General features: G+C 62.9%; 224 protein-coding genes and 6 tRNA genes (2 of these 230 running past the window's edge). 139 read left to right on the forward strand and 91 right to left on the reverse strand.

The window, feature by feature from the left end:
• From A0W34_RS13475 to A0W34_RS13490, 4 genes are all read left to right on the forward strand, one after another.
• Window positions 1-736 carry the 3' end of an APC family permease gene (locus A0W34_RS13475; RefSeq protein WP_007732857.1) on the forward strand. Its footprint begins 1259 nt before the window's first position, so the window shows 736 of its 1995 coding nt (coding positions 1260-1995); its start codon lies off the left edge, out of view; its stop codon occupies window positions 734-736.
• A gap of 48 nt (window positions 737-784) precedes the next feature.
• Entirely contained in the window at window positions 785-2053 is a 1269-nt protein-coding gene (locus A0W34_RS13480; RefSeq protein WP_050656625.1) for a class I SAM-dependent RNA methyltransferase, read from the forward strand.
• Between the two features lie 154 nt (window positions 2054-2207).
• Window positions 2208-2696: a MarR family winged helix-turn-helix transcriptional regulator gene (locus tag A0W34_RS13485; RefSeq protein WP_003942624.1), complete on the forward strand. Its 489-nt coding sequence runs from the start codon at window positions 2208-2210 to the stop codon at window positions 2694-2696.
• Window positions 2697-2701: 5 nt separating this feature from the next.
• On the forward strand, window positions 2702-4348 hold the full coding sequence (locus tag A0W34_RS13490; RefSeq protein WP_007732863.1) for an MDR family MFS transporter: 1647 nt from the start codon (window positions 2702-2704) through the stop codon (window positions 4346-4348).
• A gap of 51 nt (window positions 4349-4399) precedes the next feature.
• Here A0W34_RS13490 and A0W34_RS13495 read toward each other — a convergent pair whose 3' ends face one another.
• Together A0W34_RS13495 and glsA are read right to left on the reverse strand one after the other, a co-directional pair.
• Window positions 4400-5065: an SIMPL domain-containing protein gene (locus tag A0W34_RS13495; RefSeq protein WP_050656624.1), complete on the reverse strand. Its 666-nt coding sequence runs from the start codon at window positions 5063-5065 to the stop codon at window positions 4400-4402.
• Between the two features lie 9 nt (window positions 5066-5074).
• Window positions 5075-6901 (reverse strand): glutaminase A, encoded by a 1827-nt coding sequence (gene glsA, locus A0W34_RS13500; RefSeq protein WP_054188510.1) that lies wholly within the window; start codon window positions 6899-6901, stop codon window positions 5075-5077.
• Between the two features lie 252 nt (window positions 6902-7153).
• On the opposite strand from glsA, the gene dxs reads away from it, so the two are divergent.
• Window positions 7154-9100: a 1-deoxy-D-xylulose-5-phosphate synthase gene (dxs, locus tag A0W34_RS13505; protein ID WP_007732868.1), complete on the forward strand. Its 1947-nt coding sequence runs from the start codon at window positions 7154-7156 to the stop codon at window positions 9098-9100.
• Window positions 9101-9188: 88 nt separating this feature from the next.
• Here the strand turns inward: dxs and A0W34_RS13510 are convergent, their stop codons facing one another.
• Together A0W34_RS13510 and A0W34_RS13515 are read right to left on the reverse strand one after the other, a co-directional pair.
• Window positions 9189-10631 (reverse strand): sugar porter family MFS transporter, encoded by a 1443-nt coding sequence (locus A0W34_RS13510; protein ID WP_050656622.1) that lies wholly within the window; start codon window positions 10629-10631, stop codon window positions 9189-9191.
• A 350-nt stretch (window positions 10632-10981) separates the two neighbouring features.
• On the reverse strand, window positions 10982-11998 hold the full coding sequence (locus A0W34_RS13515) for an iron-siderophore ABC transporter substrate-binding protein (RefSeq protein WP_054828247.1): 1017 nt from the start codon (window positions 11996-11998) through the stop codon (window positions 10982-10984).
• Window positions 11999-12122: 124 nt separating this feature from the next.
• Between A0W34_RS13515 and A0W34_RS13520 the strand changes: the two genes are divergently transcribed.
• Entirely contained in the window at window positions 12123-12674 is a 552-nt protein-coding gene (locus tag A0W34_RS13520) for a TetR/AcrR family transcriptional regulator (protein WP_081558803.1), read from the forward strand.
• Between the two features lie 102 nt (window positions 12675-12776).
• Window positions 12777-14348, forward strand: a complete 1572-nt coding sequence (locus tag A0W34_RS13525) for a GMC oxidoreductase (protein WP_081557794.1) — start codon at window positions 12777-12779, stop codon at window positions 14346-14348.
• Between the two features lie 66 nt (window positions 14349-14414).
• On the opposite strand, the gene A0W34_RS13530 is transcribed toward A0W34_RS13525, so the two are convergent.
• The 5 genes from A0W34_RS13530 to A0W34_RS13550 form a co-directional block, all read right to left on the reverse strand.
• Window positions 14415-16520 carry a 3-hydroxyacyl-CoA dehydrogenase NAD-binding domain-containing protein gene (locus A0W34_RS13530; RefSeq protein ID WP_007732875.1) on the reverse strand — a complete coding sequence of 702 codons (2106 nt, stop codon included), beginning with the start codon at window positions 16518-16520 and terminating at the stop codon, window positions 14415-14417.
• Window positions 16521-17741: a thiolase family protein gene (locus tag A0W34_RS13535; protein ID WP_003942598.1), complete on the reverse strand. Its 1221-nt coding sequence runs from the start codon at window positions 17739-17741 to the stop codon at window positions 16521-16523.
• Window positions 17742-17902: 161 nt separating this feature from the next.
• On the reverse strand, window positions 17903-19192 hold the full coding sequence (locus A0W34_RS13540) for an HRDC domain-containing protein (RefSeq protein WP_081557795.1): 1290 nt from the start codon (window positions 19190-19192) through the stop codon (window positions 17903-17905).
• A gap of 11 nt (window positions 19193-19203) precedes the next feature.
• Entirely contained in the window at window positions 19204-20610 is a 1407-nt protein-coding gene (locus A0W34_RS13545) for a WS/DGAT/MGAT family O-acyltransferase (protein ID WP_003942594.1), read from the reverse strand.
• Window positions 20611-20670: 60 nt separating this feature from the next.
• A complete protein-coding gene (locus tag A0W34_RS13550) occupies window positions 20671-21261 on the reverse strand; it encodes a DUF3000 domain-containing protein (protein ID WP_003942604.1) in 591 nt (196 codons plus the stop codon).
• Window positions 21262-21429: 168 nt separating this feature from the next.
• Between A0W34_RS13550 and hemE the strand changes: the two genes are divergently transcribed.
• From hemE to A0W34_RS13585, 7 genes are all read left to right on the forward strand, one after another.
• Complete coding sequence (hemE, locus tag A0W34_RS13555; protein WP_081557796.1) at window positions 21430-22527, forward strand: uroporphyrinogen decarboxylase; 1098 nt, start codon at window positions 21430-21432, stop codon at window positions 22525-22527.
• The gene (locus A0W34_RS13560; protein ID WP_081557797.1) at window positions 22524-23885 is read left to right on the forward strand and encodes a protoporphyrinogen oxidase; all 1362 of its coding nucleotides are present in this window, start codon (window positions 22524-22526) and stop codon (window positions 23883-23885) included. The genes hemE and A0W34_RS13560 overlap by 4 nt, the downstream gene beginning before the upstream one ends.
• Window positions 23886-23889: 4 nt before the next feature.
• Entirely contained in the window at window positions 23890-24585 is a 696-nt protein-coding gene (gene hemQ, locus A0W34_RS13565; RefSeq protein WP_003942644.1) for a hydrogen peroxide-dependent heme synthase, read from the forward strand.
• Between the two features lie 54 nt (window positions 24586-24639).
• Window positions 24640-26916 carry a molybdopterin guanine dinucleotide-containing S/N-oxide reductase gene (locus A0W34_RS13570; protein ID WP_081557798.1) on the forward strand — a complete coding sequence of 759 codons (2277 nt, stop codon included), beginning with the start codon at window positions 24640-24642 and terminating at the stop codon, window positions 26914-26916.
• An 82-nt stretch (window positions 26917-26998) separates the two neighbouring features.
• Entirely contained in the window at window positions 26999-27472 is a 474-nt protein-coding gene (locus A0W34_RS13575; protein ID WP_223304570.1) for a YbaB/EbfC family nucleoid-associated protein, read from the forward strand.
• Window positions 27465-27776 (forward strand): hypothetical protein, encoded by a 312-nt coding sequence (locus A0W34_RS13580; RefSeq protein WP_003942588.1) that lies wholly within the window; start codon window positions 27465-27467, stop codon window positions 27774-27776. Before A0W34_RS13575 ends, A0W34_RS13580 begins: the two co-directional genes overlap by 8 nt.
• Window positions 27776-28696 (forward strand): WXG100-like domain-containing protein, encoded by a 921-nt coding sequence (locus A0W34_RS13585; RefSeq protein ID WP_003942627.1) that lies wholly within the window; start codon window positions 27776-27778, stop codon window positions 28694-28696. The genes A0W34_RS13580 and A0W34_RS13585 overlap by 1 nt, the downstream gene beginning before the upstream one ends.
• A 54-nt stretch (window positions 28697-28750) precedes the next feature.
• Here A0W34_RS13585 and msrB read toward each other — a convergent pair whose 3' ends face one another.
• Genes msrB through A0W34_RS13605 form a run of 4 tightly spaced genes read right to left on the reverse strand, consistent with a single transcriptional unit; the run spans window position 28751 to window position 32858 of the window.
• The gene (gene msrB, locus A0W34_RS13590; protein WP_003942631.1) at window positions 28751-29182 is read right to left on the reverse strand and encodes a peptide-methionine (R)-S-oxide reductase MsrB; all 432 of its coding nucleotides are present in this window, start codon (window positions 29180-29182) and stop codon (window positions 28751-28753) included.
• 9 nt (window positions 29183-29191) lie between these two features.
• On the reverse strand, window positions 29192-30475 hold the full coding sequence (locus tag A0W34_RS13595) for a glycosyltransferase family 87 protein (RefSeq protein ID WP_042449935.1): 1284 nt from the start codon (window positions 30473-30475) through the stop codon (window positions 29192-29194).
• A 60-nt stretch (window positions 30476-30535) separates the two neighbouring features.
• Window positions 30536-32089, reverse strand: a complete 1554-nt coding sequence (locus tag A0W34_RS13600) for an alpha/beta hydrolase (RefSeq protein WP_054188504.1) — start codon at window positions 32087-32089, stop codon at window positions 30536-30538.
• 19 nt (window positions 32090-32108) lie between these two features.
• Entirely contained in the window at window positions 32109-32858 is a 750-nt protein-coding gene (locus A0W34_RS13605; RefSeq protein WP_042919913.1) for a pyrimidine reductase family protein, read from the reverse strand.
• A 43-nt stretch (window positions 32859-32901) separates the two neighbouring features.
• Between A0W34_RS13605 and zapE the strand changes: the two genes are divergently transcribed.
• Complete coding sequence (zapE, locus tag A0W34_RS13610; protein ID WP_003942629.1) at window positions 32902-33918, forward strand: cell division protein ZapE; 1017 nt, start codon at window positions 32902-32904, stop codon at window positions 33916-33918.
• Window positions 33919-33930: 12 nt separating this feature from the next.
• Here zapE and A0W34_RS13615 read toward each other — a convergent pair whose 3' ends face one another.
• Window positions 33931-34464: a GNAT family N-acetyltransferase gene (locus A0W34_RS13615; RefSeq protein WP_003942603.1), complete on the reverse strand. Its 534-nt coding sequence runs from the start codon at window positions 34462-34464 to the stop codon at window positions 33931-33933.
• 67 nt (window positions 34465-34531) lie between these two features.
• Window positions 34532-35728 (reverse strand): MFS transporter, encoded by a 1197-nt coding sequence (locus tag A0W34_RS13620; RefSeq protein WP_058038725.1) that lies wholly within the window; start codon window positions 35726-35728, stop codon window positions 34532-34534.
• A gap of 116 nt (window positions 35729-35844) precedes the next feature.
• Here A0W34_RS13620 and A0W34_RS13625 point away from each other — a divergent pair, with 116 nt between their 5' ends.
• Both A0W34_RS13625 and A0W34_RS13630 read left to right on the forward strand, forming a co-directional pair.
• Window positions 35845-37230 carry a GH1 family beta-glucosidase gene (locus A0W34_RS13625; RefSeq protein ID WP_054781938.1) on the forward strand — a complete coding sequence of 462 codons (1386 nt, stop codon included), beginning with the start codon at window positions 35845-35847 and terminating at the stop codon, window positions 37228-37230.
• 174 nt (window positions 37231-37404) lie between these two features.
• Window positions 37405-37881 carry an alpha-isopropylmalate synthase regulatory domain-containing protein gene (locus tag A0W34_RS13630; protein WP_003942597.1) on the forward strand — a complete coding sequence of 159 codons (477 nt, stop codon included), beginning with the start codon at window positions 37405-37407 and terminating at the stop codon, window positions 37879-37881.
• Between the two features lie 146 nt (window positions 37882-38027).
• Here the strand turns inward: A0W34_RS13630 and A0W34_RS13635 are convergent.
• From A0W34_RS13635 to A0W34_RS13655, 5 genes are all read right to left on the reverse strand, one after another.
• Window positions 38028-38102 (reverse strand) — tRNA-Val (locus tag A0W34_RS13635).
• Between the two features lie 16 nt (window positions 38103-38118).
• A tRNA-Gly gene (locus tag A0W34_RS13640) sits at window positions 38119-38194 on the reverse strand.
• A gap of 92 nt (window positions 38195-38286) precedes the next feature.
• Window positions 38287-38361 (reverse strand) — tRNA-Val (locus tag A0W34_RS13645).
• A 1-nt stretch (window position 38362) separates the two neighbouring features.
• Window positions 38363-38433, reverse strand: a tRNA-Cys gene (locus A0W34_RS13650).
• 25 nt (window positions 38434-38458) lie between these two features.
• A tRNA-Gly gene (locus A0W34_RS13655) sits at window positions 38459-38531 on the reverse strand.
• Window positions 38532-38824: 293 nt separating this feature from the next.
• Here A0W34_RS13655 and A0W34_RS13660 point away from each other — a divergent pair.
• The 9 genes from A0W34_RS13660 to A0W34_RS32780 all read left to right on the forward strand — a co-directional run bounded on the left by A0W34_RS13660 (window position 38825) and on the right by A0W34_RS32780 (window position 44354).
• Window positions 38825-38896 (forward strand) — tRNA-Val (locus tag A0W34_RS13660).
• A 273-nt stretch (window positions 38897-39169) separates the two neighbouring features.
• The gene (locus A0W34_RS13665) at window positions 39170-39412 is read left to right on the forward strand and encodes a helix-turn-helix domain-containing protein (RefSeq protein WP_081557799.1); all 243 of its coding nucleotides are present in this window, start codon (window positions 39170-39172) and stop codon (window positions 39410-39412) included.
• Window positions 39413-39800: 388 nt separating this feature from the next.
• A complete protein-coding gene (locus A0W34_RS32775) occupies window positions 39801-39953 on the forward strand; it encodes a hypothetical protein (RefSeq protein WP_156888922.1) in 153 nt (50 codons plus the stop codon).
• Window positions 39954-40530: 577 nt separating this feature from the next.
• A complete protein-coding gene (locus A0W34_RS13675; protein ID WP_156888923.1) occupies window positions 40531-40779 on the forward strand; it encodes a hypothetical protein in 249 nt (82 codons plus the stop codon).
• 132 nt (window positions 40780-40911) lie between these two features.
• A complete protein-coding gene (locus A0W34_RS13680; protein WP_198035696.1) occupies window positions 40912-41094 on the forward strand; it encodes a hypothetical protein in 183 nt (60 codons plus the stop codon).
• Between the two features lie 332 nt (window positions 41095-41426).
• Window positions 41427-41642, forward strand: coding sequence for a hypothetical protein (locus A0W34_RS13685; protein WP_081557803.1), 216 nt, complete (start codon window positions 41427-41429; stop codon window positions 41640-41642).
• A gap of 324 nt (window positions 41643-41966) precedes the next feature.
• Window positions 41967-43871: a hypothetical protein gene (locus A0W34_RS13690; RefSeq protein ID WP_156888924.1), complete on the forward strand. Its 1905-nt coding sequence runs from the start codon at window positions 41967-41969 to the stop codon at window positions 43869-43871.
• A gap of 45 nt (window positions 43872-43916) precedes the next feature.
• Complete coding sequence (locus A0W34_RS13695) at window positions 43917-44183, forward strand: hypothetical protein (RefSeq protein ID WP_081557805.1); 267 nt, start codon at window positions 43917-43919, stop codon at window positions 44181-44183.
• A gap of 24 nt (window positions 44184-44207) precedes the next feature.
• Entirely contained in the window at window positions 44208-44354 is a 147-nt protein-coding gene (locus A0W34_RS32780) for a hypothetical protein (protein ID WP_156888925.1), read from the forward strand.
• A gap of 8 nt (window positions 44355-44362) precedes the next feature.
• On the opposite strand, the gene A0W34_RS13700 is transcribed toward A0W34_RS32780, so the two are convergent.
• Window positions 44363-44866 carry a hypothetical protein gene (locus tag A0W34_RS13700; RefSeq protein WP_081557806.1) on the reverse strand — a complete coding sequence of 168 codons (504 nt, stop codon included), beginning with the start codon at window positions 44864-44866 and terminating at the stop codon, window positions 44363-44365.
• A gap of 455 nt (window positions 44867-45321) precedes the next feature.
• On the opposite strand from A0W34_RS13700, the gene A0W34_RS13705 reads away from it, so the two are divergent.
• Both A0W34_RS13705 and A0W34_RS13710 read left to right on the forward strand, forming a co-directional pair.
• Window positions 45322-45696 (forward strand): hypothetical protein, encoded by a 375-nt coding sequence (locus A0W34_RS13705; protein ID WP_156511772.1) that lies wholly within the window; start codon window positions 45322-45324, stop codon window positions 45694-45696.
• Window positions 45697-46024: 328 nt separating this feature from the next.
• On the forward strand, window positions 46025-46351 hold the full coding sequence (locus A0W34_RS13710; RefSeq protein ID WP_081557807.1) for a hypothetical protein: 327 nt from the start codon (window positions 46025-46027) through the stop codon (window positions 46349-46351).
• A 282-nt stretch (window positions 46352-46633) separates the two neighbouring features.
• Here the strand turns inward: A0W34_RS13710 and A0W34_RS13715 are convergent, their stop codons facing one another.
• Window positions 46634-47437, reverse strand: coding sequence for an alpha/beta fold hydrolase (locus A0W34_RS13715; RefSeq protein ID WP_081558804.1), 804 nt, complete (start codon window positions 47435-47437; stop codon window positions 46634-46636).
• 40 nt (window positions 47438-47477) lie between these two features.
• Between A0W34_RS13715 and A0W34_RS13720 the strand changes: the two genes are divergently transcribed.
• On the forward strand, window positions 47478-48077 hold the full coding sequence (locus tag A0W34_RS13720) for a hypothetical protein (protein ID WP_232330034.1): 600 nt from the start codon (window positions 47478-47480) through the stop codon (window positions 48075-48077).
• A gap of 141 nt (window positions 48078-48218) precedes the next feature.
• Here A0W34_RS13720 and A0W34_RS13725 read toward each other — a convergent pair whose 3' ends face one another.
• From A0W34_RS13725 to A0W34_RS13740, 3 genes are all read right to left on the reverse strand, one after another.
• Window positions 48219-48503 (reverse strand): hypothetical protein, encoded by a 285-nt coding sequence (locus tag A0W34_RS13725; RefSeq protein ID WP_156888926.1) that lies wholly within the window; start codon window positions 48501-48503, stop codon window positions 48219-48221.
• Window positions 48504-49253: 750 nt separating this feature from the next.
• The gene (locus A0W34_RS13735) at window positions 49254-49880 is read right to left on the reverse strand and encodes a hypothetical protein (RefSeq protein ID WP_081557810.1); all 627 of its coding nucleotides are present in this window, start codon (window positions 49878-49880) and stop codon (window positions 49254-49256) included.
• A gap of 87 nt (window positions 49881-49967) precedes the next feature.
• A complete protein-coding gene (locus tag A0W34_RS13740; protein ID WP_081557811.1) occupies window positions 49968-50249 on the reverse strand; it encodes a hypothetical protein in 282 nt (93 codons plus the stop codon).
• 178 nt (window positions 50250-50427) lie between these two features.
• Between A0W34_RS13740 and A0W34_RS33170 the strand changes: the two genes are divergently transcribed.
• A complete protein-coding gene (locus A0W34_RS33170) occupies window positions 50428-50745 on the forward strand; it encodes a hypothetical protein (RefSeq protein WP_198035697.1) in 318 nt (105 codons plus the stop codon).
• A gap of 937 nt (window positions 50746-51682) precedes the next feature.
• On the opposite strand, the gene A0W34_RS13755 is transcribed toward A0W34_RS33170, so the two are convergent.
• The gene (locus A0W34_RS13755; protein WP_081557814.1) at window positions 51683-51877 is read right to left on the reverse strand and encodes a hypothetical protein; all 195 of its coding nucleotides are present in this window, start codon (window positions 51875-51877) and stop codon (window positions 51683-51685) included.
• Window positions 51878-52107: 230 nt separating this feature from the next.
• Here A0W34_RS13755 and A0W34_RS13760 point away from each other — a divergent pair, with 230 nt between their 5' ends.
• The 5 genes from A0W34_RS13760 to A0W34_RS13780 all read left to right on the forward strand — a co-directional run bounded on the left by A0W34_RS13760 (window position 52108) and on the right by A0W34_RS13780 (window position 55310).
• Complete coding sequence (locus A0W34_RS13760; protein ID WP_081557815.1) at window positions 52108-52632, forward strand: hypothetical protein; 525 nt, start codon at window positions 52108-52110, stop codon at window positions 52630-52632.
• Window positions 52629-53249, forward strand: coding sequence for an RES family NAD+ phosphorylase (locus tag A0W34_RS13765; RefSeq protein ID WP_081557816.1), 621 nt, complete (start codon window positions 52629-52631; stop codon window positions 53247-53249). The genes A0W34_RS13760 and A0W34_RS13765 overlap by 4 nt, the downstream gene beginning before the upstream one ends.
• Before the next feature lie 199 nt (window positions 53250-53448).
• Window positions 53449-53841, forward strand: coding sequence for a hypothetical protein (locus A0W34_RS13770; protein ID WP_232330035.1), 393 nt, complete (start codon window positions 53449-53451; stop codon window positions 53839-53841).
• 242 nt (window positions 53842-54083) lie between these two features.
• A complete protein-coding gene (locus A0W34_RS13775; protein WP_081557818.1) occupies window positions 54084-54428 on the forward strand; it encodes a PASTA domain-containing protein in 345 nt (114 codons plus the stop codon).
• 255 nt (window positions 54429-54683) lie between these two features.
• On the forward strand, window positions 54684-55310 hold the full coding sequence (locus tag A0W34_RS13780) for a hypothetical protein (protein WP_081557819.1): 627 nt from the start codon (window positions 54684-54686) through the stop codon (window positions 55308-55310).
• A gap of 57 nt (window positions 55311-55367) precedes the next feature.
• On the opposite strand, the gene A0W34_RS13785 is transcribed toward A0W34_RS13780, so the two are convergent.
• The 7 genes from A0W34_RS13785 to A0W34_RS13805 all read right to left on the reverse strand — a co-directional run bounded on the left by A0W34_RS13785 (window position 55368) and on the right by A0W34_RS13805 (window position 61287).
• Entirely contained in the window at window positions 55368-55658 is a 291-nt protein-coding gene (locus tag A0W34_RS13785) for a hypothetical protein (protein WP_081557820.1), read from the reverse strand.
• A 28-nt stretch (window positions 55659-55686) separates the two neighbouring features.
• Window positions 55687-56310: a DUF6461 domain-containing protein gene (locus tag A0W34_RS13790; RefSeq protein WP_081557821.1), complete on the reverse strand. Its 624-nt coding sequence runs from the start codon at window positions 56308-56310 to the stop codon at window positions 55687-55689.
• Window positions 56311-57722: 1412 nt separating this feature from the next.
• Window positions 57723-58046 carry a hypothetical protein gene (locus A0W34_RS32790; protein WP_156511769.1) on the reverse strand — a complete coding sequence of 108 codons (324 nt, stop codon included), beginning with the start codon at window positions 58044-58046 and terminating at the stop codon, window positions 57723-57725.
• 1417 nt (window positions 58047-59463) lie between these two features.
• Window positions 59464-59688 (reverse strand): hypothetical protein, encoded by a 225-nt coding sequence (locus tag A0W34_RS13795; RefSeq protein ID WP_020907610.1) that lies wholly within the window; start codon window positions 59686-59688, stop codon window positions 59464-59466.
• Window positions 59689-60099: 411 nt separating this feature from the next.
• Window positions 60100-60726 (reverse strand): ParB family protein, encoded by a 627-nt coding sequence (locus A0W34_RS33175; protein ID WP_232330036.1) that lies wholly within the window; start codon window positions 60724-60726, stop codon window positions 60100-60102.
• Window positions 60727-60775: 49 nt separating this feature from the next.
• The gene (locus A0W34_RS33650) at window positions 60776-60910 is read right to left on the reverse strand and encodes a hypothetical protein (protein WP_257207949.1); all 135 of its coding nucleotides are present in this window, start codon (window positions 60908-60910) and stop codon (window positions 60776-60778) included.
• A 29-nt stretch (window positions 60911-60939) separates the two neighbouring features.
• Window positions 60940-61287 carry a recombinase family protein gene (locus tag A0W34_RS13805; protein ID WP_020907613.1) on the reverse strand — a complete coding sequence of 116 codons (348 nt, stop codon included), beginning with the start codon at window positions 61285-61287 and terminating at the stop codon, window positions 60940-60942.
• Window positions 61288-61454: 167 nt separating this feature from the next.
• Here A0W34_RS13805 and A0W34_RS13810 point away from each other — a divergent pair, with 167 nt between their 5' ends.
• Complete coding sequence (locus A0W34_RS13810; RefSeq protein ID WP_148209205.1) at window positions 61455-62009, forward strand: hypothetical protein; 555 nt, start codon at window positions 61455-61457, stop codon at window positions 62007-62009.
• 71 nt (window positions 62010-62080) lie between these two features.
• On the opposite strand, the gene A0W34_RS13815 is transcribed toward A0W34_RS13810, so the two are convergent.
• From A0W34_RS13815 to A0W34_RS13870, 13 genes are all read right to left on the reverse strand, one after another.
• A complete protein-coding gene (locus tag A0W34_RS13815; RefSeq protein WP_081557822.1) occupies window positions 62081-62515 on the reverse strand; it encodes a hypothetical protein in 435 nt (144 codons plus the stop codon).
• On the reverse strand, window positions 62512-63678 hold the full coding sequence (locus tag A0W34_RS13820) for a hypothetical protein (protein ID WP_020907616.1): 1167 nt from the start codon (window positions 63676-63678) through the stop codon (window positions 62512-62514). Before A0W34_RS13820 ends, A0W34_RS13815 begins: the two co-directional genes overlap by 4 nt.
• Entirely contained in the window at window positions 63675-64265 is a 591-nt protein-coding gene (locus A0W34_RS13825; RefSeq protein ID WP_020907617.1) for a recombinase family protein, read from the reverse strand. The genes A0W34_RS13820 and A0W34_RS13825 overlap by 4 nt, the downstream gene beginning before the upstream one ends.
• Window positions 64266-65214: 949 nt before the next feature.
• Window positions 65215-65472, reverse strand: a complete 258-nt coding sequence (locus A0W34_RS13830) for a hypothetical protein (RefSeq protein WP_041814983.1) — start codon at window positions 65470-65472, stop codon at window positions 65215-65217.
• A gap of 78 nt (window positions 65473-65550) precedes the next feature.
• On the reverse strand, window positions 65551-67695 hold the full coding sequence (brxL, locus tag A0W34_RS13835) for a BREX system Lon protease-like protein BrxL (RefSeq protein WP_020907619.1): 2145 nt from the start codon (window positions 67693-67695) through the stop codon (window positions 65551-65553).
• A 14-nt stretch (window positions 67696-67709) separates the two neighbouring features.
• Window positions 67710-70205: a BREX-1 system phosphatase PglZ type A gene (gene pglZ / locus A0W34_RS13840; protein ID WP_020907620.1), complete on the reverse strand. Its 2496-nt coding sequence runs from the start codon at window positions 70203-70205 to the stop codon at window positions 67710-67712.
• A complete protein-coding gene (locus A0W34_RS33180) occupies window positions 70198-71391 on the reverse strand; it encodes a hypothetical protein (protein WP_198035698.1) in 1194 nt (397 codons plus the stop codon). Before A0W34_RS33180 ends, pglZ begins: the two co-directional genes overlap by 8 nt.
• Before the next feature lie 121 nt (window positions 71392-71512).
• Entirely contained in the window at window positions 71513-73696 is a 2184-nt protein-coding gene (gene pglX / locus A0W34_RS33185) for a BREX-1 system adenine-specific DNA-methyltransferase PglX (RefSeq protein ID WP_198035699.1), read from the reverse strand.
• Window positions 73696-77202, reverse strand: coding sequence for a BREX system P-loop protein BrxC (gene brxC / locus A0W34_RS13850; protein ID WP_081557823.1), 3507 nt, complete (start codon window positions 77200-77202; stop codon window positions 73696-73698). The genes pglX and brxC overlap by 1 nt, the downstream gene beginning before the upstream one ends.
• Before the next feature lie 4 nt (window positions 77203-77206).
• Window positions 77207-77806, reverse strand: a complete 600-nt coding sequence (locus tag A0W34_RS13855) for a DUF1788 domain-containing protein (protein ID WP_020907623.1) — start codon at window positions 77804-77806, stop codon at window positions 77207-77209.
• A complete protein-coding gene (locus tag A0W34_RS13860) occupies window positions 77803-78432 on the reverse strand; it encodes a DUF1819 family protein (RefSeq protein WP_020907624.1) in 630 nt (209 codons plus the stop codon). The genes A0W34_RS13855 and A0W34_RS13860 overlap by 4 nt, the downstream gene beginning before the upstream one ends.
• 67 nt (window positions 78433-78499) lie before the next feature.
• Window positions 78500-78700 (reverse strand): helix-turn-helix domain-containing protein, encoded by a 201-nt coding sequence (locus tag A0W34_RS13865; RefSeq protein ID WP_041815943.1) that lies wholly within the window; start codon window positions 78698-78700, stop codon window positions 78500-78502.
• A 459-nt stretch (window positions 78701-79159) separates the two neighbouring features.
• A complete protein-coding gene (locus tag A0W34_RS13870; RefSeq protein WP_020907626.1) occupies window positions 79160-80323 on the reverse strand; it encodes a tyrosine-type recombinase/integrase in 1164 nt (387 codons plus the stop codon).
• Between the two features lie 386 nt (window positions 80324-80709).
• Between A0W34_RS13870 and A0W34_RS13875 the strand changes: the two genes are divergently transcribed.
• The 8 genes from A0W34_RS13875 to pdxS all read left to right on the forward strand — a co-directional run bounded on the left by A0W34_RS13875 (window position 80710) and on the right by pdxS (window position 88743).
• The gene (locus tag A0W34_RS13875; protein ID WP_085989954.1) at window positions 80710-81120 is read left to right on the forward strand and encodes a TIGR02611 family protein; all 411 of its coding nucleotides are present in this window, start codon (window positions 80710-80712) and stop codon (window positions 81118-81120) included.
• Between the two features lie 133 nt (window positions 81121-81253).
• On the forward strand, window positions 81254-83311 hold the full coding sequence (thrS, locus tag A0W34_RS13880; protein WP_007732914.1) for a threonine--tRNA ligase: 2058 nt from the start codon (window positions 81254-81256) through the stop codon (window positions 83309-83311).
• Window positions 83308-83862, forward strand: coding sequence for an HIT family protein (locus A0W34_RS13885; RefSeq protein ID WP_003943307.1), 555 nt, complete (start codon window positions 83308-83310; stop codon window positions 83860-83862). Before thrS ends, A0W34_RS13885 begins: the two co-directional genes overlap by 4 nt.
• 81 nt (window positions 83863-83943) lie before the next feature.
• Window positions 83944-84621, forward strand: coding sequence for a phosphatidylinositol phosphate synthase (pgsA, locus tag A0W34_RS13890; protein ID WP_081558806.1), 678 nt, complete (start codon window positions 83944-83946; stop codon window positions 84619-84621).
• Complete coding sequence (locus A0W34_RS13895) at window positions 84618-85520, forward strand: phosphatidylinositol mannoside acyltransferase (RefSeq protein WP_030536867.1); 903 nt, start codon at window positions 84618-84620, stop codon at window positions 85518-85520. Before pgsA ends, A0W34_RS13895 begins: the two co-directional genes overlap by 4 nt.
• Window positions 85517-86644, forward strand: coding sequence for a glycosyltransferase family 4 protein (locus tag A0W34_RS13900; protein WP_047269325.1), 1128 nt, complete (start codon window positions 85517-85519; stop codon window positions 86642-86644). Before A0W34_RS13895 ends, A0W34_RS13900 begins: the two co-directional genes overlap by 4 nt.
• Entirely contained in the window at window positions 86641-87663 is a 1023-nt protein-coding gene (locus A0W34_RS13905) for an NUDIX hydrolase (RefSeq protein ID WP_047269324.1), read from the forward strand. Before A0W34_RS13900 ends, A0W34_RS13905 begins: the two co-directional genes overlap by 4 nt.
• Before the next feature lie 171 nt (window positions 87664-87834).
• Window positions 87835-88743: a pyridoxal 5'-phosphate synthase lyase subunit PdxS gene (pdxS, locus tag A0W34_RS13910; protein WP_003943338.1), complete on the forward strand. Its 909-nt coding sequence runs from the start codon at window positions 87835-87837 to the stop codon at window positions 88741-88743.
• A gap of 101 nt (window positions 88744-88844) precedes the next feature.
• Here the strand turns inward: pdxS and A0W34_RS13915 are convergent, their stop codons facing one another.
• Window positions 88845-89321 carry a RidA family protein gene (locus tag A0W34_RS13915; RefSeq protein WP_058038728.1) on the reverse strand — a complete coding sequence of 159 codons (477 nt, stop codon included), beginning with the start codon at window positions 89319-89321 and terminating at the stop codon, window positions 88845-88847.
• A 162-nt stretch (window positions 89322-89483) separates the two neighbouring features.
• On the opposite strand from A0W34_RS13915, the gene A0W34_RS13920 reads away from it, so the two are divergent.
• The 3 genes from A0W34_RS13920 to A0W34_RS13930 all read left to right on the forward strand — a co-directional run bounded on the left by A0W34_RS13920 (window position 89484) and on the right by A0W34_RS13930 (window position 92479).
• Window positions 89484-89906 (forward strand): NUDIX domain-containing protein, encoded by a 423-nt coding sequence (locus A0W34_RS13920; protein ID WP_030536863.1) that lies wholly within the window; start codon window positions 89484-89486, stop codon window positions 89904-89906.
• A gap of 128 nt (window positions 89907-90034) precedes the next feature.
• Window positions 90035-91543, forward strand: a complete 1509-nt coding sequence (locus tag A0W34_RS13925; protein WP_058038729.1) for an HNH endonuclease signature motif containing protein — start codon at window positions 90035-90037, stop codon at window positions 91541-91543.
• Between the two features lie 114 nt (window positions 91544-91657).
• Window positions 91658-92479, forward strand: a complete 822-nt coding sequence (locus A0W34_RS13930; protein ID WP_003943337.1) for an acyl-CoA thioesterase — start codon at window positions 91658-91660, stop codon at window positions 92477-92479.
• Between the two features lie 35 nt (window positions 92480-92514).
• On the opposite strand, the gene A0W34_RS13935 is transcribed toward A0W34_RS13930, so the two are convergent.
• Complete coding sequence (locus A0W34_RS13935; RefSeq protein WP_064688895.1) at window positions 92515-93138, reverse strand: hypothetical protein; 624 nt, start codon at window positions 93136-93138, stop codon at window positions 92515-92517.
• A 79-nt stretch (window positions 93139-93217) separates the two neighbouring features.
• Here A0W34_RS13935 and tesB point away from each other — a divergent pair, with 79 nt between their 5' ends.
• Together tesB and pdxT are read left to right on the forward strand one after the other, a co-directional pair.
• Window positions 93218-94087, forward strand: coding sequence for an acyl-CoA thioesterase II (gene tesB / locus A0W34_RS13940; RefSeq protein ID WP_007732935.1), 870 nt, complete (start codon window positions 93218-93220; stop codon window positions 94085-94087).
• Window positions 94087-94692, forward strand: coding sequence for a pyridoxal 5'-phosphate synthase glutaminase subunit PdxT (pdxT, locus tag A0W34_RS13945; protein WP_007732937.1), 606 nt, complete (start codon window positions 94087-94089; stop codon window positions 94690-94692). The genes tesB and pdxT overlap by 1 nt, the downstream gene beginning before the upstream one ends.
• Before the next feature lie 25 nt (window positions 94693-94717).
• Here pdxT and A0W34_RS13950 read toward each other — a convergent pair whose 3' ends face one another.
• Window positions 94718-95395, reverse strand: coding sequence for a response regulator (locus A0W34_RS13950; protein WP_058227942.1), 678 nt, complete (start codon window positions 95393-95395; stop codon window positions 94718-94720).
• Window positions 95350-96564: a sensor histidine kinase gene (locus A0W34_RS13955; protein WP_230359835.1), complete on the reverse strand. Its 1215-nt coding sequence runs from the start codon at window positions 96562-96564 to the stop codon at window positions 95350-95352. Before A0W34_RS13955 ends, A0W34_RS13950 begins: the two co-directional genes overlap by 46 nt.
• 111 nt (window positions 96565-96675) lie before the next feature.
• Here A0W34_RS13955 and A0W34_RS13960 point away from each other — a divergent pair, with 111 nt between their 5' ends.
• The gene (locus A0W34_RS13960; RefSeq protein WP_003943331.1) at window positions 96676-96876 is read left to right on the forward strand and encodes a hypothetical protein; all 201 of its coding nucleotides are present in this window, start codon (window positions 96676-96678) and stop codon (window positions 96874-96876) included.
• Window position 96877: 1 nt separating this feature from the next.
• Complete coding sequence (locus A0W34_RS13965; protein ID WP_081557824.1) at window positions 96878-97579, forward strand: GAP family protein; 702 nt, start codon at window positions 96878-96880, stop codon at window positions 97577-97579.
• Between the two features lie 13 nt (window positions 97580-97592).
• On the opposite strand, the gene A0W34_RS13970 is transcribed toward A0W34_RS13965, so the two are convergent.
• Both A0W34_RS13970 and A0W34_RS13975 read right to left on the reverse strand, forming a co-directional pair.
• Window positions 97593-98513, reverse strand: a complete 921-nt coding sequence (locus A0W34_RS13970) for a hypothetical protein (RefSeq protein ID WP_054826060.1) — start codon at window positions 98511-98513, stop codon at window positions 97593-97595.
• Window positions 98510-98866, reverse strand: a complete 357-nt coding sequence (locus tag A0W34_RS13975; RefSeq protein ID WP_047269313.1) for a GntR family transcriptional regulator — start codon at window positions 98864-98866, stop codon at window positions 98510-98512. Before A0W34_RS13975 ends, A0W34_RS13970 begins: the two co-directional genes overlap by 4 nt.
• Window positions 98867-99011: 145 nt before the next feature.
• Here A0W34_RS13975 and A0W34_RS13980 point away from each other — a divergent pair, with 145 nt between their 5' ends.
• From A0W34_RS13980 to A0W34_RS14025, 10 genes are all read left to right on the forward strand, one after another.
• Window positions 99012-99764 (forward strand): YebC/PmpR family DNA-binding transcriptional regulator, encoded by a 753-nt coding sequence (locus tag A0W34_RS13980; protein ID WP_007732951.1) that lies wholly within the window; start codon window positions 99012-99014, stop codon window positions 99762-99764.
• 124 nt (window positions 99765-99888) lie between these two features.
• Window positions 99889-100458, forward strand: a complete 570-nt coding sequence (gene ruvC, locus A0W34_RS13985) for a crossover junction endodeoxyribonuclease RuvC (protein WP_003943325.1) — start codon at window positions 99889-99891, stop codon at window positions 100456-100458.
• Window positions 100455-101054, forward strand: a complete 600-nt coding sequence (ruvA, locus tag A0W34_RS13990) for a Holliday junction branch migration protein RuvA (RefSeq protein WP_007732953.1) — start codon at window positions 100455-100457, stop codon at window positions 101052-101054. Before ruvC ends, ruvA begins: the two co-directional genes overlap by 4 nt.
• Complete coding sequence (gene ruvB, locus A0W34_RS13995) at window positions 101051-102148, forward strand: Holliday junction branch migration DNA helicase RuvB (RefSeq protein ID WP_003943304.1); 1098 nt, start codon at window positions 101051-101053, stop codon at window positions 102146-102148. The genes ruvA and ruvB overlap by 4 nt, the downstream gene beginning before the upstream one ends.
• 138 nt (window positions 102149-102286) lie before the next feature.
• Window positions 102287-102634, forward strand: coding sequence for a preprotein translocase subunit YajC (yajC, locus tag A0W34_RS14000; RefSeq protein WP_003943339.1), 348 nt, complete (start codon window positions 102287-102289; stop codon window positions 102632-102634).
• 197 nt (window positions 102635-102831) lie between these two features.
• A complete protein-coding gene (secD, locus tag A0W34_RS14005) occupies window positions 102832-104553 on the forward strand; it encodes a protein translocase subunit SecD (RefSeq protein ID WP_007732956.1) in 1722 nt (573 codons plus the stop codon).
• Window positions 104550-105773, forward strand: coding sequence for a protein translocase subunit SecF (secF, locus tag A0W34_RS14010; protein WP_007732958.1), 1224 nt, complete (start codon window positions 104550-104552; stop codon window positions 105771-105773). The genes secD and secF overlap by 4 nt, the downstream gene beginning before the upstream one ends.
• 2 nt (window positions 105774-105775) lie before the next feature.
• Window positions 105776-107506, forward strand: a complete 1731-nt coding sequence (locus tag A0W34_RS14015) for an ABC transporter substrate-binding protein (RefSeq protein WP_081557825.1) — start codon at window positions 105776-105778, stop codon at window positions 107504-107506.
• Entirely contained in the window at window positions 107503-108081 is a 579-nt protein-coding gene (locus A0W34_RS14020; protein ID WP_007732962.1) for an adenine phosphoribosyltransferase, read from the forward strand. Before A0W34_RS14015 ends, A0W34_RS14020 begins: the two co-directional genes overlap by 4 nt.
• 98 nt (window positions 108082-108179) lie before the next feature.
• Window positions 108180-110591 (forward strand): RelA/SpoT family protein, encoded by a 2412-nt coding sequence (locus A0W34_RS14025; RefSeq protein ID WP_003943344.1) that lies wholly within the window; start codon window positions 108180-108182, stop codon window positions 110589-110591.
• Between the two features lie 52 nt (window positions 110592-110643).
• On the opposite strand, the gene A0W34_RS14030 is transcribed toward A0W34_RS14025, so the two are convergent.
• Window positions 110644-111456, reverse strand: coding sequence for a peptidylprolyl isomerase (locus A0W34_RS14030; protein WP_442971943.1), 813 nt, complete (start codon window positions 111454-111456; stop codon window positions 110644-110646).
• Window positions 111456-112337 (reverse strand): peptidylprolyl isomerase, encoded by an 882-nt coding sequence (locus tag A0W34_RS14035; RefSeq protein ID WP_003943303.1) that lies wholly within the window; start codon window positions 112335-112337, stop codon window positions 111456-111458. The genes A0W34_RS14030 and A0W34_RS14035 overlap by 1 nt, the downstream gene beginning before the upstream one ends.
• Before the next feature lie 195 nt (window positions 112338-112532).
• Here A0W34_RS14035 and A0W34_RS14040 point away from each other — a divergent pair, with 195 nt between their 5' ends.
• The 4 genes from A0W34_RS14040 to A0W34_RS14055 all read left to right on the forward strand — a co-directional run bounded on the left by A0W34_RS14040 (window position 112533) and on the right by A0W34_RS14055 (window position 116175).
• Window positions 112533-113213, forward strand: coding sequence for an MBL fold metallo-hydrolase (locus tag A0W34_RS14040; RefSeq protein WP_007732970.1), 681 nt, complete (start codon window positions 112533-112535; stop codon window positions 113211-113213).
• Window positions 113214-113228: 15 nt separating this feature from the next.
• Window positions 113229-114500 (forward strand): histidine--tRNA ligase, encoded by a 1272-nt coding sequence (gene hisS, locus A0W34_RS14045; RefSeq protein ID WP_007732972.1) that lies wholly within the window; start codon window positions 113229-113231, stop codon window positions 114498-114500.
• Complete coding sequence (locus A0W34_RS14050) at window positions 114490-115119, forward strand: hypothetical protein (protein WP_054781934.1); 630 nt, start codon at window positions 114490-114492, stop codon at window positions 115117-115119. The genes hisS and A0W34_RS14050 overlap by 11 nt, the downstream gene beginning before the upstream one ends.
• Window positions 115120-115185: 66 nt before the next feature.
• Entirely contained in the window at window positions 115186-116175 is a 990-nt protein-coding gene (locus tag A0W34_RS14055) for a malate dehydrogenase (RefSeq protein WP_042452093.1), read from the forward strand.
• Window positions 116176-116187: 12 nt separating this feature from the next.
• Here A0W34_RS14055 and A0W34_RS14060 read toward each other — a convergent pair whose 3' ends face one another.
• Both A0W34_RS14060 and A0W34_RS14065 read right to left on the reverse strand, forming a co-directional pair.
• The gene (locus tag A0W34_RS14060; protein ID WP_231915017.1) at window positions 116188-117423 is read right to left on the reverse strand and encodes a hypothetical protein; all 1236 of its coding nucleotides are present in this window, start codon (window positions 117421-117423) and stop codon (window positions 116188-116190) included.
• Entirely contained in the window at window positions 117420-117749 is a 330-nt protein-coding gene (locus A0W34_RS14065) for a type VII secretion target (protein ID WP_081558807.1), read from the reverse strand. The genes A0W34_RS14060 and A0W34_RS14065 overlap by 4 nt, the downstream gene beginning before the upstream one ends.
• A gap of 173 nt (window positions 117750-117922) precedes the next feature.
• On the opposite strand from A0W34_RS14065, the gene otsB reads away from it, so the two are divergent.
• Window positions 117923-118711: a trehalose-phosphatase gene (gene otsB, locus A0W34_RS14070; RefSeq protein WP_228232714.1), complete on the forward strand. Its 789-nt coding sequence runs from the start codon at window positions 117923-117925 to the stop codon at window positions 118709-118711.
• 199 nt (window positions 118712-118910) lie between these two features.
• Here otsB and A0W34_RS14075 read toward each other — a convergent pair whose 3' ends face one another.
• The 3 genes from A0W34_RS14075 to A0W34_RS14085 all read right to left on the reverse strand — a co-directional run bounded on the left by A0W34_RS14075 (window position 118911) and on the right by A0W34_RS14085 (window position 121813).
• Entirely contained in the window at window positions 118911-119702 is a 792-nt protein-coding gene (locus A0W34_RS14075) for an ABC transporter permease subunit (RefSeq protein WP_003943323.1), read from the reverse strand.
• On the reverse strand, window positions 119702-120676 hold the full coding sequence (locus tag A0W34_RS14080) for an ABC transporter ATP-binding protein (protein WP_064075363.1): 975 nt from the start codon (window positions 120674-120676) through the stop codon (window positions 119702-119704). The genes A0W34_RS14075 and A0W34_RS14080 overlap by 1 nt, the downstream gene beginning before the upstream one ends.
• 81 nt (window positions 120677-120757) lie before the next feature.
• The gene (locus tag A0W34_RS14085) at window positions 120758-121813 is read right to left on the reverse strand and encodes a serine/threonine protein phosphatase (RefSeq protein ID WP_081557827.1); all 1056 of its coding nucleotides are present in this window, start codon (window positions 121811-121813) and stop codon (window positions 120758-120760) included.
• 466 nt (window positions 121814-122279) lie between these two features.
• Here A0W34_RS14085 and A0W34_RS14095 point away from each other — a divergent pair, with 466 nt between their 5' ends.
• Genes A0W34_RS14095 through A0W34_RS14105 form a run of 3 tightly spaced genes read left to right on the forward strand, consistent with a single transcriptional unit; the run spans window position 122280 to window position 126346 of the window.
• Complete coding sequence (locus tag A0W34_RS14095; protein ID WP_030536452.1) at window positions 122280-122900, forward strand: TetR/AcrR family transcriptional regulator; 621 nt, start codon at window positions 122280-122282, stop codon at window positions 122898-122900.
• Complete coding sequence (gene kstD, locus A0W34_RS14100; protein ID WP_075833096.1) at window positions 122900-124648, forward strand: 3-oxosteroid 1-dehydrogenase; 1749 nt, start codon at window positions 122900-122902, stop codon at window positions 124646-124648. Before A0W34_RS14095 ends, kstD begins: the two co-directional genes overlap by 1 nt.
• A 15-nt stretch (window positions 124649-124663) precedes the next feature.
• On the forward strand, window positions 124664-126346 hold the full coding sequence (locus tag A0W34_RS14105; RefSeq protein WP_081557828.1) for an ATP-binding cassette domain-containing protein: 1683 nt from the start codon (window positions 124664-124666) through the stop codon (window positions 126344-126346).
• A gap of 13 nt (window positions 126347-126359) precedes the next feature.
• Here the strand turns inward: A0W34_RS14105 and A0W34_RS14110 are convergent, their stop codons facing one another.
• A complete protein-coding gene (locus A0W34_RS14110; RefSeq protein WP_081557829.1) occupies window positions 126360-127007 on the reverse strand; it encodes a hypothetical protein in 648 nt (215 codons plus the stop codon).
• Between the two features lie 439 nt (window positions 127008-127446).
• Here A0W34_RS14110 and A0W34_RS14115 point away from each other — a divergent pair, with 439 nt between their 5' ends.
• On the forward strand, window positions 127447-128001 hold the full coding sequence (locus A0W34_RS14115) for a LysM peptidoglycan-binding domain-containing protein (RefSeq protein WP_003944949.1): 555 nt from the start codon (window positions 127447-127449) through the stop codon (window positions 127999-128001).
• A 12-nt stretch (window positions 128002-128013) separates the two neighbouring features.
• On the opposite strand, the gene A0W34_RS14120 is transcribed toward A0W34_RS14115, so the two are convergent.
• Complete coding sequence (locus tag A0W34_RS14120; RefSeq protein WP_003944898.1) at window positions 128014-128745, reverse strand: TetR/AcrR family transcriptional regulator; 732 nt, start codon at window positions 128743-128745, stop codon at window positions 128014-128016.
• 197 nt (window positions 128746-128942) lie between these two features.
• On the opposite strand from A0W34_RS14120, the gene A0W34_RS14125 reads away from it, so the two are divergent.
• From A0W34_RS14125 to A0W34_RS14140, 4 genes are read left to right on the forward strand one after another with little or no spacing between them, the layout of a single operon-like run.
• Window positions 128943-130502: an amino acid permease gene (locus A0W34_RS14125; RefSeq protein ID WP_081557830.1), complete on the forward strand. Its 1560-nt coding sequence runs from the start codon at window positions 128943-128945 to the stop codon at window positions 130500-130502.
• A 2-nt stretch (window positions 130503-130504) separates the two neighbouring features.
• Window positions 130505-131338, forward strand: coding sequence for an urea amidolyase associated protein UAAP1 (locus A0W34_RS14130; RefSeq protein WP_081557831.1), 834 nt, complete (start codon window positions 130505-130507; stop codon window positions 131336-131338).
• Entirely contained in the window at window positions 131335-131988 is a 654-nt protein-coding gene (locus A0W34_RS14135) for an urea amidolyase associated protein UAAP2 (protein WP_081557832.1), read from the forward strand. Before A0W34_RS14130 ends, A0W34_RS14135 begins: the two co-directional genes overlap by 4 nt.
• Window positions 131985-133967 carry a 5-oxoprolinase/urea amidolyase family protein gene (locus A0W34_RS14140; RefSeq protein WP_081557833.1) on the forward strand — a complete coding sequence of 661 codons (1983 nt, stop codon included), beginning with the start codon at window positions 131985-131987 and terminating at the stop codon, window positions 133965-133967. The genes A0W34_RS14135 and A0W34_RS14140 overlap by 4 nt, the downstream gene beginning before the upstream one ends.
• 114 nt (window positions 133968-134081) lie before the next feature.
• Here the strand turns inward: A0W34_RS14140 and A0W34_RS14145 are convergent, their stop codons facing one another.
• Genes A0W34_RS14145 through A0W34_RS14160 form a run of 4 tightly spaced genes read right to left on the reverse strand, consistent with a single transcriptional unit; the run spans window position 134082 to window position 137647 of the window.
• Window positions 134082-134864 (reverse strand): Fic/DOC family protein, encoded by a 783-nt coding sequence (locus A0W34_RS14145; protein WP_063316441.1) that lies wholly within the window; start codon window positions 134862-134864, stop codon window positions 134082-134084.
• Window positions 134861-136294 carry a putative nucleotidyltransferase substrate binding domain-containing protein gene (locus tag A0W34_RS14150; RefSeq protein ID WP_230691685.1) on the reverse strand — a complete coding sequence of 478 codons (1434 nt, stop codon included), beginning with the start codon at window positions 136292-136294 and terminating at the stop codon, window positions 134861-134863. Before A0W34_RS14150 ends, A0W34_RS14145 begins: the two co-directional genes overlap by 4 nt.
• A 49-nt stretch (window positions 136295-136343) precedes the next feature.
• A complete protein-coding gene (locus A0W34_RS14155; RefSeq protein WP_081558808.1) occupies window positions 136344-137228 on the reverse strand; it encodes a DUF5995 family protein in 885 nt (294 codons plus the stop codon).
• 53 nt (window positions 137229-137281) lie between these two features.
• A complete protein-coding gene (locus A0W34_RS14160) occupies window positions 137282-137647 on the reverse strand; it encodes a RidA family protein (RefSeq protein WP_019748335.1) in 366 nt (121 codons plus the stop codon).
• Window positions 137648-137745: 98 nt separating this feature from the next.
• Here A0W34_RS14160 and A0W34_RS14165 point away from each other — a divergent pair, with 98 nt between their 5' ends.
• Genes A0W34_RS14165 through A0W34_RS14180 form a run of 4 tightly spaced genes read left to right on the forward strand, consistent with a single transcriptional unit; the run spans window position 137746 to window position 143490 of the window.
• Window positions 137746-138783 (forward strand): Rv2578c family radical SAM protein, encoded by a 1038-nt coding sequence (locus A0W34_RS14165; protein ID WP_003944842.1) that lies wholly within the window; start codon window positions 137746-137748, stop codon window positions 138781-138783.
• A gap of 58 nt (window positions 138784-138841) precedes the next feature.
• Window positions 138842-140245 carry a 3' terminal RNA ribose 2'-O-methyltransferase Hen1 gene (locus tag A0W34_RS14170; protein ID WP_422662733.1) on the forward strand — a complete coding sequence of 468 codons (1404 nt, stop codon included), beginning with the start codon at window positions 138842-138844 and terminating at the stop codon, window positions 140243-140245.
• The gene (locus A0W34_RS14175; protein ID WP_081557835.1) at window positions 140242-142785 is read left to right on the forward strand and encodes a polynucleotide kinase-phosphatase; all 2544 of its coding nucleotides are present in this window, start codon (window positions 140242-140244) and stop codon (window positions 142783-142785) included. Before A0W34_RS14170 ends, A0W34_RS14175 begins: the two co-directional genes overlap by 4 nt.
• Before the next feature lie 36 nt (window positions 142786-142821).
• Window positions 142822-143490, forward strand: coding sequence for a class I SAM-dependent methyltransferase (locus tag A0W34_RS14180; RefSeq protein ID WP_037131821.1), 669 nt, complete (start codon window positions 142822-142824; stop codon window positions 143488-143490).
• On the opposite strand, the gene A0W34_RS14185 is transcribed toward A0W34_RS14180, so the two are convergent.
• Window positions 143451-144680: an MFS transporter gene (locus A0W34_RS14185; RefSeq protein WP_064075354.1), complete on the reverse strand. Its 1230-nt coding sequence runs from the start codon at window positions 144678-144680 to the stop codon at window positions 143451-143453. The two genes, A0W34_RS14180 and A0W34_RS14185, sit on opposite strands and share 40 nt — an antisense overlap.
• Before the next feature lie 70 nt (window positions 144681-144750).
• Between A0W34_RS14185 and A0W34_RS14190 the strand changes: the two genes are divergently transcribed.
• Both A0W34_RS14190 and A0W34_RS14195 read left to right on the forward strand, forming a co-directional pair.
• Window positions 144751-145806, forward strand: a complete 1056-nt coding sequence (locus A0W34_RS14190; protein ID WP_228232709.1) for a LacI family DNA-binding transcriptional regulator — start codon at window positions 144751-144753, stop codon at window positions 145804-145806.
• Window positions 145803-146258, forward strand: a complete 456-nt coding sequence (locus A0W34_RS14195; RefSeq protein ID WP_228232707.1) for a hypothetical protein — start codon at window positions 145803-145805, stop codon at window positions 146256-146258. The genes A0W34_RS14190 and A0W34_RS14195 overlap by 4 nt, the downstream gene beginning before the upstream one ends.
• 95 nt (window positions 146259-146353) lie before the next feature.
• On the opposite strand, the gene A0W34_RS14200 is transcribed toward A0W34_RS14195, so the two are convergent.
• A complete protein-coding gene (locus A0W34_RS14200; RefSeq protein WP_042919858.1) occupies window positions 146354-147172 on the reverse strand; it encodes a helix-turn-helix domain-containing protein in 819 nt (272 codons plus the stop codon).
• 89 nt (window positions 147173-147261) lie between these two features.
• Here A0W34_RS14200 and A0W34_RS14205 point away from each other — a divergent pair, with 89 nt between their 5' ends.
• Window positions 147262-147633: a cupin domain-containing protein gene (locus tag A0W34_RS14205; protein WP_054781205.1), complete on the forward strand. Its 372-nt coding sequence runs from the start codon at window positions 147262-147264 to the stop codon at window positions 147631-147633.
• Here A0W34_RS14205 and A0W34_RS14210 read toward each other — a convergent pair whose 3' ends face one another.
• The 4 genes from A0W34_RS14210 to A0W34_RS14225 form a co-directional block, all read right to left on the reverse strand.
• Window positions 147634-148152, reverse strand: a complete 519-nt coding sequence (locus tag A0W34_RS14210) for an HD domain-containing protein (protein ID WP_232330038.1) — start codon at window positions 148150-148152, stop codon at window positions 147634-147636.
• 417 nt (window positions 148153-148569) lie between these two features.
• Window positions 148570-149169 carry a CHAP domain-containing protein gene (locus A0W34_RS14215; RefSeq protein ID WP_030536433.1) on the reverse strand — a complete coding sequence of 200 codons (600 nt, stop codon included), beginning with the start codon at window positions 149167-149169 and terminating at the stop codon, window positions 148570-148572.
• Between the two features lie 14 nt (window positions 149170-149183).
• The gene (locus A0W34_RS14220; RefSeq protein ID WP_003944867.1) at window positions 149184-150755 is read right to left on the reverse strand and encodes an MDR family MFS transporter; all 1572 of its coding nucleotides are present in this window, start codon (window positions 150753-150755) and stop codon (window positions 149184-149186) included.
• A gap of 41 nt (window positions 150756-150796) precedes the next feature.
• Entirely contained in the window at window positions 150797-151429 is a 633-nt protein-coding gene (locus tag A0W34_RS14225) for a TetR/AcrR family transcriptional regulator (protein ID WP_003944787.1), read from the reverse strand.
• A gap of 113 nt (window positions 151430-151542) precedes the next feature.
• Here A0W34_RS14225 and A0W34_RS14230 point away from each other — a divergent pair, with 113 nt between their 5' ends.
• The 4 genes from A0W34_RS14230 (at window position 151543) to A0W34_RS14245 (ending at window position 154923) form a co-directional block, all read left to right on the forward strand.
• Window positions 151543-151887, forward strand: coding sequence for a zinc ribbon domain-containing protein YjdM (locus A0W34_RS14230; protein WP_064688469.1), 345 nt, complete (start codon window positions 151543-151545; stop codon window positions 151885-151887).
• A gap of 101 nt (window positions 151888-151988) precedes the next feature.
• Complete coding sequence (locus A0W34_RS14235; RefSeq protein ID WP_232330039.1) at window positions 151989-153020, forward strand: ABC transporter substrate-binding protein; 1032 nt, start codon at window positions 151989-151991, stop codon at window positions 153018-153020.
• Between the two features lie 51 nt (window positions 153021-153071).
• Window positions 153072-153491 (forward strand): DUF1622 domain-containing protein, encoded by a 420-nt coding sequence (locus tag A0W34_RS14240; RefSeq protein WP_081558809.1) that lies wholly within the window; start codon window positions 153072-153074, stop codon window positions 153489-153491.
• A 31-nt stretch (window positions 153492-153522) separates the two neighbouring features.
• On the forward strand, window positions 153523-154923 hold the full coding sequence (locus A0W34_RS14245) for a DUF2252 domain-containing protein (RefSeq protein ID WP_007728051.1): 1401 nt from the start codon (window positions 153523-153525) through the stop codon (window positions 154921-154923).
• A 4-nt stretch (window positions 154924-154927) separates the two neighbouring features.
• Here the strand turns inward: A0W34_RS14245 and A0W34_RS14250 are convergent, their stop codons facing one another.
• The 3 genes from A0W34_RS14250 to ypfJ all read right to left on the reverse strand — a co-directional run bounded on the left by A0W34_RS14250 (window position 154928) and on the right by ypfJ (window position 157274).
• Window positions 154928-155644: a hypothetical protein gene (locus A0W34_RS14250; RefSeq protein WP_063316429.1), complete on the reverse strand. Its 717-nt coding sequence runs from the start codon at window positions 155642-155644 to the stop codon at window positions 154928-154930.
• 2 nt (window positions 155645-155646) lie between these two features.
• A complete protein-coding gene (locus A0W34_RS14255; protein ID WP_007728048.1) occupies window positions 155647-156276 on the reverse strand; it encodes an ArsR/SmtB family transcription factor in 630 nt (209 codons plus the stop codon).
• Window positions 156277-156350: 74 nt separating this feature from the next.
• Window positions 156351-157274: a KPN_02809 family neutral zinc metallopeptidase gene (ypfJ, locus tag A0W34_RS14260; RefSeq protein WP_003945028.1), complete on the reverse strand. Its 924-nt coding sequence runs from the start codon at window positions 157272-157274 to the stop codon at window positions 156351-156353.
• A 163-nt stretch (window positions 157275-157437) separates the two neighbouring features.
• Between ypfJ and aspS the strand changes: the two genes are divergently transcribed.
• The 3 genes from aspS (at window position 157438) to A0W34_RS14275 (ending at window position 161603) form a co-directional block, all read left to right on the forward strand.
• On the forward strand, window positions 157438-159246 hold the full coding sequence (gene aspS, locus A0W34_RS14265) for an aspartate--tRNA ligase (protein ID WP_081557837.1): 1809 nt from the start codon (window positions 157438-157440) through the stop codon (window positions 159244-159246).
• A gap of 18 nt (window positions 159247-159264) precedes the next feature.
• Window positions 159265-160230, forward strand: a complete 966-nt coding sequence (locus A0W34_RS14270; RefSeq protein WP_007728045.1) for a DUF389 domain-containing protein — start codon at window positions 159265-159267, stop codon at window positions 160228-160230.
• Between the two features lie 191 nt (window positions 160231-160421).
• Window positions 160422-161603, forward strand: a complete 1182-nt coding sequence (locus tag A0W34_RS14275) for a kinase (RefSeq protein WP_030536429.1) — start codon at window positions 160422-160424, stop codon at window positions 161601-161603.
• Between the two features lie 71 nt (window positions 161604-161674).
• Here A0W34_RS14275 and A0W34_RS14280 read toward each other — a convergent pair whose 3' ends face one another.
• Window positions 161675-162055, reverse strand: coding sequence for a nuclear transport factor 2 family protein (locus tag A0W34_RS14280; protein WP_003944973.1), 381 nt, complete (start codon window positions 162053-162055; stop codon window positions 161675-161677).
• Window positions 162056-162151: 96 nt separating this feature from the next.
• Here A0W34_RS14280 and A0W34_RS14285 point away from each other — a divergent pair, with 96 nt between their 5' ends.
• From A0W34_RS14285 to aroQ, 11 genes are all read left to right on the forward strand, one after another.
• Complete coding sequence (locus tag A0W34_RS14285) at window positions 162152-163591, forward strand: replication-associated recombination protein A (RefSeq protein ID WP_370852743.1); 1440 nt, start codon at window positions 162152-162154, stop codon at window positions 163589-163591.
• Between the two features lie 77 nt (window positions 163592-163668).
• Window positions 163669-166341: an alanine--tRNA ligase gene (alaS, locus tag A0W34_RS14290; protein WP_081557838.1), complete on the forward strand. Its 2673-nt coding sequence runs from the start codon at window positions 163669-163671 to the stop codon at window positions 166339-166341.
• Between the two features lie 2 nt (window positions 166342-166343).
• A complete protein-coding gene (gene ruvX, locus A0W34_RS14295) occupies window positions 166344-166877 on the forward strand; it encodes a Holliday junction resolvase RuvX (protein ID WP_003944838.1) in 534 nt (177 codons plus the stop codon).
• Window positions 166874-168184: an endolytic transglycosylase MltG gene (mltG, locus tag A0W34_RS14300; protein WP_042445689.1), complete on the forward strand. Its 1311-nt coding sequence runs from the start codon at window positions 166874-166876 to the stop codon at window positions 168182-168184. The genes ruvX and mltG overlap by 4 nt, the downstream gene beginning before the upstream one ends.
• Window positions 168174-169013: a shikimate dehydrogenase gene (locus A0W34_RS14305; protein ID WP_081557839.1), complete on the forward strand. Its 840-nt coding sequence runs from the start codon at window positions 168174-168176 to the stop codon at window positions 169011-169013. The genes mltG and A0W34_RS14305 overlap by 11 nt, the downstream gene beginning before the upstream one ends.
• A gap of 182 nt (window positions 169014-169195) precedes the next feature.
• Window positions 169196-169717: a prepilin peptidase gene (locus A0W34_RS14310; protein WP_232330040.1), complete on the forward strand. Its 522-nt coding sequence runs from the start codon at window positions 169196-169198 to the stop codon at window positions 169715-169717.
• Between the two features lie 225 nt (window positions 169718-169942).
• Window positions 169943-170641, forward strand: a complete 699-nt coding sequence (locus A0W34_RS14315) for a S1 family peptidase (protein ID WP_007728030.1) — start codon at window positions 169943-169945, stop codon at window positions 170639-170641.
• A 111-nt stretch (window positions 170642-170752) separates the two neighbouring features.
• Window positions 170753-171940 (forward strand): chorismate synthase, encoded by a 1188-nt coding sequence (aroC, locus tag A0W34_RS14320; protein ID WP_081558810.1) that lies wholly within the window; start codon window positions 170753-170755, stop codon window positions 171938-171940.
• A 13-nt stretch (window positions 171941-171953) separates the two neighbouring features.
• Window positions 171954-172463, forward strand: a complete 510-nt coding sequence (locus tag A0W34_RS14325) for a shikimate kinase (RefSeq protein ID WP_003944778.1) — start codon at window positions 171954-171956, stop codon at window positions 172461-172463.
• A gap of 25 nt (window positions 172464-172488) precedes the next feature.
• Window positions 172489-173598 carry a 3-dehydroquinate synthase gene (gene aroB, locus A0W34_RS14330; protein WP_003944873.1) on the forward strand — a complete coding sequence of 370 codons (1110 nt, stop codon included), beginning with the start codon at window positions 172489-172491 and terminating at the stop codon, window positions 173596-173598.
• Window positions 173595-174023 carry a type II 3-dehydroquinate dehydratase gene (aroQ, locus tag A0W34_RS14335; protein WP_003944916.1) on the forward strand — a complete coding sequence of 143 codons (429 nt, stop codon included), beginning with the start codon at window positions 173595-173597 and terminating at the stop codon, window positions 174021-174023. Before aroB ends, aroQ begins: the two co-directional genes overlap by 4 nt.
• Before the next feature lie 87 nt (window positions 174024-174110).
• On the opposite strand, the gene A0W34_RS14340 is transcribed toward aroQ, so the two are convergent.
• Entirely contained in the window at window positions 174111-174719 is a 609-nt protein-coding gene (locus A0W34_RS14340; RefSeq protein WP_042919837.1) for a B-4DMT family transporter, read from the reverse strand.
• Window positions 174720-174830: 111 nt separating this feature from the next.
• Between A0W34_RS14340 and A0W34_RS14345 the strand changes: the two genes are divergently transcribed.
• From A0W34_RS14345 to A0W34_RS14440, 19 genes are all read left to right on the forward strand, one after another.
• A complete protein-coding gene (locus A0W34_RS14345; RefSeq protein ID WP_003944812.1) occupies window positions 174831-175925 on the forward strand; it encodes a M24 family metallopeptidase in 1095 nt (364 codons plus the stop codon).
• A gap of 34 nt (window positions 175926-175959) precedes the next feature.
• Window positions 175960-176523, forward strand: a complete 564-nt coding sequence (gene efp, locus A0W34_RS14350; protein WP_003944958.1) for an elongation factor P — start codon at window positions 175960-175962, stop codon at window positions 176521-176523.
• A complete protein-coding gene (gene nusB / locus A0W34_RS14355) occupies window positions 176524-177021 on the forward strand; it encodes a transcription antitermination factor NusB (RefSeq protein WP_007728014.1) in 498 nt (165 codons plus the stop codon).
• 173 nt (window positions 177022-177194) lie between these two features.
• Complete coding sequence (pyrR, locus tag A0W34_RS14360) at window positions 177195-177836, forward strand: bifunctional pyr operon transcriptional regulator/uracil phosphoribosyltransferase PyrR (RefSeq protein ID WP_064114362.1); 642 nt, start codon at window positions 177195-177197, stop codon at window positions 177834-177836.
• Window positions 177833-178777, forward strand: coding sequence for an aspartate carbamoyltransferase catalytic subunit (locus A0W34_RS14365; RefSeq protein ID WP_003944883.1), 945 nt, complete (start codon window positions 177833-177835; stop codon window positions 178775-178777). The genes pyrR and A0W34_RS14365 overlap by 4 nt, the downstream gene beginning before the upstream one ends.
• A gap of 26 nt (window positions 178778-178803) precedes the next feature.
• Window positions 178804-180111, forward strand: coding sequence for a dihydroorotase (locus tag A0W34_RS14370; RefSeq protein WP_003944990.1), 1308 nt, complete (start codon window positions 178804-178806; stop codon window positions 180109-180111).
• 6 nt (window positions 180112-180117) lie between these two features.
• On the forward strand, window positions 180118-180684 hold the full coding sequence (locus A0W34_RS14375) for a PH-like domain-containing protein (protein ID WP_003944773.1): 567 nt from the start codon (window positions 180118-180120) through the stop codon (window positions 180682-180684).
• A complete protein-coding gene (carA, locus tag A0W34_RS14380) occupies window positions 180681-181856 on the forward strand; it encodes a glutamine-hydrolyzing carbamoyl-phosphate synthase small subunit (protein WP_007728009.1) in 1176 nt (391 codons plus the stop codon). Before A0W34_RS14375 ends, carA begins: the two co-directional genes overlap by 4 nt.
• Window positions 181856-185212, forward strand: coding sequence for a carbamoyl-phosphate synthase large subunit (gene carB / locus A0W34_RS14385; RefSeq protein WP_003945010.1), 3357 nt, complete (start codon window positions 181856-181858; stop codon window positions 185210-185212). Before carA ends, carB begins: the two co-directional genes overlap by 1 nt.
• On the forward strand, window positions 185209-186030 hold the full coding sequence (pyrF, locus tag A0W34_RS14390; RefSeq protein ID WP_063316422.1) for an orotidine-5'-phosphate decarboxylase: 822 nt from the start codon (window positions 185209-185211) through the stop codon (window positions 186028-186030). The genes carB and pyrF overlap by 4 nt, the downstream gene beginning before the upstream one ends.
• 57 nt (window positions 186031-186087) lie before the next feature.
• On the forward strand, window positions 186088-187287 hold the full coding sequence (locus tag A0W34_RS14395; RefSeq protein ID WP_232330041.1) for a glycosyltransferase 87 family protein: 1200 nt from the start codon (window positions 186088-186090) through the stop codon (window positions 187285-187287).
• A 369-nt stretch (window positions 187288-187656) separates the two neighbouring features.
• A complete protein-coding gene (gene mihF, locus A0W34_RS14400; protein WP_003944825.1) occupies window positions 187657-187977 on the forward strand; it encodes an integration host factor, actinobacterial type in 321 nt (106 codons plus the stop codon).
• 36 nt (window positions 187978-188013) lie between these two features.
• Entirely contained in the window at window positions 188014-188613 is a 600-nt protein-coding gene (gmk, locus tag A0W34_RS14405) for a guanylate kinase (RefSeq protein ID WP_081557842.1), read from the forward strand.
• 98 nt (window positions 188614-188711) lie between these two features.
• On the forward strand, window positions 188712-189011 hold the full coding sequence (gene rpoZ / locus A0W34_RS14410; RefSeq protein ID WP_003944996.1) for a DNA-directed RNA polymerase subunit omega: 300 nt from the start codon (window positions 188712-188714) through the stop codon (window positions 189009-189011).
• Complete coding sequence (gene coaBC / locus A0W34_RS14415) at window positions 189008-190306, forward strand: bifunctional phosphopantothenoylcysteine decarboxylase/phosphopantothenate--cysteine ligase CoaBC (protein WP_003944888.1); 1299 nt, start codon at window positions 189008-189010, stop codon at window positions 190304-190306. The genes rpoZ and coaBC overlap by 4 nt, the downstream gene beginning before the upstream one ends.
• Before the next feature lie 188 nt (window positions 190307-190494).
• Window positions 190495-191709, forward strand: a complete 1215-nt coding sequence (gene metK, locus A0W34_RS14420) for a methionine adenosyltransferase (protein ID WP_003944827.1) — start codon at window positions 190495-190497, stop codon at window positions 191707-191709.
• Window positions 191710-191734: 25 nt separating this feature from the next.
• Window positions 191735-193753, forward strand: coding sequence for a primosomal protein N' (locus tag A0W34_RS14425; protein WP_081557843.1), 2019 nt, complete (start codon window positions 191735-191737; stop codon window positions 193751-193753).
• Between the two features lie 172 nt (window positions 193754-193925).
• Window positions 193926-194594 (forward strand): PadR family transcriptional regulator, encoded by a 669-nt coding sequence (locus tag A0W34_RS14435; RefSeq protein ID WP_370852745.1) that lies wholly within the window; start codon window positions 193926-193928, stop codon window positions 194592-194594.
• A 94-nt stretch (window positions 194595-194688) separates the two neighbouring features.
• The gene (locus A0W34_RS14440) at window positions 194689-195708 is read left to right on the forward strand and encodes an esterase/lipase family protein (RefSeq protein ID WP_156888927.1); all 1020 of its coding nucleotides are present in this window, start codon (window positions 194689-194691) and stop codon (window positions 195706-195708) included.
• Between the two features lie 57 nt (window positions 195709-195765).
• Here the strand turns inward: A0W34_RS14440 and A0W34_RS14445 are convergent, their stop codons facing one another.
• Complete coding sequence (locus tag A0W34_RS14445) at window positions 195766-195972, reverse strand: hypothetical protein (RefSeq protein WP_003944900.1); 207 nt, start codon at window positions 195970-195972, stop codon at window positions 195766-195768.
• A gap of 288 nt (window positions 195973-196260) precedes the next feature.
• On the opposite strand from A0W34_RS14445, the gene fmt reads away from it, so the two are divergent.
• The 16 genes from fmt to tpiA all read left to right on the forward strand — a co-directional run bounded on the left by fmt (window position 196261) and on the right by tpiA (window position 212186).
• Window positions 196261-197184, forward strand: coding sequence for a methionyl-tRNA formyltransferase (gene fmt / locus A0W34_RS14450; RefSeq protein WP_081557844.1), 924 nt, complete (start codon window positions 196261-196263; stop codon window positions 197182-197184).
• Window positions 197181-198629 carry an RsmB/NOP family class I SAM-dependent RNA methyltransferase gene (locus A0W34_RS14455; RefSeq protein ID WP_081557845.1) on the forward strand — a complete coding sequence of 483 codons (1449 nt, stop codon included), beginning with the start codon at window positions 197181-197183 and terminating at the stop codon, window positions 198627-198629. The genes fmt and A0W34_RS14455 overlap by 4 nt, the downstream gene beginning before the upstream one ends.
• Window positions 198630-198669: 40 nt before the next feature.
• Window positions 198670-199017 carry an MmcQ/YjbR family DNA-binding protein gene (locus A0W34_RS14460; RefSeq protein WP_003944924.1) on the forward strand — a complete coding sequence of 116 codons (348 nt, stop codon included), beginning with the start codon at window positions 198670-198672 and terminating at the stop codon, window positions 199015-199017.
• Between the two features lie 64 nt (window positions 199018-199081).
• Window positions 199082-199765, forward strand: coding sequence for a ribulose-phosphate 3-epimerase (gene rpe / locus A0W34_RS14465; protein WP_019748384.1), 684 nt, complete (start codon window positions 199082-199084; stop codon window positions 199763-199765).
• Window positions 199766-199773: 8 nt separating this feature from the next.
• Window positions 199774-200826: a bifunctional diaminohydroxyphosphoribosylaminopyrimidine deaminase/5-amino-6-(5-phosphoribosylamino)uracil reductase RibD gene (ribD, locus tag A0W34_RS14470; RefSeq protein WP_030536416.1), complete on the forward strand. Its 1053-nt coding sequence runs from the start codon at window positions 199774-199776 to the stop codon at window positions 200824-200826.
• 5 nt (window positions 200827-200831) lie between these two features.
• Complete coding sequence (locus tag A0W34_RS14475) at window positions 200832-201440, forward strand: riboflavin synthase (RefSeq protein WP_003944892.1); 609 nt, start codon at window positions 200832-200834, stop codon at window positions 201438-201440.
• 110 nt (window positions 201441-201550) lie between these two features.
• A complete protein-coding gene (locus A0W34_RS14480) occupies window positions 201551-202825 on the forward strand; it encodes a bifunctional 3,4-dihydroxy-2-butanone-4-phosphate synthase/GTP cyclohydrolase II (protein WP_003944833.1) in 1275 nt (424 codons plus the stop codon).
• On the forward strand, window positions 202822-203319 hold the full coding sequence (gene ribH / locus A0W34_RS14485; RefSeq protein WP_003944999.1) for a 6,7-dimethyl-8-ribityllumazine synthase: 498 nt from the start codon (window positions 202822-202824) through the stop codon (window positions 203317-203319). Before A0W34_RS14480 ends, ribH begins: the two co-directional genes overlap by 4 nt.
• Window positions 203316-203789 carry a PH domain-containing protein gene (locus tag A0W34_RS14490; RefSeq protein ID WP_003944987.1) on the forward strand — a complete coding sequence of 158 codons (474 nt, stop codon included), beginning with the start codon at window positions 203316-203318 and terminating at the stop codon, window positions 203787-203789. The genes ribH and A0W34_RS14490 overlap by 4 nt, the downstream gene beginning before the upstream one ends.
• A 74-nt stretch (window positions 203790-203863) precedes the next feature.
• Entirely contained in the window at window positions 203864-206056 is a 2193-nt protein-coding gene (uvrC, locus tag A0W34_RS14495) for an excinuclease ABC subunit UvrC (RefSeq protein ID WP_081557846.1), read from the forward strand.
• The gene (rapZ, locus tag A0W34_RS14500; protein ID WP_081557847.1) at window positions 206053-206952 is read left to right on the forward strand and encodes an RNase adapter RapZ; all 900 of its coding nucleotides are present in this window, start codon (window positions 206053-206055) and stop codon (window positions 206950-206952) included. The genes uvrC and rapZ overlap by 4 nt, the downstream gene beginning before the upstream one ends.
• Window positions 206949-208013, forward strand: a complete 1065-nt coding sequence (locus A0W34_RS14505; RefSeq protein ID WP_003944943.1) for a gluconeogenesis factor YvcK family protein — start codon at window positions 206949-206951, stop codon at window positions 208011-208013. The genes rapZ and A0W34_RS14505 overlap by 4 nt, the downstream gene beginning before the upstream one ends.
• Complete coding sequence (gene whiA, locus A0W34_RS14510) at window positions 208010-208987, forward strand: DNA-binding protein WhiA (RefSeq protein WP_021344225.1); 978 nt, start codon at window positions 208010-208012, stop codon at window positions 208985-208987. Before A0W34_RS14505 ends, whiA begins: the two co-directional genes overlap by 4 nt.
• Before the next feature lie 158 nt (window positions 208988-209145).
• On the forward strand, window positions 209146-210165 hold the full coding sequence (gene gap / locus A0W34_RS14515; RefSeq protein WP_003944851.1) for a type I glyceraldehyde-3-phosphate dehydrogenase: 1020 nt from the start codon (window positions 209146-209148) through the stop codon (window positions 210163-210165).
• Window positions 210166-210182: 17 nt separating this feature from the next.
• On the forward strand, window positions 210183-211394 hold the full coding sequence (locus tag A0W34_RS14520) for a phosphoglycerate kinase (RefSeq protein ID WP_003944901.1): 1212 nt from the start codon (window positions 210183-210185) through the stop codon (window positions 211392-211394).
• Between the two features lie 6 nt (window positions 211395-211400).
• Window positions 211401-212186 carry a triose-phosphate isomerase gene (gene tpiA, locus A0W34_RS14525; RefSeq protein WP_042445664.1) on the forward strand — a complete coding sequence of 262 codons (786 nt, stop codon included), beginning with the start codon at window positions 211401-211403 and terminating at the stop codon, window positions 212184-212186.
• 90 nt (window positions 212187-212276) lie between these two features.
• Here the strand turns inward: tpiA and A0W34_RS14530 are convergent, their stop codons facing one another.
• A complete protein-coding gene (locus A0W34_RS14530) occupies window positions 212277-213062 on the reverse strand; it encodes a tyrosine-protein phosphatase (protein WP_081557848.1) in 786 nt (261 codons plus the stop codon).
• Window positions 213063-213271: 209 nt separating this feature from the next.
• Between A0W34_RS14530 and secG the strand changes: the two genes are divergently transcribed.
• The 3 genes from secG (at window position 213272) to A0W34_RS14545 (ending at window position 217273) form a co-directional block, all read left to right on the forward strand.
• A complete protein-coding gene (secG, locus tag A0W34_RS14535; RefSeq protein ID WP_003944946.1) occupies window positions 213272-213505 on the forward strand; it encodes a preprotein translocase subunit SecG in 234 nt (77 codons plus the stop codon).
• Between the two features lie 103 nt (window positions 213506-213608).
• A complete protein-coding gene (ppc, locus tag A0W34_RS14540) occupies window positions 213609-216383 on the forward strand; it encodes a phosphoenolpyruvate carboxylase (protein WP_081557849.1) in 2775 nt (924 codons plus the stop codon).
• Between the two features lie 104 nt (window positions 216384-216487).
• A complete protein-coding gene (locus A0W34_RS14545) occupies window positions 216488-217273 on the forward strand; it encodes an oxidoreductase (RefSeq protein WP_081557850.1) in 786 nt (261 codons plus the stop codon).
• On the opposite strand, the gene A0W34_RS14550 is transcribed toward A0W34_RS14545, so the two are convergent.
• From A0W34_RS14550 to tkt, 11 genes are all read right to left on the reverse strand, one after another.
• Window positions 217260-217772: a hypothetical protein gene (locus A0W34_RS14550; protein ID WP_232330042.1), complete on the reverse strand. Its 513-nt coding sequence runs from the start codon at window positions 217770-217772 to the stop codon at window positions 217260-217262. The two genes, A0W34_RS14545 and A0W34_RS14550, sit on opposite strands and share 14 nt — an antisense overlap.
• A 172-nt stretch (window positions 217773-217944) precedes the next feature.
• The gene (locus A0W34_RS14555) at window positions 217945-218193 is read right to left on the reverse strand and encodes a hypothetical protein (RefSeq protein ID WP_230359854.1); all 249 of its coding nucleotides are present in this window, start codon (window positions 218191-218193) and stop codon (window positions 217945-217947) included.
• A gap of 134 nt (window positions 218194-218327) precedes the next feature.
• A complete protein-coding gene (locus A0W34_RS14560; protein WP_003944891.1) occupies window positions 218328-218648 on the reverse strand; it encodes a TfoX/Sxy family protein in 321 nt (106 codons plus the stop codon).
• 27 nt (window positions 218649-218675) lie between these two features.
• Complete coding sequence (locus tag A0W34_RS14565; RefSeq protein ID WP_081557852.1) at window positions 218676-219398, reverse strand: AAA family ATPase; 723 nt, start codon at window positions 219396-219398, stop codon at window positions 218676-218678.
• Between the two features lie 32 nt (window positions 219399-219430).
• Window positions 219431-219775: an iron chaperone gene (locus A0W34_RS14570; protein WP_081558812.1), complete on the reverse strand. Its 345-nt coding sequence runs from the start codon at window positions 219773-219775 to the stop codon at window positions 219431-219433.
• A gap of 23 nt (window positions 219776-219798) precedes the next feature.
• On the reverse strand, window positions 219799-220719 hold the full coding sequence (locus A0W34_RS14575; RefSeq protein WP_058226747.1) for an SDR family oxidoreductase: 921 nt from the start codon (window positions 220717-220719) through the stop codon (window positions 219799-219801).
• Window positions 220720-221043: 324 nt separating this feature from the next.
• On the reverse strand, window positions 221044-221784 hold the full coding sequence (gene pgl / locus A0W34_RS14580; protein WP_030536405.1) for a 6-phosphogluconolactonase: 741 nt from the start codon (window positions 221782-221784) through the stop codon (window positions 221044-221046).
• Window positions 221777-222685, reverse strand: a complete 909-nt coding sequence (opcA, locus tag A0W34_RS14585) for a glucose-6-phosphate dehydrogenase assembly protein OpcA (RefSeq protein WP_003944921.1) — start codon at window positions 222683-222685, stop codon at window positions 221777-221779. The genes pgl and opcA overlap by 8 nt, the downstream gene beginning before the upstream one ends.
• Window positions 222685-224229: a glucose-6-phosphate dehydrogenase gene (gene zwf, locus A0W34_RS14590; protein ID WP_003944956.1), complete on the reverse strand. Its 1545-nt coding sequence runs from the start codon at window positions 224227-224229 to the stop codon at window positions 222685-222687. The genes opcA and zwf overlap by 1 nt, the downstream gene beginning before the upstream one ends.
• A 4-nt stretch (window positions 224230-224233) precedes the next feature.
• A complete protein-coding gene (gene tal / locus A0W34_RS14595; RefSeq protein WP_081558813.1) occupies window positions 224234-225358 on the reverse strand; it encodes a transaldolase in 1125 nt (374 codons plus the stop codon).
• Window positions 225359-225363: 5 nt separating this feature from the next.
• A complete protein-coding gene (gene tkt / locus A0W34_RS14600; RefSeq protein ID WP_081557853.1) occupies window positions 225364-227466 on the reverse strand; it encodes a transketolase in 2103 nt (700 codons plus the stop codon).
• Between the two features lie 201 nt (window positions 227467-227667).
• On the opposite strand from tkt, the gene A0W34_RS14605 reads away from it, so the two are divergent.
• Window positions 227668-228651 carry a heme o synthase gene (locus A0W34_RS14605; protein ID WP_003944994.1) on the forward strand — a complete coding sequence of 328 codons (984 nt, stop codon included), beginning with the start codon at window positions 227668-227670 and terminating at the stop codon, window positions 228649-228651.
• A gap of 56 nt (window positions 228652-228707) precedes the next feature.
• On the opposite strand, the gene A0W34_RS14610 is transcribed toward A0W34_RS14605, so the two are convergent.
• Window positions 228708-229673 carry a quinone oxidoreductase family protein gene (locus A0W34_RS14610; RefSeq protein ID WP_042445639.1) on the reverse strand — a complete coding sequence of 322 codons (966 nt, stop codon included), beginning with the start codon at window positions 229671-229673 and terminating at the stop codon, window positions 228708-228710.
• 83 nt (window positions 229674-229756) lie between these two features.
• Between A0W34_RS14610 and A0W34_RS14615 the strand changes: the two genes are divergently transcribed.
• On the forward strand, window positions 229757-230119 hold the full coding sequence (locus tag A0W34_RS14615; RefSeq protein WP_003945032.1) for a hypothetical protein: 363 nt from the start codon (window positions 229757-229759) through the stop codon (window positions 230117-230119).
• A 63-nt stretch (window positions 230120-230182) separates the two neighbouring features.
• Here the strand turns inward: A0W34_RS14615 and A0W34_RS14620 are convergent, their stop codons facing one another.
• Window positions 230183-230686 carry the 3' portion of a COX15/CtaA family protein gene (locus A0W34_RS14620; protein ID WP_021332987.1) on the reverse strand. It continues 471 nt past the right edge of the window, so the window shows 504 of its 975 coding nt (coding positions 472-975); its start codon lies off the right edge, out of view; its stop codon occupies window positions 230183-230185.

Raw genomic sequence — 230686 nt, forward strand, 5'->3', positions numbered from 1 at the left:
GACTCGGCATCTGAAGTCCGAGACCGACAAGGCGCAACGGGCCCGTATGCAGCGCTCGCGAGTGATCAATTCGATCGGTCTGGCAATGACCGCCACCGTCTTGATCATCGTTCTGATCACCAAGTTCGCTGCCGGCGCATGGATCGCCATCGTCGCGATGGTCGCGATCTTCATCGTGATGAAGATGATCCGCAAGCACTACGACAGCGTCGCAGCCGAGCTCGAGGAGCAGGAGTGGGACGGCGTACTGCCCAGCCGCACGCACTCGATCGTGCTCGTCTCGAAGTTGCACATGCCGACGATGCGAGCTCTCGCCTACGCGCGAGCCACGCGACCGGACACCCTCGAAGCCATCACGGTCAACGTCGACGAGCCGGACACCCGTGCACTCGTGCGTGAGTGGGAGAAGAGCGACGTGACGGTTCCGCTCAAGGTGATCGAGTCGCCGTACCGCGAAATCACCAAGCCGGTTCTCGATTACGTCAAGCGTGTACGACGCGATGCTCCGCGTGACGTCGTCACCGTCTTCATTCCCGAGTACGTCGTCGGACACTGGTGGGAGCAGATCCTGCACAATCAGAGCGCGCTTCGTCTGAAGAGTCGTCTGCTTTTCCAGCCCGGCGTGATGGTGACCAGCGTTCCGTGGCAGCTGAGTTCGTCGGCAAAGGCGAAGCCGCTCGACATCGAGAAGACCGCAGGTGCCACGCGTCGCGGTTACGACACCGGCGAGAAATGATCACCGGCGAAAAATGATCGGCAACATCGAAATGGCAGGCGTAGTTCGTTGAGTGAGAATTGGACCGGACAGACCTTCGAGGTCGATCTGGGCAACCCCGGTCACGGCGGGTTCGTCGTCGCCCGGCACGAGGGGCGGGTCGTGTTCGTCCGTCACGGTTTGCCGGGGGAGCGTGCGCTGGTCCGGGTGACCGAGGACAAGGGCGGATCGTTTTGCCGCGCCGACGCGATCACCGTTCTCGACGCTTCTCCGCATCGGATCGATCCGACATGCCCGATCTCCGGCCCGGGCGGGGCGGGCTGCTGCGACTACTCGCATGCGGATCTGAGCGTCCAACGTGAGATGAAGACCTCGGTCGTGCGGGAGCAGCTTCTGCGACTGGCTCGTGTCGAATCGGACGTCGAGGTAGAGGAACTGCCCGGAACCGGAGGCGGAACGGGTTGGCGCACGCGAGTCCGGTTGGCGGTGGACGGGCACGGTGTCGCCGGATACCACGCGTACCGCAGCAACCGGATCGTCACAGACCTGCGGTGCACCCAGATCGATCAGAGCGCGTACGACGGTCTCGGCGGTGCGCAGTGGGCGCCAGGTAGCGAGCTGCAGGTCGTTCTCGACGCTGCGGGCGAGCGGCACGTCGTGGAAATCGCGGCACCCGCGGTGTCCAAGACGGGACGGCGGACGCCCGGGCGACGCGGCGCGATGGCACGCCGAGCGGCAAGCGGCGGCCCGCGAAAGACCCGAGTTGCCATCGGATCGGACACAGTGACCGAGCGCGTCGGCAGTCGAGAATGGGCGCTGGCCGCGACCGGTTTCTGGCAGGCCCATCGCGGCGCTGCGGCCGCGTACTCACAGGTGGTCGGGGAGTGGGCCGGAGCCGCTACCGCGGACACGGCCTGGGATCTCTACGGCGGTGTCGGCGTGTTCGCAGCTGTGCTCGCCGAGCTTGTCGGGCCGTCCGGCGTGGTGGAGTCCGTCGAATCTTCGGCGCGTGCAGTCGCGGACGGGCAGGCAGCGCTGTCCGATCTCGGTCAGGTGCGCTTCCACAGCGCCCGCGTCGAGAACATCATCGCGGATCTGGAGCGTTCGCCTGCTGTCGTCGTGCTCGACCCGCCACGTGCGGGGGCCGGCCGTCCGGTCGTGGAAGCTCTCGCCTCAACGGGCGCTGAGCGGATAGTCCACATCGGGTGCGACCCGGCGTCGTTCGGTCGCGATATCGGCCTCTACCTGGAGCAGGGCTTCAGAATCGGTGGCCTCCGGGCGTTCGACGCGTTCCCCCAGACTCACCACATGGAGTGCATCGCGCTCCTCGAACGCTGAGACGTCCCGAAATCTTTCCCTGAAACGGTGTGACGCTTCTCGCGTTCACAACAGTTGCTTGCATTACGCAACTAATCGTATAGTTTCGTTCTGCAAGTAGTTTTCCGTTTTCAAGTCACGGCTCGTTCGGGCCACTCGAATTCAGGGGTAGGCAATGTCGGTACAGCCGGAGACGGCCCAAGCGCTCGTCGACACGATCTTCATGTTCGGCAGATCGCTGCGAGCCGCGGTCACCACCGGTGCAGACAGCCTGCTGCCGCCTGCGCTGGTCAGTGTGTTGTTCATGCTGGCGGCGCGTGGGGAGTGCCGACAGAACGAATTGGCCGTCGATCTGTGTGTCAGTCAGTCGTCGCTCAGCCGACAAATGTCGGATCTGGTCGACGCTGGGTATGTCGAGAGAAATCCCGATCCGGCTGACAAGCGGGCGTTCCGCATCCGAGTATCGGAAGAGGGACACGACGTTTTACGGAGAACCACGCAGCGGCGTGCGGCGCGTTTGCGCAACATGCTCGAAGACTGGAGCCAGGAAGAGGCCATGGCCGCAGTGACATCGCTGCAACGTCTCAACGAGACGTTCGGCGCATCGAATCGGCAGGCCTCACCGGCAGTTCCGCACACGGGCGTAGAAAGTATTGGGAGATAAGGCACATGGCAGCAACAGTAGGAGAAACCCGGGCAAGTACCGGAGGTGACGGATCGGCTCGCGAAGCGGGCGCGATGACTCACCGCGAAATTCTCGAAGCACTCACCGGACTCATCGCAGCGCTGTTCACCGCGCTGCTCAGTAGCACCATCGTTTCCACAGCGCTTCCCACGATCATCGGTGAACTGCACGGAACTCAGACGCAGTACGCCTGGATCATCACGACAGCGTTGCTCGCCACCGCGGCGTCGACGCCGATCTGGGGCAAGCTTGCCGACCTCTACAACAAGAAGGTCCTGGTCCAGACCGCGATCGTCATCTTCGTGATCGGCTCGGTCATCGCCGGCGCGGCGCACAACGTTCCGTTGCTGCTCGGTGCGCGTGTCATCCAGGGCATCGGTATGGGCGGTCTGACCGCTCTCGTCGTAGCCATCATCGGCACGATCATCCCGCCGCGAGATCGCGGTCGCTACTCCGGATACATGGGTGCGGCCATGGCCGTCTCGATGTCCGGTGGACCGATCCTCGGCGGCGTCCTCGTGGACACTGCCGGCTGGCGCTGGTGCTTCTACGTATGTGTTCCGCTGGCAGTCATCGCATTGTTCCTGCTTCAGCGCACACTGCACGTCGAGACCGTGAAGAAGGACAACGTCTCCATCGACTGGATGGGCGCCACCTTGCTCACCGCCGGTGTCAGCGTCCTGCTGATCTGGGTTTCGTTTGCCGGTCAGGACGACTACTACGCCTGGTTCTCGAAGGAGTCGGCCTTCTTCGTCATCGGTGGTCTGGCCCTGCTCGGCCTGACGATGTTCGTCGAATCCAAGGTCAAGGATCCGATCCTGCCGATCAAGATCATCACCGAGCGCACAACGGCTCTCGCGATCATCGCCTCGATCGCAGTTGGTGTCGGCCTCTTCGGCGCGACGACGTTCCTGACGCAGTACTTCCAGACCGCACGCGGATTCGATCCCACCGAAGCCGGATTGCTCACCATTCCGATGGTCGCAGGCATGCTCGTCGCCTCGGTCGGCTCGGGCCAGCTGATCACCAAGTTCGGTCAGTGGAAGCCCTTCATCGTCGCCGGCGCAGTTCTGCTGCTGGTCGGTTTCGGGCTGCTGTCGACGATCGACCACGCAACCAGCCTGTGGACAATCGGAATCTTCATCGCCATCGTGGGTCTCGGTACCGGCATGCTGATGCAGAACATCGTTCTCGCCGTGCAGAACACGGTCAGCGTCGAGAACATCGGCGCGGCCAGCAGTATCGTGGCGTTCTTCCGCACCTTCGGCGGCGCGATCGGCGTGTCGGTGCTCGGTTCGATTCTTGCGACCCGCGTCAAGACACTGACAGTCGATTCGGTCTCCACCTTGCCGCCCGAGCAGCAGGCAGTAGCTGGAAAGAGCCTCCAGGACGGCCTCGACCTGAGCAATATGCCTGACTTCGTCTCGCAGATCGTTCGGTTCGCCTACGGCGACGCAACAGGACGGATCTTCCTGGTCGCAGCCGTCGTCGCCGTGGTCACGCTCGTGTCGGTCATCTTCATCCCGAACCGTCCGTTGCGCACCACCATCGACATGGCAACCCCCGACGCCGAGCAGAAGTTCGAAGAAGAACGCGAAGAGAAGAACGAGGAGAAGAACCTCACTCGCTGATCCGCAAGCCCGGCTGGTCTACTGCCGGCCGCGTCTTCTGAATTACTGTTGTCACGCCATAGCCCATCGAACGCGGACCGAGATCGATTCTTCGATCTCTCCGCGTTCGACGGCTATCGGGGCCGAATCCGCTTTCATCGCCGCGACACGTCCGCGCATCGGCACGATCTGGTCGAAGTCCTCGAGCACCTCGAGGACTTCGACCAGATCTTTGTCTGCCAGGTCTGCGAACTGTCTGGCCTTCGATTCGGCTGCCGTCCAGGCCAATTCGCGTGCTCTTGTCGCCAGATCGCTGCGGTCGTCGAGATCGAACTCCAGTCCGTCGAGCCGAATCGCGTCGCCACCCACCGATACACATGCCGCGATGACGGCAGCGGGGGAGTTCGCCGCTTCCGGCTCCAGCTCTCGCAGTACGACTCGGAAAGTTGTCGATGCCGTGAATCCTGTTGTCTCCTGGCGGCCTCCGTCGCTCCAGTGAGTCTGCGGATGGACGCTCAGCCCGGCGGTGGTGAGGTCCGCTCCGCGCACACCGCGCGCGTGCAGGGTCTCGGTCAGGGCAGTGGACAGACGCGCGACGGCGTCGAACGCGTCGGAAACGGCCGTCTGTGTCACCGATACTCCGATCGTCAATCGCACGATGTCGGGAACAGCTGTTGCAGTGGCGGTTCCGGTCACCGTGACAGTGGACGGCTCCGAGGTGAAGGCGGTGGTGGGCACGTGTGGTTCCTATCCGATTCGTCCGGCGGATATGACACTCCGCAACATCAGGTCCAATTGCTCGTAGGCGCCCGCCGCCAGTCGTTCGAGAAGCGCAAGTTTCAACTCGGGTGCCTGCGCGGTCAGTTCTGCATATCGCTCCGGAGTCAGGACGGCCACGGTGACCGTGGAATCGGCGCGGATGTCGTTGAGGAACGGAGTGTCGAGGAACATCGTCATCTCGCCGAACGTCATTCCGGCGGAGAGCGTCGTGATGCGGTGCTCGACCCCGTGCGCGTCGGTGAACATGGTGCTGACCTGGCCGCTGAGAATCAGATAGAACCCCGAGGCCGCTTCGCCTCGGCGGGCGATCTTCTCGCCGCGGGCATAGGTTCGCGTCTCCAGTTCTGCGGAGAATCCCTCGATCTGCGCCGCGGACAGAGCATCGAGAACTGGGTGGTCCTCGATCGAGATCGTCGACGCCTGCCGATCGGCCTCACAATGCACCGCAAGCAGCGTGTCTTCGCACCACTGCATGGCGGAATCGAGATCGGCAAAAACCCGACCACTTCGTCTGGCGGGGTCGATGCTCGAACTTCGTTGTCCCAGCAGTCCTTGCGGATCGACGACGGCCACAGCACAAGCCTGCTCGGCCAGTTGAACCTGCAGCGCGGTGATCATGCGTACTGCGACGTCGCTGGCGTCGTCGACGCGGCGGACGTCGATGACGACAACTTCGAGGCCCTCGTCCACCGAGCCGATTTCGCGGACCGCCGATTCGGCACCGGTGAAGAGGAGATCGCCGTGCAGTTCGTAGACCCGGCTGCGCTTGCCGACGTCGTCGAGCACGGCTTGTTCGGTCGGGGTGCGTCGTACTCGCGACGGTGCTTCGATGACGCTGTATCTGGCCCGGATCGACGAGCGTGACGCCCGCGTCACGTGGAGGAAGTGCAGTTCGAGTTCCTTCGACAGTGCCCGGGCAGACGCAACTCCGCGAACACTGTTGCCGTGAACGTCGAGCCTGGGGGAGTACACGGCGATCCCGATCTGGCCCGGCAGAACCGCCAGCACTCCGCCGCCGACACCGCTCTTGGCCGGCAATCCGACCTCTACCAGCCACTTGCCGGCGCCGTCGTACATCCCGCAGGTTGCCATGACACTGAGGACCTGTTCGACGCCTGCGGGTGCCAGCGCACGCTCGTGGGTGAGCGGATTGACGCCGTTGTTCGCCATCGTCGCAGCCATCAGACTCAGATCACGGCAGGTCACGTCGATCGAACACTGACGGAAGTACAGGTCGACGGCCTCGTCGGGATTGCCGGTGATGACGTCGAAGGATCGCAGCATGTGGCCGATCGCACGGTTGCGGTGACCGGTGCGGGCCTCGGAGGTGTAGACGGCTTCGTTGAAGGTCAGCTCGCGGCCTGCGTATCGCGAGTACGCCGAGCGGATGCGCTCGAAGCGGGCCTCGGGATTCGGTCCGGCAACCAGTGATGCAGCGGTGATCGCCCCGGCATTGATCATGGGGTTTCGTGGCCGTTCGGTGAGCGGGTCGAGGCTGATTTCGTTGAACGGCTCGCCGGATGGTTCGACGTCGATTTTCGCGGCAACCGCCTCGCTTCCTCGATCGGCGAGAGCCAAGGCGTAGGTGAAGGGCTTCGAGATCGACTGAATGGTGAACGGGATTCGCGAGTCACCGATCTCGTAGACGTAACCGTCTACGGTGGCGATGCAGATTCCGAACGAATCGGGGGCGACCGCCGCGAGTTCGGGGATGTAGTCGGCCAACTCGCCTTCGTCGAGTGATCGGACTTCGTCGAACACTCGCGTTATCAGGTCGTCGACCACAGTTCCCATGCGTCGACCTTAAGCTGACATGGCGGTCGTTTTGTGGAAGAAGAGTTGCCGAGTCGATCGCGACGGATCCCATTTGTCTGTGATTGCGATCACGAGCGATCCGCGGGATTTCGCTGTTACGCGAAGTCACACCGGAATCGGGCCGAGTCCGCGTGTCGGTTCGCCGGAACGCTCCGTAGACTGGCAGCACTGTCGCGAAGACAGCCGCGGCGCGCACCGGTGCAGCTGTGAAGCACGGAGGGAGCGATCTCGTTGGGTGTTCTTGCCCGCATTCAGGGTCCTGACGATCTACGTCAGTTGAGCCACGCCGAGATGACGGAGTTGGCCGACGAGATTCGTGAGTTCCTCGTGCTGAAGGTCGCTGCGACCGGTGGTCACCTCGGGCCCAACTTGGGCGTCGTGGAGTTGACCCTCGCACTGCACCGAATTTTCGACTCGCCGCAGGACGCGATCATCTTCGACACGGGCCATCAGGCCTACGTACACAAGATCCTCACCGGTCGTCAGGATCAGTTCGACACTCTGCGTAAGCAGGGCGGACTGTCCGGGTATCCGTGCCGCGCCGAGAGCGAACACGACTGGGTCGAGTCCTCTCACGCTTCCGCCGCGCTGTCCTATGCCGACGGCCTCGCGAAGGCCTTCGCGCTGACGGGTCAGAATCGCCACGTAGTTGCCGTCGTCGGTGACGGTGCGCTGACCGGCGGAATGTGTTGGGAAGCTCTCAACAACATCGCGGCAGGCAAGGACCGTTCGGTGGTGATCGTCGTCAACGACAACGGCCGCTCCTACGCACCGACCATCGGCGGACTCGCCGACCATCTTTCGGCACTGCGAACCGCACCGAGTTACGAGCGCGCCCTCGACAGTGGCCGACGCATGGTCAAGAGACTGCCCTGGGTGGGGCGCACCGCGTACTCCGTCCTGCACGGAATGAAGGCGGGTCTCAAAGACGCGGTCAGCCCTCAGGTCATGTTCACCGATCTCGGTATCAAATACCTCGGACCGGTGGACGGACACGACGAAGCCGCCATGGAATCGGCATTGCGCCGGGCGAAGGCCTACGGCGGACCGGTCATCGTGCATGCCGTCACTCGAAAGGGCAACGGTTACGCACACGCCGAGAACGACGTGGCCGACCAGATGCATGCCACCGGTGTCATCGATCCCGTCACCGGTCGCGGCACCAAGTCGTCCGCGCCGGACTGGACGTCGGTCTTCTCGGCCGCGTTGATCGAGCAGGCTTCGCGTCGTGAGGACATCGTCGCCATCACCGCGGCGATGGCCGGGCCCACCGGCCTCGCGGCCTTCGGTGAGAAGTTCCCCGATCGGATCTTCGACGTCGGTATCGCCGAGCAGCATGCGATGACCTCGGCCGCCGGTCTTGCACTTGGCGGACTTCACCCCGTCGTTGCTATCTACTCGACCTTCCTCAATCGGGCTTTCGACCAGTTGTTGATGGACGTCGCTCTGCTCAAGCAACCGGTGACAGTCGTGCTCGACCGCGCCGGGGTCACCGGAGTCGACGGCGCCAGCCACAACGGCGTCTGGGATCTTTCGCTGCTCGGAATCATCCCGGGGATCCGCGTCGCGGCACCGCGTGACGCCGACACGCTGCGGGAAGAACTGGACGAGGCGCTTCTCGTCGACGACGGCCCAACCGTCGTTCGTTTCCCGAAGGGCGCTGTACCCGAAGCGATTCCGGCCGTGAAGCGACTCGACGGAATGGTCGACGTTCTCAAGTCCAGCGAGGGTGAGCGCGGCGACGTGCTCCTCGTCGCGGTGGGCCCGTTTGCATCCCTGGCACTCGAGATTGCCGAGCGGCTCGACAAGCAGGGCATCTCGGTTGCCGTCGTCGATCCGCGGTGGGTTCTGCCGGTCGCGGATTCCCTGGTGAAGATGGCGGACAAGTACGCCCTCGTGGTCACCATCGAAGACGGTGGTCTGCACGGCGGCATCGGTTCGACGGTCTCGGCGGCGATGCGGGCAGCCGGAGTGCACACGTCGTGCCGCGACATGGGCGTTCCCCAGCAGTTCCTCGATCACGCCAGCCGCGAGGCCATCCACAAGGAACTCGGACTCACGGCTCAGGACCTCTCCCGCAAGATCACCGGCTGGGTGGCGGGCATGGGCAGCGTCGGTGTCCACGTCCAGGAAGACGCGTCCTCGGCGTCGGCTCAGGGCGAAGTCGCGCAAGGCTGACGGCTCGTCTCACGATAATCTCGAAAAGCGGTGGCCCTCGGATCAATCCGAGGGCCACCGCTTTTCGGTGTGACACCGTGAGATCTCGTTACTGGACGGATTCGAGTGTGCTGCCTCGCGTTTCCTTCACGAATCGCAGGACGACGAACAGCGACAACACTGCCATGACGGCGTAGCCGGCGTAGGTGTACGACAGATTCCAATCGGCCAGTGCCGGGAACGTCCAGGAGACCAGGAAGTTCGCGACCCAGTTGGTGGCGGTCGCAATTCCTACTGCTGCAGCACGCACGCGGTTGGGGAACATCTCGGAGATCAACACCCAGACCACCGGGCCCCAGGACAGAGCGAAGAAGAATACGAATGCGTTCGCACCGATAAGTGCGATAGTCGCGTTCGCTCCGGTCAGCGTGGCCACAGATTCGCCGATCTCGTTCTTGGTCACTGTTGCCGAATGGAAACAGAACGCCGCGGTGCCCAGTGAGATGGCCATACCGGCGGAACCGACCAACAACAGCGGCTTTCGACCGACCCGGTCGATGACGGCGATGGCGACAAATGTACCGACGATGTTGACCAAGGCGCTCACGACGCTGATCAGCAGGGATCGGTCGGCGCCGAATCCGACCGCCTGCCAGAGGGTGCTCGAGTAGTAGAAGATCACGTTGATACCGACGAACTGCTGCAATGCGGCGAGTGCAATACCGACCCACACCAGATGGGAGACCCCGAGCCGCTTCGAGAAGAGTTGGCGGACTGTGGTCTTGGCTTGCTTCTCCGTCAGAGATTCGCGGATCTCGTTCATGCGTTCGGTGACGGCGTCGTGATCTCCACCTTCGAGATCGGAGATGATCTTGCGAGCACGATCGTCCTTGCCCTGCGCCACGAGGAACCGTGGAGATTCGGGAATCGTGGTTGTCATGATCAGGTACAGGACTGCGGGAACCGCCTCGAGCATCAGCATCCACTGCCAGGCTTCGAGGCCTGCGATCTGATTGCGATCACCACCGGCCGCGGCCTGGAGGGCGTAATTGACCAACTGCGACACGGCGATTCCGAGAACGATCGCCAGTTGGTACATAGAGCCGAGACGTCCGCGAATCGCGGCGGGGGAGATCTCCGCGATGTAGGCCGGGGCGATGACTGACGCGAAACCCACTGCCAGGCCGCCGACCACGCGCCAGAACGTGAGGTCGTAGACGCTGAACGGAATTGCGGAGCCTACGGCGCCGATGATGAACAACACCGCGGCTATCTGCATGACGCGGATGCGGCCGAGTCGGTCGGCGAGTGTGCCTGCGATCCAGGCGCCGAGTGCTGCGCCGAGCAGAGTCAGTGAGACCGTGAGCCCGGTGCCCGAGGCGCCGATGTCGTACTTGTCTCGGATCGCACCGACCGCCCCGTTGATGACGGCGGTGTCGTATCCGAACAGAAAACCGCCGAGCGCGGCGGCGCCGGCGAAGAGCACTGCATGTCCGACGTCGGCGCGAGTAGCGCCTGATCCTCCGCCGGAGGCGGTTCCGCTGAATGCCATTCCTGCCCCCTCAAAGGCCCTACGGTCGACACCCCGATGCGCCGATCCATCCGCGAGCACTCTGCACGCTACGCCCACCGGGGCAGATTTGGCGGGGACTCACGCGCCGTTACCCAGCTGAGTCCATTCCCGCAGCGAATCAGCTTGACACAGTAATGTCGTATTGATTGCAGTTAGTATGCAAACAATATGGTAAGTGCAGGTGAGGGCGCTTTACTCGCCCGAGCGGCGCTCGGCTTTTGCTGCAATGTCTTCGAGATCCTTCGCCATGAATTTCCGGGTCACCCGCCTCTCCGGCGAGCCGTTCGATACGGATCACGCCGGAGAGGGTTGTCGGGAAAATCTCGTTTCTAGGCGGAGGCGCGCTTTGCGGCTTCGCTCAACGTCGGTGTGATCTGGCCGAGGACCCACGGCGTGCTCAGGACGTTGACGTTGCTCAGTCCGCCGATGACCCGGGTGTCGCTAAGGAATGCGGTGGATCCACGCTTGACCGCGCCGAGTCCACCGACTGCGGGTATGCCGGACGGATCACCGGAGCCGTCGGTGAAGCCGACGATCACATCGGCGTCGATGTCGGCGATGTTCTCGTAGGAGATCGTCTTGAAGAACGATCCACCTGCATTGTCCGCGGCTAGCTTCTCGACGCCCGGCGCGTTGACGAATCCGAGTTCGGTCAGCACCTGGACCCGCGGATCAGTGGGCAGATAGACGTTGATGTTGCTCGAATCGGTGTCGAAGTTGACCACTGCCAATGTCTTTCCGGCGAACTCCGGGTGGGCTGTGGCGGTATCGGCGAGAGTCGCGTCGAGGCCGTCGACGAGCTTGTCGGCCTCTTCGCTCTTGCCGACTGCCTTGCCGACGATGCGGGTCTGGTCCTGCCAGGATGTCTGCCAGGCCGCGCCGGGGTAGGCGGCCGTCGGTGCGATCTTGCTCAGTTGGTTGTAGACGGATTCCTCGAAGCCCTCGTACGGCGCGAGGATGACGTCGGGGGTCAACGACGCGATGGACTCGATCGGCGGTTCTCCGCTGGCCGGCATGTCGAAGAGCGTTGTCTTGTCCGCGTCGAAGTAGTCCTGCGCCCAGGGCATGACGCCGTTGTCGTCCGCGCCGTAGGTGTACTTGGGCTGTCCGACCGGAGTCAGATCGAGTGCGTACAGGATGTCCTGCGCGTTCCATCCGAGGGTGACGAGGCGCTCGGGCTTCGAGTCGATGGTCGTGGTGCCGAAGGTGTTCTCGATGCTGACGGGGAATCCGCCCGTACCTTGGGATGGCGTGGATGTGCCTGAATCCGAGGAGCACGAGACAAGTGCGGTGACCGCGATTGCGGCCGCACCGAGGGCAGTGAAGCCCCGAACAGAAGTTTTCATAAAGGGTAGCCTAACCTACTGAATTTCGGCAGCCAAACGAAACCGATTGTGCCGTTTATGCAGGTGGGAGTCGGATCTGGACCGCGTTTCTCAGTGCACCGTTTCAGTGGGCAATACTTTCCTCGTGCGATCACAGCAGAAGATTCTCGGCGCCGCCCTCGGACTGATCGAAGGTGGCGGATTCGAGGCTGTGAACATTGCCGCAGTTGCCACCGCGGCCGGTGTCTCGCGCCAGACGGTGTACTCGATTTTCGGCACACGTGAAGAGGTCGTCTCTCAGGCGATGGGCGGTCTCGCTGTCGAGGTCCTCGGGGAGATCACGGCACAGGTGGAGTCGGTCGATACGGTGTGTGACTACGTCGTCGAATTCATCGTTGCCGCGCGAACTGCCGTGCGTGCTCACCCGGTGCTCGCGACTCTGCTCCTCGCCGAGCGGGGAAACCCTGTCTTCGATCTCGAAATGATGAGTCGAGCAATACCTTTCGCTGGTCAGATGCTCACCCCTATGGTCGAACGTGGCCTCGCCACGGAGGCGGAGTTGGATGAGATAGTGGAAATCGCCGTGCGACTGGGGCTTTCGGTTGTTGCATTCGACAGTGACCTCGTACATTCCGACGACTCCATGCGGGCCTTTCTCTCGAGGTGGCTCGGGCCCGCAATCCGGTCGACCTCGTAGTTCCTTGCCTGCTCCGCCAAAACCTTGACACTCGAGCGTCAGAGTGTCTAGTTTTGGCGTGCCCGGAATTCTCTGGCGACATTCTTCGAGGGAGCACCAGTCATGTCCGGAGTGAAACGTAGATCGTTCTTGGCCGGTACGGCCGCCGTGGGAGTCGCGATGATGGCGCCACGCACGGCCAGGGCTGCAACAGGGATTCCGCTGACACGTGAAGTGCACCGTGTCGTGGTTATCGGATCGGGGTTCGGCGGCGGGGTGACGGCACTTCGCCTGGCCGAGGCGGGGGTTCCGGTCACTTTGCTGGAGAGAGGGATTCGGTGGCAGACCGGGCCGAATGCCGAAACTTTCCCGCACCCCGCCAGCCCGGACAAGCGCATCCTCTGGCATCAGTCCAACCCGACTCTGTTCGGCAGGCCGGCGATCTTCGAGCCATACGCGGGTTTGTTGGAGACGGTGACCGGTGAGAACATGACCGCGATCTGCGCAGCCGGTGTGGGCGGCGGATCGCTTGTGTACCAAGGGATGACGCTGCAACCGGAAGAAGCGGTCTTCAACACGCACTTTCCGGAGGAGCTCGATTACGCACGAATGGGCCGCGTCCATTACCCGCGGGTGGCGCGGATGCTGCAAGTGGAAACTGCACCAGACGAACTGATTTCCAGCCCGAACTACGAGGCGGCACGTGTATTCGCGCGTAACGCAGCGCGTTCCGGTCTACCCGTGTCGAAGATTCCGATGCCGATCGACTGGAACTTCGCGTTGGCCGAATTGAGGGGTGAGATGAAGCCGTCTTACACCAACGGTGACGGCGCGCTCGGTGTCAACAACGGTGGCAAGCATTCGGTGGATGTCACCTACATTGCGGCTGCGGAAGCGACCGGATTGGTGAATGTGGAGACTCTGCACCAGGTCACCGATGTCGAGCGGGCCGCCGACGGACGGTGGCGCGTGTACGTGGACCGGACCGACATTTCCGGCAAGATTCTCGAGAACAAGATCTTGACGACGGATGCGCTCGTGATGGCTGCAGGCAGCATGAACACCACCAAACTCCTGGTCCGCGCCGCGGCAACGGGGCGGATCAGGGATCTACCGGACGAGCTCGGCGCAGGGTGGGGGACCAATGCCGATCGGATCTACATCTGGTCGGATCTCGCCGAGAACTTCGGTGCGACGCAGGGCGGGCCGGTCGTCTACGGCAGCCGGAACTGGGACGACCCGCATAATGCGTTCACCGTCATTCAGGCGTCGTTCCCGCCCGTTGCGTTCGACGCTCACAGCACGGTGATGGTCGGATTCGGTGTGAGCGGCGACCGAGGTCGGTTCGTGTACGACTCGGCGCGGGGTGAGGCGGTGCTCCGTTGGCCGAAGGACGGGGATTCGGCGATCCAGCAAGGCCACATCGGGCCGGCCGCCCAGCGGATCGCGGCAGGAGGACTGCTCACCGACACGAACGCGATACTGCCCTCCACGTGGCATCCCCTCGGCGGTGCCTGCATGAACTCGGTGTGCGATCTTGATGGGCGGGTTCTGGGCCAGCGGGGGTTGTACGTGCTCGACGGCGCTCTGCTGCCGGGAAACTCCGCTGCGTGCAATCCGTCGATGACCATCGCCGCCGTCGCGGAGCGTGCGCTCGAGAACATCGTGAAAGACGATGTGGGAACACTATTCTGAACCTGCGCAAACGCCACGGACGGCGTACCCGAAGGCACGCCGTCCGTGACGGGTCGATCGACTGACTCAGACGCTGGCAACACCAGGCGCGAGGAAGCGCTTGCCGTTGACAGCCTCGGAGGTACCGGTGCGGTCCAGGTACGGCGTGATGCCGCCGTTCCAGAATCCGAATCCTCCGCCGAGCAGCAGGCAGAGGTCGATGTCCTCGGCTGCCGCTACGACGCCCTCGTCGAGCATGATCTGAATTTCCTCGGCAAATGCACGACGTGTGCGCTCGAGGACCTCTTCCGAGGTGGACACCTTGTCACCCTGCGGCCACAGTGCGGCGACCTCGGGGTCGACGGCCTGACCGTTCTCGCCCCAGGTCCACACGCCGGGCTTGCGGGCCTCGACGAGTGCTTCGAGTCCGGGTGAGCTCTTGAACCGGTCCGGGTACGACTCCTGCAGGGTCTCCCCGGTGTGCAGTGCCACTGCGGGTCCGACTAGGGCCAGCAAGGTGAACGGCGACATGGGCATGCCGAGTTCGGCGATGGCATTGTCTGCGACGTCGAAGGGGGTGCCTTCGTCGACGGCGGACATGACCTCACCCAAGGTGCGGGTGACGAGGCGGTTGAAGACGAAGCCGGCCTTGTCGCCGCAGAGGACGGCGGACTTCTTCAGCGACTTCGCGGTGGCGAAAGCCGTTGCCAGAGTGGCATCATCGGTTTTGCTGCCCTTGATGATCTCGAGGAGGGGAAGAACGGCCACCGGGTTGAAGAAGTGGAAGCCGACCACACGCTCGGGATGTTCGAGGCCGGACGCCATCTCCGTGATGGAGAGCGAAGACGTGTTGGTGGCGAGGATGGTTTCGGGGGCGATGAACTGCTCGAGTTCCGCGAAGACCTTCTTCTTGACGTCCATGTTCTCGAAGACGGCTTCGATGACGAAGTCGGTCTTGGCGAACGCGGCCTTGTCGAGGGAGCCGGAGACGAGCGCCTTGAGGCGGTTCGCAGCGTCGGGGGACAGGCGTCCCTTGCCCTGGAGCTTCTCGATCTCGGTGTGGACGTAGCCGACACCCTTGTCGATGCGTTCCTGGTCGATGTCGGTCAGGATGACCGGCACCTTGAGCTGGCGGACGAAGAGCAGCGCGAGCTGGCTGGCCATGAGGCCGGCGCCGACGATGCCGACGCCGCTGACCTTACGAGCGAGCGAGCGGTCGGGTGCTCCGGCGGGACGCTTGGCGCGCTTGTTCACCAGATCGAAGGCGTACAGACCCGCGCGGAGTTCGTCCGTCAGGAGGAGGTCGGCAAGAGCCTCGTCCTCGGCCGCGAAGCCCTTGTCGAGCGAGGCGGCATCGGTGATGTCGGTGCTGCGAGCCAGTTCGAGCAACTCGACGGCCTTGACGGCGCCGGGAGCGTTGCCCTTGGTCTTGCCGTCGACGATCGCCTTCGCACGAGCGATCGCGTCGTCCCAGCCCTGGCCACGATCGATCTCGGGGCGAGCGGGGGTCACTGTGCCGGCGAGGACCTGCGACGCCCAGGCGAGGGACTGCTCGATGAAGTCGGCGGAATCGAGAACGACGTCGACGACGCCGAGTTCGAGTGCCTTCTTGGGGGAGAGCACCTTGTTCTGGTTCAGCGAGTTCTCGATAACCACGGTGACGGCGTTCGACGGGCCGACGAGGTTGGGGAGCAACTGCGTTCCGCCCCAACCGGGGACCAGACCGAGGAATGCTTCCGGAAGACCCAGTGCGCCCGCATTGGCGGCAACCGTGCGGTAGTGGCTGTGCAGTCCGACCTCGAGGCCGCCGCCCAGAGCGACACCGTTGATGAAGGCGAACGTGGGAACGGACGACTCACGCAGGCGTCGGAACACCTTGTGACCCAAGCGGCCCAGCTCGAGTCCCTGCTCACGAGAGGTGATCGCGGGAACACCCTTGAGATCCGCGCCGGCGGCGAAGATGAACGGCTTGCCGGTGACGGCGATGGCAACCGGGTTGGCGGCAAAGGCTTCGTCGAGGGCGGCGTCGAATGCTGCGAGTCCGCCGGGACCGAAGGACGACGGCTTGGTGTGGTCGAAGCCGTTGTCGAGGGTGATCAGTGCAAAAGGGCCCTCGATGCCGGGGACCGAGATGATCTTCGTGTAGGCGTTCGTCACGACCTCGTCGGCGAATGCTGTTGCAATATCAGACATTTAGTTGACTCCTGCCTGGTAGTCAGCGTGGTTCGGGTTCTCCCAGATGACGGTGCCGCCCATGCCGAGGCCGATGCACATGGTGGTCAAGCCGTAGCGCACGTCGGGACGCGTCGCGAACTGGCGGGAGAGCTGCGTCATCAGGCGAACGCCCGAGGAAGCGAGGGGGTGGCCACACGCGATGGCGCCGCCCCACTGGTTGACGCGCGGGTCGTCGTCGGCGATTCCGTAGTGCTCGAGGAACGCGAGGACCTGAACGGCGAACGCCTCGTTGATCTCGAAGAGTCCGATGTCCTCGATCTTGAGGCCGGTGCGTGCCAGCAGCTTCTCAGTGGCGGGAACCGGGCCGATGCCCATGACGGCGGGGTCGACGCCCTGGTAGGCGAAGCCCACCATGCGCATGCCGACCGGCAGGCCGAGCTCGGCTGCGGTGTCCTCACCGGCGAGCAGTGCTGCGGTGGCACCGTCGTTGAGTCCGGCTGCGTTACCGGCGGTGATGCGTCCGGCCGGTCGGAACGGCGTCTTGAGCTTCGCGAGATCTTCGACGGTGGTTCCGGGGCGCGGCGGCTCGTCTTCGGTGGCCAGACCCCAGCCCGCGGAACTGCGGGTGGCGACGGGGACCAGGGTGTCGGCGATGAAGCCGGCCTTCTTGGCAGCGTCGTACTTGTTCTGGCTGTTGACGGCGTAGGCGTCCGTGCGGTCCTTGGTGATGGTCGGGAACCGGTCGTGCAGGTTCTCGGCGGTGTTACCCATCACGAGGGCGCTCGGGTCGACCAGGCGGTCGGCGAGGAAACGCGGGTTGGGGTCTGCGCCCTCACCCATCGGGTGGTGACCCATGTGCTCGACGCCACCGGCGATCACGACGTCGTACTGGCCGAAGCCGATGCCCGACGCGGTCGTGGTGACGGCGGTCATCGCGCCGGCACACATGCGGTCGATGGCGAATCCTGGAACGGTTTCGGGGAGACCGGCGAGGATCGCAGCGGTGCGGCCGATGGTCAGGCCCTGGTCACCGGTCTGCGTGGTGGCTGCGACAGCAACTTCGTCGATCCGTGCGGGATCGAGCTGCGGGTTACGGCGAAGCAGCTCACGAATCGCCTTGACGACGAGATCGTCTGCGCGCGTGTCGGCGTACATGCCTTTCGGGCCGGCCTTGCCGAACGGGGTGCGAATGCCGTCGACGAAGACGACGTTGCGTTGGTTGTTTGTGGATGGAGCCACGCGAATTCCTCCTGATGGAGCTGCCCACCGCACCGAAGGGCGGTGAGACGTTGGTTCGGCGATCACGGCCAGGCGTCCGGCCTCGTGTCAAGCGTACTACTGCCCATTACTGACCGGTAACTTAACGTGCCGAATTGCTCCAACCTCACACCGGGGTCAGGTCAGGATTCCGGCTCTTCCACTTCGGGCTCGGCCGGGACCACGGAGTTCAGTGCCTCGGCGAGGACGGGAACGGTCAAAGTGCGTTGCCAGCCACGTGCGCCACCGGAAGTGAGCTTGGTCTCGATCGCACTCTCGACTTCGGCGATGTCCGAGTCGGGTTCCAGTTTCCAGTCCCAGCACAGGCGCCTGACCAGGTCGGGTTGGAGCAAATTCTCCACGGGCACCGAAACCTCTTTGCTCAGGTCCGACAGTGCTGCGCGCGCCGCGGTCAACCGATCAGCCGCCGCTGGATCCTGGCGGGCCCAGCGACCGGCAGCGGGCGGCCCGACGATGGGCGGGGTTTTCGGCGGAAGCTCGCTGTCGGGGAGCCTGCGCGCGGCTTCCAGTGCATCCATCCAAATACGCGAATACCGGCGTTGACGTGGTCCGCCGAAGACGGGAAGCGAGCGGAGCGCATCCAGCGACCGAGGATCTTTGAGAGCGGCATCGATGATCGCGGAGTCAGGAAGAACCCGACTCGGAGACACGTCGCGCTTGCGTGCGAGATCCTCGCGCGCCTGCCACAGCGCCCGTACCGCCGCCAACTGACGGGTGGTCTTGAGTGAGGTGATGTGCGACGTACGACGCCAGCGGTCCGGTTTGGGCTTGGGCGGGCCGGCCAGACGGATGTACTCGAACTCTTCCTTCGCCCACTCGAGCTTGCCTTGGGATTCGAGTTCGGCTTCCATTGCGTCGCGCAGTTCGAGAAGCACTTCGACGTCGAGGGCGGCGTAGTTCAACCAGGCGTCCGGCAGCGGACGTGTCGACCAGTCCGCAGCCCCGTGACCCTTGCGAAGTTCCACTCGCAGGGTTCGTTCCACGATCGCGGCGAGTCCGACTCGCTCGAACCCGGCCAGTCGTCCGGCCAGTTCGGTGTCGAACAGCTCGGCCGGCGTCAGGCCCAGTTCGGCGAGGCCGGGGAGATCCTGATCGGCAGAGTGCAGCACCCATTGCAACGGGTTGATCACCTCGGCCAACGGCTGCAGGTCTTGCGCTGTCGGAATCGGGTCGAGCAGGAACGATCCTGCTCCTTCGCGTCGAAGCTGGATCAGGTACGCCCGTGCCGAATAGCGGAATCCGGATGCGCGCTCGGCGTCCACGGCGAGCGGGCCGTGGCCGGAGGCCAGCGCGGCCGCGGCGTCGGTGACACCGGCGGCAGTGGTGATGACGTCCGGAACTCCGTCACGCGGAACGAGCAGCGGAACTACGTCGGAGGTGGGCTCGGTTGCATCATCGGTGACTTCGGACATGGTCACTGACTCTACGTCGCAGTCGGGGCCGGGGTTGTCACCTCAGCGTCGAACAGTTCGTCGAGTGCGGCTCCGAAACCTTGCGCGAGCTGGTCCAATTCGGGTGCCAGATCGGAGCAACTGACGATGCCGACGTCGAGTTTTCCGTCGAGAGACATCACCGTCACGTTGAGACCTGCTCCGTGAAAGATCGGGCCGAGCGGGAACATTCCCTTGATCTGGGCACCGAGGAAGTAGAGCGGGACCGGCGGTCCAGGCACATTCGACACGACCAGGTTGGACACGACGGGGTGACGCTCGGCGAGTTTGAGCGACGAGTACACGCGCATGGCGGCGCCGAACACCGCCGGCGAAGCGAACTGCGACCAGTCCTGGAGCATGTTCGCGCCCAGAGCCTCGTTGTGGTTCTTCGAGGTGGCGTTGTAATCGCTGATCGCGTGCAGGCGTTCGACCGGATCGGCGATCTGGGTGCCGAGTTGCGTGAACATGCCCGAGATCTGGTTCGTGCCCGGACGATCGGATTTGCCGTGGACCGACACCGGCACCATGGCGACGAGGGAGTCCTCCGGCAGCTCGTCCCGGTCCTCCAGATACTTACGCAGTGCCCCGGCGCAGAGCGCGAGAACCACGTCGTTGACCTTGACGCCGTGACGGTCCTTGACGGCTTTGACCTTCGCGAGATCGAGTTGGCTGAACGCGACGTTGCGGTGACCGGTGATCGCGCCGTTGAACGAGGTCCGCGGCGCGGTGAACGGAGCAGGCATCGCTTCACCCTTTCGCGCACGCGTCACCCACTTCGGGAGCATGGCGATTCCGCCGGGGACCAGACGGGCAATTCTTGCGGGTCGGGCGATGACGGCCATGAGTCCGCCGATGGCGATGTCCAGCGTTCCCGCGTCGCCCGCACCCTGTGCGGTGGGATCCACGAGCGCCGGTGAATCCGGTTCGAGACTGCACAGCTGAGCCAGGATGTTCGCGCCGGTGACACCGTCGGCAGCGCTGTGATGGATCTTCGACATGACGGCGATCTGTCCGTCGGCAAGTCCCTCGATCACCCACATCTCCCACAGCGGTCGGGAACGATCCAGCGGTTGGCTCGCGATGTGTCCGGCGAGCTCTGCCAGTTCCGCGTGTGTGCCGGGAGCAGGTACCGCGGTCCGGTGGCAGTGCCGCTCGATGTCGAAATCGTGATCGTCGACCCACACGGGGTAGTCGAGATTGAGACGGGAATCTTTGAGTTTGCGCCGGAACGTCGGCATGGTGGCCATTCGCGAGTCCAACTCGCGAAGCAGCTTCCGGTAGTCGTAGCCGCCCGGGATGGTCGTGGGGTCGAGCAGGACAAGTCCACAAACGTGCAATAGCTGGGTCGGTGTTTCCAAGTAGAGGAAGGTCGCGTCGAGTCCGCTGAGACGTTGCATGACTTATTCTAGAACAGGTTCTAGTATTTTTCCGGGGGAATGCTCAAACGAGTGACAGAGTTAGTCGTTCTGCCGCGACAGCGTGGTTATCCCGGCAGGCGGAAGCCCCGCCGCGTACGCGAGAACCTCGCAGAAAGCCTCGACGTGGTGAGCCAATTCGGACGAAGTTGCAGTCCAGGACGCTCGCAACTCCAGTTGATGGGCTCGCGGAGGTCCGGCGATGTCGCCGTACCGCACGGAAGTTGTAGCTGTGACCGTACCGCCCAGGGCCACAAAAGGTTCCGGTCCGGCCTCCAAAGCGTCCACCAGCCAACTCCAGGCTACTTCGGGAAGTAGTGGATCCGCGGCGACGGCTTCGTCGAGATCGGCCTGGATGTACGCCACCAACCGCATGGTGCCGTTCCACGCCTCGTCGCCGTCCGGATCGAACAACAGGATCAGGCGGCCGAAAGCGTCACCTTCGGACTGCTCGGCCACGACGTCGGAGTCCGGGTGGAGAACCTCGGCCCCCACCGCGTGGCTGTACGGAGCGAGGCGCTGCGGCGGGCGGATGGGACCGACCTCTATCTCGGGCCGAACCCGCGCAGCGGTCATCGCCTCCACGGCGGCACGGAACTCGGCCGGGTCGGCTGTCGATCCGGATGTCGTCACAGGTCAGGACGTTAGTCGGGGATGCGGGCGGGGAGGTGGAGGCGCGCCGACCGAGTGTGGCTCGGGTGTGTGGCCGCTCACGAACCGCTCGGGTGTCCGATCCCGAGTGTGGGACGTGGCAGCATTGAGTCGATCGAAGACACACGTTGGCGGAGAGCGCGAGGACTGATGAGCGGGTTGGACAACATGAATTCAGGCATTACCGGGTCGGCGGAATACAGCGCTCGGCGAGTCTTGCCCGACGCACCGTTGCTTGCCGCGGCGACCGGACGCACTCCGAGTCGACGGCCGGTGTGGTTCATGCGTCAGGCCGGGCGTTCGTTGCCGGAGTACCGCGAGATCCGCGCCGGGATCGGCATGTTGGAATCTTGTTTCGATCCGGCGCTGGTCTGTGAGATCACGATGCAGCCGGTGCGCCGTCACGACGTGGACGCGGCAATCCTGTTCTCGGACATCGTCGTTCCACTCAAAGCCGCGGGAATCGATCTCGACATCGTTGCCGGCGTCGGACCGGTGGTCGCCAATCCGATTCGCTCCATCGCCGACGTTGCAGCACTTCCGCGACTGGTCCCCGAAGAGGTAGGCGCAATCGCGCAGGCCGTTCGGCTTCTCACTACCGAGTTGGGCTCCACGCCGCTGATCGGCTTTGCCGGAGCGCCGTTCACTCTGGCGTCGTATCTGGTCGAGGGTGGTCCGAGCCGGAACCACGAGAAGACCAAAGCGCTCATGCACTCCGATTCGAAGACCTGGCACGCGTTGCTCGGAAGTTTGGCCGACACCACGATCTGCTTCCTGCAGGCGCAGCTCAAGGCGGGCGTCGACGCGGTCCAGCTGTTCGACTCGTGGGCCGGCGCGCTCTCGCTGGCCGATTACCGGGAATTTGTTCTCCCGCATTCCGAGCGAGTGTTCGCCGAGGTTGCCGCTGCCGGCGTCCCGCGTATCCACTTCGGTGTCGGCACCGGTGAACTTCTCGGCGCGATGGGGGAGGCAGGCGCCGACGTCGTGGGTGTCGACTGGCGGATTCCGCTCGACGTCGCGGCTGGTCGTGTCGGTCCGGGTAAGGCGCTGCAGGGCAATCTCGATCCCGCCGTACTGTTCGCGGGCCCCGAGGTGATCGATCGTGAGGTGCGCCGGATCGCCGCCGAAGGGGACCGCGCGATCGAGGCCGGTGCCATCGGCCACATCTTCAACCTCGGCCACGGAGTTCTTCCCGACACCGATCCCACGGCGATCACCTCGGCGGTGGAGCTGGTGCACTCGCTGTGACAACGACTCGGCCGTCGGTCGCGGTGATCGGAGGCGGAATCTCCGGTCTGGTTGCCGCGTACCGGCTTCGGCGCAGTCTGGGCTCCGAAGCGGACATCACGATCGTCGACGACTCACCGCGGCTGGGCGGGAAGCTGCGAACGATTGATCTGGGCGGTGGCCCGATCGACATCGGTGCCGAGGCTTTCATCGCCCGTCGGCCGGAAGTTCCTGCGCTTCTCGCCGAGCTGGGACTGACCGATCAGATCGTCTACCCCGCGGGCCTGAGTCCGTTGATCTGGTCTCAGGGCTCACTGAATCGGTTGCCGACCGGAACCCTGATGGGAATCCCGGCTTCGGCGGAGTCGGTTCGAGATCTTGTCGACGAGCAGACCCTGGCGCGCATAGCGGCCGAGGCCGGCGTCCCGCTGGAGTGGACCCGCGGTTCCGATTGCAGTGTTGCCGAACTGGTTTCGCAGCGATTCGGTGATCAGGTGGTCAGCCGATCGGTGGATCCGCTTCTCGGTGGGGTGTACTCGGGGCTGGCGGAGACCATCGGCGTGCGTGCAGCTTTGCCGACACTCGCTGCGGCCCTCGATGCGGGCTCTCGGAGCCTCACGGATGCAGTCGCAGCCGCATTGCCGACGCCTGCACCGGGGCCGGTGTTCGGAGCGCTCAGAGACGGGTACGGCATCCTGCTCGATGCGCTGCAGCAGGCCGCCGACGCGACCTTCGTCCGCGGCGAGGCTTCTGGGTTGCGCAGCGACGGGGCTGGTTGGAACGTCGATCCGCTCGGAAGCGTCGACGCGGTGATTCTGGCCGTCCCGGCGCCGCGCGCAGCGGCGCTGTTGGCCGGAGTCGATGCGGATGTTGCGAGTACCGTCGCTCGGATCGAACTGGCGTCGTCCGCGGTGGTGGCGCTCCGGTTGTCCGGGCAGGTCGAACTTCCGCAGAATTCAGGGATCCTGGTAGCCACCGACGCCGACCTGACCGCCAAGGCGTTCACGCTGTCGAGTCGAAAGTGGACACACCTCGCTGATCGCGGTGAGCACCTCGTTCGGGTGTCGTTCGGTCGATTCGGTGCATCGGAGATCGTCGACCGGTCGGATGGCGAGTTGATCGACTTCGCGCGCGCCGATCTCGAGACCGTGACCGGAATCACCGAGGAGCCAGGCGCGACCTTCGTACAGCGGTGGCACGGAGGTCTTCCCCAATACGCCCCAGGTCACACGGAAATCGTGGCTGAAATCGAGTCCGGGATGACGCAGTTCGACGGCCTCGCCCTGGCCGGGTCGTGGCTGCACGGCGTCGGGGTTCCGGCGTGTGTCGCAGTCGGCACGACGGCGGCTACACGGATATTCGAGCGAGTGGCACGATAGACCCATGGCACGCCTTGATTTCGACAAACTGAACTCTGAAATCCGTTACCTCATGTTCTCCGTGTTCCAGGTGGAACCCGGTGTGCTGGGCGATGATCGGGAAGCTGCGGTCAAGGACGCCCGCTTGTTCTTCGAGGGTCTCGAAGACAAGGGCGTCGTGGTTCGCGGGATCTACGACGTCGCCGGCCTGCGCGCCGACGCGGACTTCATGATCTGGACCCACGCGGCCACCATCGAGGAACTGCAGGCCGCGTACGCGGATTTCCGTCGCACCACCGTCCTCGGACAGGCCAGTGCTCCCATCTGGAGCAACTCGGCGGTGCACCGCCCCGCGGAGTTCAACAAGAGCCACGTGCCCTCGTTCATCGCGGGTGAGGATCCGGGCGACTACATCTGCGTCTACCCGTTCGTCCGCTCGTACGAGTGGTACCTGCTCCCCGACGAGGAGCGTCGCAAGATGCTCGCCGATCACGGTATGGCTGCTCGTTCGTACAAGGACGTTCGCGCCAACACGGTCCCGGCCTTCGCCCTGGGGGACTACGAGTGGATTCTCGCGTTCGAAGCACCCGAGCTCATTCGTATCGTCGATCTGATGCGCGATCTACGTGCCACCGAAGCTCGCTTGCACGTTCGCGAAGAGGTGCCGTTCTTCACCGGCCCGCGCGTGGACATCGAGAAGCTGGTCCTTTCCCTTCCCTGATCTGCTTCGAAAGTAGTTCCTGTGACAACTGCACCGAACCGGCGTCGTCAACACATGTCCCATTGGGGAATGTTCACCGCCGAATCGGTCGCCGGCGAGGTGACCGCCGTGCATCCGTACGAGGGTGATGCGAATCCTTCGCCGATGCTCGGGAACCTCGCCGGTTCGGTGCGCAGTCGGGCTCGTGTTTCGGGCCCGGCGGTGCGTCGGGGTTGGCTCGAGAACGGGCCGGGTCCCAGCGACCGACGTGGAGCCGACGAATTCGTCTCGGTCTCCTGGGACGAACTGACCGAACTCCTCTCGCGTGAACTACGTCGCGTGGTCGACGCGCACGGAAACAAGGCGATCTTCGGCGGCTCGTACGGCTGGGCCAGCGCCGGCCGATTCCATCACGCGCAGAGCCAAGTTCACCGATTTCTGAATCAGCTGGGTGGATACACCAAGTCAGTTCACAGCTACTCGCTCGGTGCCACCGGTGTCATCATGCCGCGTGTGGTCGGAACGCACTGGAAGTTGTTCGCGCGCTCCACGTCGTGGGACGTCATCGCGAAGCACTCCGAACTCCTCGTCTCGTTCGGAGGAGTGCCGATCAAGAACACCGGAGTCAATGCCGGTGGTACGAGCGATCATCCGACGCGCGGGGCGCTCGACGCGTTTCGTGCCCGCGGCGGAAAGATCGTCTCCTTCAGTCCGTTGCGTGACGACGTCGAGGGTGACTGTGAGTGGATCGCACCCGTTCCGGGAACCGACGTTGCAATCATGCTTGCCCTGGCCTTTGTCCTGGCGTCGGAGGACCTGCACGATCGCGATTTCCTGGGCCGTTTCTGCGTCGGTTACGAACGCTTCGAGGATTACCTGCTCGGACGTTCCGACGGTGTACCGAAGGATCCGCGCTGGGCGCAGAAGATCTCCGGTGTGTCGGCGGAGTTCATCACCGACCTGGCTCGGAGAATGGCGTCTGGCCGGACGCTGGTGACCGTCACGTGGTCGTTGCAACGCATCAAACACGGTGAACAGGCACCGTGGATGGGCGTGACACTCGCAGCGATGCTCGGCCAATTCGGGCTTCCGGGTGGAGGTTTCGGGCACGGCTACGGTTCGATGAACGAGCCGGGTCTGGCTCCGGTGCCGTATCCCTTGCCGACCTTCTCGCAAGGTGTGAATCCGGTGTCGGATTTCATTCCGGTAGCCGCGATTTCCGACCTGCTGCTTTCGCCCGGGGAGGAGTTCGATTACGACGGCCGACGCTTGACCTATCCCGACATCCGGTTGGTCTATTGGGCCGGTGGCAATCCGTTTCACCACCATCAGGATCTCCCGAGGCTGCGACGGGCATTTGCGCGTCCGGACACGATCGTCGTTCACGATCCGTACTGGACGCCGATGGCCCGCAACGCCGACATCGTTGTCCCGTCGACCACCTCGCTCGAACGAAATGACCTGAGCTGCACTCGAAACGACCCGCTTCTGGTCGCGATGCAGCAGGTCGTTCCACCTTTCGAGAACTCGCGTGACGACTACGACACGTTTGCCGCTCTCGCTTCTGCGCTCGGATTCGGGGAACAGTTCACCGAGGGGCGATCCTCACAGGAGTGGATCGAGCATCTCTACGGTCAATGGCGGCCGTTCGTCGATGCAGACGGCGGCAACACACCGACGTTCGAGGACTTCTGGGCAGAAGGGCACTACCGGATGCGAACCGAAGACAACCTCGTGCTCTTCGGTGACTTCCGTGAGAATCCCGAGAAATATCCGCTCTCGACTCCGAGTGGGAAGATCGAGATCTTCTCCGAGACCATCGAGTCCTTCGGCTACGACGACTGCGCCGGCCATCCGCGCTGGTACGAGCCCGACGAGTGGCTGGGTGGACCGCGAGCCTCGCAATTCCCGCTTCACTTGATCGCCAATCAGCCCAAGACGCGTCTGCACAGCCAACTCGATCACGGCGCTGCGAGCCAGGCGTCGAAGATTCAGGGACGCGAGCCGATTCGTATGCACCCCGATGCAGCGGCCGCGCGCGGCGTCTCGGCAGGAGACGTGGTGCGGGTGTTCAACGATCGCGGAGCGTGCCTTGCTGGTGTGATCGTCGACTCGGACTTGCGGAGCGACGTCGTCCAACTTTCCACCGGTGCCTGGTACGACCCGCTCGATCCTGCCGATCCCGACTCTCTGTGCGTGCACGGCAATCCCAACGTTCTGACACCGGACATCGGTACGTCGTCACTCTCGCACGGGTGCACCGGCCAGCACGTTCTGGTGCAGATCGAGAAATTCGACGGGGCCCTGCCGCCGGTCAAGGCGTTCGATCCGCCCGTGCTTCGTTCACGCTGACGGAACCGATCGGCCACCTCTCGCGTCGAACCTCGTGAGCGCCTGAATCAGGTGTCACGATCTATCGAAGGTGGGGGCCATCGTGAGTGCAGCGGATGTTGGTTCGATGCGGGGGCAAGTCGAAGTACTTCGGGCTCAGATCGATTCGATGCAGCACGTTCTGTTGGAGCGGACTCGATCGCTGGCGGACTTGCAGGAGAGGATCGCTCGAGCGACGGCGAGCGCGCGTTCGAGTGACGGCAGCGTGGAAATCGTCGTCGACGCCTCGGGGGCGGTGGTGGGAGTCGATCTCTCGGGGAGTTCTTACGCCAAGCATTCGCCGGCAGCGTTGGGGAATCTGATCCTGGCTACGGCCGCGTCTGCGGCAGAAGACATACGCCGACAGGTTGCCGAGATGACGAAGCCGCTCACGGAGGCGGCCGGAATCGACTTGCCGGACCTGGTTCCGGGCGTGCTCGGATTGCGCGAGATTCTCGAACCTCGTCCGAGCTCCACACCGGCTTCCTGCGACGAGAACTGGGACCGCACCGTTCTGAGGAGCTCCGGCAATGTCTGAGCTGGGCGTGAATGTGGCCGCGATGAAAAGTGCTGCACCAGCCTTCGCGGTGGTCGCTGCCGATCTCGACGAGGCGCGGAGCGCTCTCGACGCAGTGGTCGCCGCCGAAGAGGGTTGCTGGGGCACTGACCAGTTCGGATCCGCATTCTCAGGCGCATATGTTCCCGGTGCTGAGTCAGCAGTCGGTGGGATGACGCTGGTCGCGGGCGCGCTGCGCGAATTGACCGCCACGCTGATCGAGATCACCGATCGTTTCGAATCGATCGACACCTCGCTTGCCGACGACATGGCGGGTGGGCTCTGATGGGACTCGAGATTCCAGGCTGGTTACAGGCGGTTGCGTCGGTCGCGGTGGGCAGTGACTGGCCGCAAGGAGACGAAACGGCACTGTGGAGGTTGGGTGATGCCTGGTCAGGCGCGGCTGATCGGATCGAGGCTTCGGCCGCTGCCGGTGGTTACGGATTGCAGGCAGTACTGGCATCGATCGACGGTCGAGCCGGCGACTCGTTGTCTCGGTATTGGTCCGAGGCCGGGGGAGTTGCGGAGGTCTTCGAGCGGTTGTCCTCTGCCGCGGCCGAACTGGGTCAGTCATGCACCGATACCGGCACGGACATCGAGTACACCAAACTGTCGATCCTCGCGGCGCTGGGCGCACTGGCGCTCGAGATTGCCGCCATGGTGGCGGCTGCTGTCCCGACACTGGGTGTCAGTACCGCCGGGGTCGTGGCGGCTGAGGTCGCAACGACACTCACGGTCCGAATGTTGTTGCAGCAATTGTTGATACGAGTGATCGAGGCTGCGGCAGTGGAAGCTGCCGCTGCCGTCTTCTCCGGCCTCGCCATTCAACTCGGGCAGATGACGATGGATCATCGCCAGTCGATCGACGGTGGCAAGGTCGTGACCGAGGGGCGCGACGGTTTCATCAAGGGACTTGCGAACGGAGGGTTGAAGACGACGCCGGATCGTGTCGGCCCTGACCCGAACCCGCTCCCGACCGGTTCGAGAGTGCAGGAGATCGCGCGGGGCGCCTTCGACGACGCGGTGTCGGGAGCGTCCGCTGCGATCGTGACGAAGGAAGTCACGGGCGGCGACGCCTCGTTGACTGACATCACTTCCGGCGCGATCGGTGGCGGGATCGGTTCCGTCAAAGACGGACTTGTCGCTCGCAACGAGGACCTGAATGCGGCCGGTCTGAGCCCGACTGCGCTGAACTGGGACTTCTGAGTGGAAAGTCTCGAATCGTGGGCTACCAGTGACACGGGGTAGCCCACGACCTGGCTACTGAGCGGGCTTGAGAACCAGCGAGATCGAGTTGATGCAGTACCGCTGATCGGTCGGCGTCGGGTATCCCTCGCCCTCGAAGACGTGACCGAGGTGGCTGTGGCACTTCTTGCAGATGACCTCGACCCGGCGCATTCCGAGTGAGCTGTCTTCTTTCAGGATCACGGCATCCGAATCCGCCGGATCGAAGAAGGACGGCCACCCGCAGTGCGATTCGAACTTCTCGGTGCTGCGGAACAGTTCGGCTCCGCAGGCCCGGCAGGAGTAGACACCTTCCGTGGTGGTGTCGGTGTACTCGCCGACGAAGGGGCGTTCGGTGCCGGCTTGGCGCAGGACGGCGAACTCCTCCGGCGTCAGTTTTTCGCGCCACTCGCTCTCGGTGTACGTGACCTCAGGTGTGCTGTCGATGCCATCGTGTGAAGAACTCATGCCTCCACGCTAATGCTTTGTCGCCGTTTCGGCTTCGTGGGCAGGTGAGACGGTATCGAGTGGGGGATCGAGGAGGTACGCGGGATCGATTCCCCGATCCAAGCGGCCCTCTCGACGCGCGACCAGATACCGGTATCCGAGGACACAGAAGATCACGATCAGCAGAAGGCTCCAGCCGAGGGTGCTCTTGGTGTATTCGGCCGCCCGGCCGAAGGTCGGCCAGCGGTTCGACCACCAGCTGTCGAACGTCATGAAGCCGTAGACGGCGAGCCAGGCCGGCCAGTTCCGCATGACCGAGTTCTTGAGCACCACGGACATCAGGAGCGGGAGCAGCATCATCGAGTAGTACATCTGGCCGAGCGAGGGCAGCAGGAACGACGCGGTCATGATCACACCGGTCGCGGTGGTGAGGAAGAACAGTTCGTCGTTGCGGTAGTAGCGGTACAGAAGCCACAGCGAGACGACGACCATGGCGGCCAACACGACGCGCAAGAGCAGGATCAACCATTCGGGCAGACCGAAGTAAGCGCCATTTCCGACAATCGAACTGTTGAAGTAGTCACGAGATTCGAGCAGGTACGGCACGGTGCGGCGGACGAAGTCCATCGGATCCGACGCCAGCGGCCATGCCACGACCGTGAGAATGAACGGGATGCCCAGGGCGGTGACGAACACCTTCCACTGACCGCGAACGAGTGGCAGCAGGAGCAGCGGCGCGAGAGTGGGTTTCACTGCGATGGTGAGACCGATCGCGGCGCCGGCCCACAGATCCTTCTTGCGCATCAGCAACAGGAGGAAGGCAACTTCGCCCAGCAGGACGAGGCCGTTGATGTTGGTGAACACCAACGTGTTGGTGACCGTCTCCGACATGAACGCGCCGAGCACCAGAATCGGCGCCGCGATGGAACTGATCGTCAGGTCGAACAAGCGCAACAGCAGGTAGAGAGCCACGAGAATGGCGACGGCATTGACACCGATGAACAGCCACCGTGAGCGCTCGGGATCGAGGATCGCCAGGGGTGCCATCAACAAGGAACCCGATGGTGGGTACAGGTAATGGGGGTCTACGGAGTTGAAATCTGCGGTGTAGACGTCGCGCCCGTTCCAGAACGCCAGCGCGGCGTTGTAGACCGGTCGGAAGTCATCGGTGATGGCGCCGTTGACTGCTGTGACGATGACACGATTGAGCACTGTCATCACGGCGATCGGCCACAAAACGAAGTTGACGACTTGTTGGGTTGTCCGCCCGGTACGCGGCTCGAGCTGTCGAAGGAACACTTCGGCACGGTACACCGGAGCAGGGTGTGATCGGGGGATGCACCCCTTTTCGGTCGTGGTGGACGAGCGCCCGAGTCAGGCCGGGCACACGCTTCCGTTACTGGGAAGGGAGGCGTCGCTGAGGTAGAGGCGCATCGCCTGTTGAGCGCAGGTGGATTGTGCCGCGGGGTGACCCGCACCTTGCCAGTCCAGAGTTGCGAAGCGCGATCCTGCATTGGTCACGACGCCGGTGACGGTCGAGAGTCCGGAGTTCCCGACGGCCGGGTCACCCTGACCGCTCAGCACGAGGACTGGGGGCTTCAACTGATTCGGCAGGGGGGAGTTGGCGGTCGACGGCCAGCTGGCGCACGCCAGCAACCCGAGCGCGGCTTCTCGCCCGAACACCGGATAGTTGGTGCCCCAGGTGTCCGCAAGCTCGCGCGCACGCCCGATGCCCGGCCATTGCATGCCGTCGGTGCACCGTCCGATGAACTGGCCGTCGCCGTCCACCTCGTTCTCCGCCCGGGCGGCGCGCTCTCGAATCGGCGAAGCGTTGCCGGTACCGAGCGCGGACAGAGCGTCGGACAGTGAGCGGGTCTCCTGCTCACGGTTGGTTCCGGCAGTCCACAGGCTGGCCGAAATCGCGTTCGACACCGCAGCGGCGGACAGCGGCTGGAATTCATCGGCTCGAGCGCGCTCCATCAAGTCCGTGACCGATTTCTTCGGATCAGGTCCGAGCGAGCACCCCAGCGCCACACATCGCTGAGCGAATGCCGCCAATGCCGCTTCCTCGCCCTGCACGCGGCTTTCGGCCTCGGTCGCAGCGTCGGTGGCCACCGGAGCGGGAGAATCGAGGATCAATCTCGCGAGGTTGTTCGGGTGGGCTGCCGCATAGCTCAGCGCGATGTCCGAGCCGGACCCTGCAGACCACAGAGCGATGGTCTCGACGCCCCACCGTGTACGTAGAGCGTCGATGTCCTCGGCTGCGGAGTCGGCGCCGAACTTCAGTTCTTGAGGGTCGAGGTAGTCCGTGCAGGCAATGGTGGCGTCGTGACCGAGAGCCGCGACCGCATCGGCGGCGTCACCGGTGGAATCCGCGTCGAACTGGCCCAGATCGTGAAGGCCACGCCGAATTTCCGGCGTCATGCAGTCGATTGCGGTGGACCTGTCGATTCCGCGTCGATCGAGGGCAACCACGGGATGTTCGGTGAGAACCGTGTTCAAGCCGGATGCGGCGAGCATGGCCAGAGAGTTTCCCGACGAACGATCGGTGCCCGATGTGAACACGATCGGATACGCGTCGGCAGGCGTCGACGAGGTCCGAGCGCGGGTCAAGCCGGCAGTGAAGTTGCCGTCGATGGCGCCGGTCACGTCGATGGGGGCATTGAATTCCGCGCATTCGAGAATGACGCCGGCGCTCGACGCCGCGAGAGCCTGGTCGGCGAGTGACGTGCCGGTGCAGTCTCGCCACGGTATGTCATCGGTCGGGACGCCAGGGTCAACCGGCGGCGCATCGGGCGACGGTCCCTCGCTCTGGGCAGGGCTGCCGTCGGTGCGGCCTTCGACCGCGACGGCGGGCCGAAGCGACGGACCGGCGCCGCACGCACAACACGTCGCGAGGACGACGGCCATCAAAGCAACTCTGCGCATGCCGACCAGAGTGCCAGGTTCACCGACGTGGCTGCTGACGAACCCATCGAGTGAGGATCGTGCCGTCCGTATCACCGAGAATGTGCGCGGGACGCATGGCTGTGGGCATTGCGTTGGGGGAGAGTGAGATTCGGCCGACTTTGCTCCCCACCAGTTGAGGTGACGTGGTGATGCAGAGTTCGTCGACGGCATTGTCCTCGATCAACTGCCCGAAAAGTGACGGTCCGCCCTCGCACAGCACGCGACGGAGCTTGCGAGCCGACAAGGCCCTGTCGATGTCGCCGCTGGTGACGTTCGGTGAGTCCGTCACCTCCACCTGCGCTCCGGCAGATCTCAGCGCCGAAATTGCCGCGGAGTCCGCGTCGCGACCGACAACAAGGATCGGTGGAACTTCGGTATCGCGAAGGAGTCGGCTTTCGGGGTCGATCGACGCGTGCGCCGAGACGACGAGGATCGGTGGGACCGGAGCGAGGCCGTCGGCAGTGCGACGCGCCCGGGCTTCGTCCGAGACCTGCACACCCCCGTAGTTCTCGGCTCGCGCTGTGCCTGCGCCGACCACGACGACGTCACAAAGTTCGCGCAAGATCCCGAATACCGACTTGTCTGCCGGTGTGCCCAGTCCACCGCTCACTCCGTCGACGGCGACGCACCCGTCGATGCTGGAAACGAAGTTCACGCGCATCCAGGGTTGCGAGAGGTTCTCCGGATAGGCGTACAAGCCGCGGAGTTCGTCGTCGTGGCCTGGTGTGAAGTAGGTCGCAATATCCATACGGTGCACATGAGAGATCACATCACGTAGATACCCTTGACGGATGCATGAACGTCTTGTCGATCGAAGCCCGGTGGTACCCGCCGATCAACTGGTAGCTCAAATGGTGCCTCCCGCAATGTTCGACGAGGTGAGTTTTGCGTCCTACATTCCTGATCCGAAGGAACCGAGCCAGGCAGCTGCTGTCGCCAAGGCCGAGGAATTCTCCAAGCGCGTCACCAAGATCCGTAGTGGTGGACGCCGCGGACTGTTCGGCAAGAAGACCCAGGCGACCGGCGCCGGCCTGTACCTCGACGGCGGGTTCGGTGTCGGTAAGACTCACTTGCTGGCGTCGATCTTCCACAGCGTTCCGTCGCCGAAGGCTTTCGGAACCTTCGTCGAGCTGACACACGTCGTCGGCGCTCTCGGCTTCAACAAGGCGGTCGAAGCGCTCGCCGACCACAGCGTTCTCTGCATCGACGAGTTCGAGCTCGACGATCCGGGCGACACCATGCTCGTATCCCGCCTCCTTTCGGAGCTTTCCGCGCGCGGCGTGTCCATCGTCGCGACGTCGAACACGCTTCCCGGCCAGCTCGGGGAGGGTCGCTTCGCCGCCCAGGACTTCCTGCGCGAGATCAAGAAGCTCGGCTCGATCTTCGAGACGATTCGCGTCGACGGCCCCGACTACCGTCACCGCGATCTCCCGCCCGCACCCGAGCCCATCTCCTCGGAGGAGTTGGTCTCTCGGGCCGACGCCATCGACGGCGCCACGCTCGACAACTTCGACGAGCTGTGCAAGCACCTCAGCACCCTGCACCCGTCGCGGTACAACAAGCTGGTCGAGGGTGTGAAGGCCGTGTTCATCGACGGTGTCCACCCGGCAACGGATCAGTCCGTTGCACTGCGCATCGTGGTTCTCGCCGACCGCCTGTACGATGCGAGCATCCCGGTCACCGTTTCCGGCGCACGCCTCGACGAGATCTTCACCCCCGAGATGCTCGCCGGTGGGTACAAGAAGAAGTACTTGCGCGCGACCTCGCGCCTGCTCGCACTTTCTCGTTTCGAGGTCGCGGCCGGCTAGTCTGCACGCCTGTCAGCTGACGGGGCGCTCCATCACGAAATCGTGGTGGAGTTGTGCGCCCACGAGGAAAGTCTTCGTGCCGACCTGTGTGAAACCGTGCTTTGCGTAGAACTTCTGGGCGCGCAGGTTCTCCTGATTGACGCCCAGCCAGATCCCGGCACTTCCGCTGCGTCGTGCGTGGTCGACAACCGCGTCCATCAAGGATGCTGCCGCGCCGGTTCCGTGGTTACCCGGAAGCACGTACAACTTGCTGAGTTCTGTTGTCGGGCGAAGTGTCACAGCAGCTTTGACGTCCGGGTCGGCGGGCTCGTCGTCGACAAGCATCGCGTAGCCGACGATCGAACCGTCGCGAATGACCTTGAGAACGGTTCGCGTCGGATCGGTCAGGTACTCGGAGAACTTGTCGACGGAGAGAACGTTGTCGATGAAGGCACTGATGTCGTCGTCGGATGCGTCCGGCGGACACGCCAGTGGAAATGTCACCGCTGCCACGTCGGCGATTGCTTCGGAATCCCAGATCCCGGCCCGGTCAACGGTGATCGTCACGTCAGTTTCTGCCTCTCGCGCACACAATTCGGTCGATCAAGTACACCACTTTCCTCGGGCGCAATGCTCAAGCGGCGTTCTCGGCGACCGGAGTTGTGGCTCGTTTCGGTGCGAACGCGGGAGCAAGAGCTATCAAGATCGCGCAGAACGCCAGCGGAATCAGGAACCCGATTCGAAGGTCACTGAAGGCAGCGACCGCGCCGACGATGCCGCCGCCGACGACTGTGCCGACGTAGTTGAAGAGGTTGATGCGTGCGATCACCGCATCGACCTGATCCGGGGGAGCCATCCTGCCGGCAGCGCTGAAGCAGATCGGAGCGATCACCGGTACCCCGAGCCCGACGATGAGGAACCCGGCGATGGCAACGGCGGGAGATTGCGCGAGGACGACAACTGTCATACCGACTACGCCGATGAGAGAGCCGATCCGCACGACGGTGGTCTCACCGAATTTCCCGACCCAGTAGTCCCCGGTCAGTCGTGCGACAAGTGCCGCGATCTGATACGCCGCCACGGAAAGGGCAGCGGTCCCGGCGTCGGCGAGCAGTTCGTCCTTGACGTACAGAGTCGACCAGTTTCCGACGCTGAAGTCGACCGCGTAGAACAATGCCATCGCGACGCCGAGGAGGACGAAGGCGCGGGTGGGTACCGCGAATTTCGCGGTGCTCGTGATGTTTGCCTCGGCAACCGGAGACTCGGACCGATCGAGCAGTTGCGGGCCGAAGGCCAGAAGCATCAGTCCGACAACAACTCCCGCGATCACCTGCGTGACGCGGATCGAAATGTCGAGGCCTGCGGTAGCAGAGATGAACAGGGCGCCGACAATCGCTCCGACGCTCCAGGAAGCATGGAACGAGGAGAGGATGAAGCGGCCCTTGGCGTGTTGGATCGAGACTGCCTGCATGTTGGCGGCCGCGTCGACCATGCCGAGTCCGATGCCGTAGATCGCCAGGAAGACGAAGAACATCGCTGCGTTGGGCGCAATTCCGGTTGCCCCGCCGAAGACTGCGATGACGGCGAGCCCAGTTCGCAGGGTCATCTTGCTCGACGTTCTCACGGCCAGCATCTCGGCGAGCACGCTGCCGAGCCCGGCGATGACGGACACGGTGACAACCGCAACCACAACCAGTGTCTCGCTCAGCTCGAACAAGTCCTTGTACTGCGGCAGCTGCGTCAGAATGGCGGCGAGCAGAAATCCTTGAAGTCCGAAGGCCACCGAAGTGGCGATCCGAGCCCTCGTCAGGGTGCGGGTGTTATCCGTCATCAAGCAGGGCCTTTGTCTCGTTCGTTCGGTTAGGCCGAACGGTACTGGATCTTGATACTGGTCGAGTGTCCAACAAAGCTGCGTGTTTTGCACGGTTCTTTGATTAACTGACCGACATGACTCGGCAGCCGACACCAGAATTTCCGACTTCCTTCGTCTGGGGAACCGCCACTGCGGCCTATCAAATCGAAGGAGCTGTGGCCGAAGACGGTCGCGGACCGTCGATCTGGGACGAGTTCTGTGACCGTCCCGGTGTTGTCGTCGGGGGCGACACCGGGACGGTCGCTGCCGATCATTATCACCGCTGGGAGTCGGACATCGAGCTGATGAATCAGCTCGGGCTCGACGCTTATCGGCTGTCTCTGTCGTGGTCGCGCATTCTGCCCACCGGATCGGGGGCAGTGAATGCGAAGGGGCTCGACTTCTACGACCGCCTGATCGACCGACTGTGTTCGGTGGGAATTACTCCTGCCGTCACGCTCTTTCACTGGGATCTGCCCCTTGCCTTGCAGGAGCAGGGCGGCTGGATGAACCGCGACACCTCGTATCGGCTGGGGGAGTATGCGCAGGTCGTCGGCGAGCGACTGTCGGATCGGGTCGGAATGTGGATGCCGCTCAACGAACCAGTTGTGCACACGCTTTACGGGCATGCCCTCGGAGTTCACGCCCCCGGACTGGCCTTGGGGTTCGAGGCTTTCCAAGCCGCACATCACCAGCTGCTCGGGCATGGCCTCGCTGTCGAAGCGCTTCGGGCAACCGGATGCACGAACATCGGAATCGCCTCGAACCATGCTCCGGTGCGTGCCGCTTCGGATTCGCCGGAAGACGTGATGGCTGCCGACATCTACGACCACGTCGTCAATTGGATGTTCGCCGACCCGGTTCTGGTCGGGAAGTACCCGGCCGACGAATTCGCTCAGCTGCTCAGCGGTCCTGTCGACGAGGACTTGAAAATCATCGGGGCGCCGCTCGACTGGTACGGGATCAACTACTACGAGCCGACGATGATTGCTGCTCCGGTGGAAGGCCAGGGGACCGAAGGTGTGCTCGAAGTCGACCTGCCCCCGGGCCTGCCCTTTGCCCCTGTCGCGATTACCGGTTATCCCACAACCGATTTCGGTTGGCCGATCGTTCCCGAGGGGCTGGGCGAGATCTTGCGGACGTTCCACGCCCGCTTCGGTGACGCACTGCCGCCGATCTACATCACCGAAAGCGGATGTTCATTCCACGACGCCCCGGATGCCGCAGGCGTCGTCGACGACGAAGCACGAATCGACTACCACGATGCGCACCTTCGCGCCCTCCGATCGGCAATGGACGACGGTGTCGACGTCCGCGGTTATTTTGTGTGGTCACTTCTCGACAACTTCGAATGGGCTGCGGGATACAAGGAGCGTTTCGGCCTGGTGCACGTCGATTTCGACACCCAGAAGCGCACTCCGAAGACCTCGTTCGAGTGGTATCGCGCCCTCATCGCCGAGCACAAAGCGGCTCAGGTCTGACCTGTGCGGAGGCGGTCTGGGTTGCATTCTCGAACCGGGCCGCCTAGCCTCGTCTCTCATGAAGCGAATTCTCGTAGTAAGCCGCCGTAGCGGGGTCTGAATCGGACCGACCCCTCGCTGCGGGTCGTCTTGCTACCAGTTGGTCCTCCACTTCATTCCAGGAAGACCACGATCATGACTTACAACTTCGCTTTCGCTTCTGATTCTTCTTCTGCTGCTGATCCCTTCGCGGCGCGTCACGGCAAATCTCTGCCCGCCGGCTTGCGTGCCGAATGCTCAGCGATGTCGTGGACCGAGTTCGAGTCCACGTATGCGGCTATGAGTGGCCCGATCCGTCTGGGTGCGTGGTCCTCCGAGAAGATTGCGCCGGGTCGTTGGACCTTCGAAGCGACTCTCGGTCTGGGGGAGCGTATCCAGAAAGCGTCCGCCACCTCGACCGGCGCGATCTCGGCCATGACGTCGATGCTGCACGACGCGGGAATCTCGCTCGAGATCCTGTCTTTCCATCAGCACCAGATCGGCCACCGCACGGCGACGTTCATCTTCACCGAGTGCGACGGCCGTCGGAGCTGGGCGATGGGTATTGCGGAGTCGTCGACGGAGTCCTCGCTGCGCGCGATGACTTCGGCAGCGAACCGCTTCTCTCACTGAGCAGTTACAACAATCTGATCAGCTACATCAACCGCAGTACTGACGTGGATTCCCGAGGGGGCTTGCGTCAGTACTGCGGCCCGTGTGTTCGGCGCTCGAACGCAAAAAGCCGGAACCCTGAGGTTCCGGCTTCTTGCATTCTAAAATGGTGCGCGATACTGGGATTGAACCAGTGACCTCTTCCGTGTCAGGGAAGCGCTCTCCCGCTGAGCTAATCGCGCGGGTTCTGGAGAAAAATGGAGCGGACGACGGGATTCGAACCCGCGACCCCAACCTTGGCAAGGTTGTGCGCTACCAGCTGCGCCACGTCCGCATGAGCAATGAACTCCGTTACCGGAACTCAGTACTTTTCTAACTTATCAGACCTGCAAGCAGGTCTTGACCATCAGGCCCGAGGGCCTGACGTGGTGCGCGATACTGGGATTGAACCAGTGACCTCTTCCGTGTCAGGGAAGCGCTCTCCCGCTGAGCTAATCGCGCGAGGTGGAGACGGGAATCGAACCCGTGTGCACGGCTTTGCAGGCCGTTGCCTCACCACTCGGCCACTCCACCGTAAAAGGTTGAGTCACACCTCTCGAGCGGACGACGGGATTCGAACCCGCGACCCCAACCTTGGCAAGGTTGTGCGCTACCAGCTGCGCCACGTCCGCATCGCACCGTGTTGCTTGGGGAGCTGCTCGCTCTCCTCGGTGCGTTGGAAACATTAGCCGACCGTGTCGGATACACACAAATCACCAGCTCAGTGGCGTGTTCGGAGTCGAATCGGCCCGTTGCGCGCGTTGCAACTGTCCGTCTTGGCGATGAATACGGTCTGAAATCAGCTCGAATTCGTAGATTTCGGGGTCGCCTGGAGCAAAACGAATGCCAACCTGGTGATTCGTATTCATCGCGCAGCCGTGTTAATGTTCCAACTCGTTCGAGCGCATGCGTTCGGATGACTTACGGTCCCGTGGCTCAGTGGGAGAGCGTCCGCTTCACACGCGGAAGGTCGCTGGTTCGATCCCAGCCGGGACCACCCGAAGAACCCCCTGGCAACAGGGGGTTTTCTTCGTTTTGCGGAGGGTTAAGCGTGGGGCCGTGGGCCCTACGTGGGCCCTAGCAGTTTACTGCGCTGTCTGGTAGGCCCTGTGTCCCGTCGTGTCGTGGCAGGGGACTGCAATGGCGTGACATGTAGGCTGGGAGTCAGACAAGAGAAGCCTCGGGGTCGTCTGAGATACCCCCGATACCTAGCCGGGTAAGACGCCACAGTGCGCGGGAGCCGGACAGAAATACCTGTCCTGGAGTCCCCTTGTCTACTCAAACTTTTGCATCGGCACCCCCCGATCCGTACTCCGACTTACGGGCGTTCAGCGTGCCTGAGGTGGCCGAACGGCTACAGCTCAGCCAGCGTGCCATCTGGCGCTTGCTTGCCGACGGCCACCTCAAAACCCTTTTCGCCCGCAAGCCGGGCGTTCCGGTGCGTATTCCGGCCGAAAGCTTGCGTGCACTGCTGGCCAACGGTCACCGTGACGGTATTGGTGGCGATGCCTGATGCCGCACGCACAAAACCCGCCAGCAGCGCTGACGGGGCCTCAAAGAAGGCTGAGAGTCTTTGGGGCAACGATAAGGCCACGGCAGCCGCTTACAGCCGTCTCTGCCAGTCCATCGCGGACGCGGGCCATATCGACAGGCTCGCCGCATCCGTGTCGGCCGGCACGCTGAACTTCGTAGAGCGCGGAGATGTCGCTGCCACCAGCGACAAGGCTAGTGGTGCGTGATTAGGCAGCCCGGCTACAGCCCGATGTCGAGCCCATCGACATCGGGCTCACCAGGGTCTCCGACACTGCTGACCCACCGCTGGGTCCCTACCTGGACGGCCAGCTACTCAAGGTCGGCTGCGCGCTTCTTCCTAGCAGTGGGGGCGTGAGTAAGACCTGGGTGTGTCTGAGAGCGTGCCAGGAGGCGGCGAAGGCTTCCAGATGGCCACCAGTGCTGCTCCGGAGCTGGACCTGGACGCAGTGGTGTCGGCAAGCCGTATGCGCGCCTGCGGATGCTTGGGAGGCCCGACGCCGCCATCCGTCAGCGCGCAGTGAACATCAGGACCCGGACCCTGCTCGGTGGTGATCGACCACAAAGGTCACGAGAGCACGAGCCGGCCGTGTGGTGCGACGGCGAAGGCCGACACCCCGACACTGTCGTGATGCTGCATTCCTTGGGGCTGCCGACGCCTCGGTTGTGGCTGTCAAGGACCGACACCGCAGGCTCCGGCACCTCGCAGCCTCCGGTGACCTCATGGCCTCGAGGAGTCCCCGCTGCAGTAGCGCGAGGGTGGTGGTGCAGTTTCATACCAATCCGGCAAGGTCGCTCTGTGCAATGCCGCCTGTGCCGACTCTGCGATGCAGCGCTGGACTTCGGCCCGCCGCTGCGAGTTCGGGTCGGTACCGGTGGTGCGAGCTGCCGAGATGGCCGTCTCGGCAGCTTCTTTCGCAGCCTTCGCTGGCAGCAGATCGACCGTGTACGGCTCACCGCGCCTCGCTCGGATCACCCGACGCCTACGAGGGCGCGCTGGACTTATGCGACCGACTCGGTGAGGGCGACGTTACGCGGCTGGTGGCGCTGCACGCCAGGGTGGATTTTCCCCTTGTCGGCGGACTGCGGTCACCTCAGCACATGGCAGTGGTCCATGCACCTATGGTGCACCTGGCGCTGATCGGGCTACGACGCAGTGAGCTGGCCGGGCAGCGTTGGAGGACAATTGATTTGGACGACAGGCGCATCACGGTGGCCCCACGGACCAGGGTTCGCGTCACAGGCCTAACCATCGATCCGAGCAATATCAAGACCGCCAACGCGCGGCGATCACTGAAACTGCTGGCTTCGGTACTGACCGTTCCGCAGGGCACGCAGGAACGACAGTAGATCGCCCGGAAGCGAGCCGGTGAAGCAAGGGTCGGGGCCCGAGATCTCCACGTGCTCACACACTGAGACGGCCGCGCGGTAGCGCCGCGGACTCTGGACGACTGGTGGAAGGAGGTGCTGCGGTATGCGGTCGTGGACCATCGCAGGCTCCATGCCGCTCAGCACACTGCAGCGTCGCGGCTGATTGTCCCAGGAGCGACACTGTCTGCGGTCGCGGCGTGGCTTGGCCACGCAGACGGCGGGACGCTGGTGCTGTGGATCTACGCCCACACCGATGCGTCGGAAGTGAACGCGTTTGCAGCCTTGCTCGGGTAGCCGGGCCCTCTACCGCAGTCGACTTCGGATCAATTTCCGATTGTCGACGAAATACTCCAGCGCGGAAATCCGGTTATTCAACCGAGTTATCCAGCGCAGAGATCGGGTCATTCGACCGAGTTATTCGGTGGCGGTGATGACCTGTGTAAATGGGTGATCCTGAGTTTGTCGGGCGGGTTTGTCGTAGAGAAACTATCAGTCGATCGTAGAGAAACTAACAGTCAAAAAGGTCGTCTGATCTGCGCAAAGGATAAGCCTGCGCGGGCTTGAATGCCGTGCCGACTTGTGACACCTTGTATCGAGCAGGTCGGATTGCCGAAAGGATTCAGCTGATGGGAATGGCCAGTAAGGGAAATCGACGATTTCTCGGCGCACGCGTCCCGCAAGAGGTGTACGAGATCCTCGAAGACCAGCAACGAGAAGCGGGCGTTGGCTCCCTGAGTCAGTTCATTGCCGATTTGCTGGCGGGCTACACCGGCCGTCCCGACCTAATTCGAGAGCTCGATAAGAAGGCCTTGCCGCGGGAGGTATTGCCCGCGGCCTGTTGACCGCACCTCCAGCACAGGAATCGCATGTGCGTGATCCCGAAAAATGCATCTAGCAACACCATCTCAACTCGACAAAGAAAAACCCCCGAACCTGCGACAAACAGGGACGAGGGTTTTCGATTGAGTTTCGAGTGAGAAGCAAGCGACCAACTTGATTCTCTGTGTTGCTAATCCCCCCAGAAGGGATCACTCTTGACGGAGTGCTCTCAGGGTACCTCTTGCCCTGACCCAAATTCAAGATTTGACTACCTCGTCGGCGAGTCGACGCCTGAATCCGTGTGGAAACAGCTCGCCCCACTGATGGCCGCACGGTATTCGATGCGTTTGGCTGAGCCCAGTGCCGGCGGCAAATTCGCCATCTCGCGTGGTCTGACGGTGCGCCTGCCGGACTTCCCGGCCGCGGTCCCCCTCTACAAGCGCGGCCGCACTGAGTTGTTGGCGTTGGATTTCGATGCCAAACGTCACGGCTCAGCCCAGGTTGACGCTGATGTCGCGCGTGTCCTGTCGTGGCTGCATGAATGCGGCGGGCGGACTGTCACGGACCGTTCCGCCAGTGGTGGCCGGCATGTGCTGGTTCCGCTTGCCAGCGACACACCGCTCCGTGTCGAGGATCTGCGAATTCTGTTGGTATCACTCAAAACCCGGCTGCCAACCCTCGACACGGCGCCGATGCTCGGCGTCTCGCAGGGCTGCATCAGTGTCCCCGGGACACGGTGCCGCGAGGGTGGCCACCGGCAGCTCGACGGCACCCTCGCGGCAGCAATCGACGCATTCACCCTGCGATCTGAGCGCAATGTGGTCGCCCGCATGGTCGCCCTCCTCGGAGGTGTCGGTGCCGAGCATCGTCCCAGCCGCCGCACCGCTGTTGCCTCTGTCGCAGCTTCCCTGACTCTCGCCGACAGGATCGTCGGTTCCGGCGACGAACGACGCCTCCATCCTCGCTACCACTGGACCACTCCCGTCTCGGCCTCAGTGATGGTCTTCGCGCGCACCGGCAAGTTCGACCGCAAGCGCTGGCCGACATCCTCCGAGGCGCGACAGTCCGTGATCTCCAACGCAGTCCTCCGGGGCGCCAGTATTTCTGACATCGAGGCCCTCCTCGGCGCCGACGATCATGCGGGCCTGCGCCAGGCGTACGCCCGGTACGGCTCTCCGGCCGCCATCGGGACAGCCCTCCGACGTGATGTGGATAAAGCCCTGACCTGGGCAGCGAGCGTAGGCGAACAATTCCGCGATCTCACGCACAAGACAAGGCACACAGGGGGGTACGGGGATGAGGGTTTTCGAAACGATCTGATTCGTCGTCACTGGCTCGCCTCTGCACAGCTCTGGGTAAACCATGAATTCCTGGGATCCCGCCAACGGCCTGTTCTACTCGCAGTCGTCCAATCCCTGGCCTACAGCTCCGCTATCGCAGGAGAACTTGTCGAGGGTGTACCGGTGGTGGCTATCGGGGGGCGCAGCCTCTCACATGCCGCAGGGTTGATGTCCGAGTCCACGGTGTGGACGGCACTGCGTGTCCTGCGCGAGACCCCCGGTTCACCGGTGCTGCGCGTGGCTCGCGGCGCAGGTCAGCTTGCTGATCGGTATGCCCTGACCACACCGGCAGTTGGTAGTCGGCCTGGCGCAGTGGCGCTCGAGCGCGCGCACGTCGAACCTGTTCACCCGAGCTGGAGCGTGCTGGGCCTACGTGGCAGGGACGTGTACGAGTTGATTCTCCATGGCCAGGTCAGTGCCGTCCCGGAGGCTCTCGCTGCAGCGAGGTTGGGTACCTCCGCCGGATACGCGATCCTCGCGGATCTGCGTACGGCCGGACTGATCACCCTCCACCGAGGCGTCCTGACGGTAGGGGCCGGGACGCTCGACGATGTCGCAGCATCGGCTGGACTCGACACGGTGGTGGACGAGAGGATCACGCGACACCGTGCCGAGCGGGTGCTCTGGATGACCTGGCTCAACATCCGGTTCTCTACGCCGTCTGAAATTGATCTCGCAGGTCAGCGTCCTTTCGAGGTCTCTGGCTGGGAGGTGCCGGACCTCGACGTACGAGATTCTGAGCTGATGTGGGCTGCGACGATGGCCGCTGGCCCACCGCCGACAGATCCACTCCTCGAAGCGATCGAGAGGCGAGAGCACAGGTTGAATTTTTTGAGCGAGAGCCGACACCGGGGGCGGCAGGTGCAGGTCGTGGCGGGTGACCGCGGCGCCGAACTCGACGTGCCCGAATGAGGCGGCACCAGCCAACCTGCGGGTGTAGGCGATGGACTCCTTGCCGTGAGCCAGCTCGGAGAGGGCACGCGAGGTGGGGCGACGCAGGACAGCAACGCCCCACCCGGTGGTGGTGCGGCCGCGTTCGCGGGCCGAGATGATGTCGAAGACCAGCTCGGTTGCTTTGCGGTACAGGGTAATCGCGGCGGTCAACGGCAATCCCGGACTGTTGCACCAGTTCGGGTCGGTGCGGAACTTGCGCCGTTCACTCTCGAGGACCTCGTCGAGGTGCGGATCGAGGCGGGCGGTGATGGTGGCCGCTACGGCGTGTAGGACGCGGGCTTGACCGGCGGTGGCATGTCCCCCGTGGTCCTGGCGGACTGCGATGTTGCCGAGGTGGTCGAAGACCAGCTCGCTGGGCTGTGCGGCGAGGAATTCGTCGATCAGCTCTGTGCACCGCAACCCCGCGGATGTGGGGGACTGGCTGTCGGCGCTCGGACCTGATGCGGCGTTCATGCTGCACGACCAAGGATGGAGCCGCGACGGAGATCGTGTTCGTCGAGATCGAGATTGAACAGGGTTCGGCCACCGGCGGCGACGAACAGTGCCTTCTGGGTGATCCAGCATGCCGATTCGATTCGGGCGCCGGTGGTGGTCAAGGCTTCTTCGATGTCCGGCTCGAAGTCGCGGTCGGTGGTCGCGAGAATGACGGCGTCGACTGTGCCGCCGGTGCGAGGGGTGTGCACTGCGCGGGCGGTGGCGGAATCGACGCCCTTCTGCCGGGCCGTTCCGTCCGGGTGGTACGCCAAGGGGCGAGCGAACACGCTGACCCGGGGATCGCGTGCCCAGTCATGCTGTTGCGCGGTGGCGTAGGCGCGCATCGTGCCGTCCGAGCGCGAAGCGGCCATCGACTGTGCGATCTTGGCTGCCATCGCGTCGGTCAGATCGGGCGGCGTAGTACCGGCGACGCTGTTTTCCAAGGTGACAGGTACCGGTATTTCTCGCTGAGACGCCATAAGGCCACGGTATCGGCCCCACCGAAATTTTCGTCGAGCGAAAAGTGCGCTGAGGTGGCCTTTTCCCGGAGACGCTGCGAGAAAGGAAATTCTCGTCACTGATCGCGCATAAAGGGGGAGTGACAATGCGGGGAAGTAGTGAAGCCCGATTTCGGCGAGAACTAGGTGTCGAGATGCAGCGAAGATTGACAAGCCCGACCACACAGATTGACAACGACCATTCAGGCCGCCATCGCTCGTACCTGCACTTATGCGCAAGAAATGCAGTCGGCGTCACCTCCTTTCCGTCAAAGTAGGTTGTCAATCTGCCTCACGGTTGTGGACGCACCAGATCGAGATGGGTGCAGCCGCTGGGATCGTCGGCGCGGAGCCACAAGGTTGTCGGGTGGGCGTATCAAGATCAACGCCATGAACGCACAGGCGAGCCCGATCGAGCATCGCTATACGATGCCACCATGCCCCGGACTGCAAAGAAGCGAAAGCACGTCGGTGTCCTGTCGAGGTCGGACCTCAAGGAACTTGACGCTCTGCGCAAGGATCCCCAGCGCCTCGACATGTTGCTGCAGGAGTTGCGTTCGCGCGCAGAACTCGGCATCGCCGGCAAGTCCGAGATTGATCGGCTGTCGATGCTGGAAGCATTCTGCGAGCGGGTGAGGCTGGAGAAGGCGGACTTCAAGTCCAGGGCCAAGGACTACCAGAAGCTGCACGAGACACTCGAGCGCGATCGGACCCGTGATGCGAAGCGCCGGCGCTCCGACCGGTCGATTCCGGTCGACGGAGCCTTCCGGATCGTCAGCGGGGGCGCCCCTGGGCTCGGCCGCCGCAGCTGACCCCTGTGAATAGCGTTGCGACCGCGGATTGCGATCGTCGGCATACGCGCACGCAAATCAGCGGGCGCAGACGACTCGCCCGAGGTTGGGCAATCTAGCACGGCGTGCCCCTGTAATCTTCACTGCATCTCGACACTAGGTTTCACGATTCCGGGTCGGTTTCCAGTCTTTATGTCGGTAGCGGGGCGGTTTCCGCGTTTCATGTCGGTCGGCATCGCACCAGCCAGACACCGTCAAAATATCTCTGAACAGCAAGAATGATCCTGGACGGCTCGGGTTTGAGTCACGATCAGACCTGTTCGACCTGGAGGTCGGCTAGGTTGTCACGATGTCCGATGTGTGGTCCGGGGTCCGGTGGGCGCTGATGTGGTGGGGCGCGCTCGCTGGCATCGTTGTCTGTGCCGTGGGCTACTGGCCGCTGGTCTACGCGCTGCGCAGGGCGTGGGATGTGCCTGTATTTCCACCCGGTGGGGGACTGTACTGGCTCGCGTGGGGACTGCCCCTCATTACTGTCGCCACCATCGGTGCGACCATGTTCACGATCTGGCGTGGTGCACGCGCCGCCGTGGCAGGGTTCGCCGTAGCTTGTCTCCTTACGGGTCTGGCGATGTGTGCCTTCGGTTACTCGGTCGACAGTATGCCTTACTACATGTGACTGACGGTGCCGTCGAGGACGCCTAAGGATTCCGACGAGATTTGCGAGAATCCCTGACTGACATGAACTTGGAACGCCGCACGTCCGCGCGCTGCACCACTGACGAGTCCGGCGAGAACTTAAATGAATTAGTGTGCGAGATCCAGCGAGATGAACCGAGCCGATCAACTAGACGATCTGATGACTGCGAACGTCCTACCTGCGTTTTTACGCACCGGGATGATCAACTGCCGATCCCTCGATCATGGAAGAGGGCCCGAGTACATCCCTGGTCAGAGAGACTCAGCCGGGGGATATTTGAGTTGGTGCAAAGCTTCCGCCGAGCAAGATCATGCTGATCAAATCAGGATCGTCGGTCATCGGCACGTGTCCGATCCCGGGTAGCACCATCACCCGCGCCTGCGGGAATACGCGCCGCACCCGGCGCGCCTGATACACCGGCAAAATCATGTCTCGCCGACCCCACGCAACTGTCACCGGCACCACCGGGACCGAGGCACAAGGACGGTCGAAAGTCGCCTCCATGACACGGTCCATCAGGGCATTCGTGGCAAGCGAATTGGCATTGATCACCGCATTCTCGTACGGCACCCGGCTGGGATGACCGTAGAACGCAGCAAGTGAGGGATAGCGCAGGCCTTTCAGACTCATCACCTTCGGCATCTGTGGACCCATCACCTGGACGAGGCCGCGAAACGTCCGAAACGTCAGGGCGGCGCGCCTTTTATCGGCGTGGTTGACGTAGAAGCCTGCTGGCGAGAGCGCAGTAGCCGAGGCCACCTCGCCGCGTGCCGCCATGGCCAGAGCAAGCCAACCCCCGAGAGAGTTCCCGGCGATGTGCGGGCGTTCACCTGCCGGCGTTACGGATCGGACGAAGCCGCTCAATTCCTCGAGGAGCTGACCAAGGACGTCATCGCCATCGGCAAGGCGGGCCGACTCCCCGTGACCTGGAAGATCCACCGTGACTACACGGCGAGAAGGAGTCAACTGCTCCAATACGGGCGTCCAGGTTTGCCGACGGTCCGTTACCCCGTGCACGAGCACCAGCGTCGGTCCGACACCAGCGACGTCATAGCGCAGGTCCATACAGAAAACGCTACCCCCGACACAGACTGAGATCAGCAGATTGAGCATCGCTGATCGTTTCCGACCGGCGCTCATGGTGCGAGACGGCCTGACCTACCGTGGGGCCATGTGCCTTCACCTCGACGCAACCGCTGCGCTGTCGATTGCAGGTTGGGTTCGCGAGGAACCTACTCGATCGGCTTCTGCCCGAGTTCCGCAACCGCTGGTCGGCGCTGGTGGTCAGCTCGTCGCATGGGTGAGTTCGTTCTCCGTGCTTGCCAGTTCCGATGACCAGGTGTGGTTTCTCTCGGCGGAGAACTATGCCGGTGGGGTCGGCATCAGCGATGAGGTGTTTCCCTGGGATGCGTTCCGGCACGAGAGTCTGGTGGTTGCTTCCGGGTCGGCTGAGCGCGCGGCGATCAATGCCTTCTGGTCCAGTCACCTGCCGGTTCTGCTGTCGGTACGCGATGGGTACGAGTACTTGGCGCTCGCGCCGGACGGCCAGGTTGTTCGTGGGGGAGAGCCGGAGTTCGAGGAGGTCACCATCGTCGCCGCTGATTTCGACGCTCTGCTTCGGGGTATAGCGGCAGGCGCGAGCACAGCAGACCCCATCACCGATGCACTGCTGGGAACAGTGGGTACTGCCCGGCGAGGGCAGTGACCGCACCTCCGAGGCAAGCTGACTTGAATAGCGACCCGTGACGACTCGTGCGCGGTAGGTTCGCCCAACGGCCTGTTCCCCGATGGCAACAGTCCAGGTCACAGGGTCGACGCCGTCGGGACGTGGGTAGTCACCGGGTACCTAGCCCGAGCCGGGTATCGGTGTTTGCTCCCGGGCGACCCGATGGAGCTCTTCGGCGAGGTTGTCCCACATTTCCCCGCGCTGCCCACTGGTGGCGATGACAACGACGACGGGTGCAGTAATGCCGCACCTCGCAGCAGCCTCATGGACAGCGGCGGTGTACGCGGCGGCGTAGGTGCGGCGATCCGACTCATAGAGGGCTTCGACGGCTTCTTGTTCGTCGACCAGCGCGGATCGTTGGTCGTGCGTCAGGTTCTTGGCCTGCAATTCACGGTCGATCGCCATGAACTCGTCGTCTTCCAGAGAGCCGAACCCTAACCAGCCATCCCACACTTTCGTTCAGATCGAGGACGATCGAACAAGTTCGGTGCGGGTTGTCAGCTCGGTCAGTGCCGCGTCGAAGACGATGTCGCTGCGTTTTAACCAGCCGATCTGGATGGGGGAGAGCCGCAGGCGGCAGGCCAGGGTGAGTAGCAGCGCGTCACGTCGACCGAAGAGACCTCCAGGCCAACCTGTGGCTGGAAGCCGCCGGATGATTCCCTCGGCAGTGGCGCGCAGGACTGGGCGAGGTCATGTTCGGCGAGTCAGGCGCTCCCGGAGGGCATGCGCGGTCCCTAGTTTCGGGCAGCCGACGCGGGTGTGGATGGTGTTGATCGCGGTGACTCGGCGCCGGTGGGTGCTGGTTGCGGCTTGGTTTCCGTCCAGGAACATCGCGACCGTGAGGGGTCGGCTGGCAGCACGGACGGGTCAACTGCCGCGCATCAGTCCTCGAACAGCTGCCAGTCGTGCCGATGCCTGGCACCGACCGCGACAGCCGGTGGGGTTGAGTGCACTCCGTCGAAGCTGGTCACTGGGTAATCGTCGCACCGTCCTTGACTGTGGACGAGCGAAGAGCCGCACTTCGCGAGGTCGCGACCGCATCCAACATTGTTCGACGGGCAACTCTCGCACACTCTGCGAGCACCTTTTCCTGCAGGTCATCGTCATTGAAATTGCTTAGATCCACGAGGTCGCGAGCTTCCGCCTTGATCCGACTCAGCTGATCCTGATTGCGTACGTCCCCCTCCATACACGCAGTTGCCCTTCAATCAGTTCGATGATGCTCAGTGCTTCATCCAATGCTGTTCTGAGCTCGGGAGTACGTATCGAAATACCTGCAATTTCGATCGCGGTGCGTAGATCTGCTTCCGTAACCCGCAGGGCTGCGAATTCCGTCCACCATGATCGCCAGAACATATCGTCTTCATCTGGTGGTGCTGTTGATCCGCTCATCGCTTCGGTCCAGGCATTCTGGTATCCCGCAATTGTCGTGGCGGATTTGTGCATCTCGCCGACGAGACTCGACATCTCGTCGAGCACCAATCGTGCAGTGACGATGTCGGCTCGCCAGACTTCGTGGGCAATTGCATCCTCTGCCCTCTCTGCCGCGTCTCGGCTCTGCCGCAGCGCGACCAAAACCGCTGCAAACGTTGCGGTGCCGGCAACCCAGGCACCAACTGCCGCCCAGCCGCCAGCGGTCCATTTGATCGGGTTGAGCTCATTCCACAGGACGGCGCCGCCCAAAACGGCCGCACAGAGGAAGACTGTGGTGACGATTGTCAGGATCACGATGTCACCTGTAGTCAGGGATCGCGCTGTGCTGCGGCGGGCGTTGTCGGTCATCTGACAAGGCTAGCCACGGTGAAAGACGCGTTGGTCCACCACCCGGAAAAGCTGGGCGGCGGGGCAATTCGCAGGGTGCGGGGCTGGTCAGGAAGCGCCGAGCAGCCCGATCGCGTGTGCGAGGGCGCCCATACCGGTATCCTCGGGGAGCTCTGGGTTGACGATAGTGACCGGCAGATCCTCTGAGAGGTACAGCGATCCGACTTCGGTTTCGACAAACATCCCGCGGTAGGTGGCTGATGGTTCGACGGAGCCTGTGACGCGGACGTGTTCGTCATGGTCTCCGACGATGATGATGATGCCGGCGATGTTGGCGAGTTCTCTGGGCGCAACTTCGATGTGTGCAGGGCTTGCTTTTGAAGTGGCCATCGTGTGCCTCCTGCTTCGGGTGTGATGAGCACGGTAGGGAAGATCGGCCGATGGTGTTTCACAGCGAAAGGCGTTATTCGTACTGGCTGTCGGTGTTCTCCACTACCTTCGGCTGATGGTTCAGTTCACGAGTGACCTGGCGCGGACTCAGCAGCGGATCTCTGATCTCGACTAGTAAATGACTCGATCGGTGTACGGCGCCGCCGGGTTTGTTTGTCGATCCGCTGCTGGTTGCAGCAGTGCTGCGGCGAAGCGGAATGCCGCTGTCTACGAGGGACAGCTCTCGCATGTGGGGCTGCACTACGACATGTTCGAGGACGGTAAGCCTCTGCGGGTGCTGGTTCTGGGTATGGAGATGGGTCGGCCGGACCGGCATATCTCGTTGGAAGGAGAAGGCCCCCGCGATGGATCGAGCGTGCCTGCCACACCTCGCCGCGACAGTCCGGATCCTCGAGCCCACGTTGGTGATCCTGCAGCAAGGACCTTCGATCTTTGATCAAGCCGCATCTCAAGCTCGTAGAACGAATCGATGAGGCGAACGAGCGTCTTGAGTATGCCGAGCTCGCGGGTGTGCAGCCACCCTGCAGCCCACTTCCCTCTCAACTGGGGCAGTTCGCACCGGAACTTGTATGCGATGGATGTCGTCGAGCCGACGTTGGAGCGCGCCCGCAGCTTCCTCTTCGCATAGCTGCAGTCAGTCCTCTTGATCTCGTCATTGGCTTTCATCACAAGACGGCACCCGTCGACACTGACCGCCGTCCTGGACAGCATCTCGCGGATCGCCTTGGCGAACGCGGAGGACGGATCGATCGCGACCACCTCGATCCGATCACGGCGCTGTACCACTTTCGTGTACCAGGTATTTCATGCCCGCACCTCGCTGACCTGCACTGATCGAGTCCAGTAAAAAAGGGGTACAGCTCGGCAGCGGAAACGGTACAACTGCGCAGGTCGCTGACCTGCAACTTCGCTCTCCCGCGAGGGTCCTGCACCGTTTTTCAACTTTTTCGGGTCCGAGAAACTCTATGTAGACGTATTTCGGTGCCCTGGGTCTGTGAATACTGCCGTGACACTTTTCTCAAGGGCTTTCCTGCAAATAAGTGGTACATCCGCTCATCGGGGGTGCATGGCCTGCATCAGTCCTGGTCAGACGGTTGCAGGTTGTACCCTTTTTCTTTTCAATTCTTATTGAAATTCGACAGGGTGGTCGTGAGGATTGTGCCGCTGACCTGCGGCGATGGTTTCAGGTTGGTGTACCAGTTTTGATCAGGGCAAAATCGGTACGCGGTGAAGAAGTGGTACAGCCTTTAGCAACCGAATGGTCGCAACACCTCTGCTGCCATCTCTGTCGATCTCCACAGGTTCGTAACACCGGGTCGAGCACTGCGGTGATCTACCGCTCCGAAACAGGCTGGCTCTGATTGGTTTCCTGCTCACTGGAGCGGACGAAACAGGGTGTTGATGAGTTTGTCCGTAATGCCTCGTAGCTCTTGCTTCCTGGCTTCATCCTTGTTGGTGGCCTTCTGGATCTTGTCGGCCGGCTCCGGCAGGCGTGTCTGCACGTCGTCGGCAATCTGATCTTCGTCCTGCGCATTGCCCCACCCCGCCTTCTCCGGTCGCCGCAGCAACAGCCTCAGTGCGGAACCAGGAGAAGAACCCGCACGAACACGTACTTTTGCCTTCCTCGGCAGGTGCGGGCTCTGTCTTGTTCTGTCTCGCCTCGAGCTGCGAAGGTCGCACGAAATTGGCGAAGCCAACCCCGGACGAGATGGGAACAACCCCGTCCCCACTCGTTGACAGGGTTGACCCAAACGCGGACAATTAGGTTGACGCGGTTGACCACTTAGGAGGATTTCTCATGAACACCCTCGCCGAGCAGGAGCGCAAGCTTCTCGACCTGCTCACAATCTCCGTCCACCGGACGTTCGCCGACGCCCGCGCCGCCGGCGCCTCCGCCGAGATCTTCGACGACGTCGAGTCGATCGCCCGCTCCATGACCGCAGCACTGCCCGCCATCCACGTCTACGACAAACTCGTCGGCCCGTTCTACGACACTCCCAGCCTCACCCAGTGGCGAGGCGTGAGCCGCCAAGCCATCAACAAGGCTGTCTCTACAGGGACCGTGATCGCCTGCCAGCTCGAAGGTGGCCAGTGGGTCTATCCCACCTGGCAGTTCACCGAGTCCCGAACGGTGCATCCGCACCTGATCGCCCTGTGGCAGACGCTTCGTGAGAGCGCCGACCCGTGGACCTGCGCAATCTGGCTGCGCAGCCCACAGGAAGAACTCGGCGACCGCAGCGCGGTCGACTGGATCACCGGCGGCCGCCCCGTCGACACAGCCCTGGAATTGGCCCGCGCTGACGCGCAGCGGTGGGCTGCGTGAGCCGAGACAGCGTTGTGCTCGGTCCTCCGTCCCGCCCGCTCCACAGATTCCCCGATTGCAAGCTCACCCCAGCGCAGCCGTTGCATCGGGGACACAGCACCGGGAACGGACCGTGGTGGTTCGCCTCCTCCGGCGGCGGCCGCTTCGACCTGACCCCGCCGCGCGGTACGTGCTACCTCGCATACGACGAACTCACCGCGATCCGGGAGACCGTCGGAGCGGCGCTCGCAATAGCTGGAGTCATCAGTGACGCGTTCGCCTCAGACCGCCAGCTGTCGACTCTGGCCGTACCGCACGACCACCGCCTCGCCGATACCTGCGCCGACACAGCCGCAGATTTCGGCCTGACCAGGGAACTTGTCTCCATGACTCCGTACGCGGTGCCTCAAGACTGGGCAGCAGCGTTCGAAGCTCTCTTCGCGGGCATTCGCTATCAGACCCGGTTCACCACCGGGCCGAACCCCAACGCGGTCGGCCTGTTTGGGCCGGCGGGGGAGGCCGTGACGTGGCCGATCGACCCGAGCCCCGAACCGTTCACCGTCGCAGCTCGTCGCAACGGCTTCACCGTCGCCAGCCCGCCGCGATCGGTGCGCATTGTCCCGCCGCCCGTGAGCTGATTCGGCCCGGACCACCAACCCGCGAAGCCCGCACTCTGCCTCAGGCAGAGTGCGGGCTTCCTTTTTTGCGATGCTGACACTTGCATCCAGGCGATCCCATGTTGACCGAGCGTGGCTTACAGCAGCTCGCTGACCTGCGAGGATGTCACCGAGACTGCACTGGATTGCCTGATCGACCTAGATGAGATGGAGTACGAAATTGACCGCTGACTGGATTCCGGACTACCAGCCACACAAGTGGGAGAAGGAGAAGGCGCAGTTCGCGAGCTGGTCGGACGGCAAGCGGGTCCTCGCACCGTGGAAGCGCGCCAGATTCTTCCGGTGGAGCCGTGAGCAGCATCTTTTCCACATCGATACGGCTCAAGCCGCCAAGCGCAAGCTCCGTAAAGACCAGCTAGCGAACCCGAGCCCCGAACTCATTGCTGCTTACCGGGAGTTGAGAGCAGCGGAAGACGAATTCGGCGGCCGACTCGGCTGCGCCCGTGGAACCGATATGAGCGACCCGCAACAGGTCCTTGCTCTCGCTCACCTCTTGCGCGAACTTCCGAATCCGAGCAAGGATCTCCCGGCGACTGCAGAACCACCCCTCTGAACAGGTGAAATCCCTGTTCACCCTTGATGTCGGCCAGCCCGCCGAGCTGGTAAACCAGCACCTCGGTCTGATCGACCAGCCTCGCTGGGTAGGGTGAAGCCGTCAGACTGCGCAATTCTGACCACAGAAGAACCCGCACTTTGCCTCCCCCGGGCAGGTGCGGGTTCTTGCTTTTTGTCGGCTGTATCAGACGGCCAGTTCCATCCGACATAACCGAGCAAGCGCTACCGAGAGGAAAACTGATGAAAAAGATCATTGCGGTGGTAGCCATCTCGGCAGCACTTGGGAGTGCCGGCTGTGCTGCCCCTGAGGCTGACGTTGCAACCTTTCTTCGGACTACGTCCGCAGTCCCATCGGTCTATGTCACCGTTCCGGAGGTGTACGGACGCAACGGCGGGATCGTCGTCGATGAACTCAAGAGCCTAGGTTTCACCGATATCGAGCTGGCCGCCAAGGACGTGTCGACGACGTCGATCAGCAGGCCTCAAGATTGGCGGGCATTCGCAATAGAGCCCTCAGCTGGAGAGATCGTCCGTAGCGATACACATGTCGTTGTCACATTTACGGAAGGTTTCCGGTACCGGTGACCTGCACTCCCACATTGCTGACAGTGGGGCGAAGGCTAATCGAAGCTCGCAACTCTAGAACCCGCACTTTGCCTCCCCGGGCAGGTGCGGGTTCTTCTTTTTTGCCGCTCGATCAGTCGGCGTTGTCCCGCTACGCCGTCACCACTATCGGTAATGGAGCACATGCCGCCTACATCTGTCACAAGGGGAAACTGTCAGACCCTGCGCCTACCGTCACCCTGGTAACAGCTCGAATCGGCTGTCAGGAGACCTGCGATGACGTTCGCCGAAGACGCTCCGCTGCTACTTCCCGGAATGCCCGATGCCACTGTTGCGCCGCCCGCGCTCCAGATGACGCTGATCGGGCAGCCGCAACCGGTCCGGATCCCCGAACACTTGTGGCGGTCCTGGCTCGACAATCCTGCTGTCGTCGCCCGGTTCGAAGCCAAACGCTTCATCCGGCCCGGAAATCTCTGCACCCCCTGGCTGGCCGGGGTGTCCTCGACCGGGCACGGGTCGTTCCGCGCCGCCAGTCTGCCTGGAACGACCCGCCGCGGTACCGTCCCGGCGCATCTGTTCGCCTACCAGCTCGAATACGGGGTGATCCCACGGTTGGGGTGGACCAACACCGACGATGCAGTGCTGTGTCACCAGTGCGATTTCGCCGGCTGCGTCAACCCTGCCCACATGGTGCTCGGGACGAATCGCACCAACCGCAACGAATACGACCTCCGGCGCCGCAACATTTCCAGCCCGCTGGCCGACGTCCGCGGCCAAGCTGGGCGCACCCGCGCCATTGCCGATGCCATCCGAACCGGCCTTGACCAGCACGAAGACCTCGACAGCATCGAACAGCGAATCCTCGCCGCCGAAGCGTCAGGGCGGCCGTTCACACTGTGGTGACGGTCGAGAAAGCAGATGGCGGAACCCGCACGCCGCCTCCCCGGTAGGCAGCCACTCCTATCGTCCGGGGCGGGTGAACCCGATGCCGCGGCGTACAGCACCAGCTGCATCGGGATGGTTCCACCTGTACGCATCGATCACGTCCTGGAGCTGGTGCTCTGGCCGATCCGGATCGCGCGGACGCTTGTCGTTCACCGATGCCCGAAACTGTTCGGCCTCGCGTCGGACCGACGCTCGACCGGCCTCAGAGTCCGAGATGTCGTTGCTCAAGTCGCGAGGGATGCCCTCGGCGGCATCGGTAAGCAACTCGCCCTCATAGATGAGGTCTTTCCAATACGACACGTTCATGAACTGGGACTCTAGTGGTTCCGAACGATCAGTCGGAGCTGCCCACAACGAAGGTCGCACTCGTCAAGAACTCCGGCGTCAGCAGCGCTCCGGTGTAGTTCGCCGCCAGCGCCAGCGATGCCTCGATCACCGGGAAGCCGCCGTCCGCCGTCATGGGCTCCTCGCCGTCAGGATTGACACCGGCCTCCACCAGTCGGGGCACCCACTGAGCAGGCATCGGGTCCACCCCGAAACCGCAACGCAGCAGCGGATCGAAATACACCGTGCGATCCCCGTCCTCCCAGACGTAGAAGCCGGAACCTCCGTTGACGTCGCGGAAGTGGGTCAGCACCTCGCGGCCGAGGGAGAGCGGGCGCATCAACTCCTCGGATGCGCCTGCGGTCGCTGCAGGCGCGAGCGCAATCGTCCAGTTACCCACTGATGCGGCCCCGATGATGCCGGGCTCCTCCCATCCGCGCTCGTTGAGACCGACCAGGCCGGTCTCCGACCCCAGGTCTTCGACAGTCATCGCGTCGATCACGGATGCGGGATCTGAACCCTGCACATACGTCACGAAAAGGCCGTTCGCGATCCACCGGTAGTCGCGGGTCACCCACTCGAAGTCCTGGTGGGTCTTCGCGCCGGCCACAGGTCCGTTCGGTGCATCATTCATGTCCGCACGCTATCGCTGAACCTGGTGCCAGGACCTCGGATCGGCCAGCTGCCCCGGCCTCCACCCGTCGAGCACCATGCCGGTCGACCCGTCGACTCGGCCAGATCCAGCGCGGTGAGAAGCCGGCCGAGTCGGCCCGAGCCGGCGCCCAGCACCGCCCCGACCGTGTTCGGGTTCGCGCTTTTCGCCGGCCCGCTGCGCTGCCGCCCAACTGCCTGCATAACTGTTCAATGGCCGCAGTAGTGACTGTTATACCGTCACTGACGTGCCAAACACCGCCGAGTGAGCGCTGCTATGTAGCCGCATATGTGGCTGAACTACGGCCATATAACAGCACTGAGACGGTTATATGGCTGTATAACAGTTCAACCGTCCCTAAAAGGTCATTTCATCTGCAATACACGCACCTGGAAGGCTGCAACACTGCACAACCGGCTACTGATGCACGGCTATACCGCCTTTGTAGTGGCTCTCATCTGTCAGTACGGCGGCGTAATTCTGACAGTACAAGTGGCTCTAACTTGGCTGACGATCCACGTGGGCGCGTAATGCACAGCACAATGGCCGCCGTGCAGCCAGTACAACAGCACCGTGACCCACCGGCGCACCGAAACACAGCGACCTGGACTTTTGCAGTCGTTGTAGCGGCCAGAAACCCACCCCGCGGCACCCTGAAGACACCCCGATGCGGCAATTTCCGTTTCTCCGCAAGCCACAAAAGGCGGTGCCGAGGTACCGAGACAATCCCTTTCCCCTCACAGCGCCGCTAATACGAATAGGCCGCACATAAATGCGCCGAAAACAATTCCTCGAACCACATAAATAGATTGTTTCGTGAATATCGAGACGCCCCGTTGATAACAACAATCCCGCGATCAATATTGTGCGCCGTCGGCGCCATTCTTTTCCGGTCGCGGCGATACTCCCGGTCGAGGTGAGCAGCCTCCTCCGGCGCACGTGGGCACCAGGTATTTCGATTCTTCGATAATGACCTGATGCCGGTCGCTTCGCGCCCGCGTCGACCGCAGAAAAGCGCTGCGGCCGCCACCCACGTGCGCCGAATGAGCCCGCCTGTATCCACCGCTGCCACCAAGGTCGGTAACAGCGCCGCGCAGCCCGGCGGCTGCGACGGTGGCTTCCGAAGCCCGCTTCGGAAGCCACGCGGCCGCCCCGCGCCAACCCCCACCGTGCCTCGTGGCCGGCCGAATAAAACTGGCTCGCCACGAGGATCTGCGGACCGGCCCTGAGGCCGTCCCAGACGGCGCTGGCGGCCCCGCCGCCGCACGTCTGCCCCGACACTGTGGCCGCCCGGCGGCCACCTCGCAGCCCTGAAGATCGGGCGGCTGCATCCGCGCCAGCAGAATGCCACTTCGTGACGTCACCGGACCCAGCGCGCTGTGCCGCACGCCCGTCTACGGCGCCTCTACCGAGGCAGCCTCGACGGCTGCAACTAGGCCAGCGGCCGAGACCGGCCCGGCTTGTTTCGCGCCCCTGCGGGACGCACGACGGAGCAGCCCGGCGGCTGCCACTGATTCCCAGCCGGTGACACCGGCTAGCTGCGCAGCTCGCCGCCGCCTCGCGGCGCACCGGCGACCCGCCGGCCGCTGACGCGGACCGGCCCTGAGCCACACCGGCGACACGAGAGAAACGACCTCGGCGACGAAGGTTGATGCGCCTTCGGCGCCCAGCCCGGCGTGCCGGGCCGCTGCGGTTGCGCGTTTTCGTGGGGCCCTCACCGATGCCAACAACTCTTATAGGCGCGCTGACGCGCGGGCATCGGACCCACGAAAACACTCCACCTACGCGGAGGTTGGTCGGGACTTCGTCCCTACTGAATCTGGAGACTCCCGGACCCAACGTGGTGGCCTGCGTCCGCCACCTGGAATCGACTCACAGACGGTCGCAGCGATGCTGCGAACACGGCTCCGCCTTGCCCCCGCAGGCCGCTGCGCGGCCCGTACGACCCTGACGCCACCATGGGTGCAGTCCCGCCATTCGCTGCGCTCCCAGGCGGCCCTGAGGCTGCCACAAACCCCAAAAACAGGGTTTGCGTCAACTGCGTCAGTGACTTGAAGCACAGGGGGCAAACCGAACCCGCCCTGAACTGGGGAAACCTAAAACGGAGGCCATCTTTGCGACCCCCCGTTTCAGGGTGATCTCACGTATTTGCGACCGGTCGCAAAGATGGCAAATCTCCCGTGTTTCCCCAGTACGCCACGGTCGCAACCTCCCTCCGCTAACGCTCCAGGTCGGCTGCTGTGGCTCAAAGCTGAAAGGGCATAAGGAGTCGTGACGCACGGCGGGTTTCGTTCGCTTCGCTCACTACACCCTCGTTTGCCCGGCAGAGCCGGGACGACCTCCTCGGCTGGCGCCTCGTCGCCCTCGCTGGCGCTCGGGTCCTTATCGCCGTCAGGGTTCTCTCGGGCGGCCGCGGGCGGCCTTCTCGTTCTCTCCTGTCGGCGCCCCCTTCGGGGTGCCCTGGTCCGCTGCGGCGGTGATCCGGAGCGGTGCTCGGCGCTGGCGCGCCTGCGGCCCGTTCCGGGTCGGTTACTCGCTCGCTCGCAACCTCTGATGCCGCTGCGTCCTGTCGGCCTGGTTCGCGCCCCTGGCGCGCTCTGCTGTGAGAGGTGGGGCCGCGATCAGCCGGCGTTCGCTCGGCTGCTGCGTCGTTGGTGCGGCCTTGCGGCCGTCTGCTGTATCCCCGGCTCGCTCGCTCGTCGGGGTGGGTCGGCCGCTCCCCGGCCGTGACGGAACGTCCGACACGGCGTCCGCTGTGTTCGCCGGAGGCATCCGCTGCTGTGCCCGTGGTCCTGGCGTGCCGGCCGGACTGGTTCACGTGGTGGGAGCTCTCTCTCCGCTCGGCTCGGTCTGATTGATGCGAGGCCTGCCGCCTGGACGGCAACGAGTGTCGTATCGACCCCGCAGCACGGCAGTCGATACGACTGGGTGGACCTCACCGGCTGGGCGGCGTGGTGGCGTCACTGCTGTTTCTCGGCCCCTGATTTTCAGCGGTCTGACGGGGTCCACTGTCGCATCTTCGGGAGGGTGGCGAGGGGGGCCAGCCCGACGAATTCGGGGATCAATGTCCGAGACGGTGAACGCTCTCGGCGAGCGCACCCGGAGGGTGCTGCGGGAGCGGACGTGTCACCGAATTCAGTGCTGACCAGTGGTGTCGTAGAACGGGCCGACGAGTTGGTCGTAGATTTGGATGGTAGGCGGCGCCGCGGTCATCGAGCGGACGATCGACTCGATATCGCCGAAGACCTCGGCGGGGGCGCCGGCAGCGCGGGCGTCGGCGAACGTCTGGTGGACGCGGCAGGTGATGAGGGCCATGAGCTTGCGTTCCTGCTCGACGAGGGCGTTCATGTTCGTGTCCATGCGGCGTCTCCGCAGGAAGTTGGTGCGGATGAACAGGGTACGGTTGCTTCTCGTAAGCCCCTAGTCAGCTAGCACCCAATGCCGAGTCACTAAGGGCAACTGCTTTATATGGGTATGTCTCCCGCTCCATCTTCCCTTGGGAAATGGCTGATGGAGAAACGAAGAAGGGGCCCGATCTGCATGCCGATCAAGATCGGCAGAGGCGGAACCGGACCCCTCACGCATGATGCGTTGAGCACCAGAGGCGGTCGTAGCGCAAAGGTAGCATCTGCGTTAGTTAAAGAGCGTTGCGCAGGTATCTACAGTCCGATTCGAGCCATTCCTATCGAGAGGCACACAGGGGCGCGGTGGTGCGAATCGACTCGCCGCACTTGCGAACTTTGCATGTCAATCTCTGTTTCTAACAAGTTATTAAGTTAACTGATGGGTTGTCAGAGAACAGAGAATCATGTGGTCGGCTTCCAGAACGGGCCTTTGAATCGTACTCAGTGGTCGGACAGGGGGCGGCCTGGAGAGAGTGCACGCTCCGCGTGCTTGCGGTGCATCGATCCCCTCAAAGTCATCTCCGCCGTTGTGACGTTCCGCCCGGCGCCGGATTTCTCCTGCAACGGCTTTCTCTACGAAGTGGGACCAGTTGCGGTCTGCTTCAGCGGTGCGTGTGGCGTTGAAGGCAAGACGGGCCTGGGTGTAGACCTCCGGCGCGAGGTAGACCGTCATCGCCTGGTTGCTCTGCTTTTTCTCGGCCGGTGGCGCCGGCTGCTCAGTCTGCAGTTGCGAGGGCGGCGCAACAGCCTTGTCGACGGCTTTGCGGCTCACACCCCACCACTGTGTCGGGCCGTTGGTGTCGTAGAATGGGCCGATGAGCCGGTCGTAGACGTCGTTGGTGGGCGGTGCTGCGGTCATGTAGCGGGCGATCGACTCGACCTCATCGAAGACTTCGGCGGGGACGCCGGCGGCGCGCGCGTCGGCGAACGTCGAGTGGACGTGGCGGGTGAGAAGGTCCATGAGCTTGCGTTCCTGCTCGACGAGGGCGTTCATGCGATCTCCTAGTTGGTCAACCAGGTCAACTGTAATGTCCTCGGCGGCGTCAACCAGCGATGAGCCGTCGTTCACTCGTGGTCTTGAGTGCCGCAAGTTTCTCGATCTCGGGCTTGGACGTTCTCTTCAGCTTCTTGTCGATGATCAACGTCGTCCGAGCTGCATTGATTCGCGCGTCAGTCACACGTAACGGTTTGAATGGTATCGAGTTCGTCAAGAATGATCCTCCTTTACGCAGTCAGTATCGCCTCTTGCGAGCACTCCGTCGTCATCAGTAGCAGCGCCGGAAAGAATTCGATGGACCGTACCTACCGAGACCCGCACGCCAGCCGCGATGCCGCCGAGCACTTTGACCCCGACACCGCGCTCGAACAGGTCCGTTAAGACCAGCAGTCCCTTGAGGAGGTTGCGGCCGAGACGGTCGACCTCCTGGACAGTGAGCAGATCATCGGGACGGAGGTAGTGGAGGGCAGCCTGTAGTCCGGGACGCTGCTGCACGCTCAGTGTGCCTGCTGCAATCTGCCGCTTGATCCAGTTGTTTATGATGCTGCGGTCGGACAAGGTGCCTCCTCGGGATGCTGCTGATTCGAGGTTGTCTCGTCACCGGCTGTGCCGGTGTCTGCGTTAGTCGCACCTTGATCGAGCCCAGGACGCCTGGAATTGTCACTGCTGTCTGGTACAACGGCGCGAGAGGGCGACAGGAGCCCAGCACGGACGGGGAGGTATCCATGGGATCGAAACCGGTGACCACGGCACTGCGAGCGGCGCTCAGTTTCGCGCGCGACCAGCCGGGGCAGTGCGACGAACGCACCATCGAGTCGTTGCTGTGGGGCGCTTTGGGGGAGTCGCCGGATTTGGCGGAGGCGCTGACCGGTCATCGTGACCTGGACTTCTACCTCGGGATGCACGATCACGCCGACGTCGTTGGCTTCGAGGCCGGGACCGCTGAGCGTGCGATCGCGGTGATCGAGGTGAAGCTGCGAGCGGCATTTCACTGGCGCAAGCCCTCGGATAAGTCGCAGCTCGATGCCTATGCGGAGAGGAGCCCCACCGCGTCCCTGATCCTGGTCGCCTCAGATAAGTCGATTGCGAATTTCCATGCGCGGGGAACCGGTAGGTATCATCTCGATGGACGTCGCGAGTTCGAGTCCTACGATCGGTGGAACGCCAACATCGTGCCGCTCGACAGGCTCTACGAGATGCTTGATGCTGCACTAGACGGCCTACCGCCCGACGCGTCGGCCGAGACAATCGGGCGCATAGTCGCGCGACAAGGTGTGTGAGCGCTCGGAGCGATCACCGTCAAGCCGCCCGGACGCAGGAGTACCCCGCCTCCGAGAGAGTTGACGTGCTCTCATTCGCTGATGATTGCCTTGAACTCTGCGCTCGTTCTCACTGGGATTTCGAACTGTGTGGCCTTGGCCTGAACAGCCCCGTCGTCGGAGACCACGACCCAAGTCGGCCAGAACAAGAGACCTTTGTTCGCGTCCCGGGCGTCGAGCGAGCAGGCCACGATGAGCGGATCAGCATTGCCTTCGTTCGCGTACAGGTCGACGAGCCGAGTGTCGTCGATCGGTACGGTCCCCATGACCTTAACCAGCTGGCGTAGAACGTCTGGGGTGGTGGGGTACTCGCGGGAGCTAAGCGCATCAATGTCGGGGAATCCGCGTGCCTCGTGCAGAACTTCGCTCGGCACATGACATTTCGTGCGGAAGAAGTCGCTTGCACGCTGATCCCTCGACAGTTTGGTCAGGACGTTGTTGTCGATGAGGTACTGGTAGTCGGTCATTGCACGGCCACGCGGAATTCATTGAGCTGTGAGGGCTTAAGCTTGTTCAGGCACACGGCTTGGCAGAACTGGCCGGGTGAGAGCTTACCCGTGTCGAGCACGTCGAACATCCGTGAGGATAGTTCCCGGCCAGCGTACTTCTTGACGGCGTTGACCGGTAGTGGGTTGCGTGCCGTGGACTTGGGTCTGTCGGCGTGCCGTCGGGCGAGCTCGTCGAGGTGGTGGTTCGCGGTCTCGATGTCAATGCGCTTGAGTCGCATTGCGCGGACCGTCATCGCACTCGGCGTCACCTTGAACTCTTCGGCTGCAGCCACAATTTCGTCGAGCGATGCCAGCGGCAGACGGCTAATCTCGCCTGTGGGCATTAGAATCTCTCCAACGATCTCGAACTCAGGGCCAGGACTGAGCGCCGTGCTCTTCGCGTCATAGGTGACCGGCGCGAAGATCTTTCGCGCGATGAGAACGGTGAGCAACGTCAGCGTGAAGACCTGCCGGCCGAAGGGCTCTTCTCGGTCAGATTCGCTCGCGAGGAAGATGTACGGGACCTTGTGGTCCTTGATTGTCATTCCGCTGAACTTCTTCTTCAACCGCTGGGGCATGAAGTTGTTGACACTGCGTGAGACCAGGATCTGGTTCGCCTCCAGTCGCTCGATGAGATGCTCCAGTGCGGTCTGCTTGTTTTTCGCCGTTCGCATCGCAGTGTGCGTTAACCCGATGGCTCGCATGAGCTTGGCAGCGTCCTCCTCCACTGGCCTCCCTGGCCGTCCCAACAGTCCTACGATCTCGTTCCGAGCCAGCGTGTCATCGTGCTTCTTGAGCAAAGCCTGTTTGCGCAGAAGGTCTTTGACGATCAGCTCGATGCTGCGCAGTTCAACCACGTCCCGCGAGTTCACCGAGAAGGTGGACTTGCCAACCCCCTCCAGCAATTTGGCGGTCTTAGTCTCAATCTGCGTTTCCACCAACGGCAATGGGGCGAAGAACAAGGAGTATGGGATCTCGCCTTTCGTGGCCAAAAAGACGAGGTTCTTGAACTTGATCGAGCCCTTGTCGACGGCGTTGTGATAAGCGACGTAGTCGCTTGCCGCCGAGTTCTCCAGGAGAGCCTCGAACACGGCTCGAACGATCGGGACACGTTCCCCATCCAGAACCACGTCTATGGTCACGCACTTTTCCCTTGAGAGGCCAAGTCGCTAGCACGCTCTACGGCGCGGTAGACGGTCGAGCGGGCTACGCCAAAGTCGGCGGCGAGCTCGGCGGTGGTGTGCTCACCGGTTCGCCAAAGTTCGACGAGGCGCTTCTCCTGGCTCGATGGGAGTTTGGGCTTCTTGCCACGCAGCTTGCCCTTGGCCTTGGCGACCTGCATACCCTCGCGGGTCCGACTCCGGATCAGGTCGCTCTCGAACTCGGCGATCATAGCCAGTGTGTTGAACATGAGCTTGCCGAACGGATCGGCTGGGTCATAGGCGCTGTTACCGATGGCCAGCACGACGTTCTTCGCAGCCAGCTCGTCGGCGATCTCGTGGGCGTCGCGGATGCTGCGAGCGAGACGGTCGAGTTTGGTGACCACGAGGATGTCGCCGGCCCGAACGGCACGGATCGCTGAGTCGAGCCCGGGGCGCTGGCGATTGCGGCCGGTGAGGCCGTGGTCGGTGTACACATTGTCGGACTCGACACCGAGCGCGCCGAGTCCGTCGATCTGTGCGGTCAGGTCCTGCTGCGCGGTGGATACACGCGCGTAGCCGATTCTCACGAGTCGAGTGTAGCGGTTTCCGGGCCTTCATCGGGCTTTTTGCGGGCGGGTTAAACGGCACGTTGCGGCCTGGGAGTTCGACGTCCGGACTGGTACATCGGGGCCGCCCGCTTGGCCACCGGCTTACGGACACCGAACAGGAAATAACAGTTCGGTCAGCACGACCGGGCCCTCCAGTAGGTTGTGGCCGAGCCTTCGACTTCCGCACGATCTGTAGGTCGTGAGGGCACAGGTAGTCCAGGGTCGTCTTCAGGAGCGCCGGGTCGTCAACGCTGCGCCTGCTAAGAACTTCTCCCCGAAGAGGTTGACCCAGATGCCGTCGAGCGCGTCGTGCATGCGGGCAATGTCCTGCTCGTAACGAGAGTCACCGGAGACCGATAGCGGTTCAGGAAACGTGTTCGGAAATTGTTATCGGCACCTGCTGTTATTGAACGGTTTATTGAACACGACCCGGCCGCGTCGCGCCCGAAATGCCTGACACGCTCAGATTATCTCGCTATACGACTGTTTGTTGAACAAGATCGCTCGTGCTGTCGAGCCCTGCGACGGGGGTGAATGCTTGTGACTCGCGGCGATAAGTGGCGGCGTTCTCACGCAGTCAGGTGGCGCCAACATTTCGGCGGCATCGGCGGTGATGATGTGGAGTTCGATGATCCACGTGCGTCTAGCGGGAATGCAAGCAAAGGCGCAATACATCCCCGAGATGAATAGCTGGGTTCTCGTCTCATGGGGAACCCAGCGCTTTATGCCTCGATCTGGTGATTAACGCGGTGAGGCCCGATCCACAACGTGGGTTGGGCCTCACCGCACCGCGACTACATCCCTACCACTTGGGCACCGATCATCACGGTCGGCGAGTTTCGCTGAGAAATAGGTGGTCCCGAGCGTGAGCATCGGCGCTACGATTTCCAAGATGAGCCTGACAACGGCAGTACTCATGGCGGTCCCGTTATGCCGGGCCGGTGAGCGCGCCGTTGCCCTCGACGAGCACGCTATACCCGAACTCTCCCAACGGGCCTGCTTCAACCCCCTTCGTCCAGGCGGTAACTACAACCGGTGCCTCACACGGTGAGCCGCCGAGCTTGAGCACGTACGTCGATCCTCGAAGGTTCTCGGCCAGGACTCGATACGTGCCAGTCCCGATCGTCTTGCCTTTGAGTTCTTCGAGATCGGTGACCTTCAGATACGAGACCGGCTGTCCGTTCAAAGGATTGGTCGCATCGACGGTGTAGGACCGGATCCCAGAACACGTACGAGGCAATATTTTTTGCTTGGCGATATGGAACTATCGAGGCCGATCACTGACATCGCGGATGTAGGTCACCCCAAATGCTTTGACCTGCCGATACTCCTGGAGTTTGGTGGCAAGGTCGAATACGTCACCGGTCACGTACTGGAAGATGTCGAGTCCGCGACCAAGCAGAATCTTCCAGCCGGTGTCGGTGACGATCGAGCGGTCATGGATCGCTCCGTCGAATGCGACATCGAAGTGGATGCCCCCGGCTAGGGCTCCCTGTTTAATCTTCACGAGGTACTCGAGTTGCTTGCGCAGCTTGTCGCCGTCGCCGTCGCGGTTTTCGGCGGTGACGAGTTTGATGTGTACCTCGTCGGCAGGATCTTTGACGTTCGCGATCCCTTCGATGAGTTCCATGAGGTTGCGGGCTTGGTGGAACTGACGAATGTAGGGATCGGTGATGGTGATCTTCCCGGCTCCGCGCAGGTATGGGACGAGGAGTGTGTCGAACGAGACGCCGCGTTGATTTTCCTGGAACTCACGGTATCCGGCGAACAGTGGAGCCTCCGCCGGCGGCTCGGCTTCAGGTGGTGTTTCGACCTTCGTTGCGGACGTTGGGGTACCTACTGTGAGTCCACGCGTGTCGTCAGTCGTCTCGGTAACGTCGTGGTGCTCACGGTGGTAGTAAGTCGGGTACTCGTCCTCTTCGAGAGTTGAGACAGGGTGCCATGCTCCGCTGGTGTCGGTATATCCGAACTTGACGTCAACCATCGTCGAGTCCATGCGCAGGATCTGGTCTTTCACGCGCTTGCGACCCTCGATCGCAAACCGAAGGATCTCCTCAATTTCCTCTGGATGTGCCTCCCCGTGTGGGTAGAGGATCTTCATAAGGCCGGAGAACGTCTTGTGGACGCCGTCGCTGTCGCGGGTGGAGATGTCGGATGAGAGTGTGAAGTGCGGCTGGTACCGGTCCGAGTAGTCTGCCGAACGCATTGATCTGAGCACCTCGGCGATGTAATCGACGACGAACCCGTACCCGTCGGAGAACATCTCACCGCGGATGGTGTCGACTTCCCAGCCTGGAATGTAGTGGTGGAGGCGGTCGAGGTAAGCGGAGTCGTGGTAGCTCTCAGGCAGCTCATCGAACAGGTCCGAGTGTTTGAGCATGTAGGGCACGGTGTGGGAAGTGTTGCCGACGAACACCATCGAGGCTTCGGCGCCGAGCGTCTCGATGCCACGCGAAAAGGACCTGTTCGCCATGTAGTTCTTCATGATGTCGACGAGGGCCTTGTCGGTGCGTTTCTTCTTACCCGCAAATTCGTCGAAGGCGACGACATCCCAGTACCCGACGAGACCAATACGCCCGTTGGCGTTGTTGACGAACAATTTCGGGACCGTGACTTCACCACCGGAGATGAGCATGCCGTGTGGTGAAAACTCCGAATAGATGTGCGACTTGCCGGTTCCCTTGGGGCCGAGTTCGACGAGGTTGTAATTGCGTTCGACGAACGGGATGAGTCGCACGAGCTGGATGAGCTTGGCTCGTCGTCCGAATAGCTCGGGGTTGAACCCGATGGACTGTACGAGCAGGTCGATCCATTCGTCGGTGGTGAATTCCCGCCGAGCCGCTAAATACCCTTCGAAGTCGAAGTTCGACAATTGGATGGGTTTGATCGATCCCAGGATCCATGGCACGACACGTGAGTCATCGCTATGGAAGTACTCGATATCGCAGATGCACCAGACCCCGCCGACAAGCAATTTGGGGTGCGCTTTGATGGTGGACGGATCGACGAGCACACCCTTGATGCCGAGGTTGGTGAACTCGGCTTCGTAGACGTCCGCCTTTTCGTTGAGTGTGGCGGTGACCTTGTCGATGATCCGGTGCCGACCGCGTTCGCGGATCGTGGACTTCACCAGCTCGGATTGGTTCCGGTGCACGTAGTGGTCGGCCAGGATCTTGCGTACCGTGTCGATGCCTGCCTGGATGGTGGCCTCGTCGTCGGAGGCCGCGTACTGGCCGAGTAGATACTCCAGAACATAGGAGGGCACGATGGCATTGCCCTTGACCGTCTTGACCAAGTCCTTACGGACGACGACACCAGGGAAGAGACGGTTGATCTTGCGATCCAGCTCGCTCTGCACCGGCCGACTGTCGACAGGAGCTTCGTAGGAGGTCTCACTCACTTCGGTCATGGTTTGCGTGGTCCTTAGAAGTCGAAGTCCGAGGCGAATGAACGTTTGAGCTTATACATCGCCTTTGCATAGACGCGCCACTGGTTCGTATTGGTGATCTGCTCTTCCAACCGGAACTCCGCCGTCCGATTGTTGTAGTCGTTCGCGTCCAGGCTCAGAAACATGACAGCGCTCTGATACCGGTCGCGTTTGTCGGTCGACTCCTGATCGAACACCAGAGGCACGTGTTCCGAGATGAGGGTTTCGCCGACGTAGAGGCCAGCGCGCACGGTTCGCGTCTGGATTTTTTCGGTGACCGGATCGGACTGGAAGAGTTTGACGACTAGCTGTCCGGTGGTGATCTTGTCCGACTCCGGCAAGATTTCGACGTTGACCAGCCGCGTATCGCTCTTCCGTTTTTTCTTGATGGCGAGCACTGGCACGACGATCTCCTGAAGGCTCGCCCCACCGTGGACGAAACGGGCGCCGGAACCCTTGAGTCGCAGTCGATGGATCGACTTCGGGATCTGCACTTCGTAGTCGCTGGTGAGCCCGAGTTGGGCGGAGGTGAACGTCGTGAACGCGGGATCGGGCTTGAGACCTGTGCCCAGTACGTACCGGCGCGCTTGGATCGCGATGTCGTCGCCTTGGGGTGCCACTGACAGGTAGCCGGTGTCGTCGAGCGCGGAGTCCTGGAAGAGGAAGCCGTGGTCGGCTGTCACGAGGATATTGGTGGCGTTGGCGTTGGTCAGGCGCTTGACCAGATCGACAAGCTCGTCCAAGGTCTTCTCTACGGCCTCGAATACCTGCCGCTCGGTGCCTTGCTTGTCGCCGGTAGCGTCGATTCGATTGTGGTAGATGTACAGCACCTGGTGCTGTTGGTAGAGCTCACGAATCTCGTCGCGGGTCATACTGAGCAGGTCTTCCGCGAGAATCGACGTTCCTTGCACGCCCGCGAGGATCTTGCTGCGGTTGGCAGTTCCGGAAGTAGGCTGACCGTCCACATCGGCGAGGTCGCCTTTACCTGAATGCCCGATCGTGCTGTGCGGCAAGAGCGCAGCCATCCCAAGCTGGGTGTAGCTCGGCAGTACACCCAGAACGGCGTCTAGGGTCGCGTCGAATCGATTCTCCTGACGAATACGCGAGCCAAGCTCGTCGGCAACCTCGTAACGCATGGCGTCGGAGATGATGACGACAGCTTTACGCCGGCCGTCCCGCGTGATGGGCTTGACGTGGTCGGTAAAAAACGACGTCTGCGAACAGAGGATGGAGGAGCGCCATCGGTCGACACTATCGACCTGCTGCTGCCATGCAGAACCGAGGGTATGCAGGAATTTGTTCGCATAAAAGTTCTCGACCTGCGCCCGCAGCGTTTCTAGCGGACCGGTGTGCTCTGCAGTACGGGCTGCATAGGTGAACTGCCGGTAGAGCTGGTCAATGCGGAACCAGTCCTTCCGATACCGATCCAACCCCTCGTCGAACGACTGCATCGACACATTGAGCGCGTCGAGTGCGGCTAGCAGATCGGAAGCGCTACCGATCGCCGTGTATAGCTTGCGGTACTCGTTGATCCAGACACTGCTCTGGCGGCTACGGATAGTTTCGGCGACCTCGCGGGCTGTGATGGTGCGGTCGGCGACGGCACGTGCAAGGTCGCTGATGATCTTCTGGTCGACGTCTTCGAAGAGGTCGTTGCTCAACAGATCTCGGAAGTCGAGGTCAACGATCGTGCTCGCGTAATCCAGGTCACGAGCTGCTCGTTTAGCGAGTGTGGTCATCGCTTTTTCGCTGCGGACGTCGTAACGCAGGCTGCTGAAGATGATTTGGATTTCCCGTAGTCCGCTGGGGCGTTCTGATATGAACCCGGAGATTGCTTGCCGGAAGATCCACAGTACGAAGTCGTCGATACTCGGGTTCGGCGACGTGTAGCCGTAGAAGGATGAAGCGCCTTGCCAGTAGAAGTTGGAGAGGTTGTAGTCGGTGAGGGCACGGAACTTGGTGTCCGTGCGATCGGCGTTCTCGATCAGCAGGGTGCGGGTGATCTCCTGCAGGCTGTGGTCCCGTTGCCCGAGCACGACAGCTGACATCTTGGCCTGCAGCAACAGAACGTCGTCGTCTGTAGCGAGGAGTGCCTTGAGGCTCTGCACTCGCTTGGCTGTCTGGAAGAATTTCTCGTGCGCCTGCACCACTTCGGTGATGCCTTCGCTGGTGAGGCCGAGTTCCTGTTGCACCAGTGACGTTCGGTCTGCGGTGAAGATCCCGTAGGCGAGCTCGAGGTCGAGCAACCAGTTGCCGATCCCAGTCGGTACGACGCCTGAACGGTAGACGAGGAACTTCGTATCAGGTTCCACATGCAGCAGCTGGTTCTTCACCGCGAATTCGTTGTTCGTGACACGAATGATTTCGACCCCGTCTAGCCCGAGTGCGTCTAGATCGGCGGCGTACTCGTCTTCGGGATCGTGCCAGAACACCACCCGGTGTCTCTGGAACCGGCGCTCAAGGTGCTTCTGGATGGAGGAGGTCTCAGTCATCTTTGGCCTCGAGACCGGGAATCTTCTTTAGCGCGTTGCCGAACTTCGGATAGTTCGCCTTCACACCGTCGCTGAGGTCGATCTGTATTTGCTGGGTCGCCAGCGGATACAACACATCGTGCTCGTACTCGTCGAGTTCGAGAAGCACTTTCCGCAGACGATCGGCCTCCTTCTGCGAGGTAGCCTTCTCCCGCGCAGTGCAGGTGCCCGCGGCGAGGCGTTGGTGGTGCTGGCGGCTCGCCTCCAATTTCGCCTTAAACTCGCGCAGGTACTCGTTCAGTACGGTCGAGACCGTGGATGTCGTGTAGCGGTGCATATATATGAGGGCGCTGAACGATCCCTTCGGGCTCGAGAACAGCCAGTAGATCGGGCGTTTCTTGTACCGTTGTACGTGATCTTTGAAGAACGACTTCACGAAGTAGTCGCGCAAGTTCTTAACGCCGAGAGCCTCGGTGATGAACCGTAGGTTCTCCTCGAAGTGCTGGTTTCCGAACGCCACTCTTAGAAACTGGCGGAATAGTGCCACGATGTCGTCTTCGAACCAGTCGCTATCGATGATCGGAATCACGTTGTCCGCATCGGGCATGAACGATGGATCCGGTATTTTCGCCAGGTAATTCTGGAGGGTGTCACCATGATTCGCGAGAATCAGACCCGGCTCATCAATGCTGTAACGACCGAACATGCAGCCGATAGCATATGAAACTAGATCTCGAACGATCAAGTTCTTATTATTTGGACGAAGAGTCACTTCTTCGGGTGAGACGTATGGATTAATATCCTGGTCAAGCCCGTAGGCTTTTGCAACTTCATAGTTGATCAGCGTCTCAACTTCGGAAAGCCTTACGTGTTCTCCTTGGATGTTCTCGATTACTGAACTAACGCGATTACCGAGAGGAACCTGCGCGCTGTACGAGTGGACGAGCGGTGAGCACGTGAATTCCCAAGCGGTCTCTGCCGAATCCCAGTCTCTTCGGGAGATGTCAATTGCATTCTGGACCAAAGTCGTCAGGGTGGCAGCTCTGGAGGTAAGTGCAGATTCTGGGTAAGGTAGTCGCGCTATGTCGCCTGATTGAACATTTAGTGTCGGATTCTGGGCGCGGACGAAGAAGTCGCCTGTTTTTGATCCCAGAAAGGCAAGCGCAAGCATCGGATTACCATACGGAAACACTGCGGAACCGGCCACGTCGAAGATTGTGCCGGCGGGAGCATATCTTGCTGTGAAACGCCCAGATGTTATTTGTTGTAATTTATAGATGGACGGAAAAAGTACCCTCTATCCTTTACGACATAGTCGATATTTCCGTTTAGATATGGATATTTTTGTTTATCGAATCCTTGATTCTGGCACCAGAATCCTCCCAGTCTACAACGTACTCAAGATTTCCGTACCACTTCCTGAATTCACCGCCCTTAACCAATGGAAACCATCGCGCTCTTGATGATTGTGCTTCTCTGGACGACAGGGCTCTGTAGTTGAAACTGCATGTATCGACCTCATGCCAAAGACGCACAAATCTAGCGTTGTCGCTGGTTTGAAGTCCCGGTTGCCCGTAGGAATGGCTTCCGAAATTGTCAAATTCTCTGTATGCGCGAATTGCGTTTTTTGGCAGTGAGTATGCGATCGGTGTACCAGGGATATTTTCGTAATCCTGAGACTTTGCTCGATAGAACCAGTTTACATCTGGATTCTGTATGGCTTCCAGAGCTTTCGGTTTCTGTAATTCTGATCCAACAAAATCTGAAAGTTTTATGTAGCTTCCACTGTATCCAGGATGTGCTGAATTCTCGATTGTGAAAGTGCAGATTGGTACAGTGGCACCTTCGAATCCAGAATATTCTAGCTGAATTAGGCTTGTGATCGTGGCATGTTGAGTAAGTTTCTGCCTCAGTTTGTTGTACGATGAGATGAACATCCACACAAAAGGGGTCATGAATCCAAGTTGTCCCCGATCTAGACATAAATTGCAGCATCGCTCGATAAACATCGAAAATAGGTCAGTCTTGGTATCTGGATATTTTTGACCTGCAAACGCGGCGAGAATATTGTTCATGTTCTTGCGGCCCATGTACGGTGGATTTGCGACGGCTACATGATATCCAGACGATAAATATTCGGCTTGAGTCAATGCCTGAGTGGCGCGTGCGTAGATATCCCCCACTAATCGTCCTTTATAGGTCTCCTCCTGTGTGTTTATGTGCCGCTTGAGCGCCCCTATTAATTTCTCTTCTGGCTGGATGAGTGACCCTAAAATGTCTGCGTATTGGAACTGGTTCCAGAACGCCTCCTCATCAGCGGGGTCGCCACCGGGGATTGCAAGTGTGCCAAGTTCGGCCGGTGAGAAGGATATCGACTTTATTACACAAATGTTCGGCTTAACTTGCTTGGTGAAGAACGTGCGCTGGTACGAGCGGGCCTTCATGGTAAGTGCGAATGCGGCCAAGGCCCCCGCGCGCGGATCGATCTCAGTACCAAAAAGGTTGTTGGCGAGGATCAACCCGGGGATGTCGGCAGGATCAGTTCCTTCTTCGTCATAGATCGCGTAGAGAAGGTCGAATGCGTAAGTGAGCATGTGGCCGGAGCCACATGCGGGGTCAATGATCTTCAAGTCTTCAGGGCTGGAGATCTTCAGGAAGTCGATCTCTTCGTCGACAGGAGCGATGTAATACTTCATTTGGTCGGCGATCCGGGACGTAGGCCGGTTGAGCAACCAGAGGCGTCCGAGGGAGTTCTCGACGACGTAGCGGACAATCCAGTCAGGTGTGAAGAGTTGTGTGGCGGCAGGGATCTCGGCGGCGCCGGCCTTCTTGTTCTTCTTGAACCCCGCGAAAACTTCGTCCTTACGCTCGGAGATATAGAACTGGTATAACCAGCCGATCACCTCGACGTCCTTGCAGACCTCTTCGGTGAGTACCGTCACTGCGCTGGCCATCACCGAGTCGTCGGCGAGCAGATTCCCGGGCATCAGCAACTCAGTGAAATCACCGTCGCGTTCGAACATGAACGGCATAGAGCGATTCCAGAACCGACAGTAGTTCGCGAGCAGCAGTGAGAAGGCCTCACCCTGTGGGTCTTCGCTGCGGCGCGTGCCGTTGAGCAGGTTCGTCACAGTCTCTACGGTGTGCTGGTTGCTGACGACCGAGCTATCGATGTTCCCTCGCTTGGCTTCAGCAAGGATTTCCGGCTGACCGCTGTCGCGGCCTCGTTCAGGTGAGACGATACCGATACCGGTATAACTGTTGGCGTCCATGAATCGCAGCGCGATGATGCGGTTGAACCAGGTATATGCCACCATGTCTGCGACAGAGGCGCGACCCAGCTCGCCGCCGCCCGCAGATTGAATGACTTTTTCCAGTGTTGTGACTACGTTTGATCGCTCCACCCGCGCGGACGATCCAGGCGCGAGCACTACTGCGATGCGGGCCGTGACCTCAGAGATGAGTGTGGTGCGTGCCCAAGTGGCGAAGGACTTCAGCGGAGCGGTTTCCATCAGAGTGCGATTCGCTTTCCATCGTTGAGCGTGGACACCAGAGCGATACGGAGTGCGTCAAGATAATTGTCGATATCTGCAGAGGTCTCGAGAACGCCGTGAACGCCGAGTGCCGTGATCGTCTTGACCGAGACGGTCTGTTTGGCAGGTGCAGGCTCGGGATCATTTTCTCCGCCTGTTGGGCGTGTAGAGGATGCGAGTTGATCGAGTAGTGCGGGATAGGTCTTCTCTTCGAAGGTGTTTCCCACCTCACGGACTAGAGCGATCTGCGTTTCCTGCTGGACACGGTCGACGATTTGATCGATCTCATACACGGCCCGCTGGCGTGCGTCTTCTGAGGAATTCTCGTAATAGCTGCTGCCGAGAACCTTGGATTTCCGGCCACCGATACTCTCGATGACCGTCGCACGGTTCGCTGCGAGGGCTTCATCGATCTGTCGGCCGAGAGCTCCCGCGGCTTGCTTGAGCTGAGTCATACGATTACCACGGAAGCCGTTGGGGTCGTCGAGCAGACGTTTAACATCGCTGTCGCTGCCATCAGGTAGGTAACTGAGATTGTTCGCGTTCGCAGTGAGCAAGGCGACTGCGGTGTCGTAGATTTCATGCTGACCACCGCTGAGGAATGACTGAATCGGGTCGATCACGGATTCTTTGGCGTCGAGTAGCTCGTCACCAAGCGCGAATTCGGTTAGGTACCACTCATCCGGCTTGTTTACTGATTGTTCGAGTAGTGCGATCGGGGCCGACAACTGCTCCACGAACGGATACTTCGACCCATCCATTCGTGCATTCAGCTCGTAGAACTTTGCGCGCAACTTGTCGCTGCCGTGCCGGGCCAGCTCCAGCGGGTCTTTCGGTGCGATTGCCTCGTCGAAGAAGTCGGTACAGAACTTGCGGAAATCCGTGACCTTGCGCTCGTCGAAAATCTTCTGCGGGGCGACTACTGCATGCGAGCGTTTGTGTGTGTTACGCAGCACTGCAGCGACTTCGGCGCGTTTGAGGGCGTTGCCGTCGACGATGATGGTGACCTTCGAGGTGCCCACAAGCCAGGCAGTGACCACCTCGATCGAGGTGGCGTCCCAGCCGTAAGGCTTGGACTGGAACGCATCCACGATCGTTTTCACGGTCACCTGCTCACCGAGTCGGTCGCGCTGCAGCACGTACGACAGCACCTCGTCTCCGGGGGCAGAGAGCGTCGACAGGAATGGATCGTCGATCAGACTCTGCTGATCGGGATTCGCGAACGCGGCGACTTGCTGCTCGCTGTAAGTGGATCCGCCGAGCAGTTTGAGCTGGGTATAGGTTCGGCTGACGAGGTTCTGAAAACCGTCGGTCACACGGGCAACGGCGTCCTGCGACGTGGAGGTCACATCAGCGGCATTGATGACGAGTTCCGCCTTACCGATGGCACGGCGGATACGCTCGACCAGCTCTTTCTCGCGTTCGACGTTGTGCGTCGCTTTCGAGCGCAGAATCTGGTCCTCGATCGCCGAGAGCGACGTCGTCTGCTTGCGTTTGGTGTATTTTTCGGTCTTGATCAGCAACCGCACATCCGGTAAGACACGTTCGTCGGGCTCGAGGATAACCCGCAACTCGTCCTTGCCCGCGCTGTGCATCCGGATCTCTTCGGGCTCGAACGGGTACTCCGGAGTGATGAAGTGCACTGTCAGCTCGCGCTGCGGACCATGCACTTGGTCGTCGAGTTTGTAACCGAATGTAAAGTCCTGCCCGTTTTTGGCGTATCGCAGTTTGTAGGTGCGAATGACATCGCCCGACAGGATCTTGGACAGGCGACCGCTGACTTCGGAAGCGTCGATGTCGACGTTCTTGATCTCTTCTTCGATGACCTGTTCTTCATTGGTCAGGTACGAGTAGACGTTGCCGTTTCGCTGGACATACGTCTGCGTCTCCAACAACGTCAGGGCCTCCTGGACCTGCTTGGACAGAACAGGAAGATCGAGTCCGAACCTGTCGTAGACCAGGACAGTGAGGTTGCGTGGGGTGGCATGGAAGCCCTCGACGTACTTGACCAGGAACATCGCCTTGAGAAGGCGCACGGCAAGTTTCGTAATATCCGATTCAGGATCGGGGAGATCCCTCTGTGAACGGTCAATGGCGCGCTGCGCCGAAGATTTCAACGAGGCGCGGATGCCCGCGAACATATGGTCAAACGTCGCGAGGCGCCCCACCTCGACATTGCCGATATCCTTGGCGACCTGCTGGACGACCCCGAGCATAGAGCGCTCGCCAACCGAGCTGTTGCGGCCCTCGAACACGTTGTGGTCCGAGATACCTTCGATCGCCGCTTGGAAGAGCGGGAACTGGTAACTGACGAACGGGTATGTACCGACGAAGTGCATCTCGTCGGTGTAGTTACGGTAAGTTTTCGCACCGTCGACGAAGTCGAACAGAGTCTTGAAGTTGGCCGACTCGGCAGCGTAGATCGCCTGCAGGGCGGACTCGCCCACCTCATTCTTCTCCAACAGCCGCTTACGGATGACTTCCTCGACGTCTGCACTGGTGAGCTTGACGCGAGTGGCGAAGCGGGCCTGAATCTTGGAGAAGTCATTGCCCTGCTGTTTGGTGCGGTCACCGACGATTTTGTCCATGTCCTCCTGCGAGGTGACGAACACCCACGCCCGGCCCTGACACTTGGTATTCAACGACTCCGCGATCGTCTGAAGGTTCAGCATCAAGTGCGTATTCGAGCCTATGAACTGGCCGACTTCGTCGACGTAGAAATTCAACCGGAAGCCCGGCTCCTGACGATCGAGCCATGTCTTGATCTCGTCGGCGAAATTCTCGATCGACACCGAGTACTCATTGCGGTACTTGGTAAGGATGTTCGACGGAGTTCCCTCGGACTGACCGCTGATCTCGGCGTACGCCTTGGCGACATTGATCTCCTCGAGTACACCCTCCTCACGGCCCTGCAGCCAGTCGCGTCCCGCGATCCGCGCGTACGTGGATTTGAACGACTCGTACTGACCTCGGTTGTCCAAGTCCCGTTCGAATCGGGCGACGTGACCCTGGTTTCCGTAGTAGCCGCGGCTTTCGTCGAAAACCTTGACGAACACCTTTAACAAGGCATCGCTCTGATCCTTCGAAATCACGGTTGCCTTCTGATCGATATTGAACAGCAGGCTCTTGGCCGGGATGCGCTCCGCCTTGGTTAACGAGCCGGGCAGGAACCCGCCCTCCGCCTTGGAGCGGAAGCTCGCCGCTACCTGCTCACGCGAGAAGTCCTGACCCTCCACATCACCGAGCAAATGGGCGAGCATCTTGAGCAAGTGAGACTTACCAGACCCGAAGAAACCCGAGATCCACACGCCATTGGCGTTGGTGTAGTTCGTGTACGCCTCGAGCAGAAGTTCCAGGCCCTTGGCCGCCTCGTTGGTCAGGACGTACTCGTCGACCTCGATACCCAGATGTGCAGTGTCATCTGCTTTGATGACGCCTTCGATCGGGCGTTGGACGTCCTTGGCGAAGATCTCGTTCAGCTTCATCGAGTCAAGCCTCCTGTTCCAAGATGTTCTTGGCTCGGTAGTACTGGTCATCTTTGAGTCGCCCGAACAGCACGAGCGAAGACCCCAACGTGTCGGATTGTTCGTAACGTCCAGGGAAATACATAAGCATCGGCTTGCCCGTCACGACGCTCTGCAAGTTGTTGAGCACATTATGCGAGCGGATATACGGAAAGACCTCGCCAATACCGGTGAGAAAGAAAATGTCGAAGTCGCTTTCGGCCAGTTTGGCGCGGATCGCGGGCGCGAGGTGCAGCTGCGGATCGAGCATCCCCTGAAGCAGCTCACGGAAGTCGTCCTTGTCCTGCTCCGGTTCCAGCGCGAGCAGGCGGTCCCAGACCCCGCGCTCCTTGAGGACCTCCACCGACAGGTCATAGAGGTTGATCTCAAGTACCTCGACACCCTCGTTGCGTAGCCGATTCTGGATGCGGCGCGTGGACCCGGCGACCGCAAGGGCGTTCTCTGGGCTGTAGGGATAGATGAAGAACGGAACCTCGTTGCTCAGGCCCTCCATCTGGAGGAAACGTTTCCCTCTGAGCACGGCAAACACGTGCTCCTCTTGCCTTGAAAATTCGGTGGGAGTCACCGCTCGAATCCCCTCGTCGCGTCATCATGGGTAGGGAAGAACCGCAGGTCACTCGGACAACGGTCGGACAAGGCGCTGGCCACCTGCTGCGACAGCACTACCGGGAGTAGCTGACCGCCATCGGACAACAGGCCCGCCTCGTTCAACATCCGAAACACATTCGAGCGGAGTCTGTGCAGTGTTGAATCCTTGAGCTCAGCCAACTCGGGATGCCACAGCGACTTACCTCGCAGGAAGCTGTCGAAGTCCTCATACGTGAGCATGGATGCCAGCAGGAGGAACCGCTCGCGCACAACCTCCTCGGCAAACTCGCCGATCAGTTCGTAGCGTCGGCAGGCAGCCGCCCACAAGAGGTGTCCGCGCTCAGTAGCAGTCGCATTGACTAGCAATTCGATCTCAGCGTCGGTGAGCATGCCGAGTCGTTGGACTATTTCGCGCGCGAAACGTCGGCTCGACGCCGATGTGCGGGCTTGCAGGAGGTTGTCCCGCTCGATGATCGCGCGCACCATCGACCAATCGCGTTCGCGCACATACAAAGGCGCGACAATGACCGCTTCGCGGCCGAGGAGGGCACCGCTAGTGAATGAGAGCGCGTAACGCGTCGTCGGAGCAGACTTCTCACTCACGCGGCACCTCCCTTCCAGGTTCGAACAAGTGGATCAGACTAGGTCGCCCTACTGACATTTCTAGGTATCAGCCGATCTTTTCATCTTCACTCGACGTTGCCGCGCCACCACTTCGAACCCAGTTGTCGACCTCGCTCGCTTGGAACTTCCAGAGACGACCGAGTTTGTGGGCAGGCATAGCCTTCTCCGCGATCCATACGTAAACCGTGTCCTTCGTGATTCCAAGGTGGGCGGCGATGTCGTCGGCGGACAGCCAGGGCTCAGCCACGTTAGAACCTCCAATCAGCACTTGAGCGGCCACATCAACTGATCGATCGTAGCCGTTCCTGGCCGGTTCTCAGCCGATATGACCGGTTGAAGATGGGTTCGGCCCACTTGTGCTTGAAAACTGAAGTGTCGCCCTGGTTGTTTGCCGCTGCTAGAGAATTGGCCGTGCGGTACTCAGCGTCTTCGGAGACCGTGTTTAGGGCCTATTGCTACCGCTATTCGGCGGTAACGGAGTGCCTGTGGCCGGACCGCTTAGGTTTCGAAAATCGATCGGTCTACGACGCTCGAGCGACCACTGCATTTACGCAGGTCGATCATAGGTCGTCGATGACCCGAGTCGAAAATCTATGTCGGATTGCCTGTGCAGCATCGTGTTTTCGACGATTCATGACCGGTCATCTCGGCACGCTCCTCCTTTGCTTTTTGTCTTGAGAATCCCCTTGCGGGGTGGTGGCCGGTGTTACCGGCGTGAAGCGCGCCTGGCGAGTTCGTCGTCACGGGTGCCGGCATGCTGGTAGCGCATCGCGGCCTTGACGCTGCTGTGTCCCAGCCGCGCCATAGTTTCGGCCACCGTCGCGCCGGTCTGCGCGTAGCGAGTTCCTGCATAGTGGCGTAGCGAGTGAAACGCCAAGTCGGAGCGGCCTGCTGCTGCCCGAGCCTTTCTCCAGTGGTTATTCACTGTGCTTTGTGACACGTAACCACCGCTACGGTCTGTCCACAGCAGTGCGCCCGGTTTCACGGATTCGACGTGGGCGGCCACGATCCGGGCGTCGTGGCCGAAAATTGCGATGATTCGTCGCCCTGCGGCGCTCTTCGGAGGTCCGGCTACCTTGGCGATGCCGTTGCCTTCGACGATGCTGCGCACGACAGCGATACGCACCGCGTCCACCTCGTCGTCGTCGTCGCGCTCCACGGCCACGTCGTCGCTGGTCAGGCCGATTACCTCGCCGAATCGCAGGCCACCGGCGGCGGCGATGATCACGAATGGTTTGTACTTCGGCACGATCTTTTCGATGACGATGTCCAGCTCGACCTCGGTCGGCGGTGTTGTGGACTTCCCCGTGGTGGTAAGCGAGCCGCCCTTGATTTTGCATGGGTTTGCGCTTATCAGGCCGTCTTCTACGGCTGTTTTCAATATCGATTTCATTAAGTCGTAGGCCCTCGCGGTGGCCGTGGCCTTTCCAGTTGCGAGTAGTTCAGATCGCCACTCGCGGACTGCGTCGGGGCGTATTTCGTTGATGGGTGTTGCCGACCAATGGAATAGCGATCCGGTTGTGCCAAGCATCCGCTCGTATTCCTTGCGGGTGCGGGGGCGTAGCGGCTCGCCCTTGCTATTGGTCCTGGTGGCGACCCATTTCTCGGCGTACACACCGAACGCGACAGCTTTACGAGCCTTCTCGGCCTGAGTGGCCTGCTGTGTCACGGCAGCGTCATCTGGGTGTACCCAGGTGCCCCCGGCGATTGCGTCCTGCTGCGTGTTCAGCCAGGTCTGTGCCGCGCCTTTGGTGCTGAACGTGCTGGGTGCCGGGATGCGCTCCGCGCTCCCCGGAGTGGGGTCGGGGTGGCGGGCTCGGTGCCGGCCTGACGGCAACTTTTCAATGCGTCCGAAGACTTTTCTGGCCATGCAGCTGTTTTCCTTGATTTCGTGGGCCCTACGTGGGCCCTAGAGTGTCAGAAGTTGGCATATCTTGGCACGGTGTGGCACTCCTCGGTGCCTCTGACCATATAGTTAGCTTCTCCGAGCAGGTATATCACATCTGGTTCGATCCCAGCCGGGACCACAGAAAAACACTGAAGGCGTTCCCGATCATCGGGGACGCCTTTAGTCGTTTGAGAGCACAGCTGGTCGAGGGCACAGCTGTTCGAGGGCACGGTTATTTCGGGATGCAGACCGTCGTCGCAGGTCGCCGGGCGACGATTTCGGTAGCCTGGTCGAAGAGACATTTCGCGACCGAAAAGGTGACTGCTTTGAGTACCGAAAAGGTCGATTCTTCCGTCGACGATTCAGACCTGTCCGTCTTCCAGGACGCAGAGTCCCGCTGGGAGCGGTGGCGCGCGGGAATCGCCGCGCGGCCCACCCTCAATCTTGCGTACCGCATCGGTGTCGGAGTCGTGGGCACGATCGTGTTCGCCGCCGGCATCGTGGCTATTCCGTACCCCGGGCCCGGTTGGCTCATCGTTTTCGCCGGCCTCGGCATCCTGGCGTCGGAGTTCGCGTGGGCACATCGACTCCTTCATTTCGCGAAGGCTCGATACGACCGGTTCATGGAATGGTTCGGCAAGCAGTCGCTGTTCGTCAAAGGGTTGGGCGTTCTGTTCACCACAGTGATCGTCTTGGCGACTTTGTGGGTGCTCGGCACTTTCGGCCTGATCGGGACATGGGTGGGCCTGGACTACTCGTGGCTCGAGTCGCCGCTGTGAGTTGAACGCGGCCCGGTTTCCTTCACTCGGTTGTCTCACCATGTCGGTAGGGCCGATAACATGATCGTGCGCGTGCTCGCAGTGGGTACGACGCCTGTCTAACTTGTCGCAATACCTTTAGGAGCACATCGCCGTGACCAGTCCCGCGCCAGAGCACTCAGCCGCCCCACTTCGGGTGCCCGCGGGGACGACCGCCGGGACTGCAGTGCGCGAAGCCGGATACCCCACGAAGGGGCCCGACGTGATCGTCGTTGTCCGCGATGGCGAGGGAACGCTCAAGGATCTGTCGTGGACACCTGAGGTCGATGTCGACGTCGAGCCGGTGGCAGCATCCACCGAGGACGGCCGCAGCGTCATCCGGCACTCCGCGGCCCACGTCCTCGCGCAGGCGGTTCAGAAAGAATTCCCCGACGCGAAGCTCGGCATCGGTCCGCCGATCAAGGACGGCTTCTACTACGACTTCGCGGTGGACCGCCCGTTCACTCCGGAAGATCTGGCCAAGCTCGAAAAGCGTATGAAGCAGATCATCAAGGGATCACAGCGCTTTTCGCGTCGAGTGGTCGATTCGATCGAGGACGCTCGGGTCGAGTTGGCCGACGAGCCGTTCAAGCTCGAATTGATCGACGACAAGTCCGGTATCGACGATCCCGAGATCATGGAGGTGGGCGGCAACGAGCTGACCATCTACGACAATCTCGATCCTCGTACCGGCGACAAGATCTGGTCCGATCTGTGCCGCGGCCCGCACATTCCGACCACCAAGCACATCCCGGCCTTCAAGTTGACCCGAAGCTCCGCCGCCTACTGGCGTGGCAACCAGGACAACGCCGATCTTCAGCGTGTCTACGGCACCGCGTGGGAGTCCACCGAGGCTCAGGACGAATACCTCGAACTGCTCGCCGAGGCCGAGCGTCGTGATCACCGCAAGCTCGGTACCGAACTGGACCTCTTCAGCTTCCCCGACGAGCTCGGTTCGGGTCTGCCGGTGTTCCATCCCAAGGGCGGCATCATCCGCACCGAGATGGAGAACTACTCGCGCAGCCGCCACATCGAGGCGGGCTACGAGTTCGTCAACACTCCGCACATCACCAAGGGGCATCTGTACGAGGTTTCCGGTCACCTCGACTGGTACCGCGACGGCATGTTCCCGGCGATGCACGTCGACGAGGAACTGAACGAGGACGGCACCGTGCGCAAGCCGGGCCAGGACTACTACCTCAAGCCGATGAACTGCCCGATGCACAACCTGATCTTCCGTGCTCGCGGACGCTCGTACCGTGAATTGCCGTTGCGGCTCTTCGAATTCGGCTCGGTCTACCGCTACGAGAAGTCCGGCGTCATCCACGGCCTGACCCGCGTGCGCGGCATGACCCAGGACGACGCTCACATCTACTGCACCCGTGAGCAGATGCGCGACGAGCTGACCACCACGCTGCAGTTCGTGCTGAACCTGCTCAAGGACTACGGCCTCGACGACTTCTACCTCGAGCTGTCCACCAAGAACCCGGACAAATTCGTCGGTAGCGACGACGTCTGGGAAGAGGCAACTGCAACCCTCGCCGAGGTCGGCGAAGCTTCCGGCCTGACTCTGGTGCCGGATCCGGGCGGAGCCGCCTTCTACGGTCCCAAGATTTCCGTCCAGGTCAAGGACGCCCTCGGCCGCACCTGGCAGATGTCGACCATCCAGCTCGACTTCAACCTGCCCGAGCGGTTCGAGCTCGAATACACCGGCAACGACGGCGTCAAGACTCGTCCGGTCATGATCCACCGTGCGCTGTTCGGCTCGATCGAGCGGTTCTTCGGTGTCCTGACCGAGCACTACGCGGGCGCGTTCCCGGCGTGGCTGGCGCCGGTGCAGGTTGTCGGAATCCCGGTGGCCGAGGCGTTCGCCGATCACCTGTTCGACGTCACGAAGAAGCTCAAGGCTGCCGGTGTGCGCGCCGAGGTCGACTTCAGTGACGACCGTATGCAGAAGAAGATCCGTAACCACACCACGCAGAAGGTCCCGTTCATGCTCCTCGCGGGCGAGCGTGACGTGGAGGCCGGCGCGGTCAGCTTCCGTTTCCGTGACGGCACGCAGATCAACGGCATTCCCGTCGACGACGCCGTCCGGATCATCACCGAGTGGATCGGCCGCCGCGAGAACGCCTCGCCGACAGCCGAACTGGTGCAGCCAAGCGTGGCGCAGTGAGCGCCCCCGGTGACGACGGTCCGGGTTCGCTGATCGACCACGGCGTCGGTGACCCTGACCATTTGCAGCGCATTTGGTCGCCGCATCGGATGTCGTACATCACCGAGGCGCCCAACACCCCGGGCACGACAGGTGAACCGTTCATCGACATTCCGAAGATGTCGGACGAAGAAGGACTGATCGTTGCCCGCGGTGAGCATGTCTATGCGGTTCTGAACCTGTATCCGTACAACCCGGGGCACCTGATGGTGGTTCCGTACCGCAAGGTCGCGGCACTCGAAGACCTGACGCCGGAGGAGAGCGCCGAGTTGATGGCGTTCACCCAGCAGGCGTTGCGGGTGATCAAGAGCGTGTCGAATCCTCACGGATTCAACGTCGGCCTGAATCTCGGTGCCGCTGCGGGCGGTTCGCTGTCCGAGCACCTTCACCAACACGTAGTGCCACGTTGGGGCGGCGACGCCAACTTCATCACCGTGCTCGGTGGGGTCAAGGTGATGCCGCAATTGCTGCGGGAGACCAGGGGACTACTCGCCGGTGCCTGGCAACAATAGGTTGACGCATCCGGCTTCATGGCAGGATGCATTGCTGCAACGAGTTCCGAACCGGAACTCACGACGGGGAGGGTTCCTGCGGTGTTGAGCTTCTTCGGGCGCGCATCGGTGTCCAAGGTGACGGCACCTATGGGGAAGGCGCTGGTCAAGACCGGTCTGACGCCGGACTCGGTGACGGTGATCGGCACGGTGGCAAGCGTCGCCGGTGCGGTGACGCTGTTTCCGTCCGGACATCTGTTCTGGGGAACCATGTTCATCTGGTTCTTCGTCATGTTCGACATGCTCGACGGCGCAATGGCTCGTGCTCGCGGCGGCGGAACGCGGTACGGGGCGGTATTGGACGCGACCTGCGACCGCGTCGCCGACGGCGCGATTTTTGCCGGCCTGGCCTGGTGGGCGGTCTACCACGAGAACAGCAAGTGGCTGCTCGTCGCGACGCTCATCTGCCTCGTCACCTCGCAGGTCATCTCGTACGCGAAGGCGCGTGCGGAGGCGAGCGGGCTGACTGCGGACGGCGGGTGGATCGAGCGCCCGGACCGACTGATCATCGTGTTGGTCGGATCCGGCCTGACGGGTATGGGTCTTCCGTGGGCAATCCACATCGCGATGTGGGTACTTGCCGCCGGAAGCATCGTGACGGTCTTCCAGCGAGTGCTCGCGGTGCGCAATTCCCCTGGCGCTCGGGAACTTCTGCCGATCGCCCCGGCCGCATCGACGGTCGAAGGTGCGCGGGACACGGACGGCGAGGCAGAGAAATGAGCTTTGCCGAGCGTGCAACAGATCTGGGATACGCCGCGGGTTGGCGTCTGGTGCGAAGCCTGCCGGAATCGGTGGCGGTCAAGCTGTTCGACGCCGGAGCGGATTTCGCGGTACGCAAGGGCGGACCCGAACAACTCAGGAAGAACCTCGCGAGAGTTCTGGGCACGACGCCGGAGCAAGTTCCGGATCAGTTGATCAAGGATTCGATGCGCTCGTACGCCCGGTATTGGCGTGAGGCGTTTCGTCTTCCGTCGATGGACCTGGTCGCGACAGGTAAGGCGCTGCATGCGCTGGTCGAGGGCCAGGAGCATCTGGAAAAGGCAATGGCTGCAGGTCATGGCGCGGTATTGGCGCTGCCTCACAGCGGTAATTGGGACATGGCCGGCGTGTGGTGCGTTCAGCAGTGGGGCGGGTTGACCTCCGTTGCCGAGCGGCTCAAGCCCGAATCCCTGTACGAACGGTTCGTCGACTATCGCGAGAGTCTCGGCTTCGAGATCTTCCCGCTCAGCGGCGGGGAGCATCCACCGTTCGTCGAACTCTCCAAGCATCTGCGTGAGAACAAGATCGTGTGCCTGTTGGGGGAGCGCGATCTGGCGAAGAAGGGTGTGCCCGTCACCTTCTTCGGCGAACCTACTCGGATGCCCGCGGGCCCGGCGAAGCTCGCGATCGACACCGGCGCGCCGCTACTTCCGGTCCACTGCTGGTTCACACCCGACGGATGGGGTTTCAAGATCGACCCACCGATCGACGTATCCGGCGGAGTCGGCCCGGCCACGCAAGCACTTGCCGACCGTTTCGCGGTCAACATCGCAGCGCACCCCGCTGACTGGCACATGCTTCAACCGCTGTGGCGCTCGGACCTTTCCGAATCGCGGCTCGCCCGCATGGAGGGTGAATGAAAATCGGCATGATCTGCCCGTACTCCTTCGACGTCCCCGGCGGCGTCCAGGCGCACGTGGTGGATCTGGCCGAGGTGCTGATCGAACGTGGTCACAAAGTGAGTGTGCTTGCGCCGTCGTCCGATGACGACGAGTTGCCGGATTTTGTGGTTTCCGCAGGTAAAGCCGTCGCGATACCCTACAACGGTTCTGTTGCGCGGTTGTCTTTCGGCCCGACGGCGAACAACCGCCTCCGCAAGTTCATCGCGGAAGGTGACTTCGACGTTCTACATATCCACGAACCCAATGCGCCGAGTCTGTCCATGCTCGCGTTGCGTATCGCGGAAGGCCCGATCGTCGCCACCTTCCACACGTCGACCACGAAGTCGTTGGTGCTGAGCACTTTTCAGGGTGTCTTGGCTCCGTATCTCGAGAAGATCAGTGGCCGGATCGCAGTCTCGGAGTTGGCGCGTCGTTGGCAGGTCGAGTCCCTCGGATCCGACGCGGTCGAAATTCCCAACGGCGTCGATGTCGCAGCGTTTGCCGAGGCCGACATGTTGCCCGGCTATCCGCGCGAGGGTGGAACCATTCTGTTCCTCGGGCGCTACGACGAACCGCGCAAGGGGATGGCCGTCCTCCTCGGTGCACTGCCGGAGTTGGTCGAGCGTCACCCGGATCTCGAGGTGATCGTGGTCGGACGCGGCGACGAGGAAAAACTCCGCAAAGAGGCGGGCAAGTACTTCAAGCATCTCCGACTGCTCGGGCAGGTCAGTGACGAGGAGAAAGCGTCGGCGCTTCGCAGTGTGGACGTCTACTGCGCGCCCAATCTCGGCGGTGAGAGCTTCGGGATCGTGCTGGTCGAGGCCATGGCGGCCGGTACCGCCGTCGTCGCGAGTGAGTTGGACGCCTTCCGTCGTGTTCTTCGCGACGGCCAGGCCGGCTTGCTGGTCCCCATCGGGAACTCCGATGCCCTGGCCGAGGCAATCGATTCCGTCCTCGGCGACCCGGATCGACGACGCGCGCTGGTCAACACCGCGACAAGTGTTGTCGCCGAATACGACTGGCCGGTGGTGGCCGAACAGATCCTGCGTGTCTACGAGACCGTCACGGTTGGCGGCACCGGCGTACGCGTGGTGGGGTCATGACCTTCTCCGCTCTGACGATCTTCATTCTCGGGCTCGTCGCTGCCGTCGTCCTGGTCGTCGGACTGTGGGCGTACGGGACGGCGAACCGACTCGATCGACTGCATGTGCGTTCGGATCAGTCGTGGTTGGCGCTCGATGCGGCTCTGTCCCGTCGTGCCGCGGTTGTCCGCGCGGCGGCGGTGGACATGAACGCCGACGACGCGCGCAGATTCGTCACCTTGGCGGACGCTGCCGAACGTGCGGATCGTCAGGATCGCGAGCTTGCCGAGAACCGGCTGTCCAATGCTCTCGCTGCCTACGGCACGACGTCGCTGCGCCCTCAACTGGTGGCCGAGTTGGCCGATGCCGAAGCGCGCGTGCTGATCGCCCGGCGGTTCCACAACGACGCGGTGCGAGACACTCTCGCGTTGCGTACGCGTCGACTTGTTCGCTGGCTGCACCTCGGTGGAACGGCACCGCTGCCTCAGTATTTCGAGATCTCCGAGCGCACCACCGCGGCGGCGGTGCCCGAGGGCATCACCGTGGATACGTCACGGACCTCTGCCCGCGTGGTGATGCTGGACGAGGACGATCGGGTGCTGCTGTTGCGCGGCCACGATCCCAAGATCCCGAACACTTACTTCTGGTTCACCGTCGGCGGCGGGCTCGAACGGGGCGAACACCTGCGGGCGGCTGCCGTTCGTGAGATCGAGGAGGAGACCGGATTCGTCGTGGCTCCGGAGAATCTGCGAGGTCCACTCTGGCGTCGTGTGGCGATTTTCCCGTTCGACGGTGAGCTGATCCGTTCGGAAGAGCTGTTCTTCGCTACGCGCACTCACGGCTTCGAGCCGGTCTTCCAAGGCCACACGGAATTGGAGCAGCGTGCCATCACCGGCCATCGCTGGTGCAGCGCCGACGAGATCCGCCAATTGGCCAAGTCCGGTGAGCCGGTCTACCCGTTGGATCTGGCAAACCTCCTGGTGGAAGCGGCGACGATCGCGGACGGTACCGAGGATCCGGAAGTGCGTTCCATCCGCTGATCCTTCGGTCGTTCAGTTCTCGCGGGCAGTTTAAGGCCAGCAATGGCAAATTGGATACGGAATCGAAGGCCGGTTCGTCCTAGAGTTCTGGCCAGAGGCCTCCGCGCGAATGAACTCGTGTGTTCGCCGTGCCTTGTTTCTTTCGTCACGCCACTACTGCAGGAGTTTGCTGTGAGCACCCCCGACTCTGCCCCCACCACCGCCATCGGCACCGCCCGCGTCAAGCGCGGCATGGCTGAAATGCTCAAGGGCGGTGTGATCATGGACGTGGTCACCGCTGAGCAGGCCAAGATCGCCGAAGACGCCGGCGCCGTCGCCGTCATGGCACTCGAGCGGGTTCCCGCAGACATTCGCGCACAGGGCGGCGTCTCGCGCATGAGTGACCCGGACATGATCGACAGCATCATCTCCACCGTCAGCATCCCCGTCATGGCGAAGGCACGCATCGGTCACTTCGTCGAAGCGCAGATCCTGCAGAGCCTCGGCGTCGACTACATCGACGAGTCCGAGGTCCTGACCCCGGCCGACTACGCCAACCACATCGACAAGTGGAAGTTCACCGCTCCCTTCGTCTGTGGCGCCACCAACCTCGGCGAAGCGCTCCGTCGCATCAACGAAGGCGCGGCCATGATCCGCTCGAAGGGTGAAGCAGGCACCGGAGACGTCTCCAACGCCACCACCCACATGCGCACCATCCGCGGCGAGATCCGCCGGTTGACCTCGCTGAGCGAAGACGAACTGTACGTAGCCGCCAAGGAACTGCAGGCCCCGTACGAACTGGTCGTCGAGGTCGCCAAGGCCGGCAAGCTGCCGGTCACCATGTTCACCGCCGGCGGCATCGCCACGCCGGCAGACGCTGCGATGATGATGCAGCTCGGCGCCGAGGGCGTGTTCGTCGGATCGGGCATCTTCAAGTCCGGCAATCCGAAGCAGCGCGCCGAGGCAATCGTCAAGGCCACCACGTTCTACGACGACCCGGACGTGCTCGCCAAGGTCTCGCGCGGACTCGGCGAGGCAATGGTCGGCATCAACGTCGACGACCTGCCTGTCGGACACCGCCTCGCAGAGCGCGGTTGGTGACAGCAGGTTCGACGACCGGGCCCAGTGCCTGAAAGTCCTCACAGACGAAGGGGCGGCGGTTGCGTTGGCAACCGCCGCCCCTTCGGGGTGTGGCAGACCGATCAGATGCTGTCCGATACCTCGAACACGAACTCGACCTCGACGGCACTGTTTCGGGGTAGTTCGGCGACGCCGATCGCTGAGCGGGCGTGTTGTCCAGCCGAACCGAAGATCTCGGCCAGCAGGTCGGACGCACCGTTGATCACCTGGGGTTGCTGCGAAAATCCCGATCCGGAAGCAACAAATCCAACGACCTTGACGACCCGAACGATGCGATCGAGCCCGACTAAGGAATCGACTGCCGCGAGTCCGTTGAGAGTGCACAACCGCGCCGCCTGGGCGGCGTCTTCGACGGAGACGCCCTCGCCCAACTTACCGATGCACGTCGTAGTGCCGTCGACGAGCGGCAATTGCCCCGACGTGTAGACGTATGACCCCGTCTGAACGGCGGGGAGGTATGAGCCTGCGGGGGTGGCAACAGGCGGGAGGGTCAGGTCGAGTGCGGCGAGTCGTGCGGTCCAGGTACTTGCGTCGTTCATCGGTTCCTCAATGGGTTCTTTTGTCCGGGAATGGTGTTCGAGTCTGTCATCGGGAGTCTCGGCAAGTCCAAGTCGTATTTGCGCCCACCCCATCACTTTTGGTGATATTCGCCGTCGTCGGATTCAAAATGGTGTTCGAGTTGGCCACCTAAACTGTGTCGTATGTCGTCAATTCGTAACATCTCACTGGGGATACCTGTCCGTTCCGGTCACATACTCATACTCGACGGCACGGACTCTGTCACGGGGGAGAACTTTCATCGATTGATCGGTGGCGGTATCGAGTTCGGTGAGACGGCCGAGGCAGCGCTGCGGCGCGAGTTCGCGGAGGAACTCGGCGTCACGTTGGGAAGCGTCGAGTTGCTCGAGGTCGTAGAGAACATCTTCGAGTTCGAGGGGCGACCTGGGCATGAGATTGTCCATGTCTTTGGAGTCGACTCGGCTGACATCGATGCGTTTCCGCTCGACGTGCAACTCCGAGTCCTAGACGAAGGTAGTCCAGTCCACTGGGTATTGAGTGGTGGGTCCGACCGCCCTATCTACCCGGCCGAAGCTGCCCGCATTATCAACGCCCTGGTTCAGTAGGGGAATCCGTTGCCGGAACACGAGTGGCCGCAAAGGTTGCTCCGCAACAATTTTCGGTCAATCAGGATTGTTCGGACTGATTCCTGGAAATCATGGATATCGAACGTATATTCGAATAATGTTGAGGAATGTTCGATGACGGAGTAGGAAGTTCGGGTACCGCAGCGCAGCTGTCCGGTGCTGAATCCGACTGCGCCCTCATCGATCTCATCGCCGATCTGCATGCGCGCGAATCGATGCTCGTGGAACGGAAACTGGCTGCCATTGCCGAGTTTTTCGAGCGTCGCAGCGCTGACCACACTGATAACGGTGCTTGGTCGTCTACCGCTCACGAACTGGCTGAGGCCGAGCTCGGCGCGGCATTGACCATGGGCCGTGCCGCAGCGGGAAAGTTGATCGGTCTCGGCTTTTCTCTCAAGACTCGCCTCCATCGCACGCGTGCCGCCATGGCGCGCGGAGAACTGGATCTGTATCGAGTCGGATTGATCGACTCCGCTACGGCCAACGTAGCCGACGATTTGATCGACGAGGTGGAACGGCAACTCCTCGAGAAGATCTCGGCGCCCCCGATGCCTGGCGGTACCGGCTTGACGGGTCGCCGATTGACAGCGGCTATCGACCGGATCGTCGCCGTGGTGGATCCCGAGGGGATACGCGAACGTCGACGCCGCGCCCTGGCTGATCGGTTCGTGGGTGTGAGCGCTGCCGAGGACGGAATGGCGCGGATATTGGGGAGTATTCCGGCGGAGGAAGCACGGGCTTTCGACCGTCGGTTGCGGGAGTTGGCAATGTCGGTGTGTCGACACGATTCCCGTAAGTACGAGCAACGACGAGCTGACGCATTGGGAGCGTTGGTATCCGGATCGACGATTCTGCCGTGCGATTGCGGCCGGCACGAGTGCCCACAAGATCGAAGCGGGATTGTGGTGGTGCGTCGGCCGTTGGTTCACGTGGTCATGCTGGAATCAACGCTTCAGGGCGGTGACGCACCAGGTGCAGACGAACCCGCTCACCTCGACGGTTATGGAGTGATCAGTGCAGAGCATGCGCGTGACATCGCCGCGGGTGCGCTGATTCGGAAGGTGAAGGTACCAGCCGATGCCGCGCTCGAGTCTGCCGGTGAGGGCGAGCCAGTACCTTCGCCCGTCGTTCCTTCTGCGTTCGTGTACCGCCCCGGCGCTGTCCTCGACACCTGGGTGCGGGTGATCGCAGGAAGCTGCCAGTGGTTGCACTGCGATGTCGCTGCATGGAATTCAGATCTCGATCACACTGAACCCTTTGATCATCGCGATCCCACTCGTGGTGGAAAGACCGTGGCCTCGAACTTGAGTGCCTATTGTCGAAACCATCACCGCCTCAAGCACTCCGGTCAGTGGGTGCACACCTCGAACCCGGACCGCAGCGTCATGCTGACCTCGCCGACCGGACATTGCTACCGAACGAGGCCGTCAGGTCTGCTGGCGGGAATGCTCGAGCCTGTACTGCCCGAGGGTGGTAGGCGTCGGCGCACACGTCTGGAAAACAAGGCCGCTCGTGTGTGGGGGGAACGCCGGCGGCAGCGGATACGAATGCACCGGCGGATGAAGAAGGCACAGAGGAGGACCTTCGACGGCGGAGACGATCCACCGCCATTCTGAGTCGATGCGCCCCGTCGCTCAGTGTTTTCGGATGCCCACTTTGGTGGCCGGGGGTGCGTCAGGCATTGTGTGAAGGTCGGTAGACGTCGGTACACGGGAAGATGTGGAGCATCGATGGCGAGGATCGAAGAAATTCTGGAGTTGGAACGCCTCGAGCGGGACATCTTTCGAGGAATCATCGCGGAGACCACCCTGACCCGCACTTTCGGCGGCCAGGTCGCCGGACAGGCATTGGTGTCGGCGGTACGCACGGTCGATCCGGCCTACTCGGTTCATTCGTTGCACGGATATTTCCTGCGTCCGGGAAATCCGATGGAGCCGACGGTTTTTCTGGTTGATCGTGTTCGGGACGGTCGATCGTTCGCGACCCGCTTGGTCACCGGAATTCAAGACGGGCAAGCCATTTTCACGATGTCGGCGTCCTTCCACGTCCAAGACGAAGGCATCGAGCACCAGGACGAGATGCCACCCGTTCCTGACCCCGAGACCTTGGCCATCGCCCAGGATTCGGAGGATCCCGAGACTGCGTGGCTGGCGCGTGAGTGGTCCGATTGGGACCTTCGAATGGTGCCGAAGGCCGACATCGACAAACGTCCGGGCGCTGCCGCGCAGCAGCAAGTGTGGTTCCGTTCCCGCGAGGCACTCCCGGACGACCCGGTATTTCACGTGTGCACGCTTGCCTACATGAGCGACATGACGCTGCTCGGATCTTCTCGCGGCCCCCACATGGACGTCGCCATGCAAAGCGCTTCGCTCGATCACGCCATGTGGTTCCTGCGGCCGTTCCGCGCCGACGAGTGGCTGTTGTACGACCAGACGTCGCCGTCAGCGGGCTTCGGTCGCGCACTGACGCAGGGACGAATCTTCGACAGCCGAGGAAATATGGTTGCTGCAGTCGTCCAGGAGGGTCTGACCAGGCTGTATCGCCCGAAGTGAGGTCGGCCGACGTGAGATCAATCGCAGTGAGACCTTCACTGGCGAGACCGCACCGCAGGCCGGGCCGGATGGTCGTATCTGACCTCGAAATCGACCTCCTCGGACACTTCTGATCGGTGTTCGAGGAGTGCCTCGACGGTCCACAGATCTGCCTCCGGTGTGTGCCGCCGCATGGCAGGTTCGCTCATGTCCAGGCGGACGCTGACGTCGAACTCCAGCCCGCGCCCGAGCAACATCGGACCGGCGATCACGATGACCGCGCGCTCATGGACGGGGATACGGGTCGACCGAGCCGATCGATCGGTGGGTTCGTCCCAGAGTTTCGGCAAGAACGCCCGTTTTGTGCGGGCTGCGGTGATCACTTCACGATCGAGTGCCGGATAGTCGAACCAGATAGTGCGGTAACTCAGCGTATCCTCGTGGCCGAACTCGTATCGCAGCGAAGCCGGCCGTACGTAGTCGTGCAGTGACACAACAGCACTCGGCCTGTTGCGCGACTCGACGGCGGTGCCGACCAGTTCCGCGAGCCGAGACGGCTGTGCACAATCAGGTCCGTCGATCGCTACTACCGCCACCGACGGAAACGATCCGCTCAGCGTTGCAATCTGCTCGGCCAAGGCGAGGGGACTGGACGGGATGAATGTACTCACGCCCACCATGGTGCCGTGCCCGCTCGCCGAGGCGATATTGTGAACCGTCATCGCGCCCATTGCGGCGGTCTATGTTTTCGGAGGACTCATGGTTGGTATCGAGGAGATCCTCGCGCTCGAACACCTGGAGAAGGACATCTTCCGTGGTGCGGTCCATCCCACCGCACTTCAACGGACGTTCGGCGGGCAGGTTGCCGGGCAGTCGTTGGTTTCTGCCGTGAGCACCGTTGACGAGAGCTACCACGTGCACTCGTTGCACGGATATTTCCTGCGCCCGGGCAATCCGAAGATTCCGACGGTCTACCTGGTGGACCGCATCCGCGACGGGCGCTCGTTCTGCACCCGCCGGGTGAATGCAGTTCAGGACGGCAAGACGATCTTCACGATGTCGGCCTCGTTCCACGTCGACGACGAAGGTATCGAGCACCAGGACCGGATGCCCTCCGTTCCGGCGCCGGAGGACTTGCCGGATGCGCAGACCGTTCCGAAGTTGGCTGAATCGCAGTTCTATCAGGAGTGGAAGAACTGGGACATCAGAATTGTGCCCGCTGAGCAGAGCGCGTCAGCGCCGGATCTCGCCGCGCAACAACGCGTGTGGATGCGCTACCGCGAGGCTCTGCCGGATCGTCCGCTGCTGCACATCTGCACCCTCGCGTACCTCAGTGACATGACCCTGCTCGGAACTTCCAAAGTCCCGCACCGCGGCGTGAAGACGCAGACTGCTTCGCTCGATCACGCGATGTGGTTCCTGCGTCCGTTCCGGGCCGACGAGTGGTTGCTCTACGACCAGACGTCGCCGTCGGCAGGTTTTGGTCGCGCGCTCACTCAGGGGCGTATCTACGATCGCGATGGCAACATGGTGGCAGCGGTGGTTCAGGAGGGTTTGACGCGTCTCGAACGCGAACCCGACAGCCATGAGAGCAAGAACAGCCGTGAGAACAAGACAGGAACTGTGTGATGACGCGTCCGTTGATCGGTGTACTCGCCCTCCAAGGTGATGTTCGCGAACACCTTGCCGCACTCGATGATTCGGGAGCGGATGCGGTGGGTATCCGGCGCCCGGAGGAACTCGACAAGGTCGACGGCATCGTGATCCCCGGTGGCGAATCCACCACGATGAGCCGGCTTCTGCAGGTATTCGAGCTGCTGGAACCGCTTCGTGAGCGACTCCGCGGCGGGCTGCCGGCTTACGGATCGTGTGCGGGCATGATTCTGCTCGCCAGCGAGGTACTAGACACCCGGCCGGACGCCGAGCATCTCGGCGCCATCGACATGACGGTGCGCCGCAACGCTTTCGGTCGGCAGGTCGATTCTTTCGAGTCCGACCTGGAGTTCGAGGGCATCATCGGTGATCCCATTCGCGCTGTCTTCATCCGCGCGCCGTGGGTGGAGCGAGTTGGGCCGGGCGTTGAGGTCCTTGCGCAGGTTCCCGCCGCCGCGGGGGAGGCCGCGGGCCGGATCGTCGCGGTTCGGCAGGGCTCGGTGATCGCCACTTCTTTCCATCCCGAGGTTACCGGGGACCGTCGAGTGCACGAGATGTTCGTCGATCTGGTTCGCGGATAACTGGAGTAGTCAGCCTCGGCCGAACCTACAGCTCCAGTTCGCGGGCAAGGATCGCCGCCTGGACGCGTGAGGTGAGGTGCAACTTCGACAGAACTCGCGACACGTGCGACTTCACCGTCGGAGCACCGACTCCGAGTTCACGCGACAGTTCGGCGTTGGACATACCCGTCCCCAACAGCGCGAGGACCTCGCGTTCACGGTCGGTGAGCTCGCTCAATCCCAGCGGTTCGGTGGGTTTGGGTGCGCGCTGCACGAACTCGCCGATCAGTGCACGCGCCGCACGAGGAGCGAGCACTGCATCTCCGGCTGCGACATTGCGGATAGCGCGGGTCAGTTCGTCCGCTGTCGCAGTCTTGAGCAGGAATCCCGACGCACCGGCGCGCAGGGCCGCGAAGACGTATTCGTCGAGGTCAAAGGTGGTCAACACCAGAACCCGGCTGCGGGTCGTCCCGATGATCTGACGCGTCGCCTCGATGCCGTCGGTGCCTGGCATCCGGACGTCCATGAGTACGACGTCGGGTTGATGCGTGCGGGTGACGGTGATCGCCGACGCTCCGTCACCGGCTTCTGCGACGACATCGATGTCGTCGTGCTGCCGCAGGATCATCGCGAGTCCCGACCGGATCGCGGCGTGGTCGTCGACCAGGGCGACGGTGATCACCGATCCGTTCCGTTCGGCGCGGGGACCGGTATCTGTGCGCATACCGTCCATTCTCCGTCGACCGGAAGTGCGTCGAGTGAACCGCCCAGCAGTTCGGCGCGGTGACGCATGTTTGCAAGTCCGTGCGTTCCCGCCCGAAAACTGGATGTGTCGCGACCGATGGGGTTTCGGATCTCGATCTGTAATGCATTGTGCTGGAGAGAGATCGACATCGAGATCGGTGCACCAGGCGCATGCTTGAGCGCATTGGTCAACGCCTCCTGGGTGATCCGGTACGCCGTGTGATCGACCACGCTCGGCAGGTCGGCAGTATCGATGTCGATCGCAACGTGCACGGCGGCGCCGGCTGCCCGAACTGCGTCCAGGACGACGGGCAACTCGGTCAGCCGCGGGGGAGAGGAACGCGGGTCCGGGGTCTCGTCGTCCCCGGCGTGGAGCAGTTCGATCATCGACCGCATCTCGGAAAGGCCCGCGAGACTGCTCGATCTGATCGCTCCGATCATCTCCCTCAATCCGTCGTCTGGTTGGCCCCGTTCACCGGAGAGAGCTGAGGTGGACAGTGCCGCCTCCGAATGGATTGCGATGGCGGAGAGGTGGCTTGCGATGACGTCGTGCAGATCGCGCGCCATGGTTGCTCGTTCGTGAGCGACTGCGGCCTCGCGGTCCAGAGTGGCGAGTGCTTCGTGGACTCTGGAACGCTCGCGTTCGGCCTCGGTCAGTTCGACTTGTCGACGGATGACCAGTGCCCACCACACCGGTGTACCGAAGAACAGAGCGGTCACCACGCCTGCCCCAGCCGCAGCGCGGACGTCCTGGGTGGACAGGTAGACGAGTGCGGTGAGCGCGGCAACCGTCACCGCGGTCAGAGAACACACCACTCGGCCCAGCCGCGCCGTCCCGTACAGAACTGCGGCGTAGGTGAGATCCGAGAGGACCAGCCACATCGGCAGAGTGGGTCCCAGGGCAGCGTCGACCGCGACGATGACGGCCCCCGCCGCCAAAGCTGTTGCCGGACGCACCCGCCGGAACGAGTCGATCGCACACAGCAGAGCCAGCATCCCGATCCGAACCCCGGCGGGAACGTCGGCGACACCTCCGACATCGGTCCACATTTGGTACAGGCCGACCAGGTAGAGGAGTACCCCGATCGCGAACAGGCCGAAGGCGATGAGCGGATCGTTCCACTTGCCGACACTCCGACTTCTGGTCACCACAGACTTATCAGAGCACATCGGGGCGCCTGACTTGTCATACCAAATGATGAGGTCGGCGTTGTTCCGATGGCTGATGTGCGGATTCGATAGAGAAGACAGGCTCGACGTATGAAAATTCGCTTCGAGTTGATGATCGGCATTCTCTTGGTCGTCGGTGGCGGCTGTCTGTGGCTGTTCGCGCGTGACGCCGAGTTCTTCTGGTTTCGCGGCGGACCACTCGGCGTGATCCTCGCGATCATCGGTGCCTTCGACATCGTGAATGCAGTCCGAACGAGGGAGACAGCGATACCCGAGCGCCGAAACGACTGACGTGGAACTCGTCCTGCTCACCACGCTGGGCGGGCTCGCCCTGCTGGACAGTACGAGCATCGGAACATTGGTCGTCCCGGTCTGGATGTTGTTGATGCCGGGACGACCGCAGGTTCGCAGGCTGCTGACATATCTGGTGGTCATCACGACGTTCTATTTTGTTGTCGGGGTGGTCGTCTGGACGACGGCACGGGTAGGCATGCCAGTCGTCGCCCCGCTACTCGACACCCCCGCCGCCCGCGTTGCGCAGTTGATTCTCGGTATCGCGTTGTTCGCGTGGAGCTTTCGATTCGATTCCGAGAAGAGACGCACATCCGGTCAGGCCGATCGAACCCATGTTTGGCGAGAGCGGGTGCTCGGCTCGGCCAGTTCCGCGAGAAGTGTTGTACTTCTGGCGATTGCTGCCGGAACCGCCGAATTGGTGACGATGTTGCCCTACTTGGCGGCGATCGCGATGATCACCGCTGCTGGGCTGCCCGCAGTCGCGTCTGCGTCGATACTTGCCGGATACTGCCTGATCATGGCCATGCCCGCAGTGCTTCTGTTGTGCGGGCGGGTCGTGGCCGGCAACCGCCTCGACAAGCCGCTGCGCCGAGTGGACTCGCTGATGTCTCGCTACGGCGACAGCGCAATGGGTTGGGTATTCGGCATTGCCGGTTTCTACCTCGCCGGCAATGCCGCTGCCGTGTTGTTCGTGAATTGACGTTGTTCGTGAATCAACCAGCCTGAACCAACGAATTGATCAGCTTCACACCGTCTTCCGGGTGATCGACGGTTACGGCGAACAGTCGTCCGCTCTCGAGAGTGACCACGATGGCCTCACCCGAGCGGAGAGTGACGGCTGTTCCGCGCGGTGTCATTCGGTAACCCCATCCGCCCCATTCGGCTGGACGTATCGCGTCGACTGATGCGGACTTCACCTTCGAGATGGGGATCTTCTTCCATCGAACGCCCCAGGAACTGATGCCGACACCGTGACGGTCGACGCGCACGGTGATCGACGCGAATGCTGTGACGGCGAGTGTGGACACACCCAGGATCACGGCAACCCACCAATCCGAGTACGCGGCAGTCGCGATCACGAGAACTACGAGGCCGGCGGTAACGATCCACGGCCAGACGCTGCGGACCTGCCCGACCCACACTGCACGTTCGGAGGCCGTCAGCGGAGTGTCGAGCGTCGGGGTCGGCAGTGCCGACTCCGGGCCGCTTCGTTGCTGGTCAGGCAGCGCGTATGCCAGAACTCCTACGAGTACCGCCGCGATCGGCGCAAGAATCCACCAGCCGATACGCGCGTCTTCCGGCGACCCGGCGTCGATCGTCAGGGCGACGCTCAGAATCCAGATCGTCGCCAGTGTCGCACTCGAGATCGAGGTGACGGCCAGAAACAGGGGCGCGTTGTCGCTCGAACGGGCCGCGACGACACAGGCGCAAACGACAGCCACCAGTGAAATCACCAGCGCGATGGCGAAAAACGTCGTCGTGGTGCTGAACCCGTCCGGGGTCGATCCGGACCAATGGCTCGCGACGGTTTCGGGCAGGCGTTCATCCCACGCGAAGCGCGCGAGAACCAGGATCAGGGTCGGGATCAACGTCAGTGAAGCTGCTGTCCAGAGTCGGATCTTGCTGGTCGTCATTGTGTGCTGGTCTCCTTGATGAGGTCGAGCATGTGCGCGGTGTCGAGTCCGAGATTTCGGGCCTGCCGCACGAACTCGCGCGCAGATTCGTTGAGAGCTGTTCTTCCCGAGTCGAACTCGGCGCGAATAACGGCGCCACGTCCGCGTCGGAGGTCGATCAGGCCTTCGTCGCGGAGTGTTGCGTACGCCCGAAGAACCGTGTGGAGATTGACGTCGATCGAGTCGGCGAGAGCGCGAGCGGACGGCAGACGGTCACCGGGACCGATCTCACCGCGGATGACCGAGCCACGAACCCCGGCCGCAATCTGCTCCGCGAGTGGAGTTGTGGAGGCGTGATCTATTCGCACCAACATGTTTGCATTCTATGCAAACAATGCGTGGTTTGACTAATTCGTGTCGGGGGATGCAGCGAGTTGTGACGTGGGACGGGTAACATCGGCAGAGCTGAAAGACGCGCATTCGGCGTGCGCAACGCAGCAGGAAAGGGGCTTGAATCGCATGAGCGGCCACTCAAAATGGGCCACCACCAAGCACAAGAAGGCTGTGATCGACGCACGTCGTGGCAAATCCTTCGCGAAGCTGATCAAGAACATCGAGGTGGCGGCACGAACCGGCGGTGGCGATCCCACGGGCAACCCCACCTTGTACGACGCCATCCAGAAGGCGAAGAAGACGTCTGTTCCCAATGACAACATCGAGCGTGCGCGCAAGCGCGGCGCCGGTGAAGAAGCGGGCGGCGCAGACTGGCAGACCATCATGTACGAGGGCTACGGACCCAACGGCGTCGCCGTTCTGATCGAGTGCCTCACCGACAACCGCAACCGCGCAGCCGGTGAAGTTCGCACCGCGATGACCCGTAACGGTGGCAACCTCGCTGACCCGGGTTCCGTCTCCTACCTGTTTGCTCGCAAGGGTGTCGTCACGCTCGAGAAGAACGGCCAGTCGGAGGACGACGTCCTGATGGCTGTGCTCGACGCCGGTGCCGAGGAAGTCACCGATCTCGGTGAAACCTTCGAAATCGTCAGTGAGCCACAGGATCTGGTTGCCGTACGGTCGGCACTTCAGGAAGCCGGCATCGACTACGACTCCGCTGAAGCCGATTTCCGCGCTTCCGTCGAGGTTCCCTTGGATGTCGACGGCGCACGCAAGATCTTCAAGCTCGTCGACGCGCTCGAAGATTCTGACGACGTGCAGAACGTCTACACCAACATCGATCTTTCCGACGAGGTTCTCGCGGCTCTCGAAGACTGATTGTTTTTCAACTCAACCCGGTCCTGACGTCCGCGTCCGGGCCGGGTTGCGTGTTGATGCGGGGTAGTAGTCCCGCGCACCGCTAAGCTATCGAACAGCTGTTCGGTATGGAGAGGTGTGACAAGTGCGCGTGCTCGGAGTGGACCCAGGCTTGACTCGCTGCGGGTTGGGAGTGGTCGACGGGAGCAACGGCAGGAAAGTGCGCCCCATTGCGGTCGACGTGGTGCGGACTCCGGCCGAGATGGACCTCGGTTCTCGGCTTCTGCGGATCTCCGATGCGGCTGAACTGTGGATCGAGCAGTACAAGCCGGAGGTGGTCGCGATCGAGCGCGTGTTCGCGCAGCACAACGTCAGTACCGCGATGGGGACGGCGCAAGCAGGCGGAGTTGTCGCGCTCGCTGCCGCCAGACGCGGCATTCCGGTGTGTTTCCACACGCCCAGCGAGGTGAAGGCCGCCGTCACCGGCAGCGGTAACGCCGACAAGGCGCAGGTCACTGCGATGGTGACGCGAATTCTGAATTTGAAGACGGCGCCGAAACCTGCTGACGCTGCCGACGCTCTGGCGCTGGCGATCTGTCACTGCTGGCGAGCACCGATGATCGAGCGGATGGCCCGCGCCGAGGCGATGGCCGCTGAACAAATGCGTAAGTATCAGGCAAAATTGGCCGAGACGAAGAAGGCAGGTTCACGATGATCGCGTCGGTACGCGGCGAGGTACTCGATATTGCGCTCGATCACGCGGTCATCGAAGCGTCAGGTGTCGGCTATCGGGTCAATGCCACCCCGGTGACTCTCGGTGCGCTGCACCGGGGAAGCGAAGCGCGACTGTTCACGACGATGATCGTTCGCGAAGACTCGATGACGTTGTACGGCTTTTCCGATACCGAGTCGAAGGATCTGTTCAGCCTTTTGCAAACGGTCTCGGGTGTCGGGCCGCGCCTGGCGATGGCAACTCTTGCAGTTCTCGAACCGGACGCGCTGCGGCGGGCGCTCTCGGAAGGCAACCTGACGGCGTTGACGAGGGTGCCCGGTATCGGAAAACGCGGCGCCGAGCGCATGGTTGTCGAACTGCGCGACAAGGTCGACGCCGTCGCGACGACGGCCGGCGCGGCGTCCGGTGTCGTCGTCGGCAGCTCGATCCGTGATCAGATCGTCGAGGCTCTCGAAGGTCTGGGCTTCCCGATCAAGCAGGCAGAGCAGGCCACGGATTCGGTTCTGGCGGAATCGCCCGAGGCCACCACGTCGGTCGCACTGCGTTCCGCTCTGTCGCTGCTCGGTAAGACTCGATGAACTTCGACCCGATCGACGATTTCGACGACGAGTCGCAGGTCTCTGCCGAATTGGTGGCGGGAGACGGTGATGTCGAAGCGAGTCTGCGCCCCAAGAGTCTCGACGACTTCATCGGTCAACCTCGTGTTCGCGAACAACTGCAGCTCGTGCTCACCGGAGCAAAACTTCGCGGCAGCACGCCTGATCACATCCTGATGTCCGGTCCCCCCGGGCTCGGCAAGACGTCGATGGCGATGATCATCGCGGGGGAGTTGGGCTCTTCTCTGCGGTTGACGTCCGGACCGGCGCTCGAACGCGCCGGAGACCTGGCTGCGATGCTGAGCAACCTCGTCGAGGGCGATGTGTTGTTCATCGACGAGATTCACCGAATCGCTCGTCCGGCCGAGGAGATGTTGTACCTGGCCATGGAAGACTTCCGTGTCGACGTCGTCGTCGGTAAGGGGCCGGGCGCCACGTCGATTCCTCTGGAGGTTGCACCGTTCACGCTGGTCGGTGCGACTACGCGGTCGGGTGCGCTGACCGGTCCGTTGCGCGACCGCTTCGGGTTCACCGCTCACATGGATTTCTACGAACCCGAAGAGCTGCAACAGATTCTGATGCGTTCGGCCGGAATTCTGGGCGTCGATCTCGAAGTCGATGCCGGTGCCGAAATCGCACGACGCTCGCGGGGGACACCGCGTATCGCGAACCGATTGCTGCGCCGGGTTCGCGACTTCGCCGAGGTGCGCGCCGACGGAATCGTCACCATGGACGTCGCTCAGGCGGCCTTGGCCGTCTACGACGTGGACCAGTTGGGCTTGGACCGTCTCGACCGTTCGGTACTGAGTGCTTTGGTGCGTTCGTTCGGCGGCGGGCCCGTCGGCGTGTCGACGCTTGCGGTGGCCGTCGGCGAGGAACCGTCGACGGTGGAAGAAGTGTGCGAGCCGTTCCTGGTCCGGGCCGGAATGATCGCCCGGACGCCGCGAGGACGTGTGGCTACCGCCGCTGCTTGGACTCAACTCGGAATGACACCGCCGCCGGATGCCGCAGCGGGCGGTATCGAGGTTCGTGTCAACGAACCGCAGGCCACGTTGTTCGATCCGAACGGCGAGTGAATTTCGACTGGAAAGGCCTACTTGAACGGCCGATCTGTCAGGAATCCTCAGCAACTAATGGCACACTGGTGTATTGCGTAGGTCCATCCGGGACCATCGCGGCGTAAAACGTGCAACACAACCGAGGTTGATCAACACATGTCGAGTTTGCTTTTCCCCCTCTTGATCCTCGCACTGCTGGTGCCCATGTTCCTGGGCATGCGCAAGCAGAAGAAGGCCTTGGCCGCGACTTCCGAGATGCAGGACTCGCTGCAGGTCGGCGATCGGGTGCAGACCACGGCCGGGCTCTACGCCACGATCGCTTCCCTGGACGACGACACCGTGGACCTCGAGATCGCGGACGGTGTCATCACCACCTGGTCGCGTCTGGTCATCCGTGAGCGCGTCGTCGAGACGACCGAGACCGACGAGTACGACGACGACTCGATTTCCGAGATCGAAGAGTCTGCTGCCGACACCGAAATCCGGCTCACCAAGGAGTCCTGACTTCGTCGAACTGGTACGTGTTCTAGAGTTGTGAACTCGGACACACGTCCAGATCGGTTTGTCCGCTCTTACACCAGCAGCTCAGTTCGCCCCGTTGATCAATCGTTGCAGTTCGAACGCCGCAGCTCGGGTGGTCGTCGACCACCCGAGCCGTGCACTTACTGAAGCTCTGCACCTACCGAGGAGACTTAAAGATCGTGGCACCTTCCACCGGAACGGTGCATCCGGTCCGCTACCTGGCCCTTTTCGGGGTCCTGGTAGTGGCACTGTATGCCCTGGTGTTCTTCACTGGAGACAAGTCGGCCACGCCGAAGCTCGGCATCGACCTGCAGGGTGGAACGCGCGTCACGTTGACCGCTCGTACCCCGGACGGCAGCGCTCCCAGTCAGGACAGTCTCAAGCAGGCTCAGGAAATCATCGAGACCCGCGTCAACGGTCTCGGCGTTTCCGGTTCCGAGGTCGTTGTCGACGGTGACAACCTCGTCATCACCGTTCCCGGCGACGACAGTGCGCAGGCTCGCTCGCTCGGCCAGACCGCTCGTCTGTACATCCGCCCGGTGACGGGTTCGATCGACGTCGCCACCCGTGACGCGAATCGGACAGCTACGCCTGAGGCGCCGGCGGCCGAAACTCCGGCCACTGATGCACCGGCCCCCGAAGCACCCGCTGACGGGACGCAGACGCCGCAGAACCGTCCGTTCCTGGCTCAGGACCCGACTACTCCCGAGGCAACGCCCGCGCCGCAGACAACGACTCCGGCCCCCACCGGGGACGCGCCGAGCGACGGCACCGACGAAGGCGACGCAGCAGCAGCGGAAATCGCCGCAGCGCGCGCCCTCCGGCAGAGCAGCGATCCGACAGTGCAGCAGCAAGCAGTGGCGAACCTCGACTGCTCCGTCGCGGATCCGCTCCGTGGAAACGACGACCCGACCCTGCCGCTGGTCGCGTGCTCGCAAGACGGACTGAACATCTATCTCCTCGGTCCTTCGATCATCGACGGCCAGGAGATTGCCGACGCGTCTTCGGTCTTCAACTCGCAGCAGTCGCGCCACGAGATCAGCCTCTCGTTCAAGACGACCGGCAGCAACACCTGGGCCGAGTTCACTTCAGCCAACATCGGCAAGCAGGCAGCGTTCACGCTCGACTCGAAGGTCGTCAGCGCTCCCACGATTCAAGGTGCAACGCCTGCGGGTAGCGCCACCTCGATCACGGGCAGCTTCACTGCCGAGAGTGCCAAAGAACTTGCCAACACACTGAAGTACGGTTCGCTTCCGCTCTCGTTCGCAGCCTCTGAGGCCGAGACGGTCTCGGCCACGCTCGGCCTGGCCTCACTGCAGGCGGCATTGATCGCCGGCGCGGTCGGTCTCGTTCTCGTTCTGCTGTACTGCCTCGTCTACTACCGCATGCTCGGCGTCCTGACGGCGTTGTCGCTGATTCTCTCCGGAGTCATGGTCTACGCGATCATGGTTCTGCTCGGCAGATACATCGGCTTCACGCTCGACTTGGCCGGCATGGCTGGTCTGATCATCGGTATCGGTATGACCGCCGACTCGTTCGTCGTGTTCTTCGAACGCATCAAGGACGAAATGCGTGAGGGCCGTAGCTTCCGCTCGGCGGTGCCACGCGGTTGGGCAAGAGCACGCCGAACAATTCTTTCCGGCAACGCGGTGAGCTTCATCGCCGCTGCAGTTCTGTACGTGCTGGCGGTCGGACAGGTGCGAGGCTTCGCCTTCACCTTGGGTCTGACGACCATTCTCGACGTGATTGTCGTGTTCCTCGTGACGTGGCCACTGGTCAGCATGGCGTCCCGTTCGGCGTTCTGGTCCAAGCCCAGCGTCAACGGTCTCGGCGCAGTGCAAGAGGTTGCCCGCGAACGTAAGGTTGCCGCCGCTGCGTCGGCTAAGGAGACACGAGCATGAGCGAGTCCAACAACTCCCCGGTGGGGTCCACCAACAGTTCCGCCGCCGAGTCCGCCGATGCGGCGGCCCGGTCGGAGATCACTGACTCAGGCGTCGATCAGGGCGCGATGCCCAAGCACAGCTGGCTCTCGCGGTTGTACACCGGAACGGGTGCGTTCGAGGTCGTCGGCAAGCGTCGCTTCTACTACGGACTGACCGGCGCTCTGGTCGCCATTGCGCTGCTGAGCATCATCCTGCGCGGCTTCACCTTCGGTATCGATTTCGAAGGCGGATCACGCATTCAGTTCCCGGCCGAGGGCGGAGTCGAGACGTCGGCGGTGGAAACCGTCTACTCCGACACACTCGGGTTCGAACCGGTCAGCGTGCAGACAGTCGGCTCGGGTGCCAGCGCAACCGTGCAGATCCGGTCGGAGACGTTGAACGCGACGCAGATCAACGATCTTCAGTCGGCTCTCTTCGACGAGTTCCAGCCCAAGGACAAGAACGGGAACCCGTCGGCGCAAGCCATCAGTTTTGCGGACGTGAGTGAAACCTGGGGCGGCCAGATCACCAAGAAGGCGCTGATCGCGCTGATTGTGTTCCTGGTGATCGTGAGTATCTACATCGCCATCCGCTTCGAGCGGGACATGGCGGTAGCTGCGATCGTTGCGTTGTTCTTCGACATCATCGTCACTGCCGGCGTCTACTCGCTCGTCGGTTTCGAGGTGACGCCCGCGACGGTGATCGGTTTGCTTACCATTCTCGGCTTCTCGCTGTACGACACCGTGGTGGTGTTCGACAAGGTCGAAGAGAACACCCGCGGTGTTCTGCATCTGACGCGCCGGACGTACGGCGAGCAGGCCAACCTCGCGGTGAATCAGACCTTGATGCGATCGATCAACACGACCGTCATCAGTGTGCTCCCGGTGATCGCTCTGATGGTCGTCGCGGTCTGGATGCTCGGCGTCGGCACACTCAAGGACCTTGCGCTCGTTCAGCTCGTCGGCATCATCGTGGGTGCGTACTCCTCGATCTTCTTCGCGACGCCGCTCCTGGTGTCGATGAAGGAACGCTGGGGACCCGTTGCCGCGCACACTCGTAAGGTGCTCTCGCGCCGGGCTACGCTGGCCGAGAAGGGTACGCAGACGGTTGCCGTCGGCGCACCAGTTGCACGCCGTGCTCCGGTTGCTCCGCAGCCGGGTGCGCGGCCGACCGGAAAGCGAAACAAGAAGGGGCACTGAACATGCTCCCAAGAACACGCACACTGGTTCGATCGATGACGTTCGTTGCGGCCACCGCTGTGGCTGCGGGTTCGTTGGCGGCCTGCTCGGAAAGCGCCGAGCAGGTTCCGTCCATCGGATATGCCATCGACAACTCCATCTCCACGTACAACGCCAACACGACAGCTGGATCGGTGTCCGGGGCGATGGCCGCGTTCGGCCGGGTGCTTCCCGGCTTCACGTTCACCGGCCCGGCCGGAGCACCTGTCTCCGACACCGACATCGGAACGGCGTCGGAGTTGCCCGGTGACGTGCTCACAGTCTCGTACAAGCTCAATCCGGCGTCCGTGTACTCCGACGGGATTCCGATGTCCTGTGACGATCTCGTCCTCACCTGGGCGGCGTCGAGTGGCAAGTTCACCGAAGACGTCGATGGTGCCGTGAAGCCCATGTTCGACACGGCGAACAATCTCGGATACGCGGACATCGACCGGATCGACTGCCAGAGCGGGGCGAAGGACGCGACGGTGTTCTTCAAACCCGGGCGATCGTTCACCGATTGGCGGTCGTTGTTCGGTGCGACTGCGTTGATGCCTTCACACGTCGTGACGCAGCGCACGGGTGTCAGCGACGTGGTGAGCGCGGTGAATGCCGGTGACACCGAAGCGTTGTCGAAGATCGCGGACTTCTGGAACACCGGGTGGAACCTGACTCCAGGTCAGGTGGACACCTCCGTACTGCCCTCCGCTGGTCCGTATCGAATCGACTCGTACAGTACCGACGACGGCCTGGTGCTGGTCGCGAACGAGCGGTGGTGGGGCAACAAGCCGGCGACCGATCGCATCGTCGTCTGGCCACGTGGTGTGAATCTGACCGAGGATCTCGACAAGTCTTCGATCGAGGTAGTCGACGTCGCTTCCGGCTCGGCTGGCGAACTCGGTACTCCGTCCGGGTTCGACGTCCAACAGATTCCGTCGCGGTCGATCGAGCAGTTCGTTCTCGCGACCTCTGGTTCGCTGGGCGACGAAGCCGCCCGTCGAGCGTTCGCGCATTGTGTTCCGCGTACGACTCTGTTCGAGAAGTTCGGGCAGACGGAGAATGCGCCGCAGGCGGGTTTGGGTTCCGGCGTGGTCGATTCGCGACTGATGGCGCCGGATTCACTCGTTTACAGCGACGCCGCTGCGGTCGACGGTGATCGGTACGCCAATGCCGACATCGAGGCTGCGAAGACGTCGTTGTCGGAAGCCGACCTCGACCAGTTGACCGTCCGGGTCGGGTACCTCGCACCGGACCCGGTGCGGGCGCAGATCGTCTCCGAAGCGAAAGCCGCGTGTGCTCCGGCGGGAATCACGGTCGAGGACGCGAGTACCGACAGCTTCGATCCCGCGAGTCTGCAGAGTGGGGGAGTCGACGCCGTGTTCTCCGGCATGGCAGGCAAAGTCGGCGCAGGCGGAACAGCGAGCATGATCGACGCGCGCGGAGCGCTGCGATCGGGCAACGGCGCAAACCTCGGTACGTACGGAAATGCCAGGATCGATCAGATCATCGATCAGTTGAACGTGGATGCGAGCACGAGTGCGCAATTGGGACTCTCGGTGGAGGCGGAGAACATCCTGTGGACCCAGGTGCCTACGATTCCACTGTTCAATCAACTACGAACTGTCGCTGTAGCTCCAGGCATGTCGGCAGTGTTGGTCAATCCGACTCGGGCCGCTACCGGCTGGAACATGGACAGATGGGTACTACGCAGATGAGCGTCTCGAATGGTGTTGCCTTGCACACGACTGAAGAATTGATCGCAATCCACCGGGCTGCCGGTGACGCCGTTGTTCGGCTGACCCGCTGGGCGGACAACTTTCCCGGTCCCGGTGTTCGGTTCGCCGATCTGACTCCGGTGTTCGCCGACGCCGAGGGGTTCGGGGCCGTGCTCGATGCCCTTGTCGCCTGTGCTCCGGACGCCGACACGATCGCCGCCGTCGATGCTCGTGGATTCCTGCTCGGTGCCGGTGCTGCCGCGAAGATGGGTGCGGGAGTCGTTGCCGTGCGGAAGGTCGGCAAACTGCCGCCGCCGGTGCTCTCTCGTTCGTACAGCCTCGAGTACGGATCCTCGACTCTCGAGATTCCCGCAAACGGCTTCGATCTCACGGGGCGGAATGTTCTGGTGATCGACGACGTTCTGGCTACCGGAGGGACACTCGAGGCGGCTGTACAGTTGGTCGAGTTGGGTGGAGCGAACGTCGTCGGCGTCGCAGTGGTGCTCGAGATCGAGGAACTGCGCGGTCGAGATCGCTTCTTGAAGTACCCACTGACATCACTGGTGAAGGTCTGAGTATTAAAGTTGTCTCCTGGGGGTCGAGTTAGACCTCCAGGGCAATTACCCGATGCAGGGCGGTTGCCTCAACCAACTCGGTGGTAGGAGGTGGCGACATGACGTCGAATCTTGATCGATCACAGAACTCGGGTGCAGTGTCGCAGGAGACGGGTGCAGTTCCGGCTCCGGAGACGACACCATCGAAGTCCGCGGTGCCCGACGATTCGGGATCTGCGCAAACTACCGGCAATCGGGGTGGGCAGAATCTGGCCGTGCCCGCTTCCGCCTCCCGTAGGGTGCGCGCTCGACTTGCTCGACGCATCACCGGTCAGCGCAACGCCACCATCCGCCCGGTGCTCGAGCCGTTGGTCAGCCTCCACCGTGAGCTGTATCCGAAGGCCGACCTCGCGCTGCTCCAGCGTGCGTACGACGTCGCCGAGGACAGACATTCGAGCCAGCGGCGCAAGTCCGGCGATCCGTACATCACGCATCCGTTGGCCGTCGCGAGCATTCTGGCCGAGCTGGGAATGGACACCACCACCCTCGTCGCAGCCCTTCTGCACGACACCGTCGAGGACACCGGTTACTCACTCGAAGAGTTGACCAAGGATTTCGGTGACGAGGTCGCTCACCTTGTCGACGGAGTCACCAAACTCGACAAGGTCGTTCTGGGCACCGCCGCCGAGGGCGAAACCATCCGCAAGATGATCATCGCGATGGCGCGGGACCCGCGCGTGCTCGTGATCAAGGTTGCGGATCGTCTGCACAACATGCGCACGATGCGATTCCTGCCGCCCGAAAAGCAGGCACGTAAGGCGCGTGAGACTCTCGAAGTCATTGCACCACTTGCGCATCGGCTCGGAATGGCGACCGTCAAGTGGGAACTCGAGGACCTTTCGTTCGCGATCCTGCACCCGAAGAAGTACGACGAGATCGTTCGACTGGTCGCCGATCGCGCGCCCTCTCGAGACACTTATCTGGCCAAGGTTCGCGCCGAGATCAACTCGACCCTGTCCGCCTCGCGGATCAACGCCATCGTCGAGGGCCGGCCCAAGCATTACTGGTCGATCTATCAGAAGATGATCGTCAAGGGCCGCGATTTCGACGACATCCACGATCTGGTCGGCGTCCGCATCCTGTGTGAAGAAGTGCGTGACTGTTACGCCGCGGTCGGCGTTGTCCACTCACTGTGGCAGCCGATGGCCGGACGCTTCAAGGACTACATCGCACAGCCGCGCTACGGCGTCTACCAGTCGCTGCACACCACCGTCGTGGGACCGGAAGGCAAGCCCCTGGAGGTCCAGATCCGGACCCAGGACATGCACCGGACCGCGGAGTTCGGTATCGCCGCGCACTGGCGGTACAAGGAGACCAAGGGCAAGCACGCGGGCGACATCGCCGAGGTCGACGACATGGCGTGGATGCGTCAGCTACTCGACTGGCAACGTGAAGCGGCCGATCCGGGGGAGTTCCTCGAATCGTTGCGTTACGACCTCGCGGTCAAGGAGATCTTCGTCTTCACGCCGAAGGGTGACGTGATCACGTTGCCTGCCGGATCGACTCCCGTCGATTTCGCGTATGCGGTGCACACCGAGGTCGGGCACCGATGCATCGGTGCCAGGGTCAACGGTCGGTTGGTCGCGCTGGAACGAACTCTCGAAAACGGCGAAGTGGTGGAGGTCTTCACGTCGAAGGCTGCCACCGCCGGGCCGAGCCGAGATTGGCAGACGTTTGTCGTCTCGCCGCGTGCCAAGGCGAAGATCCGGCAGTGGTTCGCGAAGGAACGCCGCGAAGAGGCGCTCGAGTCCGGCAAGGATCAGATCGCGAAGGAAGTCCGCCGTGTGGGACTTCCGTTGCAGCGGTTGATGAATGCCGAATCGATGAGCACGATCGCGCACGAACTTCGCTATCCCGACGTCTCGGCGTTGTACACGGCCGTAGGCGAGAGTCAGGTGTCGGCGCACCACGTCGTGCAGCGACTGGTTGCTCATCTGGGCGGCGTCGGCGCCGTCGAGGAGGAACTGGCCGAGCGTTCGACGCCGTCGACCATGCCGGTGCGCACCCGCAGTACGGGTGACTCCGGAATTCTGGTTCCCGGAGCACCGGGCACGGTGGCAAAACTCGCGAAGTGTTGCACGCCGGTACCGGGCGATTCGATTCTGGGCTTCGTCACGCGTGGCGGCGCGGTCAGCGTGCACCGTACCGACTGCACCAACGCGAACTCGCTCCACGATCAGTCGGAGCGAATCATCGACGTCGAATGGGCACCGTCAGCGACATCGGTGTTCCTGGTCGCGATCCAGATCGAGGCACTCGATCGTCATCGGTTGCTTTCCGACGTCACCAAGGCGTTGGCAGACGAGAAGGTGAACATCCTGTCGGCCTCGGTCACCACCTCAGGTGACCGAGTGGCGATCAGCAAGTTCACCTTCGAGATGGGTGACCCGAAGCACTTGGGTCATGTTCTCAACGTGGTTCGTAACGTGGAAGGCGTCTACGACGTCTACCGCGTGACCTCTGCCTCGTAAACTGCTGTGCGCCTTTATTAACCGCGGGCGGTTAATAAAGGCGCACAGGGGGTCAGGCGACTACTGCAGTCTCGATGGTGATCGGGGTGTTGGGTGCACCGCCGCCGGTTGCTCCCATGCCACCGTCGTCGCCGTCGGCCGCGATCTTCTCGATCGTCGCCAGGCCGGCGTCGTCGATCTTTCCGAAGACCGTGTAGTTGGGCGGCAAGACCGAATCCTCGTAGACGAGGAAGAACTGACTGCCGTTGCTGCCCGGTTTACCCGAGTTGGCCATTGCCAGCGTGCCGCGGGTGTAGACGGCAGGCAAGGAGAGTGCCGGATCGTTAGCCGGGTAGGCAGTGGTCGGGTACTCGTTGTCGAAGCCATAGCCTGGTCCGCCCGTGCCCTTGCCCGAGGGATCGCCGCACTGCAGGATCTGTAGACCGGGTGTGGTGACGAGTCGATGGCACGGGGTGTCGTCGAAGTACTTCTGCTCGGTCAAGCTCACGATGCTGTTGACCGTGCAGGGGGCTTCCGCCCGGTTCAGTTCCATCCCGATCGGGCCGGCCGTAGTCGTGAGCGCGACGTTGACGGTTCCCTCGGTGGACACACCCGTGGAGTTCGGCGGATTGACGGTTTTTGCTGCACCCGCCGCGCTCGGGTACGAGCAGTCGACGGTCGCCGAGGCCGGAGTCGGGACAGGCGGGAGTGCGTCGAACTGTGACATGTCGAGCGGCGGCATGGCAGCCGTTGTCGTCTTCGCCTTGGAGGTGCTGGACGGCGAGTCCGAGCTACCGGAATCACTGGAACAACCAGCCAGAAGCAGCGCCGCGGCGCTGGCGGCGGCAATAACTACAGGAAAGCGCATCACAGGATTACGTCGCATCAGTCGAGCCTTACTGTCTTGATGTCGGTGGTCAGATTCGGCTTGCCGTCACCCTCTGGCGTCGATCCGCCGGCCGCGACCTTGTCCAAAGTGGCGAGCCCGGTTTCGTCGATCGTGCCGAAAACCGTGTACTGCGGGGGGAGTTGTGAGTCGCCGTAGACGAGGAAGAACTGGCTGCCGTTGCTACCGGGTGCCCCGGTGTTGGCCATCGCAACCGTGCCGCGCGCGTAGGTGACGGGCTCCTGCGCTGCCGGGTCGGTGGTGGAATACGCCGTGGTGGGGAATTCGTTGTCGAAGCCGTAGCCCGGTCCGCCGGTGCCGGTGCCCGACGGGTCACCGCACTGCAGCACCTGGAGCGAGGGGCTCGTCGTCATGCGGTGGCAGGTGGTGTCGTTGAAGTAGTCCTGCTGCGCCAAGCTCACGAAGCTGTTGACGGTGCACGGAGACTTCGTTCCGTCGAGTGTGAGCCCGATGTTTCCCTGCGAGGTCTCGACGCTGATGCTCGGCGTCGCGTCCGGCGCGGTGGTGGGAATCCCGTCGGTACGAGGAGGGTTGTTGGCCTTGGACGCGGTAGCGCCGTCGGCTGGATACGAGCAGGAAACCGTGTCGGCCAGTGGCGTCGACAGACCGGCCGGCATTGCACCCGCGGTTTGTGGCGTGAGGCTCGAGTCGTCGGCAGCAGTGTTGGTGGTGTTCGCGTCGTCGTCACTGCGATTGCTCAGCCAGATGAGTCCACCGACGACGCCGACTACGACGACCACGCCGAGCGCAGTTCCGGCTATCGTCATCTGCTTGCGCTTGCGGGCACGTTCTGCGCGACGTTCGAGCTGACGCTCGAGCTTGCGTTTCGCCGCCTCGCGGCGTTGCTCGTTACTCGGCACTGCTGTAGTCCTCCGTATCGCGGGTGGATCGTGGTCGGCCGGCCGAGCGACACCCTGGGGGTCGGCTTCGGCAAGCGGCTCTACTCGTCGTCAGAGTCTCCCATTGCAACCTGAGAACTTACTGGCGGGGCAGCAGCTTAGGCTGTAACCGACAGCGTGTTGTTTGTTTCCACCCTTCGAAGAGGAGTTGCCCCCGTGCTCGTCACTGGTTTTCCGGCCGGGATGTTCCAAACCAACTGCTACATACTCGCTCAGGACGACGCGTGCGAGTGCGTAGTCGTAGATCCGGGTCAGGATGCAGCTGAGCCGCTCTTCGAATATCTGGACTCCAAGGACATGTCGGTCACGGCGGTCCTCCTGACGCACGGTCATCTCGATCACGTGTGGTCGGCCCGCGAGGTCTGTGAGCGGTATTCCGTACCCGCGTACATCCATCCCGAGGATCGCTACATGCTCAGCGATCCGGCACGGGGGATCGGCCCGACGATGAAGGAATTCATTCAAGGCATGACGTTCGTGGAGCCGGACGAGGTGATCGAACTGGCCGACGGAGACAAGATCACCGAGGCCGGAATGACGTTCGTCGTGGACCACACACCCGGGCACACGCAGGGATCGGTGGTGTTCCGCACCCAGGCGAACACCGAGAGCGGGCCCGTGGATTTGGCGTTCACCGGTGACACCCTGTTCCAGGGTTCCATCGGGCGCAGCGACCTGCCCGGCGGAAATCACGAGCAGTTGCTCGCTTCGATCGCCCGCAAGCTATTGGTACTCGGTGACGAGACAGTGGTCCTGCCCGGGCACGGCGGCAACAGTTCGATCGGCGCCGAGCGAAGCTCGAATCCGTTTCTCGTTGGACTCAGCGCACAAGAATAAGGAAAAGTACCTCTCGTGAGTAAAGCCAGCACCTTCTCTGCACCCAAGGGCATTCCGGACTACGTTCCGCCGCAGTCAGCCGAATTCGTCGCCGTTCGTGACGGTTTGACGCGCGCCGCGAGATTGGCCGGATACGGCCACATCGAATTGCCGATCTTCGAGGACACCGGCCTGTTCGCTCGCGGTGTCGGTGAGTCGACCGACGTCGTCAGCAAAGAGATGTACACATTCGCCGACCGCGGTGACCGTTCGGTGACGTTGCGTCCCGAGGGAACCGCCGGAGTCATGCGTGCGGTCATCGAGCACAGCCTCGATCGTGGACAGTTGCCGGTCAAGGTCAGCTACGCGGGCCCGTTCTTCCGCTACGAGCGCCCGCAGGCCGGTCGCTACCGCCAGTTGCAGCAGGTCGGCGTCGAAGCCATCGGGATCGACGACCCCGCGCTCGACGCTGAGGTCATCGCGATCGCCGACGCCGGATTCCGGTCGTTGGGGCTCGACGGCTTCCGCCTCGAAATCACCTCTCTCGGTGACGACACCTGCCGGCCGCAGTATCGCGAACTGCTGCAGGAGTTTCTCTTTGCACTCCCACTCGACGAAGACACGCGTCGACGCGCCGAGATCAACCCGCTCCGCGTGCTCGACGACAAGCGCCCAGATGTACGCGAGATGACGGCCGGCGCACCGCTCATGCTCGATCACCTGTCCGAGAGCTGCAAGGCGCACTTCGACGAGGTGCTAGCGCACCTGGACGCATTGGGCGTTCCGTACGTCGTCAACCCGCGCATGGTCCGCGGCCTCGACTACTACACCAAGACAACCTTCGAATTCGTGCACGACGGACTGGGTGCGCAGTCCGGAATCGGTGGTGGTGGTCGTTACGACGGTCTGATGGAACAGCTGGGTGGACAGCCGCTCTCGGGCATCGGGTTCGGAATCGGCGTCGACCGCACGGTTCTCGCGCTCGAGGCCGAGGGCAAGTCCGTTGCGCCACCGGCGCGTGTCGACGTCTTCTGTGTACCGATGGGTGCCGAGGCGAAGGCTGCACTGGTGAAGATCGCACATCAGTTGCGTGCCAATGGGATTCGCGTCGACCTGGCGTACGGAAACCGTGGCGTGAAGGGCTCGATGAAGGCAGCTGATCGTTCGGGTGCCGCGATCGCTTTGGTTCTCGGCGAGCGTGAACTCGAAGAGGGCGTTGTCGTTGTCAAACAGTTGGCAACAGGTGAGCAGGAGACAGTGGCGCTCGACCAGGTTGTCGACAAGCTCGGGGAACTCGTTGAGCACTGAGGCCGAACCGGTTTCGCTCGATCTGGTTCCCGTGGCGTTGATCGCGCCGCGGCTGAAGAAGTTCGCCGTTGTTGTCGTGGTGTTCGGCGTGGTCGTCGGGTTGATCGTCAGTGTGTTCTCGACGGCGACCGTTGGAGTGATCGTCGGCGCCGTCATCGCGGTGCCGACGTCACTGGCGATCCTGATGACGCTGCGCCGGCACATCACGTTGTACGGCAACAGAGTTCGTGCGCAAGCTGGTTTTCGAACCAACGTCGTCGACGTGGCCGAGATACTCACGGCGGCATTGACGGTGAGATCCGGCCGGATCAGCGAAGTCAGCTTGACGCTCGGCGACGGACGGTCCACCGTGCGGATCCCGCTCGCGCTGTATACCGCGGGGGGTGGGCGCGAGTTGGAGATCCTTGCACTCCGCAAGCTCGCGGACGCGCTGGCGGCCAGCGAGTTGGTACCGGCTGCCGCGTTGTCCTCGGTGCTGATCGAACAGTTGCGTGCCGAAGCCCGCGGCGCCGGACTCGCCGAGCGTCCGCTCTACCGCGCCGTCGAACTCGTGACGGCGGAGGGACGAGTGCCGAGAACCACACTGACAGACCACGAAGTGGCCGGTTTACTCGACTAGCGTGGAAACCGTTCTTACAGCGTTGTAGAACGGACAGTCGTGAAAACGGCAGGTGAGGAGTCGGCAATGAGTATTGCGCCCGTAACCGTCACGGTAACCGGAGCGTCGGGTCAGATCGCATACGGAATGCTTTTCCGCATAGCTGCGGGGGAGATGCTCGGCGCTGACGTCCCGATCAAACTTCGACTGCTCGAGATTCCTGCCGCCGTGTCCGCTGCCGAAGGCGTTGCGATGGAACTCGAAGACGGCGCATTTCCGTTGCTGAGCTCCATCGACATCACCGACGATCCCGATGTCGCCTTCTCCGGCGCGAACGTCGGGATGCTGGTCGGCGCACGTCCGCGGAGCAAGGGGATGGAGCGTGCCGACTTGCTGAGTGCGAACGGCGCGATTTTCACAGCGCACGGGAAGGCGATCAACAACAACGCAGCCTCGGACGTCAAGGTGCTGGTCGTGGGAAATCCGGCCAACACCAACGCGCTGATCGCGATGAACAATGCACCGGATGTACCCGATACTCGGTTCAGTGCACTGACGCGTCTCGACCACAACCGAGCGATCGCGCAGGTGGTGAAGAAGACCGGGGTTCGTGCGTCGTCGGTGCGCAAGGTGTCCGTCTGGGGAAACCATTCGGCGACGCAGTACCCGGACCTGTCCCACGCGACTGTCGCAGGTGAGCCTGCACTCGCGGTGATCGACGACCGCGACTGGGTGGAGAACGATTTCATCCCGACTGTGCAGGTGCGAGGCACCGCCATCATCGCTGCGCGTGGATCGTCCTCTGCGGCGAGTGCGGCCAGCGCGTCGATCGACCACGTCCGCGACTGGGTGATCGGTACCGCCGAGGACGACTGGGTATCCATGGCCGTCTGTTCGGACGGTTCCTACGGAGTGCCCGAAGGATTGATCTCTTCCTTCCCGGTGACCTGTGCCGATGGCGAGTTCGCTATCGTTCCCGACCTCGCGATCGACGACTTCTCACGCGAACGGATCGACCTGTCCGTCAGCGAACTGGAGCAGGAGCGTGCGGCGGTGCGGGAGTTGGGCTTCGTCTGAGGTTTGTCTTGATCAGAGATCTCGGAACAGGTACTGATCGGGATCGTCAGCCCCGAGCACGGGCGGCGACACCATCGGCAGATCGTCGACCATCGAATTCTCGTCGCCGGCAGTGACGAGATACCTCGGGGTAGTGCGTGGCGACTCGTCGTCCCGAGATCCGCGGGGTCCACCGCCCAGCATGCCGCCCGGCGACATGCCGCTACTGCCGACTGTCGACGATGGTGCACCCAGGCCGGGCGTTGCTACCGGAACCGGTTGAACTGCAGCAACTCCCGCTGCACCCCTCACCATTCCGCCGGTAGTGCCACCGCTTCCGCTCACCCATGCTCCGCCAGAGCTTGCCGTCGCACTGGGTGACGGCGACGCGCCGGCTGCGAGTGACGTCGACGGATTGCCTGCGCCCCACAGCTTGTCGACGCCGGTCGGAAGCCCGGCGCCGGCCTGTGCAGCCGAGGTTCGAACAGCCTCGGTGCCTGGCTGAGTGGAGTCCGGGTGGGTGGAGTACGGCGCATCACCGGCATCGGTTGAGGCAGAAAGAGGTTGGGCGATCTGACGGGCGGCGTTGTTGATTGCCTCCGCACTGACCAGGTTGGAGAGTGCCTCACTGGTCGGTGGGGTCGGCACGGGGATCGGTCCGGCAAGGGCGTTCATGGCTGCGGTGTGCCCGAGCATCTCCCCACGCGTCCGAGTCACCGCCGCGACGGCTGCCTGCATGTGTTCAGCTGCCGAGGCAAGCAACATCGCCTGTCCTGGTGGTGTCCACGCGATGGGCGCGGCAGCTGCAACCGTTGTGGCGAAGGACTGCGCGATTGCCGCGAGATTCGCGTTGCCTCGCTGCACCGATTCCGCGGCGGCGGCAGCAGTTTTCGATATCGCGGTTCCGCGTTCGCTCAATTCTGCGCCGCTGTTCTGGGCGGATCGCGACAGTTCGGTCGCGGCGTCACTGCCGGTGCTGTTCCAGGTCTGGCCCACGTCGGCGACCGCGCTTCGGGACAGTCCCATGGCGTGGTCGATGAGAGTGGACGCCTGATCGAAGATGCCGACGGGATCGATGCCCGCAAAAGTGCCTGTGCCGAGACTCTTCCCGAGTTCGATCAAGGGCGCGAACAGATCTTCGATTCCGGGGAGTGCCGGTACCGGTATGCCGGCGAGCATCGATTCGACCACATTGTTCGGCAGTACCGGGGCAGGAGCGCCACCGTGAAGGAATTCGATGACGGTCGTCGAGTCGTCTTCGGTGCTCACGCGGTCGCGCCCGTCGATCCGGCCGCAGCGGTCAGATCTGTTGCGATTGCATGATCTGTGGTGTCGTAGGCCTGCGCGGCTGCACCGGCCGTCGCGGCGTTGCCGGCGTAGAACCTGGCGAGTGCTGCAACATCTTTGGTGTGTGTGGCCTGAGCGCGCGCGAATGCTTCGAGAAATTCGATCCCGACGGGGCCCACGGCCGGTGCGACTGCTGCGATGTTTGCACCCAGATCGACGGCGGCGGCCTGCGCGATGGGTCCTGCCGCTTCGGTCGACGTCGAGCCGTACTTTCGGATGCCGTCAGTGGCGACCGTCAATTCGCTCATCATTACCCCCCAGTTGGTAAGCGTCGTGAGAACTTTAGCGGACCACTGTGGGCCCTTACAGGGAGACGACGCGACCTACTCAGTGGTTCCGGACAACCTGGACGAAGTGGCAGAGATTACATTCGGCTCCGGTGTTGGTATTGCGAGTGCGATCGATTTGGCACACTCGAACCATGCGAACCGCTTCGGACGTCATCCTCCGACTCACGTCCGATCCAGCTCGCTGTGGACTGGTGATGGATTTCGACGGCGTGCTTGCACCCATCGTCGACGATCCGTCGGCGAGTGCGCTACTGCCCGGCGCCGAAGACGTGCTTGCGACCCTGGCCGAGCATCTCGGTGTTGTCGGCTTGCTCTCGGGACGGCCTGTGTCGTTCTTGCGAGAGCGGCTCAGCTTGAATTCCGTTGTGCTCATGGGTTCCTACGGCGTCGAGACCTGGACGGACGACGGAATCCACGTGCTTCCGGCCGTCGCGGCGTTCAGTGATGCTGTCGCCGAAGCAGAAGCCGAATTGCGACGCTTGTTCGACTCTCCGGCAGTTCCTGGCATCCATGTCGAGAGCAAAGGCCTTGCGGTGGCCGTGCATTGGCGTCGGGCCGCGGATCGTGCGGTCGCGCAGCGCCTGGTGGAAGCAGCGACGACAGAAATCGCGAGCCGAACCGGGTTGCGGCGTGAGCCCGGCAAGTTGGTCGAGGAATTGCGCCCACCAGTTGAGGAGGACAAGGGGACAGGCCTCCTTCGCGCGATCGCGGCCGCAGGGGTCGACGTCGTCGCGTACGCGGGCGACGACCGGGGTGACCTACCGGCCTTTGCCGCTGTCCTTGCCTCGGGTGGAGAAGCGTTGGTGGTCAAGGGCGACGACATCGCACCGGAAGTGGCTGCTGTCGACGGCGTCCAGTTCGACGGCCCGCAGGCATTCCTCGATTGGATGAAAGAGCTTGCCGCGCAACTGGAACGCTGACGCGTAAGGTCAGTCCGCCAGGAACTCGACCAGGTCTTATTTCGAGGTGCCGCGTCCGCGGGGCAGAGTGACGCGAACCCGCGCGTGCCCTGTTCCTTGGCGTGATCGACAAGCGCTGCGGGTTCTGTCAACGCGAAACTGGCCGCACCGGAAGGGCTCCGGTGCGGCCAGTTTTGGTCTTGGTCGGTTTGCGACTCGGTCAGGCGTCGCGCTTGTTGACGACGGCGATGCTGATTCCGAATATCACCAGCACAAACGCTGCGAAGTAGAACAAGCTTCCCCAAGGGCCCCAATGGAAATTGGTGCTCGAACCCGAAGAGAGGAAGTGGTCGGCGTTGGCGAACGGGAGGAACGGTGTGACGTTTCTGCCGAAGGATCCGAACATGCCGAACAGGCTCTCGATGAGCAGTGGCCACAGCAGCAGTAGTGCAATGGCGCCGGCGGACTGACGAAGGAGTGCTCCGACGGCGATGGCAAGGGCGACGCAGAGGAACGCGAAGATCGGTACGCCGTAAACGGCACGCCAGGCATCGGCGTTGTCCAGTGCCAGATTGGTGGAACCTTCAGAGCCTGCCGCAGCTTTGGTGATGAATACCGCGCCGAGCATGAGAACGAAGGACAGTACCGCGCCGAAAGCCCCGATCAGGCCGGCTTTGGCGATCAGAACCGAAGCCCGACTCGGGATGGCCTGGAAGGTGGTACGGATGATGCCGAAGCGGTACTCGCTGGTGATCGCGAGCGCCGCCATGATCATCAGGACCATGACGCCGAATCCGGATACTCCTAGCCCCGCGTCGTTGAACGTGGGGAGGAATTTCTCGAAATCAGGAGTTCCTGATGCGGCTTCGTCGTTGTACGCCTGAATGCTCGAACTCGACGAACGCCCGATCATCCAGGCGACGCCCAACCCTAGGACGATGATTGTGATCGTGCACCACAGCGGCGACTTGGTCGTGGTGATCTTGATACGTTCAGCACTGAGAACAGCCATTACAGTGCACCTCCCATAGCGTGCTGTGTGTTTGCGTGGTGGGTTCCGGCGCCCGGATCGATACCGGATGCGTGGTACTGGACATCGTCCCCGGTCAACTTCATGAACGCATCCTCGAGCGATCCCTGCACAGAAGCTAACTCGTGCAACACGATTCCCTGCGAACCAGCCAAACCACCGATCACATCGGTGGTCGAATCCACGACCACCAACACCGGCTCCGATCCTGAATGTTCCTCGCGGACAGTCAGTCCCTGGGCAGTCAATGCGGCATGGAGAGCGTCCAATTGTGGGCTGCGCACGCGCACCGTCGACTCCGACGAACGATCCACGAACTCCGCGACCGTCGAATCCGAAATCAACCGACCCCGACCGATCACCACCAACTGCTCCGCCGTGAGCGCCATCTCCGACAGGAGGTGACTCGACACCAGCACCGTGCGGCCCTCGGCCGCCAACCGCTGCATGAACTTACGAATCCAGACGATGCCCTCCGGATCGAGACCGTTGACCGGCTCGTCGAACAACAACACCTTCGGATCCCCCAACAGCGCACCCGCCAACCCCAGACGCTGCGACATACCGAGCGAGAACCCGCCGGCCTTCTTGCCCGCCACCTCGGACAATCCGACCAACCCGAGCACCTCGTCGACGCGGGACTTCGGGATCCCGTTCGAAGCAGCCATCCACTGCAGATGTGCACGCGCACTGCGATTGGGGTGCACCCACTTCGCATCCAGCAACGCGCCGACAGTCCGCAACGGCGTCTTGAGCTCGCGGTACGGCTTGCCCTCGATCAACGCCGCACCCGACGTCGGCTGATCCAGACCCAGGATCATCCGCATCGTCGTCGACTTACCGGCACCGTTCGGGCCCAGGAAGCCCGTCACGATGCCCGGCTTGACCGTGAACGACAAATCGTCCACCGCTTTCGTCGGTCCGTAAACCTTGGTCAATCCCCTCAGTTCAATCATGAGGAGAACTGTGCCCTACCGGCACTGACCAGCACATCGGTCCCGAGGATGACATGAACCCTGAGATGTGAATACGGCAGTTCAGGGAAAACCCTGTGCTCGACCGGAAGGCGGAACTGGCGCGGCCTGCGGGTAGGGCGCATCGAAGTCGCCGTCGAACAATCGCCAGTAGAAGTCGTTCATCCTCGCAGCGGCGGGCGCGTGCCGTGTCACGATCGCGGCCACCTCTGGTGTCACATCACCTGGAATATGACCTGTGGCGCATCGTCGTACGTACTGGTTGCGGGCGACTGGTCCGCCGCTCGTCGGCCTCGGTACCCCGCAGACCTCGGTCACCAGCCAGTTGACCAGAAGCATGGCGGCGTAGTCGGCGTCATGAGTGGCGTGGCGCCGGACGAAGTCGTGCTCGGCAGTCGACAGGTCGAAGTGTGGGGATGTGGCCAGTCCGAAGTCGGTGAGATAGATCCGCTCCATGTCGGTGCGCATGTTGCCGAAATGTCCGTCCATGTGCAGCAACTGTCGATCGCGCAAGAATGCCACGATCTCCGAAAACTGTCGCTCGACTTCGGCAGCTTTGGCGGACGGGTTGTCTTCCAGCCAATTCGAGATCGGGTGTTCGATGTACTCGCAGAACAGTACGAGGCTGCACGGCGCAGCGGCAAGCGCTTCGAGACGGGTCCGCACTTCACGGCTGGCGCCGGCGGTGTGAACGGAATCGATGTCGGCGTGTTCGGCCGCAACGGGTGAACGTCCGGGAAGTATCCGCCAGTGGTAGAGCATTGGGAACGACTGTGTTTCGCCGGCCAGAACGGCATCGGTGACCACGATGTTCGCGGCCAGTTCTCGCCAGGCGTTGAAGCTTGGGCCACCAATGCCGTACTGGCAGAACGTCGGCAGATCGAAATGGTTGGAAGTAGAGCCCACCTCGGCGATTTCCCGCACGCTCAGTGGGATGCGTTTGGTGAATACCGGAACGCCGTTGAGCCTGTTGTCATAGACCCTGATCACTCCTGCGGCGCCACCTACGCCGACACTCGAGATTTGAACGGTGTCGACCAGTCGGGCCAGTTCGACATCGTTCTGGGAAGACAGGAACGCCGACAGCTTTCGGTGACGGTCAATCCTGACGTCTGTCATCCCACGACTGTGCCACAGGCTCGTCCGGCTTCGATTTCGCGGAGCCGCCTGTCGAAGTCACCGATTCTGGCGGTGTCCTCGTAGTAGTCCTCTTGCTCGATGATCTTTCCCACTTGGTCCGAACGAGAAGCACTGTTCGATTTCGATAGATGACGGCGCCGTCGGGGCCAAGGGCTCGGTCGTCGAAACGGGCGAGCAGGGTCATGCGCCAGAGTGGACCACCGAAATACGCTTCGGTGACCGCGCCTTGAAGCCCCGCATCGACAAATTGTTGGAGAAACGTCTCGATTCGGTCCCCATCGCTTCATCTTCGAAGCTTGTCGTGGCATCGAATGCCCTGTCAACGATGTGCCCGGGTCTGCTGATATCTGACAGAGAATTGGATATTGACAGTGACTGTCACAGTAGGTGAGACTCGCATTATCGAGAATGGCCGGATCTCGGCCGAGGCGGGAGGACGTTGCTGATGTCACTACGGGAGAGACAGCGGTTGCAGGTGCGAGCAGACATTCAACGTGCGGCATTCGATCTGTTCGCGCGTGACGGTTTCGAGGATGTGACCACCGAGCAGATTGCGGCGGCAGCGGGGGTATCGGCGAGTACGTACTTCCGGCACGTTCGTAACAAGGAGGATCTGCTGTTGGATCCGGTCAGGCAGGGCGGCGCCGGAATCGTGACGCTGCTCGAGGATCGCCCGGCATCCGAGTCGGCTGATCTTGCGATCTCGCGGGCAATCCTGGAACGCTCCAATGCTTTCGAGTCCTCGGAGATCGATCAGTGGCGAGCAGCGTTCCGCACCGCGCCGCACCTGATGGATCGAGTCGCCCTGATCGCGCCCGAGCATCGTGATCGGTTGGTCGAGTTGGTGGCACAACGGATGTACCTCGATCCGGAAAATGACAGCCGCCCAGGACTTCTCGTTCATTTGATGTTGGCAGCGGCGGAGTTCGGTTATCGGCAATGGATACGTAACCCTCACAAGCGCGGGGCATCACTTCCCGTGTGCGTCGAGGGGGCGCTCGACGCAGTTCGGGGATCCCGGTGGCACACGCAGGACGAAGATGACACGAAAGGTCGTGACCAGTGATGGACGAGAACTCTCAGGGCGCCGCGCCGCCCGTAGTGGATGTCGTTGTTGTCGGATCGGGGGCTGCCGGCATGTCCGCAGCCATCACCGCAGCCCGCAACGGACTCTCGACGATACTCGTGGAGAAGTCCGAATACTGGGGCGGTTCGTCGTCCCGGTCCGGGGGCGGCGTGTGGATTCCGGGAAACTCGATACTTCGCCGCGAGGCACCGAAAGATGATATCGACTCTGCGCGAACATATCTGAAGAGCATTGTCGGAGAGGATGCAGACAGCGACCGAATCGACACGTATCTCGATCGAGGTCCGGAAGCCCTCGATTTCCTGATTCGTCACTCTGCACTCGAGCTCGAATGGGTGAAGGGTTACTCCGACTACTTTCCCGAGGCACCTGGCGGACGTGCAAGCGGCCGCTCGTGCGAGCCGCGCCCGTTCGACGCGCGAGCTCTGGGCGACGATCTTGCGACACTTCATCCGCCGTACATGAAGGTTCCGCTCAACATGGTTGTCCAACAATCTGATTACCGTTGGCTGAGCACGGGGATCCGGCATTGGCGGGGTCCGGTGCGGATGCTTCGGGTAGGAATGAGATCCCTGGCCGCAAGAGCTCGGAAGAAGAAGCTGATCGGGCTCGGGCCGGCGCTCATGGCCGAACTGATGCTCGGAGTTCGGGACGCCGGAGTGACGGTGGAGCTCGGGACGAGGCTTGTGGATTTGGTGACCGACAGTGATCGTGTCGTGGGTGTGCGACTCGAGTCCGGGGGAGTGCAGACCACCATGCACGCTCGATGCGGTGTCATCCTCGCGTGTGGCGGGTTCGACAACAACGACGACATGCGAGGCGAGTACCAGCGACGGCCGAGTAGCGCGCAGTGGACTCTCGGGGCACCGACCAATACCGGGGATGGCATCCGTGCAGCTCTACGCGTCGACGCCGCAATTTCGTACATGGACGACGCGTGGTGGGCCCCGTCGATTCCACTGCCCAAAGGCCCGTGGTTCGCCTTGGCGGAACGCTCGTTGCCTCGCAGCCTCATGGTCAACGCCAGCGGTCAGCGCTTCATGAACGAGTCACTTCCCTATGTCGAAGCGGCACACGCCATGTTCGGCGGAAAGTACGGCCGAGGTGAAGGACCCGCTGAGAACATCCCGGCTTGGCTGATCTTCGATCAGACGTACCGTGACCGTTACCTGTTCGCGGGGGTTCCGGCGCGCAGGCCGATACCTCGGTCGTGGATCGAATCGGGTGCGATCGTGCGAGCTGGATCGATTGCCGAACTCGCTGCCGAGATCGGAGTGCCGGGCGATGCGCTGTCCGCGACCATCACACGATTCAACAGTCACGCGCGCGACGGAGTCGATCGCGACTTCGGCCGTGGGACAAGCAGATACGACCACTACTACGGCGACTGCACCAACAAGCCCAACCCCAGCCTCGGAGAACTCACGAAGGGTCCGTTCTATGCCGCGAAGATGGTGCCTGGAGACCTGGGGACCAAAGGCGGCATCAACACGGACGCTCGCGCGCGAGCGTTGCGCGCCGACGGTTCGGTCATCGACGGGCTCTATGCAGCAGGTAACACCAGCTCACCGGTGATGGGTCATACCTATGCCGGTCCAGGTGCAACTATCGGTCCCGCAATGGTTTTCGGATATCTGGCGGCGCTCGATGCGGTCGGACGATCCCGCGACGGTAGTGAGCTCGAGACCGAAGGCAGGAATAATGGTTTGGCAGATCGCCGTGGGTAGGGTTCTCTTGACAGCGTGACCCACCTCAACATCGCCGACGTCGACTACTTTCTCCCTGATGGTCGGCAACTGCTCAGCGGTGTCAGCTTTCGGGTCGGCAACGGTGCAAAAACTGCACTGATAGGCCCCAACGGGACTGGTAAGACGACGTTGCTCCGCATTGTCGCCGGAGACGTCGTCGCCGACGAGGGCGCTGTCACTCGATCCGGAACACTGGGCGTGATGCGGCAATTCGTCGGCCAGGTTCGCGACGAGTCCACCGTGCGCGATCTTCTGTTGTCCGTCTCGCCGGCACGGATCCGGGACGCAGCACTGGCGCTCGATACGGCAGAAAACGCGATGATCGAGCGCGACGAGGAATCAACTCAAATGAAGTATTCGCATGCGCTGGCCGATTGGGCCGACGTGGGCGGCTACGAGACCGAAGACTTCTGGGACAAGGTCACTACCGCGGCTCTCGGTGTTCCCTATGACCGTGCGAAGTGGCGCGCGGCCAACTCCCTCAGTGGTGGCGAGCAGAAACGGTTGGTTCTCGAAGCACTGTTCGCTGGGCCCGACGACGCACTCCTGCTGGACGAGCCGGACAACTACCTCGATGTTCCGGGCAAGCGATGGCTGGAAAAGACGATCTCGGAATCGTCGAAAGTGGTTTTGTTCGTCAGCCACGACCGCGAACTGATCGCCAACGCGGCCACCCACATCGTGACGCTCGAGCCCGGAATCAGCGGCGCAACGTCGTGGACGCACGGCGCTGGGCTGGCCAGCTACCACCAGGCCCGCGAGGATCGCAACGCTCGATTCGAAGAACTGCGTCGACGCTGGGACGAGGAGCACGCGAAATTACGTGCCCTGGTTCTGCGATTGCGTGAAAAGGCCAAGTTCAACGACGGCGTCGCTGCGCGGTATCACGCCTCGCAAACCAGGTTGGCGAAGTTCGAGGAGGCAGGGCCACCCGAAGCGATTCCACTTCAGCAGAAGGTGACGGTTCGGCTGGCGGGCGGGCGAACCGCCAAGCGCGCGTTGGTATGTCAAGATCTCGAGCTGACCGGATTGATGAAGCCTTTCGACACCGAGATCTGGTACGGAGATCGGGTTGCCGTGCTGGGCTCCAATGGATCCGGAAAGTCGCATTTCCTTCGGCTCTTGGCGGGTGGGGGGACCGATCCGGGGAGCGAGCATCTGCCCGTCGAGGCGCTCGACATCGCGCCGGTCGAGCACGGGGGTACTGCGACGCTGGGTGCCCGGGTACGTCCCGGATTGTTTGCGCAGACACACTCCAGGCCCGATCTGACCGGAAACACGCTGCTCGAGATCCTGCACATGGGCGACGAACACCGCAGCGGAATGGGACGCGAAGCGGCGAGCCGCGCGCTGGACCGTTACGGATTGTCCCAAGCTGCGGAACAGAAGTACGACGACCTGTCCGGCGGTCAGCAGGCACGATTGCAGATTCTGCTCCTCGAGCTCTCCGGCGCCACGATGTTGTTGCTCGACGAACCGACCGACAACCTCGACCTTCATTCGGCGGATGCGCTCGAGCAGGGCATTGCTCAGTTTGCCGGCACGGTCATCTCGGTCACGCACGATCGCTGGTTCGCGCGCGCGTTCGACAGGTTCCTGGTATTCGGATCGGACGGGAACGTGTACGAGAGCGAGTCTCCGGTGTGGGACGAGGCCAGGGTCGAACGAGCGCGCTGAGATCGAGCAGCCGCTACCTGGGGAGAGGCGGCAATTCGTCGATCACGGCGCGAAGAAGGCCCGGATCGCTGCGATCCGATCGAGGTGGGGGACAGCGCGAAAGATCGAGCTGTGTCGGAAAGCGCCACACAACGCGACCTGGATCTACCCTGTTCACCGCCGAGTACCAGTGGGTGAGGGGCTCGGCGAGCGCCGCGTGAAGCTCGAAATGCCGTCGGCGGCGGCTGGGGTCACCTTCGCGCTGAAGTAGAAGCTGCTCCGGTGACGGTATCGAGATGACGGTCAGATCCGCGAAACCCCGTTCGAGGTGCTCGAAAGCTGTCTCGACTGCCGCGAGCTCGCACTCGAATCGCTCCCGAGGTGCTGCGCCCACCGCAGCGAGACACCAGCTGTAGTGCAGTTTCAGCGGGTCGCTGTCGCAGAGCGCGATACCGGTTCTCGCTTCGAGATCTTCCGCTTGCGACCATCGCTTCGAATTGACCGTTGTCCAGTAACTTGCCTGAAGGTCGAGATCCGTACCGTCCGGCTCGAACCCGGTGGGCTGATACTCGGCGACGAATCTCTCCGCCGCGGATTCGCCACCGAGTTGGGTTCGGCACCAGGTGGTCTTGCCGGCGGCGCTGGGTCCTTCTACTGCGATGATCACCAGTCCATTCTCCATAATGATTGGGGCGGTTGGTTTTTCCCGTTGCCAGGAATCTCTTAACATCCCCAGGATCCTCGTTGGCGGTCCGACACGGCCTGTTTCGGTGTGGTGGGTCACAAAATCACCGTGACGGTTGCCACATAACGGACGGATAACGATCGGTATGGTTGAAGCTCGAATCAATTAGTTGACCTGTGGTTATTGCTCGAGTTTCGACTGAGTCTGGTACAGCAGTGCCGGAAAACTGCCCCGTGACCAATCCGTGACCATCACCTACGGTCGTTGACAGCCCGAAACTACCGGGCAAACACCGACCCGCAACTGCGTGCTTCTGCCCCGCGGGTCCGGTACTCCCGAAACCTTCGCGGGGCAGGAGTGAAACAGACGAGTCGATCGACGAGACGTGAAAGCGTCCGGGCCGACCTCGTCCGCGGTAGCGGAGAGGATTTACCCAATGACCAGCATCACCTTCAAGCGCGCCCTCGGCGCAGTTGCAACCGCAGGCGCAGTCGTCGCGATCCCGCTCGCCATGAGCACCGGCACCGCTTCGGCAGCCGGCCACGACTGGTCCGGAGTCGCAAACTGCGAGTCCTCCGGTAACTGGGCCGCCAACACCGGAAACGGCTTCTACGGTGGTCTGCAGTTCACGCAGAGCACCTGGAACGCATTCGGTGGATCGGGCAACGCTGCCAACGCCAGCCAGGCCGAGCAGATCCGTGTCGCCGAGAACGTTCTCGCAGGCCAGGGCGTCGGCGCATGGCCCGTCTGCGGTCAGTACCTGACCACCGGCACCACCGCAGGCAACTACGAGGCCGCAGCCGCCCCCGTCACCGCTGAGGCTTCCGTCGAGTCGGCTCCGGCAGCAAGCACCGGAAGCGGCAACTACGTGGTCAAGGCAGGCGACACCCTGTCGAAGATCGCTGCTGCACACGGCATCTCGCTCGAGAACCTCGCCAGCCAGGTTCCGAACATCAACCTGATCTTCCCGGGACAGTCCCTCTCGGTCTAGTCTCGTGGCCGTTTAGGTCCTCAATGCGTCGAAATTGTCCGGAGCTGATGCAGCCCCGGACAATTTCGGCGTTTCTGCGTTCGCAATGAGCGTTGCCGCTTCCGTATGGATGGGGTCAAGATCCTGGCGCCACCCAAGAATGTGCAGCGCCGACCCGGCGATGACGGCGGCGTCGGGAATCGGGGTGCCTTCGAGCGCGTCGGCTCGCGCGCTGATCACGCTTTCTACCAGGCGAAACGGAAGCTCGGCCAGGTGCGTTGATGATGGATCGTCAATCGCGTCGAGCACATCCTGGGCGAGTGCCCGGTATTGCTCGCGAAGCCGATCGCGATCGGCTCGGAACGACATGAACCTGTCACTTCTCAGTTCCGGTAAGAGATAAAGGACGCCGAGGTTCCACCGTCCGGTGATCAGTTGTGCCGCGTCGATGTACGAAAGTGCGTACAGCTTGACCTCGGGTGCGGTGTCGAGTGGCCTGAGATTCTCCGCGAAGTCGAGCGCCGGCGTCACGGTGTCGGCGAGAAGTGCAACCAGAATGTCGTCCTTGGTGGCGAAATGGTTGTACAGCGACGCCTGACGCATTCCGACTGCTTCGGCGATGTGGCGTGTGGACGTCGCGGCGAAGCCTCGGGTGGTGAACAGTTCAGCGGCTGCATCCAAGATCTCCGCCCGGGCAGTGCCACCCGGGCGTCGGCGAGCGGTCAGGCGGGGTCGTCCGGGGCCGGCGTTGGTCACGCCTTCCATAGTGGCAGGCTGCGGCCTTACGTGCGGGATGGCCGCCGCTGTGAGCATTCGGTCACGTGCTCGAAACGTACTCAACGAGCCTGTTACAGAATCAGGCGAATCGTATACGCGGGCGTCACCTGCGGCGAGTGGATTTCGCGAAAACTATCAATCGACAGTTATTCGCCTCTGAATCGCTTCGCCGAAGGAGTACGCCGTTGAGTGCAACCACCCCGGCTGCGCAGCCCACCACCGCATCCGCACTCGCCTCTTCGCCTCACGACGACGGTGACCTCGCGGAGTTCGGCTACGAGCAGCAGCTGCATCGATCGCTGGGAAAGTTCGCGTCTTTCGCCGCGGGCTTCTCCTTCGTCTCCATCCTCACCACGATCTTCCAATTGTTCGGCCTCGGTTTCGGTTTCGCGGGTCCGGCATTCTTCTGGACGTGGCCGGTCGTCTTCATCGGTCAGTTCATGGTCGCTCTCAACTTCGCGGAACTTGCTGCCAGATATCCGATTTCGGGTGCCATCTACCAGTGGTCGCGGCGGATGGGTGGTGAGATCGTCGGCTGGTTCGCCGGTTGGTTCATGATTATCGCTCAGATCGTCACTGCATCGGCCGCCGCGATCGCCTTGCAGGTCGTGCTCCCCAATGTGTGGAGCGGGTTCCAGATCATCGGCGAGGACAGCGCACTCACCTCATCGAGTGGTGCCGCCAACGCCGTGCTGCTCGGATCGGTACTTCTGGTTCTGACCACCTTTATCAACTGCATCGGCGTCAACTGGATGTCGCGTATCAACAACATTGGCGTGACCTGCGAAATCGTCGGTGTCATCGCAGTGATTGGGATGTTCTTCACCCACGCTCAGCGCGGACCGGACGTCGTCTTCGGCACCGGCAGTGCCGGCGGTCAGCCCGGATACGCCTGGGCGTGGATCATGTCCGGACTGATGGCTGCTTACGTCATGGTCGGCTTCGGTTCGGCAGGCGAACTGGCCGAGGAGACCCGCAACCCCCGACGCGTCGCACCTCGTACGATCCGGCTTGCACTGTCCGCTTCTGCGCTCGGCGGCGGCTTGATGATCCTCGGCGCGTTGATGGCAGCGCCCTCACTCACCGACGGACGCCTGGCCACGGAAGGTTTGCCGTACGTACTGACATCGATTCTCAGTTCCCCGTGGGGCACGGTCTTGTTGATCGACGTCTCGATCGCAGTGTTCGTGTGCACCTTGGCCATTCAGACTGCTGCTTCACGGCTGATGTTCTCGATGGCCCGCGACGGGCGGCTTCCTGCCTCGCAGGTACTGGCAAAGGTCAACCCCCGCACCGGAACACCTATCGCGCCGTCCGTCCTCATCGGTCTGGTCTGCATTGCCGTCCTGGCCGTCAACGTGGGCAACTCGGCAATTTTTGCAACCCTGTCCAGCGTATGCATCATCTTGATCTACTTGGCCTACCTCATGGTGACCGTGCCGCTGCTGGTTCAGCGTCTCAAGGGATGGCCTCGCACGGCAGTCGGCCCCAAGTTCGACGCCGAAGGCAAAAAGCTTTTCTCCCTGGGCATCTGGGGAGTTCCGGTCAACATCGCCGCGGTTGTGTACGGCGCGCTGATGGTGATCAACCTGTCCTGGCCACGAGCCGAGATCTTCAACCCCACCGGGGAGTACCCCATTCTGCAGTGGGCCGCGCCCATCACGGTAGCGCTGGTCGTGGGGCTGGGAGTCGCTTGCTTCCCACGTGGCCGCGCCACCCCGAATCCCGTCACGATCGGAGCCTGACCATGAGTACTCAGACCACCGCCGGAGCGCGCGAGCATGCCCGGTCTCAAGCTGGAACGATCACCGATTCCATGCCCGTATTGCCGGCAACGCGTTGGCCGAACCCACCCGAAGGCGTCGCTCCCGAACGTCTGACCTGGGCTGAGACCGTGCCGGGTGGGCGGTACACGACCAAGGTTCTCGCACGTGGAACCCGATTGCGACTTCGCGACATCGCTGGCAGCGCCTGCGCAAACATCTTGCTCTATCGCGCCGACGCCCCCTGGGAGCGTCTCAACGTCGCCGATACCGTCAAGGTGCCATGGCAGGCCTATCTCGGCGTCGGGCACCCGTTGCTCTCTGATCAGGGGCGAGTACTTGCGACCGTGGTCGCAGACACGTCGGGTCACCACGACGCGTTCTGCGGAACGACGTCACGCGCCACCAACGAGGCGAAGTACGGGCAGGGTTCGCTGCACAGTGCCTCACCCGCCGGTCGTGAACTGTTCACCGTCGCTGCCGCGAAGAACGGGCTCGGGCCGCAGGACATCGCGCCTCCGTTGTCCTTCTTCCATGGTGTCCGCGTCGAGGCGGACGGCGCTCTCACCAGTACGGGTTCCGCCGGCGCCGGCGCGACGGTCGATCTTCTGATCCACCTGCCGGTCATCGTGATGATCGCCAACACCGCGCACCCACTCGATCCGGCGCCGCAGTTTCCCACCACGTCCCTCGAAGTGCTCGCGTGGAAGGCCGCCGACGAACTCGGCAGCCTTGACGATCTCGGGCCGGAATACCAACGCGCAGTGCTCAATACCGAAGATGCCTGGACGGCTTCGAACTTGGAGGAGATCGCATGACCACCACCTTGGATGTCCCCGCCCTCGTTCCCGGAACGGTGATCCTCGACGAGATTGCTGACGCATTCGGGCCGTGGTCCGCAGTTGTCCGTGCCGGTGACGTTCTGACCATCGTCGATCTACACGGAAATCAAGCCGTCGACACCCTCGTCTACGCCGGTGACGATCACAGCGTTCGGTACTCGGCAGCAGCGACGGTCACAGCCCAGAAGAACCTGTTTCTGTCCACAGGCTCCGTGCTCCGCAGTGACGACGGAACTCCACTCATGACCCTGGTCGCAGACGAGGTCGGAAACCACGACACCGTCGGCGGCGCGTGCTCACAGGAATCGAACACCCTGCGATACGGCCACCACACCAAGCATCAGCACGCGTGCGTCGAGAACTTCCTCGTCGAGGGCGCAAAATGGGGGCTCGGTAAGCGGGACCTGGTGTCCAACATCAACTTCTTCATGAACGTCCCGGTCGACCCCGACGGCACACTCGGAATCGTCGACGGACTGTCGGCACCAGGCAAGCGGCTCGCGTTGCGTGCCGAAGGTGACGTGCTCGTCCTCGTGTCCAACTGCCCGCAGATCAACAACCCGTGCAACGGCTTCGATCCCACGGCCGTCCGCATGATCGTCACACGGCCGGGAGCAGACGAATGAACGCAAAACTGACCATCGTGCGTCCCGGAATGCTGACGACGGTTCAGGACTATCCAGGACGCGTCGGATACTGGCAGATCGGAGTCCCACCATCGGGCCCGATGGACGACCTGTCGTTTCGGTTGGGAAACACCGCACTCGGAAACCCCGAAGGCGCCCCCGGCATCGAATGCGCGATGGCCGGACCTGCCATGACGTTCGACGAAGACACCACGGTCTGCATCACAGGTGCCCCGGTGTCGGTGACCGTCGACGGCGTCGTACACGGTCAGTGGCGACCAGTTTTCGTCCCCGCTGGATCGGTGCTCGACGTCGGAACGGTCAGCGGCCCGGGACTGCGCATCTACGTACTCGTACAGGGCGGAATCGAGACCGACGACTATCTCGGCAGTGCGTCGACCTTCACCCTGGGCAGGTTCGGGGGACACGAAGGTAGGACTCTGCGGGCAGGAGACGTTCTCAAACTCGGACAGGCGACCGGGGTCGCGGGAGCTGTTCCCGCCGAGCATGTTCCGGCGATACACACGTGCTGGGAACTTGCGGTGACCGAGGGCCCGCACGGGGCGCCGGAGTTCTTCACCCGCTCCGACATCGACACGCTGTACGCGACCGAGTACGAGGTCCACTTCAACTCCGACCGCACCGGTGTCCGGTTGATAGGTCCGAAACCAGACTGGGCCAGAACCACCGGCGGCGAAGCCGGACTTCACCCTTCGAACATCCACGACAACGCGTATTCGATCGGTGCACTCGACTTCACCGGCGACACGCCCATCCTCCTCGGACCCGACGGACCGAGCCTCGGCGGCTTCGTCTGCCCGATCACGGTGGTGTCCGCTGATCGCTGGAAGCTCGGACAGTTGGCTCCCGGGAACAAGATTCGCTTCGTGCCGGTCCGCGCCGAACGGGCAGCCTCCCGGCGTGACCTCGGAGTATCGCGTCGAGCCTCCAATTCGGTTGTTCATTCCTCCGGTGGTGACGGCGACGACGGCGTCATAGCCCGTCGTGACGGCGACACCGTGGTCACGTACCGGCGCTCAGGCGATGACAACGTGTTGGTCGAATACGGCGACATGAATCTCGACCTGGCGTTACGTGCGCGTGCTCATGCACTGCATCAGCGACTCGACGCCGAGAAGCCGGCCGGACTACTCGATCTCACCCCGGGAATCCGCAGCCTGCAGGTCCGCGTCGACCCGGACGTGCTGCCCGTCGGCAAACTGATGGGAATGCTCACCGAGGCGGAGGACACCTTGCCGGCGGCCAACGAACTCGTTGTGCCCAGTCGCACTGTGCGGATGCCACTGTCGTGGGACGACCCGGCAACGCGCGAAGCGATCCAGCGGTACATGCACGGGGTTCGCGCCGACGCGCCGTGGTGCCCGTGGAACATCGAGTTCATCCGCCGGATGAACGGTCTCGAATCCGTGAACGACGTGTTCGACACCGTCTTCGGCGCCGAATACATGGTGCTCGGACTCGGTGACGTCTACCTCGGAGCGCCGGTCGCGACGCCGCTCGATCCGCGTCATCGTCTGGTCACGACCAAGTACAACCCCGCCCGCACCTGGACCCCCGAAAACGCCGTCGGGATCGGTGGGGCGTACCTCTGCATCTACGGCATGGAAGGCCCAGGCGGGTACCAGTTCGTCGGACGTACGACGCAGGTGTGGAATCACCGCCACCCCGCGAAGTCCGGGCCGTTCGAGGAGGGCACTCCGTGGTTGCTGCGATTCTTCGACCGGATGTCCTGGTACCCCGTCGAGCCGGAAGAGTTGATGGATCTGCGCGCGGACACCGCCGCCGGCCGCGGCGGGGGCGTCGAGATCGAGGACGGCAGCTTCTCGCTGGCCGAGCATCAGGAGTTCCTCGCGTCGAACTCGCGCTCGATCGAGGAGTTCCGCGCGATGCAGTCCGTCGCGTTCGGGGCCGAGCGTCAGCGTTGGTCCGACGCAGGAGAGTTCGCGCTGCCCGGCTGATGGTCGAGTGAGCACAGTCGTCTTAGAGTGAGCACCGCTTCCAGAGTGTCGGAAGCGGTGCTCACTCAGCAGTTACGGTGTTCAGTCCGCCTGGAACGGTTGCAGATGTCTGCGTCAGCGAGTCAGCGCGCGATTGAACAGATCGGTGAACGGGCGAGGTGACGGGGTTCCGGTGGGCCGGAAAGGCGCAGAATCCCTCGACGCGGATACCCACTCGGTTCTGCTCACCCGCGACAAGTCGAGCTGATACCGGGTGTCGGCGGCGAGTCGGTGCAGGAAGAGGGTTCCGGTTCGCCCGTTTCCTTCCCGAAACGGGTGGGCATGATTGAGCGTCGAGTACACCGATGCGAGCGCGAACGACGCAGCGCCGTGATCGAGCGCTACCCAATCGACGGCGGCGATGATCTCTTCCACCTCGGACAGGTAGTTCCGAATCGCCGAGACCGGAGCAAACGTTGCCGCACCTTTCCTGATGTCGACGGTTCTGATATGGCCGGCCCACTGGTACAGATCTTGGAAAACGTGCTGGTGAAGTAGGAGAAGTTCGGCTGTGTCTCGCGTGTGCGGTACGAGGTCGCTGCCGAGATGCGCCTCACCCAGACGAAGCGCGGTCGCCGCGAACTCGAGTGATTGCAGTGCGGCGGGATCTCGCACGTCGAAATTGTTCTCGAGCACCGATGTACCGCGATAGACGTACGGCGCTGATCTTCGCCAGCGGATTCGCGGGGGAATTGCAGACGAGAGGCCGACTGCTCGCGCTAATTCCTGCTCGAAATACTCACGCCGAGAGAGCATCCCGATCATGACGGCCTCGAGTTCCGCGATCTGCTCGTTACTCGGATCCCAGCCTTCGAGGCGCTCCGCCGCTAGAACCTGTTCGAGCGCAGTGCGATTCACGGGTCGATGTCGGGTAGCGCCGACGCGGACGCGGCATATTCGAGTCGTCGTTGCACACCTGCGACCTCGCGCACTGCATTGCTCAGCAAGCTCCGCGAGAGCGGAGTGAGTTCGGAGATCACGACTTCGTCGGTCGGTGGCCGACCTGCCGCGAACTGATCGGTCTGGTGGCGGACACGAATCTGCTGCAACACCTCGAAAGATTCGATCAGTACCTGGGCGTCGTCGTCGAGTAGGAAACCGCTTCCCGCTGCAGCCTTGAGGCGTTCGAGTGTCGAACTCGTGCGGGCGCCCACGGAAATCCCCGCCCAACGAGCGATGTTCACGATCGGTTGGACGGCGCTGGCTTTGAGGTCGACGGTTCCGGTCCGACGCGTCATCACGTCCTTGAACGAATGGAGCTTTGCCTTGTCTCCGACGGCTTCGCGAAGGAGCAGTCGCATGACGGCCGGGTGCAGTCGCAGTTGATCCAACGCCGCAGGGCGAGGATCCAACGCCGGATCGCCCGCGACGACGCGGGCATCCGCCAGCATCGACAACATGACCAGGGCCTGGTCCTGGTACGGATTGGATACCCATTTCCGCAGCGCAGTGCGCCATTGTGGGAGCGTCCGAGCGAACCTGGCCTGGGTCGCGACGGCGTTCTTGGTGTCGCGAGGGAACCCGCAGAGATCGAGGATGTCGTGGATCGTCTTCGCGGCGTCGGCTCCCTCGTGATGAGATTCGCCGCCCCACACCAGCGCACTGTCGATATCCGAAGAGGGGAGCGCTTCACGTCTGGCGACGCTGCCGAGCGACAGCCACGCGAAATCCGGTCGCTCGTCTCCGCCCACCACCAATTCGATGGCGCGCCTGACCGTCACGTCGATCAGCACCGCCAGCGTCGCACCGATGTCGAGCGGTGAGACCCGTGACGCCACCAATTCCGTCACCAGAACAGGGACCGCGCGGGCTGTTTCGACGAGGTGGGCGTCATCCTGTGCTGTGGCGAGCGCTGCGCGCAGTTCGAAACCCTGATTGGTGGCCGAAGTCAGGAGGTCGCTGAGTTCGAGCACGCCCATCAGTGCGCCTGCCTCGGTCACGACCGGGAGATGGCGCAATCCGTACTCGAGCATGTCGGTCACGGCGTCGGCGCCCAATCGATCCGGATCGACTGTCACTGCTGACGGCGTCATCACCGTTGATACCGGCTGATTGCTGTCGATACCACCGACTACCACACGAGCACGTAGGTCACCTTCGGTGAAGATTCCGAAACCGTTTGTCTCCGTCGGGATCACAACAGCGCGGCGGCCCGCATCGGTCATCAACTTCGCGGCCTCGCGGATGGTTGCCCGGCCATCGCAGACAATTGCGGGCCCGCGCAACAGGTCTCGCACCCGGCGCATGGCGGGACTCTGCATGCCTTGCCCCGTCGAGTGCCCCGTCATGGGGTCATTGTCGCAGGTGTGTCCGGTTCAGGCAGCGGAGGGTGAGATGTCAGAGACCACCGAGTCGCGAGAGTACGTCGAGAGCGGAATCTGTAGTACGCCAGAGCGCGTCGATCTCCTGTTCTGCGCCGGGACGTGTCTGCGGATTCTGGAGGGCGAACCCGTTGGCCAGCGTGATGGTGTTGTATCCGCTGTCGGCGGCGCGGAGCAACAGTTCCGAGGGCTGCGAGTTTCCGGCCAATCGGTCGAGTCCTTCGCCGACGAAGTAGAACCGCCAGAGGGGCCCGAGATCGGCGTCGTACTCGGCCTTGGTGAGCGTCACGATCGAACCACCTTTGACGGCAATGGAATCGACGATCTTGTAGAAATCGGGGACATCCTCTGCTGTGGTTCCGGAAGCGGCGACGGCGTGAGCGAGGTCGACGGTGAGATGCGCGTTGTAGCCGGCCATGGCGACTCGTGCCGGACTGGCGTCGCACTGACGCGTCAGGGTGAAGTAGTTGTTCCACGCCGGATCTGTGGGAGTGCCGGTGAACTCCGCATGGACGTTCACCAGGTACCTTCGCAGCAATTCGTAGCTGACCGAATGGGCCCACTCGTCATTGTCGAAGGCCGCGGGGTCTCGCTGCAGCGGCATCACCGCCTCGTGCTCGACAGCGTCGAGGCCGACGGAGAACAGGCCTCGCCAATCGTGGTGGGAGACGAGGATCGACGTGATCTCACGATGACGTTCGACAGCGGTCTCGAGCCGAGGCACTCCGGCACCGTTCAGGGTCGTGACGTCGCTGAGTTCGGCAATCCGGCCCACCTCGGCATTGCTCAACTGGCTGCCGCAAGCCGTCGAAAGACTCTCGCCCGGTTCTGCGAGTGCAGAACCGGGCGAGAGGAAAGCGGCGGTGATGCCGAGCGCGAGCGTCAACGGATACAGCCGCATCGGTTTCATCGGCTCAGACTAGGCGCCCATTTCACAAATGTCCGGATTGGCGATCAGCTGAGAACCGCGTCGGCCTCGATCTCGATGAGCAGAGCGGGGTCGATCAGCGAGCTGACCTCGAGGATCGTCGTGGCGGGACGAATCTCGCCGAACACTTCACCGTGCGCGAGAGCGGCCTGCTCCCACTGCGTCATGTCGCGCAGGTACATGCGAGTGCGGATGACGTCGTCGAGCGAGGCGCCGGCCTCGGCAAGTGCTGCCTTGATAGTTTCGAGCGCCGCGCGGGTCTGATCTGTGAGGGTCTCACCAGGAGCGGTGGTGCCGGAGACTGCGATCTGGTTACCGATGCGCACGGCACGGGAGTAACCGATCTTGGGTTCCCATTCGGAACCGGACGAAATATTGATTCTGTTCGACATGCACCGAATTCTGCCAACAACTTCCCGGCCGTGGTGAGGCACGGTCGGGTATTCGCTCCATCTTGACATACCTTAGAACAAGTGTTCGACTTGGGGCCATGAGGTGGTCGGGTCAGGCATTGGATGCAGATGACGGAGCGCTACCCGGACTCGAACGAGCCGGGTTGGTTCGCTCCGTGCAGACTCCCGAGTTCGAGGGAATCACGTTTCACGAGGTGCTCTGCAAGAGCGCGCTCAACAAGATGCCCGAAGAGTCGACGTTGCCGTTCAGCTTCACCGTCAACGCTTTTCGTGGTTGCTCGCACGCATGCCGATATTGTTTCGCGAGACCGAGTCACGAGTATCTCGACCTCGACGCCGGCGCGGATTTCGATTCCCAAGTGGTCGTGAAGACGAACATTGCCGCGGTGCTCCGCAAAGAGTTGGCGCGAAAGTCCTGGAAGCGGGAGGCGGTGGCACTGGGTACCAACACCGATCCCTATCAGCGAGCGGAGGGCCGATACCGCTTGATGCCCGGCATTATTCGCGCGTTGACCGAATCCGGAACTCCCTTCTCGATCTTGACGAAGGGAACTTTGCTCCGACGGGACCTGCCGCTGTTGAAAATGGCGGCGGCGCAGGTCGACGTCGGAATCGGAGTGTCGTTGGCGATCAACGACGCTGCACTTCAGAAGCAGATCGAGCCTGGTACCCCGTCGCCGCGGGCGCGTCTCGAGATGATCCGCGCCATCACCGACGCGGGATTCTCGTGCAATGTCATGGTGGCGCCGGTCATTCCGTTCCTCACCGATTCCACCAGTCATCTCGACGGGCTGTTCGAGGCACTGTCCGAAGCCGGTGCGACGAGTGTGACGGTCTTCCCGATGCACCTGCGGGGGAGTACTCGGGGTTGGTTCATGAATTGGCTTGCTCAGGAACATCCGGCGCTCATCCGTCGCTACCGCGAGCTGTACGGGCGGGGCGCGTATGTCACTCCCGAATACAAGCGTTGGCTCGCAAGCCGTGTCGAGCCATTGGTCGAGCGCCATGGGTTGGGTGGTCGTTCGGAGCATCGAGACGTCAGTGCAGCTGGCAGTGAGCCGCGTGAGGCGCCCCGGGAACTGGTGGGTGCGGGAGCAGCTCTCACTTTGTTCTGACGGCCGCGGGCGCGTAAATCGGAGGCGCCCCGGACGTTTGCCGGGCTACATTCGCCTGGTGCTACTCACACTGACGTCCACCCCGACCCCGCAGACTCCTGATGCGACCGCGTTGAGCTACCTGCTGCACAAACATCCCGACCGCGTGCAAAGCTTCGACTTGGCGATCGGCACCGCCACGGTTCTGTACCCGGAGGCCTCAGCCGAAAAGACCACGGTGGCAGTGATTGTGGAGGTCGACCCCATCGAACTTGTGCAGAGTAGGTATCGACGCGGCAAGAGTGGCGACAACTTTTCGCTGGGTGAGTATGTCAATGATCGGCCGTATGCGGCGTCGTCCATACTCTCGGTTGCTCTGTCGAAGCTGTTTCGCACCGCGTTGACGGGAACGTGCAAGTCGCACCCGGAACTCGTCGGAACCGAACTCGCGTTGACCGTCTCGATTCCGGTGGTTCCGTGTGGCGGCGATGCGGAATTGCCTCGTCGGTTGTTCGAGCCGCTGGGCTGGGATGTGACCGCGATACCGGTGCAGCTTGATCCGCACCTGCCGACGTGGGGAAACTCCGACTTCGTGTCGTTGACGCTCACCGGGGAACACACGGTGCAGAGTGCCCTTCGGCACCTCTACGTGCTGTTGCCGGTCCTCGACGACGTGAAGCACTACTGGGTGGGACCCGACGAGGCAGACAAGTTGATCCGCGTCGCTGGAGAGTGGTTGGCGTCGCATCCGGATTCCGCGCTGATCATGTCCCGCTACCTGGCGCGTCGACGCGACCTGGTCGAATCGGTGGTCGATCGACTGATTCCCGACCAAGCAGAGGCGCAGATCGAAGTACCGCGACCGGATCCGCCGCTGGCACGGCTTCGCGTCGACGCAGTTTTGGCGACGCTTCAGCGACTGCACGTCAGAACGATTGTCGACATCGGTTGCGGCGAAGGCAAACTGATCGAGGTGCTGATGCCGCACGCTCAATTCGACAAACTTGTCGGCGTCGATGTGAGCGCGCGCGAACTGACACGGGCGCAACGCAGATTGAAGTTCTCCGAAATGTCCGACGCCCAACGTGAACGTGTGTCTTTGATGCAGTCGTCCGCGACGTACCGCGACGCACGCTTGAAAGGCTTCGACGCAGCCGTGCTGATGGAGGTGGTCGAGCACGTCGACACGGCGCGCCTGCCGGCGCTGGTCAGATCGGTCTTCGTGGACGCAGCACCGCAGTATGTGCTGCTGACTACTCCGAATGCCGACTACAACGTGCTGTATCCGGCATTGGCCGCGGGAGAGTTCAGGCACCCCGATCACAGGTTCGAGTTCTCCCGAACCCAATTCCGCGACTGGGCAACCGAAACGGCCCGAGTCCACGGCTATTGCGTGGAGTTCGAATTTGTCGGAGCAATTGATCCGGTCCTTGGCGGGCCGACACAGATGGCAATCTTCACGAAGGAGGCACGAACGTCATGACGGTGTACGAGATTCCAGATCTCGCCCTGGTAGTACTCATCGGCGTCAGTGGCTCGGGAAAGTCGACCTTCGCGGCGCGTCACTTCGGTGAGTTCGAAACTCTCTCGAGTGACACATTCAGAGGGTGGGTCAGTGATGATCCGAACTCACAGGAGTCGACGTCCGATGCTTTCGAAGTGCTGGAGTTCGTCGCGGCCAAGCGTTTGCGACGCGGACGCCTCACGGTGGTCGACGCGACCAACGTCCAGCCCGCCGCGCGCAAGCGACTCGTTGCGTTGGCTCGCGAGCACGACATACTGCCGGTGGCAGTCGTGCTCGATATTCCGGAATCGGTCTGTTCTGCGCGCAACGACGCACGCTCTGATCGGACGTTCGGACGCGACGTCATTCGCCGCCAGCACCAACAGCTGACTCGCTCGCTTCGCGGGTTGGGCAAGGAAGGTTTCCGTTCGGTTCACATACTCAGAGGTGAGGACGCGGTTTCCGAAGCCACATTCTTGCGCCACCCGCTCCGCAGCGATCTGCGTGTCGAGCGTGGTCCGTTCGACGTCATCGGTGACATCCACGGATGTCGAAGCGAGCTCGAGACGCTCCTCGTGAAACTCGGCTACACCGTCGACTACGGGACCGATGGCAGAGCTGTCGATGCGGTGCCGCCGGAAGGGCGAACTGCCGTCTTCCTCGGTGACTACGTGGATCGAGGACCGGATTCGGTCGGTGTGCTGCGTCTGGTCATGGGGATGGTCGCGGCGGGACATGCGATAGCGGTTCCGGGTAACCACGAGAACAAACTCGTCAAGGCCTTGCGCGGTAAGAAGGTCACGGCCAGTCACGGACTCGCCGAGACCCTCGAGCAGATGGCCACCGAGTCGGCGGAGTTCCGCGAAAGCGTCGTCGACTTCTGTGACGGCCTCGTCGCGCACCTCGTCCTGGACGACGGCAAACTCGTTGTCGCGCACGCCGGTCTCAAGGAGGACTACCACAACAGGGCATCCGGTCGAGTCCGGAGCTTTGCGCTCTACGGTGAAACTACCGGTGAGACGGACGAATTCGGCTTACCCGTTCGATACCCGTGGGCGCAGGACTACCGAGGATCAGCGACGGTCCTCTACGGTCACACGCCGGTGCACGAGGTGGAATGGATCAACAACACCGCGTGCCTCGACACCGGGTGCGTCTTCGGTGGATCCCTCACCGCCCTTCGATACCCGGAACGAGAGATCGTGTCGGTTCCGGCGGAGCAGGTTTGGTACGAGCCGGTGGTACCGCTGGCACCGCCGACTCGTGATCCGGATGTGCTCGATCTCGCCGACGTCCTCGAAACGACCGGCGTCGACACCGAACTGCGCGGTCGAGTGTCCGTTCGCACCGACAACGCTGCCGGCGCCTTGGAAGTGATGAGCCGATTCGCGGTCGCGCCGCAATGGCTGCGGTACCTACCGCCGACCATGGCGCCCTGCGCGAGCGCCCAATCCGATGACTATCTGGAACACCCGTCGACCGCGTTCGACGCATACCGGGCCGGCGGAATCGGAACAGTGATCTGCGAAGAGAAGCACATGGGTTCGCGGGCAGTGGTGCTCGTGTGCCGTGATCGATCGGTTGCTCAGTCCCGCTTCGACGCACCGGATGCGCTCACCGGGATGGTGCACACCCGCACCGGCCGCCAGTTCTTCGACGACGACCTGACTCAGCAGTTGATCGACGACATCGCCGCCGCAGTCACCTCCGCTGGGTTGTGGGAAGAGCTGGGCACCGACTGGCTGCTCCTCGACTGCGAACTGTTGCCGTGGAACGTCAAAGCGGAAGGTCTGCTGCGCTCGCAGTACGCGTCGGTCGCGGCGGCCGGGCGATCAGACCTCACAGCTCGCGAGGCCGTGTTGGCGCGGGCCGGGTCGCGGGGCCTGGACGTGGCGGAGATGTTCGAACAGACAACTGTTCGGGCCGCCAGTATCGAGCGCTTCGGCGAGGCGTACCGACGGTACGTGTGGCCGACGAACGGACTGGACGGCGTCACCATCGCGCCGTTCCAGATTCTGGCGGCCGAGGGCCAGTCGTACGGGGAACGGGATCACGAATGGCACCTCGGTATTTCGGACCGCCTGGCCGCGGCCGACCCGAGTCGATTTACCACTACACGTCGCCTGGTGGTCGATCTCGGTTCCGAGGACTCGGTGTTCGAAGCGACGAAGTGGTGGGAGTCGCTCACCGGCGACGGTGGTGAGGGGATGGTCGTCAAACCGCTGGCGAATCAGATTCACGGACCGCGGGGGTACAACGCGAAGGTTCAGCCGGGGATCAAGGTCCGCGGCCGGGAGTACCTGCGATTGATCTACGGTGCCGACTACCTCGAACCGTCGACGCTTGCGAGATTGCGTAACCGCAACCTCGGACACAAGCAGTCGATGGCGCTGCGCGAGTACGCGCTCGGCATGGAGGCGGTATCCAGGCTCGTCGACCGTGAACCTTTGTGGCGAGCGCACCAGGCCGTGTTCGCGGTGCTGGCTCTCGAATCGGAGCCGGTCGACCCGCGGTTGTGACGGCCGGTGCGCGGGCTCGGATTGATACCGTCGGGTATGGGTGTGATTGCTCGCTTGGACGGTTTCAATCGACGCCATCCGTGGAGTCACAACGATCACTACGGCCGGTGGGTTCTACGTAATCTGCGCGGGGTCAGGTCCGGTCGCGCTCTCGACGTGGGGAGCGGGACCGGCAATCTGATCGACCTCTTGCGTCGGCGGTTCGACGTGGTGGTCGGTGTGGAACCCGACCTGACAACCTCGGCCGCCGTGCGCGCAAGGTTTGTCGACGACGAGAACGTGATCATCGACGCGCAGCGGATCGAGGACTTTGCATCCGAGGCGAAGTACGACGCGATCACAGTCGTCGCAGCGTTGCATCATCTGCCACTCGAAGAGTCGATGAAGCAGCTGAGTAGCCTGCTCGAACCGGGCGGGCGGCTCGTCGTGGTCGGGTGTTATCGATCGACCACAGCCACCGACGCACTCCTGTCGGTGTTGGCGACCGTGTGCAATCCCGTCGTCGGCGTCGTCAAGCATCGACGGGTTGCCTCCGAGCCACTGAAGGCGATGACAGCTCCCACCGCGGAACCGGGTGAGTCGATGGCTGACGTCCGGCGCGCGGCCGCGTTGTGTCTGCCAGGTAGCCGGATCAGGAGACGACTGTTCTGGCGATACACCCTGATCTACGACGAGAGTCCGGCCGGCGCGTCGGTGGGGGAGTGAGTAGACCGTTCCGGTTCCTGGGGAAACGCGCGTCGGCCGAACCCGACTATCGCCAACGAAGCGATCATCAGAGCGACCCCGATGCCCGCCAGATGTGAGAGCCCGCCACTGTCGACGACGGCCGCACCGAGCAGAGCGCCCGTTGCAATCGCGATCTGGAACACGACAACGTAGATGGCCGAGGCACGGTCGGTCCCGATAGGGACGGCGCGCAGAACCGAGGACTGGAGGCAGATCGGAACGGTGGTGAACGCCGCACCCCACAAGATCGTGGCGACGACAGCGAACGCTCCCATCGACGGCGCCAAGAGCCAGAAGATGGCCAGCGCGCCTGCCACCGTCGCGATCGAGATGAGCGTGAAGAGGCGTGGTCGGCGGTCGTAGTACTTGCCGGCGACCCACACTCCGACGGCGCCGGCGGCGCCGTAGACCAGAAGCATCGCGGTACGGATGCCACCGGACGAGCCGAGGCTTTCCTCCACCAGAAGTGTGAAGAACGTGTACGAAGCGAATTGCCCAAGGGCGGCAAACAGCGTTGCCGCGCAGATGACGGCGAGTGCCCGTTTCATCGCCGGTGTCGGCTTCGGTTTGTCTCGCTTACTCCGATGGTGTTGATCGACCGGCATTTCTGGCAACGCACGATGCAGTGAGAAAGCAATGCCCACTGCCACCACACCGATTGCCGCCGACGCGGTCCGCCAACCCCAGGACTGGCCGATCGCCGAAGACAGGGGTCCTCCGAGAACAAAAGCGAGAGACGTACCGGCATACACCATCGCGATGGCCTTGCCCTGTTGTCCGCGCGGAACCAGGGTGGCAGCGACCGGTGCAACGACAGCCCAGAACACTCCGTGCGTCGCAGCGCAGAGCAATCGACCGATCACGAGCATCGGATAGTTGACGGCCAATGCTGCGACCAGTTGCGACACCGCGAGGGTGGCCACCGTCAGAACGACGACGCGTCGTCGCGGCCAGGTTTTGACCGCTCCGATCAGCGGAAGCGTCAAGACCGCGACACCGTATGCGTAGAAGGTCAGCAGTAGGCCGACACGCCCTTCGGTGACGTCGAGGTCCGTTGAGACTTCGCTGAGCAGTCCGACGGGGAGCATTTCGGCCGTCACGTAGGCGAAGGCTGCTCCGGCCAGTGTCATCAGCCGTAGCGTGGTTGCCTTCGGCAGTCGAGCACTCATGTTGTGTAACGATACGTGTATCGATACACGCCTGCGCAATGGATATTTTTCACTCGCTATGCTGATGCTCATGGCCATACGTGCGCAGCGTTCGAGTCGTCCGACGATGGCCGACGTCGCCAAGGCCGCAGGCGTGTCGGTGATGTCGGTGTCGTACTCCTTCGCGCAGCCCGAGCGCGTGTCTGAATCAACGCGGGCCAAGGTGTTCGCCGCCGCCGAAGAGCTCGAGTACGCGGGCCCGAACCGGGCGGCGCAGTCCTTGCGGAGCGGGAAATTCAACAACATCGCGGTCGTCTTCAGCGAGAAGCTGACATACGCCTTCGAAGACGCAGTAGCTCGGCGATTCCTCTCGGGAGTCGCCGAAGCGTGCCTGGATGCGAACGCCGGGCTGATGATGCTGCCGAACTCGGGGAAACCGGGAGACGTCGACAGAGTTCGCGACGCGGCAGTAGACGGTTTTGTCGTCTGGACCACCGTCTTCGACGATCCCATCCTCGACGCGATTGTCGGCACCGGAAAACCCGCATGCATCCAGGGTGGTCCGTTGCACGAGGGTGTGGATCTCGTCGGGATGGACGATGTTGCCGGCGCCGTCGCGATCGCGGCAGTCGGGTTGTCGGGGGCGCAGCGGCCCGCGGTGATCAGCCTTCCGTGGGATCGTGAGCGTCGGTCCGAGATTCGGATGGACGTGGATCCAGGTGAAGCGTTCTTTCCGGTGTCCCGCCATCGGCTCGAGGGCTACGAGCGTGCCGTCCGCGACGCGGGCCTCGATTGGCCCTCGGTGCGGGTAGGGGTCGTCACTGTCAACGAGCGGAGCGAGGGTGCGCGGATGGCTCGGTCCCTGCTCGACGTTCCCGAGAGCCGAAGGCCCGATGTCATCTTGGCGATGAGTGACGAACTGGCTCTGGGGGTTCTGGACGCGATCCGGGAACTCGGCCTCGCGCTGCCCGACGATGTCGCAGTCGTCGGATGGGACGACACAACAGCCGCATCGGACGCCGGCCTGACAACGGTTCGCCAGTCCCTGTTCGATCAAGGGCGCAATGCAGCTCGCGTGGTTCTCGGGCTGGACGATGCGGTCGAGCCGGTCGAATGGTCGGTGCGTCGGCGAACCTCGACACGATGATCACGCCGGTAGTCATCGACGGTCTGCGTTTTCGGTGGTTTGTTCCTCCAGAATTGGGGGAGACCGTCCGGTGGGGACTCTCCTGGAATGTCGACAACCCGCGCCGGTGGGCGGTTGCCGAAGTCGCGGGTGCATTGCACCTACTTGCCGGAACTCCTCGTGACGACCCAAACGCGCGTCAGGCGTGGATAGACTTCGGCGCAGATGCCGCCACGACCGGGGTAGTTCGGCGCCTGCGGCTCATGTCGATGGAGTCCGACATGCTGCCCGACCCGAAGTTTCCGCACGGCCCGAACTGGGGTTGGGCTACGAGGCAATTCGTGCCTGGCTCCGAGCGGTTCTACGAGTTGGCCCGTGCACCTCGTGCGTTGCGCTCGTATCAGCTGACCGATCGTGAATACGGGCCGCGGCGCGAGGACTTCCTCCTGGTCGACCTCGAGACGGCTGCTTGATCGTTGGGACCTGACACCGTTTTCATTCAGTGGACACAGACTCCAGCTGACCGGAACCAGTGTCTGCTCGACGAAACCGGTGCCAGGTGCTGCGACTAGCGCGCTCCACTGGCCACGTTCAGTGAGTATTTGCCGGGCGGCGCCCCGACATGCTTGACGAAGTGCCGCGACAGGTGGGATTGATCGTGGAATCCGACGTCGACGGCCACGTCCGCCAATTCGCGCCCGGCGAGGATTGCGCGTCGCGCCAGATCGATTCGACGTCCCGTCACGTACTTGTGAGGCGGAAGCCCGAAATGCTTCGCGAAGTTCTTGATCAGATACGTGGGCTTCCGCTGCAGGATGTTCGACGCTTCCCGCATCGTGATTCCCGTTGTGAGTCGCGCATCGAGCAGGTCCCGAAGTTGATCGGCAACGCGTTCGTCAACGGTCGGCGTGTGAAGGGATCGACCTGTGGCCGGTGTGAGGATCTCGTTCAATCTTTCAGCGAGGAACCCCAGGCGACTTTCGGCCTCGAGTGATTCGCCGTCCGGGCCGAGTGCAGAGTGCAGTTGATCGATGCGATGGCGCAGCAGAGGGTCTCGAATCTCGGGGCTGTCCACCGCCGGGCCTATGAGGACCTCGCCGAGAACTGACGTGTCGAGGTAGAGGATTCGTTGACGAAATCCGGCCTCGGTGACCGGAACTCCGTCGTGTGCAATGCCTGGCGGCAACAGAGTCACGATCTCTGGTGCTGCGCCATGAGCGCGATGATCGAGGTCGTATGCAATCGTGCCGCGGTCGACGAGCATCAGGGACCACTGATCGTGCGTGTGTTTGGGATAGGCGTGTCCGACGAAATCGGCATGGAAGACCTCGGTGATTCCCGCGAGGCTCGGTGCCCACGCGGTGATCTGTGCGCCGCGGGGGTCCATGTCAGAAACGTACAAGACGCAGCTGCCTCGGGTGACGAAGAGTGGCGGGGTCGTCATCGCAGTGGTGGCGCGCCCGAGGGAGGAACAACATGAACAGTTCGGCAACAGCGGTATCGCTCCGCGAGAAGTTCGGTCAGTTCACCGAGCACTGGTCGCCCAAGAAGATTGCGGGCCTCAATGACTACGAGATCAAGATCGTCAAGATCAAAGGTGAATTCGTCTGGCACTCCCACACCGACACCGACGAAATGTTTCTGGTGACAAAGGGGCAGATCCGAATCCAACTGCGCGACGGAGATGTTTCGCTGGGGCCCGGTGAATTGTTCGTTGTGCCTCGCGGAGTCGAGCATTGTCCCATCGCCGAAGAGGAAGCGGAGGTGATGTTGATCGAACCCGTGGGCGTGGTGAATACCGGGAACGTCGGAGGATCACGAACCGCGGTGCTCGAGGACTGGACGTAGCTAGCGGCTCTTCCAATCCAGGGGATTGGTTCGGAGCGGCAGTGCCATGCCCGATCTCCAGAGCGTCGCCGCGCGAGAGTGCGGACGGAGCTGGACCTCGCGCCTCATCGACTGCGTGAACTCGTCGGTGAACCCTGTTCGCGGGTACTCCGCGATTGCTGCATCAACAGTTGCTCGCGGAATTTCGGGCGCACGCCGACCGGCAACGTCGAAATGCGCTGCGGCATGCAGTAGATAGGCGTCAGCGCCCGCGCCGCGGTCGACGGTCAGATCCATGTGCAGACGGATCGCTTCGCCGATTCGCTGTACCGACCTCTCCGAAGTTCCCACTCGGGTCGCGAGTTCTTCTGCGTCTGCGGCACTGATGTAGGTGAAACACCCGTGCTCGGCCGATCCTTCTGCGCCCAGTCCGACATCGTGAAGGGCGCACGCAGTGAAGAGATCTTCGGGGTCGTACTCGATCGCATCGATCTGCGCGAAGGCGTCGGCCCAGATCCAGCAGCGCAGGCTGTGGTTCAAGACCGCGGGGGAGGGTTCCTCTGGCGTGATCGAGCGCTTCGCTGCACAGCTTGGTGTCGGGGAGTGGGCGTTTGCGCAGCTCGGGTGTGCGAGTGGGGTAGCGGCCGAGCCGGAGTCGGAGCATCGACGGAGCACTCATGGCCTGCGCAGCAGCCGCGCGGGCCATGAGTTGTATCTGCTCGAGAGTGGTGAGCTCACCAGGGCGCATCGAATTCCTGTTCTGGGTGGGGGACAGCTGGATACGAATCTAGTTGGCAGGGAAACTTCTTCACAGATGTCCAATATCTGTCAATGACGGAAACACGGAATTATCCGAATATTGGTTGAAAGCAAGTGCCATCCAACGGCAACCCCCAATCTGTAGCCTCACCTCTGCACATCGCAAGAACCATCAAGCAACGACGGTGGGGCTCGGGCTCAGATGACGCCGAACCCGACGATCCCCGGGACTTCCGACGGGACGATGCGATGGAGCATGACCTTGTTGTTCTCGTTGCCGCCGACGGTCGTCAGAGTGCCGGCGTCGTTGACCAGAACGACGTTGACGTGTTGGCCGAAGGGGCTCGAGTCGCCGTACAGGATCGTGTCGCCGACCTTGGGTTGGTAGTCCTGACCGTAGGGGACAAACGCGTCGACGGACTCGTAATACTCCTGCAGCGTGTACACCCCGGGGATGCGCCACGACCCTGAGTTGGGGTTCGAGAACGGCGTGCCGATCTGGTTCATCGACCAGCTCACGAAATCGGCACACCACGATTCTTCGACACCCTCGGCGTATTTGGTGCCGGGACTCCCTGACTCCCACTCCTGCTCGAGGACGCCCAGTAGCGCACTCTGCTGAGCGCTGAGAATGCTGTGGTCGACGGCCGGGAACGAATCGAGATTCTCGCCGGCAAGAGCGTCGTCGCCGCGCGCGAACCACCACAGTGCGCCGGCGACAACTACGACCACCACAACGCCGAATACGCCCAGAACAGCGAGAGTGCGTCTGGGCGTATTCGGTGCGTGCGACATCACGCCACGATAGTCAATTACTCGAGCGGGGGCGCCGAGCGATCGATCGTCGTCGCGAGGGGCTTCTCCTTGACGAAGAGCAACAGGACAACCGCCGCGATGACCAAGGGGACGAGGTACAGGAAGATCGGCGCCAGCGCGTCGTTGTATGCACCGACGATGATCTCGCGAACCTGGCTCGGCAACTTCCAGAGGATTCCCGGGGTCAAGGAGTTCTCGTCACCACCGACCGCGCCGCCATTCGCCGGGAGTCGCTCGGCCAGGAGATTGGTCAGACGCGAGGCGAACAGGCTGCCCACGATCGCGCTGCCCAACGACGCACCGATCTGGCGGAAGAAGTTGTTCGACGCGGTGGCCGTTCCCACTTCGGCCGCGGGGAAGGTGTTCTGCACGATCAAGATCAAGATCTGCATGACGAGGCCGAGTCCGATACCCATGAGTGCGATGTAGCAACCGAAGACCAGCAGTGAGGTCGACGGCGTCAGACGTGAGAGCAGGACCAGAGCAACAGCGACGATGGATGTTCCGACGATGGGGAAGATCTTGTAGCGGCCGGTCTTGCTGACCAGCTGGCCGGACCCGATGGAGGCGACGAGCAGGCCCGCCATCATGGGAATCATCATCAATCCAGCTTCGGTGGCGTTCTTGCCGGTCACCATTTGGATGTAGGTCGGCAGGTAGGCGAGCGCACCGAACATGGCGATTCCGATGATCAGGCCGGCGACGGTGGTCAACACGAAGTTGCGCTGAGCGAACAGGTGCATCGGAATCACCGGTTCGTCGGCACGCTTTTCGACGAAGACAAAAGCCACTGCCGTCACGACGCAGCCGACGATCAACCCGATGATGACGGCCGATCCCCAGGCGTAGGTGTTTCCGCCCCAGGTAGTGAACAGGATCAGACACGTCGCTGCCGTCGCGACGAGAACCATGCCCAGATAGTCGATGCGAGGCTTGCCGAGGTTCGGCTTCCGCAGGTGCAGAAATGCCATCGCGCTCGCGATGGCGAGTAGGCCTAGGGGGATGTTGATCCAGAAGGCCCAACGCCAACCGATGCCCTCGGTGAACCAGCCGCCGAGTAGGGGACCGGCAACCGAAGCCAGTGCGAACACCCCGCCCATCGCACCCATGTACCGGCCGCGTTGCCTGGCGGGGACGACGTCGGCGATGATCGCCTGGGAAAGCAGGATCAATCCGCCGCCGCCGAGTCCCTGCACGGCTCGACCAGCGATGAGTGTGGTCATGTCGTGGGACAGACCGCCGATCACCGAACCGACGATGAAAATGCTGATGGCGCCGATGAAGAGGCCCTTGCGGCCGATCAGGTCACCGAGTTTTCCGTACACCGGCATCATGACGGTCGAGGCGAGGATGTATGCCGTCGTCACCCAGACCATGTGGTTGACGCCGTTCAATTCGCCCACGATGGTGGGCAACGCGGTACTGAAGATCATCTGGTCGAGCGAAGCCAGAAGCATCGTGATCATCAGCCCGACAAAAACGAGGATGATCGACCGTTTGTCCGGCGAGGCCTCGGTGTCGGTATGCGTGCCGTCGGGCTCGACGGTCGCAGCTTCTCGAGTGGACATGTAGTTCCTTAGTTGAGTGACGGCGGGTGCGAGAGTGTGGATCAGCTCTCGGACCTCAGTATTCGAGCCATCAGGAGTAGTGCCGGATCGAGCAAATCTGTTCTGGGGCTTGCCCGTTCACTGTTCTGCCATTTTCGGAAGACGTAACGCATCGCGGCGCCTGCGGTGATGACCGTTGCTGTGGCTTCGTCGGCAGCGGCTGTGTCCGAGTGCAGGCGGCGATACTCGGTTCTGTTCGACAACTCCCGCGTGAGGATCCGGGTGAGCGTGTCTTCAAGATCGTGGAAGGTGGCCAGATGTTGTTGCAACAGCGTGGGATGACGCTCGAACAATTCGCGTCGATGCGCGAGCAGATCGGGTCGCTCGTCGACGATTTGCATCGCCGCCTCGAATACCGCGAGGGCGCCGCGCAGCGGATCGTCCGGGTGCTCGCCGATGAGCGTGAGCATGGTCGTCTCACTTGGCACGACGAGCATGAGCCCACCGATCGCTGCGTCCTTGGTGGGGAAGTAGTTGAAGAACGTGCGGGTCGACAGATTGCAGGCTTCGCAGATTTTCTCGACGGTCACTTCGTCATAGCCCAGGTCGAGAACGAGTTCGACGGCGGTGTGCTCGATCAGCTGCCTCGTCGCAATTCGTTTTCGTTCGCGCAATCCGAGAGTTTCGGTTCCCATTTCATCCATAATTGCACAGAGTGCAAAGTTTCATCGAATGCAATATTTCGCCCAAGAATGCCTCATGAAATGCAAAAATGGGGATCGGGTGCCTGGTGGATAGGATGAACCGCGTGGAAGACACCTTGCCCCCTTGCCCTGAATGCGCCGGCGAATACACCTACGAGATGGGCGCGTTGATGGTCTGCCCGTCCTGCACGCACGAGTGGGCGCCGACCGATAGTGCCGGCGAGGACCTGGGTGTGGTGAAAGATGCCGTAGGCAACATTCTTGCGGACGGCGACACGGTGACGGTCGTCAAGACGCTCAAGGTGAAGGGCAGTCCGACCGGCATCAAGTCAGGTACGAAAGTTCGCAACATCCGTCTTGTTCAGGGTGTTGGTGACCACGACATCGACTGCAAGGTCGACGGCATCGGACCGATGCAATTGAAGTCGAGCGTCGTCAAGAAGGTGTGACCGGACAGCGATAGTTGTCGGCTCGAAATCCTGTTCAGTTTCGACGGTTCGATAGCCACAATCGAGGTGATTCTCGACCGCTCGAACGAATGGACCGAACTGTGCCGAACTCGATCTGCCTGGCGCCCGCACTCGATAACACCGCACTCGATACAGAGGAGCAGTGGAAACGCATCGTCGATGCGCTGACGCGCAGGGGTTTCCTCGGCGCCGGGCTCGGTGCCGCGGCCGCGACCTTGCTGGCAGCGTGCAGCAGTGACGAAAATGGCTTGGAGTCAGGCGGTCTCGTCACGGTGCAGGACGAGACGGGCAGTGTTGAGATCCCTTCGGATCCGCAGCGAATGGTCATCGCCCATGTCAGCGCCATGGCGACGGTGCTCGACCTCGGTGTGCCGCCGGAGAAGATCGTCGGCGGCTTCTTCGGTCTCGAGGGTGTGAGCGGTGACGCGGTGTTGCGCACGATGCCGGAGGCTGCGAACATCCCGAACCTCGGCACGGCGGGAACGTGGAACAAGGAAGCAATCATCGGCGTGTCGCCGGATCTGATCGTCATGCTCCTGACGGCCGGAAATGCTTACGCAGCAAAGTCTTACGACGAACTCTCTGCCACAGGCGTGCCGGTGTTCGCCGGCTTCAACGGGTTCCTCACGTGGGACGAGATGAAGAAATTGGTCACCTCGATGGGCGTCGCGGTCCGACGCGAAGACGCGGCGGCCGAATTGAACGCGCGAACGGAAGACCGCCTCCTCACAATCAAGGATCGACTCTCCGCCCTCGGTTCGTTGCCGTCGGTGACCCTCCTCCGCACCGGCGAGAACGGTGTCGTCTACAACCAGGTCGACGCTCTTCTCGACGCCCTCGGTTTCCCCGGCGAACGAGCTACATCGGAGGAGTTCACGCGCACACTCACAGCGGAGCAACTCGATCAGGTGACCAGCGACGTGATCATCGTGGGCGCATTCCAGGACCAGCAGGACGTCCGCGCGCAGTTGGCGATGAACCCGCTCTGGGAGCGTCTTCCCGCTGTCCGCTCGGGGAACGTCCATTACGTCGACGACAGCCTGTGGGGCTCGGGCTATTCTCCCCGCGCGACCGAGCTGCGACTCGACGACATCGAGCGGATCTTCAGCTGACGCCGTCGTGTCACCTCGACTTATCGGTGCATTACCTCGAGAATCATGACCATGGACAAAATCAGGTTCTTCGAGCTGGTCACCGAATGGTTCGAGGTACTCGGTGTTGTCGCCATGGTTCTCGGGTTCGTGTTCGCATTCGTGATCGCGGTGCGCGCATGGAGTCGAACGCGGGACGGTAGTTCGGCGTTTCGTACTCTGCGCGAGACCATGGGCGCGGTCATCCTTCTCGGCCTCGAGATCCTTGTCGCCGCTGATCTGGTGAAGACGGTGACGTCGTCGCCGTCGCTGACAGACGCCGCAGTTCTGGGCATGATCGTTCTTATTCGGACCGTGCTGAGCCTGTCGATTCAGATCGAGATCGACGGGGTACTTCCGTGGCGCAAGGCGTTGGTGTCAAGTCCGGAACTCCTGGTACGCGCAGCGCGCGGATCAGGAGGCCGCACGACGCCCGACGCGTCGAGTTCGTAGCGATAGCCGTTGCGAGTGAAAGGTCGGGCAGATGACAGCAGTGCGTACCGAGCATCTCACGGTCGACGAAAGGCGGGCGCGCGGCCGTCAGGCGCGTAGAGATACGCCATTGGCCGCGCTCGCGGATCTGGCAGAGAGTGACCGTGATCCGATATCACTGCTCGAATTGCAGGCGAAGTCGCGGGTACAGGACCTGGTGCCCATCCGATACGGGCGGATGTCGGCATCGCGGTTCTCGTTCTTCCGCGGCGCTGCTCTGGTGATGGCCGACGATTTGTCACGCAGTCCGGATTCGGGTCTTGCCAGCCAACTCTGCGGCGACGCGCACCTGAGCAACTTCGGTATCTATGCGACGCCCGAGCGAAAGCTCGCGTTCGACATCAACGACTTCGACGAAACGTACCCGGGACCGTTCGAATGGGACGTGAAACGACTGGCCGCAAGTTTGGTGATCGCCGCAAAGGACAACGGATTTTCGGGCAAGGAGCGGAAGAAGATCGTTCGCGGATGCGCGGCCGAGTATCGGGAAACCATGATCACCCAGGCAGGATTGGGAAATCTTGCAGTCTGGTACTCGCACATCGCACCCGAGGACGGGCTCGAGGCTCTCCAGATCGACCTGAAGAAGCGCATGCTTGCTCGCACACAAGCGACGCTGGACAAGGCTCGTCGCCGCGACAGTGTGCAGGCGGCAGGCAAGTTCACCGAAATCGTCGACGGCCGGCGGCAATTCATCAGTGATCCGCCGCTGATCGTGCCCGCAAACGAGTTGTTCGCAGGGACCGATCTCACGCAGATCGAGGAGTTGCTACGTCAGCGCGTTCGGTCGTATCGGAGCACGCTGCAGTGGGACCGTCGGGTGTTGCTCGAAAGCTTCGAGATGACGCACATTGCGCGGAAGGTTGTCGGTGTCGGGAGCGTCGGAACACGCGCATGGATGATCCTCATGAAAGGCGTCGACGACGACGATCCGTTGATCCTGCAGGTCAAGGAAGCGCAACCCTCGGTATTGTCCGGCTACGTCGATGGTCCGACCTTCAAGAACGAAGGGGAACGCGTCGTCAACGGGCAACGCTTGATGCAAGCGACAAGCGACATCTTTCTCGGCTGGGAACGAGGGCCGGGGCTCGACGAGGGTGAGCACGATTTCTACATTCGTCAACTGCGTGACGGTAAAGGGTCGGCAGTCATCGAAGAGATGGTGCCGCAGGGGCTGGAACTCTACGGGCGCCTGTGCGCCAGGGTCCTTGCCTACGCACACGCTCGCTCGTCCGATCGGATAGCGATCGCCGAATATCTCGGTGACGGAACCGAATTCGATTTCGCGATCGGGGAGTTCGCGGCTGCCTACGCCAAGCGCAATGCTCGCGATCACGCCGCTCTGCTGACCGCGATCGACGACGGTCGCGTGTCAGCAGAGCGGGGAGTGTGACGACTCAGGCGAACGCGCCGTCGAGCCAGCCCTGCCACGCTGCCGTTGCTGATCCACCGTCAGCACCCTCTGCGAAGAGGTGATGGGCCGCGTCGACGGTGCCGCCGAAAGCATTTCGGCCGTAGAACCGCAGCAATGCGTCCTGGGTGCGCAAGCCGATGAACCAGTCGTTGATGTAGTCGACAATCGCGTCGACGGTTCCGATTCCGGGGACTTCCACCGACGCGGAGTCACCGACAGCGGCGCCCGAGGTGATTCCGAGGGCGCTGCGAAGCGTTCCCATCGCTTGCGGCGCGGAAGAGGATTCCGGGCCTTCAGCCGAGACATAGGTGGTGGGCCTGCCGGCGAAGTACCGCACGTACTGGCCGAGACTGTGCAGGTAGAAGTCCGTGTGCTTGCTCGCGCCGTCGTACTGGTTGTCCCAGTCATCGGCAAACACTCCGGCGTGGACGTAGCGGACAACGGCGGTGCTCTCGTCGCGGGCCTCGACGACGTATTCAAGGTTGTTGAACCAGCCGTCGGGGCCTTGCATGTGGATGGCGAGTTCGCGGGGTGGCTCCCACGTGGCGATGATCGGGCTGTCCGGGCGGCTGCCGTCGGCGGGGATCTCGAGAGGGGAGGGGAACATCCAGCCGGCCGTTTCGGCCGAGATGGCGGCCCAGATCTGCTCGGGGGTTCCTGGGACGACCACCTCGCGGCGGATTTCGAATTTCTCGGACATTGCTACTTCTCCGTTTCGGGCGCGTCGATCGCTTGGGTTGTGATGGTTTGGGGTGTGGTGAGGCTGGGATGCAGGGCGACAACGAGGCGGTGTTTGCGTCCGCCTTCGGAATTGCCGTCGTGATACTTGGCGACGAGTGAGTTGATCGACTCGCCGAGTTCGCCGGCGAAGGCGGCACGGTCGGCCGCCGTGGCAAAGGTGATGTCGCTGTCGATGGCAAAGGACGCCAACGGTTTTCCGGCTGCAGTTGCTCCGGCGATCAGTTCGCCGACCTCTCGGACGATCCGCGCTGCGAGACTGACGAGCCAGCGCGCCGAGAGTTGATCGGGGAACCGGCCCGGGTCCGGGGCGAGCGCCGACATGGCGGCAGGGGATATGACGTACGACGCGGCACTGGCCTGCATGATTCGCTCGGTCATGTTGCCTCGCTTGCGTTCCTCGACGAGCTCGACAAGTCCGTGGTCTTCGAGAGTGCGCAGGTGGTAGTTCACCTTCTGGCGTGTCAGCCCGATCCGGGGCGCCAGCGAGGATGCCGATCCCGGCACCGCCAATTCGGCCAGAATCCGTTGCCGAATCGGATCGAGCGACGCCTCGGCAGCTCCGGGGCGATCGATGACTGCTACGTCCAACATGAGAAAACCATCCCACCGACAACTAAATCTGTCAAGACAGAAAAAATTGTCGGTGGGATGGTTTCGGAGATTCGCTATCGCTTGAGGTCGGGCGGGTTGTTAAGATCCCGCGCCGAGTACGTGTCACACGACGAAATCTGGCCGGTCTGGTATCCGGTCATGAACCACGCCTGACGCTGTGCGGAGGAGCCGTGTGTCCAACCTTCAGGGTTGACCCGACCGGTCGTGGACTTTTGGATACGGTCGTCGCCCACCGACGAGGCGGCGGACAACGCGTCGCGAATGTCGTCTTTTGACAAGGGCTTCAGGAACGGTTGACCGGTCGCCTGATCGGGAATCGTGTCCGCAAAATGTGCCCAGACGCCTGCGTAGCAATCGGCCTGGAGTTCGGTGCGAACCGCACCCGACTGCTCACCCTGCGGGTCGGCCTGCGCGCGGCCGATGTCGCCGAGCTGATTCTGGATGTGATGTCCGAACTCGTGCGCGACCACGTACTCCTGTGCGAGCGGTCCGGCGCTGGAACCGAAACGGTCGACGAGTAGTTGGAAGAAACTCGTGTCGAAGTACGCAGTCTGGTCGGCCGGGCAGTAGAACGGACCGACGTCACTAGACGCCTGGCCGCAACCGGTGTTGACCGAACCGCTGAACAGAATGACTTCGGGTCGCACGTACGCCGTGCCGGTCTGCTTGACCAACTGCTGTTCCCAAACGTCGTCGAGGCTTCCGACGGTCAGTGTGACGCGGCAGTTCACATCGGCGTTTGCCTGAGCGCCGGTGCACTCGTCGACCGACGACAGTCCGGTCGACGAACTCGAAGTCTCGGTAGACGTACCCAGGAGTGAGCCGGGGTCACCGCCGAACAACAGCGCCAGGATCAGAACGATAATGCCGCCCGCGCCACCGCCGATCGCGATTTTGCCGCCGCGGCCACCGCCACCCCCGCCGCCTTGAACCTGAACGCGTCCCGCTTCGCCGCGGGCCCCCTCGTTGAAGGTCATCTATGTCCGCTTTCTGCTGTCGTGAACAAGTGCTTGCCGTCACTTCTGGAGATAGCTTCGCATGCGATGCGGGTCCGCGTTTCCGCTCTGTGCAGTTCGCTCCGTAGGATCGCAGGCAAAGTAGTCGGTCGTCGGTTATTGGAAGTAGTTCGAAAGGAATCCCGTGCTGCGCACACATCTCGCCGGTTCATTGCGACCCGAGCAGGCAGAGCAGACCGTAACGCTCACCGGTTGGGTAGCCAGGCGTCGTGATCACGGCGGAGTGATCTTCATTGATCTCCGTGATGCATCCGGAGTTGCGCAGGTAGTTTTCCGGGCAGGTGACGTGGCCGAGCAGGCGCACCGTCTGCGCGCGGAATACTGCGTTCGCGTGACCGGAACGGTCGAGGTTCGCCCAGAGGGCAACCAGAACTTCGAGATCCCCACCGGAGCGATCGAGGTCAACGCCACAGAACTCGAGGTTCTCAACGAAAGCGCACCGCTTCCGTTCCAGCTCGACGATCAGGTCGGCGAAGAAGCGCGCCTCAAGTACCGCTACCTCGACCTGCGTCGTGAAGGCCCCGGCTCCGCAATTCGCTTGCGCTCCAAGGTAAGTGCTGCAGCGCGCGGCGTTCTCGCGCATCACGAGTTCGTCGAGGTCGAGACTCCGACGCTCACGCGCTCGACGCCCGAGGGTGCCCGTGACTTCCTGGTGCCGTCGCGCCTTCAGCCCGGTAGCTTCTACGCACTGCCGCAGAGCCCGCAGCTGTTCAAGCAGCTCCTCATGGTCGGCGGCATCGAGCGCTACTACCAGATCGCACGTTGCTACCGCGACGAGGATTTCCGCGCCGATCGCCAGCCCGAGTTCACTCAGCTCGACATCGAGATGGCTTTCGTCAACCAGGACGACATCATCCTGCTCGCCGAGGAAATCCTGACGGCGCTCTGGAAGCTCGTCGGCCACGAGATCAAGACGCCGATCGACCGCATGACCTACACCGAGGCAATGCGTCGTTACGGCAGCGACAAGCCGGACCTGCGTTTCGACATCGAACTCGTCGAGTGCATGGACTTCTTCAAGGACACGACGTTCCGCGTGTTCCAGGCGGAGTACGTCGGCGCCGTCGTGATGCCCGGCGGTGCAAGCCAGCCGCGCAAGCAACTCGACGCCTGGCAGGAATGGGCCAAGCAGCGTGGGGCCAAGGGTCTGGCGTACGTGTTGGTCGGTGAAGACGGCACTCTCGGTGGTCCCGTTGCCAAGAACCTGACCGACGCCGAGCGCGAGGGCCTGGCGGCTCACGTCGGAGCCCAGCCGGGTGACTGCATCTTCTTCGGAGCGGGCGCGACGAAGTCGACGCGCGCTCTCCTCGGCGCTGCCCGTGGTGAGATCGCCCGCAAGAAGGACCTCATCGATCCTGACGCGTGGGCCTTCGTGTGGATCGTCGACGCTCCGATGTTCGAGCCGACCGCCGACGCCACTGCATCCGGTGACGTCGCTCTCGGCCACTCCGCGTGGACCGCCGTGCACCACGCGTTCACGTCGCCGAAGCCGGAGTTCTTCGACACGTTCGACACCGATCCGGATTCCGCTCTCGCCTACGCGTACGACATCGTCTGCAACGGCAACGAGATCGGCGGCGGCAGTATTCGTATCCACCGCAAGGACATTCAGGAACGAGTGTTCAAGGTGATGGGTATCTCCGAGGAAGAGGCGCAGGAGCAGTTCGGCTTCCTCCTCGACGCCTTCGCCTTCGGTGCGCCGCCGCACGGCGGAATCGCATTCGGCTGGGACCGCATCACCGCGCTCCTCGCCGGCATGGATTCCATCCGTGAGGTCATCGCGTTCCCGAAGTCCGGCGGCGGCGTCGACCCGCTGACGGATGCTCCGGCACCGATCTCGGCTCAGCAGCGCAAGGAATCGGGTATCGACGCGAAGCCCGAGAAGAAGTCAGAGGACAAGAAGTCCGAAGGCGACACCGGCGAAGCCAAGTAGAGCCGACACCGGATCGCCATGCTGCATTTGCGGGTGATCTGCCCGACCGAGCGCACCGAGCAAGTTCTCGGTGCGCTCGCGTCGCAGCGGGGCGCGACACACATCGTCGTGATGCGCGATGTCGCGGTTCATCCTGCCGGCGACATGGTGGAGGCCGACGTCGCCCGTGAGGCGGCAAACGACGTCGTCGATGCCCTGAACGAACTCGGCGTCGCCGAGGACGGCGGAATGACGCTCGTACCGGTCGAGACGGTGTTGTCGGCGGCGGCGCGCAAAGCCGAGCGTGACGTGCCTGGTGATCCCGCGGATTCCGTCGTGTGGGAGGAATTGCTGTCCCGCACTCGCGAAGAGTCGACTCTCAACGGATTGTTCGTCGCGTTCCTGACCATTGCGTGTCTGCTGGCCGCGATCGGCGTCGTGACCGACTCTCAGATCACGATCGTCGGCGCCATGGTCGTCGGTCCGGAGTTCGGTCCGCTGGCTGCTTTGGCAGTCGCACTCGTACGGCGGGATCGACGGTTGCGTCGGCGTTCGATTCTCGCGCTTGCCGTCGGATTCCCCATCGCGATGGGCGTGACGCTTGCCGCAACGTTCGTGGTGAAGTTCTTCGGATGGATGGACGTCGTCAGTCTCGAGTCACTCCACGAGGTCGATTTCGTATACAAGGTCGGGCCCATTTCGTTTGTCGTCGCGCTTCTTGCCGGTGCGGCTGGGATGCTGGCACTCGTCTCGTCGAAGTCCGCTGCCTTGGTCGGGGTGTTCATCTCTGTCACCACGGTTCCTGCCGCCGGTTTCGCGGTGGTTGCGGCAGCAAACGGAGAATGGCGGATCGCCGGGTTGTCGTCTCTGCAACTGGCTGTCAACCTGCTCGGGATCGTCACTGCCTGCGTGCTTGTTCTCTGGCTCAGAACCCGGGCCGACGAGGAATTCGAAGCAGCGTTGAAAGGCATTTCTCGATTTGTCGACGAGGACAAAACTCCATGACGTCGCAGGTTCGGAGTTCTGCTCACCGACAGCAAAATTCTCGAGAGAACTGTGTGCCGGTGTGGCGATTGGGGACTTTTGTCATCACCGCAGGTAGTCGGCAATTTCTGTTGCTGTGAGGCCTTGAATTCTCCGCTGCGAGCGGACGAGCTGGGCATGATCGGAGTCACTAACGGGTAAGTTGGTCGGTGATGACCGCATTACTGGCAGACCCCGTTTCCGAAGTCGTCGCAGCTGCTGAGCAGTTGCTGACACGCCGCACAGGGGCACCCGTAACCCTGGTGGATCCCGTAGATCTCGGGGGGAGTGGCCGCACCGTCGTGCTGCGCGTTCGCGTCGCCGAGAACCCGTTCTCCCTGCCCCGAACTTTGGTGATCAAGCAGGTCCGCGACAACTTCCAGGGAGCTACCAAAACAGCGATAGCGCTCCCGGCCGCGTCCGAAGGTGACTTCGACGTCGAGACCGCATTCCTTCGTGAAGCGGTGTCGTATCAGTTCGCCAACGCGCTTGCCAAGGACGCACGCCCCGGCGCCGAACTGTTGGCGTCCGACCTCGATGCTCGCCTCCTGATCCTGAGTGATCTCGGCGACGCCACCGCAATCAGCGTCCGACTCGAAGACTCCGACCCGGACACCGTCACTTACACGTTGATGGCCATGGCTCAGGCAATGGGACGCATGCACGCCGCGACCGTCGGCCGTGAGGACGACTTCACCGCACTGCTGCGTCGAGCCGAGGTTGCCCATTGCTCCGATGAAGTTGCGGATCAGGTGGGACGCGCAGTGACCGGTGTTCCCGCGATGTTGGTGGAAAGTCTCGGGATCGATGTGAGTTCGGACATTCTCGAGCAGGTTCAGCACGCGCAGACACTGTTCAGTGGCGGTCGGTTCCGTGCCTTCAGTCCGTCGGACTTGTGCCCCGACAACATCATCGTCAACGACGACGGCGTGCAGTTCCTCGACTACGAGTGGGGTGGCTACCGCGACGCCCTCCTCGACATCACCTACGCGTTGGTGTCTTTTCCCGGCTGCCTGTGCAACATCGACCTGACCGAAGAGCGGGCGTCGGCGATGGTCGATGCCTGGCGGGCCGAGGTCGTGGGGATGTGGCCCGCCCTGGCCGACGAGGCCGAATTGGGGCGCAGGATCGTCGAGGCCCAACTCATCTGGGTCTGGCTCAGTACCTATCTGTACCTGCCCGAGGATCATTCGCGTATCGCCGCCGTCCGCGAACATTATCTCTCGATTCCACGCGCCGACGCACTGGTCGGACGCTGGGCCAGGCTCGCACGCTCGGCTCAGCTCGCCGGCAACGACGCCGTCGAGGCACACGCCCGCGACGTCGTGGCGGCGCTGCGGACCGAGTTCAGCTGAGGCCCTGACCTATCACACACAGAAGGGCGCCCGTGCACGAAGCACGAGCGCCCTTTCTCGGTCGAGTCCGCTCAGTTGTCGGAGACCAGATCGTTCTCGGACAGGTCCGTCGCCGCGAGCGCCGTCGCCAGATCGGGATGCCGGAACGTCGACGTCACCTGGTCGGCCACGACTCGGAAAGCAGAGGCCAGGGTCGCTGACTTGTCCGGTTCGGCCGCCCACGTTGCGGTCTGTTCGACGACGACCACGCCGTGGTGGACGTACATCTTTCCGGGGACGAGCGTGATGCCGGCGTTGGTGGCCCACTCGCGCAGGGCAGCGAGTCCCTGGCTCGCGCCCTTGGGGCCGCCTACCTCGATGTCGTCACTCGACAACTGCAGCAGAGTGTCGACGTCTTGGGAGTTGAGTGCATCGTGCCACGCGAGGACGGTGGCGATCTCGGAGGTGCTCATGGCGACAACGCTATCCAATGCGGATTCACGACTGGGTGAGGGCTGGCGGAACAGCGGATTGTGTCGGGCGTCGGTGGTCTCTAGTAGCGTCGATTCGTGAGCGATTGGCAGGCGGAAGACAGTGTGGGGGCGAAAGACGGCGTGGTGGCGGAAGACGGCCTGTTCGAGGCAACTCCGGAGGAATCCGCGATCGTCGACGAACCAGATGTCGTGTCTGTAGCCGAGCGCGCCCTGTCCTCGGTGCCGCCCGGTGCTCCTCTGGCTGTCCGCATGCGTCCGCTCACTCTTGGTGAAGTGGTCGGTCAACAGCACTTACTCGGGCCCGGCGCGCCACTCCGCAGAATGGTCGAGGGGTCCGGCGCCGCATCGGTACTTCTGTACGGACCTCCCGGCACCGGCAAGACCACGCTCGCATCGTTGATCTCGGGTGCTACCGGCCGCCGGTTCGAGGCTCTGTCGGCTCTGTCCGCCGGAGTCAAAGAAGTCCGCGGTGTCATCGAACTCGCGCGCCGCCGCCTGCTGAACGGCGAACAAACCGTCTTGTTCATCGACGAAGTTCATCGCTTCTCCAAGACCCAGCAGGACGCCTTGCTCGCCGCGGTCGAGAACCGCATCGTGCTCTTGGTCGGCGCGACCACCGAGAACCCGTCGTTCTCGGTCGTCTCCGCTCTGTTGTCGCGCTCGTTGGTCCTGCAACTGCAATCGCTCACCGCTGCGGATGTCCAGGAACTGCTCGAGCGCGCTGTCGCCGACGAACGCGGGTTCGGCGGAGCGATCACGATCGACGACGACGCGATGGAACACCTCGTTCGTCTGGCGGCCGGCGACGCCCGCCGAGCCCTGACGGCACTCGAGGCTGCCGCCGGGGCTGCACTGGACACCGCAGGTGACGCTTCGGGCCCGGTGGTGCTCGACCTCGCGACCGTCGAGGCCAGTGTCGACAAGGCCGCGGTTCGGTACGACCGTGCCGGAGATCAGCACTACGACGTCATCAGTGCATTCATCAAGAGCATTCGTGGATCAGACGTCGACGCCGCCCTGCACTACCTCGCACGGATGCTGACCGCGGGCGAAGACCCTCGCTTCATCGCACGGCGTCTGGTGGTTCACGCCAGCGAAGACATCGGCATGGCTGATCCGATGGCGCTGCAGACTGCCACCGCGGCGGCGCAGGCAGTGCAGCTGATCGGTATGCCGGAGGCTCGTCTGGCGCTGGCACAGGCCACCATTCATCTGGCGACGGCTCCCAAATCGGGTGCGGTCATCGCCGCACTCGGCGCGGCCATGGCCGACGTGGCCGCCGGAAAATCCGGACTGGTACCGCCGCACCTGCGTGACGGGCACTACAAGGGCGCCGAGCAATTGGGCAACGCAGTCGGATACAAGTACCCGCACGACACACGTGATGGTGTTCTGCGGCAACAGTATCCACCGGACGATCTGGTGGGTGTCGACTATTACCAGCCCACCGCGCACGGCAATGAGCGGGAGATCGCCGATCGGGTGAGCAAACTTCGCCGAATAGTTCGTGGCTGACGCCTGCCAGGTTCCACCGGCCGACGCGTTAGTCTGGACACCCATAGCTCGACGCTCTTGAAGGTAAGGACCGGTTAGTGCAAACCCACGAGATCCGCAGGCGATTCCTCGACCACTTCGTCAAGGCCGGCCACACCGAGGTGCCCAGCGCCTCGCTGATTCTCGACGACCCGAACCTTCTGTTCGTCAACGCGGGCATGGTTCCGTTCGTGCCGTTCTTCCTCGGGCAGCAGACGCCGTCCTACTCACGGGCGACGTCCGTGCAGAAGTGCGTCCGCACCCTGGACATCGAAGAGGTCGGCATCACCACCCGCCACAACACCTTCTTCCAGATGGCGGGCAACTTCTCCTTCGGTGACTACTTCAAGAAGGAAGCCATCTCCCACGCCTGGCAGTTGCTGACAGGTTCGGTCGAGGACGGCGGATACGGCATCGATCCCACGCGCCTGTGGGCCACCGTCTACCTCGACGACGACGAAGCATTCTCGATCTGGCGCGACGAGGTAGGAGTGCCCGAAGAGCGCATCCAGCGCCGCGGCATGAAGGACAACTACTGGTCCATGGGCATTCCCGGGCCGTGCGGCCCCTGCTCGGAGATCTTCTACGATCGCGGCGCCGAATACGGCGTCGAGGGTGGCCCCGAAGCCGACGAGGATCGCTACATCGAGATCTGGAACCTCGTGTTCATGCAGAACGAGCGCGGCGAGGGCACCAACAAGGGCGACTACCCGATCCTCGGACCGTTGCCGAAGAAGAACATCGACACCGGCATGGGCGTCGAGCGCGTTGCGTTCCTCCTGCAGGGCGTCGAAAACGTCTACGAGACAGATCTTCTCCGCCCCGTCATCGACAAGGCCGCCGAACTGACCGGCAGTGTCTACGGGACCGACCACACTTCAGACGTCCGTTTCCGCGTTATCGCCGACCACGCACGCACCGCAGCGATGTTGATCGCCGACGGTGTGAACCCCGGCAACTACGGCCGCGGCTACGTCCTGCGCCGGTTGCTGCGTCGCATCGTGCGTTCGGCCAAACTGCTCGGCAGCGAGCAGCCCACCATGCGCGAGTTCATGATCGTCGTCCGCGACACGATGGCGCCGTCGTACCCGGTTCTGGAAACCGACTTCACGCGCATCGAGAACGTTGCCGTCGGCGAGGAGACCGCGTTCCTCAAGACGCTGGTTTCGGGTTCTGCTCTGTTCGAGAATGCTGCCGAGACGGTCAAGTCGTCCGGAAAGTCGGTCATCGCCGGCGATCAGGCATTTGCACTGCACGACACCTACGGCTTCCCGATCGACCTCACGCTCGAGATGGCGTCCGAGGCCGGTCTCACCGTGGACGAGGACGGCTTCCGCGCGCTCATGGCCGAGCAGCGCAAGCGCGCCAAGGACGACGCTCAAGCGCGCAAGCACGCCCATGCCGACCTCACGGTCTACAAGGAACTGCTCGACCGAGGTGCCACCGAGTTCACCGGTTTCGACGAGCTCGTCTCCGAGGCGCACGTCCTCGCACTGATCGTCGACGGTGTCCGCGTGCCGGTCGCGAAGGCCGGTCAGGACGTCGAGGTCATCCTCGACCGCAGCCCGCTTTACGCAGAGTCCGGTGGACAGATCGCCGACATCGGTTCGCTCACCGCTCCGGGCCTCGAAGCCAAGGTCAACGACGTACAGAAGATCGCCAAGAAGGTCTGGACGCACAAGGTGACGGTGCAGAAGGGCGAGATCACCGAGGGCGACGTCGTACTCGCGCACGTCGACGCCGAGTGGCGCAAGGGTGCAACCCAGGGGCACTCCGGCACCCACATGGTGCACGCGGCGCTGCGTCAGGTGCTCGGCCCCAACGCGGTGCAGGCAGGCTCGCTCAACAAGCCGGGTTACCTCCGCTTCGACTTCTCCTGGCAGGGCGCGCTGTCCGACTCCCAGAAGCAGGACATCGAGGCACTCACCAACGAAGCCGTGGCGTCGAACTACGCGGTCAACACATTTGTCACGGATCTCGACAAGGCCAAGGCGATGGGTGCGATGGCACTCTTCGGTGAGAACTACGGCGACGAGGTTCGCGTCGTCGAAATCGGCGGCCCGTTCTCGATGGAACTGTGCGGTGGCACTCACGTCGGAAGCTCCGCACAGATCGGTCAGGTAACGCTGCTCGGTGAACAGTCGGTCGGCTCCGGAATCCGACGCGTCGAGGCGTACGTCGGTTTGGACTCCTACCGCTACCTCGCCAAGGAACGCGCGCTCCTGGCCGGACTCTCCTCCTCGCTGAAGGTTCCTTCGGAAGAGGTGCCCGCCCGCGTCGAGGCGCTCGTCGAGCGACTCAAGGTGGCCGAGAAGGAACTCGAACAGACAAAGGCCAAGGCAGTGCTGGCGTCAGCAGGCGAGTACGTCGCCAAGGCCAAGCGCATCGGCAGTGTCCTCGTCATCGCCGAGCCTGCTCCCGCCGGAGTCGGCGGAAACGACCTGCGCAGCCTCGTCACGGACATCAAGGGTCGCCTCGGCTCCGAACCTGCCGTCGTAGCTCTGCTCGGTGACGTCGACGGCAAGGTTCCGTTCGTGGTCGCCTCGAGCAAGGCAGCTCAAGGTCTCGGTGTGAAGGCCGGTGAGCTGGTCGCGTCGTTCGGTCCCAAGATCGGCGGCCGCGGCGGCGGAAAGCCCGACATGGCCCAGGGTTCGGGTTCGGACTCCGCAGGAATCCCGGCGGCGCTCGATGCGATCCGGGACAGAGTCGGAGAGCTGGCGGGCGGCAGCTGACGGTGGTGGCTACGCAGCAGGGTCCCGATCGCCCCGGCATCGACGACCCTGGTCGCGGGCGGCGCATCGCCATCGACGTGGGCAGTGTTCGCATCGGCGTCGCGTCCAGCGACCCCGACGGCATCCTCGCGACACCGGTGGAAACGGTTCCACGCTCGAAGGAGCGTGGGCCCGACGCGCCGGATATCCGGCGCATTATCGCCATCGTGTCCGAATACGAGGCCGTTGAGGTTATCGTCGGACTGCCACAGACGCTGCGCGGTGAGCAAGGTAAAGCCGCCGGTATCGCGACTGCATTCGCCAAACGACTGCAGCGGGCCGTCGAACCGATCCCGGTGAGACTGTCCGACGAACGACTGACGACCGTCACGGCTGCGCGCAATCTCCGCGAAAGTGGAGTCAAGGCACGCGGCCAGCGACCGATGATCGATCAGGCTGCGGCGGTGGAAATCCTGCAAGGCTGGCTGGACGAGCGGAGTAGAGCTGTGAAACCAGGGGAGTCGTCGAAGGACGCTGCACTGGAGGGCGATCTGTGAACGCGCGGTGGGATGAGGGCGGCGGAAGCCGGCCCACCAGTTCGTTCGACTTCGACAACGACGAGACCATGGTCATGCGTGCACTGCCGCAGAACATCGATCCGCCGCATATGTCGCGAGCCGAGGCACGCAAGCAACGCGAAGCGCGCAACAAGCGCGCCAAGCGTGGCAAGAAGGTCGGCGTTCTCGCCCTGCTGGTGTTGGTGATCGCAGTCCTCGGTGTCGGTGCATACGGCGCTCTCTGGTACATGGATCGCAACAAGACCGCGGAGGATTTTGCCGGCCCCGGCGGCGCACCCGTGGTCATCCAGATCAACAGTGGAGAAACTGCATCGGAGATCGGTGCGACGCTCGAGGCGAAGAACGTCGTCGCGAGTTCCGCTGCTTTCTACAACGCGGCGATCGCCAATCCGTCTGAGATCCAGAAGGTGCAACCCGGCTTCTACCAGGTGCCGGTGCAGAGTAGCGCCGCGAGCGCACTCGACACCTTGGTTGCCCCGGACTCCCGAGTCGGCAGTGTTGTCATCGCCGAAGGGCGTCAGCTGCACGACAGTTCGGACGCGCAGACCGGCTCGCTCAAGAAGGGCATCTACAACCTCATTTCCGAGGCGAGTTGTGTCGGCCCGGTTTCCGCTCAGAAATGTGTCTCGACAGACGAATTGAACACTGCGGGAGCATCTTCCGATCTGGCTTCGCTCGGCGTGCCCGAATGGGCGATGTCGTCGGTCAAGAGCGTGCCGGACAAGGACCGTCAGCTCGAAGGCCTGATCGCCGCCAGCAGTTGGGATTTCGATCCCACTGCGACACCGACCGAGATCCTGCGGTCGTTGGTCGAGGGTAGCGCCGCCAAGTACGAGGCCACGGGAATTCTGACAGCCGGCAGCGGGGTCGGAATGTCTCCGTACCAGTTGTTGGTGGCAGCGTCGCTGGTTGAGCGTGAGGCGTTGCCCGCTGACATGGCCAAGGTCGCGCGGGTGATCGTCAACCGACTCGCAGTCGATCAGCCTCTGCAGTTCGACTCCACGGTCAACTATTCACTCGACACCACCGAGGTCGCAACCACGGATGCCGACCGTGAGCGCGTCACGCCGTGGAACACGTACGCAATGCCGGGTCTGCCTGCAACGCCCATCGCTTCGCCGAGCATCGACGCACTGAAGGCCGTGGAATCGCCGGCGGCCGGTGACTGGTTGTACTTCGTCACGATCAACAAGGAAGGCCAGACGCTCTTCACCAAGAGCTACGAGGAGCATTTGGCCAACATCGAACTGGCACAGCAAAGTGGGATTCTCGACAGTGGACGGTAGTACCGCGACTTCGCTCGCGACGCCACGTAAGGCGGCAGTTCTCGGAAGCCCGATCGCTCACTCGAAGTCCCCGTTGCTGCATCTTGCGGCGTACGCGGCTTTGGGGCTGAGCGATTGGACCTACGAGCGGATCGAATGCACCGGCGAGCAGTTGCCTGCCCTCGTCGACTCACTCGGCCCCGAATGGATCGGCCTCTCGGTGACGATGCCGGGCAAGATCGCAGCACTCGAATATGCCACCGAACGCACACCGCGAGCGGTGACCATCGGCTCGGCCAACACCCTGGTTCGCATCGACGGCGGTTGGCGTGCCGACTGCACGGACGTCGACGGAGTCAGCGGTGCGTTGATCGCCGGCGGTGTCGGCGATCTCAGCGGCACTTCGGCGGTAGTTGTCGGCGCGGGCGGCACCGCGCGGCCGGCATTGGTCGCGTTGGCCGACATGGGAGTTCGGACAGTCACCGTGGTCGCGCGTGATCCGGGGCGCGCATCCGGTGCCATCGAATGCGGCGGCGCGGTCGGGTTGGACATTGATCTGGTCGCCTTCGACGACGCACAGCTAGGCGGGATCTGTGCCGAATCCTCGGTTTTGGTCAGTACCGTTCCCGCGGAAGCGGCAGCGCCCTTTGCCCAGCAATTGGGGAAGGCGCGATTTGTCCTCGACGCGATCTACAACCCCTGGCCGACGCCACTTGCTTCGGTTGTCGAGGCGGCCGGTGGCACGGTGATCGGTGGCCTCGAGATGTTGCTCAATCAGGCCTTCGGGCAGGTAGAGCAGTTCACGGGCAAGCCCGCTCCGCGAGAGGCGATGGCAGCCGCTATCGCTTAGGTCTGTTCACAGTGTCGAGGTAGTCCACAAGACGATTCGTAGTCTGCCGCTGGCGAACGGCAGACGCCAAGCTCGAAACCATGTGGACATTGATGGTCTTGGCAGGCTCGGGGGTAGTCGCTGGCTTCGGAGCTCGGGCGATCGTCGACAATTGGTTGCGGCGACACGGTTATCGACCAGTCGTGACTTTCTGTTGTGTGCCGCAGTGCGCCGTCGCAACAGGCTGGGTTGTCGTCGGTGCGCTGAATACCTCGGTGGTGCAGTTATTTTCCGGTCTCGCCGTGGTGTGGTGGTGCGTCGCGATCTCGACTGTCGACCTGGCTGTGCGTCGGCTGCCCAACAGTTTCACGCTGCCGGGCTACGCCGTCGTGATGGTCTACGCGACGGTGTCGGGAACGGTGTGGGTGGCGGTGGTGGGGTCGGCACTGCTCGCCGGAATCCACCTCCTGGCGCACGTGATGTCGCCTGGTTCCATGGGCGTCGGCGATGTGAAGCTCTCGCTTCCTCTGGGCGCCGTGACCGGATTGGTGGGAGCGGACGCCTGGCTGTGGTCGTTGGTGTCTGCCTCGGTGCTCACCGCAACGCTGGGCACCGCGCTGGAACTGCGAAGACGAGGGCTGGTAGCCCACAATTCGCCCATTGCGCACGGACCCTCGATGTGCCTGGCAGCCTGCGGTTCGATTGCGTTTGCCTGGCTGACGTGACGAGTGCAACATCCGCGAGAAGTCTGGCGTTATTGACCGTTCAACGACGGACGGTGAACTGCAGGAAAGACGTAACCGTCGGTTTCATAAATGCGGGTATTGCCAGCGCGCGGTCCCAGTATGCGGCGAGTCGGACTTGCCGAATGTCCACATCCTGACGTTCACTGAGGTTTCGGAAATGGGACAAAACGAATCTCGTTTCGCACTCGATTATCGGGGGAACCTATGCGCACAAGGCTTTTCGTCGCTGCGGCAGCCTGTTTGGCGGCTGTGGCTGCAGGAGCGGGCGTCGCCGGCGCCGCGCCTGCACCTTCATCGGTGGCACTGGGCGGGGGCTCAGGAATCCTGCTGCCGGACGTGGATCACTCCGATCCTGACCGAGTTGCAGCATGCACGTTGACTGCGGTCGGCTACGACAACGCCGGTTCTCTCGTGGCACTCACCGCCGGACACTGCGGAGTTGTCGGGGACCGGGTGTTCGCCGAGTACCTGCCCGAGGCCGGACCCATCGGTCGGTTCTCTTACTCGAGTCCGGTCTCGGACATCGCCGTGATCGATCTCGACGACGCCAAGGTAGCTCCGCTGCGTACCGTCGGCGGCACGACGATCAACGGAATCGGCGCCCCGCCGGCACCGGGCACGATCGTGTGCAAGGAAGGCCGTTCGACCGGCAACACGTGCGGTATCACCTGGGGTTACGACTCCGTCTACGGTGAGATCGTCGAGCACACGTGCTCGATTCCCGGTGATTCCGGTGGACCGCTCGTCGTCGGTGACCGCCTGGTGGGCTTGATCAGCAACGGCTACCCGCCGTACTGCTTCGAGCCGCTTCCGCCGCCGTTCCACGCTCCCGACAACTCGGCGGACATCAACATCGGTTTGGCTGACATCAACGCAAACGGTGGAGGATTCCGCCTGTTCTAGACCCACAGGTACCTCTGAGATGGCCCACACGCCTCGTGCGTGTGGGCCATCTGTGTTCACCGGGAGGACCACTGTGACAACTGAGGTCTGCGACGTGGAAAGATGGTCGGCGTGCTGCGTTGGATAACTGCCGGAGAATCCCATGGTCCCGCCCTCGTCGCGATGCTCGAGGGCATGGTCGCGGGGGTCGAAGTGACCTCTGAGGCCATCTCGTCCGAACTTGCCCGTCGTCGACTCGGTTACGGCCGTGGCGCACGGATGAAGTTCGAGGCCGACAAGGTCACCATCATCGGCGGTGTCCGCCACGGATTTACGCTCGGTGGCCCCGTGGCCATCGAGGTCGGCAACACCGAGTGGCCCAAGTGGGAAACCATCATGTCCGCCGACCCGGTCGACCCGGACCTGCTCGCCGATCAGGCTCGCAATGCCCCGTTGACGCGCCCGCGTCCCGGACACGCCGATTACAGCGGCATGCTCAAGTACGGCTTCAACGACGCGCGTCCCGTCCTCGAGCGCGCCAGCGCTCGCGAGACCGCAGCCCGCGTGGCCGCTGGAACCGTCGCACGGTCCTTCCTGCGTCAGGTATTCGGTGCCGAGGTCGTTTCACACGTTATTTCCATCGGTGCTTCCGAGCCGTACGTCGGACCCGTGCCGGAGGGCAAGGATCTCGACGCGATCGACGCGAGCCCGGTCCGCGCATTCGACAAGGCTGCAGAAGAGTCGATGATCGCCGAAATCGAATCGGCGAAGAAGGACGGCGACACCCTCGGTGGCGTCGTGGAGGTCGTCATCCACGGCCTGCCGGTCGGACTCGGCACTTTCGTCAGCGGCGCCGAGCGTCTCGATTCACGACTTGCTGCTGCTCTCATGGGAATTCAGGCCATCAAGGGTGTCGAGGTCGGCGACGGCTTCGAGACCGCGCGCCGTCGTGGCAGCGAAGCTCACGACGAGATCCGTCCGGGCCCGGACGGCATCGTGCGCTCCACGAACCGCGCAGGCGGAATCGAAGGTGGCATGACCAATGGTGAGGCTCTTCGAGTTCGCGCCGCGATGAAGCCGATCTCGACGGTTCCGCGCGCTCTGGCGACGGTCGACATGGAGAGCGGCGAGGAAGCGGTTGCCATCCACCAGCGCAGCGACGTGTGCGCGGTTCCGGCCGCCGGCGTCGTCGCCGAGTCGATGGTCGCGCTCGTGGTGGCTCAGGCCGCACTCGAAAAGTTCGGTGGTGATTCCATTGCTGAAACCACTGCCAACTACCGTCGTTACGCCGAGGGCATCGCAGCCCGACCGCCTCGATAGGACTCACGTATCGATGAAGCCGAAGGCTGTACTCATCGGTCCGCCCGGTGCCGGCAAATCGACCATCGGTCGACGTCTCGCGCAGGCACTCGAACTCGAGTTGGTCGATACCGACGCCGAGATCGAACGGACCACGGGTAGGACGATCCCGGAGATCTTCACCCATGACGGAGAGCCTCGGTTTCGTGAAATCGAGGAATCGGTGGTTCGCGAAGCATTGCAGTCCACCGACGGAATCGTCTCGCTCGGCGGTGGCGCGATCCTCTCCGATCGCACGCGCGAACTGCTCCAGGGGCACACGGTCATCTACCTCGAGATCAGTGTCGCCGAAGGGCTTCGCCGCACGGGGGCGAACAATCATCGCCCGCTGCTGGCCGGCGGAGATCCCAAGGTCAAGTACCAGGAGTTGATGAGGCGTCGTCGTCCGCTGTACCGGCGTTCGGCCACGATTCGGATTCGGACCGACGGCCGAAGTCCGGCGCGTGTCGTCGGGCAACTGGTGTCGAAACTTCAAGACAAATGAACAACCGGAGCGGAGTAGTGGAGCAGTGACCGAACCCGTACGTGTAGAGGTGAAGACCGCAAGTCCTTACCCGGTCGTGATCGGCCGCGGCCTGCTCGGTGATCTCGTTGCCGAGTTCGACGGCGCGCGCACTGTCGCGATCTTCCATCAGCCGCCGCTGGCAGAGACCGCGGAGGCCGTACGGGCTGCGTTGGCGGAGAAGGGAATCGACGCCCACCGTATCGAGATCCCCGATGCCGAGGACGGCAAGGATCTTGCTGTGGCGGGCTTCTGCTGGGACGTGCTCGGCCGGATCGGCCTGACTCGCAGCGACGCGATCATGAGCTTGGGCGGGGGAGCGGCGACCGACCTCACCGGCTTCGTCGCGGCTACGTGGATGCGCGGTGTCAAGGTAGTTCACGTCCCCACCACCTTGCTCGCGATGGTCGACGCAGCAGTGGGCGGCAAGACCGGTATCAACACCGAAGCGGGCAAGAACCTCGTCGGTTCGTTCCACGAGCCGGGAGCGGTGTTCATCGATCTCGCGACGCTCGAGACTGTGCCGCACAACGAGATCGTTGCCGGCATGGCCGAGGTCATCAAGACCGGATTCATCGCCGACCCGGTGATCCTGGATCTCATCGAAGCCGATCCCAAGGCAGCTCTCGATCCGTCGGGAACTGTTCTGCCCGAGTTGATTCGGCGCTCCGTAGAGGTCAAGGCCAAGGTCGTGGCCGCGGATCTGCGCGAGTCGGATCTGCGCGAAATCCTCAACTACGGCCACACCCTCGGCCACGCGATCGAACGTCGTGAGCGCTACAAGTGGCGCCACGGTGCCGCTGTCTCCGTCGGCCTGGTCTTCGCTGCCGAACTCGGACGGCTCGCGGGCCGACTCGACGACGCCACCGCGGATCGTCACAAGTCGATCCTCGATCTCGTCGGGCTGCCGACGTCGTACGACGGTGATGCGTTCGGCGATCTGATGAAGGGAATGCAGACCGACAAGAAGAACCGTGCCGGGCTGCTGCGTTTCGTGGTCCTCGACGGACTGGCCAAGCCGGGTCGCCTCGAGGGGCCGGATCCGAGTCTGCTGGTTGCGGCGTACTCCGCGATTGCCCGCGATGCGCGGCCGGCCGGCGGAACGGTCCTGCTGTGAGGATCAACGTCGTCAACGGACCCAATCTGGGGCGTCTGGGTAAGCGTCAGCCCGAGGTCTACGGCGCGACCACACACGACGATCTGATCGAATTGTGCGTCGCGGCAGGCAAGGAGCTCGGTGTCGAGGTGATCGTCCGTCAGAGCGATCACGAAGGCGATCTGCTCGGTTGGATCCACGACGCGGCGGACGCGGGGGAACCGGTGATCCTCAATGCCGGTGGCTTGACGCACACGTCGGTGGTCCTGCGAGATGCATGCGCCGAACTGACCGCAGGTCTCGTCGAGGTACACATCTCGAACGTTCATGCGCGAGAAGAGTTTCGGCACCACTCCTACCTGAGTCCGATTGCGACCGGAGTGATCGTCGGACTCGGCGTCGCCGCGTATCCGCTGGCGATCAGGTTCCTCGCCGAGCGAGGCTGAACGAGGCAAGTCGAAAAAACAGTCACACGAATGCGGCCCCGAGGAGAATATCCTCGGGGCCGCATTCGGTTGTGTGGACGGCGGGCGTTACTGCTCGCGCTTGCCCAGATCGATCGCCGGGAAGACCGCGGTATCGGCGTCGGATTCCTCGACGGACATGGCGGCTCCGCTGTATGCGTGCTGCTCGGTGGGGGAGTCGTAGCCCTCGCTGACGGGCACCGGTTCGTGGTGACGCTCGTGGGACGGGGTCTGCGGAGCTGTTCCGTTCTTGCGCTGTTCACGGCTGACGAAGAAGCGTCCGACAGTGATGGCGATCATGGCGGGGACGAAGATGAGAAGGATCGTGAACGCCGCACCGGAGGTCACCTCGAAGAACAAGCCCTGCTGGGTCAGTTCGAGGGAGGGGACCAGGCTGAGTGCCCAGCTGGCAGCGCCGGAGACGAACCCGCCGACCAATGCGGCCTTGAGCCACAGCATGGTCAGATCGGCGCCGTCCTCGGGTTCGGGGAAGTTCCGGCGGTCACGAATGCCGTCGATACCACCCCAGATCGCGGCGAAGACGATGACGATCAACAGGGACAGCCAGCGCAGGGTGGACCCCTGAAGTGGCCACTGTGCGATCGCTGCACCGAGCAACGCACGAAACACAACATGTATCAGGGCCATGCCGAGGCCACGTACCAACCACGCATTCATGGGTACAGCCTAACTAGAACCCATTACACCTTGTGGCCTAACCCACACTTATTGCTGTAACCGCGAGTTTCGAGTTGATCGGCAGGTCTGCGCGGGCGGTAGGTTCGAGGGATGCCGGTCGACTTCAGAACACGCCGTGAATCCCTCAGACGCCTCCTCTCGGAGCGCGAACTCGACGCGATTCTCGTCACAGATCTCCTCAACATCAGATACCTCACCGGTTTCACCGGTTCCAATGCGGCGCTCGTCGTCAGTGCATCGGATTCAGCGTCCGACGAGCGTGAGACGGTGATCTGCACCGACGGCCGCTACGTGACGCAGGTGTCAGAGCAGGTGCCGGACCTTCGGGCCGAAATCGCCCGTTCGAGTGCTGCGCACTTGATCGAGAAGTCCACGGCGCCCGTTCTCGCGTTCGAGTCACATGTGGCGACGTTCGCCGAACATCGGGCTTGGACCGAAGCAGCGCCGAAGATCCGGTTCGAACCGGTGAGCGGACTCGTCGAACAATTGCGCATGGTCAAGGACGAGTACGAGGTGGAGTTGTTGCGAGCCGCGTGCACCGCAGCCGATGTCGCGTTGGCGCAGTTGATCGCTCGCGGCGGTCTGCGACCTGGCCGAACGGAACGAGAGGTCGGCCGCGAGCTGGAAAATCTGATGCTCGACAACGGGGCGGACGGTATTTCCTTCGAGACGATCGTGGCGGCCGGCGCCAACTCGGCGATTCCGCATCACCGACCGACCGACGCGATCCTGGCGTCGGGTGACTTCGTCAAACTCGACTTCGGAGCCCAGGTCGGTGGGTACCACTCGGACATGACACGGACCTACGTGCTCGAGTCCGTTTCCGATTGGCAACGGGAGATCTACGAGCTCGTCGCGCGTTCGCAAGCTGCCGGTTGCGACGCGCTCGCGCCGGGTGTCGAATGTGCGGCAGTCGACGCCGTCGCCCGTGCGGTGATCGACGATGCAGGCTACGGCGAGTTGTTCCTGCACGGCCTCGGCCACGGTGTGGGGCTCGAAATCCACGAAGCACCGGGGATCGGCAAGCTCGGCACCGGTACACTTCTTTCCGGCGCGGCGGTGACCGTCGAGCCGGGCGTGTACTTCTCCGGGCGCGGAGGTGTACGGATCGAGGACACGCTCGTTGTTCGTGAGCAGGGGCCAGAGCTGCTCACACTGACCGCAAAAGACCTTACCGTCGTCTGAGACGGTTTCCCGACCCCTAGGAGACGCGAAGCAAGTGGCTTCCACCAGTGATTTCAAGAATGGTCTGGTTCTGCAGATCGAAGGCCAGCTGTGGACGATCATCGAGTTCCAGCACGTCAAGCCCGGCAAGGGCCCTGCCTTCGTGCGCACCAAGCTCAAGAACGTGCTCTCGGGCAAGGTAGTGGACAAGACGTTCAACGCCGGTGTGAAGGTCGAGACCGCCACGGTCGACCGTCGTGACATGACGTACCTGTACCACGACGGCAGCGACTACATCTTCATGGACGGCGACACCTACGACCAGGTGTCGATCAGCGAATCCACCGTCGGCGACCAGTCGCGTTTCCTGCTCGAGAACATGGCAGTCCAGGTCGCGACCCACGAAGACGTTCCCCTCTTCGTCGAGCTTCCGGTCACCGTCGAGCTCGTCGTCAAGCACACCGATCCGGGCCTGCAGGGCGACCGCTCCACCGGCGGCACCAAGCCTGCGACCCTCGAGACCGGTGCCGAGATCAACGTCCCGCTCTTCATCAACACCGGTGACAAGCTCAAGGTCGATTCTCGTGACGGCAACTACCTCGGGCGTGTGAATTCCTGAGTGTCCGGCACACATAAGAAACTCGGTGCACGCCACAAGGCGCGCAAGCGTGCCGTCGACTTCCTCTTCGAAGCCGAGGCACGTGACCTCGATCCGGTCGCACTGGCGTCGGAGCGTTCCGATCTGTCCGTCAAGGACGACGCGGTAGCGCCCGTCGCGGCCTACACCGTCACGTTGGTGTCCGGCGTTGCGGAGAATCTGGACCGGATCGATCAGGTCATCTCCTCGCATCTGCAGGACTGGACGCTCGAGCGTCTGCCCGCCGTCGACCGTGCGATTCTGCGGATCGCCGTGTGGGAGCTCTTCCACGCGACGGACGTTCCGCCGGTTGTCGCCGTGGACGAGGCCGTCGAACTCGCGAAGCAGCTCTCGACGGACGACTCTCCGGGATTCGTCAACGGAATCCTCGGCCAGGTCGTTCTCGTTGCGCCGCAGGTTCGATCGGCTGCGGCCGCGACCTCCCAGCGCGCGCAGGAATCGGATTCGGGTACCGAGTAGCAAGTTTTGTTCCACCACCGCCGTGCGAGTGTCACCGAGCGCGTTGTGTGTCTGCACACAACCGGTCGGAGTCGCTGCTCGCACGGCGGGATCAGGTCTGTCGGCTGATAGGGTGGGGACCGTCAGACATCCTTTAACGATCCGTCCAGTGAGGCGGAGAAGGAGGTCGCTGCATGAGCGTGCCCGAAGGGTCTCGCCCATCCGATCTTGCAGGTCCAGGTAACTCGAAGGCGCCGGTCGGTGCCGAGGCAGGCAGCGAAACCCGCGAATTGTTGTCCGCCCAGGATGTGGGCAGGACCATCGCGCGGATCGCTCACGAGATCATCGAGAAGACCGCACTCGACGGACCCGAGGGAACTGCCCCTCGTGTGGTCCTGATCGGTATCCCGACGCGTGGAACCACCCTAGCCACGCGACTGCGCGCCAAGGTCGAAGAATTCTCCGGTGTGCGTCTTCCCATCGGATCTCTCGACATCACCCTCTACCGCGACGATCTCCGGAACAAGCCGCACCGCCCGCTCGAGCGCACGTCCGTCCCCGAGGGTGGCGTCGACAATGCGCTGGTCGTTCTCGTGGACGACGTCCTCTTCTCCGGTCGCACCGTGCGCTCGGCACTTGACGCGTTGCGCGATCTGGGCCGCCCCCGCGCGGTCCAACTCGCAGTGCTCGTGGATCGTGGTCACCGCGAACTCCCGCTGCGCGCCGACTACGTCGGCAAGAACGTCCCGACCGCGAGGTCCGAGGACGTCAAGGTTCTCCTCCAGGAGCACGACGGCAGGGAAGCGGTAGTCATCTCCGGGGGTAAGAACGCGTGAAGCACCTACTTTCCATCGCGGACCTCGATCGTGAGTCCGCGGTAGAACTTCTCGACGAGGCAGAACGGTTCGAGCAGGCACTTCTGGGACGAGAGGTACGCAAGCTCCCGACGCTGCGCGGACGCACGGTCATGACGGTGTTCTTCGAGAACTCGACGCGCACCCGGGTGTCTTTCGAGGTGGCAGGCAAATGGATGAGTGCCGACGTCATCAATGTCAGCGCATCCAGTTCCTCGGTGTCCAAAGGTGAATCCCTGCGCGATACCGCGATGACCCTGCGCGCGGCCGGTGCCGACGCACTCATCGTGCGCCACCCGGCTTCGGGCGCCGCCCACCAGATCGCAAAGTGGACCGGAGCGGCCGACGACGGTGGCCCGGCAGTCATCAACGCAGGTGACGGCACGCACGAGCACCCCACTCAGGCGCTTCTCGACGCTTTGACCCTTCGCCAGCGTCTCGGCGACATCGAGGGCAAGCGGATCGCCATCGTCGGCGACATCCTGCACAGCCGTGTCGCCCGCTCCAACGCACTGCTGCTCTCGATGCTCGGTGCCGAGGTTGTTCTTGTTGCGCCGCCGACACTGCTGCCGGTCGGTGCGCACACGTGGCCGGTCACGGTTTCGCATTCGCTCGACGCGGAACTGCCCGGACTCGACGCGGTGCTGATGCTGCGGGTTCAGGCCGAACGCATGAACGGTGGCTTCTTCCCGTCGCAGCGCGAGTACTCGATCAACTACGGCCTGTCCGAGAAGCGGCTGGCGATGCTGGCCGATCACGCGGTGGTCCTGCACCCCGGCCCGATGCTGCGCGGCATGGAGATTGCATCCGCCGTTGCCGATTCCTCCAAAACTGCTGTACTGCAACAGGTTACCAACGGCGTACACATGCGCATGGCTGTCTTGTTCCGACTGCTGGTCGGGTCGGAGGACGGTGCGCTGTGACCAGAAACGAGAACGGAGAATCACCCGTGAGTGTCCTGCTCCGCGGAGTCCTGATCTACGGAGAAGGTGAGCCCACCGACGTACTCGTCGGCGACGGCACGATCCTCGAGATCGGCGTGGACCTCGATCCGGCCACGGCATCCGAGGTGATCGATGCCGGCGGGCAGATCCTGCTTCCCGGCTTCGTGGACCTGCACACACATCTGCGTGAGCCCGGCCGCGAAGACACCGAGACCATCGAAACCGGAAGCTCGGCAGCGGCTCTGGGTGGATACACCGCGGTCTTCGCGATGGCCAACACGAGTCCCGTCGCCGATTCGGTGGTCATCACCGATCACGTCTGGCGACGCGGGCAGGAAGTCGGCCTCGTCGACGTCCACCCCGTCGGCGCAGTCACAGCGGGCCTGGAAGGCAAGCAACTCGCCGAGATGGCGACCATGGCCGCAGGCGTCGGCAAGGTCAAGATGTTCTCCGACGACGGCCACTGCGTCTACGACCCACTGATCATGCGTCGCGCGCTCGAATACTCCAGCTCACTGGGCGTCCTGATCGCCCAGCACGCGGAAGAGCCGCGTTTGACCGTCGGTGCGGTCGCCCACGAGGGCCCCACGGCCGCGCGTCTCGGCCTGGCCGGGTGGCCGCGAGCAGCCGAAGAATCGATCGTGGCCCGCGACGCACTGCTCGCGCGTGACGCCGGCGCCCGCGTTCACATCTGCCACGCCTCCACCGCCGGAACCGTCGAACTCGTGAAGTGGGCTCGCAGCCAAGGGATTTCGATCACCGCCGAGGTCACCCCGCATCACCTGCTCCTCGACGATTCACGGCTCGAGACGTACGACGCGATCAACAAGGTCAACCCGCCCTTGCGTGAGGCCAGTGACGTTGCCGCGCTGCGCAAGGGTCTGGCCGAGGGAATCATCGACTGCGTCGCGACCGACCATGCTCCGCACGCCGAGCAGGACAAGTGCTGCGAGTTCGCAGCCGCTCGCCCTGGAATGCTCGGCCTCGAGACCGCACTCTCGATCATCGTGCAGACGATGGTCCAGCCCGGCCTGTTGGACTGGCGCGGTGTTGCCCGGGTCATGAGCGAGCGCCCCGCGGCAATCGTCGGCCTCGACGATCAGGGCCGTCCCATCGAGGTGGGGGAGCCCGCGAACCTGACATTGGTCGATCCGTCGGCCGAGTGGACGGTCCACGGTCCCGACCTGGCGAGTGTCGCGCATAACACTCCGTACGAGTCGATGACATTGCCCGCTCGGGTCACGACCACACTGTTACGTGGCCGCATCACCGCACACGACGGGAATGTGCGGCTGCGGAGTAGCGAGGAGTAGCGCGTCATGGACAGAGCACTGTGGATCATCGGTCTGGCGATCTTCTGGGTCGCGATGATCGGCCTGATGTACGTCGGCTGGCGTGGACGCGCTCGACGCCAGAAAGACAAGATCGGCGAACTGCCGACGGTACCGGCAACCCTGGGTGAACTGCTCGTCCTGCCGACCACCGGCCTGTACGTCGGCAGCACCATCGCACCCAGTTGGCAGGACCGGATCGCCGTCGGCGACCTCGGTTTCCGCGCCACCTGCGAGATCAGCCGCTACAGCGGCGGAATTCTGGTCGAGCGTGACGGCGCGTCGGCGATCTGGATTCCGGAGAAGTCGATCCGCGCGATCCGCACGGAGAACGGTCTTGCCGGCAAGGTCATGAGCAAGGACGGCGTCCTGGTGATTCGCTGGGAATTGCCGAGCGGAACCGAGATCGACACGGGCGTGCGCGGTGACGACAAGACGGTTTATCCGGACTGGGTCAAGCCGGTGACTGCTTCGAACAAGACCGCTTCGAACAAGACGAATGACAACGAAGACGCAAGCTCTGGCGACATCGAGCAGAACGGAAAGAACGCATGAGCGGCTTTGACAACAGCCCCGCAGTACTGGTCCTCGAAGACGGACGGGTGTTCCGCGGAACCACCTTCGGTGCGGTTGGACAGACCCTGGGCGAAGCGGTGTTCAGCACCGGAATGACCGGCTACCAGGAAACGCTCACCGATCCCAGCTACCACCGCCAGATCGTCGTCTCCACCGCACCGCAGATCGGCAACACCGGCTGGAACGACGAAGACGACGAGTCGGTCGGACCGACCGGCGAGCGTGCCGGCGCGAAGATCTGGGTTGCCGGGTACGTCGTTCGTGACCCCTCGCGCGTCACCTCGAGCTGGCGTGCAACTGGTTCGCTGCAGGCCAAGCTCGAAGAGCAGGGCATCGTCGGAATCGCCGGGATCGACACCCGCGCCCTGGTTCGCCACCTGCGTACTCGCGGCTCGATGAAGGCCGGAATTTTTTCCGGTGAAGCCATCGCCGCCGATGACGAACTGGTCCGACGGGTTCAGGATCAGCCGACCATGCTCGGCGCCGATCTTGCCGGTGAGGTCAGCACCACCAGCGGCTACGTCGTCGAGCCGAAGGGCGGGGAGGCGCTGTACACGGTTGCCGCCATCGACCTCGGTATCAAGACCAACACCCCGCGCATGTTCGCCGAGCGCGGTATCCGCGTCCACGTGTTGCCGTCCAACGCGAGTCTCGAACAGATCCTCGACCTGAAGGCCGACGGAGTGTTCCTCTCCAACGGTCCCGGTGACCCAGCCACCGCCGACGGCGCAGTCCACCTCACGAAAGAGGTCATCGGACAGGGCTTGCCGCTGTTCGGTATCTGCTTCGGCAACCAGATCCTGGGCCGCGCCCTGGGCCTGAGCACCTACAAGATGAAGTTCGGCCACCGCGGAATCAACATCCCGGTGATCGAGCATCAGACCGGTCGCATCGCGATCACCGCTCAGAACCACGGCTTCGCGCTCGAAGGCGAAGCCGGTCAGGAATTCGACACCCCGTTCGGCCGCGCGGTGGTCAGCCACACCTGCGCCAACGACGGAGCCGTCGAAGGTGTTCGCCTGCTGGACGATTCGGCCTTCTCGGTGCAGTACCACCCCGAGGCGGCAGCCGGCCCGCACGACGCCGCGTACCTCTTCGACCGCTTCACCAGCCTGCTCTCCGCACGGAAAGAAACCGGAGTCAAGAACTAATGCCACGCCGTACAGATCTCAAGCACATCCTGGTAATCGGCTCCGGTCCGATCGTCATCGGTCAGGCCTGCGAGTTCGACTACTCGGGCACCCAGGCCTGCCGCGTCCTCCAGGAGGAGGGCCTGCGCGTCAGCCTGGTCAACTCCAACCCGGCCACCATCATGACGGACCCCGAGTTCGCCGACGCCACGTACGTCGAGCCGATCACGGCCGAGTTCCTCGAGAAGGTCATCGCCAAGGAAGCCTTGCAGGGCAACAAGATCGACGCCGTCCTCGCGACGCTCGGCGGTCAGACTGCGCTCAACGCCGCAGTGGCGCTGCACGAGCAGGGCATCCTCGAGAAGTACGACGTCGAACTGATCGGCGCAGACTTCGACGCCATCCAGCGCGGCGAGGATCGCCAGAAGTTCAAGGACATCGTCGCCAAGGTCGGTGGCGAATCCGCGAAGTCCGCAGTTTGCTACACGATGGACGAAGTACACGCCACGGTCGCCGAACTCGGTTACCCGGTTGTCGTGCGTCCGTCCTTCACCATGGGCGGCCTCGGTTCCGGCATGGCGTACGACGTCGACGATCTCAACCGCATCGCCGGTGGCGGTCTGGCCGCGTCGCCGACGGCGAACGTCCTGATCGAGGAATCCATCCTCGGTTGGAAGGAATACGAACTCGAGCTCATGCGTGACAGTCGCGACAACGTCGTGATCGTCTGCTCCATCGAGAACGTCGACCCGGTCGGTGTCCACACCGGAGACTCGGTCACCGTCGCCCCGGCGATGACGCTGACCGACCGCGAGTACCAGGCGATGCGCGACCTTTCCATCGACATTCTGCGTGAGGTGGGCGTCGACACCGGCGGCTGCAACATCCAGTTCGCGATGGACCCGAAGGACGGCCGCCTGGTTGTCATCGAGATGAACCCGCGTGTCTCCCGCTCGTCGGCTCTGGCGTCGAAGGCGACCGGTTACCCGATCGCGAAGATGGCGGCCAAGCTTGCCATCGGCTACACGCTCGACGAGATCGTCAACGACATCACCAAGGAAACCCCGGCTTGCTTCGAGCCGACGCTCGACTACGTCGTCGTCAAGGCTCCGCGGTTCGCTTTCGAGAAGTTCCCCGGTGCCGACGGAACTCTGACCACCACGATGAAGTCGGTGGGCGAGGCCATGAGCATCGGCCGCAACTTCACCGAGGCTTTCGGCAAGGTCATGCGTTCGCTCGAGACCAAGCGTGCGGGTTACTGGACCGGCGCCGACATCGAGACGGAGAGCCTGGATGCACTACTCGCCGATCTGAGCGTTCCGCAGGACGGCCGCATGTACGGCATCGAGAAGGCATTCGCGCTCGGCGCAACTGTCGAGCAGCTCTTCGACGCCACCAAGATCGATCCGTGGTTCCTCGACCAGTTCCAGCAGATTCACGAGCTCGGTGAAAAGCTGCGCGCTGCAGAGTCTTTCGACGAGGCTTCCCTGCGTCAGGCCAAGTACCACGGCATCTCGGACCGCCAGATCGCGGCTCTGCGCCCCGAGCTCGGTGGTGACACTCACGCAGGTGAGGACGCCGTTCGCGCTCTGCGTGATCAGCTGGGCGTGCGCCCCGTCTACAAGACCGTCGACACCTGCGCCGCAGAGTTCGAGGCCAAGACGCCGTACCACTACTCGACCTACGAGCTCGATCCCGAGGCCGAGTCCGAAGTTGCTCCGCAGACCGAGCGACCCAAGGTTCTGATCCTCGGATCCGGCCCCAACCGCATCGGTCAGGGCATCGAGTTCGACTACTCGTGTGTCCACGCGGCGCAGACGCTGTCCGAGGCCGGGTACGAGACCGTCATGGTCAACTGCAACCCCGAGACCGTCTCCACGGACTACGACACCGCTGATCGCCTGTACTTCGAGCCGCTGACGTTCGAGGACGTCTTCGAGGTCTACCGCGCGGAGGCGCAGTCGGGCACCGTTGCCGGCGTCATCGTCCAGCTCGGCGGCCAGACCCCGCTCGGACTGGCGAAGCGTCTCGAAGCTGCCGGCGTCCCCATCGTGGGAACCAGCCCCGCAGCCATCGACCTGGCGGAGGACCGCGGCGAATTCGGCCGCGTACTGACCGAAGCCGGTCTGCCCGCACCGAAGTTCGGTACCGCCACCACGTTCGACGGCGCCCGCGAGATCGCGGCAGGTATCGGCTACCCGGTGCTGGTGCGTCCGTCGTACGTGCTCGGTGGTCGCGGCATGGAGATCGTCTACGACGAGGCTTCCCTCGCCGACTACATCTCGCGCGCCACGGAGATCTCCGACGATCGTCCGGTCCTGGTCGACCGCTTCCTCGAAGACGCGGTCGAGATCGACGTCGACGCTCTGTGCGACGGCACCGAGGTGTACCTCGGCGGCGTCATGGAGCACATCGAGGAAGCCGGCATTCACTCCGGTGACTCGGCGTGTGCGCTCCCGCCCATCACTCTGGGCCGGGCGGATCTCGAGAACGTCCGCCGCTCCACCGAGGCTCTCGCAAAGGGCATCGGCGTCAAGGGCCTGCTCAACGTCCAGTACGCCCTCAAGGACGACATCCTCTACGTGCTGGAAGCAAATCCCCGCGCCAGCCGCACGGTTCCGTTCGTGTCCAAGGCGACGGCCGTCCAGCTGGCCAAGGCATGCGCCCGCGTCATGCTCGGCGAATCCATCGCGGAACTGCGTGCGAGCGGCATTCTGCCGGCGAAGGGCGACGGCGGAAACACCCCGGCCGGTGCACCGATCGCGGTCAAGGAAGCTGTGTTGCCGTTCAACCGCTTCCGCCGCGCCGACGGTACCGGCGTGGATACCTTGCTCAGCCCGGAAATGAAGTCCACCGGTGAAGTCATGGGAATCGACTTCGACTTCGGTACGGCTTTTGCCAAGTCGCAGACTGCCGCCTACGGTTCGTTGCCCACCACGGGCGCGGTGTTCGTCTCGGTCGCCAACAAGGACAAGCGTTCGCTGATCTTCCCGGTCAAGCGCCTGGCAGACCTCGGATTCACCATTCTTGCCACCGAAGGAACCGCAGATGTTTTGCGGCGCAACGGTATCGAGTGCAAGCAGGTGTACAAGCAGTCGGGTGAAGATGTTCCGGCCGGTGCCGAGACCATCGTCGACCAGATCCGCAGCGGCGAGGTCGCCATGGTCATCAACACGCCGTACGGCAACAACGGCCCGCGTGTCGACGGCTACGAGATCCGAAGCGCAGCGGTTGCGTCGAACATCCCGTGCATCACGACGGTGCAGGGCGCCTCGGCTGCCGTGCAGGGCATCGAAGCAGCCATTCGCGGCGACATCGGAGTTCACTCCCTGCAGGAATTGCACGCAGGTCTTCGTCAGCCGGCACAGCAGTCGTGAGTCACAGTTGGGGGCAGCGTCTCCGGTCCGCGATCGCGGACCGGGGGCGGCTGTGCGTCGGTATCGACCCGCATCCCGCGCTTCTCGACGCGTGGGGACTGCCGCGTACGGCCGAAGGTCTCGAGACTTTCGCCGAGATCTGCGTCGAGGCGTTCACCGGTGAGGTCGGACTGGTCAAACCGCAGGTCGCGTTCTTCGAGGCTTACGGCAGCGCCGGCTTCGCCGTGTTGGAGCGGACCATCTCGGTTCTTCGCGATGCGGGAACGCTGGTCGTCGCGGATGCCAAGCGCGGTGACATCGGTTCGACGATGGACGCGTACGCGCAAGCCTGGTTGGGTGATTCGCCGTTGGCCTCCGACTCGGTCACCGTTTCGCCGTACCTGGGATTCGGGGCGCTGACTCCGACACTCGAACTGGCAAGGCAGAACGCCCGCGGGATCTTCGTCCTGGCACGAACCTCCAATCCGGAAGGCGGCGTACTTCAACAGTCGTCGGCTGACGGTGTGAGCGTGGCTCAGTCGATCGTCGACGCTGCGGTCGATGCGAACGGCGACGGCCGTGACACCGTCGGACTGGTGGTCGGTGCAACTCGGGACCACGGTCTGGACCTGTCGCAGTTCAACGGCCCGATTCTCGCTCCGGGACTCGGCGCGCAGGGTGCGACGGCAGCGGATCTCGCAGACATCTTCGCGGGATCGACCGAGCTCCTGCTGCCGAACACTTCCCGTGGGGTGCTCAAGCATGGTCCTTCGGTATCGGCACTTCGGGAGGCAGCAATGCGTGACCGAGACGAGATCGAAGCCGCATTGGCGAACTGATCCGTGAGTGACCTCGAGGCTCGTTCGAGCGGTGGAACCCGGTGGTACCGTCCGTCGGTGAATCGTTGGTGGCAGATCGGACTTCTCGTCGCGGCGTGCGCGCTGCTGGCCACCGGGTTCCAATCCGTCACCGGCGTACACGGCGACGATCTCGCCGTGTACCGGACGGCGGGTCAGGCCGTCCTCGACGGCTCGAACCTGTACGACGAGTCGTTCAACGCGAGACTGCCGTTCACGTATCCGCCCTTCGCTGCGCTCGTCGCCGTTCCAGTCGCCCTGGGTTCCTGGGGTGCGGTCCAGTGGGGATGGAGTTTCGTCAGCCTCCTGATGCTGGCCGCGATCATCGTGCTCAGCTATCGCGAAGTCCCGTTCACACGTAAGCGGCCAGTCGTCGTCTACGTGGGTTTCCTGGTCCTGTGGACGGCGGCATCGCCGATCTCCGATCACCTCGGGTACGGCCAGGTCGGGTTGCTTCTGACTCTCCTGTGCTTGATCGACGTGCTGGCTCGACCACGGTGGATTCCCGAGGGTGTGCTGGTGGGGATCGCCGGCGCGGTCAAACTGGTGCCACTCGTCTACATCGGTTACTACGTGATCACCGGGCGCTGGAAAGCAGTTGCGGGCGGCCTCGCCGGCTTCCTCGGCGCCACGGCTCTGGGCTTTGCGGTTCTCCCACGCCAGACGATCGACTACTTCGGCGACATCGCCTCACTCTCGGGGCGCGTCGCCGTCGGTGACCCGTCCGTGTTCGGTAACCAGTCCGTGCGTGGAATGGCCTTGCGGCTACTTCCCGAGGGCCTGGTGGGTCCGGCCTGGCTCGTCGCCTGTGCGGTGTTGGGTGTCCTCGGAATTGTCGCGACGCGGCGCGCTCAGCGCCTGCGGGGCGATCTCGCCGGTTTCACGGTGGTGGCTCTGCTGGCGGCAATCGTGACTCCCATTGCCTGGACGCACCACTTCGTGTGGTTGGTGCCGGCGGTGGGTGTACTCCTCGTTCCGATCAAGTCGGGCGTGGGGGAGGGCACTCGATCGGTCCCTGTGTGGTCCTGGATCGCGATCGGTCTCACCGCTGTCGTAGTGCTGTTTCGGCTTCCTCGAGTCGGCGCGGACATGGATATCCCGGTAGTCGGCTTCGTGCTGGAGAATTCATTGCTCTGGGCGAGCCTCGCGGTAGTGCTCGCTCTGGCCGCCCCCGGCGTGAGTCGCATCGAACCCGAGACGGTCGACGCCGGCGATCCGAAATCGTCGCTGCAGACCTGAAAACGGGCCGCGACACGCGCATAGGCGTCGAAAATGCTCGAAAATTTTGGATGTGTCGGCGACCACGTTCATTCCCGCAGGTAACGATTTCGCACACTCGCACGGGGGTGTCGCACGCTATGGGTCGAAATACATTGTGTTACAGTCTATTTCGGTACTGTACGCACGTTCGTGTGGCGTCGAATTCGTCTCGATCCAGCCGAAAACGGTGACGATCCGTGACATCGATTCGACGCGCATAACCCACCGCGATCTGCATCGGACCGCGGGGGGTGGGTTAGCAATTCGCGCCAGGCGTGAGTACGGTCGCTATCGCTGCTGGTTATCAGCGGAATAGACAAAATTTGCACACGACGAGACGGAGGAACCGTGGCCCTTCCCCAGTTGACTGATGAGCAGCGCGCTGCTGCTTTGGAGAAGGCAGCTGCTGCCCGCAAGGCCAGGGCTGAGCTCAAGGAGCGCCTGAAGCGTGGCGGCACCGACCTCAAGCAGGTCCTCAAGGACGCCGAAGACAACGAAATCTTGGGCAAGATGAAGGTTTCGGCACTGCTCGAGGCGCTGCCCAAGGTGGGCAAGGTCAAGGCTCAGGAGATCATGACCGAGCTGGAGATTGCACCGACCCGTCGCCTTCGTGGCCTCGGTGATCGGCAGCGCAAGGCTCTGCTCACCAAGTTCGACTTCGAGGCCTGAGCCGACAAGTGATGATTGCTGACGCGGCAGTGTCTGATGATTGCTGACGCAACAGTGTCAGAGAGCAAGACCGCAGTGCGGAGGGGTCGGCTGGTTGTACTGGCCGGCCCTTCGGCTGTCGGTAAGTCCAGCGTCGTTCGCGAGCTGAGAACTCGGTTGCCTGAACTCGTTTTCAGTGTTTCGGCGACCACTCGCGATCCCCGTCCAGGTGAAGTGGACGGCAAGGACTACCGATTCACCTCCCGTGAAGAATTTCAACGGATGATCGACTCCGGTGAACTTCTCGAATGGGCGGAAGTCCACGGCGGCCTGCAGCGCTCCGGCACCCCCGCAGCTCCGGTCGAAGAAGCGCTCGAAGCTGGAAAGCCCGTTCTCGTCGAGGTCGATCTCGCCGGAGCACGAGCTGTCCGCAAGGCGATGCCCGAGGCTCTGTTGGTGTTCATGGCTCCACCGAGCTGGGACGTTCTGGTGCAACGGCTGACCGGACGTGGAACCGAAACGGAAGACGTCGTGGCGCGCCGACTCGAGACGGCCCGAGTGGAATTGGCCGCACAGGACGAGTTCGACACGGTCATCGTGAATGAGGATGTAAGCCGTGCTTGCGATGAGTTGGTATCCTTGTTGGTTGGGAACTGATTCCGCACCCTTCGGGAACCGATTTCCACCCCGTTTCTCAGATATCCGGATCGATAAAACTAGTTCTTCAATGAAGATCTAATTCAGGAGACACAAGAGTGAGCAGCACTTCAGCCGCGTCCGCAGCAGGTCAGGGCGCTCTGCCTGCCTACGACACCCCGCTCGGCATCACCAACCCGCCGATCGACGAGTTGCTCGAACGCACCTCTTCCAAGTACGCCCTGGTCATCTACTCGGCCAAGCGCGCGCGCCAGATCAACGACTACTACAACCAGCTCGGTGACGGCATCCTCGAATACGTCGGACCTCTGGTCGAGCCCGGTCTGCAGGAAAAGCCGCTGTCCATCGCGTTGCGTGAAATCCACGCTGATCTCCTCGAGCACACCGAAGGCGAGTGAGCACCACATCTGCCGCACCCGAACCTCGTTCGGGTGTCGGGGGAGTGTCCGACGCGCCCACATCGATACGTAAGCGCATTGTCGTCGGTGTCGGTGGGGGTATCGCCGCGTACAAGGCGTGCTCGATCATCCGCAGCTTCACCGAGAGCGGTCATCACGTCCGCGTGATTCCGACCGAATCCGCTCTGGAGTTCGTCGGGCGCGCGACGTTCGAAGCACTCTCCGGCAACCCGGTTCACACCGGCGTCTTCAACGACGTCCCGCAGGTTCCGCATGTCCGTCTCGGACAGGAAGCCGATCTGGTCGTCATCGCGCCGGCAACCGCTGATCTGATGGCGCGAGCGGTCATGGGTCGCGCAGACGACCTGTTGACGGCCACTTTGTTGACCGCGCGCTGTCCGGTCGTCTTCGCCCCAGCAATGCACACCGAGATGTGGGAGCACCCCGCAACGGTCTCGAACGTGGCGACACTGCGTTCGCGCGGCGTCCACGTGATCGAACCTGCCTCCGGGCGTTTGACCGGGAAAGACACCGGAGCCGGTCGACTTCCCGAACCCGACGAGATCGTCGGGTTGGCATCGTTGCTCCTCGAGCGCTCGGACGCGTTGCCGCGCGACCTGGAGGGTCGCCGCATTCTGGTCACCGCCGGCGGTACTCGCGAGCCGCTCGATCCCGTGCGCTTTCTCGGTAATCGCAGCTCGGGCAAGCAGGGCTACGCGCTCGCCCGTCTTGCTGCGCAACGCGGCGCGCACGTGACACTGATCGCCGGGTACACGGCTGATCTCGCCGACCCCGCCGCTGTCGACGTCGTGCACATCAAGACGGCCGAAGATCTCCGGTTGGCAGTGGAAAAGCACGCACCGGGACACGACGGAGTCGTCATGGCTGCGGCTGTCGCGGACTTCCGCCCCACCACCGTCGAAGGTAGCAAGATCAAGAAGGGCGCAAACGAACCCGACTCGATCAGCCTCACCAGAAATGCCGACATCCTCGCCGGTCTCGTCGAAGCGCGTCGTGACGGCGACTTGGATGCTCGAACGGTGATCGTCGGATTCGCCGCTGAGACCGGTGACGCCCATGGTGACGTACTCACCTATGCCCGCTCCAAGCTTGCCCGCAAAGGTTGCGATCTCCTCGTGGTCAATGCGGTCGGCGAGGGCAAGGCGTTCGAGGTCGATCACAACGACGGTTGGCTGCTCGGTTCCGACGGCTCGGAGTCCGCTCTCGAACACGGATCCAAGGCTTTGATGGCCAGTCGAGTACTCGACGCCCTGGTCAAGCTCTTTCCCGAGTAGCGACACGCGCCCGGTGGTGAGAGTTACCCCACGATAATCGGGTGAGTACAAGGGTGTTGCGCAGGCGGTCCAACCGTTATCGTCGGCTCAGCCCCCAGCTAACAAAGCATGACAAAACGGTCACCGAACGGTGATTCGGATACTTCAATAAGCTGTAGTCAAGAACTCAGTCGTCGAGAGGGAGATCTGTGAGCAAGTCCGGCAGTCGGCTATTCACCAGCGAGTCCGTCACCGAGGGGCACCCGGACAAGATCTGTGACGCGATCAGCGACTCGATCCTCGACGCGCTGCTCACCCAGGACCCGCGCGCCCGCGTGGCCGTCGAGACACTGGTCACCACCGGCCAGGTTCACGTAGCCGGTGAGGTCACGACCACTGCGTACGCGGACATTCCGAAGATCGTGCGCGACACGGTCCTCGAAATCGGCTACGACAGCTCCGCAAAGGGCTTCGACGGTAACTCCTGCGGCGTCAACGTCGCGATCGGCGCCCAGTCGCCCGAGATCGCGCAGGGTGTCGATCACTCGCACGAGGCTCGCGTCGACGGAATCAGCGACGACGAGATCGACCGTCAGGGTGCGGGTGACCAAGGCCTGATGTTCGGCTACGCCACCACCGACACGCCGGAACTGATGCCGCTGCCCATCGCGCTGGCTCATCGTCTCTCTCGCCGGTTGACCGAGGTCCGTAAGTCCGGCGTGCTGCCGTACCTGCGCCCGGACGGCAAGACCCAGGTCACCATCGAGTACGACGGTGACAAGGCTGTCCGTCTCGACACCGTGGTCATCTCCACCCAGCATGCCGCTGACATCGACCTCGACAACCTGTTGACGCCCGATCTTCGCGAGAAGGTGCTTCACTCGGTGCTGACCGACGTCAACCTCACCGATCTCGACACCTCCGATGTTCGTCTGTTGGTGAACCCGACGGGCAAGTTCGTCCTCGGTGGCCCGATGGGTGACGCCGGTTTGACCGGCCGCAAGATCATCGTCGACACCTACGGCGGAATGGCTCGCCACGGTGGCGGCGCGTTCTCCGGCAAGGACCCGTCAAAGGTCGACCGCAGCGCTGCCTACGCCATGCGCTGGGTGGCCAAGAACGCTGTTGCCGCAGGTCTGGCCGACCGCATCGAGGTTCAGGTCGCCTACGCCATCGGCAAGGCAGCTCCGGTCGGACTCTTCGTCGAAACCTTCGGCACCGAGAAGACCGATCCGGCACGGATCCAGAAGGCGATCACCGAGATCTTCGACCTGCGTCCGGGAGCGATCATCCGCGACCTCGACCTGCTGCGCCCGATCTACGCGCAGACGGCGGCATACGGTCACTTCGGTCGCACCGATATCGACCTCCCGTGGGAGAGCACCGATCGCGCCGACAAGCTGCGTAGCGCAGCTGGTCTCTGATCACTGACGTACAGACGGGGCGCGGGTGGGCGCGGAAAGAGTAGCGGCAGAAGTCGATCCGGTCGCCCGGGTGCTGCCGATGCTCCCGCTCGCTCACCTCGACCGTGAATTCGACTACCTCGTTCCTCGTGAACTCGAAGCGGATGCGCAGCCCGGAGTCCGGGTGCGCATCCGCTTCGCTGGTCGTCTGGTGGACGGTTTCATCGTCTCGCGCGAGGCGACTAGTGACCATCAGGGGAAGTTCGGCTGGCTCGAACGCGTCATCTCGTCCGAGCGGGTCCTGACGGCCGAAATCGCGCAAGTCGTCGATCGTGTGGCGGAGCGTTATGCCGGAACCCGTGCCGATGTTCTCCGTTTGGCGGTACCGCCGCGGCACGCGAAGGTCGAGGCGGAACCGTGGGGGCCCGCCGAGCCGCCGTCCGCTCCTGAACCGATCGAAAATGGTTGGCATCTCTACAGATTCGGTGACGCCTTCCTGTCCGCGATTCGCGAGTCGAAAAGCCCACGTGCGGTCTGGCAGGCGTTGCCTGGTGAAAACTGGCCACTGCGCCTGGCCGAACTGGCCGGGGCCGTAGCGGCAAGTGGTAAATCCGCGATCCTGGTTGTGCCCGATCAACGCGACCTGGACCGCGTCGTCGCCGCTTGTACCGAACTCTCCGGAGCGGATGCGGTGGTAGGTCTGTCCGCGGGCCTGGGGCCGGCCATGCGATATCGGAGGTGGCTCGCTGCACTGCGCGGGACCGCCCGGATCGTCGTCGGCACACGGAGTGCTGTTTTTGCGCCGACGCCCGAGACCGGTCTTGTCGTCGTCTGGGACGACGGCGACGACAACTTGTCCGAGCCGCGGTCGCCGTATCCACATGCCCGCGAAGTTGCCGTCCTGCGTGGCTACGTCGCCGGGTGCGCCGTCGTGATCGGTGGGTTCTCCCGTACGGCAGAAGCGCAGGTACTCGTCGACTCGGGATGGGCGCACGATCTGGTCGCTACGCGGGACGTCGTTCGTGCCCACGCACCCAAGATCACCGCGCTTGCCGACAGCGATCAAGCCTTGGCCCGCGATCCGGGAGCCAGAGCGGCTCGTTTGCCCGCTATTGCATTCGCGGCCGCCCGGCGCGCTCTGGGTGAGGGCAACGGAGTCCTGGTACAGGTGCCTCGGCGGGGGTACGTACCGACCCTGGCCTGCGGAAAGTGCCGTGCCCCGGCACGGTGCCGTCGGTGCAACGGCCCACTGGCTCTTCCCGCTGCGGCAGGTCCCGACGGCGCCGGGACACCGGCGTGCCGCTGGTGCGGGGTTGCCGATGCCGCCTACCGATGTCACGCGTGCGGGGCGAAAGCGTTGCGCGCGGTGGTGGTCGGTGCCGGCCGGACCGCCGAAGAACTCGGGCGGGCGTTTCCCGGTGTGAAAGTTGTTCTGTCCGGGGGCAGTGATGTGGTCAAGGAACTGCCACATGGGCCCGCGTTGGTGGTCTCGACAGTGGGTGCGGAGCCGGTGATGACCGGCGGCTACGGCGCCGCGCTCTTGCTCGACGGCTGGGCACTGCTCGGCCGGCCCGATCTTCGCGCCGCCGAGGAAACACTCAGACGCTGGATGTCGGCTGCTGCCATGGTGATTCCGCTGTCCGAAGGCGGTGAAGTTGTGGTTGTCGCAGACTCGGGTATCCCGACGGTGCAGGCGTTGGTCCGATGGGATCCGGTGGGGCACGCACAGTCTCAATTCGAGGAGCGGGACGAGGTCGGCTTTCCTCCGGCCGTTCACATGGCTGCGATCGACGGTGGATCCGCGGCAATTGCGGAGTTGGTGGATTCAGCTGATCTGCCGGCAAGTGCTGTGCTGCTCGGACCAGTGGAATTGCCTGCGGGGGAGAGGCTTCCGTATTCCGGTGAGGACGAGAGCGGTGTCGCGCCGGAGCGAATGCTGGTCCGCGTTCCACGCAAGGACGGTCGCGGCCTTGCGGACGCTCTGGCACATGCGAGGGCCGCGCGCAGTGCGCGGAAGTCTTCGGGTCCGGTCCGCATTCAGATCGACCCACGCCGCATCGGCTGAGTTTCGAGTTGTCGGAGGAATCCTTGCGCTACCCGATATGACGATATATCGTCGAACTATCAACGATAGTGATGGAGGTTCGACGATGGATGCAAGTTTCCCGAACGAGGGGATGTTCGGCCGGCGCGGTTTCTTCGGCGGTTTCGGCCGTGAGCAACGGCCACCATTTGTGATGTGGGTGCCGACGGACGACGGCGCGTCGGGCGATGGTCCCGGCGATCGAGACGGTGGTCGACGCGGTCGACCGCACGAGCGGCCGGGCTTCGGTGACATGCCACGCAGAGGCCATCGGCGGGGGCGTTTCGGTCCAGACGGCGGACCCGGCCCCGGCTTCGGTCCGGGCGCTCAGTTCGGTCGCGGGCGAGGACGTGGCGGACGAGGTCGTCGAGGAGATGTGCGCGCTGCGATTCTGCTGTTGATCGCGGAAGAGCCGATGCACGGCTACGAATTGATTCAGCAGATCGTCGAGCGCAGCGGCGGCGTCTGGAAGCCGAGTCCGGGCTCCATTTATCCCGCGCTGTCCCAACTCGAGGACGAAGGACTGGTGATCATCGAAAAGGTTGCCGGCCGCAAGACCGCCAAGCTGACAGAAGAAGGCGTCGCGTACGTCGAGGAACATCGCGCCGATCTCGGGGCGCCGTGGGATGACGTTCGTCTCAGCGTAGGGGAGCCGGAGCAGGACCTTCGAGAACTGATCGGCCAGCTGATGGGCGCGGCCGGTCAAGTGGCTGCTGTAGGCACACCAGCGCAGGTCAAGGCCGCAGCCGACGTGCTTGTCGAGGCGCGCAAATCGCTCTACCGAGTGCTTGCCGGTGATGACGCCGATGAAGGCGGCAATTGAGACGTCGGATACCTACTGTTCGGTAGGGTATGCGCCTCGAAGTTTCTGGTGTTACGGTCAGCTCCCTCGTAGGATCAGAGCAGGAGCAGGAACAATGTCTGGCGTCAAACGGTCTGTGGGACTGACATTTTCGGTAGCAGTGGCGCTGCTGATCGGAGCACCGCCGGCTATATCGGGTGCCGCACCGACGCTTCCGTCTGCGAGTGCCGACGCGATGGACGTTCCTCTCGACGTCGGTCCGGGTCAGGCGACCCGTTCCGTTGCTACGGCATATGCGCATGCTCATCCAGCATCCGCACCTGCCGGATCGAACGATTTCGGCTGTGAGCCTTCGGCCACGCATCCCCGACCGGTTGTACTCGCCCACGGAACCGACACCGAGGCGTACGCGGATTGGGCGGCCCTGTCGCCGGCACTGGCAGCTGACGGCTACTGCGTCTTCGCCCTCAATTACGGCGGTGCGATCAAAGAAGAAGACGGGGACGTCGCACACGAGACCTACGGCGTCGGCGACATAGTCGGTAGTGCCACCGCGTTCGGTTCTTTCGTCGATCAGGTGCTGACCGCGACCGGCGCGGACAAGGTCGACGTCATCGGCTATTCGCAAGGCGCGACGGTGACGCGGTACTACGTCAACAAGATGGGCGGCGACGCCTACGTCGATCATTGGGTCGGTTTGGCTTCGCCGACCTACGGCGGGGTGATGTTCGGGTTGGTTCCGATCGTCCGCGCGATCCCCGGCGGAGAGGACTTTGTCGAAGACGTCTTTTCGCGAGCTGTCCGTGAGCAGATGCAGGGGTCGGATATGTTGAACGCCCTCAACGACGGCGGCGACACCGTACCCGGAGTGCGCTACACGACCATCGGGTCCACTGTCGACGAGATGATCCAGCCGTCCTCGAACATCGCGCTCCGCGGTGCCGGTGCAGAAAACATCGTCCTCCAGGATCTGTGCCCGTCGAACCTGACCGGCCACTTCCGCATGCCGTACGACCCCTACGTGATCGACGTCATCCGGACGGTCCTCGACCCCGATGCCGAGCGGCACGCTTCGTGCAGCGCGGTGCCGCTCGGCACGGATATTCCGCAAGTGGTCATCGACGCAAATTCGTGAGCTGCAAATTCGTGCGCTGCTAACTCGTGAGCACCGAGATCACGTGGGTCGGGATGTTTACTCGGCGAGCTTGGCAGTGGCCTGCGCCCACAGGAAGAACTTGTTCGTTCCGAGGTCGCGGACGGTCTTGATGTTGAACGCTGCCTTCAAATGTTCTGCGTCCGAATCGCTTACGCCGTTGAGTGCCGCGACCGGGGCGTCCGCCAATTCTTCGACGGACTTTCCTGCGTAGGCCTTGTCGAACTTACTGTCGATGCCTGCCATCTAAGTTCCTCCGTGTGATCGGTGTATCCCGTATCAGCCTCCGCCGAGTGGCGACGACAGAAACAGTCAATACCGAGGACCGGTGAATGTGCAGGGTTCTGATCAAAGAAATTGCTGAGAAAGTGGTTCGGTGTGGCGCGAGGTAGGTCGTAGCTCTCGCAGTCCTTAGACTGACAGTTCCACCCACCGACACATCCGGGAGCATTTTCGTGAGTTGCAGTCCACCGCGTTCGACAGGCCGATCGGCTGATCAGAGTCCGAAGAGCCCAACGAAACGGGAGAGCTGACATGCGCGTCGTGTTCGCCGGAACACCCGAACCCGCGGTTCCTTCACTGCGTCGGCTCATCGAATCCGCCAACCACGAAGTGGTAGCCGTCGTCACGCGTCCGGACGCTGTGGCGGGCCGCGGTCGAAAAGTCGCCCGATCGCCGATCGGTCTGCTTGCCGACGAGCACGGCATCCCGGTGCTGACGCCGGCCAAGGCGTCCGATCCCGACTTCGCGGCCGAACTCGCCCGCCTCGAACCGGACTGTGCACCCGTCGTCGCCTACGGAAACCTGTTGCCACAGAACGTCCTCGACATTCCGAAATACGGTTGGGTCAATCTGCATTTCTCGTTGCTTCCCGCGTGGCGCGGCGCCGCGCCGGTGCAGGCCGCGATCAGTGCCGGTGACGAGGTGACGGGTGCGAGCGCGTTCCGTTTGGAAGCCGGGATGGATACCGGCCCCGTGTACGGAGTGATGACCGAGCGGATTCGCGACACCGATACGGCGGGCGACCTGCTCGGACGTCTCGCGGAAAACGGCGCTGCCCTCCTCGAATCGGTACTCGACGGACTCGAGGCCGGCGAGATCAACGCGGTTCCGCAGTCTGCCGACGGCGTCTCGTATGCCCCCAAGGTGACGGTGGACGCGGCCCGCGTGCGGTGGGAACTGCCCGCTCGCACAGTGGACCGGCATATCCGAGCCGTCACACCCGCACCCGGGGCATGGACGATGATCGGTGATCTTCGAGTCAAGGTCGGCCCGATCACCGTCACGGACGAGACCCTGGCAGTCGGTGAGATCTCGGTACGCAAGGATGGTCTGTACATCGGTACCGCGACCACCGCGGTGCGACTCGGGCAGATTCAGCCCCCGGGCAAGAAATTGATGTCGGCAGGGGACTGGGCACGCGGTGCCCGACTCGACGCGGAGGTACGAGCACAGTGACCGAATCACGACGACCGGCACGGCGGACACAGGGTCCCGGAGCCAAGACCGGCGGCGGCGGCAAGAACACCAAGCCGAAGCAGGCCAAGCGGCCTGATCCGGCAACCGCCGGGCTCGATCAACCGCGTCTGGCGGCGCGTGACGTCCTGCGCGCGGTCCGTGAGCGTGACGCGTACGCGAACCTGGTTCTGCCAGGGCTCCTGCGTGACCGCAAACTCGACGCACGCGATGCGGCGCTGGCAACCGAACTGGCGTACGGCGCGGCACGTGCTCAGGGACTGCTGGATGCGGTGATCGCCCATGCAGCGGGTCGGCCGATCGAAGAGATCGACGGAACTCTGCTCGATGTTCTCCGACTCGGCTCGTACCAATTGCTGCGCACTCGTGTCGCACCGCATGCTGCCGTCGCAACCTCGGTCGATCTGGTCCGCGCCGAAAACGACCAGGGCCGAGCAGGATTCGTCAATGCGGTCCTGCGCCGTGTTTCCGAACGCACCCAGGAGGAGTGGGTCGAGCTGCTGGCCCCGAAGGACCCGGTCGGCCGGCTCGCCTTCGAGCACGCTCACCCCCTGTGGATCGCGCAGGTATTTGCCGACTCGCTCGGCGCTGCTGCCGGTGAACTCGAAGACGTCCTGATCGCCGACGACGCCCGCCCTGCCGTACACCTCGTCGCCCGCCCCGGCGAGATCTCCGCCGAGGAGCTTGCACTGGTGACCGGCGGCGAGATCGGGCCGTACTCGCCATACGCCGTGCATCTCGACGGCGGTGACCCCGGACAGCTCGAGGCGGTCCGCCAAGGCTTGGCGGGCGTGCAGGACGAGGGCAGTCAGCTGGTGGCCCGCGCCCTCAGCATTGCTCCTCTCGAAGGTGAAGACTCCGGACGCTGGCTCGATCTCTGCGCAGGTCCGGGCGGTAAGGCAGCGCTTCTCGGCGCTCTCGCCGGTATCGAAGGCGGGCGACTCGACGCCGTCGAGCCCGTCGAACATCGCGCCGAACTGATCCGCAAGACCACTCGCGAGCTTCCCGTGGACGTACACGTGGCGGACGGCCGCGAATCCGGGCTCGAACCCGGATACGACCGCATCCTCGTCGACGCTCCCTGCACCGGGTTGGGTGCGCTGCGTCGGCGCCCGGAGGCACGTTGGCGTCGGCAGCCGTCCGATGTGGCCCCGCTCGTGAAGTTGCAGCGTGAATTGCTTGCTGCCGCAATCGAACTGGTTCGCCCCGGCGGAGTGGTGCTGTACTCCACGTGCTCGCCGCACTTGTCGGAAACGCTGGCTGTGGTCGCCGATGCGGTGCGGCGTCATGGCGTCGTGGAACTCGACACCAAGGCATTGGTGCCAGGTGTCCCGGACGTCGGAGACGGATCGTCGGTTCAGTTGTGGCCGCACCGACACGGGACCGATGCGATGTTCATGGCCGCTTTGCGCAAGCCGCTGGCCTGATCGGATGACTTCTGGGCATCGGTAGTCGTATGGTGCCTACATGGTTACGTGGGAACAGGTTGTAGTACTGGGTTCGGCTCTTCCCTCCGTGGAAGAGTCGACCTCGTACAACACCCCGGCACTCAAGGTGGCAGGTAAGACTTTTGCGCGGCTCCGCACCGAAGCGGAGGGCGCTTTGGTCGTGATGTGCGGTCTGGACGAGAAGGAGGCGCTACTCGCCAGTGGCGAGGCGGCTTTCTTCACCACCGATCACTATCACGGGCACGGCTCGATCCTCGTGCACCTCGAACTGATCGACGAGGTGCAGTTGGGTGAGATGCTCGAAGACGCGTGGCGGATCAAGGCACCGGCCAAGGTGCGAAAGCTCCACACCGTCGTCAAGAACTGATCTGATTGCACCGGCTCCGATGTGCATGCACGGTCGGCAATGAGACACAGCTAAACTCGGCGTCGTGGCTTCCCCGATGATTGCACCGTCCATTCTGTCCGCAGATTTTGCTCGACTCGCTGATGAAGCGACTGCCGTGTCCGGCTCCGACTGGCTTCACGTCGACGTGATGGACGCGCATTTCGTTCCCAATCTCACGCTGGGTCTGCCGGTGGTCGAGAGTCTGCTGAAGGCGACGGATATTCCGCTCGACTGCCATCTCATGATCGAGAATCCGGAGCGCTGGGCGCCGCCGTACGCCGAGGCCGGTGCGTACAACGTTACGTTTCACGCCGAGGCCACCGACGATCCGCGTTCGGTTGCCCGCGATATTCGTGCAGCTGGTGCCAAGGCGGGGCTGAGCATCAAGCCTGGAACCCCGATCGACGACTACCTGGAAATCCTCAAGGACTTCGACACCCTCTTGATCATGAGCGTCGAACCCGGATTCGGTGGTCAGTCCTTCATGCCTCAGGTGCTCGACAAGGCACGCGCAGTTCGAAAGCTCGTCGACTCGGGTGAGCTGACGCTCCTTGTCGAAATCGACGGCGGCATCAACGCTTCCACGATCGAGCAGGCCGCTGAAGCAGGGATCGACTGCTTCGTCGCCGGTTCGGCGGTGTACGGAGCGAGTGATCCCGGTGAGGCGGTGCGCAAGCTGCGCGCGCAGGCCGCCTCGGCGTCGCCGCACCTGACGCTGTCGGTCTGAGCCGCTCGATGGCAAAGGGTGGACAGGCGTCGACGGCTGATCTCGACGCCGCGATGCAGATCGCGCTGGCCGCAGCTGATTCCGCGCGCGGATTCACCAGCCCCAACCCACCGGTCGGCGCGGTCATCCTCGCTGCCGACGGAACCATCGCGGGCGTCGGTATGACGCAACCGCCCGGTGGACCGCACGCCGAGGTTGTAGCTCTCGACGAGGCCGGCGATGCGGCACGTGGCGGTACGGCAGTGGTGACACTGGAACCGTGCAATCACCAGGGACGAACCGGCCCTTGCTCGCAGGCATTGATCGACGCCGGAGTCTCGGCGGTTGTCTACGCCGTCGGTGATCCCAATCCCGAGGCTTCCGGCGGCGCAGCGACCCTCATGCGCGCTGGAATCAGCGTCACGGCCGGACTGCGAGCACCCGAGGTGGAAGCTGGTCCACTGCGGGCCTGGCTGCACAAACAGCGCACCGGTCGCCCGCACATCACGTGGAAGTACGCGGCCAGTCTGGACGGACGCAGCGCCGCCGAGGACGGAACGAGTCAGTGGATCACCGGTCCGCAGGCGAGGGCGCGCGTGCATGCGCAGCGAGCGCAGATCGATGCAATCGTGGTCGGTACCGGCACCGTGTTTGCCGACGATCCGTGGCTGACCGCACGTCAGCCCACCGGTGAGCTCGCGGCGCACCAGCCCGTTCGCGTCGTCGTCGGAAAGCGTGAAATACCCTCGACGGCAAGCATTCTCGACGACACCGCACCGACTCTGGTGCTCAACACCGACAACATCGACGAAGTAGTCGAGGCGTTGGGGGAGTACACGGACGTACTTCTCGAGGGTGGGCCCCGTCTGGCCGGAGCATTCCTTGCCGCCGGATATGTCGACGTCATAGAGGCATACATCGCTCCGATCCTGCTCGGCGCGGGCGCCTCCGCGCTCGTCGATGCCGGAGTGCACACCATCACCGACGCCCACCGATTCCGTTTGGAGTCCGCGGTAACGATCGGCCCCGATATTTTGTTGAGTCTGGTTCCGGAGAGTTCTGCTCCGGGGAACGAGGAGTAGGGCGCGTGTTCACAGGAATTGTGGAAGAACTCGGCGAAATTGTCGCCAAGGAAGAACTGGTCGATGCTGCACGTTTCACGGTGCGCGGGCCACTGGTCACCTCCGACGCCGGCCACGGTGATTCGATCGCGGTCAACGGAGTGTGCCTGACGGTGGTCGACGTGCTTGCCGACGGTTCGTTCACCGCAGATGTCATGCAGGAAACCCTGAACCGCTCGAGCCTGGCGAAATTGGATGTCGGCTCTCGCGTCAACCTCGAGCGTGCCGCGGCGCTGAACAGCCGACTCGGCGGCCACCTGGTTCAAGGGCATGTCGATGGAACAGGCCACGTCATTTCCCGCTCGCCGTCCGAGAACTGGGAGGTAGTGCGGATCGCACTGCCCGACTCCATTTCCCGTTACGTCGTGGAGAAGGGTTCGATCACCGTCGACGGAGTCTCGCTGACGGTCTCCGCGCTGGGCGGAGACCGCGGGTTCGAGTACTTCGAGATCTCGCTGATCCCGACAACGCTCGAGTTGACGACGCTCGGAACCGCTGTGGTCGGTACGCCGGTCAACCTCGAGGTGGACGTGATCGCCAAGTACGTCGAGCGGCTTCACTCTGCCGGTCGGTAGGACCAGGCTGATCGGACCCGTCCGATTGGTCGTAGGGTTGTCAGTGCATCCGTCGGATGCACTTGTTGTATTCGATGATGTGAAAAGTCAAGACTTTGGAGTGCGAGCACGTGACCAGGTTCGACAGTATCGAGCGCGCAGTAGCAGATATCGCTGCAGGTAAAGCTGTTGTCGTCGTGGACGACGAGGATCGCGAGAACGAGGGCGACCTCATCTTCGCCGCCGAGAAGGCCACCCCGGAACTGGTGGCGTTCATGGTCCGGTACACCTCCGGCTACCTGTGCGTGCCGCTCGACGGTGACGATTGCGATCGGCTGGGCCTGCCCCCGATGTACGCCACCAACCAGGACAAGCACGGCACGGCGTACACCGTCACCGTCGACGCCCGTGAGGGAATCGGTACCGGCATCTCGGCGTCGGACCGCGCTGCGACGATGCGTCTGCTCGCCAACCCCGAATCCGGTGCCAACGATTTCACTCGCCCCGGTCACGTCGTTCCGCTCCGCGCGAAGGAAGGCGGAGTACTGCGTCGTCCTGGCCACACGGAAGCTGCAGTCGACCTCGCCCGCATGGCGGACCTGCGTCCCGCCGGCGTCATCTGCGAAATCGTCAGCCAGAAGGACGAAGGCGCGATGGCTCAGACCGACGAGCTGCGAGTATTTGCCGACGAACACAACCTTGCTCTGATCTCGATCGCGGACCTCATCGCGTGGCGTCGCAAGCACGAGAAGCACGTGCTGCGTATCGCCGAGGCCCGCATCCCCACCCGCCACGGTGAGTTCACCGCTGTCGGCTACACCAGCATCTACGACGAGGTCGAGCACGTTGCGCTGGTGCGCGGCGACATCGCAGGCCCCGACGGCGACGGTAGCGACGTACTCGTCCGCGTTCACTCCGAGTGCCTCACCGGCGACGTCTTCGGTTCGCTGCGGTGCGATTGCGGCCCGCAGCTCGACGCCGCACTGGACATGGTCGCCCAGGAAGGCCGCGGCGTTGTTCTGTACATGCGCGGGCACGAGGGTCGTGGCATCGGTCTCATGCACAAGCTGCAGGCCTACCAGCTCCAGGACGCCGGTTCCGACACCGTCGACGCCAATCTCGAACTCGGCCTGCCGGCGGACGCCCGTGACTACGGCATCGGTGCCCAGATCCTGGTCGATCTGGGGATCTCGTCGATGCGTCTGCTGACCAACAACCCGGCCAAGCGTGTGGGTCTGGACGGCTACGGCCTGCAGATCACCGATCGTGTTCCGATGCCGCTGCGCGCGAATGCGGAGAACCTCACCTACCTGCGCACCAAGCGCGATCGGATGGGCCACGATCTGATCGGACTGGACGAGTACGAGGCGAACCAGAACACCGCACAGCCGGGAACCGCACTGTGAGCGGCGAAGGTCAGCCGCAGCTCGCGATCGCCGAGGCCAAGGATCTGAAGCTGGCGATCGTTGCCGGGCAGTGGCACGCGACGATCTCCGAGGCCCTGATCGCCGGCGCGCAGCGCGTCGCGCAGGAAGCACAGATCAAGGACGTGACACTGGTCCGTGTCGCCGGCGCGATCGAACTGCCGGTCGTTGCGCAGGCATTGGCGCGCACGCACGACGCCGTCGTCGCTCTCGGTGTTGTCATCCGCGGTGGCACGCCGCACTTCGAGTACGTGTGCGACGCGGTCACCGCGGGCCTCACACGCGTCTCGCTCGACGAAAGCACCCCCGTGGGGAACGGTGTCCTGACCACCGACACCGAGCAGCAGGCTCTTGACCGTTCGGGTCTGCCGGGTAGCGTCGAGGACAAGGGCGCACAGGCCTGCGCCGCCGCACTGGACACCGCAGTGACCCTGCGCCATCTCCGAGCACCATGGACCGAGGATTCGTTTCGATGAGTACACCCGGCGACAACGAGAACTGGGAACTGATTGCGTCACCGCGTAAGTCGACGCGATACGCGATCGGAGTTGCCGTCCTCCTGGTGATCGTTCACGTCACACTGGCACTCCTGCTTCGCCAGGGGTCCACCGGCGTGTACTTCCGTGCCGCGGACCAGATCGCGATGGCAGGCATCGGCACCATTCTGGCTCTCGGTGTGCTGATGTTGACGCGGCCCCGGGTCAAGGTGGGCAAGCAGGGTATTGCCGTACGAAACATCCTGGGCGAGAAGATCGTCGACTGGGATCTGTTCGAGGGACTCTCGTTCCCCGACGGTGCCGCCTGGGCACGCATCGAATTGCCCGACGACGAGTACATGGCAGTGATGGCGATCCAGTCCAACGACCGCGAGTACGCCGTCGACACGGTCGGTAAGTTCCGCGAACTGGCCGACCGCTACGCACCGGTCGCTCACAAGAGCAACTGACGTCTTCCGACCGGTTCGGTGCCCGCATCCTGCGCGTTTCCGAGTCGGTCGGTGGCGGCGACTAACCTGAAACCGTGCCGGATCCCTCGACTTACCGCCCCGCTACCGGAACCATTCCGGCTGCGCCGGGCGTCTACAAATTTCGCGATCCGCATGGTCGGGTCATTTACGTCGGAAAGGCGAAAAGCCTCCGTTCACGTTTGAACTCGTACTTCGCGGACGTCACGACACTTCATCCCCGTACTCGGCAGATGGTGACCACCGCCGGCAGCGTCGAGTGGACCGTCGTCAGTACCGAAGTCGAAGCGCTTCAGCTCGAGTACAACTGGATCAAGGAATTCGATCCGCGGTTCAACGTCCGGTACCGCGACGACAAGACGTATCCGGTTCTCGCGGTAACGCTCAACGAAGAGTTCCCGCGCTTGTTCGTCTACCGCGGTCCGCGGCGCAAGGGTGTCCGGTACTTCGGTCCCTACTCCCATGCCTGGGCCATCCGCGAAACACTCGATCTGCTGCTACGAGTGTTTCCCGCACGAACGTGCTCGTCCGGAGTCTTCAAACGACACAACCAGATCGGCCGGCCGTGTCTGCTCGGCTACATCGACAAGTGCTCGGCGCCCTGCGTCGGGCGAGTCAGCGCCGAGGAGCATCGTCAGATCGTCGAAGATTTCTGCGACTTCCTCGCCGGCCGCACGGACAAGTTGGTCAAAGATCTCGAAAAGCGCATGCAGCAGGCTTCCGAGGACCTCGACTTCGAGACCGCGGCCCGTCTGCGTGACGATATCGGGGCTTTGCGCAAGGCGCTCGAGAAGCAGGCCGTCGTACTCGGTGACGGCACCGACGCCGATCTCGTCGCTTTTGCCACCGATGATCTCGAAGCCGCCGTTCAGGTGTTCCACGTGCGGGGCGGACGCGTGCGGGGTCAGCGTGGATGGGTCGTGGAGAAGGCAGGCGACGCCATCGACTGGGCCGCACTCGACGCCGAGTCCGACCTGCCGATCCTGGTCGAGCAGTTCCTCACCCAGTTCTACGGGGAGCAGGCGGCCCTCGACCCGGGAGCGGGTTCCGAGGCCGGGATCAGCGCAGTTCCCAAGGAAGTTCTGGTGCCGGTTCTGCCGGCAAACGCGACCGAGATCCAGGCGTGGCTGAGCAAGCTTCGGGGATCGCAAGTGCAACTGCGGGTTCCGCAACGCGGCGACAAGAAAGACCTCGCCGAAACAGTCCAGCGAAACGCGAAAGAGGCTCTGACGCAGCACAAGCTCAAGCGCGCCGGCGATTTCACTTCGCGTTCTGCGGCGCTGCAGGGCATCCAGGAAGCACTGGACCTGGACTCGGCTCCGCTACGAATCGAATGCATCGACATCAGTCACGTCCAGGGAACCGACGTCGTGGCGTCACTGGTCGTGTTCGAGGACGGGCTCCCGCGTAAGTCGGACTACCGCCACTACGCGATCAAGGAAGCTGCCGGCGACGGTCATTCCGACGACGTCGCGAGTATCGCGGAGATCACGCGTCGGCGGTTCCTGCGCCACAACCGCGACCTGGGCGTCCTCGCGGCGTCGGCGTCGACCATGGACTCGGACGGTGGTGATCTGGCTCCCGAAGCGGCGATCGACCCGGCGACGGGCCGGCCTCGGCGGTTCGCGTATCCGCCCAATCTGTTTGTCGTGGACGGCGGCGCCCCTCAGGTCACGGCGGCAGCGGCGGTCCTCGACGAGCTGGGGGTGACCGACGTCGCGGTAGTCGGGTTGGCCAAAAGACTCGAAGAGGTATGGGTACCGGGGGAAGAAGATCCGGTCATCCTCCCTCGGACGAGCGAGTCGTTGTTCCTACTGCAGCGCATCCGAGACGAAGCCCACCGCTTCGCGATCACGTTCCATCGCAGCAAACGCTCGAGGCGGATGACGGCTTCGGCTCTGGATTCGGTCAAGGGGCTCGGTGAAACTCGTCGAACCGCTCTGGTGGCTCACTTCGGTTCCGTGGCGAAGCTGAAAACGGCGACGGTCGAGGAGATCATGCAGGTCCCCGGTATCGGTGAGACCACCGCCACAGCAGTTCTGGCCGCACTCGGCACGGATTCGGCTGCAGCCGACGCGGGTGCTGAAGCTCGAGCGCTGCCAGCCGCGGTAGGGGATGATGAGCTGGACACGGAATCCGAATCGTCTGTTACGTCTGCTGACGCGCCCAGCGCCGAATCCGGTAGCGGTGACGAAGGCTCCGAGTCGCGAGAATTGTCCATGCCGACGACGGGGCCGAGTGCACAGTGACTACCGACAGCGCCAAAGACAGTCGAACGATGGATTTCCTGCTGGTGACGGGATTGTCCGGAGCAGGTTTGAGTACCGCTGCCAAGGTGCTCGAAGACCTCGGCTGGTATGTCGCGGACAATTTGCCACCTGAGCTCATTTCCCGAATGGTCGGTCTGAGCCTGACCTCCGACCCGCCGGTCGATCGTCTCGCCGTCGTGATCGACGTGCGGAGTCGACTCTTCACCGGCGATCTCGGGTGGGTGCTCACCGAACTCGAGGCGGAACCGATCCATACTCGGGTGCTGTACCTCGAAGCGTCGGACGACGTGTTGATCCGACGGTTCGAACAGGTGCGCCGCAGTCATCCGTTGCAGAGCGACGGCATCGACGGCACATTGTCCGAAGGGATCGCAGCCGAGCGTCGGCAGTTGGCCGTGGTGAAGGCGGCCGCCGATCTGGTCATCGACACGTCGGCGCTGAAGGCGCATCAGCTGCGTCAGAAGATCGAAACGGCGTTCGGGAACGATGCCAACCGCACGATGAAGGTGACGGTCCAGTCGTTCGGATTCAAGTACGGCCTGCCGATGGACGCCGATCTCGTCTGTGACGTTCGTTTCCTGCCCAATCCCCACTGGATCCCTGAACTTCGCCCGCACACCGGTCAGGATGCCGACGTCCGCGACTACGTGTTGTCGCGCGAGGGCGCGGAAGACTATCTCGACACCTACCGACATCTGGTGGATTTGACGATCGCCGGATATCGACGAGAAGGAAAGCGCTACATGACAATTGCGGTCGGATGCACCGGCGGTAAGCACCGAAGCGTAGCCATGTCCGAAGCTCTCGCGAGGCGTTTGGGTTCCGAGGACGACATCTCGGTCAGCATCGTGCACCGGGATCTGGGGCGCGAATGAGTGAACCGACACATCGCTCGCGGGAGACACCCGAGGGGCCGGCCATCGTCGCGCTCGGCGGCGGGCACGGATTGTTCGCCACGCTCCAGGCCGTCAGACGCTTGACGGTCGACGTCACCGCCGTGGTCACGGTCGCCGACGACGGTGGTTCGTCGGGCCGGCTGCGCGCCGAACTCGGCGTCATCCCGCCTGGAGACCTCCGGATGGCGCTGGCAGCTCTCGCGTCGGACGAACCCGAGATAGTCGACTGGACTCGGACCATTCAGCATCGCTTCGGCGGTGTCGGCGCACTTGCCGGGCATTCGGTGGGCAATCTCATCCTGGCCGGACTGACCGAGGTGCTCGGCGATCCGGTCGTCGCGCTCGACGAGATGGCGCGACTGCTGCGAATCCGTGGCCGTGTGCTGCCGATGTCGCCGATCGCGCTCGAGATCGAAGCCGACGTTCAGGGACTCGAAGAGGACCCCCGCGTCAGCCGCTGCATTCGTGGACAGGTTGCCGTCGCGACCACCCCGGGCAAGGTTCGGCGTGTGAGACTGCTCCCGTCCAATCCGCCCGCGTGCCCCGATGCCGTGACTGCGATCGATCGTGCCGATCTCGTGGTTCTCGGCCCGGGATCGTGGTTCTCCAGCGTGATCCCACACGTCCTGGTACCCGAACTCGTCGAATCACTGTCGTCGACGAAGGCTCGAAAGGTACTGGTGCTCAATCTCGCACCCGAGCCGGGGGAGACCGCCGGATTCTCCGCGGAGCGTCACCTGCACGTACTCTCCCAACACGTGCCCGATTTCCGGGTCGACTACGTGGTGGTCGACTCGGCGTCGGTACCGGCCGGGCGTGAACGTGAACATCTGCAGCGTGCGGCGGATCAATTTTCAGCCGAAGTCAGGTACGCGGATGTCGCGGACACCTCACCGGGCGCAGCGCATGTACACGATCCGGCAAAACTGGCCGATGTACTGGCTGAACTGTCGAGCAGTGCGGCAGTAGGGGATTCGACACAGTCTTCCCTGCAAGAACAGCAATCCGAAGAACAGAGGGAGAACGCTTCGTGGCAATGACAGCGGAGGTCAAGGACGAACTGAGCCGGTTAGTGGTGACTCAGGTCAGCTGCCGCAAGGCAGAGGTCTCCGCGTTGCTGCGCTTTGCCGGTGGGCTCCACATCGTCGGCGGCCGGGTGGTCGTCGAAGCAGAGGTGGATCTGGGCTCCACGGCGCGACGTCTGCGCCGGGAGATATTCGACCTGTTCACCTACAGTGCCGACGTGCACGTACTCAGTGCGGGCGGGCTTCGAAAGTCCGCTCGCTACATCGTGCGTGTAGCGAAGGAGGGTGAGGCCCTCGCGCGCCAGACGGGACTGCTCGATCTTCGCGGGCGCCCGGTTCGCGGCTTGCCTGCGCAGGTCGTCGGCGGAAGTGTCGGCGACGCCGAAGCAGCGTGGCGCGGTGCGTTCCTCGCGCACGGTTCCCTGACCGAACCCGGCCGTTCGTCGGCGCTCGAAGTGAGCTGCCCGGGCCCGGAAGCCGCACTTGCTCTGGTTGGAGCTGCGCGGCGTCTGGGGATCTCGGCGAAGGCACGTGAGGTTCGCGGAACGGATCGTGTGGTGATCCGCGACGGTGAGGCCATCGGCGATCTCCTGACCCGAATGGGAGCCCAGGACACACGTCTGGTGTGGGAGGAGAGGCGGATGCGACGCGAGGTCCGCGCCACCGCCAATCGTCTCGCCAATTTCGACGACGCAAACCTGCGACGCTCTGCTCGCGCTGCCGTTGCGGCTGCTGCGCGGGTCGAGCGTGCGTTGGAGATCCTCGGTGAGGACGTGCCCGATCACCTCGCGGCGGCGGGTGCACTGCGCGTCGAGCATCGGCAGGCGTCCCTCGAAGAACTCGGCCAGTTGGCCGACCCGCCGATGACCAAGGACGCCGTTGCCGGACGTATCCGTCGCCTGCTGTCGATGGCTGATCGCAAGGCCAAGGAAACGGGCATACCCGACACCGAATCCGCAGTGAATGTGGAGCTACTCGAAGAGGGGTGACCTGCCCTCCGTCAGGGTGGGCTGCGCACGTTCGGGCCACGCGCATTAGGGTATGAGTCACATCGACCGATGAACCCCACGTCCGCGTCGTGCACACACGGATTCGGAGTATGCGTGGGTCAAGTTGCACACCAGAATCATGGTCAAAGGAGCGAATTGTGACTGTCCGGGTTGGCGTAAACGGTTTCGGCCGTATCGGACGTAACTTCTTCAGGGCGGTGGATGCGCAGAAGGCGCTCGGAACCACCGATATCGAGATCGTGGCAGTCAACGACCTGACTGACAACGCGACGCTCGCTCACCTGCTGAAGTACGACTCCATCCTCGGCCGTTTGCCGTACGACGTGTCGCTCGACGGTGACGACACGATCGTCGTCGGCGATCAGCGCATCAAGGCCCTCGCACACCGTGGCCCGTTGAACGAACTTCCCTGGGGCGAGCTGGGCGTCGACGTCGTCGTCGAGTCCACCGGCATCTTCACCGACGCCGCAAAGGCCAAGGGACACCTCGAAGCCGGCGCCAAGAAGGTCATCATCTCGGCTCCGGCCAAGGGTGAAGACATCACCATCGTGATGGGCGTCAACGACGACAAGTACGACGGCAGCCAGAACATCATCTCCAACGCGTCGTGCACCACCAACTGCCTCGGCCCCATCGCCAAGGTTCTCGACGACGAGTTCGGCATCGTCAAGGGTCTGATGACCACGATCCACGCGTACACCCAGGATCAGAACCTGCAGGACGCTCCGCACGCAGACCTCCGTCGCGCCCGCGCAGCTGCCCTCAACATCGTTCCCACCGGTACCGGTGCAGCCAAGGCAATCGGCCTGGTTCTCCCGCAGCTGCTAGGCAAGCTCGACGGCTACGCACTGCGCGTGCCGATCCCCACGGGCTCGGTCACCGACCTCACCGCGAACCTGAAGAAGTCGGCCACCGCCGACGAGATCAACGCCGCGATGAAGGCTGCTGCCGAAGGACCCCTCAAGGGCATCCTGAAGTACACCGACGCACCGATCGTCTCCTCGGACATCGTCACCGACCCGCACTCGTCGATCTTCGACTCGGGTCTGACGAAGGTCATCGACGACCAGGTCAAGATCGTCTCCTGGTACGACAACGAGTGGGGCTACTCCAACCGCCTCGCCGACCTCATCGGCCTCGTCGCCAAGTCTCTCTGAGCGGAGTTTCGATAACAGTGGCAGTTCAGACGCTGAAGGATCTGCTGGACGCTGGGGTCGAGGGGCGCACCGTACTGGTGCGTTCCGACCTCAACGTCCCGTTGGATGGCGGAGAAATCACGGACCCGGGTCGCATCGTCGCGTCCGCTCCCACCCTGCGGGCACTCGCCGAGGGTGGAGCGAAGGTCATCGTGACCGCGCACCTCGGGCGCCCCGACGGTCAGCCCGATCCCAAGTTCTCCCTCGCACCGGTTGCCGCGAAGTTGGCCGAAATCCTCGGTCGCAACGTGCAACTCGCCGGTGACGTCGTGGGACAGGACGCGCTGGCTCGTTCCGAAGGACTCACCGATGGTGACGTCCTGATGCTCGAGAACATCCGTTTCGACCCTCGCGAGACCAGCAAGGACGAAGCCGAGCGGGTCAAGCTCGCCAAGGCTCTCGTCGAGCTGGTCGGTGACGACGGCGCATTCGTCTCCGACGGATTCGGTGTTGTTCACCGTAAGCAGGCTTCGGTCTTCGACGTCGCGAAGCTGCTCCCGCATTACGCCGGATACCTGGTCGGCGCCGAGGTCGAGGTGCTCGCCAAGCTCACGCAGGACGCAGCGCGTCCGTACGCGGTGGTGCTCGGTGGCTCCAAGGTCTCGGACAAGCTGGCCGTCATCGAGGCACTGGCGCCGAAGGTCGACACTCTGGTGATCGGCGGCGGAATGTTCTACACGTTCCTCGCGGCTCAGGGTGTGTCCGTGGGCAATTCGCTGTGTGAAGAGTCCATGATCGAGACCTGCAAGGATCTCCTCGACCGGTACGCCGACGTCATCCACATCCCTCAGGATGTTGTCGTCGCGGACTCCTTCTCGGCCGATGCCGAGTCGAAGATCGTTCCGTTCGACAAGATTCCCGACGGCTGGATGGGTCTGGACATCGGGCCGGAGTCGGTCAAGCGCTTTGCCGCGATCCTGACCGGCGCCAAGACGGTGTTCTGGAACGGCCCGATGGGCGTGTTCGAGTTCCCGAAGTTCGAGGCAGGCACCCGCGGTGTCGCCGAGGCAATCGTGGAGGCAACCGAGAAGGGCGCCTTCAGCGTCGTCGGCGGCGGCGACTCCGCAGCAGCCGTTCGTCAGCTCGGTATCCCGGACGAGGGCTTCTCGCACATTTCCACCGGTGGTGGCGCTTCCCTCGAGTACCTCGAGGGCAAAGAGCTGCCTGGCATCGCAGTACTGGAAGGCTGATCCGACATGGCACGTAAGCCGTTGATCGCCGGCAACTGGAAGATGAATCTGAACCACCTCGAGGCTATCGCCCTGGTGCAGAAGATCGCTTTCTCCTTGCCTGCGAAGTACTTCGACAAAGTGGACGTCACGGTCATCCCGCCGTTCACCGACATCCGAAGCGTCCAGACGCTGATCGAGGGCGACAAGCTCCTCCTCACGTACGGCGCGCAAGATGTCTCGGCTCATGACTCGGGTGCGTTCACGGGCGAGATCAGCGGCTCCATGCTGGCCAAGCTCGGTTGCACCTTCGTCGTGGTCGGTCACTCCGAGCGTCGCACCCTTCACGGTGAGACCAACGAGACCGTCCTCGCGAAGACGAAGGCTGCTCTCAAGAACGGCCTCACGCCGATCGTGTGCATCGGCGAAGGCCTCGAGATCCGCGAAGCGGGCGAGCATGTCGCCTACAACGTCGACCAGCTCAAGGGTTCGTTGGCGGGCCTGAGTGCGGAGGAGATCTCCAAGATCGTCATCGCGTACGAACCTGTCTGGGCCATCGGCACCGGCCGTGTCGCTTCTGCCGCCGATGCACAGGAAGTGTGTGCTGCGGTACGAGCAACAGTGGCCGAACTTGCCGACGCCGAGGTCGCGGCCGGCGTTCGCGTTCTGTACGGCGGTAGCGTCAGCTCCAAGAACGTCGGAGAGATCGTCGGCCAGACCGACGTCGACGGCGCTCTTGTCGGAGGCGCGTCGCTCAAGGCTGACGAGTTCGCAACACTGTCTGCGATCGCTGCAGGCGGTCCGCTCCCGTGATGATCGGGTAGTGAGCTGAAACTGCTCGCGACTAAGACTGCGGGTGTGTGACCGAGTAGGTCACACACCCGCAGTTTTTTTGTTCGCGAGTCAGCTCACCAGTTTGGTTTCCAGAGCGCCGACGAGTTCGGGAGCAAGCTTTAACCCGGCGGTCAGATAGTTCTCAACGGTTCCGTAGTGGTGCTCGACCTGCTCGAAGGCAGCGCCCAGGTAACTCGCGTCGACGGAAAGCAGCAACCGGATCACCTCGCCCTTGTCTGCATCTGTGGCAGCGGCGATCTTCGCGACTGTTGCCTCGATGTACTCGGCCGAGTACGTGTTCGTGAGCAGGTAGTCCGCCGTGATCGTTTCGCGCGGTACACCAGCGAGTGTCTGCAGTAGTGCTGCCGCCCAACCTGTTCGGTCCTTGCCCGCCGTGCAGTGGAAGAGTTGCGGCCCCTCGGTGGTCGCCAGGGCGGCGAACAACTGCGAAAATCCGTTCCGAGTGACGGGGTCTGCGACAAAGCTGCGATTGATGTTCTGCATGAAAGCTGTTGCAGCGTCCGCTGTTCGGAGAGCCATCGCTTCGGCGTGGATGTTTCCGGACAGGATGGGAATGTGGGCGTACATCGCCGGCGCCGGCACGATGTCGGGAGTTTCGTTCGCCTCGGTTTCGGAGCGCACGTCATAGACGGCGGTCAGCCCCAGCGATTCCACGATTGCAAGATCCTCGGGCGAGGGCGTCAGTACGTTTGCACGGTAGAAGACTCCGCGGCTCATCGCCTGTCCGCTGGTCGTGACGTACCCGGGGCCGGCCACGTCGCGGAAGTTGTGAATCGAAGCCAGACGCGGTGTGTCGGGCAGGGCAGTGTTGGGCAGGGCAGTGTCGGAAAGCATGGAGCTGGCCTTTCGGAGGTAGAGTCGCGTCGACTGAAAAACTACTGAATCGGTATCTCGACAGTGTGATCGATGCCACTGACCAAGAATCGTGCCTGGCCGGGTGCAAAGTCATGTGCGAGGCGGGTATGTGGTCAGGCTATCTGCGCGCGCCTGTATGGTGTTATCGGTTGTAGTTGTCCCTATTGGATTGGTGGACGTAGACAGACATGAAACTGTTCCTGGATATCCTGCTGGTCATCACCAGCTTGCTCCTCATCGCCTTGGTGCTCCTGCATCGCGGTAAGGGCGGCGGTTTGTCGAGTCTGTTCGGTGGCGGTGTCCAGTCCAGCCTGTCCGGATCGACTGTTGTCGAGAAGAACCTCGACCGGTTGACGGTCTTCACCGCGTTGATCTGGCTCATTTCGATCGTCGGCATCGGCCTGGAGATCAAGTTCGCCTGATTCTCGGCTCATGACTTACAGCCGGTAGTTTTTCACACACGAATTTCAGACACGGAACCCCGCCTATCGAGCGGGGTTCTTTGTTTCGGTCGATAATTGTGTGATGACTGAAACCGCGTCGCATCGAGAAACACCGCGAGAGGCCACCGAGCCGCTGCGCGAAGACATCCGGCTTCTCGGCGGAATACTCGGACAAATAGTGCGAGAGCAAGCCGGCGACAATGTGTTCGATCTGGTCGAGCGAGCCCGTGTCGAGTCGTTCCGAGTCCGTCGTTCGGAGATCGATCGCGCCGAACTGGTGTCGCTGTTCGCCGAAATCAGTACGGACGACGCCATTCCCGTCATCCGGGCGTTCAGTCACTTCGCACTGCTCGCCAACCTGGCCGAGGACATCCATCGCGAGCGTCGACGGGCCATCCACGTCAACGCGGGGGAACCGCCCCGCGACAGCACTCTCGCGGCCACGTACACCAAACTTGATGCAGCCGATATCGATTCGGCCACCGTCGAAGAAGCGCTTCGGGGCGCCCTGGTCTCACCCGTCATCACCGCTCACCCGACGGAGACTCGACGCCGTACGGTGTTCGAGACGCAGAGTCGGATCACCGAGTTGATGCGATACCGCGAGCGCACGGCGCTGAGCGTCGCAGAAACCGCTGATGTAGATCTGCAATTGCGCCGTCAGATCCTGACCCTGTGGCAGACGGCTCTGATCCGGCTCAGCCGCCTCCGCATCCAGGATGAAATCGAGGTAGGCCTGCGCTACTACGACGCAGCGTTGTTCGAGGTGATTCCGAAGATCAATGCGGAGGTTCGCAAAGCTCTGCGCGCGCGTTGGCCGGAAGCTGGCCTGCTGCCGGAACCGATCCTGAGGCCGGGTTCGTGGATCGGCGGTGACCGAGACGGCAATCCGTACGTGACCGGCGAAATCGTCCAGCGCGCCACGTCGCGCGCTGCGGCGACTGCTCTCGAGCATCACCTCGAGGAACTCGAACATCTCGAGCGTGAACTGTCGATGTCGGCGCGGCTGGTTTCCGTCACGCCCGAACTCGATCTGCTGGCGTCTACCTCCGGCGACGACTCTGCCTTCCGGGCCGACGAGCCGTACCGTCGCGCGATTCGCGGTATCCGCGGGCGCTTGAGCGCCACAGCACTGACGGTACTGGGGGAGTTGCCCGCCCACGGCTCCGACGACGGACTCGAGGCGTACACCGACCCGGCACAGTTGCAGCGGGATCTCGGAATCATCGACACCTCGTTGCGTCGTTTCGGTGACGAGACCATCGCCGACGATCGACTCGATCGGCTCCGAGAAGCGGTGGAGGTGTTCGGCTTTCACCTGTCCGGTCTGGACATGCGGCAGAACTCCGAGGTACACGAAAGCGTCGTCGCAGAACTTCTGGCGTGGGCCGGAGTTCACCCGGACTACGCGTCCTCGCCGGAAGCCGTTCGAGTCGAATTGCTGTCGGCCGAGTTGACGACGCGGCGACCACTGACTTCGCCGGACGCCGAGTTCAGCGAATTGACCACCAAGGAACTGGCCATCATGGCGGCCGGTGCCAAGGCAGTGCGGGTTCTCGGAGCGGGTGCGGTACCCAACTACATCATCAGCATGTGTACCTCGGTCAGTGACATGCTCGAGGCCGCAGTGCTGCTCAAAGAGGTCGGGGTGCTCGATCCGGGCGTCGGTAGCGAGCCCTCGTGCCCGATCGGCATCGTGCCGTTGTTCGAGACGATCGAGGATCTGCAGGGCGGCGCCGACACATTGCTGGCGACGCTCGACATCCCGATCTATCGTGCGATCGTCCGTTCCCGTGGTGACAGTCAAGAAGTGATGCTCGGGTACTCCGACTCGAACAAGGACGGCGGGTACCTGGCAGCCAACTGGGCGCTGTACCGTGCCGAACTCGACCTCGTCGATGCCGCGCGTAAGAGCGGAATCAGGTTGAGGCTCTTCCACGGCCGCGGCGGAACCGTCGGACGTGGCGGCGGACCGAGTTACGAAGCGATTCTGGCTCAGCCTCCCGGTGCAGTCGCTGGTTCTCTGCGAATCACCGAGCAGGGTGAGGTGATTGCGGCCAAGTACGCCGAACCGCGTCTGGCACATCGCAACCTCGAAACACTCATCGCCGCGACTATCGAGTCGACGTTGCTCGACGTCGAAGGACTCGGCAGCGATGCCGACGCTGCCTACGCGGTACTGGACGAGCTCGCGGCCCTCGCCCGCACCGCGTACAGCGAATTGGTCCACGACACACCAGGATTCGTGCAGTACTTCGAAGCGTCGACACCGGTCGCCGAGATCGGGGCACTCAACATCGGCTCTCGTCCGGCCTCGCGCAAGCAGACCAAGGCGATCTCCGATCTGCGAGCGATTCCCTGGGTGCTCTCGTGGAGTCAGTCTCGCGTGATGCTTCCGGGTTGGTACGGAACCGGCGCCGCGTTCGAAAGATGGATAGACGGAGACGACACTCGGCTTGCCACGTTGACGGCCCTGTACGAGAAGTGGCCGTTCTTCCGAACCGTGCTCTCGAACATGGCCATGGTGATGTCGAAGTCGGATCTCGGTTTGGCGGCCCGGTACGCGGACCTCGTGCCCGACGCCGAACTGCGCGATCGAGTCTTCGGAATGATCACCGACGAGCACGAACGCACAATTCGCATGTACAAGGCAATCACGGGCAACGAGAACCTCTTTGCCGACAACTCGGGCCTCGAGCGTTCGGTCCACAACCGGTTCCCGTACCTCGAACCTCTCAACCATCTACAGGTCGAGCTGATCCGTCGGTACCGTTCCGGCGACGAGAGCGATCAGGTGCGTCGGGGTATCCAGCTGACGATGAACGGCCTGGCCACTGCGCTTCGTAACAGTGGCTAGGTAACAGCGGCTGGTTCTGCAGGTTTACCAGGGTGTGCGTGCGGCGACTCTAGAGCTGTCGCACGCACACCCAACGCTGCGCACCGGACCGAACGGGGACCGCAGTGGATCTGCAATTGGACGGACGAACTGCCGTCGTTACCGGCGCGGGAAAAGGTATCGGACTGGCTGTCACGCGGGCGTTGGTGGCCGAGGGAGTCCACGTCGTCGCGGGCTCGCGGACGCTCTCGCCGGAACTCGAATCGCTGCAGTCCGGCGGCGCCGTCACCTTTGTCGGCGTCGACCTCACGAGTGTCGAAGGATCAACCCGACTGCTCGAGGTTGCAGCAGCGAGGGGCGGCGTCGACATCCTGGTCAACAACGTCGGGGCCGTCACCCCGAGAACGAGCGGTTTCGCGGCCATCACAGACGAAGAGTGGGCGGCGTCGTTCAATCTGACGTTCTTGTCGGCTGTACGCACTGTTCGCGCTGCGCTGCCGGAGTTGATCCGCCGAGGAGGCGGGAGCATCGTGACGATCAGTTCGGTCAACGCATTCTTACCTGACCCCACGGTGATCGACTACAGCGCCGCCAAAGCGGCGTTGACCAACTTCTCGAAGTCGTTGTCGAAAGAACTGGGCGGGCAGGGGATCCGCGTCAATACCGTCAGCCCCGGCCCGGTACAAACGGAGTTGTGGCTCGGCAAGCACGGAGTGGCCTCGACGCTGGCGAAGGCGAGTGGATCAGCCGCCGACGACATCGTCGAAAGCGCCGCGGCCGGAGCCGAGACTGGGCGGTTCACCTTCCCCGAAGAGGTTGCCGACCTGGTGTTGTTCCTCGCCAGCGATCGTGCGGGGAACGTGACAGGCGCGGATTTCGTGATCGATGGCGGTCTGATCAAGACCTTGTGATCATTGCTGCCTGAAACCTGATCATGTGCGCGACGGTCGACGACGTGATGCACAGGATCACTGCGGACACGATGACCACCCACAGTCCCCACCCGATGGACGGTCCGGCAGTGTGCCCTGCGAACTCGGTACTACGTCGCACGATGGACGCGGCGTTTCCGACGGCAACGATCAAGACCGCGATTCCGACCAAAGGGCCGGTGCAGTGATTCTTGATCTCGGGCGTGACGTCTCGAACCATGAGGGTGATCAGCGCGGTCACCGCGCAGAGAGCGAGGACGAGAGTGATCACTCCGCATTCGTCGATACCACTGTGGTCCAGCGTGGAGGATGACGTCCACGGGCCGAGGCTTCCGGCGACGATCCCGGCGCACGCCCAGAGCGATCCGATTAGGCTAGGTCCGAAACGGTCGGGCATGAGGGAGGGAATTGCGCGGGTCGACGGCAGCTGAAACCCGAAGGCGCGTTGGTGATCCGGCTGATTGGGTGTGAACGTCACGGGACGGACCACCTTTCCTCCGCGGCGTCGAGCCGCCCAATCCAATGCTTTTCCGGAGTCTAAGGGCCGCCCAGTTCACTTTTGCCGAATCGAGCGAAATTGATCGAACCGGCGCTAGGGCTCGAGCAACTCGGCGCGAGAATATTCGTTGCAGCCCGCACCGACGAGGCGCTTACTGTTCAAACGGCGTCGTGAACGACACTGGTTTGCCGGCGGCGCGCGCGTACGCGATCTCTCGGCGCGTGGACTCACCGATGTATCCGCGAGGGTTGACGACCAGAACCCGATCGGCGAGGTCGATCTTGCGCAGATGGAGCGCGTCGAGCAGGTTCTTCTGCTCGACAGAGACCGCCTCGTCTGCTTCAACCGGCGCGACGACGATCACGCCCGCGAACGTCAGGTCGCGGTTCGCCTCCCGCATCTCTTCAGCGAATCGCGCAGAGCCGCAGATACAGACAATCTCAGGTCGATCGGGCACGGTTTAGTCTCTCACCGACGCGAGAGCCCGCGGCCACACCAGTCTCGTCAGATATCTTCGGCAACGCACCCCAGCTGTCAGTGAACGAAGTCCAGAGCTTCCTTGATCCACGCGTTGAATTCGACGTTCGAACTCGTCCCGGTTCGGTCGACGACGATCCATCCCTTGCTCATCGGCTTACCCCGCATCTCGGGCCAGCTTGCACCCTTGTGCGTCAGAAGCTCGTCGACTCGATCGGGGTCACACCGAACCATGATGTTGCCGTGTGAGTTCGCACTGGCGGCCAGCTTCCCGTTCACCATGAAGCTCAGCCCACCGAACATCTTTACTTCCTCGACGTCGTCCTCGCCCGAGAGCGCATCGCGGATACGCTCAGCCAGCGCTTTGTCGTATGCCATGGAGGCCTCCTGGGGTGGAGTTCCAGGTTAGATCAGATGGCGCAGGTACGTGTGCGGGTCGTGAAGGAACCGCTGCCAGTTCGACACCAGATCGAGGTCCTCCCAGCTCGAGGCTCGGATTCCCCATTCTCCGATCTCGAGCAGGTTGGCGTTCGGCAGCGCCGCGATGATCGGCGAGTGCGTCGCGATCACCGCCTGCGCGCCGGATTCCACCAGCTCGCCGAGCAGCGCGGCCAGTGTCAGGGTCCCCTGGAAGGAGAGTGCGGCATCGGGTTCGTCGATGAGATAGAAGCCGCCGTCGGAGGTCCTCGACGACAGGATCTCGAGCAGCGCCTCACCGTGGGAGAGGTGATGGTAAAGCGGTTCAGGTCGCTTGGGATTGGGGTTGTCCTCCAAGTACGTGTACAAACCGTGCAGGGTTTCGTCTCGGAGGTAGTACGCCCACTTCGATGCTCCGGGACTCCGTTCGAGCACAAGGTCGAGGCCGCCCGGTTCACTCGATCGAGTCTGATGCCGCGTATTGGTCGACCCGCCTTCGGCGTTGAGACCGAGAACGGCGGCAATAATTTCGATGACGGTCGACTTTCCCGCTCCGTTTTCGCCGACCAGAATGGTGACACCCGGTGGTAGCTCGAGACCGTGCTGAACGATCTGCGCGACTGCAGGCACCGTCATCGGCCAGCTGCATACGTCGGCGCCCGACGATGGCCCGGCCTTGATGCGGCGGATGGGTTGTCTCTGCACGGCCATACGTTCTCACAAGGCTCCGACGAGAACGGACGTTAGTGGCGCTGCGCGAGCAATTCGACGATCTGAGCCACGAGATCGAGAGGGATCGGTTTGTTCAGCGGGAACTTCACCGTTGATTTCGCAGCCCGGTAAGGGTCGACGGACTTCTCGAACTCGGCGTCACCCGCCGGGAGCGGGTACATCGAGATGTGGTTTTTCCAGCCTGCGAAGTGAATCAGGTTCTTTCCGTTCACCGTCATGGTCGGCATCTGATAGCTGATGGTCTCATCGAGGCCTGGAACCGTGTTGTGAATCGTCTCGCGGATACTCTCGAGGGCTGGTTGCACGTCGGTGGGAAACGAAGCGATGTATTCGTCGATCGTCGCGAATTTGGCCACGCGGATCATAATCGCAGCCGGATTCATTTGGTCCGCCAGAAATCGGGGCGGCTGCCGTCCGCGTCGGTGAACCCGTATTCCGTTCCGAGTTCGCCTGAACTGACCGATCGCTGATTCCATCGCTGTCGATTCGGATCGGCAGCGATGGCCGCGATCGCACGTCCGATGAATCTTGGTGACTCGGAGCGTGCGAAATCCGCGGGCGCAGTCGGGCCATCGCGCTCCGGCAACAGAGCGTCACGCCAATTCGATTCGCCGACACCAAAATTGTCGAGCATCATCTCCGATCGCAGGAACCCGGGAGTGATGGCGACGGCAGTACAGCCGAACGGGGCAAGTTCGTGGCCTTGCGAAAATGCGAGCCTGTTCACGGACACCTTGGCCAAGTCGTAGAACACCGAGATGCGATAGTTCGATGCGTTGTATTCGGTAGTGCCATCGGTTATTTCGGCGACCAGTCCGCCCGGCCGATCGATCATCAGCGGCAGGAGGTGGTGCGACGTAGTGATGTGGGTGTCGATCGCCAGGCGCAGAATGTGAAAGCCCTTGTCCAGATCGTGTTCCCATACCGGCGTGTTCCACTCCGCCGGCCCACCCTTGAGTAATTCCGCGCCCCAGATGTCGTTGACCAAGATGTCGATATGGTGATAGTCGATTCGCAAGCGTTCGGCGAGATCAGCCACTTGTTTGCTCTTGAGATGATCGACGGCAATCGGCACGCCGACGCCGCCCAGCTCGGTGACCAGCTCTGCCGTCTCTTCGATGGTCTCTCCGCGCGGATAGTCCGACTGAAGAATTCCGGCAGATGTGCTCCGACCAGTGCAGATGACGGTTGCACCGGCCTCGCCCAAGGCCGCGGCGATTCCGCGTCCGGCGCCCCTCGTCGCCCCGGCAACTACAGCCACTCGCCCGCGAAGTGCGTCCGGATTCGGTGTCCACGACATTGTTCGATTGTTCTCGCCTGGATTGCTTCGTTCAAGAGTGAACGCGATCTGCGGAACCGAACCTTACTTCGCGGCGTCCAAGGTAGTAATCACTCGGATGAAGGAGGTAGGGGAGAGATGGATCGTTGTGTGGGGCGCAGTGCTGGTTGGAGAAACGGGATCTCGGGATTGAGTTCCGTTCCGTCAAAAGGAAATTCGCATCGGATCCGGACTCGGCGAGTAGTCGAAAGTCGCCACGGTGAGGAAGTCGTCGACGTACCACCAAGCCGGGAATCGCCCGAAGACGATTCCCGACCGGTGTGAAATCAGATCTGTGAAATCAGATCAGGGAAGCTGCGAGGCAGCGTCCGAATCGAGGAACCAACGTGTCGCAACCAAACCGGTGGCGCCGGCGGACGGCCAGTCGTCGGCCGAAGCACCTCCGACGGCTTTGGCAACGGCCTCGGCCTTTGCAGCACCCGAGACGAGCAGCCAGACCTCTTTGGCTCGCCGAACAGCAGGCAACGTGAGGGTGATCCGCACCGGTGGCGGCTTGGGGGAGTCCGTCACCGCGACTACGAAACGCGCTTCTTCGCGAACAGCGTCGGTGTGCGGGAACAACGAGTTGACGTGTCCTTCGCCGCCCATACCGAGCAGGTGCACGTCGAACGTCGGAACCTGATTCCCGTGTGCCTGAGCGCCCAGCAGTTGTTCGTACGCCGTCGCCGCCCCGTGTGGATCACCGTCGTAGATACCGTCGGATGCGGCCATCGCATGTACCCTGTCGGGATCGACCGGCACATGATCGAGAAGCGCCTCACGTGCTTGCACTTCGTTCCGCTCGGGATCGCCGGACGGCAGGAACCGTTCGTCGCCCCAGTACAGATCGATCTGCGACCAGTCGATGTCGCCGGGAGCTTCACGCAACTTCTCGAGAAGTGCGATGCCGGTTCCACCGCCAGTCAGCACGATGGACGCAAACCCGCGAGCCTTCTGGGCATCGACGATGGTCGTGACCAGGCGTGCGGCGGCAGCGTCGACAAGTTGGCCGGCGTCGGAAAACTTCTCCACGACAACATCACTCATAGGTCACCTTCTCCAATCCGGCCAGAGCTTCTTCGTAGATCTCGTCCGGATCGAGCCGACGCAATTCCTCGGCGAGGCAATCGCGTGTCTCTCGACGACCCAGAGAAACCAGCGCGTCAGGCTGACCGGTGCGGATCAACGTAGCGGTCGTGCCCTCCTGCGGACGACTGATGGAGATACTGCGGGTCTCGAGCTTCAACTCGACCGTCAGCTCACCCGTACGTCGAATGACCGGACCGTCGATCTTGGCCGCCAACCAACCGGCGAGAATATCCAGTGCCGGTTCGGTTTTGAGACCGGAGACCACCGCTGAGGTGATCTTCTCGTGCGGCGGCTGATCGAGAGCCGACGCGAGGAGCGCGCGCCAGTAGGTGACGCGACTCCAGGCGAGATCGGTATCGCCGGCGGTGTACGACGCGAGTCGCCCCTTGATGGTGGCGGTCGGATCGGGGGCGCCGGTGGCATCGGTGATACGCCGTATCGCGAGCTTCCCGACGGGGTCCTTCGCCGGAATCTCGGGTGCCTCGAGGGGCCACCACGCGACTACCGGGGTGTCGGGGAGCAGGAACGGGATGACGACGCTGCTCTCGTGATCCGCAAGCGGACCGTAGAGACGCAACACGACAACCTCCGAGGCGCCGGCGTCCCCGCCGACACGGATCTGAGCATCGAGCCTGGGCTCACTCTGCTCGTCGCCACGCAGAAGCACGATGACGCGGCAAGGGTGCTCGCGGCTTGCTTCGTTGGCGGCCTCGATGGCTTCCTCGGCATTCCCGGTGTCCCTGGTGCAGACGACGAGCGTCAGCACTCGCCCCAAGGTGACAGCGCCGCCGGTCTTACGCACCTCGACCAGTTTCTTGCTGACCTGGACCGTGGTGGTGGAGGGCAAATCGAGAATCACTAGGGTCGCCTCCATTCGCGTCCGGTGCGTTGCATCATTTCGTCCGCAGACGGTGGTCCCCACGTTCCGGCCTCGTAGGGTTCCGGCTTGCCGCCGGCTGCCCAGTGTTCGAGGACGGGATCGAGGATTTCCCAAGACAATTCGACTTCGGCGTTGACCGGGAAGAGTGACGGCTCACCGAGCAACACGTCGAGAATGAGTCGCTCGTACGCCTCCGGTGACGACTCGGTGAAAGCCTGGCCGTACGAGAAGTCCATGTTGACGTCACGGACTTCCATGCTCGATCCGGGAACCTTCGAACCGAACCGCATGGTGACACCCTCGTCGGGCTGCACGCGGATGACCAGAGCGTTCTGGCCGAGGTCTTCGGTCATCGTCTTGTCGAACGGTAGGTGCGGTGCACGTTTGAACACCACCGCGATCTCGGTGACACGGCGTCCGAGTCGTTTGCCCGTGCGCAGGTAGAACGGCACACCCGCCCAGCGGCGGGTGTCGACCTCGAGGGTGATGGCGGCAAAGGTCTCCGTGATGGAGTCCGCTGCGAAGCCGTCTTCTTCGAGGAGCCCGACCACCGGCAGCCCACCCTGCCAGCCGCCCGCGTACTGGCCGCGGGCGGTGGTCTCGTCGAGGGGCTCGGCAAGGCGAGTGGCCGAGAGGACCTTGATCTTCTCCGCCTGCAGATTGAGCGGCTCGAAGCTGATGGGTTCTTCCATCGCCGTGAACGCGAGCAACTGCAGCAGGTGGTTCTGGATCACGTCACGGGCCGCGCCGATGCCGTCGTAGTACCCGGCGCGTCCACCGAGGCCGATGTCCTCGGCCATCGTGATCTGAACGTGGTCGACGTAGTGCGCGTTCCAGATCGGATCGAACAACTGGTTCGCGAAGCGCAGAGCCAGAATGTTCTGGACGGTTTCCTTACCGAGGTAGTGGTCGATACGGAAGACCGTGTCCTCGGGGAACACCTTGTTGACGACGGCGTTCAGTTCGCGAGCGCTCTCGAGGTCGTGGCCGAACGGCTTCTCGATGACGACTCGTCGCCACTGACCGTCCTCGGCCTGCGCGAGGCCCGACGCCGACAGTTGCTCGAGCACCTGAGGAAACGCGTTGGGCGGAATCGCAAGGTAGAAACCGTGATTGCCGCCGATACCACGTTCGTTGTCGAGCGTTGCCAACGTGTCGGACAGGTTCTGGAAGGCCTCGGCCTCGTCGAAACTGCCCTCCACGAACCGAATACCTTCAGCGAGCCTCTCCCAGACGTCCTGACGGAACTTGGTGCGAGCACCGTCCTTGACTGCTTCGAGGACGACGTTCGCGAAGTCCTCGTCCGTCCAGTCACGCCGGGCGAACCCGACCAGAGCGAATCCGGGCGGCAACAGTCCACGGTTGGCGAGGTCGTAGATGGCGGGCATGAGCTTGCGCCTGGCAAGGTCGCCGGTAACACCGAAAATCACCAGGGCGCAGGGCCCCGCAATGTGCGGAAGCCGTTTGTCGGTGCTGTCCCGAAGGGGATTCACCCAATCTGATGCCGCCGCGGAATCGCTCACAGGCTCAGCTCTTCTGGGTTGCTGCGCGGAGCTGCTCGCCGGTTGCGTCGAGCAACTCGTTCCAGGACACCTCGAACTTGTCGACGCCCTCTGTCTCGAGGACCTTGAACACGTCCGCAAGATCGATGCCGACTGCAGCGAGCTGATCGAAGACCGCCTGTGACTCCTGAGCGGTGCCCGAGATCGTGTCGCCGGTGATCTCGCCGTGGTCGGCGAGAGCGTCGAGCGTCTTCTCCGGCATGGTGTTGACCGTGTTCGGCGCAACCAACTCGGTGACGTAGAGAGTGTCAGGGTAATCCGGGTTCTTCACGCCGGTCGACGCCCACAGCGGACGCTGAGCCTTGGCGCCGTCGGCCAGAAGAGCCTGGAAGCGCGGCTGCACCTCGAAGATCTGCTGGTACGCGTTGTACGCCAGACGCGCGTTTGCGAGTGCAGCCTTGCCACGAAGCTCGAGGGCTTCCGGCGTGCCGATTGCCGTGAGGCGGTTGTCGATCTCGGAATCCACGCGGGAGACGAAGAACGAGGCGACCGACTCGATGGACGAGATGTCGCGGCCGGCAGCCTTGGCGGTGTCCAGACCTTCCAGGTATGCGCCCATGACTGCCTCGTAGCGCTCGACCGAGAAGATCAAGGTGACGTTGACGCTGATGCCCTCACCGATCACCTTGGCGATGGCGGGAATGCCTGCCAGCGTCGCGGGAATCTTGATCAGGACGTTCGGGCGATCGACGATCTTGTGCAGCTCGATCGCCTGCGCGACGGTGGCGTCGGTGTCGTGTGCCAGGCGAGGATCGACTTCGATGGACACGCGGCCGTCGACGCCGTTCGACGCCTCGAACTGCGGAGCCAGGATGTCGCACGCAGCACGCACGTCGTCGGTGGTCACCGCGGTGATGGTGGCGTCGACATCGGCGCCGCGCTGTGCGAGCTCACGGACCTGAGCGTCGTACGCCGATCCCTTGGACAGTGCCGCCTGGAAGATCGACGGGTTGGTCGTGACACCCACGATCGACTTCGTGTCGATGAGGTTCTGCAGGTTGCCGGACTGGATGCGATCCCGCGAGAGGTCGTCGAGCCAGATGGAAACGCCTGCAGCGGAGAGCTTTTCGGTATTCACGTTCTGTGTCATCGAGATCATCCCTTCACAGCTGCGAGGGAGCGCTGCGCGGCTTCGACAGTCGCGTCGGCAGTGATGCCGAACTCCCGGAACAAGGTCTTGTAATCGGCGGAAGCGCCGTAGTGCTCGAGCGAGACGGCCTGACCGGCGTCGCCGAGGATGCGCCACCACGGCATCGCGATGCCGGCTTCGACGGACACACGCGCGCGCACGGCGGGCGGAATGACCTCGTCGCGGTACGCCTGATCCTGCTCGAGGAACCAATCGAGGCACGGCACGGAAACGACGCGGGTTGCGACGCCCTGAGCTTCGAGGGTTTCGCGAGCCTCGGTGGCCAGATGCAGTTCGGAACCGGTCGCCAGCAAGATGACCTCGGGCGAACCGTTGGCTGCATCGACGAGGACGTAAGCGCCGCGCTTGACACCCTCGGCAGCCTTCTCCTTGGTGCCTTCGAGAACCGGGATGTCCTGGCGAGTGAGTGCCAGAGCCGTCGGGCCCGTCTTGTTCTCGAGTGCTGCCTGCCATGCGAACGAGGTCTCGTTGGCGTCACCCGGGCGGACGACGGCGAGGTTCGGGATCGCACGAAGAGCAGCGAGGTGCTCGACCGGCTGGTGGGTCGGGCCGTCTTCGCCGAGACCGATGGAGTCGTGGGTCCAGACGTAGGTGACGGCAGTCTTCATCAGTGCGGCCAGGCGAACCGCCGGACGCATGTAGTCGGAGAAGACCATGAAGGTTCCGCCGTACGGGCGGGTGGGTCCGTGAAGCGCGATGCCGTTGAGGATCGAGCCCATCGCGTGCTCGCGGATGCCGAAGTGGAGCGTGCGGCCGTAAGGCTGCGCATTCCAGTCGTTGGTGGAGATGGAGAACGGGCCGAACGAATCTGCGCCCTTGATGGTGGTGTTGTTGCTGCCGGCGAGGTCGGCGGAGCCGCCCCACAGCTCAGGCAGGATCGGTCCGAGCGAGTTGAGTGCCGAACCGGAGGCCTTGCGAGTCGCAACGCCCTTGGCGTCGGCCTCGTAGGTCGGGAGAGCGTCGGCCCAGCCGGCGGGGAACTCACCGGCGAACAGGCGGTCGAAGAGTTCCTTGCGCTCGGTCTCACGTGCAGCCCACGCGTCGAACTCGACCTGCCATGCCTTGCGTGCGTCGGCGCCGCGGGAGACGACCTCACGGGCGTGAGCCAGAGCGTCGGCGTCGACGTCGAAGGACTTGGCCGGATCGAAGCCGAGGGCTTCCTTGACCGCTGCAACTTCGTCGGCACCGAGAGCGGAGCCGTGGACGTCGCCGGTGTTCATCTTCTTCGGAGCCGGGAAACCGATGATGGTGCGGAGCAAGATGATGGAGGGACGATCGACGACGGCCTTGGCCGCGGCAACCGCGTCGAGGATGCCGGAGACGTTCTCGCCACCTTCGACGTGCTGAACGTGCCAGCCGTATGCCTCGTATCGCTTTCCGACGTCTTCGCCGAGAGCGATGGTGGTGTCGTGCTCGATGGAGATCTTGTTGTCGTCGTAGAAGACGATGAGGTTGCCCAGTTCCTGGACACCGGCGAGAGACGAGGCCTCGGACGTAACGCCTTCTTCGATGTCACCGTCGGACGCGATCACGTAGATGTGATGGTCGAAGGGGGAGGAGCCGACCGGGGTCTCCGGATCGAACAACCCACGCTCACGACGCGCAGCCATCGCCATACCGACTGCGGACGCAAGGCCCTGGCCCAGCGGACCGGTGGTCATCTCGACGCCGACGGTGTGGCCGACCTCGGGGTGGCCGGGGGTCAGTGCGCCCCACGTGCGGAGAGCTTCGAGGTCAGCGAGCTCGAGGCCGTAGCCCGACAGGTAGAGCTGGGTGTACAGCGTCAAGGATGAATGGCCACAGGAGAGAACGAAGCGGTCACGGCCGACCCATTCTGCATCCGAAGGATCGTGGCGCATGACGCGCTGGAAGAGGGTGTATGCCAACGGCGCCAAGCTCATTGCAGTTCCGGGATGGCCGTTGCCGACCTTCTGAACCGCGTCGGCGGCGAGCACGCGGGCGGTATCGACAGCCTTGGTGTCCAGGTCGGTCCAGTCCGAGGGGTGGACGGGTTGCGTGAGGACGTGGATCTCGTCTGTGATCGACACTGGCAGATGTCTCCTGACATGGTGTACGTGGATTGCGAGGGTGGGGTGTCCCTCCACTGCGTAACCCAGCCTAATGGTCCTGGCTGTCCGGGTCGATTCGGTTCCTCAATGGCTGCGGTCTACCATCGTTCGTAGTAGAGAACAGTGTCAGCAGTGTGTCGTGAAGAGTTAGTGCGGTAACGCGTGGTGCAAGGAGAGAACGTGCGGACAGGGCAACAGCCGAGCGGACATGGCTTCGGCAGCCCAGGTGCCGCCCCGCGGGCGACCAATACCGATACGGTGTGGGGTCGCGCAACGGGCAAGGTTCTGGCTTATATCGCGCTCACGAAGCCGCGAGTGATCGAATTGCTGTTGGTGGCAACCATTCCGGCAATGCTGCTGGCCGATCGCGGAACAGTCGACATCGTTCTGATCCTCAGCACCCTCTTCGGTGGCTGGATGGGCGCGGCGAGTGCGAACTCGCTCAACTGCGTCGTCGACGCCGACATCGACAAGGTCATGAAGCGCACGGCGAAGCGTCCGCTGGCCCGCGAGGCGGTGCCGACGCGCAACGCGCTCGTCTTCGGGCTCCTTCTCGGACTCGCGTCGTTCCTGTGGCTGTGGTGGCGAGCCAACCTCTTGGCCGGCATCCTCGTCGTGATCACGATCGCGTTCTACGTCCTCATCTACACGATGGTTCTCAAGCGTCGTACCTGGCAGAACGTCATCTGGGGTGGCGCAGCCGGATGTATGCCCGTCCTCGTGGGCTGGGCCGCTGTCACCGGTTCGCTGAGCTGGCAGCCCGTCGTGCTGTTCCTGATCATCTTCTTCTGGACGCCGCCGCATACCTGGGCGCTGGCGATGCGATACAAAGAGGACTACAAAGCTGCCGGTGTTCCCATGCTTCCGGTGATCGCCACCGAAGAGCACGTCACCAAGCAGATTCTGTTCTACAGCTGGGCAATGGTCGTCACGACGCTTGTCCTCGTGCCCGCATCGGGAGTCATCTACGCCGCCATCACCATCGTTGCCGGTGCGTGGTTCCTGCTCATGGCACATCAGCTGTACCGCAGCGTTCGCGGTGGTGCTCAGGTCAAACCGCTCCGCCTGTTCCTGCAGTCCAACAACTATCTTGCGATCGTGTTCGTCGGCCTCGCTGTCGACTCGGTTCTCGGACTGCAGACGATCAGCGACATGCTGAGCTGATTCTGCTGTGCGCCTTTATTAACCGCGGGCGGTTAATAAAGGCGCACAGCACTTCGCTAGGGAATCAGAACGATCGACCCGGTCGTTGCTCTACCTTCCAGATCCCGATGGGCTGTTGCCGCGTCGGCGAGGGGATACTCGGCGCCGACGCGAATATCGAGTTTCCCGGCTGCAATGGCGTCGAAGACATCGCCGGCACGCCAGGTCAGTTCCTCTCGAGTGCGAATGTGATGCGCGAGCGTCGGACGCGTCAGGAACAGTGAACCCGACGAATTGAGCCGCTGCGGGTCGACAGGCGGAACCGGTCCACTGGCCGCACCGAACAAAGCGACCGTGCCGCGGATGCGCACGGAAGCCAAGCTCGAATCAAAAGTTGTCGCACCGACGCCGTCGTATGCCGCCGCTACTCCTTCGCCGCCGGTCAACTCCCGGACTCGCGCTGCGATGTCCTCGTCGTACCGCAGGACCTCCGCGGCGCCCGCGCCACGCGAGAGTTCTTCCTTTGCATCCGATGACACAGTCGTGATGACCTTCGCCCCGAGGCTGACGGCCATCTGCGTCAGGATCAACCCGACGCCGCCCGCGCCTGCGTGCACGAGCACGGTGTCGCCGCTCTGGATCGGATACGTCGACTTCGCGAGGTAGTGCGCCGTCATCCCCTGCAGGAGCGCCGACGCTGCGGCCGATGCCGGGACACCGTCAGGCACTTTCACTGCGACTGCGGCGGGAACAGCCACCTTCTCGGCATAGCTGCCAGTGGCAGCGGCCCACGCGACCCGGTCGCCCACGGAGAATTCGGAGACGTCGGAGCCGACAGCTTCGACGACACCGCTGCCCTCGTCGCCGGGAATGTAGGGGAGCGGACGCTTGTACTGGCCCATTCGGAAGTACGTGTCGATGAAATTGATGCCGATCGCTTCGGTCTTGACGAGTAGATCGCCTGGGCCGGGTGTCGGTTCGGGTTGTTCGGTCAGAGTCAGAACGTCTGGTCCGCCGGTCTCGGTCACGTAGATGGCTCGCATGGTTTCTGTTCTACACCCGAGGCGGCCGACGCTCAGTCCATGCCTGGTGTCGCTTCCGGGCTACCGACCAGTATTGTCGAGTCATGAGCACCGATACCGAGAAGTCGGACGCCACCCCGTCCGCGCCGGAACTGCCGAAGTCCACGGTGAACGCCATCACCAAGTTCGTCGCCGAGCACGGCGGCTCCGCCAGCGCCGTCATCCAGCCGGTCGGCCTGGCCGGCGTTCGCATCACCCTCGTAGGTGCCGACGGCATCCTCGGTGATCAGGTCGTCGAGGACCTCGCCACGGCAAACGCGGTCGTCGCGTCCTTCGACAACGTCACCGTCGCCGAGTGGGAGCGCGAACTGACGAGCATCGTCACCCCGCAGGAAGGCCATTTCAAGAAGATGGCCGGTTGGGTCGCCAACCAGACTCGGTTCCCGAAAGCTCGCAACGAATCCTGAAATGACGTGTGGGGCGTAGGAACACCTTTTGGTGTTCCTACGCCCCACACGTGTCTTGAAGCGTCAGACAGCTGGTATCGGCGAATTGGTCGGCGTGTACTGGCGGGTTTTACCCGCAGCCCAAACTGCTGCGGTCGCAGCCGTGCACAGTCCTGCACCGGCGACGTGCATGATCACCAGAACTTCCGGCACATCGGTGAAGTACTGCACGACACCGATGAGCGACTGCGCGAGGATCAGTCCCAGCAGGACCTTCAGACGGATCTTCACGGCTGCGGATGTCCCGACCGCATACAGGCCGAAGGTCAGACCCACGACCAGCGCGAGATATCCGACCAGAAGCTGTGAGTGCAGATGGACGAGCGTCACGATCTCGATCTCCAGGCGAGGCACCGTCCGGTCCAGTCCCTTGTCGCCGGCGTGCGGGCCTGCGCCCGTTACGAGAGTTCCAGCGACCAAAACGCCGGCGAGCGCGACACCTGACAGCGCGGTAAGCCAGCGCAACGGCTTCGGCATCACGACCAGAGTTGTTGCTTCGTCGGGTTCCGCGATCTTCGCGTACATCAC

The sequence above is a fragment of the Rhodococcus sp. BH4 genome (assembly GCF_002079265.1).
GTDB classification, from domain to species: Bacteria; Actinomycetota; Actinomycetes; order Mycobacteriales; family Mycobacteriaceae; genus Rhodococcus_F; species Rhodococcus_F qingshengii.

Excerpts from the sequence above, each read along its gene's own strand:
- A0W34_RS13485 (WP_003942624.1), top strand. The coding sequence starts at position 2,208 with ATGTCGGTACAGCCGGAGACGGCCCAAGCGCTCGTCGACACGATCTTC.
- A0W34_RS13490 (WP_007732863.1), top strand. The coding sequence starts at position 2,702 with ATGGCAGCAACAGTAGGAGAAACCCGGGCAAGTACCGGAGGTGACGGA.
- glsA (WP_054188510.1), bottom strand. The coding sequence starts at position 6,901 with ATGGGAACTGTGGTCGACGACCTGATAACGCGAGTGTTCGACGAAGTC.
- A0W34_RS13510 (WP_050656622.1), bottom strand. The coding sequence starts at position 10,631 with ATGGCATTCAGCGGAACCGCCTCCGGCGGAGGATCAGGCGCTACTCGC.
- A0W34_RS13515 (WP_054828247.1), bottom strand. The coding sequence starts at position 11,998 with ATGAAAACTTCTGTTCGGGGCTTCACTGCCCTCGGTGCGGCCGCAATC.
- A0W34_RS13525 (WP_081557794.1), top strand. The coding sequence starts at position 12,777 with ATGTCCGGAGTGAAACGTAGATCGTTCTTGGCCGGTACGGCCGCCGTG.
- A0W34_RS13530 (WP_007732875.1), bottom strand. The coding sequence starts at position 16,520 with ATGTCTGATATTGCAACAGCATTCGCCGACGAGGTCGTGACGAACGCC.
- A0W34_RS13540 (WP_081557795.1), bottom strand. The coding sequence starts at position 19,192 with ATGTCCGAAGTCACCGATGATGCAACCGAGCCCACCTCCGACGTAGTT.
- A0W34_RS13545 (WP_003942594.1), bottom strand. The coding sequence starts at position 20,610 with ATGCAACGTCTCAGCGGACTCGACGCGACCTTCCTCTACTTGGAAACA.
- hemE (WP_081557796.1), top strand. The coding sequence starts at position 21,430 with ATGAGCGGGTTGGACAACATGAATTCAGGCATTACCGGGTCGGCGGAA.
- hemQ (WP_003942644.1), top strand. The coding sequence starts at position 23,890 with ATGGCACGCCTTGATTTCGACAAACTGAACTCTGAAATCCGTTACCTC.
- A0W34_RS13570 (WP_081557798.1), top strand. The coding sequence starts at position 24,640 with ATGTCCCATTGGGGAATGTTCACCGCCGAATCGGTCGCCGGCGAGGTG.
- A0W34_RS13580 (WP_003942588.1), top strand. The coding sequence starts at position 27,465 with ATGTCTGAGCTGGGCGTGAATGTGGCCGCGATGAAAAGTGCTGCACCA.
- A0W34_RS13585 (WP_003942627.1), top strand. The coding sequence starts at position 27,776 with ATGGGACTCGAGATTCCAGGCTGGTTACAGGCGGTTGCGTCGGTCGCG.
- msrB (WP_003942631.1), bottom strand. The coding sequence starts at position 29,182 with ATGAGTTCTTCACACGATGGCATCGACAGCACACCTGAGGTCACGTAC.
- A0W34_RS13600 (WP_054188504.1), bottom strand. The coding sequence starts at position 32,089 with ATGCGCAGAGTTGCTTTGATGGCCGTCGTCCTCGCGACGTGTTGTGCG.
- A0W34_RS13605 (WP_042919913.1), bottom strand. The coding sequence starts at position 32,858 with ATGGATATTGCGACCTACTTCACACCAGGCCACGACGACGAACTCCGC.
- zapE (WP_003942629.1), top strand. The coding sequence starts at position 32,902 with ATGCATGAACGTCTTGTCGATCGAAGCCCGGTGGTACCCGCCGATCAA.
- A0W34_RS13620 (WP_058038725.1), bottom strand. The coding sequence starts at position 35,728 with ATGACGGATAACACCCGCACCCTGACGAGGGCTCGGATCGCCACTTCG.
- A0W34_RS13625 (WP_054781938.1), top strand. The coding sequence starts at position 35,845 with ATGACTCGGCAGCCGACACCAGAATTTCCGACTTCCTTCGTCTGGGGA.
- A0W34_RS13630 (WP_003942597.1), top strand. The coding sequence starts at position 37,405 with ATGACTTACAACTTCGCTTTCGCTTCTGATTCTTCTTCTGCTGCTGAT.
- A0W34_RS13675 (WP_156888923.1), top strand. The coding sequence starts at position 40,531 with ATGGCAGTGGTCCATGCACCTATGGTGCACCTGGCGCTGATCGGGCTA.
- A0W34_RS13685 (WP_081557803.1), top strand. The coding sequence starts at position 41,427 with ATGGGAATGGCCAGTAAGGGAAATCGACGATTTCTCGGCGCACGCGTC.
- A0W34_RS32780 (WP_156888925.1), top strand. The coding sequence starts at position 44,208 with ATGTCCCCCGTGGTCCTGGCGGACTGCGATGTTGCCGAGGTGGTCGAA.
- A0W34_RS13700 (WP_081557806.1), bottom strand. The coding sequence starts at position 44,866 with ATGGCGTCTCAGCGAGAAATACCGGTACCTGTCACCTTGGAAAACAGC.
- A0W34_RS13705 (WP_156511772.1), top strand. The coding sequence starts at position 45,322 with ATGCCCCGGACTGCAAAGAAGCGAAAGCACGTCGGTGTCCTGTCGAGG.
- A0W34_RS13710 (WP_081557807.1), top strand. The coding sequence starts at position 46,025 with ATGTCCGATGTGTGGTCCGGGGTCCGGTGGGCGCTGATGTGGTGGGGC.
- A0W34_RS13715 (WP_081558804.1), bottom strand. The coding sequence starts at position 47,437 with ATGGACCTGCGCTATGACGTCGCTGGTGTCGGACCGACGCTGGTGCTC.
- A0W34_RS13725 (WP_156888926.1), bottom strand. The coding sequence starts at position 48,503 with ATGGCGATCGACCGTGAATTGCAGGCCAAGAACCTGACGCACGACCAA.
- A0W34_RS13735 (WP_081557810.1), bottom strand. The coding sequence starts at position 49,880 with ATGACCGACAACGCCCGCCGCAGCACAGCGCGATCCCTGACTACAGGT.
- A0W34_RS13740 (WP_081557811.1), bottom strand. The coding sequence starts at position 50,249 with ATGGCCACTTCAAAAGCAAGCCCTGCACACATCGAAGTTGCGCCCAGA.
- A0W34_RS33170 (WP_198035697.1), top strand. The coding sequence starts at position 50,428 with ATGACTCGATCGGTGTACGGCGCCGCCGGGTTTGTTTGTCGATCCGCT.
- A0W34_RS13760 (WP_081557815.1), top strand. The coding sequence starts at position 52,108 with ATGAACACCCTCGCCGAGCAGGAGCGCAAGCTTCTCGACCTGCTCACA.
- A0W34_RS13775 (WP_081557818.1), top strand. The coding sequence starts at position 54,084 with ATGAAAAAGATCATTGCGGTGGTAGCCATCTCGGCAGCACTTGGGAGT.
- A0W34_RS13780 (WP_081557819.1), top strand. The coding sequence starts at position 54,684 with ATGACGTTCGCCGAAGACGCTCCGCTGCTACTTCCCGGAATGCCCGAT.
- A0W34_RS13785 (WP_081557820.1), bottom strand. The coding sequence starts at position 55,658 with ATGAACGTGTCGTATTGGAAAGACCTCATCTATGAGGGCGAGTTGCTT.
- A0W34_RS13790 (WP_081557821.1), bottom strand. The coding sequence starts at position 56,310 with ATGAATGATGCACCGAACGGACCTGTGGCCGGCGCGAAGACCCACCAG.
- A0W34_RS13795 (WP_020907610.1), bottom strand. The coding sequence starts at position 59,688 with ATGGACACGAACATGAACGCCCTCGTCGAGCAGGAACGCAAGCTCATG.
- A0W34_RS33175 (WP_232330036.1), bottom strand. The coding sequence starts at position 60,726 with ATGAACGCCCTCGTCGAGCAGGAACGCAAGCTCATGGACCTTCTCACC.
- A0W34_RS13810 (WP_148209205.1), top strand. The coding sequence starts at position 61,455 with ATGGGATCGAAACCGGTGACCACGGCACTGCGAGCGGCGCTCAGTTTC.
- A0W34_RS13815 (WP_081557822.1), bottom strand. The coding sequence starts at position 62,515 with ATGACCGACTACCAGTACCTCATCGACAACAACGTCCTGACCAAACTG.
- brxL (WP_020907619.1), bottom strand. The coding sequence starts at position 67,695 with ATGACCGAAGTGAGTGAGACCTCCTACGAAGCTCCTGTCGACAGTCGG.
- pglZ (WP_020907620.1), bottom strand. The coding sequence starts at position 70,205 with ATGACTGAGACCTCCTCCATCCAGAAGCACCTTGAGCGCCGGTTCCAG.
- pglX (WP_198035699.1), bottom strand. The coding sequence starts at position 73,696 with ATGGAAACCGCTCCGCTGAAGTCCTTCGCCACTTGGGCACGCACCACA.
- brxC (WP_081557823.1), bottom strand. The coding sequence starts at position 77,202 with ATGAAGCTGAACGAGATCTTCGCCAAGGACGTCCAACGCCCGATCGAA.
- A0W34_RS13870 (WP_020907626.1), bottom strand. The coding sequence starts at position 80,323 with ATGGCCAGAAAAGTCTTCGGACGCATTGAAAAGTTGCCGTCAGGCCGG.
- A0W34_RS13895 (WP_030536867.1), top strand. The coding sequence starts at position 84,618 with ATGAGCTTTGCCGAGCGTGCAACAGATCTGGGATACGCCGCGGGTTGG.
- A0W34_RS13900 (WP_047269325.1), top strand. The coding sequence starts at position 85,517 with ATGAAAATCGGCATGATCTGCCCGTACTCCTTCGACGTCCCCGGCGGC.
- A0W34_RS13905 (WP_047269324.1), top strand. The coding sequence starts at position 86,641 with ATGACCTTCTCCGCTCTGACGATCTTCATTCTCGGGCTCGTCGCTGCC.
- A0W34_RS13915 (WP_058038728.1), bottom strand. The coding sequence starts at position 89,321 with ATGAACGACGCAAGTACCTGGACCGCACGACTCGCCGCACTCGACCTG.
- A0W34_RS13920 (WP_030536863.1), top strand. The coding sequence starts at position 89,484 with ATGTCGTCAATTCGTAACATCTCACTGGGGATACCTGTCCGTTCCGGT.
- A0W34_RS13925 (WP_058038729.1), top strand. The coding sequence starts at position 90,035 with ATGTTCGATGACGGAGTAGGAAGTTCGGGTACCGCAGCGCAGCTGTCC.
- A0W34_RS13930 (WP_003943337.1), top strand. The coding sequence starts at position 91,658 with ATGGCGAGGATCGAAGAAATTCTGGAGTTGGAACGCCTCGAGCGGGAC.
- A0W34_RS13935 (WP_064688895.1), bottom strand. The coding sequence starts at position 93,138 with ATGGTGGGCGTGAGTACATTCATCCCGTCCAGTCCCCTCGCCTTGGCC.
- tesB (WP_007732935.1), top strand. The coding sequence starts at position 93,218 with ATGGTTGGTATCGAGGAGATCCTCGCGCTCGAACACCTGGAGAAGGAC.
- pdxT (WP_007732937.1), top strand. The coding sequence starts at position 94,087 with ATGACGCGTCCGTTGATCGGTGTACTCGCCCTCCAAGGTGATGTTCGC.
- A0W34_RS13950 (WP_058227942.1), bottom strand. The coding sequence starts at position 95,395 with ATGCGCACAGATACCGGTCCCCGCGCCGAACGGAACGGATCGGTGATC.
- A0W34_RS13960 (WP_003943331.1), top strand. The coding sequence starts at position 96,676 with ATGAAAATTCGCTTCGAGTTGATGATCGGCATTCTCTTGGTCGTCGGT.
- A0W34_RS13970 (WP_054826060.1), bottom strand. The coding sequence starts at position 98,513 with ATGACGACCAGCAAGATCCGACTCTGGACAGCAGCTTCACTGACGTTG.
- A0W34_RS13975 (WP_047269313.1), bottom strand. The coding sequence starts at position 98,866 with ATGTTGGTGCGAATAGATCACGCCTCCACAACTCCACTCGCGGAGCAG.
- A0W34_RS13980 (WP_007732951.1), top strand. The coding sequence starts at position 99,012 with ATGAGCGGCCACTCAAAATGGGCCACCACCAAGCACAAGAAGGCTGTG.
- ruvA (WP_007732953.1), top strand. The coding sequence starts at position 100,455 with ATGATCGCGTCGGTACGCGGCGAGGTACTCGATATTGCGCTCGATCAC.
- ruvB (WP_003943304.1), top strand. The coding sequence starts at position 101,051 with ATGAACTTCGACCCGATCGACGATTTCGACGACGAGTCGCAGGTCTCT.
- yajC (WP_003943339.1), top strand. The coding sequence starts at position 102,287 with ATGTCGAGTTTGCTTTTCCCCCTCTTGATCCTCGCACTGCTGGTGCCC.
- secF (WP_007732958.1), top strand. The coding sequence starts at position 104,550 with ATGAGCGAGTCCAACAACTCCCCGGTGGGGTCCACCAACAGTTCCGCC.
- A0W34_RS14015 (WP_081557825.1), top strand. The coding sequence starts at position 105,776 with ATGCTCCCAAGAACACGCACACTGGTTCGATCGATGACGTTCGTTGCG.
- A0W34_RS14020 (WP_007732962.1), top strand. The coding sequence starts at position 107,503 with ATGAGCGTCTCGAATGGTGTTGCCTTGCACACGACTGAAGAATTGATC.
- A0W34_RS14025 (WP_003943344.1), top strand. The coding sequence starts at position 108,180 with ATGACGTCGAATCTTGATCGATCACAGAACTCGGGTGCAGTGTCGCAG.
- A0W34_RS14030 (WP_442971943.1), bottom strand. The coding sequence starts at position 111,456 with ATGCGACGTAATCCTGTGATGCGCTTTCCTGTAGTTATTGCCGCCGCC.
- A0W34_RS14055 (WP_042452093.1), top strand. The coding sequence starts at position 115,186 with ATGAGTATTGCGCCCGTAACCGTCACGGTAACCGGAGCGTCGGGTCAG.
- A0W34_RS14065 (WP_081558807.1), bottom strand. The coding sequence starts at position 117,749 with ATGAGCGAATTGACGGTCGCCACTGACGGCATCCGAAAGTACGGCTCG.
- otsB (WP_228232714.1), top strand. The coding sequence starts at position 117,923 with ATGCGAACCGCTTCGGACGTCATCCTCCGACTCACGTCCGATCCAGCT.
- A0W34_RS14075 (WP_003943323.1), bottom strand. The coding sequence starts at position 119,702 with ATGGCTGTTCTCAGTGCTGAACGTATCAAGATCACCACGACCAAGTCG.
- A0W34_RS14080 (WP_064075363.1), bottom strand. The coding sequence starts at position 120,676 with ATGATTGAACTGAGGGGATTGACCAAGGTTTACGGACCGACGAAAGCG.
- A0W34_RS14085 (WP_081557827.1), bottom strand. The coding sequence starts at position 121,813 with ATGACAGACGTCAGGATTGACCGTCACCGAAAGCTGTCGGCGTTCCTG.
- A0W34_RS14095 (WP_030536452.1), top strand. The coding sequence starts at position 122,280 with ATGTCACTACGGGAGAGACAGCGGTTGCAGGTGCGAGCAGACATTCAA.
- kstD (WP_075833096.1), top strand. The coding sequence starts at position 122,900 with ATGGACGAGAACTCTCAGGGCGCCGCGCCGCCCGTAGTGGATGTCGTT.
- A0W34_RS14110 (WP_081557829.1), bottom strand. The coding sequence starts at position 127,007 with ATGGAGAATGGACTGGTGATCATCGCAGTAGAAGGACCCAGCGCCGCC.
- A0W34_RS14115 (WP_003944949.1), top strand. The coding sequence starts at position 127,447 with ATGACCAGCATCACCTTCAAGCGCGCCCTCGGCGCAGTTGCAACCGCA.
- A0W34_RS14120 (WP_003944898.1), bottom strand. The coding sequence starts at position 128,745 with ATGGAAGGCGTGACCAACGCCGGCCCCGGACGACCCCGCCTGACCGCT.
- A0W34_RS14130 (WP_081557831.1), top strand. The coding sequence starts at position 130,505 with ATGAGTACTCAGACCACCGCCGGAGCGCGCGAGCATGCCCGGTCTCAA.
- A0W34_RS14135 (WP_081557832.1), top strand. The coding sequence starts at position 131,335 with ATGACCACCACCTTGGATGTCCCCGCCCTCGTTCCCGGAACGGTGATC.
- A0W34_RS14140 (WP_081557833.1), top strand. The coding sequence starts at position 131,985 with ATGAACGCAAAACTGACCATCGTGCGTCCCGGAATGCTGACGACGGTT.
- A0W34_RS14150 (WP_230691685.1), bottom strand. The coding sequence starts at position 136,294 with ATGACGGGGCACTCGACGGGGCAAGGCATGCAGAGTCCCGCCATGCGC.
- A0W34_RS14155 (WP_081558808.1), bottom strand. The coding sequence starts at position 137,228 with ATGCGGCTGTATCCGTTGACGCTCGCGCTCGGCATCACCGCCGCTTTC.
- A0W34_RS14160 (WP_019748335.1), bottom strand. The coding sequence starts at position 137,647 with ATGTCGAACAGAATCAATATTTCGTCCGGTTCCGAATGGGAACCCAAG.
- A0W34_RS14165 (WP_003944842.1), top strand. The coding sequence starts at position 137,746 with ATGAGGTGGTCGGGTCAGGCATTGGATGCAGATGACGGAGCGCTACCC.
- A0W34_RS14175 (WP_081557835.1), top strand. The coding sequence starts at position 140,242 with ATGACGGTGTACGAGATTCCAGATCTCGCCCTGGTAGTACTCATCGGC.
- A0W34_RS14180 (WP_037131821.1), top strand. The coding sequence starts at position 142,822 with ATGGGTGTGATTGCTCGCTTGGACGGTTTCAATCGACGCCATCCGTGG.
- A0W34_RS14185 (WP_064075354.1), bottom strand. The coding sequence starts at position 144,680 with ATGAGTGCTCGACTGCCGAAGGCAACCACGCTACGGCTGATGACACTG.
- A0W34_RS14190 (WP_228232709.1), top strand. The coding sequence starts at position 144,751 with ATGGCCATACGTGCGCAGCGTTCGAGTCGTCCGACGATGGCCGACGTC.
- A0W34_RS14195 (WP_228232707.1), top strand. The coding sequence starts at position 145,803 with ATGATCACGCCGGTAGTCATCGACGGTCTGCGTTTTCGGTGGTTTGTT.
- A0W34_RS14200 (WP_042919858.1), bottom strand. The coding sequence starts at position 147,172 with ATGGACCCCCGCGGCGCACAGATCACCGCGTGGGCACCGAGCCTCGCG.
- A0W34_RS14205 (WP_054781205.1), top strand. The coding sequence starts at position 147,262 with ATGAACAGTTCGGCAACAGCGGTATCGCTCCGCGAGAAGTTCGGTCAG.
- A0W34_RS14220 (WP_003944867.1), bottom strand. The coding sequence starts at position 150,755 with ATGTCCACTCGAGAAGCTGCGACCGTCGAGCCCGACGGCACGCATACC.
- A0W34_RS14225 (WP_003944787.1), bottom strand. The coding sequence starts at position 151,429 with ATGGGAACCGAAACTCTCGGATTGCGCGAACGAAAACGAATTGCGACG.
- A0W34_RS14240 (WP_081558809.1), top strand. The coding sequence starts at position 153,072 with ATGGACAAAATCAGGTTCTTCGAGCTGGTCACCGAATGGTTCGAGGTA.
- A0W34_RS14245 (WP_007728051.1), top strand. The coding sequence starts at position 153,523 with ATGACAGCAGTGCGTACCGAGCATCTCACGGTCGACGAAAGGCGGGCG.
- A0W34_RS14250 (WP_063316429.1), bottom strand. The coding sequence starts at position 155,644 with ATGTCCGAGAAATTCGAAATCCGCCGCGAGGTGGTCGTCCCAGGAACC.
- A0W34_RS14255 (WP_007728048.1), bottom strand. The coding sequence starts at position 156,276 with ATGTTGGACGTAGCAGTCATCGATCGCCCCGGAGCTGCCGAGGCGTCG.
- ypfJ (WP_003945028.1), bottom strand. The coding sequence starts at position 157,274 with ATGACCTTCAACGAGGGGGCCCGCGGCGAAGCGGGACGCGTTCAGGTT.
- A0W34_RS14270 (WP_007728045.1), top strand. The coding sequence starts at position 159,265 with ATGCTGCATTTGCGGGTGATCTGCCCGACCGAGCGCACCGAGCAAGTT.
- A0W34_RS14275 (WP_030536429.1), top strand. The coding sequence starts at position 160,422 with ATGACCGCATTACTGGCAGACCCCGTTTCCGAAGTCGTCGCAGCTGCT.
- A0W34_RS14280 (WP_003944973.1), bottom strand. The coding sequence starts at position 162,055 with ATGAGCACCTCCGAGATCGCCACCGTCCTCGCGTGGCACGATGCACTC.
- A0W34_RS14315 (WP_007728030.1), top strand. The coding sequence starts at position 169,943 with ATGCGCACAAGGCTTTTCGTCGCTGCGGCAGCCTGTTTGGCGGCTGTG.
- A0W34_RS14325 (WP_003944778.1), top strand. The coding sequence starts at position 171,954 with ATGAAGCCGAAGGCTGTACTCATCGGTCCGCCCGGTGCCGGCAAATCG.
- A0W34_RS14340 (WP_042919837.1), bottom strand. The coding sequence starts at position 174,719 with ATGAATGCGTGGTTGGTACGTGGCCTCGGCATGGCCCTGATACATGTT.
- A0W34_RS14345 (WP_003944812.1), top strand. The coding sequence starts at position 174,831 with ATGCCGGTCGACTTCAGAACACGCCGTGAATCCCTCAGACGCCTCCTC.
- pyrR (WP_064114362.1), top strand. The coding sequence starts at position 177,195 with ATGAGCGTGCCCGAAGGGTCTCGCCCATCCGATCTTGCAGGTCCAGGT.
- A0W34_RS14375 (WP_003944773.1), top strand. The coding sequence starts at position 180,118 with ATGGACAGAGCACTGTGGATCATCGGTCTGGCGATCTTCTGGGTCGCG.
- carA (WP_007728009.1), top strand. The coding sequence starts at position 180,681 with ATGAGCGGCTTTGACAACAGCCCCGCAGTACTGGTCCTCGAAGACGGA.
- carB (WP_003945010.1), top strand. The coding sequence starts at position 181,856 with ATGCCACGCCGTACAGATCTCAAGCACATCCTGGTAATCGGCTCCGGT.
- gmk (WP_081557842.1), top strand. The coding sequence starts at position 188,014 with ATGATTGCTGACGCAACAGTGTCAGAGAGCAAGACCGCAGTGCGGAGG.
- A0W34_RS14435 (WP_370852745.1), top strand. The coding sequence starts at position 193,926 with ATGTGGGTGCCGACGGACGACGGCGCGTCGGGCGATGGTCCCGGCGAT.
- A0W34_RS14440 (WP_156888927.1), top strand. The coding sequence starts at position 194,689 with ATGTCTGGCGTCAAACGGTCTGTGGGACTGACATTTTCGGTAGCAGTG.
- A0W34_RS14445 (WP_003944900.1), bottom strand. The coding sequence starts at position 195,972 with ATGGCAGGCATCGACAGTAAGTTCGACAAGGCCTACGCAGGAAAGTCC.
- fmt (WP_081557844.1), top strand. The coding sequence starts at position 196,261 with ATGCGCGTCGTGTTCGCCGGAACACCCGAACCCGCGGTTCCTTCACTG.
- A0W34_RS14460 (WP_003944924.1), top strand. The coding sequence starts at position 198,670 with ATGGTTACGTGGGAACAGGTTGTAGTACTGGGTTCGGCTCTTCCCTCC.
- ribD (WP_030536416.1), top strand. The coding sequence starts at position 199,774 with ATGGCAAAGGGTGGACAGGCGTCGACGGCTGATCTCGACGCCGCGATG.
- A0W34_RS14490 (WP_003944987.1), top strand. The coding sequence starts at position 203,316 with ATGAGTACACCCGGCGACAACGAGAACTGGGAACTGATTGCGTCACCG.
- A0W34_RS14505 (WP_003944943.1), top strand. The coding sequence starts at position 206,949 with ATGAGTGAACCGACACATCGCTCGCGGGAGACACCCGAGGGGCCGGCC.
- whiA (WP_021344225.1), top strand. The coding sequence starts at position 208,010 with ATGACAGCGGAGGTCAAGGACGAACTGAGCCGGTTAGTGGTGACTCAG.
- tpiA (WP_042445664.1), top strand. The coding sequence starts at position 211,401 with ATGGCACGTAAGCCGTTGATCGCCGGCAACTGGAAGATGAATCTGAAC.
- A0W34_RS14530 (WP_081557848.1), bottom strand. The coding sequence starts at position 213,062 with ATGCTTTCCGACACTGCCCTGCCCAACACTGCCCTGCCCGACACACCG.
- secG (WP_003944946.1), top strand. The coding sequence starts at position 213,272 with ATGAAACTGTTCCTGGATATCCTGCTGGTCATCACCAGCTTGCTCCTC.
- ppc (WP_081557849.1), top strand. The coding sequence starts at position 213,609 with ATGACTGAAACCGCGTCGCATCGAGAAACACCGCGAGAGGCCACCGAG.
- A0W34_RS14555 (WP_230359854.1), bottom strand. The coding sequence starts at position 218,193 with ATGCGGGAGGCGAACCGCGACCTGACGTTCGCGGGCGTGATCGTCGTC.
- A0W34_RS14560 (WP_003944891.1), bottom strand. The coding sequence starts at position 218,648 with ATGGCATACGACAAAGCGCTGGCTGAGCGTATCCGCGATGCGCTCTCG.
- A0W34_RS14565 (WP_081557852.1), bottom strand. The coding sequence starts at position 219,398 with ATGGCCGTGCAGAGACAACCCATCCGCCGCATCAAGGCCGGGCCATCG.
- A0W34_RS14575 (WP_058226747.1), bottom strand. The coding sequence starts at position 220,719 with ATGTCGTGGACACCGAATCCGGACGCACTTCGCGGGCGAGTGGCTGTA.
- pgl (WP_030536405.1), bottom strand. The coding sequence starts at position 221,784 with ATGAGTGATGTTGTCGTGGAGAAGTTTTCCGACGCCGGCCAACTTGTC.
- tal (WP_081558813.1), bottom strand. The coding sequence starts at position 225,358 with ATGACACAGAACGTGAATACCGAAAAGCTCTCCGCTGCAGGCGTTTCC.
- A0W34_RS14610 (WP_042445639.1), bottom strand. The coding sequence starts at position 229,673 with ATGCGAGCCATCTACGTGACCGAGACCGGCGGACCAGACGTTCTGACT.
- A0W34_RS14615 (WP_003945032.1), top strand. The coding sequence starts at position 229,757 with ATGAGCACCGATACCGAGAAGTCGGACGCCACCCCGTCCGCGCCGGAA.